This window comes from Methanolinea sp., from assembly GCA_016699325.1.
Lineage (GTDB): Archaea > Halobacteriota > Methanomicrobia > Methanomicrobiales > Methanospirillaceae > UBA9949.
This window is the reverse complement of sequence record CP064971.1, coordinates 1,775,076-1,951,030: the sequence shown is the minus strand read 5'-3', so window position 1 is coordinate 1,951,030 and position 175,955 is coordinate 1,775,076. Positions and strand designations below refer to the sequence as shown.

General features: G+C 53.5%; 156 protein-coding genes, 14 pseudogenes and 1 CRISPR repeat array (1 of these 171 only partly in view). Of the genes and pseudogenes, 106 read left to right on the top strand and 64 right to left on the bottom strand.

Translation table 11 applies throughout. The features are described from left to right. The first annotated feature begins 2,821 nt into the window (after nt 1-2,821). The 5 genes and pseudogenes from IPI71_10130 to IPI71_10110 all read left to right on the top strand — a co-directional run bounded on the left by IPI71_10130 (nt 2,822) and on the right by IPI71_10110 (nt 6,077). Nucleotides 2,822-4,676 (top strand): annotated as a pseudogene (locus IPI71_10130) (type II/IV secretion system ATPase subunit). Next, on the top strand, nt 4,673-4,957 hold the full coding sequence (locus IPI71_10125) for a hypothetical protein (protein ID QQR70967.1): 285 nt from the start codon (nt 4,673-4,675) through the stop codon (nt 4,955-4,957). Before IPI71_10130 ends, IPI71_10125 begins: the two are co-directional and overlap by 4 nt. After that, entirely contained in the window at nt 4,945-5,349 is a 405-nt protein-coding gene (locus IPI71_10120) for a hypothetical protein (GenBank protein QQR70966.1), read from the top strand. Before IPI71_10125 ends, IPI71_10120 begins: the two co-directional genes overlap by 13 nt. A gap of 72 nt (nt 5,350-5,421) precedes the next feature. Next, nucleotides 5,422-5,676 carry a hypothetical protein gene (locus IPI71_10115; protein ID QQR70965.1) on the top strand — a complete coding sequence of 85 codons (255 nt, stop codon included), beginning with the start codon at nt 5,422-5,424 and terminating at the stop codon, nt 5,674-5,676. A gap of 143 nt (nt 5,677-5,819) precedes the next feature. Continuing rightward, a complete protein-coding gene (locus IPI71_10110; protein QQR70964.1) occupies nt 5,820-6,077 on the top strand; it encodes a hypothetical protein in 258 nt (85 codons plus the stop codon). A 1,035-nt stretch (nt 6,078-7,112) separates the two neighbouring features. On the opposite strand, the gene IPI71_10105 is transcribed toward IPI71_10110, so the two are convergent. From IPI71_10105 to IPI71_10095, 3 genes are all read right to left on the bottom strand, one after another. Next, the gene (locus IPI71_10105) at nt 7,113-7,265 is read right to left on the bottom strand and encodes a hypothetical protein (protein QQR70963.1); all 153 of its coding nucleotides are present in this window, start codon (nt 7,263-7,265) and stop codon (nt 7,113-7,115) included. A 902-nt stretch (nt 7,266-8,167) separates the two neighbouring features. Beyond that, complete coding sequence (locus tag IPI71_10100) at nt 8,168-8,368, bottom strand: hypothetical protein (GenBank protein QQR70962.1); 201 nt, start codon at nt 8,366-8,368, stop codon at nt 8,168-8,170. A gap of 169 nt (nt 8,369-8,537) precedes the next feature. Further along, nucleotides 8,538-8,699 (bottom strand): HEAT repeat domain-containing protein, encoded by a 162-nt coding sequence (locus IPI71_10095; protein ID QQR70961.1) that lies wholly within the window; start codon nt 8,697-8,699, stop codon nt 8,538-8,540. Nucleotides 8,700-8,717: 18 nt separating this feature from the next. Here IPI71_10095 and IPI71_10090 point away from each other — a divergent pair, with 18 nt between their 5' ends. Together IPI71_10090 and IPI71_10085 are read left to right on the top strand one after the other, a co-directional pair. Continuing rightward, nucleotides 8,718-9,086 (top strand): hypothetical protein, encoded by a 369-nt coding sequence (locus tag IPI71_10090; GenBank protein QQR70960.1) that lies wholly within the window; start codon nt 8,718-8,720, stop codon nt 9,084-9,086. Nucleotides 9,087-9,829: 743 nt separating this feature from the next. Then, nucleotides 9,830-10,153, top strand: coding sequence for a hypothetical protein (locus IPI71_10085; GenBank protein ID QQR70959.1), 324 nt, complete (start codon nt 9,830-9,832; stop codon nt 10,151-10,153). 371 nt (nt 10,154-10,524) lie between these two features. On the opposite strand, the pseudogene IPI71_10080 reads toward IPI71_10085, so the two are convergent. Beyond that, nucleotides 10,525-10,689: pseudogene (locus tag IPI71_10080) on the bottom strand (hypothetical protein). A gap of 612 nt (nt 10,690-11,301) precedes the next feature. On the opposite strand from IPI71_10080, the gene IPI71_10075 reads away from it, so the two are divergent. After that, nucleotides 11,302-11,694, top strand: coding sequence for a hotdog fold thioesterase (locus tag IPI71_10075; protein ID QQR70958.1), 393 nt, complete (start codon nt 11,302-11,304; stop codon nt 11,692-11,694). A 579-nt stretch (nt 11,695-12,273) separates the two neighbouring features. On the opposite strand, the gene IPI71_10070 is transcribed toward IPI71_10075, so the two are convergent. Then, nucleotides 12,274-12,723, bottom strand: a complete 450-nt coding sequence (locus IPI71_10070) for a hypothetical protein (protein QQR70957.1) — start codon at nt 12,721-12,723, stop codon at nt 12,274-12,276. A 77-nt stretch (nt 12,724-12,800) separates the two neighbouring features. Here IPI71_10070 and IPI71_10065 point away from each other — a divergent pair, with 77 nt between their 5' ends. From IPI71_10065 to IPI71_10025, 9 genes and pseudogenes are all read left to right on the top strand, one after another. Further along, nucleotides 12,801-13,787 (top strand): protease inhibitor I42 family protein, encoded by a 987-nt coding sequence (locus IPI71_10065; GenBank protein ID QQR70956.1) that lies wholly within the window; start codon nt 12,801-12,803, stop codon nt 13,785-13,787. Nucleotides 13,788-14,254: 467 nt separating this feature from the next. Continuing rightward, nucleotides 14,255-14,623: a HEAT repeat domain-containing protein gene (locus IPI71_10060; GenBank protein QQR70955.1), complete on the top strand. Its 369-nt coding sequence runs from the start codon at nt 14,255-14,257 to the stop codon at nt 14,621-14,623. A gap of 129 nt (nt 14,624-14,752) precedes the next feature. Beyond that, nucleotides 14,753-15,556 (top strand): epoxyqueuosine reductase, encoded by an 804-nt coding sequence (locus IPI71_10055; protein QQR70954.1) that lies wholly within the window; start codon nt 14,753-14,755, stop codon nt 15,554-15,556. Nucleotides 15,557-15,646: 90 nt separating this feature from the next. Further along, nucleotides 15,647-16,501, top strand: a complete 855-nt coding sequence (locus IPI71_10050; GenBank protein ID QQR70953.1) for an MBL fold metallo-hydrolase — start codon at nt 15,647-15,649, stop codon at nt 16,499-16,501. A gap of 425 nt (nt 16,502-16,926) precedes the next feature. After that, on the top strand, nt 16,927-17,508 hold the full coding sequence (locus IPI71_10045) for an SIS domain-containing protein (protein QQR72024.1): 582 nt from the start codon (nt 16,927-16,929) through the stop codon (nt 17,506-17,508). 80 nt (nt 17,509-17,588) lie between these two features. After that, the gene (locus IPI71_10040; protein ID QQR70952.1) at nt 17,589-18,125 is read left to right on the top strand and encodes a hypothetical protein; all 537 of its coding nucleotides are present in this window, start codon (nt 17,589-17,591) and stop codon (nt 18,123-18,125) included. A 202-nt stretch (nt 18,126-18,327) separates the two neighbouring features. Continuing rightward, a pseudogene (locus IPI71_10035) lies at nt 18,328-19,001 on the top strand (phosphoribosyltransferase). A gap of 95 nt (nt 19,002-19,096) precedes the next feature. Then, nucleotides 19,097-19,822, top strand: a complete 726-nt coding sequence (gene rnc / locus IPI71_10030) for a ribonuclease III (GenBank protein ID QQR70951.1) — start codon at nt 19,097-19,099, stop codon at nt 19,820-19,822. A 44-nt stretch (nt 19,823-19,866) separates the two neighbouring features. Continuing rightward, nucleotides 19,867-20,286: a universal stress protein gene (locus IPI71_10025; GenBank protein QQR70950.1), complete on the top strand. Its 420-nt coding sequence runs from the start codon at nt 19,867-19,869 to the stop codon at nt 20,284-20,286. 268 nt (nt 20,287-20,554) lie between these two features. Here IPI71_10025 and IPI71_10020 read toward each other — a convergent pair whose 3' ends face one another. The 5 genes and pseudogenes from IPI71_10020 to IPI71_10000 all read right to left on the bottom strand — a co-directional run bounded on the left by IPI71_10020 (nt 20,555) and on the right by IPI71_10000 (nt 23,678). Continuing rightward, entirely contained in the window at nt 20,555-20,974 is a 420-nt protein-coding gene (locus IPI71_10020) for a phosphate-starvation-inducible PsiE family protein (GenBank protein ID QQR70949.1), read from the bottom strand. Nucleotides 20,975-21,299: 325 nt separating this feature from the next. Next, complete coding sequence (locus IPI71_10015) at nt 21,300-21,701, bottom strand: hypothetical protein (GenBank protein QQR70948.1); 402 nt, start codon at nt 21,699-21,701, stop codon at nt 21,300-21,302. 529 nt (nt 21,702-22,230) lie between these two features. Further along, nucleotides 22,231-22,630, bottom strand: a pseudogene (locus IPI71_10010) (molybdenum cofactor biosynthesis protein MoaE). A 14-nt stretch (nt 22,631-22,644) separates the two neighbouring features. Next, nucleotides 22,645-22,923, bottom strand: coding sequence for a MoaD/ThiS family protein (locus tag IPI71_10005; protein QQR70947.1), 279 nt, complete (start codon nt 22,921-22,923; stop codon nt 22,645-22,647). Further along, complete coding sequence (locus IPI71_10000; protein ID QQR70946.1) at nt 22,920-23,678, bottom strand: HesA/MoeB/ThiF family protein; 759 nt, start codon at nt 23,676-23,678, stop codon at nt 22,920-22,922. Before IPI71_10000 ends, IPI71_10005 begins: the two co-directional genes overlap by 4 nt. A gap of 58 nt (nt 23,679-23,736) precedes the next feature. Here IPI71_10000 and larE point away from each other — a divergent pair, with 58 nt between their 5' ends. The 5 genes from larE (at nt 23,737) to IPI71_09975 (ending at nt 28,356) form a co-directional block, all read left to right on the top strand. Continuing rightward, nucleotides 23,737-24,639 (top strand): ATP-dependent sacrificial sulfur transferase LarE, encoded by a 903-nt coding sequence (gene larE, locus IPI71_09995; GenBank protein ID QQR70945.1) that lies wholly within the window; start codon nt 23,737-23,739, stop codon nt 24,637-24,639. 6 nt (nt 24,640-24,645) lie between these two features. Then, nucleotides 24,646-24,984, top strand: coding sequence for a DUF1622 domain-containing protein (locus IPI71_09990; protein ID QQR70944.1), 339 nt, complete (start codon nt 24,646-24,648; stop codon nt 24,982-24,984). Nucleotides 24,985-25,129: 145 nt separating this feature from the next. Further along, nucleotides 25,130-25,906, top strand: a complete 777-nt coding sequence (locus IPI71_09985; GenBank protein QQR70943.1) for a tetratricopeptide repeat protein — start codon at nt 25,130-25,132, stop codon at nt 25,904-25,906. A gap of 71 nt (nt 25,907-25,977) precedes the next feature. Then, nucleotides 25,978-26,790 (top strand): sulfite exporter TauE/SafE family protein, encoded by an 813-nt coding sequence (locus IPI71_09980; protein QQR70942.1) that lies wholly within the window; start codon nt 25,978-25,980, stop codon nt 26,788-26,790. 390 nt (nt 26,791-27,180) lie between these two features. Then, the gene (locus tag IPI71_09975) at nt 27,181-28,356 is read left to right on the top strand and encodes a nitrogenase component 1 (protein QQR70941.1); all 1,176 of its coding nucleotides are present in this window, start codon (nt 27,181-27,183) and stop codon (nt 28,354-28,356) included. Nucleotides 28,357-28,504: 148 nt separating this feature from the next. Here the strand turns inward: IPI71_09975 and dinB are convergent, their stop codons facing one another. From dinB to IPI71_09960, 3 genes and pseudogenes are all read right to left on the bottom strand, one after another. Beyond that, a complete protein-coding gene (gene dinB / locus IPI71_09970; GenBank protein ID QQR70940.1) occupies nt 28,505-29,623 on the bottom strand; it encodes a DNA polymerase IV in 1,119 nt (372 codons plus the stop codon). Between the two features lie 30 nt (nt 29,624-29,653). Then, nucleotides 29,654-30,538 carry a hypothetical protein gene (locus IPI71_09965; GenBank protein ID QQR72023.1) on the bottom strand — a complete coding sequence of 295 codons (885 nt, stop codon included), beginning with the start codon at nt 30,536-30,538 and terminating at the stop codon, nt 29,654-29,656. Nucleotides 30,539-30,803: 265 nt separating this feature from the next. Then, nucleotides 30,804-32,705: pseudogene (locus IPI71_09960) on the bottom strand (agmatine deiminase family protein). A gap of 143 nt (nt 32,706-32,848) precedes the next feature. Here IPI71_09960 and IPI71_09955 point away from each other — a divergent pair. After that, nucleotides 32,849-33,754: a histone deacetylase gene (locus tag IPI71_09955; protein ID QQR70939.1), complete on the top strand. Its 906-nt coding sequence runs from the start codon at nt 32,849-32,851 to the stop codon at nt 33,752-33,754. Between the two features lie 107 nt (nt 33,755-33,861). Here the strand turns inward: IPI71_09955 and IPI71_09950 are convergent. Continuing rightward, nucleotides 33,862-35,748, bottom strand: a pseudogene (locus tag IPI71_09950) (propionyl-CoA synthetase). Nucleotides 35,749-35,901: 153 nt separating this feature from the next. Between IPI71_09950 and IPI71_09945 the strand changes: the two are divergent. Next, on the top strand, nt 35,902-36,111 hold the full coding sequence (locus tag IPI71_09945) for a hypothetical protein (protein ID QQR70938.1): 210 nt from the start codon (nt 35,902-35,904) through the stop codon (nt 36,109-36,111). Nucleotides 36,112-36,364: 253 nt separating this feature from the next. Here the strand turns inward: IPI71_09945 and IPI71_09940 are convergent, their stop codons facing one another. Then, a complete protein-coding gene (locus IPI71_09940) occupies nt 36,365-37,258 on the bottom strand; it encodes a UbiA family prenyltransferase (GenBank protein QQR70937.1) in 894 nt (297 codons plus the stop codon). 209 nt (nt 37,259-37,467) lie between these two features. Between IPI71_09940 and IPI71_09935 the strand changes: the two genes are divergently transcribed. The 6 genes from IPI71_09935 to IPI71_09910 all read left to right on the top strand — a co-directional run bounded on the left by IPI71_09935 (nt 37,468) and on the right by IPI71_09910 (nt 42,751). Continuing rightward, a complete protein-coding gene (locus IPI71_09935; protein QQR70936.1) occupies nt 37,468-37,836 on the top strand; it encodes a hypothetical protein in 369 nt (122 codons plus the stop codon). A 71-nt stretch (nt 37,837-37,907) separates the two neighbouring features. Beyond that, nucleotides 37,908-38,564 carry a DUF5591 domain-containing protein gene (locus tag IPI71_09930; protein ID QQR70935.1) on the top strand — a complete coding sequence of 219 codons (657 nt, stop codon included), beginning with the start codon at nt 37,908-37,910 and terminating at the stop codon, nt 38,562-38,564. A gap of 340 nt (nt 38,565-38,904) precedes the next feature. After that, nucleotides 38,905-39,102, top strand: a complete 198-nt coding sequence (locus tag IPI71_09925; GenBank protein QQR70934.1) for a hypothetical protein — start codon at nt 38,905-38,907, stop codon at nt 39,100-39,102. A 434-nt stretch (nt 39,103-39,536) separates the two neighbouring features. Further along, a complete protein-coding gene (locus IPI71_09920; GenBank protein ID QQR70933.1) occupies nt 39,537-40,844 on the top strand; it encodes an ABC transporter substrate-binding protein in 1,308 nt (435 codons plus the stop codon). Between the two features lie 39 nt (nt 40,845-40,883). Continuing rightward, complete coding sequence (locus IPI71_09915; GenBank protein QQR70932.1) at nt 40,884-41,765, top strand: branched-chain amino acid ABC transporter permease; 882 nt, start codon at nt 40,884-40,886, stop codon at nt 41,763-41,765. 5 nt (nt 41,766-41,770) lie between these two features. Further along, nucleotides 41,771-42,751 (top strand): branched-chain amino acid ABC transporter permease, encoded by a 981-nt coding sequence (locus IPI71_09910; GenBank protein QQR72022.1) that lies wholly within the window; start codon nt 41,771-41,773, stop codon nt 42,749-42,751. Nucleotides 42,752-42,875: 124 nt separating this feature from the next. On the opposite strand, the gene IPI71_09905 is transcribed toward IPI71_09910, so the two are convergent. Beyond that, complete coding sequence (locus IPI71_09905; protein ID QQR70931.1) at nt 42,876-43,067, bottom strand: DUF4277 domain-containing protein; 192 nt, start codon at nt 43,065-43,067, stop codon at nt 42,876-42,878. A gap of 127 nt (nt 43,068-43,194) precedes the next feature. Here IPI71_09905 and IPI71_09900 point away from each other — a divergent pair, with 127 nt between their 5' ends. The 3 genes from IPI71_09900 to IPI71_09890 are packed head-to-tail and all read left to right on the top strand — an operon-like array spanning nt 43,195 to nt 44,728. Next, the gene (locus IPI71_09900) at nt 43,195-43,317 is read left to right on the top strand and encodes a glycosyltransferase family 2 protein (protein QQR70930.1); all 123 of its coding nucleotides are present in this window, start codon (nt 43,195-43,197) and stop codon (nt 43,315-43,317) included. A gap of 15 nt (nt 43,318-43,332) precedes the next feature. After that, the gene (locus tag IPI71_09895) at nt 43,333-43,734 is read left to right on the top strand and encodes a hypothetical protein (protein QQR70929.1); all 402 of its coding nucleotides are present in this window, start codon (nt 43,333-43,335) and stop codon (nt 43,732-43,734) included. Then, entirely contained in the window at nt 43,703-44,728 is a 1,026-nt protein-coding gene (locus IPI71_09890; GenBank protein ID QQR70928.1) for a hypothetical protein, read from the top strand. Before IPI71_09895 ends, IPI71_09890 begins: the two co-directional genes overlap by 32 nt. 29 nt (nt 44,729-44,757) lie before the next feature. Here the strand turns inward: IPI71_09890 and IPI71_09885 are convergent, their stop codons facing one another. Continuing rightward, nucleotides 44,758-45,534, bottom strand: coding sequence for an IS1634 family transposase (locus IPI71_09885; GenBank protein ID QQR70927.1), 777 nt, complete (start codon nt 45,532-45,534; stop codon nt 44,758-44,760). Nucleotides 45,535-45,559: 25 nt separating this feature from the next. Here IPI71_09885 and IPI71_09880 point away from each other — a divergent pair, with 25 nt between their 5' ends. From IPI71_09880 to IPI71_09855, 6 genes and pseudogenes are all read left to right on the top strand, one after another. Then, nucleotides 45,560-46,231 carry a hypothetical protein gene (locus IPI71_09880; GenBank protein QQR70926.1) on the top strand — a complete coding sequence of 224 codons (672 nt, stop codon included), beginning with the start codon at nt 45,560-45,562 and terminating at the stop codon, nt 46,229-46,231. A 22-nt stretch (nt 46,232-46,253) separates the two neighbouring features. After that, nucleotides 46,254-47,123 carry an argininosuccinate synthase gene (locus tag IPI71_09875; protein ID QQR70925.1) on the top strand — a complete coding sequence of 290 codons (870 nt, stop codon included), beginning with the start codon at nt 46,254-46,256 and terminating at the stop codon, nt 47,121-47,123. 65 nt (nt 47,124-47,188) lie between these two features. Then, nucleotides 47,189-48,032, top strand: a pseudogene (locus IPI71_09870) (argininosuccinate synthase). After that, nucleotides 48,029-48,610: a molybdopterin-dependent oxidoreductase gene (locus tag IPI71_09865; GenBank protein ID QQR70924.1), complete on the top strand. Its 582-nt coding sequence runs from the start codon at nt 48,029-48,031 to the stop codon at nt 48,608-48,610. Before IPI71_09870 ends, IPI71_09865 begins: the two are co-directional and overlap by 4 nt. Next, nucleotides 48,607-49,602 carry a tungstate ABC transporter substrate-binding protein WtpA gene (gene wtpA, locus IPI71_09860; GenBank protein ID QQR70923.1) on the top strand — a complete coding sequence of 332 codons (996 nt, stop codon included), beginning with the start codon at nt 48,607-48,609 and terminating at the stop codon, nt 49,600-49,602. The genes IPI71_09865 and wtpA overlap by 4 nt, the downstream gene beginning before the upstream one ends. A gap of 210 nt (nt 49,603-49,812) precedes the next feature. Continuing rightward, nucleotides 49,813-53,154, top strand: a complete 3,342-nt coding sequence (locus IPI71_09855) for a PEGA domain-containing protein (GenBank protein QQR70922.1) — start codon at nt 49,813-49,815, stop codon at nt 53,152-53,154. A 499-nt stretch (nt 53,155-53,653) separates the two neighbouring features. On the opposite strand, the gene IPI71_09850 is transcribed toward IPI71_09855, so the two are convergent. Both IPI71_09850 and IPI71_09845 read right to left on the bottom strand, forming a co-directional pair. Continuing rightward, nucleotides 53,654-54,418, bottom strand: a complete 765-nt coding sequence (locus IPI71_09850) for a hypothetical protein (GenBank protein QQR70921.1) — start codon at nt 54,416-54,418, stop codon at nt 53,654-53,656. Next, nucleotides 54,400-54,801: a hypothetical protein gene (locus IPI71_09845; GenBank protein ID QQR70920.1), complete on the bottom strand. Its 402-nt coding sequence runs from the start codon at nt 54,799-54,801 to the stop codon at nt 54,400-54,402. The genes IPI71_09850 and IPI71_09845 overlap by 19 nt, the downstream gene beginning before the upstream one ends. A gap of 738 nt (nt 54,802-55,539) precedes the next feature. On the opposite strand from IPI71_09845, the gene IPI71_09840 reads away from it, so the two are divergent. From IPI71_09840 to IPI71_09830, 3 genes are all read left to right on the top strand, one after another. Then, the gene (locus IPI71_09840) at nt 55,540-57,072 is read left to right on the top strand and encodes a metallophosphoesterase (protein QQR70919.1); all 1,533 of its coding nucleotides are present in this window, start codon (nt 55,540-55,542) and stop codon (nt 57,070-57,072) included. A gap of 125 nt (nt 57,073-57,197) precedes the next feature. Then, nucleotides 57,198-63,281, top strand: a complete 6,084-nt coding sequence (locus tag IPI71_09835) for a DUF2341 domain-containing protein (GenBank protein QQR70918.1) — start codon at nt 57,198-57,200, stop codon at nt 63,279-63,281. A 169-nt stretch (nt 63,282-63,450) separates the two neighbouring features. Beyond that, the gene (locus IPI71_09830; protein ID QQR70917.1) at nt 63,451-64,263 is read left to right on the top strand and encodes a hypothetical protein; all 813 of its coding nucleotides are present in this window, start codon (nt 63,451-63,453) and stop codon (nt 64,261-64,263) included. A gap of 437 nt (nt 64,264-64,700) precedes the next feature. On the opposite strand, the gene IPI71_09825 is transcribed toward IPI71_09830, so the two are convergent. Further along, the gene (locus tag IPI71_09825) at nt 64,701-64,856 is read right to left on the bottom strand and encodes a hypothetical protein (protein QQR70916.1); all 156 of its coding nucleotides are present in this window, start codon (nt 64,854-64,856) and stop codon (nt 64,701-64,703) included. Nucleotides 64,857-65,074: 218 nt separating this feature from the next. Between IPI71_09825 and IPI71_09820 the strand changes: the two genes are divergently transcribed. The 4 genes from IPI71_09820 to IPI71_09805 all read left to right on the top strand — a co-directional run bounded on the left by IPI71_09820 (nt 65,075) and on the right by IPI71_09805 (nt 68,845). After that, complete coding sequence (locus IPI71_09820; protein QQR70915.1) at nt 65,075-66,544, top strand: catalase; 1,470 nt, start codon at nt 65,075-65,077, stop codon at nt 66,542-66,544. Nucleotides 66,545-66,677: 133 nt separating this feature from the next. Continuing rightward, the gene (locus IPI71_09815; GenBank protein ID QQR70914.1) at nt 66,678-66,887 is read left to right on the top strand and encodes a hypothetical protein; all 210 of its coding nucleotides are present in this window, start codon (nt 66,678-66,680) and stop codon (nt 66,885-66,887) included. 50 nt (nt 66,888-66,937) lie between these two features. Next, the gene (gene lsrF / locus IPI71_09810; protein ID QQR70913.1) at nt 66,938-67,762 is read left to right on the top strand and encodes a 3-hydroxy-5-phosphonooxypentane-2,4-dione thiolase; all 825 of its coding nucleotides are present in this window, start codon (nt 66,938-66,940) and stop codon (nt 67,760-67,762) included. A gap of 30 nt (nt 67,763-67,792) precedes the next feature. Beyond that, nucleotides 67,793-68,845 carry an alcohol dehydrogenase catalytic domain-containing protein gene (locus IPI71_09805; GenBank protein QQR70912.1) on the top strand — a complete coding sequence of 351 codons (1,053 nt, stop codon included), beginning with the start codon at nt 67,793-67,795 and terminating at the stop codon, nt 68,843-68,845. 42 nt (nt 68,846-68,887) lie between these two features. On the opposite strand, the gene IPI71_09800 is transcribed toward IPI71_09805, so the two are convergent. The 4 genes from IPI71_09800 to IPI71_09785 all read right to left on the bottom strand — a co-directional run bounded on the left by IPI71_09800 (nt 68,888) and on the right by IPI71_09785 (nt 70,720). Then, nucleotides 68,888-69,043 carry a hypothetical protein gene (locus IPI71_09800; GenBank protein ID QQR70911.1) on the bottom strand — a complete coding sequence of 52 codons (156 nt, stop codon included), beginning with the start codon at nt 69,041-69,043 and terminating at the stop codon, nt 68,888-68,890. Between the two features lie 154 nt (nt 69,044-69,197). Next, nucleotides 69,198-69,500, bottom strand: coding sequence for a hypothetical protein (locus tag IPI71_09795; GenBank protein ID QQR70910.1), 303 nt, complete (start codon nt 69,498-69,500; stop codon nt 69,198-69,200). A gap of 153 nt (nt 69,501-69,653) precedes the next feature. Then, a complete protein-coding gene (locus IPI71_09790) occupies nt 69,654-69,959 on the bottom strand; it encodes an MscL family protein (GenBank protein QQR70909.1) in 306 nt (101 codons plus the stop codon). Between the two features lie 125 nt (nt 69,960-70,084). Further along, a complete protein-coding gene (locus tag IPI71_09785; GenBank protein ID QQR70908.1) occupies nt 70,085-70,720 on the bottom strand; it encodes a DUF2115 domain-containing protein in 636 nt (211 codons plus the stop codon). Nucleotides 70,721-70,921: 201 nt separating this feature from the next. Here IPI71_09785 and IPI71_09780 point away from each other — a divergent pair, with 201 nt between their 5' ends. From IPI71_09780 to IPI71_09755, 6 genes are all read left to right on the top strand, one after another. Beyond that, nucleotides 70,922-72,985 (top strand): beta-propeller domain-containing protein, encoded by a 2,064-nt coding sequence (locus tag IPI71_09780; protein ID QQR70907.1) that lies wholly within the window; start codon nt 70,922-70,924, stop codon nt 72,983-72,985. A 1,136-nt stretch (nt 72,986-74,121) separates the two neighbouring features. Beyond that, nucleotides 74,122-75,294, top strand: a complete 1,173-nt coding sequence (locus IPI71_09775) for a DUF1998 domain-containing protein (GenBank protein QQR70906.1) — start codon at nt 74,122-74,124, stop codon at nt 75,292-75,294. Further along, on the top strand, nt 75,257-76,927 hold the full coding sequence (locus IPI71_09770; GenBank protein ID QQR70905.1) for an NERD domain-containing protein: 1,671 nt from the start codon (nt 75,257-75,259) through the stop codon (nt 76,925-76,927). The genes IPI71_09775 and IPI71_09770 overlap by 38 nt, the downstream gene beginning before the upstream one ends. A 14-nt stretch (nt 76,928-76,941) precedes the next feature. After that, nucleotides 76,942-77,883 (top strand): DNA (cytosine-5-)-methyltransferase, encoded by a 942-nt coding sequence (dcm, locus tag IPI71_09765; GenBank protein QQR70904.1) that lies wholly within the window; start codon nt 76,942-76,944, stop codon nt 77,881-77,883. Between the two features lie 23 nt (nt 77,884-77,906). Further along, the gene (locus IPI71_09760) at nt 77,907-78,560 is read left to right on the top strand and encodes a DNA-binding protein (GenBank protein ID QQR70903.1); all 654 of its coding nucleotides are present in this window, start codon (nt 77,907-77,909) and stop codon (nt 78,558-78,560) included. Between the two features lie 196 nt (nt 78,561-78,756). Further along, nucleotides 78,757-78,969 carry a transposase gene (locus tag IPI71_09755; protein QQR70902.1) on the top strand — a complete coding sequence of 71 codons (213 nt, stop codon included), beginning with the start codon at nt 78,757-78,759 and terminating at the stop codon, nt 78,967-78,969. 13 nt (nt 78,970-78,982) lie between these two features. Here the strand turns inward: IPI71_09755 and IPI71_09750 are convergent, their stop codons facing one another. Further along, nucleotides 78,983-79,303: a carboxymuconolactone decarboxylase family protein gene (locus IPI71_09750; protein ID QQR70901.1), complete on the bottom strand. Its 321-nt coding sequence runs from the start codon at nt 79,301-79,303 to the stop codon at nt 78,983-78,985. 283 nt (nt 79,304-79,586) lie between these two features. Then, nucleotides 79,587-80,750 (bottom strand): RDD family protein, encoded by a 1,164-nt coding sequence (locus IPI71_09745; protein QQR70900.1) that lies wholly within the window; start codon nt 80,748-80,750, stop codon nt 79,587-79,589. Nucleotides 80,751-82,046: 1,296 nt separating this feature from the next. On the opposite strand from IPI71_09745, the gene IPI71_09740 reads away from it, so the two are divergent. The 3 genes from IPI71_09740 (at nt 82,047) to IPI71_09730 (ending at nt 85,209) form a co-directional block, all read left to right on the top strand. After that, the gene (locus IPI71_09740) at nt 82,047-83,660 is read left to right on the top strand and encodes a putative manganese-dependent inorganic diphosphatase (GenBank protein QQR72021.1); all 1,614 of its coding nucleotides are present in this window, start codon (nt 82,047-82,049) and stop codon (nt 83,658-83,660) included. A gap of 849 nt (nt 83,661-84,509) precedes the next feature. Further along, nucleotides 84,510-84,839: a hypothetical protein gene (locus tag IPI71_09735; protein ID QQR70899.1), complete on the top strand. Its 330-nt coding sequence runs from the start codon at nt 84,510-84,512 to the stop codon at nt 84,837-84,839. Further along, nucleotides 84,826-85,209: a hypothetical protein gene (locus IPI71_09730; GenBank protein QQR70898.1), complete on the top strand. Its 384-nt coding sequence runs from the start codon at nt 84,826-84,828 to the stop codon at nt 85,207-85,209. Before IPI71_09735 ends, IPI71_09730 begins: the two co-directional genes overlap by 14 nt. A 46-nt stretch (nt 85,210-85,255) precedes the next feature. On the opposite strand, the gene IPI71_09725 is transcribed toward IPI71_09730, so the two are convergent. After that, a complete protein-coding gene (locus tag IPI71_09725; protein ID QQR70897.1) occupies nt 85,256-85,438 on the bottom strand; it encodes a hypothetical protein in 183 nt (60 codons plus the stop codon). 767 nt (nt 85,439-86,205) lie between these two features. On the opposite strand from IPI71_09725, the pseudogene IPI71_09720 reads away from it, so the two are divergent. From IPI71_09720 to IPI71_09705, 4 genes and pseudogenes are all read left to right on the top strand, one after another. Continuing rightward, nucleotides 86,206-89,240: pseudogene (locus IPI71_09720) on the top strand (hypothetical protein). After that, entirely contained in the window at nt 89,237-89,584 is a 348-nt protein-coding gene (locus tag IPI71_09715; protein ID QQR70896.1) for a hypothetical protein, read from the top strand. Before IPI71_09720 ends, IPI71_09715 begins: the two are co-directional and overlap by 4 nt. 370 nt (nt 89,585-89,954) lie before the next feature. Further along, complete coding sequence (locus IPI71_09710) at nt 89,955-90,458, top strand: hypothetical protein (GenBank protein QQR70895.1); 504 nt, start codon at nt 89,955-89,957, stop codon at nt 90,456-90,458. 209 nt (nt 90,459-90,667) lie between these two features. Further along, nucleotides 90,668-91,048, top strand: a complete 381-nt coding sequence (locus tag IPI71_09705) for a hypothetical protein (GenBank protein ID QQR70894.1) — start codon at nt 90,668-90,670, stop codon at nt 91,046-91,048. Between the two features lie 54 nt (nt 91,049-91,102). Continuing rightward, nucleotides 91,103-92,229: direct repeats of the CRISPR family, unit length 28 nt; unit sequence GGTTCATCCCCACGGGCGTGGGGAACTC. 35 nt (nt 92,230-92,264) lie between these two features. Here IPI71_09705 and cas2 read toward each other — a convergent pair. From cas2 to cas3, 8 genes are all read right to left on the bottom strand, one after another. Continuing rightward, complete coding sequence (cas2, locus tag IPI71_09700; protein ID QQR70893.1) at nt 92,265-92,570, bottom strand: type I-E CRISPR-associated endoribonuclease Cas2; 306 nt, start codon at nt 92,568-92,570, stop codon at nt 92,265-92,267. A 5-nt stretch (nt 92,571-92,575) separates the two neighbouring features. Beyond that, nucleotides 92,576-93,466, bottom strand: coding sequence for a type I-E CRISPR-associated endonuclease Cas1 (gene cas1e, locus IPI71_09695; GenBank protein QQR70892.1), 891 nt, complete (start codon nt 93,464-93,466; stop codon nt 92,576-92,578). A gap of 7 nt (nt 93,467-93,473) precedes the next feature. Continuing rightward, nucleotides 93,474-94,163 (bottom strand): type I-E CRISPR-associated protein Cas6/Cse3/CasE, encoded by a 690-nt coding sequence (gene cas6e / locus IPI71_09690; GenBank protein ID QQR70891.1) that lies wholly within the window; start codon nt 94,161-94,163, stop codon nt 93,474-93,476. A 3-nt stretch (nt 94,164-94,166) separates the two neighbouring features. Continuing rightward, nucleotides 94,167-94,877 carry a type I-E CRISPR-associated protein Cas5/CasD gene (gene cas5e / locus IPI71_09685; GenBank protein ID QQR70890.1) on the bottom strand — a complete coding sequence of 237 codons (711 nt, stop codon included), beginning with the start codon at nt 94,875-94,877 and terminating at the stop codon, nt 94,167-94,169. A gap of 38 nt (nt 94,878-94,915) precedes the next feature. After that, a complete protein-coding gene (gene cas7e, locus IPI71_09680; protein ID QQR70889.1) occupies nt 94,916-96,052 on the bottom strand; it encodes a type I-E CRISPR-associated protein Cas7/Cse4/CasC in 1,137 nt (378 codons plus the stop codon). Between the two features lie 7 nt (nt 96,053-96,059). Further along, nucleotides 96,060-96,560, bottom strand: a complete 501-nt coding sequence (gene casB, locus IPI71_09675) for a type I-E CRISPR-associated protein Cse2/CasB (GenBank protein ID QQR70888.1) — start codon at nt 96,558-96,560, stop codon at nt 96,060-96,062. A 2-nt stretch (nt 96,561-96,562) separates the two neighbouring features. Beyond that, nucleotides 96,563-98,173, bottom strand: a complete 1,611-nt coding sequence (gene casA / locus IPI71_09670; protein ID QQR70887.1) for a type I-E CRISPR-associated protein Cse1/CasA — start codon at nt 98,171-98,173, stop codon at nt 96,563-96,565. A gap of 90 nt (nt 98,174-98,263) precedes the next feature. Then, nucleotides 98,264-100,960, bottom strand: coding sequence for a CRISPR-associated helicase Cas3' (gene cas3, locus IPI71_09665; GenBank protein ID QQR70886.1), 2,697 nt, complete (start codon nt 100,958-100,960; stop codon nt 98,264-98,266). Between the two features lie 558 nt (nt 100,961-101,518). On the opposite strand from cas3, the gene IPI71_09660 reads away from it, so the two are divergent. From IPI71_09660 to IPI71_09640, 5 genes are all read left to right on the top strand, one after another. After that, entirely contained in the window at nt 101,519-103,549 is a 2,031-nt protein-coding gene (locus IPI71_09660) for a hypothetical protein (protein ID QQR70885.1), read from the top strand. 326 nt (nt 103,550-103,875) lie between these two features. After that, nucleotides 103,876-104,934: a hypothetical protein gene (locus IPI71_09655; protein ID QQR70884.1), complete on the top strand. Its 1,059-nt coding sequence runs from the start codon at nt 103,876-103,878 to the stop codon at nt 104,932-104,934. A gap of 246 nt (nt 104,935-105,180) precedes the next feature. Next, a complete protein-coding gene (locus tag IPI71_09650) occupies nt 105,181-105,321 on the top strand; it encodes a hypothetical protein (GenBank protein QQR70883.1) in 141 nt (46 codons plus the stop codon). Nucleotides 105,322-105,589: 268 nt separating this feature from the next. Next, nucleotides 105,590-106,972 carry a hypothetical protein gene (locus IPI71_09645; GenBank protein QQR70882.1) on the top strand — a complete coding sequence of 461 codons (1,383 nt, stop codon included), beginning with the start codon at nt 105,590-105,592 and terminating at the stop codon, nt 106,970-106,972. 10 nt (nt 106,973-106,982) lie between these two features. Then, nucleotides 106,983-107,777, top strand: coding sequence for a hypothetical protein (locus tag IPI71_09640; GenBank protein ID QQR70881.1), 795 nt, complete (start codon nt 106,983-106,985; stop codon nt 107,775-107,777). A 398-nt stretch (nt 107,778-108,175) separates the two neighbouring features. On the opposite strand, the gene IPI71_09635 is transcribed toward IPI71_09640, so the two are convergent. Continuing rightward, the gene (locus IPI71_09635; protein ID QQR70880.1) at nt 108,176-109,825 is read right to left on the bottom strand and encodes an IS1634 family transposase; all 1,650 of its coding nucleotides are present in this window, start codon (nt 109,823-109,825) and stop codon (nt 108,176-108,178) included. A gap of 152 nt (nt 109,826-109,977) precedes the next feature. Here IPI71_09635 and IPI71_09630 point away from each other — a divergent pair, with 152 nt between their 5' ends. From IPI71_09630 to IPI71_09620, 3 genes are all read left to right on the top strand, one after another. Continuing rightward, on the top strand, nt 109,978-110,793 hold the full coding sequence (locus tag IPI71_09630) for a hypothetical protein (GenBank protein ID QQR70879.1): 816 nt from the start codon (nt 109,978-109,980) through the stop codon (nt 110,791-110,793). Between the two features lie 675 nt (nt 110,794-111,468). Further along, nucleotides 111,469-112,194 (top strand): hypothetical protein, encoded by a 726-nt coding sequence (locus tag IPI71_09625; protein QQR70878.1) that lies wholly within the window; start codon nt 111,469-111,471, stop codon nt 112,192-112,194. Nucleotides 112,195-112,262: 68 nt separating this feature from the next. Then, nucleotides 112,263-113,348, top strand: a complete 1,086-nt coding sequence (locus tag IPI71_09620) for a hypothetical protein (protein QQR70877.1) — start codon at nt 112,263-112,265, stop codon at nt 113,346-113,348. Nucleotides 113,349-113,891: 543 nt separating this feature from the next. On the opposite strand, the pseudogene IPI71_09615 reads toward IPI71_09620, so the two are convergent. After that, nucleotides 113,892-115,454, bottom strand: a pseudogene (locus IPI71_09615) (IS1634 family transposase). A gap of 85 nt (nt 115,455-115,539) precedes the next feature. Between IPI71_09615 and IPI71_09610 the strand changes: the two are divergent. The 4 genes and pseudogenes from IPI71_09610 (at nt 115,540) to IPI71_09595 (ending at nt 119,140) form a co-directional block, all read left to right on the top strand. After that, nucleotides 115,540-115,887: an SAP domain-containing protein gene (locus tag IPI71_09610; protein ID QQR70876.1), complete on the top strand. Its 348-nt coding sequence runs from the start codon at nt 115,540-115,542 to the stop codon at nt 115,885-115,887. 32 nt (nt 115,888-115,919) lie between these two features. Next, the gene (locus IPI71_09605; protein QQR70875.1) at nt 115,920-116,402 is read left to right on the top strand and encodes a hypothetical protein; all 483 of its coding nucleotides are present in this window, start codon (nt 115,920-115,922) and stop codon (nt 116,400-116,402) included. Between the two features lie 408 nt (nt 116,403-116,810). Next, nucleotides 116,811-118,128: pseudogene (locus IPI71_09600) on the top strand (IS1634 family transposase). Between the two features lie 166 nt (nt 118,129-118,294). Next, nucleotides 118,295-119,140 (top strand): GNAT family N-acetyltransferase, encoded by an 846-nt coding sequence (locus IPI71_09595; GenBank protein QQR70874.1) that lies wholly within the window; start codon nt 118,295-118,297, stop codon nt 119,138-119,140. Between the two features lie 46 nt (nt 119,141-119,186). Here the strand turns inward: IPI71_09595 and IPI71_09590 are convergent, their stop codons facing one another. After that, the gene (locus tag IPI71_09590; GenBank protein QQR70873.1) at nt 119,187-119,879 is read right to left on the bottom strand and encodes a hypothetical protein; all 693 of its coding nucleotides are present in this window, start codon (nt 119,877-119,879) and stop codon (nt 119,187-119,189) included. Nucleotides 119,880-119,966: 87 nt separating this feature from the next. Between IPI71_09590 and IPI71_09585 the strand changes: the two genes are divergently transcribed. From IPI71_09585 to IPI71_09570, 4 genes are all read left to right on the top strand, one after another. Next, nucleotides 119,967-120,386, top strand: a complete 420-nt coding sequence (locus IPI71_09585; GenBank protein ID QQR70872.1) for a transposase family protein — start codon at nt 119,967-119,969, stop codon at nt 120,384-120,386. 1,003 nt (nt 120,387-121,389) lie between these two features. Beyond that, nucleotides 121,390-122,388 carry a hypothetical protein gene (locus tag IPI71_09580; GenBank protein ID QQR70871.1) on the top strand — a complete coding sequence of 333 codons (999 nt, stop codon included), beginning with the start codon at nt 121,390-121,392 and terminating at the stop codon, nt 122,386-122,388. Nucleotides 122,389-122,398: 10 nt separating this feature from the next. After that, nucleotides 122,399-122,554, top strand: a complete 156-nt coding sequence (locus IPI71_09575; GenBank protein ID QQR70870.1) for a hypothetical protein — start codon at nt 122,399-122,401, stop codon at nt 122,552-122,554. Between the two features lie 683 nt (nt 122,555-123,237). Continuing rightward, a complete protein-coding gene (locus IPI71_09570; GenBank protein QQR70869.1) occupies nt 123,238-123,441 on the top strand; it encodes a hypothetical protein in 204 nt (67 codons plus the stop codon). 38 nt (nt 123,442-123,479) lie between these two features. Here IPI71_09570 and IPI71_09565 read toward each other — a convergent pair whose 3' ends face one another. Then, nucleotides 123,480-123,626 carry a hypothetical protein gene (locus IPI71_09565; GenBank protein QQR70868.1) on the bottom strand — a complete coding sequence of 49 codons (147 nt, stop codon included), beginning with the start codon at nt 123,624-123,626 and terminating at the stop codon, nt 123,480-123,482. 97 nt (nt 123,627-123,723) lie between these two features. On the opposite strand from IPI71_09565, the gene IPI71_09560 reads away from it, so the two are divergent. The 3 genes from IPI71_09560 (at nt 123,724) to IPI71_09550 (ending at nt 125,131) form a co-directional block, all read left to right on the top strand. Next, a complete protein-coding gene (locus IPI71_09560) occupies nt 123,724-123,900 on the top strand; it encodes a hypothetical protein (GenBank protein QQR70867.1) in 177 nt (58 codons plus the stop codon). Nucleotides 123,901-124,021: 121 nt separating this feature from the next. Then, nucleotides 124,022-124,408 carry a DUF2703 domain-containing protein gene (locus tag IPI71_09555; GenBank protein ID QQR70866.1) on the top strand — a complete coding sequence of 129 codons (387 nt, stop codon included), beginning with the start codon at nt 124,022-124,024 and terminating at the stop codon, nt 124,406-124,408. 93 nt (nt 124,409-124,501) lie between these two features. Then, nucleotides 124,502-125,131 (top strand): hypothetical protein, encoded by a 630-nt coding sequence (locus IPI71_09550; GenBank protein QQR70865.1) that lies wholly within the window; start codon nt 124,502-124,504, stop codon nt 125,129-125,131. A 287-nt stretch (nt 125,132-125,418) separates the two neighbouring features. On the opposite strand, the gene IPI71_09545 is transcribed toward IPI71_09550, so the two are convergent. Further along, the gene (locus tag IPI71_09545; protein ID QQR70864.1) at nt 125,419-125,766 is read right to left on the bottom strand and encodes a hypothetical protein; all 348 of its coding nucleotides are present in this window, start codon (nt 125,764-125,766) and stop codon (nt 125,419-125,421) included. A gap of 239 nt (nt 125,767-126,005) precedes the next feature. Between IPI71_09545 and IPI71_09540 the strand changes: the two genes are divergently transcribed. After that, complete coding sequence (locus IPI71_09540; protein ID QQR70863.1) at nt 126,006-126,182, top strand: hypothetical protein; 177 nt, start codon at nt 126,006-126,008, stop codon at nt 126,180-126,182. 131 nt (nt 126,183-126,313) lie between these two features. On the opposite strand, the gene IPI71_09535 is transcribed toward IPI71_09540, so the two are convergent. From IPI71_09535 to IPI71_09525, 3 genes are all read right to left on the bottom strand, one after another. Further along, nucleotides 126,314-126,907 carry a hypothetical protein gene (locus tag IPI71_09535; GenBank protein QQR70862.1) on the bottom strand — a complete coding sequence of 198 codons (594 nt, stop codon included), beginning with the start codon at nt 126,905-126,907 and terminating at the stop codon, nt 126,314-126,316. A gap of 206 nt (nt 126,908-127,113) precedes the next feature. Then, entirely contained in the window at nt 127,114-127,386 is a 273-nt protein-coding gene (locus IPI71_09530) for a hypothetical protein (protein ID QQR70861.1), read from the bottom strand. A gap of 39 nt (nt 127,387-127,425) precedes the next feature. Then, nucleotides 127,426-128,028 (bottom strand): hypothetical protein, encoded by a 603-nt coding sequence (locus IPI71_09525; GenBank protein QQR70860.1) that lies wholly within the window; start codon nt 128,026-128,028, stop codon nt 127,426-127,428. 365 nt (nt 128,029-128,393) lie between these two features. Here IPI71_09525 and IPI71_09520 point away from each other — a divergent pair, with 365 nt between their 5' ends. Both IPI71_09520 and IPI71_09515 read left to right on the top strand, forming a co-directional pair. Beyond that, nucleotides 128,394-129,089: a hypothetical protein gene (locus IPI71_09520; GenBank protein QQR70859.1), complete on the top strand. Its 696-nt coding sequence runs from the start codon at nt 128,394-128,396 to the stop codon at nt 129,087-129,089. After that, complete coding sequence (locus IPI71_09515) at nt 129,086-129,379, top strand: hypothetical protein (protein QQR70858.1); 294 nt, start codon at nt 129,086-129,088, stop codon at nt 129,377-129,379. Before IPI71_09520 ends, IPI71_09515 begins: the two co-directional genes overlap by 4 nt. Before the next feature lie 15 nt (nt 129,380-129,394). On the opposite strand, the gene IPI71_09510 is transcribed toward IPI71_09515, so the two are convergent. The 4 genes and pseudogenes from IPI71_09510 to IPI71_09495 all read right to left on the bottom strand — a co-directional run bounded on the left by IPI71_09510 (nt 129,395) and on the right by IPI71_09495 (nt 134,362). Continuing rightward, entirely contained in the window at nt 129,395-129,559 is a 165-nt protein-coding gene (locus IPI71_09510) for a hypothetical protein (GenBank protein ID QQR70857.1), read from the bottom strand. Between the two features lie 7 nt (nt 129,560-129,566). Next, nucleotides 129,567-129,906, bottom strand: a pseudogene (locus tag IPI71_09505) (NAD(P)(+) transhydrogenase (Re/Si-specific) subunit beta). A 398-nt stretch (nt 129,907-130,304) separates the two neighbouring features. Further along, nucleotides 130,305-132,785, bottom strand: coding sequence for an HAD-IC family P-type ATPase (locus IPI71_09500; GenBank protein QQR70856.1), 2,481 nt, complete (start codon nt 132,783-132,785; stop codon nt 130,305-130,307). A gap of 731 nt (nt 132,786-133,516) precedes the next feature. Continuing rightward, nucleotides 133,517-134,362: an MBL fold metallo-hydrolase gene (locus IPI71_09495; GenBank protein QQR72020.1), complete on the bottom strand. Its 846-nt coding sequence runs from the start codon at nt 134,360-134,362 to the stop codon at nt 133,517-133,519. Between the two features lie 880 nt (nt 134,363-135,242). Between IPI71_09495 and IPI71_09490 the strand changes: the two genes are divergently transcribed. After that, nucleotides 135,243-136,727 (top strand): hypothetical protein, encoded by a 1,485-nt coding sequence (locus tag IPI71_09490; GenBank protein QQR70855.1) that lies wholly within the window; start codon nt 135,243-135,245, stop codon nt 136,725-136,727. A 192-nt stretch (nt 136,728-136,919) separates the two neighbouring features. Here the strand turns inward: IPI71_09490 and IPI71_09485 are convergent, their stop codons facing one another. The 4 genes from IPI71_09485 to IPI71_09470 form a co-directional block, all read right to left on the bottom strand. After that, entirely contained in the window at nt 136,920-137,282 is a 363-nt protein-coding gene (locus IPI71_09485; protein QQR70854.1) for a hypothetical protein, read from the bottom strand. Nucleotides 137,283-137,447: 165 nt separating this feature from the next. Further along, nucleotides 137,448-137,630 carry a hypothetical protein gene (locus IPI71_09480; GenBank protein QQR70853.1) on the bottom strand — a complete coding sequence of 61 codons (183 nt, stop codon included), beginning with the start codon at nt 137,628-137,630 and terminating at the stop codon, nt 137,448-137,450. A gap of 225 nt (nt 137,631-137,855) precedes the next feature. Further along, nucleotides 137,856-139,232, bottom strand: a complete 1,377-nt coding sequence (locus tag IPI71_09475; GenBank protein ID QQR70852.1) for an MFS transporter — start codon at nt 139,230-139,232, stop codon at nt 137,856-137,858. A gap of 172 nt (nt 139,233-139,404) precedes the next feature. Then, complete coding sequence (locus IPI71_09470) at nt 139,405-139,845, bottom strand: nucleoside deaminase (GenBank protein ID QQR70851.1); 441 nt, start codon at nt 139,843-139,845, stop codon at nt 139,405-139,407. 111 nt (nt 139,846-139,956) lie between these two features. Between IPI71_09470 and IPI71_09465 the strand changes: the two genes are divergently transcribed. Together IPI71_09465 and IPI71_09460 are read left to right on the top strand one after the other, a co-directional pair. Next, a complete protein-coding gene (locus IPI71_09465) occupies nt 139,957-140,463 on the top strand; it encodes a hypothetical protein (GenBank protein ID QQR70850.1) in 507 nt (168 codons plus the stop codon). Nucleotides 140,464-140,799: 336 nt separating this feature from the next. Continuing rightward, nucleotides 140,800-141,006 carry a hypothetical protein gene (locus tag IPI71_09460; GenBank protein ID QQR70849.1) on the top strand — a complete coding sequence of 69 codons (207 nt, stop codon included), beginning with the start codon at nt 140,800-140,802 and terminating at the stop codon, nt 141,004-141,006. Nucleotides 141,007-141,417: 411 nt separating this feature from the next. Here the strand turns inward: IPI71_09460 and IPI71_09455 are convergent, their stop codons facing one another. The 3 genes from IPI71_09455 to IPI71_09445 all read right to left on the bottom strand — a co-directional run bounded on the left by IPI71_09455 (nt 141,418) and on the right by IPI71_09445 (nt 145,635). Continuing rightward, nucleotides 141,418-143,940 carry a glycosyltransferase gene (locus IPI71_09455; GenBank protein ID QQR70848.1) on the bottom strand — a complete coding sequence of 841 codons (2,523 nt, stop codon included), beginning with the start codon at nt 143,938-143,940 and terminating at the stop codon, nt 141,418-141,420. Between the two features lie 106 nt (nt 143,941-144,046). Further along, nucleotides 144,047-145,024, bottom strand: coding sequence for a transposase (locus tag IPI71_09450; GenBank protein QQR70847.1), 978 nt, complete (start codon nt 145,022-145,024; stop codon nt 144,047-144,049). Between the two features lie 164 nt (nt 145,025-145,188). Then, nucleotides 145,189-145,635 (bottom strand): CGGC domain-containing protein, encoded by a 447-nt coding sequence (locus IPI71_09445; protein ID QQR72019.1) that lies wholly within the window; start codon nt 145,633-145,635, stop codon nt 145,189-145,191. 140 nt (nt 145,636-145,775) lie between these two features. Here IPI71_09445 and IPI71_09440 point away from each other — a divergent pair, with 140 nt between their 5' ends. From IPI71_09440 to IPI71_09425, 4 genes are all read left to right on the top strand, one after another. Further along, nucleotides 145,776-145,958, top strand: coding sequence for a hypothetical protein (locus tag IPI71_09440; GenBank protein QQR70846.1), 183 nt, complete (start codon nt 145,776-145,778; stop codon nt 145,956-145,958). A gap of 1,081 nt (nt 145,959-147,039) precedes the next feature. After that, nucleotides 147,040-148,485 carry a PAS domain S-box protein gene (locus IPI71_09435; protein QQR70845.1) on the top strand — a complete coding sequence of 482 codons (1,446 nt, stop codon included), beginning with the start codon at nt 147,040-147,042 and terminating at the stop codon, nt 148,483-148,485. A gap of 107 nt (nt 148,486-148,592) precedes the next feature. Further along, on the top strand, nt 148,593-149,045 hold the full coding sequence (locus IPI71_09430; protein QQR70844.1) for a hypothetical protein: 453 nt from the start codon (nt 148,593-148,595) through the stop codon (nt 149,043-149,045). A gap of 38 nt (nt 149,046-149,083) precedes the next feature. Then, on the top strand, nt 149,084-150,508 hold the full coding sequence (locus tag IPI71_09425; protein QQR70843.1) for a PEGA domain-containing protein: 1,425 nt from the start codon (nt 149,084-149,086) through the stop codon (nt 150,506-150,508). An 889-nt stretch (nt 150,509-151,397) separates the two neighbouring features. Here the strand turns inward: IPI71_09425 and IPI71_09420 are convergent. Next, nucleotides 151,398-152,609: a hypothetical protein gene (locus IPI71_09420; GenBank protein ID QQR70842.1), complete on the bottom strand. Its 1,212-nt coding sequence runs from the start codon at nt 152,607-152,609 to the stop codon at nt 151,398-151,400. Between the two features lie 645 nt (nt 152,610-153,254). On the opposite strand from IPI71_09420, the gene IPI71_09415 reads away from it, so the two are divergent. The 5 genes from IPI71_09415 to IPI71_09395 all read left to right on the top strand — a co-directional run bounded on the left by IPI71_09415 (nt 153,255) and on the right by IPI71_09395 (nt 156,491). Next, nucleotides 153,255-153,461, top strand: a complete 207-nt coding sequence (locus tag IPI71_09415) for an NFYB/HAP3 family transcription factor subunit (GenBank protein ID QQR70841.1) — start codon at nt 153,255-153,257, stop codon at nt 153,459-153,461. Between the two features lie 306 nt (nt 153,462-153,767). Further along, nucleotides 153,768-154,382 (top strand): helix-turn-helix domain-containing protein, encoded by a 615-nt coding sequence (locus IPI71_09410; GenBank protein QQR70840.1) that lies wholly within the window; start codon nt 153,768-153,770, stop codon nt 154,380-154,382. Between the two features lie 164 nt (nt 154,383-154,546). Then, nucleotides 154,547-155,290 (top strand): transposase, encoded by a 744-nt coding sequence (locus IPI71_09405; protein ID QQR70839.1) that lies wholly within the window; start codon nt 154,547-154,549, stop codon nt 155,288-155,290. A 358-nt stretch (nt 155,291-155,648) separates the two neighbouring features. Then, nucleotides 155,649-155,768: a transposase gene (locus IPI71_09400; protein QQR70838.1), complete on the top strand. Its 120-nt coding sequence runs from the start codon at nt 155,649-155,651 to the stop codon at nt 155,766-155,768. Between the two features lie 132 nt (nt 155,769-155,900). Beyond that, nucleotides 155,901-156,491: a transposase gene (locus IPI71_09395; GenBank protein ID QQR70837.1), complete on the top strand. Its 591-nt coding sequence runs from the start codon at nt 155,901-155,903 to the stop codon at nt 156,489-156,491. Here the strand turns inward: IPI71_09395 and IPI71_09390 are convergent. The 4 genes and pseudogenes from IPI71_09390 to IPI71_09375 form a co-directional block, all read right to left on the bottom strand. Continuing rightward, nucleotides 156,488-158,053, bottom strand: a pseudogene (locus IPI71_09390) (IS1634 family transposase). The gene IPI71_09395 and the pseudogene IPI71_09390 sit on opposite strands and share 4 nt — an antisense overlap. 218 nt (nt 158,054-158,271) lie before the next feature. After that, nucleotides 158,272-159,762 (bottom strand): hypothetical protein, encoded by a 1,491-nt coding sequence (locus IPI71_09385; protein QQR70836.1) that lies wholly within the window; start codon nt 159,760-159,762, stop codon nt 158,272-158,274. A 1-nt stretch (nt 159,763) separates the two neighbouring features. Next, nucleotides 159,764-161,641: pseudogene (locus IPI71_09380) on the bottom strand (ATP-binding protein). Further along, nucleotides 161,642-163,489 carry a hypothetical protein gene (locus tag IPI71_09375; protein ID QQR70835.1) on the bottom strand — a complete coding sequence of 616 codons (1,848 nt, stop codon included), beginning with the start codon at nt 163,487-163,489 and terminating at the stop codon, nt 161,642-161,644. It lies immediately after the preceding pseudogene. A 754-nt stretch (nt 163,490-164,243) separates the two neighbouring features. On the opposite strand from IPI71_09375, the gene IPI71_09370 reads away from it, so the two are divergent. From IPI71_09370 to IPI71_09350, 5 genes and pseudogenes are all read left to right on the top strand, one after another. Then, on the top strand, nt 164,244-164,531 hold the full coding sequence (locus tag IPI71_09370) for a hypothetical protein (GenBank protein QQR70834.1): 288 nt from the start codon (nt 164,244-164,246) through the stop codon (nt 164,529-164,531). Then, nucleotides 164,459-164,737: pseudogene (locus tag IPI71_09365) on the top strand (ATP-binding protein). The gene IPI71_09370 and the pseudogene IPI71_09365 overlap by 73 nt, the downstream one beginning before the upstream one ends. Nucleotides 164,738-164,817: 80 nt before the next feature. Next, nucleotides 164,818-165,921 carry a hypothetical protein gene (locus IPI71_09360; GenBank protein QQR70833.1) on the top strand — a complete coding sequence of 368 codons (1,104 nt, stop codon included), beginning with the start codon at nt 164,818-164,820 and terminating at the stop codon, nt 165,919-165,921. Between the two features lie 443 nt (nt 165,922-166,364). After that, the gene (locus tag IPI71_09355; GenBank protein QQR70832.1) at nt 166,365-166,676 is read left to right on the top strand and encodes a tetratricopeptide repeat protein; all 312 of its coding nucleotides are present in this window, start codon (nt 166,365-166,367) and stop codon (nt 166,674-166,676) included. Nucleotides 166,677-166,836: 160 nt separating this feature from the next. Then, the gene (locus tag IPI71_09350) at nt 166,837-167,067 is read left to right on the top strand and encodes a DUF4277 domain-containing protein (GenBank protein QQR70831.1); all 231 of its coding nucleotides are present in this window, start codon (nt 166,837-166,839) and stop codon (nt 167,065-167,067) included. A 61-nt stretch (nt 167,068-167,128) separates the two neighbouring features. Here IPI71_09350 and eif1A read toward each other — a convergent pair whose 3' ends face one another. Together eif1A and IPI71_09340 are read right to left on the bottom strand one after the other, a co-directional pair. Further along, nucleotides 167,129-167,515, bottom strand: coding sequence for a translation initiation factor eIF-1A (gene eif1A, locus IPI71_09345; GenBank protein ID QQR70830.1), 387 nt, complete (start codon nt 167,513-167,515; stop codon nt 167,129-167,131). A 184-nt stretch (nt 167,516-167,699) separates the two neighbouring features. Next, a complete protein-coding gene (locus IPI71_09340) occupies nt 167,700-167,888 on the bottom strand; it encodes a PspC domain-containing protein (protein QQR70829.1) in 189 nt (62 codons plus the stop codon). 141 nt (nt 167,889-168,029) lie between these two features. Here IPI71_09340 and IPI71_09335 point away from each other — a divergent pair, with 141 nt between their 5' ends. The 6 genes from IPI71_09335 to ligD all read left to right on the top strand — a co-directional run bounded on the left by IPI71_09335 (nt 168,030) and on the right by ligD (nt 171,888). After that, nucleotides 168,030-168,368, top strand: a complete 339-nt coding sequence (locus tag IPI71_09335; GenBank protein ID QQR70828.1) for a type II toxin-antitoxin system PemK/MazF family toxin — start codon at nt 168,030-168,032, stop codon at nt 168,366-168,368. 206 nt (nt 168,369-168,574) lie between these two features. Then, on the top strand, nt 168,575-168,925 hold the full coding sequence (locus IPI71_09330; GenBank protein ID QQR70827.1) for a hypothetical protein: 351 nt from the start codon (nt 168,575-168,577) through the stop codon (nt 168,923-168,925). 132 nt (nt 168,926-169,057) lie between these two features. Then, nucleotides 169,058-169,495: a YkgJ family cysteine cluster protein gene (locus IPI71_09325; protein QQR70826.1), complete on the top strand. Its 438-nt coding sequence runs from the start codon at nt 169,058-169,060 to the stop codon at nt 169,493-169,495. A gap of 311 nt (nt 169,496-169,806) precedes the next feature. After that, nucleotides 169,807-170,055 carry a HEAT repeat domain-containing protein gene (locus IPI71_09320; GenBank protein ID QQR72018.1) on the top strand — a complete coding sequence of 83 codons (249 nt, stop codon included), beginning with the start codon at nt 169,807-169,809 and terminating at the stop codon, nt 170,053-170,055. A gap of 80 nt (nt 170,056-170,135) precedes the next feature. Next, nucleotides 170,136-170,876, top strand: a complete 741-nt coding sequence (locus IPI71_09315; GenBank protein ID QQR70825.1) for a hypothetical protein — start codon at nt 170,136-170,138, stop codon at nt 170,874-170,876. Between the two features lie 79 nt (nt 170,877-170,955). After that, the gene (gene ligD, locus IPI71_09310; GenBank protein ID QQR72017.1) at nt 170,956-171,888 is read left to right on the top strand and encodes a non-homologous end-joining DNA ligase; all 933 of its coding nucleotides are present in this window, start codon (nt 170,956-170,958) and stop codon (nt 171,886-171,888) included. Between the two features lie 80 nt (nt 171,889-171,968). Here the strand turns inward: ligD and IPI71_09305 are convergent, their stop codons facing one another. Further along, a complete protein-coding gene (locus IPI71_09305; protein QQR70824.1) occupies nt 171,969-172,715 on the bottom strand; it encodes an ABC transporter permease in 747 nt (248 codons plus the stop codon). Beyond that, entirely contained in the window at nt 172,715-173,632 is a 918-nt protein-coding gene (locus IPI71_09300; GenBank protein QQR70823.1) for an ATP-binding cassette domain-containing protein, read from the bottom strand. Before IPI71_09300 ends, IPI71_09305 begins: the two co-directional genes overlap by 1 nt. Nucleotides 173,633-173,765: 133 nt before the next feature. Here IPI71_09300 and IPI71_09295 point away from each other — a divergent pair, with 133 nt between their 5' ends. Both IPI71_09295 and IPI71_09290 read left to right on the top strand, forming a co-directional pair. After that, nucleotides 173,766-174,491, top strand: a complete 726-nt coding sequence (locus IPI71_09295) for an ABC transporter ATP-binding protein (protein QQR70822.1) — start codon at nt 173,766-173,768, stop codon at nt 174,489-174,491. Then, nucleotides 174,484-175,890, top strand: a complete 1,407-nt coding sequence (locus IPI71_09290; protein ID QQR70821.1) for a hypothetical protein — start codon at nt 174,484-174,486, stop codon at nt 175,888-175,890. The genes IPI71_09295 and IPI71_09290 overlap by 8 nt, the downstream gene beginning before the upstream one ends. Nucleotides 175,891-175,909: 19 nt before the next feature. Here the strand turns inward: IPI71_09290 and IPI71_09285 are convergent, their stop codons facing one another. Further along, a protein-coding gene (locus IPI71_09285; protein ID QQR70820.1) for a hypothetical protein crosses the window boundary here: on the bottom strand, nt 175,910-175,955 show its 3' portion. 392 nt of this gene lie beyond the right edge of the window; only the last 46 of its 438 coding nucleotides appear in the window; the start codon falls outside the window, past its right edge — the gene reads right to left on this strand; the stop codon is at nt 175,910-175,912.

Below are 175,955 nucleotides of genomic sequence, written 5' to 3'. Positions count from 1 at the left end.
GTTTTCAACGGACATCTTTAATTGACTCTGACTTTTGTTCGCCTCCCGATGAGTGATATTCCGCTTTCCTGAAAAAGGTTACACAACAAAAGACTCCACGGACTTAACCTATCACTCCTCCAGGATTAAAACCGGATTCTAACCGAGAAGGGTAATACTCTTGCCCTTTCAAACCATTGTTATTCAATCCTCAATATGGGTAATATCCAAAATATTACCTGCCGGAGCATATTGGCAAACGTATACAGTTCCATACGTAGGATGTGGAGCACATCCACAACCACACTGGGTAGTTGTTTTCGGATAATTTGCGTATAGTGCCAACGTCATGCCAATTTCTAGTTTTGCTTGCCGCATTTCCAAAAAGGAGCATAAATAAGAATTTGATTCTTCCGATCCCCAATCCATCAATTGCCGATGTCCATGAAGGTACCCTGCAGGATTTTCCACTATGCCCGCACTGTGCTGAATAAATTATTGCCCCCAGGTAGTATGCCCACTTTTCCGCACTGGTAGCAAGAGTAGTAGACCATACTAAATTGGGTATATTTGCGCCAGTAACTTTATTGCGGTAGTAATGTGCTTATTCAAGATTTTCGGTAATTGGGACCTTAACTCCTGTTGGTATTTGAGACGTCAAGGTTGTGGTAACAATTTGACTATTAGCCTGGAGCGGTGTTCGATCAATCTTGGCTTGAGTTGATGAGTAACTCGATGGTGTCGTAATTATTGCCGATTCTAAGTTTTGGATTGAGTTTCTGGTGGATGTGGAGTCATCAACAATTATTGGTGATTTCAGTTTTCTGGTAAAGACCAATCCTTGTGACTATGTGTGTTGCGATCAACATTACCTCCACACCCATTTAATTGGGAATTGTGACTCAACATATTCATAGTTTACCGATTGGGGGTTTTAAAGGCTACGCATGCCATCCTTTCCGGAACGATCTAAATATACCTTAATACAGAGTATTGGCCAGCAAAATTATTACCGGTTTCCCATCCCTTCTAACCCATTGTCATCAGTTGCAACATTTCACAGCGTATTTTCCAGTTGTTTTGGGGTTGGGGTAGGGGGTTTTGGTATTTTCCGGAGAAAAAGATTGCGATTGTACGGTTAAAATAACACACTAAAGAAAATTAAAGCAATAAATAGATTTTATAAAATTCTTATTTTTATATGGCATTTTCTGATAGCTATATGTAATCCGGATTACGACTTGACTAATGGTATAAATTCCAAATCCCATCAAAACAAAAAAAAAGTCCAGCCTCGATCTGGAAATAGAATAGGATCTGTTCGATGACACCAAAAGAAATAAGTGAGATTAATGCCCAGAAAACAAAATTAAAAATCGAGTCTAAATGGTTTCTCTCGGGTGAAAGAACGGACAGTTTCTTGCACCTTCCATAGTAATTCCAAACCAGCAAGAACTAAAAATAAAAGATAGTTATTGACATCTTTAATAAAACGTCATCAGAATAACTGAAAGCGTATGGATACAAATCCAAAAGAAAGACCATTTAACATTTTGGAATTTTTGAGCCATGGTTGAGTAGTTGGTTACACCAAACTGAAGATTAACATATTGGTTTCACGATTAATCTTCTCCGCAATCTGCGTTTCCTACTTCGGCACTTTTGCTCATTTTTTCATGGCTATCAGTTTGAGACAGCATTTATCGATGGAGTCCATCAGGACACTCCGTGCATGCTTGGCGCGTTTTCGTCTCGGAAATGCATCTTCGGTCAGTGTCGATGAGGATCAGGTAGTGATTCGTTTTTGCCATCCTCGCCCGCTGGATTATCTCAGGGTATGCTACGGCTTCCTCTTACTTCCTTTCACCAGGGAGAAAGAAAAGTCAAGGAGCATGAGAATCCGAATCGGCATACCGTTTGCAACCGCCATTTCCTGAACCGGGCATATGCGGTTGGCTGCTGTGAGATGATTGAGAACCGCAGGCCATAATAGACTGGTTCCAGGTCCTTGCATGGTGCTGGATCATCTGTTTGATTACCGCTGCTGCGCCGGTTGCATCCCGCTCACCGATTTATACGAATACAATTCCCGGTTAAGACGACATTTCGTTGTGAAATCCTTTCCGATGCAATGGTGAGCAACTCCCCCGCATGACCTGATTTCCATCCATGGTTTTGCTTTTTCGAAACCGATAATCAAGAACTGGGGCTCTTTCGGGAACCACTCGATTCCAACCTCAGCATGAACCAGAATATTTTATTGACCTTGAAACCTGATGACGCGGGGAAACTTAGGCGGTTCGACATTTTCTCAACTGAGCGACAGCAAAGAATTTCCTCTCGCAGATCGATCTATGAGGTTTGACGTATCGGATTATTTTGCATGGGGGGTATGTCAGGTTATTCCCATCCATGCCGCTGACTTAAGTTGGTCGGAAGAACAGATGGAGGGATCCTCGACCATGTCATCAACCACATCAGGAAAAGCCGGGCAGAAGTCCACATCATCGACTCCTCACCATGTTCTACAAATACTCTTCGCAGGCCGCCATCCTCACCTTCCTCCCCAATTGCAAAACCCTGGTCGATAAAGGCAAAACAATCCTGATCACCCTGCATAACTATGCTTTTGAAGAGGACACCTGATCCGTATCCGGTCAATCTGCGATGCGCACCTGATGATGAAGAAATCCCTCATTGGGGATAAAGCCGTAATGGTCATGGAAGTGGTGAAAGTTCCGGGAGCCCGTAAGACCACCGGGAACCTGGTCGGCTCTTGAGGCATATCCAGGTCACGGGATGAAGATCATCCCAACCCTCAATGGCGCGTGTCTAGTGTGGAATCCTCACGTTGCCACCGGTCCTTCCTTTCGAGCTATCATCACGGTCCGATGAAGGAAATGACTGTCTGAACAATATCGAGGAATGCGCTCTCTGCAAGGATCCTTCCGGTCAATGCCAAGGTTAAGTGAGACAGGCTCCCCACCTCCTGGAGTATATGCACCTCTTTCCGGTTGATGTTAACGGGATCCCCTTTTTCTCGGAACTGAAGCGCGATCTAGCGATCAAGGAACCGAACCTGATCTATCCTGCCGATGAAACGACTTTTGTCCATATCTTTCACGATGTCAATGATGCGAGGAATTATTATATCCCGATTGAACCATCTTTCCTGCACAGTGTCCAGGAACTCCTTCCCGCAGTCGAGATTCTTCTCGTCGACCTGCTGGATTCGCTCAGTAACGATTCCGTCACCGATGAAGAGCGTGCCGGGGTTCTGAAGGGGCTCTTCGCAAGTGTGCATATGCACCAACTCCTGGCGAAAGGGTTCCCACGAGCCCTACCCTGGCCGCCCATGGAGGAAATCCGGGAGTCGGTTCCAGGATCAAGGACTTCTCAAGAAAGACTTGACTGCCAGGAAAATTTGAAATCGGATGCAACCTCGCAAAGTTTCATGTATGCCTGATGGGCGACGATCGTAAATGCCTCGGAATACAAAGCCCCGAATATCTCCTTTGTAAGGGACAAGATCGACATCGGCATGCTGGAAGCCGTTCATCAATGATCGCTATATCGAAGGCCTCACGGCTGATGGGGTAGGCCCATCTTCATTGAGCACAAGATCTTCAAGGGACTTGAAGTCGGTGGTAGGCTGGAAGAATACCGAGAGTCCCATAAATTCGTGATAAAACTGGCTGAACGGACCAAGCGGCCAATCACCTACCGGAATCCGATTGTCGATTCAACGCTTCCCGACAACCGCGTATTAATATCGTAGCCAATGGTACCGGACATCAGCAGGAAGGGGGAGCAATTTCACCATTCGAAGGTGATGGATGATCCAACAGTATCCGAAACTGGTTGAATTCAAGACCTGCGACTACATGATAGCCGGGTATCTCTGGATCTGCATCGAGAATGGCATGTCACTTTATGAGCGGGAGACCGCGAGTGGCAGGACTACGAGCCTTAATGCCATGACCCCTTTCATTCCTCCGAAAGTAAGATTGTCACTATCGAGGATACTCCCGAACTACAGATCCCCACCGGAACTGGACCCGGGAGGTCTCAAGGGAAAGGGGAGGGGGAAGGTGAAGGAGGAGAGGTAACAATGTTCGACCTGCTGCGGGCGGCGCCCAGGCGCGTCCTAACCAGATCCTTGTGGGAGGATCAGAGGCGTGGAAGGTTCGGTCGCTTTTGGTGCGATGCAGACAGGCCATCCGGTCTCTCAACGTTCCACGCGGCATCGGTCGAAAAACTCATCCAGCGGCTCTGTGGTGACCCGATCAATTCCCAAAGACCTACGTTGACAATCTGAACCTGGTCGTCATCCAGAGTGCCGTCCGCAGACCTAGCGGCGAGATGGTCCGGAGAATCATCTCCCGGTGAATGAACTTGTTGGCTTCAATCCGGAAACTCGGGATTCTCTTTCGTTGAGATGTTCCACTGGGACCCCGTAACCGATACCTTCGTGTTTACCGGTAAGGGCAGCAGCCTACCTCCTCGAGAACAAGGTGGCCACCATGCTGGGTATCCCTGACCATAAGAAAGCACAGATTTACCAGGAGATCGAAAAGAGAGCCCGTATACTTGAACGTCTTCACAAAGCAGGCTATACAGGGTTCTACGACCTTTTTCACATGATTACCAAGGTCAAGAAACAGGGACTGCTCTCCATAGATGTCACCGAGTCTTGAAGCCCTGTCTGCAGGGCTGCGCCAGAAAACAGGGGACATCTCCTTTTGCGGGACTCCTGGCATCGATCCGGGACTTTTTTTCATCATTTAATGAGAACAAGAGGATGAGCGCCGACCTCCTCTTCATGGTCACCTACATGGCGTCGATTACCACGGCCCGCGCAACCCGGCCGGAAATCTTTGCCTACACCGCAGCCCGTAAGGAGTTTGTACCCTCGAAATACTTTGAAAAGATCGAGACGTTCGTCAAGAAATGGAACAGGCTTATGTGGATGCACTGACAATCATGGCCGAGCGGGTGAAGAACCTCATGCTCCAGAGCATGCTGAACCGGTACGCCAACTCCATTGAATCCGGCGTTCCAGATGAAGACTTCCTCTCCCGGGAACTGATCACGATCCGGAGCATTTACCGCAATACCTACGAACAGGGTCTCGAGATGCTGAAGAAGTGGGGGGATGCCTACATTGCGATGCTCTTCTCAGAGCCCTCGTGGAATCATCATCATGATCTCTGTTGCCATTTTCTCGCCGGAAAACATCCAGGAAACACTGGTAAATCCTCTATATCATCGTCATCTGCGTCTCCGTGTTCGGTCTGGTTACCATGTATCGGGCCGTTCCGCCGATCAGAAAGTCCACGATCTCCCGCGGGGTCAAAAGAGCAGGGATGATCCACCGGATGAGCAGGAAGGTGCTTCCCCGGTTGCGGCCGCCATGGCTTTCATTTTCTCATGCTCAATCTCATGGGCGTTATCTCCAATGCCTATGGCCTCGTTATGCTCATCACCGGCCTCCTCCTCTTCCCGATCGGGATAATCGGGTATCTCGATGATTCAAACATCATCAACCGGGACAGTGACTTCACGGTCTTCATCCGAAGCCTCGGATCGGTGATGGGCGGCAAAGGGATGACCATCACCCATGCCCTGACAGAGATCGACAAAAAGTCCCTCACCACCCTTGAACCTCTCGTGAACGGATTATATTCAAAAGCTTGACCTCGGTCTTGATGACCGCCTTACCTGGGAGCGGTTTATCGGGGAAAGCGGCAGTAACCTGATCTACAAGTATCTGAACATCTTCCGCGACTCTGTCGAGCGGGAGGATCGCCGGACCAGATAGGGGAGATTGTTGATCTTCCATGCTCGAACAGGTGCTGCTCCGGAACAACCGACACCCATCTCCGATGGGGTTCGTAGTCCTGCTCATCCCCATGCATGCCATGATGATCGCCATCTTCTCTTCCTCTTCCATATCCTTCTGCACATGTCACAGGCCATCAGCAGTGTCGTCTCCTCCCTCGGCCCGATTAATAGCGGTGCTCATGGCCGGTGCCGGGGCGGTCAGCGAACCATGGGGTGCCGTGACCATGTTTGTCAATTTCCCGAGGCAGAGATGACGGTCTACGTCATGATCATTATCACCATCATCACCATCTCCAACATACTGGCAGGAGAATCGTCTTCGGAGGTGGACGATACATGTTCTACTTCTTCGGAAGCATTCTCTGCTCCGTAACCGGTATTATTTATATAGCGGCACCGTTTATAGTTGGTTTGTTCTTTAACATTCCATCATTCCAGGGGGTCTGACATGAATTCTGTGACCGTCCGTTTTGTTGCCGTCCTGGGAATCCTGGTTCTTGAGGGCAGCCTTGATCCTGCTCAACATTCCCGAATTGAGTCTCGCAGCCGGGATAAGCATTTTCGGAGCACTTCTGTTCGTCCTCAGGCGTCTGGGAGTGTCCCGGGAGAGTGTCCCCGGAAACACCGCGAGAAACCGGACGTCAATGATCCAGCAGAACCATCGGCAACAGGTGGGACCGGCGATGAAAACCGGGAAACAGGAATCAGGTCTTTCGATAACAACCCCTGTGTCCGGAGGCAGATTCATGGCGATGAGGAGGAGGATACGACGGGTCTTCCCATCCCGTTCCCTCCAGGCTCTGTGAAAAGCCTTTTATCAGCGAGGGCGAACCAGGTGCACCCGCCCCAGTGAAGCGGCATTTGCCGGCTCGCCGGTGTCACGGTTCGAGAGCTCCAGAGCCCCTCCGGCAGGGATTGGGTCTCCTCTTTGCATCACGCCGCCGCTCCGCGGGAGCCGGCACTGGACTCCAAAGACGTCCGCGAAAAACCGGACTTAAATGACAGAAATGCCAGATCTCAATGGACTCGGTAAATTCTGAAGTGGTCTCTCGGTCCGTCAGAAACAGGAACCAAGCCCGTTCTCTCCTCTTGCAAAGGACATAGCCCTTGACGAGAATCTCATCTTCTCGCGGATAGAGCAGGGCGATGAACCGATAGGTATCCTCGATACCGATTTGAATTCGATGGAAATCTTTGCCGATGAAAATGAGATCGCACGTATGGATATCTCCTGACGATGAACCGGCCATCACTATCGATTTAGAGGACGAGGGATGAAGTTGCCCGGATCACGATGCGCCCATGATGGAATCGCAGCTCCTGGTTGCGAATTCGGGAAATGCTCCCTGGAGGACTGGACGAGCCAAGGATTTGACCTGGACGATGTCGATCTGGAGGAAGAACCAGGTACGCTTCATTCCCGTCGGGCACGCCCTCTTCACCCGGCGTAGTGCTCCAGGCGGATTCCCCGAAACAGGCGGAACGCCTGCGATGAAGGGATCGAGCGAAGTCCAGTGTGGATGAGAGCATGCTCTCCTTCATCCACACCATCCGACGATGATGATCTGTTGTCCTCTCTCCGGAGTGACTTGACCGCGAAAAGGAACCGGATTGACTGAGGCCTGGTCAGGGATCTCAAGGATGTCGGGTGCATATCGGCTGAAATTGAAAAAGACATCACAGACCTTTTAGCCTGCATTTCGCGGGCCGACCTCTAAGATAATTTTTCCCGAACACTGGTCCCATAACATCAAGAATCTGAACCACCTCCTTGCCAGGACTCGCAATAAACGGCTGTATCTGTGAGTTCAGGGCAACTGGGGGCTTCGGATGACCCCATGAACAGGGTAAAGATCCATTTCATGGTCGGGTTCCGGACTGGTTTTTCAGCCTGGCTTTTCACCGTTTTCCCTGCCTTTAATTGGGACCGGATATACCACCTCGGCTACACACTGCATAGACGAATCAGTCAGAAGCAACCATTACCACGGATAACGCCTCAATCCTGGCCTCTTTCTTCAATGAAAACTTTGACAACCCGGAAACTCTTATCCTTCAGCAACCGAACCCTCAACCGATTGCTGCCCCTCATAATTATTCAGGATAATGTCCGGATCCAGGTCAAGATGCATTCACCCAAGTTTTATTCAAAGTAGCACCAGAAAACAAGAAAATCCGTGGATAAAGAGAATTTCCGAAAGATCCTGGCCGGGTACCAGGAGATCAATCCTTTCCGGCCTGCTCACCGTGCTGTTCGAGGACCGCCCGTGCCGCGGGACTACCGATCTCCTCGAGAGCCTGCTGGCCCGGAGCCGCACGCCGCTGTCCCGGTCTCCCAGGGCACCTATGAGCGGGGCGATTGCATCATCGCGACCGGTCCTGCCCGAAGCTCCGGCAGCGCCCGGAGCCGCACGCCGGTATCCTCATCGGTGAGCGTCGGCGAGAGGTTGAGGACTTCATCACCACCAATCCTGCCCAGCCCTTTTATCGCTTCGCGGCGCATGCAGCGGTTCTCGTCTCCTGCCGCCCTGATAATCCCCGGCATGACGGTCCGGTCGCCGATAATTCTGAGCTACCACAGCACCCATCCGGACATGCCAGTCCGGATCATCGAGGGCCCGGGCGAGGGAGTTTATGGCCATGGTGCCCATCATTGCCAGGCCCTCAGCCGCACCCTCGCGTGCGGACCGATCCTCGTCCCGGGAGAGCCTTTATCAGAGGGGGAATACACCGTTCTCGCCGATTGCGCCAAGCGCCTTTGCTGCCTCTCTACGCACATACCTGCTCTGGTCGCCAAGTGCTGCGGTGAGCGGTTCGACCGCTTCCGGGTCCCGGAGCTCCAAGTGCCCGGGCCGCTTCCTCCCGGTCATCCTCATCGCCAGTCCGGAGTGCCTATGCTTCTCAGAAACATCCAGGAGAACAGGCCTTCCCATTTTTCTGCCTGCCCCAGCCTGTCACCTTCGTCCTTCCCGGCTGCCCCGGCATTGCCCCATGATATCTTTCAGGATTCCCTCGATGAGGTCACGGTCCTTGGCATGCAGGGCAAGGGCGAAACAATCATCAGGTCAACGCCTGAATTGAGGAGCATGAAGAGCGGGTCCCGGATCATCCCTGTAATAGAAAACGAAGGTGAGAACGACGAGCGCCCGAAGAAGGTTTCATCGGAAAAAAAGGCAAAGAGAGTGACTGCCAGCGCAATTACTGAAAATATCCCGATAACGGTGAGTTTCAGTACCTGCCCCCCGAATCCGGCAGCCAGATAACCCCCTTGTCCAGTACGCTCCATGGCGATCATCACAGAGGTGCAGGCTTTTCCTATTAATGGTTATGGATTTTATCCGGCCCAAAACAACTCTGCCATTTGCAGGACAGCTGCCCGTAGCCATGGTATCTCGATTCGGTATTCAAGGGACGAAGCCGTTGAGAAACCATAGAAGATCCCAATCATCTCCGTTCATTACTCCCCGAATATCCAGGCAGATGCCTGGCGCTCGGTCTCTTTTCCCGGCCCTGTTCAGCGGCGAGGAGATGCGCTGGAGAATCGCAGAAATACCCCCCTGACAGCTGCATGATCTTAATAAAGCAGTCTGTGATTATCCTCCCGTACCGGTACACTTCTACCAATTGACAGCCCCAATGGTCAGCCCGGCGGTGGAGGATATTGCAGCACAGCATTTTTCATTTTTCTCTGCACAGCCCCTGCAGCAGAAACAGTATTTATTTATTTCTCCTTCATGCAGAAGTGAATGTATGGATATCCTGAATGCCAGATTATGGATTGTTTTTTACCTGATCTGCTTCGTTGCTGTTCTCTGGGCGACATTTCTTGATTCAGGGGTTCATGCTCGTGGTAAGCGTCGCCATGGTGGGTATCGTCCTCGTGTTCAACTGCATCCTCCTTGTTGGTGAGATCGGATCCAGGCCCGGAAGAAGAAAGAGATGGAGCGTTTTCTGAAAGGATATATTGCCGGATCGGATGAACAGAAATCGGAAACAGAGGGAGAAAATGCCCGATGATCTGGCTTCGCCTGCAGCCACCTACGAGAGGGAGTTCTGGAAGCAATTAACGCTCTTAAGACGAATGCTCGAACACCTGAAATCAGAAGATGCTTTAATGCACCGGCTGAAGGTTGAGACACTGATTCCGGAACAGGCCCGGGACATGGCGATAAAAGCCATTCTTGGAGAACTTAATGATAAACACAGGATATTTCTGGAGTTTTTCTATGAATTTATCGAGTTCTGTTCACATGGGCTACACCGGGCCGACATATCTGTTGAATTCAGGGTATTTCCCGCTGGTATGTCCGAGATTGACACCTGTTCCTGATCGTGGATAAACGACGGGATGACCTCCCGGTCGAAATTGGCCGCAGATTCATCGAGACCATTCCATACCAGGAGGGGTGGGAGGCAATTCTTTCATACACCGGAGGAAGGAGACGTGGTATGACCGTCTTTTCGGAGGAATCTGGACCGTTGTTCACTGAAGATAACCGAAGGCTTTTTCCGTTGTCCTGCTACCATATTACTATTCGGCTGCCAGCCCAGACCCTTCTTGAGCGTCACCAGGCCTGAAACCAATTCTCCCTTTTCGTTAGATCGAGGGTATATTTTTATGCTGGTGACGATACGGCCTGAAGAACTATTCTCCTTCTTTACCCAGATGCCCGGACAGTCCCATGATGTAATGGCCGCCGGTTAGGAGACCAACATGAAATTCACAGAGAAGATTGGATCTTGATGCCCATCGAAATAGATCATCACGTTCCCGCAGGAGGCGATATCCAGATACCGTGATACCGAATCACCCTTCATCAGGTCATGGTAGAGAAACTTGCTATTACTTCGGAGTTGAAATTTGACGTTATATTAATTGCCTCGAGTATGCGTTCGAGTTGGCAGGGATTCGATCCCGGGTTTCTTCACCGATGCTAAAATACTCTCGATCGGTATCGGCTGGCCGTCTTCACAAATGCATACCTTAAGCTCAATTGTGTGCACGATATCCAACCGGGGTGATCTCCTTTTTGTTTTTCCTACCAGTGAGATCATCCCAACAAGGGATTATCTCTGCCGATCCCTGGACCCGATTAAAACATTACGCGTTACTAAAATTCATGAATGCTTTTACCGTCGGAAATCGAGCCTCGTGTCCGGACTCTCTCACCCGCATATCGATGGGCGGCTAGTCCAGCATCCGTTGTTGTCAGGCCAAATCACGCGCGAACTGGAAACGAGGGGCTATATAACTCTCCGCTCTGACTCTGTCAAGCGTCTTTCTTTTCACATTGTTCATTATCATCGTTCCCCTTCCCACGGGTGGTATGCATGGCAGTCCATCATCATCGTTTTTTATACACGCCCGAATGAAGGTGGTATGCGTGAAAATCCTGAATTTCTGGAAGCGAAACGGAAACAAAGCTCAGCCTGGACAGGATCCATACTTTCATTGCAAACAACGAGTACAATGGGCGTATGGATGATCCGGAACAATTTCTCGCAAGAGATGCCTTCGCCCGGCAAGCGGGAATCACGCTCCTCGAGTCTTCTTCGGGAAGGGCACGGGTAAAAATGGAGGTTTGCGACATGCACCTGAACAGCCATGGAACTGTGCACGGCGGGGCCATCTTCACTCTTGCCGATACCGCCTTTGCTGTTGCGTCAAATTCCCATGGCATACCTGCTGCTGCCATAAATGCCCATATCTCCTATATGAGATCGGTTTCCTCCGGTACACTCTATGCCGATGCAGAGGAGTTCGACCTCAACCCGAAGCTTGCCACCTACACGGTAAGGATAAGCGATGAAAAAGGGGTTCCAATCGCCATATTCCAGGGAATGGTCTACCGGAAGACCCCACGGAAATAAACACCCGCAATAAAAAAGGTTCAGAGCCGGGCCTTGGGCCTGTTCATGCAGGTGTGACAGGGGGAATAAGTGAATCTATAGGATTTGGAAGAAAATTAACAAAAGGGCAACAGATGAGTAAGCTTGGAAAAGGGTAAAAACTTCAAGAAGAGTACAGCATAAGGTTTGGAGGCTCAGGGATTACAGAAAGAACGTATGGAAAATATTGTGTAAAAATATATTTCAAAAACACATTCCAGATGATGCAGCTGTTTTGGATATTGGCTCTGGATATGGCGAGTTTATTACAAATATCGATGCCAAAACAAAATATGGATCGATCTAAATCCAGATGGCAGGAAATACCTAGCAGATGACATAAATTTTTTAAATCAAGAATGTTCAGAAAAGTGGGTATCAGTTGAGGATAGCTCTATCGATGTTGTTTTCTCTAGTAATTTTTTGGAGCATTTATTCAAAAAAGAGCAAGTAGAAAAACTCTAAATGAAGCCTTTAGATGCTTAAAACCAGGTGGAATAATAATCTTAATGGGTCCAAACATTAGATATCTGGCTAAAAATGCTGGGATTTTTGGGATCACTACATTCCTATCTCCGATAACTCAATGGCTGAAGTCTTAAAGCTCTCTGGTTTTGAAATTTTGGATGTAGTGCCAAAATTTTTACCATATACAATGTCGAGGGGAGGGGGACAGCCTCCTTTAATACTTCTAAAAGTTTTTCTTAAATGCAGGCTCTTATGGAAAATCTTTGGAAAACAATTTTTAATAATTGCAAGAAAATCCTGAAAACAGATAATCAGTTTTTTTAAATTTTTAGTAGTTGAAGGGGTACCAGCCCTCCTGAATATACTAAGCAGAGTATTATTTGGGATTTTTACAGAATACACAATATCAATAATTTTGGCTTTTTTTGCAGGTGGGTTCCATGCACCTACATAGATGGAAGGCACATAATACTTACCAGAAGTGGCAGGAGTGAACGGGGATACCCTCTCATTCCCGGCAACGGGAATGCCCTGTAACTTCAAAGAATTTCATGGCTAATAGAAGATTTATGTAAATCGGGATAAAAAGACGGTTATCACACAACGTGAGATGATACCTGATGCAGAAAGAAATCATTCCCCTCGCGGTCCTTGCAACCCTTTTCATTGCAGCCGCCGTGCTCTCCGGGTGCTTGGGAGATGAGGACAAAGTGCCGCCAACTCCTGTGCCGACTCCCCCTGTTCAGGGTAAGGTGTACCTCTTTGGCATGACCAACGATGGTGAAACCTACGACGTCCCCCCTGATGCCAGGATACAGCTCCGGCTACCCGGAAACCCAACTACCGGGTTTACCTGGCAGCTGTCGGTGACGCCCGGCCTTGTCATTGAAAACGAAAGCTACCAGCCTGATGATCCGGGCAGCAGACTGGTCGGGGCAGGGGGAACCTACCTGTGGGTCCTGAGAGCAGTCCAACCTGGGATGCAGACAATTTCCGGTATTTATTCAAGGCAATGGGAATCCACAACCGGAAACCAGACCAGCTTCACCCTGAATCTACGGGTGGGCGGGAGCCCTCCACCAACCGGGATTCCGCTCAATTATACCATTTACACAGAAGGGGATAACGAAAAAACCGTTTCCCAGGGACTGGGAGGAGAATTCGGTATCCGGCTGGCCGAGAACCCGACCACCGGGTATTCCTGGATTCTAACGGTTCCAAACGGCCTTTCCCTTATCGGTGATGAGTATATCCCGTCCCAACCCCCTGGCATGATGGCAGGCTCCGGAGGGATCCATGCATTCTCATTAAAAGCAACAGGGAGAGGCGAACATGCCGTTCACGGTGAATACCGGCGTCCATGGGTCGCGGAAGGTACCATTGCCTTCATCGACCTTGAAGGTGGGTTCTTTGGAATTACCGGTGATGACGGAGAACACTACCTGCCGCTCAATCTTGTCCCGGAGTATGAGGTTGACAGACTCCGCATCGCGTTTGAATTCGAGCTGGTGAAAGACGCAGCCACCATCCAGATGTGGGGCACTCCCGTGAATCTCACTTTCATCGAGAAGACCGAACTGTACGATCTTACAGTCCGGGTGCTATAATCAGAACCTCTCCTTTTTTTGTCTCTCGGTCTTTCCGGGGGTCATCATCCCGGCACATGGTTCAAAGGATACATGCATTGTTGGTGAAGAACCCGGGATGCACGAGGCGATCGATGACCATGATCGAAAAAAGATGTCCCGCTCCAGGTACCGGTCAGAGTTACTCCAGGATCCGGACCATGAGGGAATTCCCACGTTTTCATTTAATGGAGGCTGATATCGAGGAAAAAGGAAGGCGAGGGGTTTGATCTTGAAGTGCATTATGAAGATTGCAGGCAGGGCCGGATAATCGCTTTATACCATTGCTGCACCGTCCTCATTCCAGAAACAGGCCTTCCTCATACGAGCGGATTGGCGGGCAAAGGTATTTATGTTCATGGATATACTTCAAACACGAATTTTTTCAGGACCAATAGTGGAGCAGCAGATTACTGCCATTTTTCTTCCAAATAAAAGGAGGGGTTTTCATGAATGCGAAACTGGAAGAGCCGGCAGATATGTCCGGCACAGATCGTTGGAGATCGATATCCGAATTACGGAAACTTGGCCCCCACGCAGTCGAGTACCTGGTTATCAATCTCTGGGATAGCGACAAGAAAGTCCGACTGGCCGCCATTGATGCCCTCGGGGGAATCGGAGACCCACGGGCATATGAACACCTGGTCAGGATGCTCGGTGATCAGGATCATGATGTGCGGTTTGCCTGTGTGGTGGCATTGGGACAAATGGGCGACAAACGCGCAATCGGACCACTTTCAGAGGCCTGTCACGATAAGAACGGCTATGTGAGGACCATCGCGCAGGAAATGGTTGAGAGACTGAAAGGCATTCAGTAAGCCTGGCCCGGATATGGGACATGGCACGCAGCATCCGGCGCTCCAGACTGAATCCGGCCAGTGAAATGCCATCTTTATTCAGATAGTACCTTTTTTTGCCTGGAAACTCCAGATATCCTTTGACCTGGAATGCATGAAGCACTGAAAGAGTCGATCAGGTCACGGTGCCGGGGACTGGAGATCCCCCTGGTCGGAGTTGCCGACGTACACCGCTGGGAAGATCCGCCGTTCCAGCCATGGATGCCGAAGGAATTCTATCCCCGGTCCATATTTCCCGAGGCGGAATCGGCGATTGTTATCGGGCTTCCTGTGTCCCTCCCGGCACTGGAAACCTCGCCTTCGATCCACTACCGGGAACTCTACATCACCGTGAACGCGCTCCTCGATCAGCATACTTACCGGCTGGCGGAGTATCTGACAGCCCGGGGGTATCCCTCTGTTTTTATCCCCCGGGACGGATACGGATCGATCGAGGTGCTCCTGGAAAATCCGGTTGCCTTCTTCTCTCACCGCCATGCTGCCTATCTTGCAGGACTTGGGAACTTTGGCGTGAACAACATGATCCTCACCCCTCAGTACGGCCCACGGGTCCGGTTCGGGACCGTCCTTTCTGCAGCACGCCTCCCACCCGATCCACTCCTTGAAGAGGACCTCTGCACCCGTTGTATGCGATGTGTCGAGATGTGCCCTTCTTCAGCCCTGGGACCAGGGGGGTATCCCTCTTCCCTTACCGATAAACATGCGTGTGCTTCGTGGACTGCGGAACTGCACCGCCACTTCGTATCACCCTGCGGAATCTGCATCAAGGTTTGCCCGGTAGGTGAAGATCGGGACCGGTACGGGCGACGGGATGTCTCCTTATACGGGAACCCGGAAAAAGATCCCGCCCTTCATCGGGCATGGGAACATGTGCGAAGGTACGGGAGGAAATGATTCCAGGCTCCTGGCCCGTGAACCGATAGTCTGGAATCCTGACATCCGGCGATTTGCCGTTTTAGTTACCCTTATGCCCCTTATTGTTCAATGAACAGGAATCAGGGAGCCAGCGGGGACATGTATCTTACTACCCTGATCGAGAATACACCGGGAAAACAGCCCGGGCTTGTACCACAGCACGGGCTCTCGCTCCTCATCGAAGCCCGGGGCAGGCTCCTCCTTTTTGATATGGGACAGGACGGGACGTTCATCCGGAATGCCGAGTCACTTGGCCAGGATCTTGCTCGCATAAAGACAGGAATTCTCTCCCACGGCCACTATGATCACGGCGGGGGTCTTGGCCCATTTCTGGAATATAATGCCAGGGCTCCAGTCTACCTGAAAGAAAGGTGCAATGAAGCCTACTACGCCCGGGATCCTGGCCGGTACCGGTATATCGGGCTTGATGCCGGAATTCTCTCAACGCATGCAGATCGGTTCATCCGGGTCGGAACCGATACCCTGATCGCTCCCGGCCTGATGCTCATCGCCAATATACAGAGAACGGAACCACTGCCTCCTGGGAACAGTTCACTGCTGGTACAGATACACGGACGTTTCGAGCCGGACCAGTTCCTCCACGAGCTTTTCTTGGTTGTTGAAGAACGAGACGGGATCACCATAATAACCGGGTGCGGCCATTCCGGAATTCTGAATATCGTGCATACCGCAAAAGAACGATATCCCGGCCGGCAGATCAAGGCCGTGGTCGGCGGATTTCATCTCATCGACCGGGCGACACCACCGGAACTGGTCCGCTCCACCGGCGAGGGGCTCATGGCAGCCGGGTGCGGCCGCGTCATCACCGGTCACTGCACGGGAAACGATGCCAAAACTGCCCTCAAAAAGGTGCTCGGCCACCGTTTTACGGCACTTTACACCGGGTATTCAACCGAGATCTGACCAGGAGACAATTCAGGGAAAAAAACCTGGTACCAGGAATGGTCATGGCGAGACGGGTATCGGAACCAAGCGCGGTTCGGGGTTCGACGGGTCCGGGGCTGCACCCACTTCATCCGGTACACCGGAGGTCGCTTCGGACCGGCTGAACGGCTCGCATTGCAGCCGTCTCATCCTTTGTTTCTGGCATCAGGTCGAAATCCGCGTGGCTGCGATTGTGCATAATTAATGAAAACCTGACAGGACTGATATGATCCGCAAGCGAACCGGTAAGTTTCTCCGGGCGCTGGGGATTGGAATCCCCCATGGGCCATCATCTCCATCCGGCATGCATTTCTTCATAAAGAACGTACATAATATACGGGATGTCCAAGGAAGAGATAGTGCCGGACCAGGAGGCGCCTCCCTGCTATTCGCTTTCTGAGCTGATGGTCCTTATGGCCGGAAAGATGGAAGAGACCGCGCGTACCCTCGATGTGGACCAGGCAGCGAGGTTCCTCGATGAGATGCTTGCCGCCCGGAGAGTGTATGTCGCAGGGGCGGGGCGTTCCGGTCTCGTCTCACGGGCGTTTGCCATGCGCCTGATGCATATCGGGTTTGAATCGTATGTCATCGGCGAAACGATAACTCCGGCATTTTCTGCAGGCGATACACTGGTCGCTTTCTCTGGCTCCGGTGAGACCAACTCGATCTTTGATATCTGCGAGACGGCAAAGGAACTGGGGGGAAAGCTCTGTTTAATCACAGCGTCCCCTGATTCACGAATCGCCAGGATCGCTGACTGTATGGTCATGCTCGGAAGGCAGGAGCCACGCGGCGAGGAGACAAGCAAGTACGAGGTTCGCCAGATTATGGGACAGTACAGATCGGTATCCCCCTCCTTTGCACCACTCGGAACACTTTTTGAAACCGCAGCTCTCATTTTTGCTGATTCGGTCATCTCCGCGCTCATCGAGACCCGTCACTGCAACCTCGATGAGGTCCGGGGACGGCTCTCCAATGTCCAGTAAGGGCATGGGATTGACATCCTTTCCCAGGGGTTTGCTCGTTACCCGAACCCTTCATAACCATTCATGTGAAAGCACCCCTCATGGATGATGCGGCTTTTCTCAGGTCTGATGATGAAGCGAGATCCCTCCTGAAACAGTACCTCCAGAGCATGGATGTCGAAATTGTTAAGGAGATGGAAAAGGAAGGGAACTGGGGATTCTGGATCCGGTTCGGCAAATACCCGATCCTTATCGATCATCGGAAGGGAACCCATTTCTGCATTGTTGCCTTTCAGATTACCCTCAAGGATGAGCGCGCAATCAATCACCTGAACGAGCTTTATGAAAAGAACGATGCCCATTTCATCTATGAACTGACCCGTGCATTCTCTTCGCTGCTTACCGGGTTTTCACGTATCGTTGAACACGGAAGAGTAATCGGGTTTACCGTTTCGAAATACATTTACCCCCACCACGCCGAGTTCAACATGCGAACCCTTGATCTCGCCCTCCAAAGCGTTGTCAGTACAGGTGCCGTCGGGGCAGCGTTCCTGAAATGGATGGCCCGGGTCATCGATGTCGAGTGCGAGCGTGGTTCTGTTCCATGGGATACCGATCCGACCCGACTTACCATCTAGAGACCCTGAGCCGGGAAACGGCACCATGGGAACTGCCTGGTAGACCGAATTGCCTGTCCGGGTTCCGGCAGGGATATCCGGTCCCGGCTCTATGATAACAGGTGAGCCTGCCCCTGCAATTCTCCTCTCTGCCGGTGCCTGGAAAAGCCTTTCCTGCCATGGGAAAATCTTATAATCCCTGGTAGAGCGTCCCTGTACATATATGGATGCTGACTCCTTTCCCATCGATATGGTCTCCTGGGACAGTGCAATATCGCTATCAAGGAGCCTGGCAGATATTATCAGGGCCTCCGGACTCGCTCCCGATCTCGTTATCGCCATCGGACGGGGGGTTACGTCCCTGCGCGGGTTGTCTGTGATCGCCTTCTCATATCAGACCTGACCAGCATAAAGATCGAGCACTGGGGGGTTGCAGCCCGGGAATTCGACCGGGCGGTGGTGCGGTTCCACCTTTCTGTAGATGTGGAGGGGAAAACGATCCTTGTCATCGATGATGTCACCGATACAGGAGAGACCCTGATTACGGCCACGGAGTACCTTGCACGGCACAGGCCGGGAGAACTTCGCACCGGTGTCCTCCAGCACAAGACCTGTTCGGCCTTCCAGCCTGATTACTATGCTGAACGAATTGCCGAATGGAAATGGATCATCTACCCCTGGGCACTCCACGAGGATATGATTGGATTTCTGGAAAAAGTACTGGGCGATCAGCCTGTTTCTCCGGAAGGCCTGGCCCGGTTCCTCGGGGAGCGTTTCAAGATGTACCCGGATATGGGTGAAGTGATCCTTGCCCTGGACGACATGGTCTCCCTGGGTATAGCCAGCCGGAGGGACGGTCAGTATTTCGCGGCCGGAAACAGGCAGTGGCGGGTATGACGTTTTTCTGCCCGAGCCTGGATCGAACGGGACACGTGGGTTATGAAAGTACCAGGACAAAGAATGGTTAATGCAGGACCGGGCTGTACTTTAAAATGAACACTTCCATGGAAATCGATGGTGATCGGATTCGGCTGCTGCGTGATTTTCTCTCAAGCCCACCAATACGACGAAGGAGGGTTGATGACAGGGCTCTTGGAAGGTATCATGAGGCGCTGGTTCATCGCTCGTTTATCCGGGAGTGCGGCAAACCAGGTTCCAGTGACAACGAGCGTCTGGAATTTCTCGGGGACAGGGTTCTAAACCTGGTCGTTGCGGAGTTCCTGTACTGGACCTACCCGGAACCTGAAGGTGAACTGACCGCACGGATGGAATGGACCGAGAACCGCAACCTTGCACGTGCTGTCAGCGCTCTTGCTATCGGATTTGAAGACCTTGTCCTGGTGGGAAGTAACCAGGAAAAGACCCCCCGCATCATTGCCGGTGCGTTCGAGGCCTTCGTAGCCGCACTCTACCTTGACCTTGGAATGGCCCGGACGAAAGCCATCATCGTGGAGCTGATGTCTGGTAGTATACGGGAATATCGGACCGACCGCAACTATAAAAAGATGCTCCAGGAACATTTCCAGAAGCAGAACCGCTCCCTGCCCACCTACCTCCTCGAGGATCGATCAGGAACCCCCCACCATCCCAGCTTCACGTATGTTGTCACCGTGGACGCGGAGATTATCGGAAAGGGAGTGGGGCGCTCTAAGGCCGAAGCAACCCAGAACGCTGCACGGCAGGCCCTCAACAGGCTGAACGGGACCCACGAGGATTAGGGATATCATTATGTGGTCCCCATGGTACCATCAGGTGATGTCCTGTGTTCCGGAAAATTCTCGTCGCTGTTGATGGGTCACCCATAACCAGAAACGTACTTACTGCGGCGGCCGACCTGGCAAGGCATTACCATGCGGAACTCCACTGTATTTACATCATCGAAACCGGGTGGTCCGAAGAGGAGATCGCCCGTGAACTGGTCATCCGCGAAGTTGAAGAAGAGTCAGGGATCATGCTCGCAGGTTTTGAGAGAGAACTTGCCAGGATGGGTGTACAGGCGGTCATGCACCTGAAACGCGGGCACCCTGGCGAATCCATCCTCGCGGCAGCAGATGATATCGGCGCCGACCTGATCGTGATCGGCTCGGTAGGCAAAGGCCACATCTCACGCATGCTCTCCGGGAGCGTCAGCACGCACGTGTTCAGCCATAGCCCGGTGGCAACCCTCGTTGTCCGGCCCTGATAGGTAGCGGGCCATCACGATTCTTCCCATTCGTGTCCATGGTATAACACCACTCTACATCATTTCCTGGTCATCTTCAGAATCGTCCTGTTGCCTGAGGGCCCTGGCAGGTTATTTGCTCGATAGCGAGCAAAGCCCGTTGATCAGCGCTCTGGTATACCAATTTGCCTTCTCCCGGGGGGAGATAAAAATCGCATCGAAGGGTTCAATCGTGACCCGGGGTCTTATCGCGGAATGTCCTTATATCCCTCTTCGCGATCACCGGGTGCTACCTGGGGGATGTCCTCCGGATCAGGTAGTACGAGGCCGACAGGGCGATGATTACCACCCCCAGGGCGATCATGACATTGGCATTGAGCTCTTCTAATCCCTCAATGAACGGATCGAGGAGGATGATCTTTCTGGCCACTGCAATGATAGCTACGAGGACAATTATCTCGACCTGGATCTCATTCTTGAGGAGATATGCCTTTATCGTCTCCAGGAGCTCGATCCCGATGAGGATGAGAAGGAAATACCCGAAGATCTGGAGAATCTCGTGGTTCCCGAGACGATACGAGAGATCGGAGAAAAGTGCAGAAAAAAGGATAATGAGGAGTTCAAGGACGCCAAAGAAGATGACCCCGGCAAGAAGGACCATCAGGACGTAATAGACACCCCGTTCAAATTTATTGATGTATTCGAGCACCTCTCATCACGCTCTGTTTTCCATGGAGACCGTGCGACACCGTTTCGCCTGTCTCTATCCCAGGTTGTGTAGGAGAAGTATAAATAAATGGGCGAATTCGTTCTTAACAGTTGAAGCCGGGAGGCATACCCTGCTCCTCAGGCTGCAGGGTTACAACGATTGTTCATCGTTAATTTCCATCGTACCAGCCAAGCCGCTCCATGTCACGGCAGATCTCTTTTAAATCCGCACCCAAACCGGATGTGGCTCTTCTCATTCTGGAAGCGATCTTCGTTGCTCTCCGGTGTTCAAAAAAGATTCCCTGAACCAGAGGGAATTTTTTTTGTTATGCTCCATTGAGGAAGATATCCATTCCACCTGATGCAAACACGGATGCAAAAAGCTCTTCAGGATCAGGGGATGGGGGAGGGGTGTAGGGTCTCTGGAGGAACACTTTTCGTATCCTCTCTTCAGTCTCCGCCGGGCGGGCATCGACCAGAAGGCGTTGTTCCCGTTCAGGCACATTATGGGTATGCATGGATGCATGGCACCCTGGACACAGGACGAGGATGTGTGAAGTTGCATCCCGATCCCGAAGATGATCAGCTATGCCGGGGATACAGTGCAGTTCGAGGACATGGGCTCCGACCATGCGGCCACAGCATTCGCACCGCTGACCGGTCGCTGCTTTGAGCATCCCGACCCGCTGTGCCGATCTCGATCGTTCGAACCGTATGCAGATATCCATCTCACAAACGGATGGGACACTGATATAAAAAACGTTTCCAAAGGGACATCCTCTCCCAAAATAACAGTTCTGTTCACCGAGTCATGGGAGATTACAATCTCATCCACCGGGAACGACGGACTGTATGATGCGGTCTTCTTCCGTGCCGAAATTACCGGTCACCAACGTGGTCTTTCGTAAACCCCATCGTGCGGCGGAGTGCACGCCCAGGTTTGTTACCGGGAGCGACGGTCAGCAGAACCCACTTTGCAGGGGTGCGGTTGAAGGCTTGAAACGAAGGCTGAGATGAAGGCTGTCCCGGCTGGCCGGCGCTGGCACTCCTCCGATACCTTCAAGCGGATGATCCATCCCTCTTCCGGTGCAGCCTGGGATTCCGCCCCTGCGGAATAACCTATAACGTGATCCCTGCATGCCGCGACATAGAACATCGGACCAGAGAAGACCGCCTCATGCCTGACAAAGACCGGTGCGCGACAGGCAGACCGCCTGCGGTGCATATAACCTGGCAATGATGTATCCGGGTATTGTTTCAGGAATGTTCGCCGGGAACCCACCGGGAGCCATCTGCGGTATATTCCTTCTTCCAGATTGGTACCGTTTCCTTGATCCGGTCGATACGCTCCACATGCCCGGAAGGCGTCTTTCCTATGAGGTGACCCAACGACAATCAGCACTATGTGATCCCCTACCGCGAGAGTACCTATCCGGTGGATGATGTCCACCGACCTGATATCATACCGTGACAGGGCTTCATCCCTGATAGCACCCAATTCCTGGAGGGCTGCTTCGCGGTATGCCTCAAGATCGATTGCCGTTATGCCGTCGTCCCGTACAATTCCGGTAAAGGTCACGATGCCACCGACCTGGCGGTCCCGGGCTTTATCGATCAAAACTCCGGAATTAAAATCCTCTTCGGTTATCGTAATCATGCTCCTCTCCCCTTTCAGCCCCCTGCAACAGGAGGGTAGATTGCCACTTCATCCTCTTCGGATAGAACGGTGAGTGCAAATGCGGTCCGGGCTAACCGTCTCCTGTTGAGCATGACGATGATGTTATCCCGAATCATTCCCTCCTCATCAAACAGGAGATCCCTGCTCTCGCCCGATCGTGCTGCGAGAGCTATAAGGAGATCCTGGATTCCCGATCCTTCCGGGATATCGAGTGTATTCACATCACCGATGACTTCGCGGAAGCGTGCGAATGCCCGTACCACGACTTTCACTGCGTCTCACCAGTCCTTCTCGCATAATAAGAATTATTCCCGCATACACTGCATTCCGGGTCCCGGTCAAGGTGCATGATAGTGACCGAGGAGTCCCTCCCATCCCAGATCAGCAGGCGGTTTTCGAGCACCGTGCCTATCCCGGTAATTAATTTTATCGCCTCATGCGCCTGCAGGAGCCCGATTATTCCGGCTGTCGTGCCGATGACCGGAATATCGGATCCGCCGGGCGGATCAGGGAAGATGCATTGCAGGCATGCTGTCCGGCCCGGTATTACGGTGGTGACGTGCCCGTCAAAGCCGCACACGGCCCCATGGACGCAGGGAATGCCGTTTTGAAGGGCTGCCTGGTTCAGGGCATAGCGTGCGGGAAAGTTATCGAGCGCATCGATGATGAGCGAGGCCTGCCCTGTCAGTTCTGGCGCATTCTGCATGGTGACAGTCTCGCAGAGATCCTCGATAGTCACCCCCCGATTCATCGCCTCAAGTTTCTCACGCACCGAGATCACTTTGTGCCGTCCGATATCCTTTTCCCAGTGGAGGATCTGCCGGTTCAGGTTCGTCAGCTCCACCTGGTCGGGATCAATAATGGTCAGGCGGCCGACACCTGCGGCGCAGAGGTATGCAGCGGCAGGGCAGCCAAGACCGCCTGCCCCGGCAAGGACAACGTGTGCCGATTTCAGCCTTTCCTGCCCTTCTTCGCCAATGGATGCTATCTGGCGGGAATACCGCTTTGCCTCCTTCTCGTTCAGCATGGTTCCCGGTTGAGACCTCCGCTGGATACTGCACACTATTATGAGACACTTAACCATAATGTATTTCCTGAAGCTCCACGAACTGCCGGGCGAAGCCCGGATGGTCAATGCGATGTCATCGATATCAGAAAAAGAGCGGGCGTTGCGGGACTACCTCTCAAAACAGAAACGGGTCATCGTCTTATACTCAGGCGGTGTTGACAGTGCGCTGCTTGCAGTGATAGCACGCGATGAACTTGGTGAGTGTGCCCGCGTCATCCTTCTGGATTCACCCCTCCTTTCCAGGCGGCAGTTCAGGGAAGCACGGGAGCGGGCATCAGCCCTCGGCATCCCCCTGCACATCATTCCCTTCCCTATCCTCGACGACCCGGGGTTCAGGCAGAACCTGAAAGACCGTTGTTACCGGTGCAAGAAACGATCCAGCTGGATTCTGCGAGAAGCGCTGGGTGCAGATACTGCTGCGGTGGTCGACGGTGTAAATACCAGCGATCTCCAGGAATTCCGTCCAGGCCTCCGGGCCTGTGAAGAAGAAGGGATACTCCACCCGTATGTTGAATGCGGTATTTCCAAGAACGATATCCGTGAAATCGCCCGGTCACTCGGGCTTTCCTTCTGGAACCACCCTTCATCGGCGTGCCTCGCATCAAGGGTAGTATATGGTGAAGAGCTGACCGACAGCACGCTGCTCGCCATCGAGACGGGAGAGGAACTCCTCCACTCCTTCGGGCTCTCCCAGGTCCGGCTCCGGTCCCATGGAGACCTGGCCCGGATAGAAGTCCTCCCCCCGGAATTTCCAATCGTGCTCAGGTTCCGGAAAGAAATCGCAGAAGGACTGAGGAGAGCCGGGTACCGGTACAGCACCCTTGACATCGAAGGCTTCCGGAGCGGCAGCATGGATGAAGGCAGTGTGGGAAAAGAATATGTGAAAAAGAGCCAACAAAACCCATACAGGTTGGGTTGATACCCGATGGAACTTGCAGTCTTCAGCGATGCAATTGAGATCCTCGCTTTGTTTTTTGCAATCGCAGGATCATTGCTCATCGCCTATGGAGGTCTGCATGCCGTTTATGATATCCTTTTACGGGAGCTGTGGAGACGCTCTTCGATAGATTACAACCAGATCAGGCGCAGGTTCACAAGCAAGATAGTTTTCGGACTTGAGTTTTTCATAGCTGCCGATCTTCTTACCACGCTTATTGCGCCTACACAGGAAGAACTCGTCCTGCTTGGGGTAGTGGTGATAATCAGGACGATCCTTGGCCATTTCCTGCAAAAGGAGACCAAGGAGTTCCCCCTCGAACCCTGAGAGCAGGGCAAGAACGAAAATGATTCCAGAGGTATACGGTCCTTTCCGGAATCCGAAGTATACCGGTCCTGGTGTGCCCCGTCTTTTCCTGTCCGCACCGCTGCTTTTTTATCGCCTTCCGTCGAATTGTGGATAGGATACCAGCATGGAACCAGATACAGAAAGTTCCACGACCAGGATCGGTCGTCCGCAGGGGGAGATATCCCGGGGAACCGGGCTTGCCTGTATCGGGAGGTTCCATGAAGCCCTTGTTGCCTTCGATGATGAACTGAAAAGTGGAATTCATCCCGATCTCCTGGTCTGGAAAGCTCTCACCCTGGACAGGATTGGTTTTTTCGGAACAGCGCTGGAGTGCTGTGAACGTGCTATCAGCCTGGAGCCGGCGAATAGTAATGCCTGGTTTGTCCGCGGCCTCACCCTCACGTACATGGCCAGGTACACCGATGCACTCCCATGCCTTGACCATGCAGTAGCCCTGGACCCCGCGCATGGCGAGGCCTGGTTTATCAGGGGGAATTGTGCTTACCAGCAGGGTGACCTTGAAAAAGCCCTTCGCTCCTACGATATGGCCCTTTCTCTATCTTCCGAGTATCCAAAAGCCTGGTACAACCGGGGAGTTTGTCTTGCCGATATGGAACGCTTCCAGGATGCACTGGTATCGTATGACACCTGCCTCAGGATTAGTCCTGGTTTCAGCGTGGTTTATGCAAACCGGGGAGTTGCCCTTGCCGCTTGCGGCAGGTATGAGGATGCGCTCTCTTCTTTTCGTTCGGCACTCGATCTCGATCCCGGGGATTTTACTGCGCTTAACAATATGGGCATTCTCCTTTCCCGGATGGGGCGGGATGAAGAGGCCATGGGCTATCTGGACCGGGCACGGGAGCAGGCACGGCTCCGTGATATTCCCAGGAAGATATGGTAGATGGAGAGGGTTGATCGCATTCCTGAAAAGATTCTCGGGAGGATATATCGAAGAATGGATAAAGGAAGGTCATGATCCCCGTTTCCATCGCTGTTGAAGCCGTTCTCCTGGGAATAGGGACCGGTTTTCTCGCCGCGCTGGCGGGTTTCGGCGGCGGGTTTCTCTATGTTCCGATCCTGATCCTTGTCTTTGGCGTCGACCCCCAGGATGCGGTCGGCACCAGCCTTGCCGTGATCATCTTTACCACGCTTGCTGCGTCGGTTTCCTACCTGCGTCAGAATAAAGTCTTTTTCAGGAGTGCGGCCTGTCTCCTGCCCCCGAGCATCCTCGGTGCTGTAGCGGGGGCCTATCTCACGGCCTTCATATCCGGAAGACTGATCGAAATCCTCTTTTCCCTGTTTGTGGGCCTTCTGGCAATCAAGCTGATCTTCCAGGATTTTCCCCTGGTGCAGGCCATTCGGAAGGGCCCTTCCTTCAAAGAGACCTCTTCTGACACGTATTCGTGCGTAGAGACCACCATCTATTATCTACACTATTGCGTCTGGGGAGGCCTCGCTGGCCTGGCCAGCGGGCTGACCGGGATCGGGGGGGGAATTTTTAATGTCCCGGCCCTGGTGACCGCGGGAATGCCGGTGCACTTTGCCGTCGCCACATCATCCCTGGCGGTTCTCGGTACATCCTGTGCAGGGGCCTTTACCCATGCCACGCTCGGGCATATTCAAGTCGTCTATGCGATCCCCCTTTCGATAGGTGCGATCATCGGTGCATACGCGGGAACGCGGGCTGCTCCAAAAATACCGGAGGGTCTGCTCAGAGTTGGTATCGGGATGCTTCTTGCCGTTGTTGCCCTCATGATGCTGGTCTCCATCCTCACCCATCTGTAGCTGGTCCGACGAATGCCAGGCAGCAATCACCATGACGGCTACGGTTCCACCTGTATTTGAGATGATATCAAGGGTAGAGTCGATAACATCGTTGTTATACCCGTGACGGGATCGAGGGTCGATGTATTGCTCCCCCTCCCCCCAGCTCATGCTGAACAGAAACGATCAGGATGAAGGTCCAGGCCAATGATCCGGGATTGACGGACACGATTCTCACGATAGCCGGATATAAGGGGGGATTGAGAAGAGGAGCCCGACTGCCTGGTCGGAGATGTAACGAACCGTCTTGTAAGAGAACGGCCATGAACTTCCTGTACCATTCGGGATTTGGTCTGATGCATCGGTTTTTCTCTGGAGAAGATGATGATACCTGCGAAAGGTTGGCAGCCAATGTCGGCGGTTCCGGTCATCCCCAGAAGCACCTGCAGGCTCTTTGGTGCGATCAAAGCGCTCGGGACTATGAAGAACACCGCAATTCTCGTCCATGGTCCACGGGGATGTGTCTACCATGTTGTCTATATTCTCAGTATGAGGGGTGAACATGCCCCGCGCATCTACTCGACATGCCTCGATGAAGAGGATGTCATTTTCGGAGCAGAACACAAACTGACAAGAGCGATCGAGGAACTGGACCGGGCGCTCTCCCCTGAGGTGATTGCCGTCCTCTCCTGCTGCGCATCAGATATCATCGGTGAGGATGTGGCTTCGTCCGTCCGCGGCGCATCGGTATCGGCCCGTGTTCTTGCCCTCGATTCCGGGGGTTTTGAAGGCGACCATGCCGGAGGCTACGCCGATACCCTCGCCGCAATCGCCACCATGCTTGCCGGGTCCAGCGGGGCCGTTGAGTCCTCGCGGGTCAACCTCATTGGAGTCCTCCGTTCAGGACCGGACCTGGCAGAGATGAAGCGGCTCCTCGCTTCGGTCGGGGTGACCACGGGGACCGTCCTCACCGCCGGATCAGGAATTGACGACCTCGCGCGGGCAGGTGACGCCGCCCTGAATATCGTTTTGTGCGAGATATCCGGGCTCAAGGCTGCGGAAGTGCTCCGGCAGCGTTTCGGCACACCGTTCACGACCGTCGATCTCCCTATCGGGAGACCGGCAACCGACCGGTTTCTCGCCACCGTGCTCCATGGTCTTGGCATGATGCATGAAAGGCCTACTGCTGCGCTGTCCCCCCCTGCCATTCCCGGAAGCGTTCACATCGCACTGTTCTCGGGCCCTGCCCGGGCCGTTGCATTCTCGGCGTTCCTCTCCTGGCTGGAGTGCCCGCCCCGCCTGGTTATTCTCGACGTGGTACCACCATCTCCGGACCGTATCCGCCAGGCTGCGGGTCCGGATAGCGATATCCTCGTCATGCCTACCTGGGAGGAGATCGAGGAACACCTGGACCGTGCCGGGATCAACCTTATCCTTGGAGGTCTCCTCGAACGCCCCTTTGCATCAACGCGCAACATCCCCTCAATCGATGTGATGCACGGCAGCCAGGTTACATTCGGTCCTGGCGGCCAGGAAAACCTGGTCCGCCGTATCAGGGAAGCGGCGGCGCGATCCGTGAAGGGATAGAACGCTCCATTGTTGTGAGCGTTCGGCTCAAGCGGCCTTTAACAACATCCTCCAGAGCATAATGAAGGGATTGAGGAATTACCCCCAAAGGTCCGCACGGACGACATGCAATTGTTCTCGAAATCGTCACCGGGTGGGGGAGCCTGGATTAGCATGATTGATCAAAAAATTCATTGATCCTTTTCTGTGCGCGGTCCTGTATCTGGAGGCCTGATAGTTTCAGCCCGACCAGGCGGATGGGACGACCATCGGAGAGCTCGGAGAACAACTGCCATGCCGTTTCCCGGATTGTCGGGAGATCCGCCCGGGGCTTCTCGACAGTCCGGGATTTCGTCCGGGTATGAAAATCGTGATAGCGAATCTTGACCGTGATCGTTCTTGCTGACATCCCCCCGCGAGAGAGGGTTTCTGCAAGGTCCCCGGCCATGTGGGAGAGGGTGTTTTGGATTTCCCGGAGGTCCCGTGTGTCATTCTCGTAGGTCATCTCGCGGGAAATGGACCTGACGGTCTCATGGGCCCTGACCTCCCCCCGGTCGATTCCCCGTGCAAGGTCCCTTATGAAAACCGCGGATCGACCGAACCGGTCGATGAGTTGTTGGATGTCTGCTCTTGCAAGGTCGCCAATGGTGGAAATCCCCATGTCCTGGAGTATCCTTGCAGACTTGGTCCCGATCCCCGGGATCTTCCCGACCGGAAGGGGGGCAAGGAAGGAAGCAGCCTCCCCGGGTGCAACAACCAGCAGACCGTCAGGCTTGGAGCGATCGGAAGCTATCTTGGCCAGGGTCCTCCCGGATGCGATCCCGATCGAGCAGGCAAGCCCTTCCTTCTTCCGGATCTCATCCTTGATCTCCTGCGCCGTTCTCCGGGCAGCCGAAATATCCTGAAGATGGCTCATATCCAGGAAAGCTTCATCGATGCTGACCTGTTCGACTACCGTGGAATATGTTCCAAGGATGTCCATCACTGACCGGGATGCCTGGTCGTAGAGTTCGAAATGGGGGCGGATGAACACTGCATCCGGGCAGCGGGAGTAGGCCTGAGAGATTGGCATAGCCGAGCGGATCCCGTAATTTCGTGCCTCGTATGAACAGGTGCAAACAACACCCCTGCCAAAGCCGCCCCGGGGATCGGCTCCAACGATGACCGGCCGGCCGGCATATTCAGGATGCTCCCGGATCTCGACCGATGCATAAAAACTGTCCATGTCGACGTGGAATATAATCCGTCGGGCGGAGACCCCGGAAGTTCCCGGTTCTCCCTGAACCATTTCATCACCTTGAACCGGGTCCGGCATTCGTCACCTCCTGCGTCTCCCTCTCCCGAAGAATCGTTGCAGCCGGGGAAGGTTCTGTTCGAAATGGATCGAGAGAGACGGAAGCGTGTATGGGAGATAGCGCATGATCATCGCCATTCCGGTAAGGCCTTTCCCAGGGAGGCTCTTCTCGCTCCCGATAACAGTGTTCTGGTGTTTGATGATATTTTCCAGAAACTCATCAACCGAACCGGCCTGCGCACAGGTGACAACGGTTCCAATATCACGGAGGAGATGGGCATCGCTTCCTCCAACAATGCCGAGATTAAATCGGGCAGCGAGGTGAGCTGCCTGGATATTGCCTGAACGGCTCATTCCCCCGCAGATAGCTTCCACTGCGTCAAACTGTTTAATGATTTCCGGTGGAAGGTAATTGCGCTCAACACATCGGCCGACTCCTTTATTGAAGAGAAGGTACCCGAATGGATGTGCCGCAGTGCACAGGCAGTGATATCCTGATACACGGTCGAGGATTTCCGATGTCGTGAGCCGAATCGCCAGATACGGGCTTGCCTGTTTTTTTCTCTCTATGTGACTCCGGTAGAAATCGATGAGATCAGGGAGTGCGGAAAAATAAACCAGGATATGGGGGCCGTCAAGGGCACTGATCTCAATGCCGGGGATGACGATGGATCCTGGCGATGACGCAAGGGCTTGCCTGCACCCGCTCACCTCGTTGTGGTCGGTTATCGAGAGCCCGATACCAAGGGCTGAAGCGCGGGAGAGGGCGTCCCTCACCCGCACCGGTGCATCCGAATGGCAGGTATGGCAATGCATATCGATTGCACACAGCCCTTGCCGTGCGAGCTCTTCTATGACCGGTCTCGTGAACCGGACCCGTCCTGATATCGTCCGTTCCCGGGGCGCCATGTTGCTATCGGGAGGGTTTGTACGAACCTTCCTGTTCTCTTTCCTTGTTGGAAATATCATACGATATAGCATTGGATAGGGCAGCCCCTGGCGTAAATTGACCAACGGGGCCAGGGTTCCGGCACCGGGTCATTGCCGACACCCACCCACCCCACGATCAATACATGTTGTTCATGGTTGAAAAAAGGCAGGCGGGAATGGCGATCCTGCCGGGGTGAGGTCTTGGCTTCCCCCAATGGTACACCGGGTGGATGGCCCCGGCCAATCAGGGGATCGGTTGCTGCTGGCTGATGCAGTGAATTGTCCCAAGACCTCTCACCAGCGCCCGGCAGTCAACTCCAATCACAGCCCGGTCCGGGAAGACCGATGACAGGACTGCCCGGGCCCTGGTGTCGTTCGGGTGCCCGAACTCCGGCATGAGGACTGCCATGTTGCTGATGAGAAAATTGGCATAACTGGCCGGAAGGCGTTCGTCACCGCCGACATGGCCGGGCATGGGCAGGGGAACGACCCTGAGGGGTACTCCTTCCTGGTCTGTTGATTTCTGGAGGATGCGGTAGTTCGCGGCAAGGGCAGCATGGTTTTCGTCACTCCGATCGGGTTCAACGGCACAGACCACTGTCCTTGCATCCACAAACCGGGCGATGTCATCCACATGGCCATCGGTATCATCACCGGCAATCCCTTCCGAGAGCCAGATAACCCTGCTGCAACCCAGGAATTCCTTCAACACCAGTTCTATCTCTTCACGGCCGAGGCCGGGATTCCGGTTAGGATTCAGGAGACACTGCTCGGTGGTTATCACCGTCCCCTTTCCATTGACATCAAATGAACCGCCTTCCATGACGACACCAGGGGAGAAACACCGGATCCCGAGCTCGCGGTTCATCATGGCCGGGATAACGTTATCGTACAGCAGTTCCGGGTATTTATTCCCCCAGGCATTGAACCGCCAGTCGACCATCGCCAGCTGATTGCTCTCCCGATTCACCAGGAACGTGGGACCGTAGTCCCTGAACCAGACATCGGCATAATCGATAATATGAAAACGGAGTCCTTCTGGAACCCCTCCATTCATTCCAAAGAGCCCTCTCACCCGTTCTTCGGTCTCCTGGTCCCTGATGAGGAGGTTGACCCTGCCACCGCGGCAGAGAGGCCTGATGATGGCCTGGTAGGTTTTTTCGACGTCGGAAAGCTCAGGAAATGTCTGCTCGTCATGGGGCCAGGAGAGCCAGATCGAATCCTGTGGTTCCCATTCGGCGGGCATGTGAAAACCGGCCCCTCTCGGGGTCTGGATATGTTCCATGGATCACTCCCCGCTGGTCAGGATACCATAGGTATCAGGTCGACGGTTCCGGAGAAAACCCCAGCCTTCCCTGACTTCTGTGTTCATCCCTGGATCGATTTCTGCCATGAGCACCTCTTCAGCTTCACCGGCCCGGGCTGTAACCATACCGAATGCATCGGTGACAAATGAACTCCCCCAGAAAACGAGGTCGCCTTCTGATCCAACCCGGTTGACTGCCGCCACATGAACCCCGTTTGCAATCGCGTGTCCCCGCATGACCGTTTCCCATGCAGTGCGCCAGTCTCCTTCCGGTGAGTCCCGCTCCCCGTGTATCCATCCGATTGCGGTTGGATAAAAGATGATTTCAGCCCCGAGAAGGGTGAGGGCCCGTGCCGCCTCGGGGAACCACTGGTCGTAGCAGATAAGCACCCCGAAACGGATAATGGGCGTTGAATAAACGGCATACCCGGTTCCTGCAGAGAAGTAATCCTTTTCGAAGAAGAGCGGGTCATGGGGGATGTGGACCTTCCGGTACGGGGGTTTGAGAATTGATCCGTTGTGGAGAACGACCGCAGTGTTGAAGAAGCATCCACCTGTTCCTTGCTCGAAGATGGGGACAATAGCCGTGACCTGATACTTCCGGGTGAAGGAAAGAAACGCCTGTACCGATTCTCCATCGACAGGTTCGGCGAACGCTGAAGCATCCCTCCGTTCATACTGGGGGAAGTACGGGGTTCGGAAGAGTTCGGGGAGACAGATTATTTCAGCTCCATCGTGTGCTGCTTGTTCTGCAAGCGAAACGGCCCGTTTGAGATTGTGCCCGGTATTTTCAGAGACCGACTGCTGTATGAGCCCGATCCTTATCCTGCGGGGTTCCATGGTTCGATGCAGTGTTGTAGGTCATCCTACATCTAGGTGTCTTTCTTATTGCTGATACCGGGGTTCTGCTCATCCTGCATCACCCTCTCATTCCGGCAGACCACATCCCTTAAATACTCCCCTATCAATCACCATGCACGGGCATGTCGGCGGTCACCATCATTACCGGAGATCTCTTCAGGCTGCACGATTGCCGGGGGCATCCGGAGTCGCAGGAACGACTGGTACATGCCTGTTCAGGGATTCCTGCAGGATCTCCAGTAGTGGAACCGGAACCTGCAGGGCGCGACGACCTGCTGCGGGTCCATACTCCGGCATATATCGACCTGATCAGGGACCAGTCGGCTGCTCTTCCAGAATTTCGGTGCCAGTTCCTGGACCCTGATACTTACATAACCTGCCACTCGTTTGAGATTGCCCGGTACGCTGCAGGGGCAGGAATCCAGGCTGCACGAAGGGCCCGGGAAGGCACTCCGGCATTTGCCCTGGTCCGGCCTCCAGGGCACCATGCCGGGCCTTCAAGTCACCTCGGGTTCTGCATATTCAACAACGCCGCGGTAGCTGCTGCCTCGGTGCTTGGGCATGCTGATCGGGTCGCCATCGTTGATTGGGATGTTCACCACGGTAATGGAACCCAGGACATTTTTTATTATTCGGACCGCGTTCTCTATTGCTCGGTGCACCAGGAGCACCTGTTCCCAGGAACCGGACTGAGGGAAGAACGCGGAGCGGGTGAAGGAGTGGGCTTCACCCTGAATGCGCCACTTCCCGCAGGGTCGGCGCTTGCTGATTACCGGAAGGTATTTTCGGAAGACTTCCTGCCGGCGATACTGCGGTTCGACCCCGGGCTCGTTCTTGTATCCGCAGGCCAGGACTGCCTTTCAGATGATCCGCTCGGGGGTATGGCCCTCCGGCCGCAGGATCTCGGGGTACTTGCTTCAGACCTAGCCGGCACCGGAATCCCCATCGCCCTTCTTCTTGAAGGTGGCTACGGCCCTTCCCACCCTGCAGCAATCGGTGCGATCATCCATGCGCTGGAGGACTATTAAGAAGAGAACTACGAGCACCCATTATCCGCATGCCGGAAGAGCAGTTATCTGCGATACCAGGGATGCAACGACCATCGAACCGGGATTACGCAGAACCCCTGCCATGTTCACCGCGCAGGGTAACCGATCGCTGCAAGGCTTTCTGCGATCTCTCCGAGAACGGAAGGATCATCGATTGTTGCAGGAACCCGGTACTCGAGGCCATCGGCTATCTTTTTCATGGTTCCACGAAGGATTTTCCCTGAGCGGGTCTTGGGAAGACGCCTGACCACCACAGCAGTTTTAAACGATGCAATCGGCCCGATCTTCTCCCGGACCATCTGCACCAGTTCGCTGGTAATATCACCTGGTTTCCTGCTGACACCTGATTTGAGGACGATGAAGCCAACCGGGATCTCCCCCTTCACGGCATCATGAACCCCGGCCACTGCACATTCGGCGACATCTGGGTGAGATGCCAGTACCTCTTCCATGGCACCGGTTGAGAGGCGGTGCCCGGCTGTGTTGATGATATCGTCTGTCCGTCCCATGATCCACAGGTACCCGTCCTCATCGATGAAACCGGCATCGCCGGTCAGGTAGTAACCCGGATATTCCAGAAGGTAGGTGCGGATGAAGTCCTCATCGTTATTCCAGAGCGTGGTGAGACATCCTGGCGGGAGGGGGAGGCGGATAACGATGTTTCCCGTCCTGCCGGATGGCAGCTCGGATGCATGGTCATCCAGCACCCGGACATCGTAACCTGGTACCGGTTTTGTGCAGGAACCTGGCTTCACTGGGAGGAGTTCTATTCCCACAGGGTTCGCACCGATAGCCCAGCCTGTCTCGGTCTGCCACCAGTGGTCGATAACCGGAACACCGAGGTGATCTCGTGCCCATACGAGCGTATCGGGATCGCATCGTTCACCGGCAAGGAAGAGCGTTCTGAACCCCGAAAGGTCGTACCGTTTAATATAAGTACCGGTCGGGTCTTCCCGCTTGATTGCCCTGAATGCGGTAGGTGCGGTGAAGAGTACCGAGACCCGGTGATCGGAGATTACCCGCCAGAAAGCTCCAGGGTCGGGTGTTCCTACCGATTTCCCTTCATACAGGATCGAAGTGCATCCATACGCCAGGGGTCCATACACGATGTACGAATGCCCGACCACCCAGCCTACGTCCGATGCAGCCCAGAATACTTCGCCGGGAGAAAGCCCGTAAATATTCTTCATGCTCCACAGCAGGGCGGTCAGATGCCCGCCATTGTCCCGTACTACACCCTTGGGAATACCGGTTGTCCCGGAGGTGTAGAGTATGTAGAGAGGATCGGTAGCCGCGACAGGTGTGCAACCTGCCGGTGGAGAATCCATCAGTTCCTCCCAGGGCCGATCCCGCCCCTGTACGAACGCTGCCTCTTCCTGGGGACGTTGGAGAACGATACAGGCCTCCGGACTCAATCCCGACTGCCCGATCGCACTATCGAGGAGCGGCTTGTAAGGGATGATGCGGTTCACTTCGATCCCACAGGATGCTGAAATAATGACTTTAGGCCGGGCGTCCCGGATGCGGGCGGCGAGCTCCCGGGAAGCAAACCCGCCGAATACCACGGAATGGATAGCCCCTATACGGGCGCATGCGAGCATGGCGATGACTGTTTCAGGAACCATGGGCATGTAAATGACAACCCGGTCACCCTTGCCAACGCCGAGCTCCCGGAGACCTCCGGCACAACGGGCGACGAGGTCCCGGAGTTCACGGAAAGAGTACGATCTGACGGTCCGGGTCACCGGGCTGTCATAAATGAGTGCCGTGCGGGACCCGGTTCCATTCTCTACATGAATATCGAGGCAGTTCCTGCAGGTGTTCAGTATACCCCCGGAAAACCATGAATGAAACGGGGCATGGCTGCCATTTAACACAACGTCCCATTGTCGCTCCCATGTAACTGCCATCGCAGCCTGTCCCCAGAATCTCTCAGGCTCCTCTATCGACTGGCGGTACAGCGAATCGTAACCATTTCCTACAATGACCCCTCACCCTGTCATATTATAGCATGCCAATATTTCTCCAGAATGGTCAAATATTTTTTCACCACCCCGGTGGGCAGAGACTCGGACGGTTTATCTGCACCTTCCGAAGGCAGATATAACCCGGGAGAGGTGAAACGAGTGATGCGGTTTTCCCTCGTCCTGCGACCGGTTGTCGGACTGGCCAATGGTCTGTTTGCCATGCCCTTGAGGAGGGGGACTCAGATCGCCTCGCACATCGCCGGGACGGTATTGATCACCGTCACCTGGTTGTGGAGGATTTCAGGGACCGATGGCCTTTGTAAGGTGGATGGACGTGATATGGGCAAGACCAATCCTCACCTCATTTGATCACCGGATAGTCTCTATTAATTCTCTCCATGAACGGTGTCAAGATGATTATCGAATGTTAATTATGGATAGTGTACTCAAGGCCTTTTTTCTCCACCCTGGGTGTTTTCCGGGTAGAACGCAGGCATCCAGGTAAGAGGTATCATTCTTTCCGGTCTGGAACACGAAAGGAATTCTCCTGCTCTGCGGCACCCGTGAGGTGAAGTGGGGAGGGAGTGCCCGGGGCCCGCCCCTGCAGGAGTATGATACCTGTTCACAGGAGTGATCCAATCACGATGGAGCCTGCATAGATGAGCATTGCAAGGTGAAAGAGCGGCAGGACCTTCATTCCCCCTTCGGGGGTTGGCTGCCTGGCCAGGTGAACTGCCGCAAACGCGAGGAGCGCAAGTCCTAAGGCCACGCCAATGGTTGCGATTGGATCGAGCCTCGTGATGAACAGGAATGCAGCGGCCATGTGGACAAGGAGGAACCCGACAATCCACCACACGGTTCCGCTCATACCATACAGGATCGGGATGGTCTGCATGCCCCGTGCACGGTCGTTCTCGACATCGGCAAGGTCATTGACCCCGAGGTGTGCCATGGCGAACGGGTAGAAGAAGAGGAAGTAGCACAATGCGGTCGTATCCGGGAACCCCGTGCAGAGATACCCTGCCACTGGAAAGAGGGCAAAATCGGTCCTCCCCACCAGTTGTGCGATGGGAACCGACTGGGTCCTCTTCCTGACCTGGTAGAATGCCTCTGTGCCATAGCCACAGAGCATGATGAGCGCGACGTAAAGAGAGTGCGGGAAGGGGAGGGTGGCGATGACAATCAGGGTGCTGACGGCCAGGATCAGGAAGAGGAGGAGGGCACTCCGCGGGGAGACGAGCCCGGCCGGAATCGGGCGTGTCCCGAAGATCCTCCAGTACCTGGTGAGCCTCCCGAACTCGGTGTCTTTCTTGTCATACTCGCGATCAATGTAGTCGTTCAGGACAATACCTCCCTCGAACCCGAGGAACCCGATGATTGCGGCCCTGATTAGGTCGGCAAGAGAGAAGGTACCATACGTGGCGGCTGCAAGGAGGTAGCCCGAGCAGAAGAGGAGCGGCCAGGCAAAGAAGAAATGGAGCCTGAGCAGGTCTGCATATCCCCGGAGCGTCGCCATGCAGTATCATAATATTTCAGTCCTGGTACATACACCCTCTACTTGGGAGAGCATGGTGCGGGAAGGACCAGGGAGACTCTGCCCGTTTGTCCTTTTTCGGATCTTCGTAAGGCTGTTTTTCAGGACCGATCGTTTGTTTATCTCATTTCAAGATGGACAAGATTTTTTACTCTCCTGTCGATATACCCGATAGAAGGCAGGGAGAGCCTATGAAGGATATATACCAGAGCATCTATGATAAACTCGAGAAAATTGGAGTTTTCTCCGTGAACCAGTACACGGTTATCGAGAGACCCCCCGATCTGCCACTCTGCATCGACCGGCTCTCACCTGATGTTTATGCACTCTCTCAAAATCCGGTGATCGATGGAGTGGTTTTTGCAGACCCCGATATGGAAATCCGTGTTTCTCACCGCACCAGGACGGCCGAGCCTCTCTCATTTCAGGACCGTTCAGGAAAGCGGGTCGTGTATCCTGAATCAGGAAAGGTGAACCTGACAGCGAAGAACGAGCTCGCCGAGTATCTGGATCGCTGGCTCTCCGATCTCCTTTCGAAAGGATTTATTCGCTCCCAATAGACGGTCTTTCCAGATGGGATGAAAATATTCATTCCTTCCCGGGCTCAACGTGTGCTGACGAAGCAGTGTTCATGACTGACCCCCCATTTTACCACCCGGCATTTGAGGACGCTTTCCGCTTTATCATTGACGACTACGGCATTACTCCACGGCAGATTGCAATATTCATCCCATGTGCGGTCCGGAAGCCCTACAGCAGCAGCCCGAGCCACCGTTTGTTTGCACGGATTATCGCCTCTGTGTTCAGCGAAAGGGAGTACCAGATGGTTATCTTTGGCACCTGCGGCGTGGTTCCGGTCGACCTTGAGCTGATGTATCCGTTCGCCCACTACCAGTATATGCTCGGGAAGTGCCAGGACGAACGTATCAAGCAGGACTTTCTCGAGATTGAAACCGAACGGATTTCCCTGTTTCTCGAGAAAACCCGTCATTGTTATCGTGCAAGGATTGCATACTGTATAGGGATCTTCAGGGAGGCCATGGAGCGGGCCTGCGCCCGGTCGGGCATCTATCCGGATCTGCTTCTTCCGACCCGGCCGATCATCGAGCGCCAGTACGATAACCGCTACCCGTTTCCGGAAGGGAGCCTTTCCATGCCGGAATATATCGAAGAATTCAGGCGTGGCCTGATAGCTGTGAAGGAGGCAATTGCCCCACACTCTGTCATCCCCTGGAATGACGGCGTTCCCGGGACAAATTGCAAGGGATCTCCTGCACCTGAAGCATGATGTCGGGCAGTTCAGGGCTTTCAAGGAAGTGGAAAGGATGTGGTCAGCAGGTTTTCCGTTTTGCCGCAGGATGCACAAATTTACCTTCGATTTCCTTCGGAAAAATCCAAAAGATTTAATAACCATTCGTATCCATTCTATAGCAGGTGTATTAGTGTCCAACTAAGTCACCTAATGAGCGTTCAATCCAATGGTCGATGTCCTGCCCTGAACGGGCAGGGCTGAGACCTCCTTAAGATGCCACCTTTCCTTTTCTGGCTGGCCGTTCCCATACAAGTCTCACGTTTCCAGAAATCCCCCCACCCCAACCTCCTGGTATACGGGATGAAATCCAGGCCGGGTGAAGACCGCTCCCGGTCAGGGCCGGGGGAGAACCGAAGTGTGCGTTTGCTGCGGGGAGCCTTCCCTTGCAGCGGATACCACGATCAAGGCCATGGATACCGCTCCGGGAAGAAGGATCAGCCTCTGGACGGGCACTTTCCATGCCGATGGCATTGAGGCTTACGATGACCGCATTAGCCCTGGTGATTGCGCATAGATCATCAGGACGACCTGGCGCTGGATTCCGAAGAGCCACACGTGATCTCTCCACCAGAACGTCCAGGGGGAGAGTGCTACGATATTGACGAGGAAAATCTCCCTGTGACAAGAGCGATGACATCCGGCAGTCCGAACACAGCCTGTGCCGTTTGGAAATACTCCAGCTAGAAACCACCGTAATATTATTCGGATTTGAACGATAAACGGGTTTTCACCTGTTTTAATTATCAACAAATGAAGAAACCGTTTCGAGGACTGGCACCGGTCCCCGCTTCAGATAACGATTTTTTTACAACCCTATGAACTGGATTTTCTCGTTTTGACGGGCTTGAAAATCCAATTCTCTTCTCCAGTCGTCAAATAGCAATCTTTATTTTTCACCATCCCCCAACTTTGTCATGCTATAACATAGCATACAAAGGCAGGAGAACCATGAAGCAGGAATTTATACTACTAGCCCTCCTTTGCATCGGTATTGCATTGTTTGCCGGATGTACCGATCAAAAGGCGGCAACCGAAGAGTTGAAGATCGGCGTAGTGGCCTCAATGACAGGGCCGGCAAGCACGACCGGAAAAGACATGTGGCAGTCAGCAGTTCTGGCAGCCGATGAGATCAATGCCGATGGCGGCGTGTATGTGGCCAATCTCGGAAAAAAGATCCCCATCCGGCTCATCCAGGGGGACGATGAATCAACCCGGGAAGGCGGTCAGAAAGCGGTTTCCAGACTGATCACACAGGACAATGTTGACATCCTGGTCGGGGGGTTCTCCAGCGCCGTGGTATCCGCCCACCAGTCGATCGTTGCCGATCACAAGGTGCCCTATATCATCGGCGGAGCCTCAAGTTCAGCAGCATCGCGGAGGACTGATCTGGATACCAGTACCATGTTCTTCCACCGGCCGAATACTGAGGATTCCGCTGAGGTCATCATGCTCTTTATCGACCAGGTTATGCGCCCGGCAATCAATGAGAGATATGGGTTCTCTGCAGATCGTCCCCTGCGCCTTGCCATCGTCTACCAGGACACGTCATTTGGCACCGGGCAGCGAAGCTCCGTGCACGACCACATCAAGAGCCACGGCCTGAATGTCGACGTAGTTTTTGAAGAGAGTTTCAAGATGGGAGAATCCGATTTCAGGACCGCTCTTACGTCCGTCAAGGCAGCCAACCCCGATGCGGTATACACGGTGACCTTCCTCAACGAACTGGTCCCGCTTGTCCAGCAGGGACGCAGGGATGTCGGCCTGGACACCATCTTCTATGCTATCGAATGTAATGATGATCCGGACTTTTACAAGGGTGTGGGGACCTATGGTGAATATATGATGATCCAGAGCAGGTTCTCACCCTATACAGCCCCCATGGAGACCAGGAATGCCCATGCCGCTTTTGTCAAGAATTTCGAAAAGCGCTGGGGCGGATTTCCGGGCATGATGGGGGTTGTAACCTACGAAGGGGTGTACACCGCTGCAAAGGCAGTTGAAAATGCGGGATCGATTGAAAAGCCTGCAATACGGGATGCCCTCGATGAACTGGAAATCCCCGAGATGATCGAGGTCATGAAGGACGGCAAAATCGCCTTCTCAAAAGAGTTCAGGGAGAGCAAGTTCGAACTCTATATGGCCCAGCTGATATGGGACCAGGGTGCCGGTGAAACCCGCCCGGTCATCGTCTGGCCAGATTCCATGAAAGAGGCCGGGTTCATCATCCCTGACTGGTACAAACCAGGGCAGGGTTGAATAATCATCCTTTTTAAAACAGCAGGTTGATGCTGATCCATGGCTGGAGGAGTTGACATTGTACTCCAGGTTCTGATCTGGGGACTGTATGCAGGCTGTATCTACATTCTGCTTGCAACCGGGCTGAACCTCATCTTCGGAGTGATGAAGGTGGTGAACTTCGCCCACGGAGAACTGCTCATGCTCGGGGCATACATCACCTTTACGTTTTATGCGCTTTCCGGGTGGAACCCATACGTCCTTCTGGCGGCATCTGTTCCCCTGCTCATCCTTGTCGGGATTATTATTGAGCGCCTCTGTTTCCGGCCGATCCTTGGAACCGGGAAGCTGAATGAGATCTTCATCTCGATCGGCCTGATCTACATCGTTCAGAATGCGGCAGCGCTCGTATGGACCGATGAATGGAGAATCATCCACAGCCCCTATGAGAAGATTACCATATCGGTCTTGGGGGTAAACATGCCGCTTGATTATCTCATCATCATCATAACTACCACCCTTATCCTGGTTTTCCTGCATCTCTTCCTTCGGAGAACCAGAACCGGCAAAGCGATGAGGGCCACCAGCCAGAACCGGAACGGGGCCATGCTGACCGGCATCAATGTCGAGCGCATGGATATGCTCTCGTTCGGGATTGGCGCAGGGCTGGCCGGTGCGGCAGGGACGCTCTGGGTGGTCAGCGGGCAGGTATTTAACCCCTATATGGGCTCGATTCCTGCAATCAAGGCATTTGCAATCGTGATCCTGGGAGGACTAGGCAGCATCCCTGGTGCCATCATTGGGGGTTTAATCTACGGCATCGCTGAAAACTTCGCCATTTTCACCCTGGGCGGGGCGTGGAAGGATGCAATATCCTTCATTATCCTGATTCTCGTGCTCATCGTGAGACCAACCGGCATCTTCGGGGAGTCGGCAGAATGATAGAAATGAATAAAACCCTGGGTATCGGGTCAAAAAGGGCCAGGCTCCTCGGAACCATTGTACTCCTGGTCCTGGCAGTCGTGCTGCCACTCATTTTCGGAATGAACCTCTACCTGCTGACCATCCTCGTCCTGATGATTATCTTCATTATCTATGCCTCTTCGTGGAACTTCCTGACCTATACCGGGCAGGGATCCCTTGGTCATGCAGCGTTCTTCGGCCTTGGGGGATATGCCTCAGCCCTTATCGCCAACGCGAGCGGTCTCTCTCCATACATCACCATTTTCATGGGTGGTGGTGCAGCCGCCCTGGTAGGTCTCTTCATCGGGGTTATCTGCGTCCGGCTGAAGGAGTGGTTCCTCGCCATGGTGACGTTTGGATTTGCTATCATCATCCAGACCCTGATCGTGAGCCAGTTTGCCGCGGTGAGCGGGGGATGGGACGGGATAGCAGCACCACGCCTCGTGCCGTCAACCATACCGAACTATCAACTTATTGGATACTACTCGATTGTCCTCATAGCCGTACTGGTGATCCTGCTGTTCTGGATCATCCTTAAGTCCAAGATCGGACTGGCTTTTGCTGCTATCCGGGAAAACGAGATGGAAGCCCGTGCTGCAGGAATCGACCCGGTCAGGTACCGTCTCTTTGCGTTCCTTGTCAGCGCATATTTCTCCGGGGTGGCGGGAGCACTCGAGATCCATAACCTGGGATACATCACCCCCGAGATCTTTGGTGTCGATATCTCGTTCTGGCCGATTGTCTACTCGATATCCGGCGGCCTGGGGACCCTTGCCGGCCCTATTGTCGGCACCATCGTCATAACCGTTCTGTGGGACGGGCTCCTGATGCTGGGTATCACCTATGCCCGCTTCGTCATTATCGGGGTTCTTCTTGTACTGATCATCATATTCCTTCCCAAAGGCCTGATTTCCCTACCGGAAAATGTGAAGGAGTTTATTGGAAAGATAAGGAGATCCTCCTGATGTGCCCGGGGATACCCTGGTGCCATCCTTTTTATCCGGAATCATTTATCAGGTGAATTGAATATGAGAAGTATTTTTCTCCGAATGAAATTGCTTTCTTTAAATTCATTTTCTCCAAGGATGGTTATGATATTCGGAATCTGAGTATGACCTTGACAATCGCTGAATGGGGGAGGATATGGTTCCGTGTCTTGGGCAGGGCGTCATCGATTACTGCTGATATCCCGAGTTCATCGATCATGCCGGCCACCAGACCGAGATGGACAATCTGCTTAGAACTGAAATTCTTCGCCGTGAATTGAGATGCAGGCTCCACAGAATATGTATTGCTGCGCTAAGATATAACCCTAAGTATTTTATTTTTAGAGATCGTAGGGCCACGTGCGAAAGGTGGGAATAAAGGTTTTCTACCGAACCGGGCTATTCAATTATGAGGTGTTGATTTGACATTAATCTCTATTATAATACCTGCATATAATGCTCAAAAATTTGTTAATCGATGCCTTGATTCAATTCTCTCTCAGACCTTTAAACCTGACTTCGCCAGAAGAAGGATGAGAAGGTAGTGTTTATATAATTTCATGCAAAAAAACACAGCCTTCTCATTAGGTAATATAGCATTAATCGATAAAATTGATTCGGAGACCAACTTTTTCGCATCAGTTCTTGGCGGAGTTGGTGGTCGAAGCAAGTCATTCATACCATCCGTAAAACTCTCATCAGCAACAAACTCAATCAATCGGTATCGATCAATAAGATTCTGGACTTTACCCCCCGACGAACTTCTCAAGACACTGGGGTTTGAAGATACAATTTCAGACCGGAGTTTGTATCGGACTCTGGAACGACTGGGAGAAAGAAAGTCGATTGTTCTTGACCAGTTTCAACGCTGGATCTCCCAGCAGAGCCTCGTGGATCCAACCCAGTTCGTGGACTTCAGTTCGAGTTACTTTGAGGGGACAAAATGTCCGCTGGGGAGTTAGGGTATTCCCGGGACAATCAGCCAGGAAACTCCAGATCGCATTTGGGATCAGTGTCGGCCTCAATAACATACCGACGATGCTGACCATCCAGAAAGGAAATGTTCAGGATAAAAAGCATATGCAGATGCTGATCCGGTTATGCTCGAGCGTTCTTCCTGAAGGCAGTCTTCTGGTGTTTGACTGTGGAGGGAATACCCAGGATAACAAACGAAGGATCCGCGATCTGAAGTTCCATTATTTGACCCTGAAAGCAAAGAAGAAAGGACCATACCGGAACGAGATAACGATCTACCATGCCAGGAAAGAAAGCCAGGTTTCATTCGTTTCTGGCAACCGGGTCTATTCATGTGTCAAATATCGGGATGGCGAAGAAGTCCGGTACATATTTTTCTGTGACGACCTGGCCTGTGACCAGTTGACGAAGAAAGCAAGGAAACTTGAGAAAGACCTGGAGAAGGGGAAGGTTCTCACAAAGAAGGTTGAACGCGGAAAAGATCTCGGCCAGTATATCGCTCCTGGAGGTTGGATCATCGCCCGTGGTCATCTCCAGAAGATCATTGGCGATATCCCCAACCCCTATGTAACCGGTCTTGAAGGTTTCTTCGTGCTTGAATCAACCATCGATGATGATCCCGAAAACATCCTGAATGCCTACAAGAATCGTGACCGTGCAGAGAAGTTCATCCGGGACCTCAAAGAAGGAGCCGAGCTCCGGCCGATCCGGCACTGGTCCAAACACGCGGTGATCGGGTGCGTGTTGATCGTTTTCCTCACCAAAGTCCTGGTGAGTTTGACACAACTTTTCTGTAAAGATCCCGTCGTGAAAAATCTGAAAGTCCTCAAAAATTATCTCACGAATTTGACACTTACGATCATATACCCTTCTTTTGGGTATCCTGTCAAGATCATTTCCAACTTCTCCCCAGAAATACGCCCAATTCTTGGAGATTTTATCAAGAGATATGGTAGCCTGGAGGCGCCAAATCACTGGTAAATTGCTTCTGGCGAATTGGGTTAAGTCGTTTAAATTTGATGGAAGTACTGAAAAGTGGCGAAGTTAGGCTTATAATAATTCAGGATAGTGTCCGGATCCAGGTCAAGATCATTTGTTGCCAGGATGAACCGTCCGAGACGTGCTTTCTCCTGCTCAACCACTTCCGGAACGATCTCAAGCGGCGAATCGACCAAGTAAACTGTCTCAACAGCCTTATCCTTGCCCGGGCGCCCCTTTCTTACGTTCTTCTTTTTTGTCTTTGAGAATACCTGGACACTATCAGCGAACAGGTAAGGGTACGCATCAAACCACAACCGTGCAGCCATGCGTGCATCGGGCTCACAGGCAAGTTCCTTGGCACGGAGCTTCTTCCATGATTTACGCGCTTTTTCCAGCCGCTTGGCCAGGTTCCTCACATAGTTCTTCTCACCTGCCATCCGCCTCTTCTCGGAATGTACCACGATCCATTTCTGATCAATTCCGGCGTAGGTAACGAGACGCTCATGAAACGAGTATCCTTCCTCCTTCCCGGAGATCATGGGAATATCGGCAAACAGCAGCGACTTGGCTTCATCGATGGTAGCAGGGGGATGGCTGATCCAGAAGGTATGCTGACCGGGTGTCTGCAGTTTGGGAGCGGTATAGAACGCACTGTCGGCGATATAGTAGGCCTTGTCTTCGAGATTCAGGTTCTGCTGTACCTTACGAATGGTCTCAAGGAGGATCTTCCTGTCTGAGAAGCAATTACAGGCCCTGGCTGGATGGTGATCCTGGTAGGGGGTTAAAAGGAAATATTCATCAATCATCCTGCATTAAAAGCCTGTGAGTTCAATGAGAGGATCACGGAAGAGCACACATGCCCTTGCAACACTCACCTCCATCCCCACCGGCAGGGTATTTCCTGCCCGATGTACCACTGCAACCACGCAGCAGCCACAAGTACCTGTCTTGCACTCCGGGACCCATTCCACCGAGGAGAACATCCGGAAGGCTGCGGGGGATGATTATACCACTGGCATCCGGGAGTCCGGGAACTGGTATAACGAGGCCGGGCAGGGCATGGGAGGGACTCTCCAGCTTGAACCAGAGAAACAGACCCTGAAGGACGAGGGGACCTGCCCTGCCAACAAGGAGAACCCCGGACTGGCCCCGGCCACCGAACAGGGGGACAGTCTCCTGGACGCCTGCAGTGTCATCACTGTATGCACACCCACTCAGCCCTCTGAAAAGACTGCCGTGGCCGGCAACCTTGTGAATTTTCTCACCTGCCCTGGGATCCAGGCTGCCACTGGTGAACCCAGGGAGGATAAACCTGGCAGGAACCTCTTCACCCCGACAGCCGGGGAATGGAACCGGTTCAGGTTTGACTGCACGAACCCTGCGGCCACAAGAGACCTGCAACAGCTTGATCACTCCAGTATTTTCCCATGGCCGGACGGGATTTGGGGGTCCAATGGAAGGGAAATCCCCGGTCATCTACTGGCTTTGAGGGTGGAAATCTGAAAACCGACTGGATCGTGAAGACATGGAAAGTAACCTGACTTGTGAGAAAGAGACGGGAGAGCGCATCGTACTGCCCCAAAGAATTGTGTTTTGCATCATCTGCATGCTTTCGCTCTCCATGGGGGCCTGCGCCGCCACTACATCCCTGAACATCGTCAAATATGGAGGTGATGGAATCACAATCCTGGATGAGACTGCTGTCACATATGAGTGGATGGAACAAAACCTCCCCGTGCACGGCGATGGATCCACGCACTACTACCACCAGGGCCCGGTCTTCCTCGACGACCCTGATCCCGCGACCCAGGAGATGCTGCGGTGGAACCCTCCCGAAGACAAGAACGTCCAGGAAAAGGACATGGGAGCATTGAAGGGGACCGATCTCCGTGACCTCTGCGAACTGGTTGGCGGGATGTCCCCTGGAGACACCGTGAAGATCAGGTCTGTGGACGGATTCGTCAAGGAGTTTTCCTACCGGAACGTGTATTTCCCCCCTCCACGGCAGGGGCCCCTTGTCGTGACCTGGTGGAAGGCAGACGCCGGATATGTTCCTGACTACCGGGAAGGGATGCGGCTTGTCTTCTTTGCCGATACAGGCACGAACCCCTGGGGAATCCACGCGTTTGGCAACTGGGATTGGCACGAGTCGGCTGATCAGAAGTACTGGTATTATTACTCCCAGGGGGACCAGAAATACCCGACCACGACAGGGCTCTCGGTCCAGTATATATCAGACATTTTGATATATCCCGGCAGTCCGGCACAGACTGAACCGCCACGCACAACAACACACGCCACAAGGGCTCCTACACAGGCAGGGTTCTCACTGCATGTGATCATGGGTGCTCTCACTGTCGGAGTCGTCCTTGTGTTCACCACTAAAAAGAGGTAAAAACGATGAATTCAAGTTCTTTTTCACTACGTCCATTTGACCCGCAAACTCATCGCAGGACGGGATTGGTCCCGTGCATCATTGCCGTAATCCTGCTCTTCGGGCTGATACATGTCACGTGCGCAGCTCCCACCACGGAAGTGCGTGTTGCGAAATATGCTGCAGACGGCATCACCGTTCTGAACGAGACGAAGGTGTCGTACCAGTGGATGGAAGCAAATCTCCAGGTACATGGTGACGGCCTGACGCACTACTATCACCAGGGCCCGGTCTTTGTGAGCGACAAGGAAGGGCAGTGGGATGCGAACGAAACTACGAACTTCAAGGACATGGGAGCCGTCAGGGGCACTTCGGTAAGAGACCTCTGCGAGCTCCGTTGGAGGAATGAATCCGGGTGACGAAGTGATGGTGAAAGCCTCCGATGGCTATCACGTGGAGTTCCCCTACGAAAACATTTACCACCCACTGCCCCGCCAGGGGCCGATCGTCGTCTGCTGGTTCAATGGCGAGGAGACCGCGGTGGGTGAGCGCCAGGGGACAGGATACCCGCCATCTTACTATGTCGGTATGCGGCTGGTTTTCTTTGCTGACAACTCGACAAACCAGGAGGGGAAGAATGTCTTTGGGAACACTGACATGAGGGAAACGATGCCTAAAGAGTCGATCCATCTCTTTGACAACCTCTATCCGTCGACAAGCGGCTATACTGTCAAGTGGGTTGACGAGGTGCGGATTTATTCTGATGGATATCACGGGTCCTCCGAATTGCTCCCGAAATCCTACGAGTCGAAGATGGATGAGACATACCCTCCTCCACCCACCAGGAGCCCGTTCTCCTCGTGTATTCCCCTCCTGGCGTGCCTTGCCTGTGCCCTCATGCTTGTGAAAAGAAACGATGGTGAACCATGAGAGTCACTGCCCCAATCCTCCTCGTCTCCTTTCTTGCCATCGGATTCCTGGTGACTGCAGGATGTTTCGACACGGAAAGAGCGTCGGCTGAGGCCACTCCTGACTATTCCGGCTGGAGGCTCACCCTGAAAGGAACCGACGAGCGTGTTCTCACACTGGATGACCTACGCGGTCTGCCTTCGGTGAATGGCCATGGTTACTGCGTCTCGACCACGGGGTTCAGGTTCGGACCCTACCGCTGCAAGGGAGTCGACCTTCGCGTCCTTGCATCCAAGGCAGGGGGCATGAAGCCCGGTGACACCATCTGGATATCCGCACCTGACGGATACCTGTGGGTTTTTGACCTGGACCAGATGGAAGGCAGAGGCTTCATCACCTTCAACGAGAGCCTTGCAGAAATCCCCTCACCGCCTCTTCGCATCATCCTGATGTACGAACAGGACGGAAAGCCGCTCCCCTACAATGACGGCGGTCCCGCACGCATTGCTATCATCTCCGAAGAACCGGGAGTGATCACCGAAGGGAGTGCATGGGTAAAATGGGTGGACAGGATCGAGATTAAGGAGAAGATGGCATGAACAGGGCGATCTTTCCGGTGATTCTCATGCTCTTTTCCTGCATCCTGTTTGGAGGGTGCAGCATGCACCAGGGCTCCGGAAAGATCCCCCTCAGGGTTGTTGCTGCGGGAAGCCTGCTCGTTCCTTTCTCAGAGCTGGAATCCCGTTACGAGGCACTGAACCCGGACATTGACGTCCAGGTCGAGGGGCACGGAAGCATACAGGCAATCCGCCAGGTCACGGATCTCTACCGGAAATTCGACGTGGTCGCAGTTGCCGACGAATCACTCATCCCTGACCTGATGTATCGCCCTTCCCGGGAGACCGGGAAGAACTTCACCGACTGGTATGTCCCATTCGCCCGGAACGAGATGGTGATCGCCTATACCGAAAAAAGCCTGTATCGAACAGAGATAAATGAGACAAACTGGCCGGATATCCTCGCAAGGCCGGAGGTCAGGGTTGGTTTCTCAAATCCCATGCTCGATGCCGCGGGATACCGGGCGATCATGGTCACCATGCTCGCCGGAGATTATTACGGTGACCAGACCATATTCCCAAGGGTGATAGGGGATCATTTTGATCCACCCCTTGTAATGGAAGAGTCCGCGCAGGGGCACACGGTCCGTCTCCCGGAGGTCCCCCGTCCGGCAGACCAGCACATCGTGATCCGTGACGGGAGTATCTTTCTCCTGTCCCTGCTTGCTGCCGGGGGGATCGACTATGCATTCGAATACAAGAGTGTCACAGAAGAACAGGACTTCTTTTACATCAGTCTCCCGGAAGAGATCAACCTTGCCTCCCCGGATTACGAAGAATGGTATGCAAGATCGCATGTAATACTCGGCTTTCCCCGCTTCTCCTCGATCGGCCAGGAGCGTGACGGAAGACAGATAGTCTATGCCATGACGGTCCCATCAGATGCACCATACCCGGATGAAGGACAGAAATTCCTGCAATTTGTACTGGGTCATGAAAAGATTGGAGAGAGAGGCTGGCCGGCCTCTCTCTAGGCAAATCTCTCTATGATACCGATTTGGAAAATCTCCGGAAATTCTCCGGTCCAGGACAGGAAAGGAGAGAAGGTTCCAGCAAGCATGGCAGGGCATAAGGGTCCGGGGGGCACCATCTGCGGTGCAGGTTTCAGGAAGAACTCTTGCGGCAGGAGATTTCTCAGCCGCTTTATCCCCGGAGCCTCTGCCTTTCCCCGGAGAGGAACCCGGATGATTCCACCCGCGGGAAACGGTCGCGATATTCCAGGGAGACGACAGGCAGAGGGGACCTTCAGTAGAACGATTTACCGGAAGAGTGCCGCCATCCATGCGCCCCGGAACGATCTCCGGCTACTTCTCCACGTCCTATTAGTCATCTGCCTGGCGGCAAGTGTCCCGGGCATTGCATCCGCCGGGACTACCGAGATCCGGGTGGTAAAATACGCGGTGGACGGGTTCACCATCCTTGCCGAAAAGACCGTTGATTACCGGTGGATGGAGCAGAACCTGCGCGTGTACGGTGATGGATCCACCCATTACTACCACCAGGGACCGGTCTTTATAGATGATCCTGACCCTGCAAAACAGGCGGCACTCCGGTGGAACCCCGAGGAGGACACGAACGTCCAGGAAAAGGACATGGGTGCGGTCAAGGGCACGAACCTGGCGGACCTCTGCAACCTGGTAGGGGGCATGGGGCCTGAAGACGTGCTGAAAATACGCTCGTCTGACGGATGGTACAAGACGCTTCCCTACAAGAACGTGTTCGAATATTCCAGCCGCGAAGGGCCGATCATCATCTGCTGGAACAAGGACGGCAGGTACCCGGACACCGGGTACACTGATGGCATGCGGATGGTCTGGTTCGCTGATACCTCTACCAATCCCTGGGGCATCCATGCGTTCGGTGTATGGGACTGGCATGAAGCAGCGGATGAAGAGTACTGGTACTATTACCAGCAGGGAAACGAGAAGTACCCCACCACGACGGGACTTTCCGGGATGTATATCTCTGAGATACTCATATACAGCCAGGAAGAGCCGACAGGAAGCATCAAGGTCACTTCAACTCCTGCGGGTGCCAGGATAATTCTTGACGGAGATGAGACAGGTGAGGTGACCCCTTTTACCCTGGAGGAGATCCCTGCAGGCAGTCACACTGTCAGCGTCTGGAAAGAGGGTTACCTTTCACCGGATGAAGAATGGGTCGATGTGGCCCACGGGGTGGTGAGCCCTGTTCATTTCGGTCTTGAACGTGAATTCTCCTCCGCCATTCCAGGGACGGGTGACACAGCTATGCCTGGTGAAACCCGGTATGACGGGGAGCAGGGGTCTCTGGGAGTGGTGACCGGTGGGATGAGCGGAAATGTCACGATGCTCGTCGCGAGCGGGGCAAGCCAGGTCTGCAGGAGCGGCGAGACCCTCTCCTACCAAATCGCGACGGATACCCTGTCCTCTTCCCCGTCTCAATGGGCAAGGCTCTATGTCTTTTCACACAAGGGGTATACAGGCGACCATGCGCTGGAAGTCAGGGTCAATTCGGTGAAAGCCGGTACTCCCGACCGCTCGACATATCACCATGCCGATGGGAGGGTCTCTGAAACTCTTGTCTTCAATGTGACCCCGATGGTCCAGGCAACCGGTGCGATCGAGGTCTCTGTCAGGAATCCCCCGGGAGGAAACGAGTGGACGATCTATCCTCCGGTCCTCCTCATGTTGCACCATGACGATAGTGAACCGATGCGGAAGAACTGGGTCGCTGAAGGTTCAGGGTTCATCCGGGCCGTGGAGGACTACTCTCCGCAGGACCTGGCAAATATCACCATCACTGACTTTTCCGGTATCCAGCCTGGATATTCCGGTGCGGAACTCGTGGTGATCGGCACCGCTCCGGAGATATCCGATACTTCGTTTCCCATGGTCATCCAGAATTCAGTCCATATACCCGGGAAATACACGCACGAGGAGGACGGGGTATGGATCTGCCGCTTCAATGTCACCCCGCACCTGACCGGGTATGTCCATACTGAATTCATCTGGAAAGCGGCCGGCCCCGGGGATCGAAGCGAGGTTGCACCGAGGGTGGCGATTCTCTCCATTTCATACCCGGAAAGACCAGTCACACCGACACAGGATAGCGGGTTTTCGCCTGCTGTGAATACGACGGGTCCCGGACCCATGGATGACGGTAAAAACATTTCACCTCCCACAGTTCCTGTCCCCACATCGCCTTCTCATGGAGCATCCGAGGTACCTGCCGGGGTCGTTTTGCAGGATGAGCCCTTCCTCTCCCGTATATGGAGGATGATCTTCTGGATCTTTGGAATTCCATTCCCCGGGTACGAGACGCATGGCTTTGTAAGCGGGGAGGAGTATTCCCGGGACTCCGATGACCTGGGAGGCGATATCCATCCTCCTGATCACCAGGCTCCTCCTACCTATCCGTTCACCATCACCACGACTCCACCCGGTGCCATGCTCACCATCCCGGGTCTTGCCGAGACGAGTGTTTCCCCGGTGACATTGTTCCTGCCTGAGGGAGATTATCTCCTTACCGCTGAGATGGACGGGTACCTGGTCAACCAGACCGTGGTGCACCTTACAGGCCCACAGGAGATCACCCTTGTCCTGGCACCTGGTGACACTGCCCAGGAGACTGAACCCCCGAAAACGCCTGCAAGGTCGCGGCATGGCGGCCTTTTTATCACCACCTATCCCGGTGACCTCGAACTATCGGTTGATAACAAGGTTATGGAGGGCAAGAGCCCCCTTGTCCTGTTCGGATTAAAAGAGGGATACCACACCGTGAAAGCAACCCGGACGGGTGCAGCGGCAGGGAAGGGTGAAAGTATCATTGCGAGGGTGTGGGTCCACCACGATGCCATCTCCGTGTATGAACTGGACTTTGTGGGGATCAGGATTGACCGGTTGATACGAATCACCGATGACCCGGGAACTCCCACGGCCTTCACGCTGAACGGGTTTTACCCATTGCTGCGTACCCCGGTCACCCTCGATGTTCCCTGGACCGGGTCATACATCACCCTCATTGGAGAGGGCACCTACACGAGCTTTTCCATCCCTGACAGTATGCTTTCCGGCAGCGAATTCGTTCTCCCTCCATATCCCGGGAATTTTCACACCATCGCCATTGAGTCTTCACCGCCGGGAGCCGGGATATTCATCGACGGGGCAAGGACCGGAAATACCACTCCCTCGCTCGTTGGAGGGTTATCGGAGGGTCCGCACCGCGTGATGGTGTCCCTGCCGGGGCATATCCCGGCACAGAGGCTCGTCACCGTGCCAAGGACCAACGAGGAGTTCATAAAAGGGACCATCTCGTTCGTCCTCGACACGTATCCGTGCGGCCCGCTCCGGGTAGAGAGTATACCTGATGGTGCCGCGATATACCTTGACGGGATCGCAACCGGAGAAAAGACGCCGTTTTCCTTCTCCGGCATTCCCCTGGGGGTGCATCAACTCACGCTCAAGACCGGCGAGATCTCGAGATCGCGGGACATCACCATCCGTCCTGGCAATGCGAACAGGTACATGGTGGTGATGGAGCAGTAGGTTGAGATTACCCGTTTCGGTACTCAATTAAAAAGATCACTGAATAGACCCCTCGTCGTTCACTGCCCCGTGTCCTGCATGAGTCGCCAGATGCTCTCCCAGGGGGCTGATCGGCAGTGAGGTTCTCCCTTTTTCGCTCCCGTAATCGTCCTTAAATGGATGTAATTAAGCAAAATACCTGGAAACCTAACTTCGCCACTTTTCAGTACTTCCATCAAATTTAAACGACTTAACCCAATTCGCCAGAAGCAATTTACCAGTGATTTGGCGCCTCCAGGCTACCATATCTCTTGATAAAATCTCCAAGAATTGGGCGTATTTCTGGGGAGAAGTTGGAAATGATCTTGACAGGATACCCAAAAGAAGGGTATATGATCGTAAGTGTCAAATTCGTGAGATAATTTTGAGGACTTTCAGATTTTTCACGACGGGATCTTTACAGAAAAGTTGTGTCAAACTCACCAGGACTTTGGTGAGGAAAACGATCAACACGTCCCGATCACCGCGTGTTTGGACCAGTGCCGGATCGGCCGGGCTCGGCTCCTTCTTTGAGGTCCCGGATGAACTTCTCTGCACGGTCACGATTCTTGTAGGCATTCAGGATGTTTTCGGGATCATCATCGATGGTTGATTCAAGCACGAAGAAACCTTCAAGACCGGTTACATAGGGGTTGGGGATATCGCCAATGATCTTCTGGAGATGACCACGGGCGATGATCCAACCCTCAGGAGCGATATACTGGCCGAGATCTTTTCCGCGTTCAACCTTCTTTGTGAGAACCTTCCCCTTCTCCAGGTCTTTCTCAAGTTTCCTTGCTTTCTTCGTCAACTGGTCACAGGCCAGGTCGTCACAGAAAAATATGTACCGGACTTCTTCGCCATCCCGATATTTGACACATGAATAGACCCGGTTGCCAGAAACGAATGAAACCTGGCTTTCTTTCCTGGCATGGTAGATCGTTATCTCGTTCCGGTATGGTCCTTTCTTCTTTGCTTTCAGGGTCAAATAATGGAACTTCAGATCGCGGATCCTTCGTTTGTTATCCTGGGTATTCCCTCCACAGTCAAACACCAGAAGACTGCCTTCAGGAAGAACGCTCGAGCATAACCGGATCAGCATCTGCATATGCTTTTTATCCTGAACATTTCCTTTCTGGATGGTCAGCATCGTCGGTATGTTATTGAGGCCGACACTGATCCCAAATGCGATCTGGAGTTTCCCTGGCTGATTGTCCCGGGAATACCCTAACTCCCCAGCGGACATTTTGTCCCCTCAAAGTAACTCGAACTGAAGTCCACGAACTGGGTTGGATCCACGAGGCTCTGCTGGGAGATCCAGCGTTGAAACTGGTCAAGAACAATCGACTTTCTTTCTCCCAGTCGTTCCAGAGTCCGATACAAACTCCGGTCTGAAATTGTATCTTCAAACCCCAGTGTCTTGAGAAGTTCGTCGGGGGTAAAGTCCAGAATCTTATTGATCGATACCGATTGATTGAGTTTGTTGCTGATGAGAAGCTTTACGGATGGTATGAATGACTTGCTTCGACCACCAACTCCGCCAAGAACTGATGCGAAAAAGTTGGTCTCCGAATCAATTTTATCGATTAATGCTATATTACCTAATGAGAAGGCTGTGTTTTTTTGCATGAAATTATATAAACACTACCTTCTCATCCTTCTTCTGGCGAAGTCAGGTGGAAACATATCGCCATTAATAATCGTTGCCGTCGATAGCACCGGGATCGGGGTCATAAGCCCGGGGAGGGTGGATGTACGAGGAGCGGAGGAAATACGGGAGATCAAACCAGGGGTCAAAACACGGGGAATGCTGCCACGAGATCGAGCGGATCATCCTGTGGCGCTGAATGTGTCCGCGAGCGGGTGAAAAGCGTTGGCTACCGAGAATGTAAAAGATATCACAAAATACAAGATGGGATGGAGGATCAAGGGAGTGTATTCTGCCGTGAAACGAACATTCGGCGAATCGGTATCTCCCTTTTCCCGTGAAGGAATGATTGCGTGAAGTGATGATGAAGTTTCGGTTGCTGCAACATGCTGGTCCCGATGGATGTATAGGGGCCAGTTCAGGTTTATACCGGGTAAAATGAGCCGATTTGGAATTGGTGCACCACAGCAATTATAAGGTAGGCCTTATTAAAACATGGGTCAAGGAACAAAAAACGGACCGCTCTGGCAGAAGGATCGGAAAAGAGGTGGATTTTCAATCATGTGGGAGAATACCCGGAAACGAATTTTTCTTATCATGATAGTGCTATTTGTAGCATGCATGAACGTACCGGTAGTGGCTGAAACTATGGATGAAGATACACCTTCAATTCTCTGGGGGCCGTATATCACCGGATTACTACAACAACGAGTACAATTGTGAACGTGAAGACGGATACCGCTTCCAGCCTCACCATCGAATATGCAACGGACGCGTATTTTTCTGCAAATTCAGGATATGACCGGTCTGCCACCGATAACCTCACCACCGTGCTCCACCATGTCCCGCTTGCCGGGTTGAAACCCGGGACCCTGTATCATTACCGGGTATTGTATAACGGTCAATGTACCGGTGATCTGCATTTTTCCACCTTCCCTGAGAGCGGCCCGGTCATTTTCGTCGTCTACAGCGACACGCAGGACCATCTCCCCACCTTCAGCCAGCTCGAACGGCACAAGCTGGTTGCGGACCGGATCGCCGCAGAGCCTGGCGTCGCATTCGTGCTGCACTCGGGTGACCTGGTGAACAATGCTTCAAACCTCTCTGACTGGGACCGCTATTTTGCAGCTGGCAGGGCGATGATGGCAAACACCACGGTCTTCCCTGCTCTCGGAAACCATGATGCCAACCATTCCAATTACTACCAGGCGTACGGAATGCCCCCATATTACTCGTTTGACTGTGCGGATGTCCACGTGGCCGTCCTTGACAGCAATGACTGGGCCTGGCCAAACTTTTCCACCCAGAGCGCATGGCTCGCAACCGATCTCCAGACGGAGAAGCCTTTCCGGTTCATTTCGTTCCACCTTCCTCCTTACACTTCGGAACGGAACCATTCCGGAGGTTACGAGAACATCCGGCTTGAATGGGAGGATATATTCATCGAACACAACGTGACGGCGGTGTTCAACGGGCATGTCCATGCTTACGAGCGGTTCCTTGCACATAATATCCACTATTTCGTGTCCGGGACAGGAGGGGGGCCTGCATACAATCTTTCGGTTCCAAGGGCCGAGTATTCCCAGAACAGCCTTGAATATGCACTCGCCTATATCCGGGTCACCATCGATCCGGAGCCTGGAACAGCAACAGCAGAGATGATCCGGGTCGCGGACGTATCCTCTGACCTCAAGAGCATCACGACACTCTACCCGCCGGGCACGGTCTTCGAAACCGTGGTCATGAACCCTGGGGGAGCGCCGGTTGCGGAGTTCACATCAGATATCCGGACCGGTCCCTGCCCGCTGACCGTACAGTTCACCGACCAGTCCACCGGTTCGCCCAACTCGTGGGCCTGGGACTTTGACAACGACGGTATCGTTGACAGCCCTCTCCGGAACCCGGTGACATCCTACGTGATTCCCGGCAAATACACGGTATCATTGACCGTGGAGAATGCCTGCAGCTCGGATACCGAGACAAAATCCGATTATATCAGGGTCACACGATATGTCAAGCCTTTCCCGGGCCAGTCGAATGACCCCACGGATCCTGACGGTGACTTCCTCTATGAAGACATCAACGGGAACGGAAGGCTCGACTACGACGATATTGTCCTGTATTACGGGAACATGCAGTGGATCCGGGACCAGGACGATGTGGGGATCGAGGCCTATGATTACAACCAGAACAGTCGGATCGATTACGATGATGTCGTTGTCCTGTACCAGGAGCTGCTTTCGAGAAACTGAAATTAACTTCTACACTCTATCAACCTCGTCAACTTGATATGCTTTATCGAGATGAAAAAGAAAGATTATTATTCCGCCGATAAGAAGACATACCTCGAACAAATTTAGTTGACAAAATTTTCTATATGAAAGGAGTGCTGCTTGCTATGTCACCGGAATGTAGAAGATCGCTTTTGGTTACCGCAATTCTCCTTCTTGCGGTATGCATGGTCGCGCCCGCGATGGCGGCGACCACTTCTGTAGAGATTAGGAAATACGCGAACGATGGAACGACCATTCTTAACAGTACTACGGTTAACTACACGTGGATGATGGACAACCTCCCGGTAATGGGCGACGGGATCACCCATTACTACCACCAGGGACCGGTCTTTATATATGATCCTGATGCCGCGACCCAGGAGATGCTGCGGTGGAATCCTGAAGAAGACACCAATGTCCTCGAGAAGGATATGGGGGCGGTCAAGGGGACCAACCTGAAAGATCTCTGCGATCTTGTGGGCGGAATGTCTCCCGGGGAAGAAGTCAAGATTCTCTCTTCCGATGGGTGGAACAGAATGTGGGCCTACAAAAATGTCTACGAATACTCGGATCGTGAAGGTCCAATAGGTATCTGCTGGTTTAAGGATGGCAAGTATCCTGATTCGGGATATTCCGAAGGAATGAGGATGGTATGGTTTGCAGATGATTCGGTCAATACCCTTGGACCTAATGGAACTGGTGTCCATGCATTCGGGAACTGGGACTGGCATGAAGCAGCGGATGAAAAGTACTGGTATTACTACCAGCAGGGAAACGAGAAGTATCCCACCACGACCGGACTGTCCGGCCAGTACGTGAACCGGATCTACATTTACAGCAACGAAGCGCCCCCGGCACAACTTGATGTGATCTTCGAAGGCACGGTCACCCTCGCTGACGGCACGTTCACCTGGACCGATGACAGCGGGGACGATTACGAGGTAAGCACCCTCACCCCGCACGGGGCGCTCGAGGCGGCCTTCCTCGCCGATGGTTTTACCTACGGCGGGAGCTGGCATGGCAACAGGAACACCGCGCTCATCAACTGGATTGACTCCGGGACAGCCAATTACACCTACGATGGGACAGTCACCCCAAAACTGGCCTGGAACTACCAGAAGAACGGGGTCTACCAGAACTACTTCTCGAACACCACCGGTGTGAGCAACAACGATGTTGCTGACGGTGACTTCCTCGAGTTCTACTTCGGGCCTGACCAGCAGACCACCGACAATGCGACCGCTGTTCTCAGGATCACGGTTAATATCCAAGGAGGCGCTGTACCACCCGTTGCGGCGTTCACATCTGATATTCAGTCCGGCACAGCACCACTGACCGTCCACTTCACCGACCAGTCCACCGGTTCGCCCACCTCATGGGCCTGGGACTTCACGAATGACGGGGTCGTTGACTCGATCGCACAGAACCCCTCCCATACCTATTCTGCACCCGGCACCTACACGGTCAGGCTGAACGTTACGAACGCGGAAGGGTCCGATGAAGAGGTGAAGACCGGGTACATAACTGTCACCGAAGCCCCGCCGGCATCAGAGTTCCTCGCCGGCTGGTCATACCGGAAGCTGGTCACCATCGGCGGATCGCCTGACGGGGATCTCACCGATTACCAGGTAAGGTTCACTGTCCACAGGGCGGACGGGACCGATTCAGGGGAGAACGTATACCTCGGAACCAGGGTCAAAGCCGATTACTCCGACCTCCGGTTCACCACCACTGGCAATGTCCTGCTCCCCTACTGGATTGAGCCATCAGAAACCGGTTCAGCTGTTGCCTGGGTGAAGGTGCCGTCGATCCCGGTGACGGGGACACAGGTGTATCTCTATTACGGGAATCCGGTTGCGGTGGCGGTGAGCAATGGCGATGACACGTTCCCGTTCTTCGACGACTTCCCAGGGACTTCGCTGAATGCCGGGAAATGGGATAGTATGGGATCACCAACCGTATCAGGTGGGATATGCACACTGTCATCTACAGGAAACGCGGTATTAATAGAGGGGAAGGAGAGTTTCGGACAAAATTACGCAGTCCGATCAAGGCTGAAATCAGCCCATTTTGCCTCAACAGACTTTTATGAGTATTTCAATTTCCTTAATCCAGCAACCTTTGCGGGGGGCTATGTGTATTACTCCCACTCTTTCGGCCCTGGTATGCTATATAACTATAATACAGGATTCAGCAATCCGGAACTAATCACAGGCTGGACAGCAAATACATATGCCATTCAGGATATTATCAGGAGCGGCTCGACCAATGTTATGTACTTGGTCAATGATGCAAACCAGAAAGCGATATCTGAACAGATGGATAGCTCCAGTTGGATTCCTCAGATTTACGTATCAGGCGAAAATTCCAGAATAGACGTTGACTGGGTCCTGGTTCGCAAGTGCACCGTTACTCCACCAGCGATAGCAGCGTGGGGAGCCGAGGAGGAGGAGGAAGAAACCCCGCCACCGGCCATCCCTGAGCTCTTCAACGGGACAGTGAACCTGGCGCCGGGTTCGACCTTCAACAAGGTCGCATACAACTCCCAGACAAGTTACACGGTCAGCTGGACAACGCCCCTCGGGGCGCTCCAGGCAACCGGCCTGACCTACAATGTCACTGACAAGCGTTGGTCCTCCGACCAGGTGCTCCTCCTCGATGACGTGGAAGAGTACATCCGGAACTCGCCCGGAAACTGGTTTGCCTATGTGAATGGCGTTTACAAGGATGGATATGGGAACCATGCCAACGGACTGAACGTCATCGAACTCTCTGACGGCGACCGGGTCGACTTCTATTATGCTGCAGGGGTCGGGGACAAGAACAACCTCACCGAGACCCTCTCCAAGGCCACCGCCGCAGTCAGGACCGTTGCCGACACTTCGGGATCCGCTCCCCCTGGAGACTGGACGCTCTCTCTATCCGGTGCAATTTCAAAGACGATAACGAGGAGCGAATTTGAAGCGGGAGTGGCCTGCCAGCCCAGCCATTCCGCCACGTACACTGACGGCGATGGCAATGTATGGGGCGGGATTCCTCTCTGGTTCCTCGTCGGCTGGGTTGACGATGAGAACATGCATGGCCCCTTCAACGACGCACTTGCCGCTGAGGGATACTCGGTCAAGGTGACCGCTGGAGATGGCTACTCGATTAACTTCGAAAGCGGAGACATCGCGAGGGACAACGGCTACATCGTGGCAAACACCCTGAACGGGGAACCGCTGCCCCTCACCAAGCCAAACAGCACCAAGTTATGCTTCCCGCTCCAGATGATCGGCCCCAAGGTCTCCTCTGGAAAGCTGGTTGGAAACATCGTCTCAATCGAACTTGTCGGACTCCCCGAACCGCCGGCAGGGTGGACCCTCAGGATGGAAGGGGATGTGGTCGATATAATATCACAGCAGTACTTCGAGCAGGGCATCGCATGCACCCACGGCGTGACCTATACAGATGGAACCGGGAACACCTGGGGGGGGGTCCCGCTCTGGGACCTTGTCGGAGCTGTTGATGATATAGAGACAACCAGTCACTGGACATTCAACGATACCCGGGCGAATGTGACAGGGTACACGGTCCGGGTTATTGCCGGTGATGGATTCAATGCGACCTTCAGCAGCCTCGATATCAGCCACAATAATGGGTTCATCGTAGCCAATACCCTCAACGGCACACCGCTGACCGGATCCGATGCAAACCTGAAGCTTGTAGGACCCGCAACAACGGGCGGAAAGCAGCGGATAGGCAACATCACAACAATCCGGCTTGAAGGTCTGCCAGGGTATCCTGCGGGGGACTGGAGCCTTGAGCTCATCGGCGCCATCAGCGACACCATCCCCCTGCCTGAGTTCGAGGACTGGGCGGCATGCCATCATGCAACATACGACGATGGGGAAGGTAAAGTATACGAGGGCATCCCCCTGTGGCGGATTATGGGGTGGGTCGATGACAGGATTCCCCATGGGCCGAACGGCTTCAACAACGCCCTCGCCACTGCGGGCTACACAGTGATCGTGACAGCAGGGGATGGGTACAGCAAGGAACTTACAAGCCAGGAGATCGGGACCGACAACAGATTTATCATTGCGAACAAGGTGAACGGGGAACCGCTCTCCGGGACAAAGGCCCCCCTCCAGCTTGTCGGATCCGGCCTGCCCTCTGCGAGTTACAGCGTTGGGAACATCGCCAGTATCAAGCTGACTGCGTTCCAGGAGCCGACCGAGATCCCGACCATCACCATCATTAAATACGCAAACGATGGGACCACCATCCTCAGCCAGACCACGGTCGATCACATCTGGATGGAGGCAAACCTGCCGGTCATAGGCGACGGCACTACGCACTACATGTACCAGGGCCTCACCATGGACCCGGATGATATCTGGGACCCCACCGAGACCAAGGGGATGTCCCCGCCCAAGATAGACAACGCCATTAAGGCAACGAAGGTGAGGGATCTCTGCGAGCTTGTCGGAGGAATGGAACCCGGAACCGAGATCAAGTTTGTTGCAACTGACAACTTCGAGACCATACTCCCCTACGATGCCATCTATCCCAACCCCCACGTCTATTCCCACCTCGGTGAATCAGTAATCGCCTGGTATGCCGATGGGAACTACGTCCCCAAGTTCGGCGACGGTCCGAGGCTCTTCTTCACGCCGGAAGATCATGTCGTCGGGCAATGGAACATGCACGAAGCCCTTCCCGAGCAATACTGGCATTATAACTGGAACGGGGGGGTCCAGTACCCGTCTGTCGCAGGTCTCTCAGCCAAGTATATCTCCACGATCAAGATCTATTCGGCCCCTGCTGCTGACTGGTCACTTCTGCTTGACGGCGAGGATATCGGCGGGATGAGCGAGACGATCTCACGCAACTACTTCGAGTCTGCCCTCGCCTGCCAGTTCGGCGCAAATCACAAGGCTTCGTATACCGACTCTGCAGGAAGAACATGGGAGGGAATGCCGCTCTGGTTCCTTGCCGGTTACGTGGATGATGATGACCAGCACTCTAACGATGGGTTCAACAACACCCTGGCCGCAGCCGGTTATGATGTGAAAGTGACCGCAGGAGATGGTTACTCCACTACCATCCCAAGCGAGCAGATCATCCGGAACAGCAACTACCTGATTGCCAATTCCCTGAACGGGACACCGATTCCCGGAGACGACCAGAACTGGCCGCTCCGTCTCACCGGGCAGAATGTGACCGGCGGCATGGCGGTTAAGGGAGTCGCCTCCATCCACCTCCTGTCCCGCCCATCCAGTGGCGAACCCGAGGTAAAGATCGTACCTGCGCAATCTGCCCTGTCGCTAGACACCACCGCACCGTACCAGATCCTCCTCACGACCGCACCAGCCGGCCTTGCAGGATATGATCTCCAGGTCACGCTTGGTAATCCAGCTGTTGGGGAGATTGTTACAGTGGAGTACCCGGCCTGGGCGGAACTGAGCAACACGACACCCCAGCCACCGGCTGATACCCTGAGATTAAGCGGGGTTGACATTGGCAGGAATATCCAGGCAGGAAGTGTGAATGTCCTCCTTGCAACCATCACGGTCAGGGCTGACAGTATGGGAACCACCCCGGTTACCATATCCGGTGTGCACATGGACGCAGATGGAGGGGCTGCAATCTCACCGAAGGTCACCTCCGGGGAGATCGCGGTCCATGCCTCATTGTCCGCTGACTTCGAGGCAAATGTCACGTCCGGAAAGGCTTCCGCATCAAGGCCCCTGTTCGTCGCCTTCACTGATCTCTCGACCGGCACTCCTCCCGCTTCATCGTGGTCGTGGGACTTTGATAACGATGGTGTCGTGGACAGCACTCTCCAGAACCCGGTGGCGTCCTACGTGAACCCCGGTAACTACACGGTATCGCTGACCGTGGAGAATGCCTACAGCTCAGATACCGAGACAAAATCCGATTATATCAGGGTTACACGATATGTCAAGCCTTTCCCGGGCCAGTCGAATGACCCCACGGATCCTGACGGTGACTTCCTCTATGAAGACATCAACGGGAACGGAAGGCTCGACTACGATGATGTCGTCCTGTATTACGAGAACATGCAGTGGATCCGGGACCAGGACGATGTGGGGATCGAGCCCTATGATTACAACCAGAACGGCCGGATCGATTACGATGACGTAGTGCTGCTGTATCAGGAGCTTCTGGCGAGTCACCCGTGAACCACCTGGAATCCAGGAGATCTACCGTGCATTACCAGAATACACGACAAAAAATGAGTGTCAGGGGAAGAAGGAGGGCAATGCACAATTCCATCCCGGAATTGCCCCGACTTCGATCCCATGAACCACAACCCATTTTTACAGTGCCGTCCTAAAAGAGGAATACCACATGAAAACCTCCACAGTTCACCAGATTATTTTTTTTATCGCATGCAGTATCCTGTTGCTTTCACCGGTCTGTGCATCGAGTATCCAAATCGATCCTTCCTCTATTACAGTGCAGCAAGGCAAGACTGCCACGGTTAACCTGACCCTGAACGATGTTTCTTCAGGTCTCGCGGGCTACGACCTTGTAGTCCGGTTCTCTAACCCTCTCGTTGCAGACGTATCAGAAGTCGTGTATCCTTCATGGGCGGTCCTGAACAACACCACGCGAAAAACTGACGGATCTGTCAGGATAAGCGGGGTGGATATCTTCAGGCAGGTCGAACCAGGAACAAAGGATATACCGCTCGCAACTCTGAGCATTAAAGGAATTTCAGGAGGGTGGTCATCATTCATAATCGAGTCAGTCTACATGGATGCAGATGGCGGATCCGCGATTACCCCGACCATCCCCACCGGAACGATAACCGTGCCAGGACCTTCAGGGCCTTCCACCGGCGGCGGTGGCGGTGGCGGCGGCGGTTCGGGTTCCTACATTTCCCAGTCCCGCACACCCGCGACTCCTTCACCATCCCCAACTGCAACCACCCCGCCAGAATCAACACCGGTACAAACCCCGCCTATTGACGAAGGGACTTCAGTCCCATTGACCACCCGGGTAACTGAACAACCCCCAACGGAAGCACCCGCCACCACAGAGATGCCGGACTGGACTGATATCATACCATTCTCATGGATAGTCGGCGGGATCGCTGTATTAGTGGTTCTCATTATCGCTGCACTTATCGCACTGAAGAGGGAAAGGGAACACGGGTGAAGTCTCCGGTCTGCACCGGTTCCACAACCCATTTTTTTATTAACTGTCCAGGGTCAACCGCAAAGATCCTTGTAAAATGTCGTCATAGTAACAATCAGTGGCCGAAAAATCGGCAGAATAACGATACCATACCAGTGAAATAACCGCTGTATCCAGTATCCAGTCCCTCGTAATCACCAGAGTTGCGAGCAGAAAAAAAACCAAGCTGAAAGCCCGCATCTCAGAGCCCGGGAGCACGGCTGGACCAGCACAACCGGAACAGCAACCGACCACCCTCGATTGATGGGCTACGATGTCTCCCAGGGTCAGCGGAAGAAAGGAGAAAGGCTGCCTGGCAGGCAGAATGGGCATGAAGGCCATACCCTGGAAGGGGTAGAGACCCCCCCACCAGGTCCGGGGTTCATACCGTCTTTTCAGCATGCGAGGAACGCAGGGGCTCACTGTAACCAGGTGAGACCCTCCAGGGTGGAAACGCTCCGCATTGTTCTCCTTGACAATGCAGGGAGGGTTGCCTGGGACCGATCATGCTCCAGCGGGGCCGACCGTTCGGTGGTCTCGATCATACAGGCAGCGGATGGCAGTTTTACCGTCATGGGAAATGTGTGCAGGTTTTAAAAAGACCTCCCCTGGCGATTGCAATGCAAAACCCCGGTGACCCTTTATACCACCAGGGGGAGAGGCAGGGGACGTTATATTATGTCCGGCACTTTCCCTATCGGTAAAGTTGATGAGCGGGAGTAACAAGACTATCCTGTCGGCTCAGGCCGGAGGCTTCCTCATTCCCTGAAAAGGAAAGAAAGGAGTACAGATAATGGAAAAAAAGAAGAAACTGACCACCGCTGCGGGTGCACCTGTTGCTGACAACCAGAACGCAATCACCGCCGGTCCCCGCGGGCCAATGCTGATGCAGGATGTCTGGTTCCAGGAGAAACTTGCGCACTTCGACCGCGAGGTGATCCCGGAGCGGCGCATGCATGCCAAGGGGTCCGGCGCATTCGGGGTCTTCACGGTCACCCATGATATCACCCGGTACACAAAGGCAAAGATCTTCTCAGAGGTCGGAAAAAAGACTGAGGTGTTCGTACGCTTCTCGACTGTTGCCGGTGAGCGGGGGGCTGCCGATGCGGAACGTGATATCCGCGGATTTGCCGTCAAGTTCTATACCGAAGAGGGGAACTGGGACCTTGTCGGGAACAACACCCCGGTATTCTTCCTGCGGGACCCCCACAAGTTCCCTGACCTCAACCGGGCGGTCAAGCGCGACCCCCACACCAACATGCGTTCTGCAAAGAACAACTGGGACTTCTGGTCGTCGCTTCCCGAAGCGCTGCACCAGGTGACCATCACCATGAGCGACCGTGGAATCCCCCTCTCCTACCGCCACATGCACGGCTTTGGCAGCCACACTTTCAGCATGATCAATGCCAGGAACGAACGGGTATGGGTCAAGTTCCACCTCATCACGAAGCAGGGGATTAAGAACCTGAGCGATGAGGAGGCCGAGGCGGTCATCGCCAAGGACCGGGAGAGCCACCAGCGCGACCTGTTCACGAGCATCGCGAAGGGTGACTTCCCCCGCTGGACGATGTACATCCAGGTGATGACCGATGAGCAGGCAAAAAAGATGCCCTACAACCCCTTCGACCTCACCAAGGTCTGGTACAAGAAGGAGTACCCGCTGATCGAGGTGGGTGTGCTTGAGCTGAACCGGAACCCCGACAACTATTTCCAGGACGTGGAACAGGCGGCATTCAACCCTGCCGCGGTCGTACCGGGCATTGGGTTTTCTCCCGACAAGATGCTGCAGGGCCGCCTCTTCTCCTACGGCGATGCCCAGCGTTACCGCCTCGGGGTAAACCACCACCAGATCCCTGTCAACCGCCCGAAATATGCACCGGCGCACCCATCCCACCGGGACGGCCAGATGCGGGTTGATGGAAACCATGGCGCCACCATCGGCTACGAACCGAACAGTTACGGCGAGTGGCAGGAGCAGCCCGGGTACCGCGAACCGCCGCTTGAGCTCTCCGGTGCGGCGGCGGCCTGGAACTTCCGCGAGGACGATTCCGATTATTACACCCAGCCGGGCAAGCTCTTCCGACTGATGAGCCCTGCCCAGCAGAAAGTCCTCTTCGAAAACACCGCACGGGCCATGGGAGATGCACCGGAGTTCATCAAGATACGGCACATCAGGAACTGCATGAAGGCCGACCCGGCATACGGCAAGGGGGTTGCGGACGCCTGTGGCATCTCGATGGATGCCGTCAAGGAATCCACCTGAAGCGATCTCCTCCCTTTTTTTCCAAGGGCAGCTGTCATGCCATGCTCCATTCTCACTGCAGGTCGTCCGGGACCGGTTCCTGTCCGTTCGCAAAGACCGGTAACCTTTTCCCGTTCTTTTCCAAGAACCTGGTATGAAGGGGTATATCGAGTACCAGCGCCGTGAGTACTGCAGGGACGTGCAATGCCCGATCCAGGTGCTCCTGGACAGGGAAGTGGAAAACTCTCCGCGATATGAGGAAATCCGGGCGATCTGTGCCTCCCCCTGCCTGCATACCACCCATGCATTTCACCGCTGGCTGACCGGGAAGGGCTACCTCATCGTCAGGCCGGATAACCGGTAATCCCAACGCTTTTTACCGTTGCATATCCTTACTTCTCGTGGAGTGTCCCCATGGTGAATGCGTATCTTGATGCAGGAATCCAGAGCCGGATGAACCGGATAATCAGCCCGATCGACAACCGGGTGGTCATGCTGGCCATCGACCACCCCTATTTCCAGGGGCCGACAACCGGGCTCCGGGACATGAGCACGACCGTCAAAACCCTCCTCCCCTACTGCGACTGCCTGATGACCACCCGCGGGGCGGTGCGCAGCAACATCGCCCCCGAGGATCTCGGGTCTAAGCCCATCATGCTCCGGGTCTCCGGGGGAAACAGCGTCCTCTTCGATGATCTGAGCGATGAACAGGTCACGGTGAGCATCAAGGAAGCCATCCGGATGGATGCGGCCGGTGTGGCGGTCAGCGTGTTCATCGGTTCGGCCAACCAGCAGCGGACGATCCTCAACCTCACCGACATGATCAATTCCGCCGAGGAGTATGGCATCCCGGTCCTGGCCGTCACCGCCGTGGGAAAGGACATGGCCCGGGACCTTCGCTACCTGGCCCTTGCTTCCCGTATCTGCCAGGATGCCGGGGCCCGGATCATCAAGACCTATTACTGCGATGAATTCCCGAAGCTGGTGGAGTGGGTCGCTCCCACGGCAGTGGTCGTTGCCGGCGGGAAATATTCGAGTCCTCCCGATGCGCTCGAGATGGCCTACAACTCGGTCCAGGCCGGTGCGGCAGGGGTTGACTTCGGGCGGAACATCTTCCAGGACGACAACCCGGTGGGCATGATCAGGGCGATTGGGGCAATCGTCCACGAAGACCATACGGTAAGGGAAGCCCTTGAGGTGTACAGCTCCTGCCTGCCCGGTGCCCGGAAGCTTGACTGAACCTGCGATGCAGCGCTTCCCGGTGATGCGATGAAAGCCGCGGTCTACTACTCAAACAGCGACATCCGCATCGAGGAAGTCGACGATCTCACCGTGGGGCCCCGGGAGGTCAGGGTCAGGGTCATGGCCTGCGGGGTGTGCGGGTCGGATGTGATGGAATGGTACCGGGTGAAGCGTGCCGGGCGACCAGGGGGGATCGGGGCGTTTGGCCACGAGTGCACGGGGACCATCGCCGAGGTCGGCTCCGCGGTTGACCCGGAATGGAGGGTGGGAGACCGGGTCGTTGTGACTCACCATGTCCCCTGCAACACCTGCAACGCCTGCATCCGCGGGCATGCGACCGCCTGCAAGACCCTGCATACCACAAAGTTCAAGAACGGGTACGGGGCGTTTGCAGAATACGTTGTGCTGCCCGAAATCAACGTGGACAGGGGGATGCTGCGGCTTCCCGGCCCGGTCTCCTTCGATGCCGGGACCTTCGTCGAACCCCTGGGTTGCGTGGTGCGGGGACAGCGGTTCGCCCCGACCTCGGATGGCCGATCGGTCCTGGTCATCGGTGCCGGTATCACCGGGCTTCTCCATATCCAGGCCGCCCGGCTGAATGGTGCGGGGTTTATTGCGGTCTCCAACCCGAGTCCCGAGCGGCTGGAGATCGCCCGGGGATTCGGTGCCGATGCAACCATTCCCGCTTCCGAAGACGTCCCGGCACGGTTCAGGGAACTGAACGGCGGGGCTGGTGCAGATACGGTCATCGTGACCGCACCGGTCCCGGTCTGCGTGGAACAGTCACTTGAAGCCATCGGACCAGGGGGGACGATCCTCTTTTTTGCCCCCACCAACCCTGAAGTCCAGTCCAGGATCAATGTATGGGACCTGTGGCAGAAGGAGGTCACGATCACCCATTCCTATGCCGCCGATTTCCATGACCTGGCCATCGCCCTGAAATGGATCCAGCATGGCAGGGTCAATGTGACCGGTATGATCACCCATGTTTTCCCGTTACGGGAAACGGTGAAGGGGTTCCTCCTGACAGCCCGGCACCGGGACGGGAGCCTGAAGGCGATCGTCCATCCGCAGGAGTGATACCGGTTCCAGCAGGAGACCGGGGCGGGAGCGTGAAGGCGATCATCCATCCGCAGGAGTGATACCGGTTCCAGCAGGAGACCGGGACAGGAGCATGAAGGCGATCGCCCATCCGCAGGAGTGATACCGGTTCCAGCAGGAGACCGGGGCGGGAGCGTGAAGGCGATCATCCATCCGCAGGAGTGATACCGGTTCCAACCCGGCACCGGGACGGAAGTCCGAAGGCGATCATCCATCCGCAGGAGTGATACCGGTTCCAGCCCGGCACCGGGACGGAAGCCTGAAGGCGATCGTCCATCCGCAGGAGTAACACCGGTTCCAGCCCGGCACCGGGACGGAAGTCCGAAGGCGATCATCCATCCGCAGGAGTGATACTGGTTCCAGCCCGGCAGCGGGACGGGAGCGTGAAGGCGATCGTCCATCCGCAGGAGTAACACCGGTTCCAGCAGGAGACCGGGGCGGGAGCGTGAAGGCAATCGTCCATCCGCAGGAATGATACCGGTTCCAGCAAGGCACCGGGACCGGAGCCTGAAGGCGATCGTCCATCCGCAGGAGTGATACCGGTTCCAGCCCGGCACCGGGACGGGAGCATGAAAGCGATCGTCCATCCGCAGAAATGAATACCGGTTCCAGCCCGGCACCGGGACGGGAGCATGAAAGCGATCGTCCATCCGCAGAAGTGATACCGGTTCCAGCAGGAGACCGGGATCTTGGGTCCGGGTCAGCACCGGCCTCTCCTCCGGTGAGAGGTATTTGTGAATAACAGGGCTCTTTGTCCTGGATTTGAAGGACAGGAAAAAAAAGGGGGTTACTTCTTGGTCACTTTATCTTCCTTAAGCACCTTCTTGGCGACGATAAAGACGACAAATGCGACGATGATAAAGTAGATCAGGTCGGCAAGGAATTTTCCCCATGAAATGACAATCGACCCGAGCACAAGCGTTGCATTCTGCCACTCACCGCCGGGGATAAAGAAGGTGATTACCGGCATCACGATGTTGTCAACCAGGGACTTGACCAGCGCCGTTGCGGCAACACCGATGATGAAGGCGATTGCAAGCCCTATGACCTTGTACTCGTAGAGGAAGTCCATGAACTCTTTTAACATACCCATGTGTCACACCTCAGATACTGAGATAATGATTGATTAGCGGGTTTCGTTAAAAAGTAATCGCTGCAGGAACGCCCCCGATTCCCGGAAAACCCGTACCGCTTTTGCCGGAAAAGGTCCCTGGCCATTCACCCGTTGTAATGGTGCCGTTCGAAGGTCTGGCGGAGGAACTCCTCCTTCCGGTGCCTGCCGGAATCCACCGGCGGTTTCAGGTACCCGATCTCCGGGGTCTGGAGGGCCGGGCAGAAGGGGCAGAGGGCCGAATCGACATCGTTTGCCTTCTCCCTGACCGGGCAGTAGTAGACCCCGTCGATGACCTTGACTTTCTCTCCTCCGGGAAACGGCATGCCGACCGGGTGGCCGGGGAGTAGCTGCACGAACATGCAGAACCCCGAGAGCAGAAATTTCAGGAACCTTAGCCTGACCTTTTCCGCGTCCCCGGCAGAACACCGGGCTTCGACCATCTTCCAGTATGCACCCGCACCCTGTGCAGGGGGTTCATCCATGCAGGAAAACGTCCCCTGCTGGTTCATGAGCCGGAGTGCCTGGTAGGTCCCCTGCAGGTGCCCGGTGATGGTCTCCTCGAGTTTTTTCCGCAGTTCCGGCGGCATGTCCTGGATCTTCCCCGAAAAATTCCACCGCATCCGCTGGAGGTCCCTGGGGGAGTACGAGAGCACTATCCCTGCAATCGCGCCGCCCAGCTCACCACGGGTCTTTTGTGATGCGAGCCTTTGGCATGTTCCTGCAATTTCTTCGGTGTTCATGGTGAGGGATCTCCCTTTTCCATCTAACGATCTTTTACACCGGTATGTATTAAATGCCCATATTCTTTCCACTCTCCAGTAGGCTGGATACACTGTCACCGGCACCTGCCCGGAACCAGGGAATCGATCTCTTTCTCCATGGCTTTGGGAATTTTCGCAGTTTACACCAGCTTGATGATATCCCCCTCCCTACCTACGCGTATGTCACGCAATCGTTTCATCCTCGGTTGCTTCCTCATCCTCATCGCAGTTCTTGCGGCGGGATGCATGAGCGTCCCGGCAACCACACCTCCCGCATCATCAGGACTGAAGAAGTTCAATTCAACCGCCGAGATCGAGCAGTACCTCAGGGAGTCGGTGCAGGCAGTTCCCCACCGGACCCTGGTGCCAACATTCAGCACCAATGCGTGGGCCAGCGAACAGGCCTCCGGTATCCCTGCCCCCTCTGTACGGGGGGATGGTGGCGGCCCAGGCGGGGTCCCGTACTCGCAGACCAATGTCCAGGTTGCCGGTGTCGATGAGCCGGATATCATCAAGAACGACAACCGGTATATCTACACCATCTCCGGCTCAAACCTGTTGATCATCGACGCCTACCCTGCAGCGGGCGCCTCGGTGGTGTCCACCACCGGGATTGCCGACACACCCCGGGACATCTTTGTCCGGGGTGACCGCCTGGTCCTCTTCAGCACCGGGACGCCGGATGTCACCATATCCCTGGCAGAACCGGGGATAGTGCCGCCATACTACCGTCCGCACTCACCGGTCACGCACGCGACCATCTATGATATCAGCGACCGGGCCAGACCCCGGGTGGTGAAAGACTACTCGATCGACGGCGATTATTTCGATGCCCGGATGGTCGGCTCGCTCGTCTACCTGGTCACCCAGGAGCAGGTTAACCCGTATTACCGTGATGGCCCGATCGTCGTCCCTGTTCTCCGCGAGGGGTCACGGACCGTAATCCAGCCGGATGTCTGGTATTTCGACCATCCCGAGTCATGGTACACGTTCACCACCATCACCGTCCTTGATGCCACGAGCGGGAAGGAGAAGGATGCCCAGACCTACCTGCTCGGCACCGGGAATACGCTCTACGTCTCCGGGGATGCGATGTACGTGGGCTATCCGCGCCACTTCCCGGTGATCTACCGCGAGCCGCCTGTCCCTATGATCAACGATGCCGGCAGTTCTGCTGCAAGCCTGCCCGGTATCCCGGCCGATTTCAACACTCTCAGCGAGAGCGAACGGCAGTCCATCATCGAGGGGCTCCGGACCGCCGAAGAGGACGTGGTCCGCCGGCATGAGGCAGACCAGACCACCACCGTCATCCACAAGATCGGTATCCGGAACGGCGCCATCACCTACCTGGCCAGGGGGGAGGTGCCCGGCACCCTGCACAACCAGTTCTCGATGGATGAATACAAGGGAAACCTCCGGGTGGCGACAACCTCAACCGTTTACACTCCGCGGTACGGGCAGTACACCTACAACAATGTCTATGTCCTGTCCCCGGAGATGGCGATCGTTGGCGGACTGACCCATATTGCCGAACAGGAATCCATCTATGCCACCCGGTTCATCGGCGACCGGCTCTACATGGTGACCTTCAGGCGGATCGATCCCTTCTTCGTGATCGATCTATCCTCGCCCCATGACCCGAAGATCCTCGGCAAGCTGAAGATCCCCGGCTACTCTGATTACCTCCACCCCTACGATGCAACGCACATCATCGGCATCGGCAAGGAGACGGCGACCAGTGAATGGGGCGGGGTCTCCACGAGCGGGGTCAAGCTCGCCCTCTTCGATGTCTCGGATGTCGCAAACCCGGCCCTCGTTTCCAAGGTGCAGATCGGGGATGCCGGTTCCGACTCGGCGGCGCTGGCAGACCACCACGCCTTCCTCTTTGACCGGCCAAAGAACCTCCTGGTGATCCCGGTACGGGCTGTTACCGCCGAGCCGGTCGTCAGGGAGGACTATTACTCCTCCCGTCCGCAGGTCTGGTACGGGGCATACGTGTTCGGGCTGTCCCCGCAGACCGGGTTTAGCCTCCGTGGCACCGTCCAGCATGGGGCCGGGGATTCCGGGTATTACTACTACGGCAGCTCGGCCTCCGAGGTCAAGCGATCGCTGTACATCGGTGATGTCCTGTACACGATGTCGGCAAAGCAGATCAAGGCGAACTCGCTTGGGGATATCAACACGACGATTGCAACGATCCCGCTTCCTCCCGGGGAGGTGTTGTATCCGGTGGTGAGGGGGTAGGGGCTCTCCCTGTTTTTTAACGGGGTGTTCCTTTTTTTAAAAACAACACACTGTTGACTGTTATAATTATCAAAATATGAAACGCTGATTAAATCCCCATAGCAGCACTTTTCACTCGTGGTTAGAATCCTTTAATCAATTGATCACCAGGTTATGACAGATTTTTAATACAACATTATGTATATTTGTTCTTATATACACGCAACAAGTTCTTGAATCTTTTCCCAACTTATTTCATCATATAAATTTATATAGATGTTTAAATTATCTACTCACGTGAATCGCTATGAAAATGTGGCCCGTTATTATATGCTTAGTTGTTATCCTGATTATTGTCTGGTCACCCGTCGCCGGAATTAGTAAAGCTGATCTGATTTCAGCCTACAAGAGCCAATCCATTCCGACCACTGCGCCTTCTCAACTACCGTCAGGGTTGCCAATTATGCCCGCCCAACCGCCTTTACCAACTCCTGGACCGTCTCAGGGACAGGATATGGCACCGAGCATATGGGATAAATCAACACTACTGCAGAAAATCTGGGAAGAACGTGGCCCATGGTACAAGACGGATCCCGCCTCTCCATTCCTTTATGATATTTGTTTTGCTGATACAACATCAAAATCGGGGTAAATTTCTTCACCCACAATAATAACCTTTTATTTTGGTTTTTGGCTCCTGCCCCCTTTGCGCCACAGGTTCCCAGGGTCGGCAAGATGAGACCAGTATCACCGCTTCATCGCCGTTCTGGCCGTCTCTTAACCCTCCCGGATGAAACATACTATTTTCGGACTACCTAATTTGTCCTGAAATGAGGCTCATCAATACAACTTTGGTGCCTCACTCATCCTGATAATCGCACAGTAAAATACTCATAAAAAGCAATTAATTTCTTTGATTAATATTAATTTAATCACTAAGTGATACTATCTAATTTAAGGGGTTATTTTTACAATTCGTGACCTCAGAAGTTTTTTCTGCTCTGCTGAGAATTGCAGATTTGTTGCGAGGGGTTCTAACCTCGTTGGAATGATGTTGAACCCCTTTGCAGCCCGTAGGCGTGATAAACATTGGCTTAAAACATTAAAAGCTTTTTTGTCATGCCTTCTGGAATCCAAGCGAATTGGAGGAAAGAAACATGAAAATAGGAAAGAAGTTCGGAATAATGGTAGTAGCACTCGTGATGCTGGCACTTGCCTTTGCCGTGCCTGCAAGCGCAGTCGTACTATCAGAGAAAGAGCTGGGAGTTTACTGGGATGAACTGGTAAAAACAGATCCGGACGACAGAGCAGAATATATCCGAATTCTGGCCAGGGGAAGTCTGAAAGAGACCCTGAAGAATCTCAACCTCACTCCTGAATCCCTTACTAGAATGATTGAAGAGCGACTTGAAGATTTTCATCGAGATGAAATGCTGAACCTCAAGTATGAGGAATACAAGCACCTTATTGCAGGTTTTGATATCGGCCAGGACGATGATGGCGATTTTGAGATAAGGAATGTTGAAGTTCCCGATGAAATAAGACCTTATTTCAGAAAAATTGTCAGAGTGGTGCGCCTGCACGAGGTTATTACCCTTAGAGGATTTACCAGAATAAATCCATGTGGAGATGAAAACGATAGAAACATTGTTCCTCTATCATTGAACGCAACTCGATGGTTACCTGCAATTGAAGTCCGTGGAGAGGGTATTTTTATGGAGTTTAACCCGACCACTCTCCGATGCTGGGAGCAGCAGGAAAGGATAAGACTGCGTGCAGAGGCAATCCAGGAGCGCTGGCAGCGTGAATGGAACAAACGCTTTGAGGGCAGATCCACACCTCTTCTTACGCCACGTTACTTCCTTGTTCACACGTGGGCTCATGCACTTATGCGACAGCTTACTCTCGAATGCGGATACTCAAGCGCATCGCTCAGAGAGAGGATATATGTCAGTGATGATTCCGGTGATATGGCAGGAGTTCTCATATATACAGCCACCTCTGATTCTGATGGTACGCTTGGGGGTCTTCAACGTCAGGGTGAAGCTGCCAGAATCTCACCAACGGTAAGAGCTGCTATACGGGACATGGAGTGGTGCTCTTCGGATCCGCTCTGTATCGAACAGGTGATTGCCCCACCAGAACACTATTCCGGGTCTGCATGCCATGCCTGCTGTCTGGCGCCTGAAACGTCATGCGAACAGTATAACCGGTTTCTTGATCGGGCAATGCTGGTAGGGCTTCCTGACGATAGAGGGATGGGATATTTTTCAGATTTGCTGAGAGAGGTTGATGATGGCGGTAATGTGGCCCCGCGAGATTCCCGCTGAAATTGTCTCAAATATCCTCAGGTCAGCCGAATGTCGGGTTTATAATCGTCTTCGAGATGTGCTTGAGGATTCATTTGTCGTTTTCTATTCACGTCCGTGGCTGGGTCTCACACCTTTTGGTGAAGAAAAAGATGGTGAATGCGATTTCCTGATTGCCCACCCCAATCTGGGTATTCTTGCGATTGAAGTAAAGGGTGGAGAAGTCAGTTATGATCCGAAATTGGATAAATGGAAAAGCCGGGATCGATGGGGCGTGCGTCACGAGATTAAGAATCCTGTTGGTCAGGCGAGGACAAGCAAACACCATCTCCTGAAAAAACTGAAAGACTCGGGTAAGTGGAAATCACGACGAATAAGAGCAAGACACGGAGTTATTCTTCCAGATTCTGAATGTCCCGGAGAAGATCTGGGTCCTGACAGTCCTCGCTCTATCTTCTGTTGTCTGGATGAGTTCGAAACCGATTTACGACAATGGGTGATGAACCGATATGGCGAAATCGATGGTTTGTCCCAGAAGGAAAAACCTCTTGGGGAGGATGGGATCAGAGCCCTCGAGGCTGTACTGGCACATCCATTCCAGCTGCATGTTCCATTGGGGAACATACTGGCATCGGATGATGCTCAAATTGAGACCCTGACATATCAGCAGTTCCATACACTCACATTTATCCAGGATATACATCGTGCAGCAATCTCTGGAGGAGCGGGGACTGGAAAAACAGTACTTGCCATGGAAGAGGCTGTTCGTCGTGCAGGTTCTGGTGAAAAGATTTTATTTCTCTGTTTTAATCACCCTCTTGCCGAATATATACATCATCGTCTCGAATCCTGGAAAAATATCAGAGTGGTCACATTCCACGAACTGTGTTATCAGATGGCTAACAAAGCTGGGATTCAATTACCGGGGGGTATCTCTGAGAAAAAGTTATCTGCGCGGAAATATTCTGACATTCTGGGGAAAGCTCTTCAGATACTTCACAACCACCGATTCAATGTAATAATTGTCGATGAGGGGCAGGATTTTTCCCCGGAATGGTTATCAACTCTCGACAAAGCTCTGCATCCCGATGGATTCCTTCGTATCTTTTTTGACAGCAACCAGAGTGTTTATGGTACTGTTCCAGTTCTGCCCCTTGAAATCAATCAGCCTCCTTTCAGATTATCACTCAATATGCGTAATACCCGTCGCATTCACAATGTAGTTCAAAAATATTACAATGGATCTGCTATTGAGCCCATTGGACCCGAAGGGGTTGAGGTAGAGTGGATCCATGCTTCTTCGGCATCAGAAATTCAATCAATCATTAATCAGAGAGTACATCACCTGTTAACAGAAGAACGCATCAGGCCATCAGATATTGCGGTCCTTGTAACATCTGCACAGAAAATAGCTGAATTCGCACCAGATGCACGATTGGATGGGGTTGAATGCCGAAATGCCGAAGCAATAGACCTTGACTTTCTCATTCTCGATACGATTAGAAGATTTAAAGGTCTTGAGCGACGTGTTGTAATTATTGCTGCAACGCCTGATATGACAGGCGATCGGGAACTCATTTACGTTGCCACATCAAGGGCACGGGCATATCTGGTGATTGTGGGAAATGTTCCTGCACTTCAGAATCTTTATTAAAGAAAATCACGACAATGGCACAATTAAAAGTTCTTGATCTGTTCTGTGGCGCCGGGGGATTCTCACTCGGATTCAGAAATGAAGGGTTTTCAGTCACCGGTGTAGATATCAATCCCAGGTCGGGTGAAATTTTCTCATTGAATAAAATTGGAAATTTTTTCAAGAAAAATCTTGCAGAGGATGAGATAACAGGCGATTTTGATATCATCATTGGCGGGCCTCCCTGCCGGCCCTGGTCGTCAATCAATATCAAAAAGAGAGGAATTAACCATCCGGATTATAATTTGTTGGTCCGTTTTTTCCATCATATCTACGAAATCAGACCACGGGCTTTTCTTCTGGAAAACGTTCCCCCGCTTTCAGGAGATCCCAATTATCAGGGACTCATCGAGAGAACTGCAAAAGAGGGATACAGTGTATCCTTCCATAGAATTAATTATAGCCATTTTGGAATTGCCAGTCAGAGAAAACGCTTATTCACTGCAGGCTTTAGAGAATTCGGTAACGATGCAGATGATTTTTTTGAGAAATTAAAAGTTCTAAGGTCACAATCCCTCAGCATAGAGCAGGCAATTAAGAAATACGAAAAAATGGCCATGCATGATTTCCCCGATCATGAGTGGCCCCATTTGAAAACAATTGAGAAATATCACGAAAACTATAAGACCGGTAAATATGGCTGGCACAGATTGAAATACGATGAATGTGCGCCTTCTTTTGGCAATGTGATGAAAACGTACATCCTTCATCCAAATGCTGGGGAAAATAATTTTCCCATAAGAGTGCTCTCTGTTCGAGAAGTGCTTGAAATTATGGGATTTCCGGATACCTACCTGTTCCCCCCCACCATGGCAATGGGAATGAAATATCAGATGGCAGCTGATTCAGTCAGTCCTGTAGTGGCAATGAGGATGGCCACCACGCTAAAATATATCATTGAAAACCGTTGTTATTAAAATAATCAGGGAACGGCTTAAATATGAAACGAGAGAGCCTCGCTAAAATACACTCACTATTGCTACAGTGGGGGAAGGATAATTTTCGATACTATCCCTGGCGAGAAACGAAGGATCCCTATAAAATTCTGATTGCAGAAATTTTACTTCACAGAACCAGAGCAGATCAGGTTGTTCCCCTCTATCAAAAATTTACCTTACGTTTTCCAACGATTCGAGCTATTGTTGAGGCAGATATCGACGAAATTAAAGAATTACTTGCATCTGCTGGTCTATTCTGGAGAATCGATTTAATCTATCGAATGGCTCAGGATATCGAATCGGATTTCAATGGGAGGATTCCTGAAGATAAACAAGATCTTCTCTCCCTGCCAGGAGTTGGGAATTACATTGCATCTGCCATTCGATGTTTCGCATGGAATCATCCGGAGATTCTGGTTGATACCAATACAGTCAGAATTACCGGACGAATTTTTGGAACTAAGGTGAACGATGGTTCAAGAAGACAGAAACAATTCCTCCTGAAAATGGAAGAGCTGCTTGACAGAGAAAACCCGGCAGATTTTAACTTTGCATTACTCGACCTCGGATCAAAAATTTGTCTTTCGCGTGAACCGTTGTGTGAAAAGTGCCCAATCTCATCATTCTGTAAATCGGCATTCCAGAAAAAAATATAAATCCAATTTGAGAGGAATTTAACCCTTCCCACCTCCCTTCACCAACCCATACTCAATCTCATGGTACCCGGTCGGTATTGAGCCTGAACTCCGCATGATTTAGGAATTATAACCTTCACAGAACTCTCGGTTTCTCCGGTAGTGTGCATATAAAGCTGTAAAATTGAAGATTCCCTGTATCCACTCTAAATTGACAATGGAGGAATACAGGGCAATGAATAGTAAAGATCTCGTAGTAAATTACCTTACCGATAACGAAGAAGGAATGAGGAATGTTATCACCTGGTTTCTGAACGAGGTGATGCAGAGAGAAGCAGATGAGCTGACCGGGGCCGGGAGGTACGAGAGAACAGGATCAAGGCGAACCTATCGCAATGGGAATAAAAAAAAGACAGAGAGAGACCCCTGAAACCCTGCACACCCTAGTCTTTCAATTCATAGAGAATTCTCATACCCTTGACAAAGGGTGGCATCCCCGCTGTCAGGAGGACCATTCTCAGAACGTCCACGATCTCTTCTTTTGTGACATTTAACTCCTTCATCGCGCTCATCATCTGTTTTTTGGTCGCCTTCTCATCAGAGACAGCTGCGTTGATTCCCACGGCAATCAGTTTCTGGGTCTTGTAGTCAAGGACTTTCCCGGTATACGTAGCCTCGTTCAAATGCACGATCGCATCGTAAATGTCCGGGTAATCTTTTCTTACCTTTGGCATGCTTTCGCCGAAGAAGACTTCTTCCTTCATCCTTGTTTCACCAGTTATCACTTCCTCATTCCACGTATTTAGTTATAGCTCCCTTACCAGCTCACCATGAAAGAGACCCTCCGGAAATCGGCCTTTCTACCAGATCCCCGGGAAACCACGAGCCCGGGTAAAAATTATGTTCAGGCTGGCTTTCTGACAGGCCTCTTTGTTGCGGGGGGAAAGATTCCTGGAAAAGAAGGGACAGGTTCCTTGAAACTTCCCCCGGGTCCGTCAAAATGTCCCCTGGAGGGGAAGGAATTTCAAGATATGTTATGGAACCTCTCTATTTTGGGCCTTCCCACATCAGTCCGCCTTGTTCGTAGCAATTGCAGTCATTTGCACGGAAATAATTGGGTGGACAGGGTTCGTAACATTTCCCGTTGCAGCACTCTCCTCTGCAATACTCTTCCCCGCACAATACAGTCCCTTTTGGATAAATCATGCACGTTTGATAATCGATTTGATAATCAGGGCCAGGTTCTTCATAGCAGTGTCCATTACAGCAAATGCTCCCGGCTCCGCAATACCCTTCCCCGCATTTTATCCCGGTGGGAACATATTTAATTGCTTCAGGAGAGATAGCCGAGGAAGATGTCGATCCGGCCATCCCAAAGACAAATGCTGCAAGGACGGCACTTATGATGATCAGGCCGATTACGGCAACAATGACCAGAATGATAATAAACCATATACTCATCGACCTGTTGCCCGTATCCCCGGAAAAAGCCTTTTTACTGGTCTCTTTTTCAGTGAGCACAAGTGTGCCTGCAATATAGTCATGAAGGCCCTTGCTTTTTGCAGTATAGTTGATTGCTATCCCGTTCAGGAGGGTCAGTAAACTGAAGGGTGTAATGGTATCGACAATCTTCAAGAGACTCCGCCCAAGAGATCGGGCAAAGGTAATTCTCCTCCCCTGGTCATCGGTAACAAATATCCTGAGTGCCCGTTTGCCCAGGGTGGCCTGGTTCTCTCCAGCTTCGAGAACTGCAAAATACAGCCAGTATGTAACCATGGCAACAGGGAGGATAATTATGAAAGAGTCCTGGTTATGAGGATAGATGGCCTGGAGGAGGAGGACCAAAAAAAAGAAAACGACAACCACCAGGATCGTGTCAATAATATACGCAAACCACCTGTCCCATGGAGAGGCGAAATAGACGTCTGATTTAAAAGATATTGCGTCGTTTTCCCGATGTGCCGGGATTCCGGATGTTCCCGTTATTTCCTGCCTTTTAATCTCGTTTATTTTCTCCCGTACTCTCCTTGCCTCGTCTGTTCGTCCCAGCTTTGAATAGACATATCCCAGGTTGTTCCAGGCCGAAGCATTCCTGGGGTCAAGGTAGGTTGCATACTGGTAACATTGAATTGCTTCTTCGTATTTTCCGGCCTTTACGTAGCTGTCGCCACGACGTTTCCATTCGGCTGGGTCCCCCTCGTCAAATGCCATTTCTTCACGAGAATAAAATGGGGTATGGAATATAAATAGCTAATTCTCTCGAAGAGATCCCGCACCCGAACCGAGGCCCCCGGGGTGTCTCCCGATATGGTTAGCGGGTCTCGCAAAGCCCGGGTATTGTATTCTTCTTCGGGTATTGTCCAAAACGAGGGTTTTTTCCCCCTCTGTACCGAATCCCGGAAGGAAAAACTCCTCCGGGCGTGAGTCACTGGTTAAAAAGGATCGATGTACCGGACAGGCCCTTGATCGGGCTCTCACCAGGACCTTTCCCCGGAAAACCAGGCCCGTTTGTCGCAGGAAATCATCCGATCGACATCGAACGAACCGCCCGGAACGCTCCACCATTCCGGTGACATCACGGTTATCATATCAAACCGGGTTTGCCCTTTTTTTTTCATTCGTTACCCCTGCACCCCTGGAATGGCTGCCCGAAACCTGGTCAAAAAATTGTCACGCCTCTATCACCCCGGTATAAAGGGCAAATACCGGGGTGACCAGGCCTTCAAGGTGGCGAGAATTGCAGTAACTCGCCCGGAGAGTTTGTCCTGCACGGATTTCCGTCTTCGTAAGCGTCCCCTGCAGGGACTCCCACGGTGCACAAGACGGGGCGAATGCCCATTGCAGAACAGACTTGAATAGGAGGGTTACTTCATAGAGGTTTCGATCTGTTCACCTTTCATTTCGGGAAGGTAGGGGGGTTTATCTTCCGCTATCAGGGGCACCTGGTACCGCCCCCTTGACGAGCACACCGGAAAGACGGCACAACAGAGGTGATAGTGGCACTCCCACATCCCGGTGTCACCCAGCGGCGAAGTGAACACTGAACCACAGCCCGGGCACCTGACTGGGGGAGGGTCCTCACTCATACCCGTCACTCTGGTCTCCAGCCTCAACAGGATCAGCCACACGGAGAGCGAAAGTGAAGGATCGGCATTGGCCCGGGAAGTACCGGTCAGTGGGGGGGCACCAGGTCCGGGAAGCACCGGTCACTTGGGGGGCACCAGGCCCGGGTCCTTGAAGCGTCCTCTTTCCCCTGGCCGTCCCTGTAAGCCTTTCCTGGACCGGTTCGGTTCGGGCACCTCCCGGCTCCGGCCTGTTTCTCTCCCTGCCTCCTCTGTCCTGCACCGGGTCCTTTCCCGCTGCACAGCCCTGGACGGGGCGGGTGACTGCGACCGGCCCGGTGAACGCCGGGGACAGGGAGTGTTCCCAGGCACCCGCTGCTGCGATGGATCCGATGTTCTTATGTGGTGGGGTGTGCCACGTATGCGGAAAGAAATGGGAGATGACATGGAAAAGGTACTGGTCCTGGGCCACCGGCAGCCGGACACCGACAGCATAGGAAGCGTCATCGGTTACGGGGCGCTGTTGAACCATGCAAGTCCCGGAAGGTATGTCCCGGCACGCTGCGGGGAACTCTCCCAGGAGACCACCTGGGCGCTGGAAACCTTTGGCGTGGAGCCGCCCCTCCTTGTCGAGGACGTCGTGCCCCGGGTCGCCGACCTTTCCATCAGCCGGATCAGCGTGGCTGTCGACGTACCGGTCGCGGATATCGCGGCGCTCATGGATACCCATGATATCCGGAATGTCCCGGTCACCGATGGACGCGGGAGGCTTGTCGGCATGGTCAGCGAGCACGGGCTCACCCGGTACTATGTCTGCCGGACGCAGACCGGGGACCGGACCATCACGGACCGCACTCCCGGGGCCCTTGCAAACGCCCTCTCTGCACGGCTCCTCGTGGAAGGGGGCGATGCCATCGGGGGCCGGGTCTTTGTCGCCATAGATGCCCCGGATATCTCCGGGAAGAGGCCCGGGCACCATGACATTGCCATCGTCGGTGACAATGAGGCGGTGCAGCTGGCCCTCCTGTCAGGCGGGGTGAAGGGGCTCATCGTTGCCGGCGGTGCCCGGGCCGGTGAACGGGTGATGGAGAAAGCCAGGGAACAGGGGGTCTCCCTCCTCGAGACCGATCTTGAGGTCTTCGCCATCGGGAACAGGCTCGATCTCCTGCTTCCTGCGGGCATGGTCATGGAGACGGATATCCCCAGGCTCTCCCTTGCAGACACCCTCGAGCATGCGAAGAGGACGGTCTTTGGTTCCAGGTTCAGGGCCGCCTGCGTGGTGGAGCCGGACGGCACCCTGAGGGGCATCGTCACCAGGACCACCCTTGTCCCCGACATCCGGAGGAAAGTCATCCTCCTGGACCACAACGAGTTGTCCCAGGCAGTCGACGGAGTCGAGCAGGCCGAGATCCTCGAGATCATCGACCACCATCGCCTTGCCGTCATCTCCACTCTCAAGCCGGTGAAGTTCCTGAATGACCCGGTCGGGTCCACTTCGACCATCATTGCCGAAAAGTTCATCCAGGCCGGGCTGGAACCGGAGCCGCCTGTTGCGGGGATGCTCCTGTCCGGGATCCTCTCCGACACCCTCAACCTGAAGGCGTCCACGACTACCGGCCATGACCGGGATGCGGTGACCTTTCTCGCATCCATCGCCGGTATCGACCCCTTCCGGTATGGCATCCAGCTCCTCGAGCAGGGGATGAACCTTCCAGGAGTCGCCATGGGGGAGCTTCTCACTAGGGATACCAAGCAGTATGAGATCTTTGGAAAGAAGGTCATCATCGCCCAGGTCATGGTCCCGTCACCGGACTTTGTCCGGGAGCATGAAGGGGAGATCCATGGGGATCTCAACCGGCTGAGGGTGCAGCGTGGAGTCGATCTCTACCTCGGGATGTTCACGAATGCCATGGACGATGCGAGTTATCTCTTTGCCGCCGGGGACACCGCCCTTTTAAGCCGCCTTGAGCTCGGCGTTCAGCCGGTGCATCTCCCGGGGATGTTGTCCCGGAAGAAGGATCTTGTCCCCTGGTTCGGGGAGCGGCTGAGGGGCGGCTGAGGCCTGTCCGGGAAGGAGGCGCCATACCCCTGCAGGCCCGGGACCGGTGTCGGTGCAGCGAGAGGGGCGGGGGCGAGGGGCAGGAATCCTTGTGGAGAGAGAGTGGAAAAGTCATGTCTTTTTTAAGCCTGCAAAGTTCTTACACGTTCACGTGGATACCCGGATCGATGAATAGGGGGATATTGGCTCCGGTTGGGATCCTCTCCATTCCTCGTGGTTGCCGGCCTGTTCGTCCGGGAAACACCCCAGATAAAACGATGCTCCTCGAAAATCATGAAGAGCCACCCGATGAAGAAATACCGGGACTTGCCCGGTCTCAGGTTCAACTATAGGGAGAAGGCGTCTTGTTGAAAAGAGACCCGCGAAAAGCAGGGTTTGACACCGTCAAACAAGCGTTCATACGGTGAGAACAGCCCACTCCCTGGCATAGGGGATGATTGATTAACAGCTCTGCACCACCCCCCACTTCCCGCGCCCTGGACAACCGTGTTAATCCCAGCGGTGAACATTCCTGTCACCGATGCATAAAAACATCCTGGAAAAAACCCCGATCCGGGATCCAACCCCATCCGTCGTTTCCTTAAAAGGTTCCCCCAGGTAGTTCGTAATTGCTCGGACAAACAGGGCCCCGGATTGGCAGAACTCCGCCAATCAAAAAATTTAAAGGGCCGGATCATTCTTCTTTCCTTTGTATGTGACCCAAAATACCACTCTTCCCTCTTCATGGTCACATACAGGAAGTATGCATGAACAAAAAAGTTCTAAAAATCCTACGGGACCAGGAGAAAACCCCGTCCCGGCATCGAGCAAGAGACCGGGAGGCACTGTTGGCAGACAACCACCCGGGCCATGACCAGCACCAGGCCGTCACCGGCGGGGAGGAAGCAGGATGCGCAGAATAACGGGCCCCCCCGGGTTGTTCACGCCTACCACAGCTCGAACAGGGAGGGGACCCCTAAGCTCCTCTTTGTGGAAGTTAAAAAACCTTCGCACTCCCGGACCCGTGGAGGTGGCCTGATGGCCCGGAAAAAGGCAAAGCAGTGCCCGCATTTTGCCCACCGGAAGAACGGGAGGTGGACCGAGTTTTTCTGCACCCTTCCTGCCGGTGGCCTCTGCCCGGACCCGCAATGCCCAGCCAACCCGGAACGTGAGGAAGTGGTGCCGGATGCTACGGCGTAAGTGCACCCTTACCGCGCCTGCTTCCTACCCCCAGCGGGGCCGCACCGCCGAATCGCAGGCCTGCTTGTTCCTCAGCAGGAAGGGATACAGCGTGTTCCGCACCATGCGCTACTCCACCTCGATCCACCTGGTCGCCTGGTGCGAGCGGACATGCCACCTGCTCCTCGTGCACGTGAGACGGACCCGGCATGAAGTCATCGGGATCGACGACGTGATGCGCTACTGGCGTGACGATGTCCGGGCCCTCCAGGACATCCCCCGGTGGGACGGGATAGAAGTCGAGCTGTGGGTCTATACCGGGTCGGGATGCTGGCATATCTTCACCGTGTACCCGGGCGGGATCGCAGAGGAGGGGCAGTATGTGGACTGAACATGAGAACGGCCGCATGTCAGAGCGGAAGATCTGCCCCTTCATGTCAGATGCCCATGGCATCGTCCTTTGCCAGGGCAGGAACTGTGCCGCTGCCACAAGCCGCCGTTTCGGGAAGGAGACCGTCTGGTCCTGCGAGCTGATCACTGGCCGGTCCCAGGCGTCGGGCCAGGGGGATGACCCCTCCCCCCTCCCCGGGGCACGGTTGGGCCGTAAGATGGAGGACCATCACCAGGACGACGGGCCACCACCAGATACGATGGCACCTCCCGGACCAGTCCTCGGAGCATGGTTGGGCCGTAAAATGCAGGGCCATCACCAGGACGACGGGCCACCACCAGATACGATGGCACCTCCCGGACCAATCCTCGGAGCACGGTTGGGCCGTAAGATGCAGGACCACCACCATGACGACGGACAGCCACCGGATACAATGGCACCTTCCGGACCCCTCTCCGGAGCATGGTTGGGCCGTAAAACGCAGGATCTTCACAAGGACGACGGCTCAATGTCAGATATGATGGCACCTCCCGGACCCCTTTCCGGAGCACGGTTGGGCCGTAAAATGCAGGGCCATCACCAGGACGATAGCTCAATACCGGATACGATGGTACCTCCCGGACCAATCCTAGGAGCACGGTTGGGCCGTAAGATGCAGGACCATCACCAGGACGATAGCTCAATACTGACCACGATGGCACCTCCCGGACCAGTCCCAGGAGCACGGTTGGGCCGTAAAATGCAGTACCACCACCAGGACGATAGCTCAATACCGACCACGGTGGCACCTTCCGGACCACGGTTAGGCCGTAAGATGCAGGACCACCACCAGGACGATAGCTCAATACCGACCACGGTGGCACCTTCCGGAGCACGGTTGGGCCGTAAGATGCAGGATCACCACCAGGACGACGGTCCAATACCAGCCACGATACCACCTCCCGGACCTCTCCCAGGAGAAACACCGGGGCGGAAGAAACCCGGAGGTGCCCGGCCATGAGCCATGAGACCTGCAAAGCTGCAGCGCTCCTCTGCCCTCCCGGACAGGTAGCAGAGGTCCGGGTCATCACCGAAGACGGAACCGGCAGCGGGTACTTCGATGACCCCGGCACCCTCGCCACCGCGGTCGACACCCTGGACGGCCTGCCCGGCATCCAGGGTATCTACATCACCCTGAACGAGGTGAACCCGGCCCTCCTCTCCCGCCGGGCGAACCGGGTCAAGACCCGCCTCGGCAAGAAAGATGCCACCACCGCCGACACCGACATCCTGCGGAGACGCTGGCTTCCCATCGACATCGACCCCGTCCGGCCCTCCGGCGTCTCGTCCACCGGACCGGAACACCAGGCAGCCATCGGCACCGCCACCCGGGTGGCCGCCCTGCTGACCGCGAAAGGATGGCCGGCCCCGGTCATCGCCGACTCGGGGAACGGCGCCCACCTCCTCTACCGGATCGATTGCAAAAACGACGACCGGTCCCGGCACCTCGTCAGGCAGTGCCTCGAAGTGCTCGCCGCCATGTTCGATGACGCCACCACCACCATCGATACCGCGAACCACAACGCCGCCCGGATCTGGAAACTCTACGGCACTCTCTCCCGGAAAGGAGACCACACCCCCGACCTCCCCACCGGCGGTCGCGGCTCCTCTCGGTCCCCGGGACCCTGGAGGTCGTACCCGTAAAACTCCTCGAACAACTGGCCGCCACCCTCCCGGACGCACCACCCGGCACCCGGACCGGCAACCGCCTGGACCTCGGCTCCTGGCTAAAAGACCACGGGATCGGGATCACCCGCGAGAAACCCTACCAGGGCGGCACCATCTACGCCCTGGAACACTGCCCGTTCTCCAGCGCCCACCGGGACGGAGCCTTTGCCATCCAGTTCCCAAACGGCGCCATCCACGCCGGCTGCCAGCACACCTCCTGCGGCGCCGGGGCACAACGGTGGCCCGAGCTCCGGGAGGCCTTCGAAGGAGAGAAGAAGAAACAGGCACGACCGCCACCGGCAGAGCACCAGCAGGAACAACCCGGGACACCGGCGTCCTCACCCCCCACCCCTGGCGGGATCCCGTGCCAGAACGAAGCCCTCGGACTCCTCCGGCACGGCGACCCCAAGCAGTTCTTGCTCCGGACCTTTGCCCTCGACCATGTCGGCGACGAAGTCCCGGCCGAATGCATGATCCTGTCCCTTGCCTCGCGATCGGTCACCAACACCAACGGACTGCACGTCTCCGTGACCGGTGAGAGCGGGAAAGGAAAGAGCCATGCCTTCACCACCCTCCTCCGGCAGGTCCCTGCACGGTTCCGCCTGGCCGGGCGGATGAGCAACAAAGCCCTCTTCTACATCGAAGACCTCCAGCCCGGCTCAGCGATCGTGTTCGACGACACCACGCTCTCGGAGGACATGGCCGAGATCCTGAAAGGCGTCACCACCTCCTTCCGGGAACCATTCCTTTACCGGACGGTCAGCAAGGACCGGAAAGGGCAGGTCTGCACCATCCCGGAACGGTGCATCTGGTGGGTGGCAAAGGTGGAAGGAGCAGGGGACGACCAGGTCTTCAACCGGATGCTCACCTGCTGGATCGACGAATCCGCCGAACAGGACGACCGCGTGCTCGCCCGGGTCCTCCAGCGGGACCAGGCCCCCCCGGACGACCAGGGACAGGAACGGCCGGAAGTCCTGACCTGCCAGGCGATCTGGGAGAACATCGGGAGGCAGATGTTCCACGTCATCATCCCCTTTGCGACCAGCATCCGGTTCGTGGCCCATGCGAACCGGAGAAACCCTGAGATGCTGCTCGACCTCATCAAGGCCAACACCGTGCTGCGGTACATGCAGCGGGAACAGACCACCTGCGGCCGGACCCGCTGCCTCACCGCTACCCGCGAAGACTTCCGGGAAGCAGCCCGGCTCTACCAGCTCCTGAACGGTATTGCCGGGGGACAGGAGACCAAGCTCACCTGGAGGGAATCGGCGCTGATCGGGATCATCTCCCAAAACGACCAGGAGGAGTTCACCATCCCCCAGCTCCAGAAGCAGACCGGCTGGAGCAACAGCTGCGTGCACCGGCTTATCCACGGGTACGACAGCAGGGGGACCATGTATTCCGGACTGCTCGAGAAGTGCCCGGCCATCTCCTTCTGCGACCGGACGGTGGTGACCGATGGCGAAGACGGGGCGTCCTCGATGCGGAGGCGGACCAATGCCTATACCTTCGACCGCGAGCTCTTCAGGTCATGGTCCCTGGGGGGATCGGTATGGCTGGATGACGACCCGGACCATCCTTCAGCATCACAGCAATCCTTCAGCAATCCCCAGCAAACTGCTGCACGATTCGAAAACGAATTTACGGGCTCTGATCCGGAAAATAATACCTGTAATAATGATATTATTCTTAGTTCAGATCAATCCCCCAGCAAATCCCAGGATACAGAGAACACCGTGTCGGCAGGAGGTCATGGAACGCAGGGCCCGTGCGAACGGGAAATTGCTGAAATGCTGGGGGACAGGATCGAAAAAACCAGGGAGGGGCCTCCGTTTCAGGATCCGCGCCAGGACAGGGGCCGGACCTATCCCCTGGAAAACCGTGATCCTGCTGAAGGACTGCTGCAATGCTGCAGGAAACCCGGGCCGCCTGCTCCAGCAAAGATCCATATCCGGCCCCAGGACTACAAGCCCCTGGAGGTCCCTGACCACACCTTCTGCCGGGTGTGCGGCCACCCCTGGACCCACTATGTCGAGAAGCTGACCGTGGAGCGGAAGAACCGGCCGAAGGACTGCTGGCAGCCCTACCAGGTCTGCAGGAACTGCTATGACCGGGCAAAGGTGAGAGCCCAGCAGTCAGCCACCATCCTTCCCGGGACCGTCGACCCTGCCCGGATGGAACGGCTCACCACCAGCCTCTGCCGGTGCACTGTCTGTAACCTTGACCTGGCCACCTATATCGACCGGGGTACCGGGACAAAACTCTGCGAGACCTGTTACCAGCGGATCGCCGCAATCCAGGATCACGGGGAGGTGGCCGGTTGACCTGGACGGTCACCGAACATGTCGAACCGGCGTTTGAAAAGGTCGGACGGGTTTACATCCGGGGAGAGGACATGGTGGTCCGGTCCGACCTTGACAGCCGGGGGTTCCGCGTCCCGCTCCCGGACCTTGCCAGGGCCATCAACGGCGAACCCCAACCGGTCCGGCTCCTGTCCACCGGCATGGTGGCGGGAACGGTCCGGCGTTCTTTCTCGGGGAAAGCGCTGAACTTCACCATCGAACCGTTCTATTACACCACCCCGCTTCAGTCGGTCACGAGGCTGCTTGCCGGGAAGCAGCGGAAGGCCCCGCTCTTTGTCGGGAGAACGCAGGTGGAACCGGGGTGAGACCGGGGCGACTGCTGATCGACAAGGAACAGGCTGTCCCGCGATGAGGAACAGCCCGGTGTGACCGGGGATCCCGGTTACGCTTCCCGGCGTCCAGGGGCCTTCGGGCACGGGGAGGACGCTCCCCCCAGGCCAGGTCGTAAGTACCGCATGGTCCGTTCCCCACGATCCGTCATTTTACCGGTACCGTTCCCCGGGGTCTCTTCCACCAGGCCCGGATTCTGTCGACGGGTGTGATTCCTGGTGCTCACCGAATCGCTTCTTTTCCGGAACAGGCCGCGATACGGCCCCCGATCGACACCCCGGGTCAAAATATATATCCTTTCATGTTTTACCTGGTTGTTGCCCTGAAAAGGGCAGGAGAAAAGCCATGGGAGACTTTGTCCAACAGAGTATCACCAAAACCGCAGTCCGCGAGCTTGCCTCGCCGATTGCAGACATCGCAGCGTTCAACAACCTCGTCTCCGGGGTCATCTCCGGCAATCCATGGGGTTGCACCGCATACGATGTCGCCGGTGTCCCGCAGGCACCGGTAGCAAAGAGCCGTGAAGGGTACACCGCCCGGATCGAGTACGAGAACGCCGAAGCCAAGGTCGTCGGGTCGGTCACTGCCCGTGCACCCACCGTGGCAGCCTTCAATGCCGCGGTAACGGCAATTGCCGCGGATACCGCGCTTGCCACGGCCATCGGCGGCGACGCCATCCACGTCTCCGATGAAGATTCCTTCTCGGCGACGCTCAAGTGCCATGACGCCAACGGTGAGATCTACTACGTGGCCTTCGGCCGTGAGCAGGTCCGCGTCACGTCGTACAGCGATGACGCCATCCTTGCGACCATCGAGACCTGGGCTGACACGAAGCCCGAGCTCGCCTGAACCAGGATCGGATGGACGGGGGAGGGGTCATGGATGAAGGATTCATGTTCGTCCTCGGCATCTGCCTCGGGAGCCTGACCATGCTCTTCGTCATGATCAGGATCATCGTCGGGATGCACGACCGGACGGACCAGGGCAGGTGGAAGCGGTGAAAAACCGCTCCACCACCATCCTCCATGCGACCTCCTCTGTCACGGGGTGCTTTGGCCATGGAAGAAGATTTGATCCAGCTCATCGAGATGGTGGTTGCTGTCGCAGTGGCTGCCATCGCTTTCTGGCAGCGGCGCCAGAAGGTCAATGCAGAGAAGGAGACCCGCCGGGTGATCGCTTTCTATGACCCGGAGGACGATTCGGTCACAACGCCGCCGGCACCGGTCCCGGCCCGCTCCTGGAAGATGCAGGACGATACCAGGAAGTGGGTCCTTTCCGGCCACGATGCGGCAAACCAGGCGGCACTCCTCCGGCAGATTGAGGAGGCCGAGGGGCAGCAGCTCCTCCACTACTTCCTGGCGTTCAGCGACCAGGGAGGCGGGTACTACGAGATCGAATACGGCTTGATGAAAGGGTCGGGAGCCGGGGGGCCCGGGTAAGGAGCCGGGAGATTTCCCCCCCTCCGCTCATTTTTTCTCTCTCTTCGGCCCCGGCAGGCTTGTTTTTTTGCGTGGGGAACTCGGAGAACATGATGATCAATTCGACGCATTTGATGGTTCATCCCCACGGGCGTGGGGAACTCACCGCGCTCGATGCTTAAGGTCGTTGCAAGGACGGTTCATCCCCACGGGCGTGGGGAACTCGTATCGTTATCTTATAAGGGTGCATCTGCTGTGTGGTTCATCCCCACGGGCGTGGGGAACTCCATATCATTCTCTGCACAGTAATCCACAATCCTGGTTCATCCCCACGGGCGTGGGGAACTCGAAGTGAAACAACGTCCAGAAAGAATCGTAGAAGGTTCATCCCCACGGGCGTGGGGAACTCTTCAGCATCCTCCAGTCATCAACATATCCAGGAGGTTCATCCCCACGGGCGTGGGGAACTCTGTTGCACCCAAACCCATCTTTTTCACCCGCTCGGTTCATCCCCACGGGCGTGGGGAACTCATGCTCTCAATGGTTGCGGTTCCGGGCAAGAATGGTTCATCCCCACGGGCGTGGGGAACTCCTTCTTTGCACTCATACGAACTCCGGCGGAATTGGTTCATCCCCACGGGCGTGGGGAACTCTCGGTATATGCTTCGTATGCCCCGGTAGCTCCCGGTTCATCCCCACGGGCGTGGGGAACTCTTCAAGTGCTTTGTCCAGGACTTCCGCCCCGGTGGTTCATCCCCACGGGCGTGGGGAACTCGGAAGCCCGAGTAGATCGTTCATCTGTTCCATTGGTTCATCCCCACGGGCGTGGGGAACTCGGGAGGAAAGAGAAGCTGGTGAACCTTGACTACGGTTCATCCCCACGGGCGTGGGGAACTCGTGGTTTTGATGGGTGCAACTTATCCTAGAATGGGTTCATCCCCACGGGCGTGGGGAACTCTTACCAGCTCCATCCACTGTGTTCTGCTATGGCGGTTCATCCCCACGGGCGTGGGGAACTCCAACCTGTCGCAGCACTTCCCACGACCCAGAACGGTTCATCCCCACGGGCGTGGGGAACTCCATCATACGATCCGGTCACGTTCTCCTGGTGCTGGTTCATCCCCACGGGCGTGGGGAACTCGCTGACCATGAACCAGAAACAAACTTTGTCAGTGGTTCATCCCCACGGGCGTGGGGAACTCTCTTCAACTTAAGTACTACAAAGAAAAGGTCTATTTTACTTTTTTGATTTTGATTTTTCTTCAGGTAAGAATGAGATCAATTTAATTCCATCCATCTCGCATGGAATCCGCCTGTTTATACCGGTAGTGACAAAATCAAACCCCGCATCGTTTGGGACGTGCCATGCCATCACGGCATTACCCTTTCCCAATCCCAGAAGTACATGCTTCCATATCATTTCCCGTACTTTAATCGAGTAATTACCTATATATACCCCTGCACGGATCTCAAGGAGCCAGATTGTAAGTTTTCCTCGCAGGGAGGGGGGTGCATTTTCGGTCACAATCACCATGAATCCCATACCAGTCATTCCTTTTCAAATGCAGGGAGAACCGAATCAGCATATGGTTTGGGCCACTCAAGGCCTCCGGCATCAAGGACTTCTTGGATGGTGGGGATAATACGGTTCAGGATACGTTCCTGCCGGAAAAGATCCCTGCATTTTTGCCTGACCATTCGTTCAGGGTGCACGGGGCGGTGTCCGGCCACTTCAAACGCTGCAGGCACAACAGTCTCAAATTTAAAGAGATCTGCAATATCAAAGACAAATGAAAGCGGATCCCCGGTATGAAGAATCCCTATTGCCGGTGAATACCCTGCTGCAAGAATCCCCGCCTCCACCACACCATAGAGACATGATGTGCCTGCGCTCAGGCATTTATTAGGAAGATCAGATGCACTCCACAAAGCAGGGTCGTACCTTCTCCCCTCCCATCTGACCCGGAACCGATCGGCAAACTCCTCGTATTTCTTCCTTACACGTACCCCTTCAAGACCACGCAACTGGCTTATCGATAACCCGGGATCAACTTGTTCATGAAATCGAATCTCAAACATCTTTCGCACAACCCGCTGGCGGGCATCCGCGTTCAATGCAATGGAGGCCTGGTAGAGGAGCCTGTCGGAACGGGCACCTCCCGGATGCCCGGAAGAATAAAGCCGCACACCCCCTTCACCGACCCACGTGAGGAGACATCCAACCTGGGCAGCAAGTTTCACAGCAGCATGAGACACCCTGGTCCCTGGTTCAAGCATAATGCAGGCAACACCACCGATGGGGATTTGAATCCTCACCCCCCGGACGTCAATCAAGACAAAGGCACCATCCAGGACATCGAGTTCTCCATATTCAAGAAAAATGAGTGAAGATCGTTCTTTCAGGGGAATGGGTTTTATTTTCGGGAGAATTGGGGTCATTGCCGCATCATGCCGGCTTCACCATCATCATACCGCACCCAAATCCCTTTGCAGGCCCGATACCATGCATGAGCGCAGTTCTGAACCGGTCAGGATCAGTCACATTGAGCAGTCCGTTGAAATCTATTGTGCTCAGTGAGACAAGGCGGTTTTTTGATCCCTGGTGAAACGAGTGCTGCCGGTAAGCCCCCGCAAGAACCTGGTGGCTCTCCACGCTGTATCCATTCTTTGCCCCCCTCTCCTGGAGCCAGCGGAACCCCTCGTTCTGGACCAGTTCCGCCATGCTGGCTCCAACGGCCCCGTTATCCAGGCGCATCGCCCTCTTTACATCCATTACTACATCGTGGCGCTTCTGGGTGCGCCTGCCCTCCCCGTCAGGGGCTGTCCATCGCGTCCTGACCGGGTTTGCCCGCAGAGCAAACGAAAGTCGCTGCCCGGCAAAGAGGACAGGGTGATACTCCTTTGTCTCCACCGACCATAGGTTCCCCATGTATACCGGCCTCCGTTGCGAGACCGAGTATACGACCGGTCTCCCGTTGACGATATCGACCCGGTATAGAAAGTCCCTGTCCTGGTGTTCAGGATCGGCAAACAAGTCCCACACCATCGAGTGGATCTGGTACGGCCCCGTGGCAACCTTCCAGAACTCCGGAGAATACGTGGCATCCGGTCTGATACGGATCCTGCTGAAGAACATCGCTCACCCCCCCGCACCAGGTATCGTCGCTATACCATAATGCTCGGACCGGTTCGAGAACGTCCACCTTTTCCTGCTGAGAACCTCGTCTCTCCGCTGGTACACGTGCAGTGTCTCGATGCCCGGCACACCATCCGGGTCCCAGTACATGGGGGCTTCTGACAGGGACGATAACCTTTTGGCAAACCACACATTCTTCTTCGCAGCCTCCCTGAAAGCATCAAGGACGGAAGCAGCTTCTACTACGAGCGCAGAAACTGGAAGAGCAGGAGGACAGGATTTCCGCCCAAGGTAAAGGAAAAACGCCGGTGCATTCAACGAATTGGCTATCTCCTCAAGCCGGAAAGGACCATCCGCATCACGCATCCAGAGACATATCCCAAGAAAGGTATCACACCGGTATTCTCTCCTGGAAATGATGGTTTCGAGTGCGTCTGCGCCAATCGAGAGTTCGTCCTTCCGGGTATGGAAATGAGCGCCCTTTTTCAGTTCAGCCTGGGGAGGAGTCTGTATCGTATGGAAATCCTCAACAGGGTTTCCTGCCGAAAGGACCAGGCTGGCCATCCCTATTGTTCGTGCAAGGCGGGAATGAATATCCTCCTGGTCACGATTGATCCCCAGCCCGGCACCAATCATGCCAACCAGTGCAGACTTGGAAGGGTGGTCTGATGAACGCCGATCTTCTCCGACTGCGATCTCCCCCCATGAGGCCATGGGACCATACAACGTGAATACGCAATAACGGGTCATAGTCACGACGACACAAAGCGAACGATTTCAGCCAGTGACCCCTCGCCCGTCGTGGTGTTGAACGAGCGTGCATCCTTGCAACAGGGCCCGTAGACCTTGTCAATGTTCTTCCGGGTCTCTTCAATCCCGCGGATCGCTGCAGTGAGAATATCGCCACCCTTCACCGGTTTGATATATGCAACAGCCAGCGAGCGGGGTTGTTGGGAGCCCCTCTCGGCAAGCATGTACGACGCATAGGCCCGGGACGCAAAACTGGCCTGTTTGCCTGCCGGCGCAACTTTGGCACATGCCTCTGTGATCGCGCCAATCGCCCGCGATGCAAGGCTCGCATCTCCCATCAGGTTCTCGATCAGCAGGTCACGGTTGATGCAGATATAGAAGTAATAGAGCCCTGCGGCAAACTCGAACTGCCCGATGTGGGCAGATCCAGCATCGGTCTCAAGGACATTCAGGTCGTCTACCGCGGTGAAATAATCATCCTCGACAACCACATCATGGACCGTGATAGCGTGGGACACCTGCACGGCGGCCTCGGTGTTATAGACAGGAGACTTCGCAAACATCCTCCCAAACATCGCGATGTCAGCTGCAGTGTGGTCCTTTCGCAATAACAAGAGATCCTCCTTTTCAGGAGCCTTCCCGCTGGCAATACACTTATTAAGAAGCGCGTCAATCGCTGCAATCTCCTGTGGGCTGAAATGGGCGATCTGTTCGATCTTAACCGGGTCATTATCTTTTTCTTCCGTCTGGTCAGCCTTATCCGACTTTTTACCTTTCCTTTCTGTCAGTTTTCCAAATTGCCCGGCAATGGCCTTTGTCCATTCCACAGCCTCCTTCTCCGGGACCGGTGTCCTGCTGGGAGCCCTTTCCAGGTTTGAGAGTATGTCCGTCAACGTCTTGCCGGTTGTCAGCGCTTCAACAATCTTATTCCCCATCTCTCTTGTCCTTGTCCCGATATGCCCGGAGAGCGCCTCCTGGAAGAAATCGGACTGCCTCCAGGCCCGCTTAAGGCTCTGGGAGGAGATACGCAGGCGCTGGGTTCCGCCCATGATGGCAGTCTTCGGCCGCCCGAGGTCATCACGGTTCAGGTTCGATGGAGGATACGAAGCAAGAACATGCAGTTGAATGAATTCAGTCATAGTCACATCACACGGTTTTTTCATAATAGAAACGGGCCCATTCCTGCCTCGTCCTGGAATTCTTCCACCAGTAAAGTCCCTGGGCAAGGTCTGGGATATTCACAACACCATCCAGTAGGCGGACCGCCCTGATCCCTTCCCGGAAGAGGGCGTTTGGCTCCCGTATCGAGAGGAACTTACGGAAACGGAGTTCGCTCATGACAGGAGAATCTCCTCCTGGTGGCTTTTTTGCAAGCTGCTCAGCAAACCGTTCAGAGCTGTCGGAGCGTTTGGCATGGGAGACAACCCCGGCCACAGTGCCAAGCGAAGTATCGTTGAATCCGTCGTACTGGATCATAGGGAGCCGGAGCCGGTAGTAAGAGGGGAGGAACAGCACCTCTTCCGGGAGCTTACACCTCCGGAGTTCTGCCCGGTCTCCGCGTCTCTTGTCAAGATCTTCCCACCATTGCAGGAGAAAACCTGATACGTGAGGATCGTTGAAGTTCAGCCAGACTTTCTCTTTAATCATCATTATCCTGCCTCCTTGGAGAGGGAGAGAATTTGCATCAGCTTGGGTGATCCTGGTGATATCGTCATTGAAAGCTTTTTGCGTGCGCCGATAATTGCTTTCGGCCGGTGTTCGTCGACATATTGCGCTTGTGAATAAAAGTCAAAGAGGTTCAGTCCAACCCCTCTTACTCCCATCACCCACCTGCGCTTGATCGGATCAACGGGTTCGTTGTTCTCCAAGGCTTTTTTCACTTCCGAGAGGGTAGAATAAAACAGGGTCTCTGTCTCGGACCAGAACCTGGTCATGACAATGGAAAGAACCTTTGGACTTTTCTCGCGTTTTACTTTCTTGCCTGATGATGCCCCCTTGTTTTCAGATTTGTAAAGGGCATCATTGATTGCACCATTGACCATTCTGTTTACATATTTTGCAGCACGAACGATCTGGGCGATGTACACTTCGTAATCAGCCCGGATGGAATTTTCAACCCGGATCAGGGGCATATAGCTCTCGTACCAGCACCGGGCTTCAACCTTTTTAAAATCATATCCAAATGCCCACAGTTGAGGAATGTCAGGGAGGATACCGGAAAGGTTCGCCTGGATGTTTCTAAACCGTCGCACAACATGGGCGACTTCTACGCCTTGTTCTACATCATTCTGGACCAGTCCCAGCCAATGATGGTAAGCAATCCCATCACCATGGAGGTGAACAGGAAGGTATGTGTCCTCGGACCGGTAATACGGCGTGAGAACATGCCGCCAGCTATCATCGTATCGAATACCGTAATTTTTCGTCCTCAAAGAGGTTATGCCCGCCGGAGTTGCCTCGCCGCATATGTCGCAGGTTCCATGAGTTGTATGTTCCGTGCCAAGGAGGATTCGCCGCCCCGTTCCCCAAAACATCTGGAGTTGACTTGCGTCTGAAATTCCAGTAAACAGCCCTTCATCTCCACCTTCACTTGTTCGTAAAGGACCCATCCAAGGGAAAATATCATTGATTGCACTCTTACGCTCGCCGGAAAGACCAATGAAGAATTCATCTTCGGGAAGGACGTTCAGCCATATAAGCTCGGGGAGAGACTTGCCCAGTATTACACTGGTCAGTGGTCCACCCCCACGAAGACCTGCCCTATGACCCTGTCCACCTTGCGGACCGTTTAACTGAAGCGATATAAGCCCCATTGCGGCGCAGGAAGGGCAAAGTTGTTTGATGGTGTTTCTTTTGCAAAAAAAGTCCCTGTTTTTTTCATAAGTGTTCTCACCAGGCATTCCAATGATTAAAGACTCGATTGGCCTTTCCCCCACATCAGCACAACTGGTGTCCTGCATGAACCGGGGACCGTCCCCCCCAAGATTAAATGCATGAGAAACAGCATCGAACCGTTGTTTTACCTCCCTTGCACCAGGAAGGGACTGAAGACCATCGACCCATTCATCCTCGCCAGGTGGAGCCATCGTGGTCTGTACAAGCCCTATCAGAAACTGAATGACTGCTCCCTGGAAATCGGGCCTTGGTGTTGCAAGCGAGAGTACTTCATTCTCACCCCCGTTCCCAAAGATTTGCCATGGTGTGAGCGTCTCCCGCTTTCCCCCATCCTTAACACAGGGAATCCATGGATCTTCAATCAAATTGAGCAGATGGTCTGGTATGACACTTCACCTCCTCGTCGGTGTATCAAAATAGCTCATAATTAATATTAACTCTTCGACAAATCCCGGTTAACCTATCTCAATCTCCAAACCCCTCTCTTTTGAATACCTCACGAACAGGTTGCCGCCTGCTTTCTGGGCGAAATGGTTCTCCCAGCAGGTCGATGTAACTTGCCGCAGAAGGACGAGTAACGCATTGCTTCCTCTGTCTGCCATCGAGTCACATGCAGATTTGGCGAGATGGAGGAGATCGCTCTGATAGTCAGGTATCCCGCTGCCCAGTCTTGACCTCTGCACAGTGACCTGGCTCATGTCCCATGAATGCTGCCCGGCATAATAAATTGGCCTGGCCACATTACTGGCAGTATCAATAACCCCAACCCGCAGCGTCACCGAAGGTTCTCCCAGCCTTGTCGGGACATCTTCGTCATCAGGCCATCTGTGCCCCGAGTCCTTGTAACCTTGACCGAATTTGATGACGTTCAGCATAGCAATGCCTTCAGCCCGACGCCGTTCCTGGTCTGCAAGAAGGTCCCGTTTCAGAAGCTCGGGAGGAACAGCCGTTTTTGCACCATTCCCGTATACCCCCTCGATGAGCACCCTCGCATCATCCGGAGTCCTGATCACCCCTCTCTCTTGGAGGATCTTTTGCGTCAGCCATAACTCTCCATGGCTTGGATACACGAACGAACCCCTGGGGAACTTCTTCGAGTACCAGTCTTTCTTTGCCTCTGGCTCATGTGCGGGCGCATGTATACCAAGAACCGGGACTCCCCTGTCCCCCCTGGGGTGCCTGTGAAGTCGCCCGGCCCTCTGGATTATGAGATCAATGGGAGCAAGGTCTGTGACCATGAAATCGAAGTCCAGGTCCAGCGACTGCTCCACGACCTGGGTGGCAATAAGCAGTCTACCTGCCCGGTCCTCCCGCGTGCTCGTTTTCCCGAAGTGCCTGATAACATCGTTCTCCCGTTCGAGCCGGTCACCAAGGACAAAGCGGGCGTGGAACAGCATGGGATGGATAGGAGGTGAGAGACAGCCGAATAAGCGGGATGCAGCGACGGCGTCATAGACGGTGTTTCTTATCCAGCACGCACACCCACCCCGCTGAAGCGTTTCCCGGAGAGCTTCGACCACATCCATCTCATTCTCGAAAAATCTCAATTGCACCTCTCTTGACGTCCCCGGCCTTGGAGTTAGAGCCCGCTCTTCCCTGGCAGAAGGAGAGACATGTAAAACCACCGGGTAAGGACTCGGGCTACCCTCAGTTGGCGAGATTCCTGCCCCTTCGCAGAATGCCCCGATCAGCTGATCCCTGGTGGACTGAGGGAGGGTAGCAGAGAGGAGGATTATACTGCCTCCAATCCGTGCGTGATCGCAGATGAGGGACTTGAGGAGTCGGTTTACATATGGATCGTAAGCATGCACCTCGTCAACAATCAGGACGTTCCGCCATAACCCGAAAAGCCTGAGCGACTGGTGCCTGCGGGGGAGCACGGAGACCAGGGCCTGGTCGATGGTCCCGACACCCAATGCGGCGAGAAGTGCTTTTTTCCGGTTGTCGGTAAGCCAAAGCGAAAGGTCTTCGGCAGATGAATCCCTCGACCGGTCAGGATAATTCACAGGCGGCCTTTCAAGGTAAAACCCCGCGAGGTGGCGGGCGCTGTGAGCCAGAACGATGGGAGGGTTCGATCCGGGCGCATAGAAGTTATCTTTGATCTTTTGGACACGGTCATAGAGTGCGTTGGAGGTTGCCATGGTGGGCAACGCAAAATAAATCCCATGACCGTGTCCCTCAGCCATCAATCGGTGGGCAAGAGTAAGAGCTGCTTCTGTCTTGCCGCTCCCGGTAGACTCCTCGATGATGTAAAGGTGCGGCCCTGGACCAGCCTGGCACGAAGACGCATAGCACTGGAGATCGCTTGGGGTGAACAATCCTGACCGGAAATCTGGAAAGAGGTGATCGATCCCTTGCTTCGAAGATATGGGGAAAGGAAGCACACGCACATGGGAGAGTGCCGATCGAGCCCTTGGAGAGGCAACCTTTTCCCAGTATTCCCGGAGAGGCATCTCGCTGGCACAGTAGGGAAACATGAGAGCGTTCGACCCTATCCAATCGGCAAATACCGCAAGGCCGGCAAGGAGCCAGGAGAACGCTCGTAAAGAACCTGTTCTCTCTTTTTTCGAGAGTGAGAGGATGTGGTCCTTATTTGACAAAAAAATGTGACTGCATTCCGTCACAAAAGCCTTTGCTGCTTCTGCATCCTGCGAGGTATAGACATCAGATGCAACCAAGAGCTCTCTATAAGGGGGGACACCATGATGCCCGAAAACTGCATTCAGCAAGGTGTTGAGGGCCAGGCTTACAGAGACCGGGTTGGCGGTCCCGGATGACGGTAATATCTCATTTTTATAAAAATGGTCTCCAACACCGGAATCCCAAAGAAACCTGCCAAGGAGATCATGGCGAACAGGGACCGATAGTCCTGTTTCCTTTCCACGGAGAAGTGAAAAGACCACCGGTACCCTGGTCTGAAATGACTCGGCGAACTTGCCTAAATCATGCAGTGCGAGAAAGAATGCAATGAGTCCGGGAATATCAGATGGGGGGATATCAAGTTCCCGTGCAATCCTGGATCTCGCAATACCATCGTTCCGGAGGTATTCTGAACCAACAGCCGCCACGTCAAGGGAATGATACGGGAGCAGATGGTATTGAGGAGGATCAACCCTGGCCTTGGCCCAGTATTGGAAAAATAAGGATCCCATCACTGCTACGGGACTATCTCGTGAAATGGGATAAAGATTCTTAAAAAAAAGGAATCCACACTGCCCCACACCCTCCTTCACTTGTCATTCAATTCCCCTTTTTCCCTTCAAATGACTCATGCAGGTTCTTTTAGAGGCAGTGCTATTTCTGCAAAAATGGTACTGAAAACCTCCCTGGAAAGGATGGAGGCTCCCCCAGAAAGACCGATCACGAAAGGAAGGATTAAGACCGGCCAGGAAGGCCCGCCAGGAGTAAACGCCCTGGGCCGGAATGGAATACCTATATCCCGTGCCAGGATTCATCGCTACCTGATGAACTGCGGACCTGCACGGACCAAAGCCGCAAAACATAGAAACAGGGGAGACGGGTCTCGAACGGGCAGGCCGGCAGGATCTGCCGGAGAGCGGGATCGCACCTGCGATCCTCCCGGTGCGGATGACGTCCGCTTGTGCCTCCATCCTCCTCCTCCTGGCCGGGGAGCAAGGCGGTGCGGACCGAACCGGTCCCCAGCAGGTTCAATCCTCCTCTTTCTGGCCGTGGAGCAAGGAGCTGGTTGAATGGAACTCCTTGTGTTCTTCATCATACTCGAGGCAATCGGCATCCTTTCGTTTCCACTGGCAGCAGTCCTCGCCCAGGAACTCCGGGATGCAGGCCAGTCGATCGCCCGCCCGCTCGGGATGGTCTGTATAACCCTCGTGGCATGGGCGCTCTCCTCCCTCCACCTGGTCCCGCTGGGGGCAGGCATGTACGCCGGCCTGCTCGCACTCGGTATAACGGCGGTATGCATCATCCGCAAATATCGACGTGACTGGAGGCCCACCCGGGACATGTTCGTGCAGGAGGCGATATTTGTCCTGGCATTTATCCTCGCCGCCCTTTTCCTCATGCACAAACCCGAGATCTATTACGGATACTCTGAAGATTTCATGAACTCCGCGTTTCTCCAGTCGATATGCCGGACCGGTTTCCTCCCCCTTCCTGACCCCTGGTGGGCCGGATCAGGCCTCCCCTACTACTACCTGGGACACCTGGCCGCGGCCATTCCTGTACTGCTCTCAGGGGTGGACGCAGGAACCGGGTATAACCTCGCCGTAGCCGCGCTCTTTGCCATCGCGGTGCAGGCCGCCTACGGCATTGGGGTCAACCTGGCCGGACGGCGGCTGTATGGCTTTCTTGCAGTCTTCCTCACCATGATTTCCGGTTTCAGCGCCGGGTTCGTGCAACTCCTCTCGTACCTGGGCAGAACAGATCTCCTGCAGTTCCAAGCCTTCGCAGGGACGTTCTCTGAGTGGCTCGTCTCGTTTGATTTTACAGCGGCAACGTGCGTGATTCCCCATGCAATTACCCTGTACCCGTTCTACACCTTCCTCCAGGGAGACCTGCACGCCCATTTCATATCGATCCCCTTCATCCTGGCCCTTGCCGGGCTGTGCCTTGCAATGTACAGGAAATTTTCGCAACCATTGTTCTGCACGGCCATCCTTGTCACCTGCTTTCTTGCCGGCGTAAACCTCTGGACCCTTCCGGCCTGCCTGTTCCTGGTGGCCTGGACAGGATATTGCGCAACAAAAAAGAAGGCATTCCTTCTCCTGGCCGGCCTGGAAGGTTGTGCCTTCCTGGCACTCCTTTTCCTGGGCAGGATATGCGTTTTTGATCCCGGGGAGAGGACAGGGATCCTGGGCTTTCTCCTCACCTTCGGTGGTTTTGCCGCTGTATCTGGCATCTATCTTGTCGGATCGCACACCTTTTCCCGGGAAGACATACTCGTGGCCGGTGCGGTCATCGTTGCTGGTGTCATCTCGTTCTCACTCCATTTCCCGCTGGCAATGCTTTCGCTCTTTGCCATCCCCTTCTTTGTCCGTGCATGGTCCCACCAGGAATATCCTGCGATTTTTGCATGCATCGCCCTTTTTCTCATCGTGTTTTGCGAGATCTTCTACATCAACGATCCATATGGCCCGCCGTATGAGCGCTTGAACACCATGATGAAGTTCTATCTGCAGGCCTGGGTGTTCTGGGCAGTTGCATCGGTGTATTTCCTCTACCGGATACAAAACCGGGTCCTGGTTGCCGTGGCAGTGGCGGTGATTGCCATGACTGCGGTCCACCCGCTCTGTTCGGTGGTCGCCATCCCGAACGCGGACTTCATGGGTAAAACTGGAACGCTCACGCTCGATGGGGCAGCGTGGCTGCAAGAGCAGAAGCCTGATGACTACGAAGGTCTCTGCTGGCTCAGGGAGACTGCACAGAACGGAGATGTGGTGCTTGAAGCTCCCGGCGATTCGTATACCTACTCGTCGCGGATAGGAGCGTTCACCGGGCTTCCTACCGTTATAGGGTGGCGCACCCATGAGATAATGTGGGGACGGGAGTGGCGGGATGTTGAAGAGCGATGCTCGGACGTGGACCGTATATATGCCGGGGAGGTGGATACCGGTTTTCTTTTTGCAAAATACAACGTGAAGTATGTCTTTGTCGGCGAGACCGAGCGGATGAGATACGGGTCAAAGTTAGGGGACCTGGCACGAAGTGACCGCCTTACCCCGGTGTTCCGGTCAGGCCATACCGAAATATACCGGGTCTTATAACCCGTGGACAGATGATCGCCAGCCGGGGTGCTGGTGCGCCAGGATCGTGGGGCCGGTCCTGGTGCTGTGCTTAAAAAACAGCGGGCGTTTTTTTGTAATGCCAGGGTGCCCGTTGACCGTTCTCTTCCGGGAGTGAGATCTGCGGATGGCTGTGAAACCCAAAATTTAAGGACTTGGATTTTAATCTAATTCGTGTGAAATCAAAACATCCAACAATAAATCTCTTTTTTCAGAAATGAAAAAACAGATGGGAGATTGGGATCGAAATGGTGTGCCAACTTCGAAGAAAAGAGGTAAAAACCTGTATAGTCATCGTTCTTCTTTGCATGGTACCTCTACTTTTCATTTCAGGATGTCTGGAACATGGCCATAAGGACGTGACTTTCGACATCTGGCTCCTCAAGGCCGATGCGAGAGGGAACATGCAATGGACAGCGACAATAGACAGCGATCCCAACGGAAGAGGACAATCGGTGATCCAAATCGATAATGGTGGTTATGCAATCGCCGGTACTGGAACGGGGCCAGTCCCCCGGATTTTAACACTTGACAGCGAAGGTAAGGTTGTGTCGGATATGACTCTCGGCACATCGCCGGATTACGGCAGCTCGCTTGTGGAGGGGATGAACAGCGGGTTTATTGTCGCCAGTTATTCAGGAATCCTCTACCAGGTCAATGATAATGGCAGCGTTCTCTGGAGCATCTCACTTGGTGGTGGCAGCGACTGGTGGAAGGTCGTCAGTGCACCGGGTGGAGGGTATACTGCAGCAGGGGATGCCAGTATCATCTGGCTTGGTGAGAACGGGGAAATCAGCAGGAAAGCAGATTTGGGACCGGGTCAGCATGTCAATGAGATCGTGCCAGTATCTCCCGATGGTTTCCTTGTTGGAGGTACCAGTGACGCCGGGATATGGACCGCAATGCTTGGCCCCGGAGGAAGCATGTTATGGAACAGGACATTTGCAACCGGTTCACCTGCAGAACTGTATACCCTCCGACTCTCGCCTTCCGGGACAATCGACGGTATTTATAGCGTCACCTGGTATTCTGGAAATGAGACCAATGAAAAGTGGTGCACGGAGACTACCGAAATCTCGTTGGCCTCAGACGGCAGGCTGGTCGGGGAGAGGCCAGTAAATGTCTCTCGGGTTATGGCCGGGACAGATGACGGCGGATATGCGTACGCAGGGTTTTCCGTCCCCGGGTTTACCGAACTCCAGCGGACAGGTTATCCGGGTTCCCCACTACACATCGTCAGGTTAGATGAGACACTCTCAGTCGCCTGGGATGTCTCGTTCGATATCGGAGACCATACGTCGATCGATTCGATCACACAGACTTCGGATGGCGGATTCGTAATCCTCGGGCATGTACTTGATCTCTAAATCTATTCATGCTGGGACCAATGGCAACGTGGATCACTCCTTTTATCCCATCTTTTAGTGATGCAATGAAAAGATCCTTCGAAGGATCGTATTAAACCCATTCCTGATGGGTTCCCTGCCGCTGCAGATAATCGCTCCTCTCGCGGCGGGATTCCTTGGGGGTTTTTCTCTTCCCGGGGCATACGGAACGGTGCGGTATCGGGACTGATCACCGCGATACTTGGCATCGGCATCCTGGCAGTTCCAATGCTCTGGCTCTCATCGCAGGCAACGGGATTCGTTTCCGGCCTTGCCGGGATCGTCCTCATCATCGTTGCTGTCATCGCAATTCCGACAGCCATCATTGGAGGAATTATCGGGGGCGTGGTGAAAAGAAGGATCTCCTGATTGGACCAGGGATGATGGATTGTAGTTGGAGAGCACCTGGAGGATCGAGCCGGGCGGCATGCGGTGCCGTCCATGAGACGCTGCCTAACTCCATGTTAAATCGTGTTAATCACCGAGATGAATATTCATCGAACTAACCGATTAAAACCCCTCATTTTAAAATTCGCGGCACCAGAAAGTTTTTCGTCATTCAGGCAAACTGAGAAGTGTTGCTGGGGGTTCGCCTCACATCCAATGCAGATGAACCCCTTCGCAGCCCGTAGGCATGATGGAATTAGCTTTCCACAGTAAAAGCCTTTTTTGTCATGCCTTCTGGAATCCAAGAGAATTGGAGGAAAGAAACATGAAACAGAATTCAACCCTGAAATCAATTGGCTTAATCCTAATATTATTAGGCGTATTTATCTTCCCTGCATACGGGGATGATGCTATTATTAGGCCGAATGAAACTAATACCCGTGAAAGTACTCATGCACATTCATCTTTAATTTTTGAGATCCCGAAGGATCTCGAACCTGCAGAACCACTCCCTGAATCAGAAATTATAACAATCATATTTTCAGAAAGATGGTTAAATGAGAATAATCGAGAAAGTGATCCGGATATTATCAATATAACAATCCTTAAAATAGCGTTTGATTCACAATTTTCAGTTGATCAAATGGGCCGTTTCATTGAGATAAGATTAAGGGATGATGAGCCGGTTGTAGTATTCCGCATGCCTAAAGAGATGTTTTTTTCCTTTAATCCAAATCCTGACGTCATACGCTTGATGTTTCCCAAAGATCAGTTTAAGTATTATAAAAATTTTAATTCAATAAACGGGAAAGATGTGTTTGGATTTATTAGTCCAAGAGAGAATTCATATCTCAATACAGAATCGTTTTCCAATGAGATGGTCTATAATGATGTAATCTATCCCCAAAATTGTTCATGGAGAGCGCAATTCCACCCGTTTGATAATAGGACGAATATCACATACACAACGGGTAAAATAAGGCCGGAAGTGTATTCATTTGATGGGGATCGATTCATTGCCTATCAGGAGGTTGAAAATTATTACAATAATGATGTGGTAATCGAAATCGTTGCAAGTTATTCAAGCGATTCATATGATGGCGCGCCGATTAAAATATTCCCAGTAATATACAATGAAGATGGAGATAAAGCCATTTTCCCATGGCCGACACCATCTAATCCAGAGCATCTCGAGGGAGCAGGATGTTATTTAGAGGCCCCCTATGTTCTTCTTCCAAGAAATTACGAATGGTATATAAAAATAAACCTTGGTCAAAGCCTTGGATTATATCAAATGTGGCTTCATGATCCTTACAATGATCAATGGTTCTATTATTATTATCAGGATAACCACAATCCATGCACTGCATTGTTAACCAGCGAGTGTTCCTCTGAACTTGGATTAGATGACGATGGAACCGCATACATGGATGCTCGCACCTCTCCAGTAAGGGAAGAATGGTGTGTTCAGAATAATGACGGATATTTCCTCCATCCGGATGAGTGTTTCTATCAAAATGCTACATTCGAATTTACATCACCAAATCCACCAAATTGGCCACCCTATGTGTGGATTGGTTATAATTGGGATAATCATGGATGGAATGGATTTCCAAGTTGTCTAATTACATAATTTTTTTCCGATGAGTGGATTTACAGATTTCAAGAAATGGAAGATGTCCGACAGACGGGGAGAACAAATGAAAACAATATTACTCGTTACTGGTTCTATCACCTGCATGATATGCCTTTCACTCCTGAGTGGATGTATCAGCAGTCCTGTTCAAGAGTCCTCTACAAAAATGGTGGCGGCGAGATTTTTGGAAAATTCAGATAATTTGTCCGAATATCGAATAAACGCGACAATAAAAGTGTTTCAGAATAACGAATATCAAAAATATCGCTTGAGGATGTTCTGTATAAGACCTTACCAGTATTATATAGAATGGAGCGATTTGAAGGGAAACATTACCGATGTGTTTATAACAAACGGAACTATGAACTGGCATATTCTTCCTGTAAAAAATGAGGCATATTATTCTTATACGGATTTTCTTAGCAAACCAATGAATGGTTACGATGTTGTGGCAGTTATATCAGAGTTATTGAATAAGAACATCGATACTCTGGTTAGGAACTCAACAGTTGAAGAGAATGGTAAAACATATGGAATCGAATTCCATTCCGAATATTACGCGGGGATGCAAAATTGCTCAATTATTCTTGCGATCGACAGAAATACATATCTCCCCGTTCGGATGCTTGTATATGGATCAACAGGAAGCCTTCAGCAAGACATCACATTCGACAATATTGACAAAGATTCACTGCTTCTCCAGGATAATTGGTTCAATTATATACCCCCTGTTACATTTAATGTCACATCGGATTCTCTAAAACAGACATCCCCGCTATATCCCCTCTATACGCATCTCTGAATTAGTTGGCGTTTGAATACTATGGGAGGGATACCCTGGAGTCAGGGTTGCTCCGACCGGCCTATACATTCGAGTACGAATTTGTTCTTGCGGGGGAGCATCTCCCTGCAAGCTTTTCTGTCCCTGCCGTTCCGGAACTTGGCGTTTTTAAAGACTGGAATTACCAGGCTCCAGTATGATCGGGATAAAAAAGAAGCTACGATGGAATATCGGTCCTCTCCAAGGAGGAACAGACAAAGGTCCTGCAACAGATTGGTGAATTCCTCGTTCAGGCCGAGGATAGTACTCCTGCCATACTATGGTACGGTGCCAATGGACATTGGCAGATGTCAACCATCGCCGCCGATTGTCACAACTTCGTAACCGATGAACACACCACCACACTCGGTGATTATAGCCTACATTTCGCAGGTCGACCTCACAAAATAATATTTTCCGAACGCTGGCCCCATGACATCAAGAATTTGAATCACCTCCTCGTCCAGATTCACAATAAACCGCTGTATCTGCGAGTTCAGGGTGACTGTGACTTCCGCCGGTCTCATGAACAGGGTAAAGATCCATTTCATGGTAGGGTTCTGGATTGGTTTTTTCAGCTGGTTTTTCACCGTTTTCCCTGTCTTTTTGAGTTGAGACCGGATATGCCACTCGGCTACTGCATAGACGAATAGGCAGAGCACCATAACCATGGAAAGCGCCTCAATCCTGGTCTCTTTCTTCAGGAAAACTTCGGCAACCCGGAAACTCTTATCCTTCAGAAACCGGAACCCCCGCTCAACAGATTGCTGCCCCTTATAATATTTCAGGATAGTGTCCGGATCCAGGTCAAGATCATTTGTTGCCAGGATGAACCGTCCGAGACGTGCTTTCTCCTGCTCGATAACATCCGGAACGATCTCAAGCGGCGAATCGACGAAGTAAACTATCTCAACAGCCTCATCCTTGGCCGGGCGCCCTTTTCTTCCGTTCTTCTTTTTCGTCTTTGAGAATACTTGGACACTATCAGCGGACAGGTAAGGGTACGCATCAAACCACAACCGTGCAGCCATGCGTGCATCGGGCTCACAGGCAAATTCCTTGGCACAGAGCTTCTTCCATGATTTACGCGCTTTATCCAGCCGCTTGGCCAGGTTCCTCACATAGTTCTTCTCACCTGCCATCCGCCTCTTCTCGGAATGTACCACGATCCATTTCTGGTCAATTCCGGCGTAGGTAACGAGACGCTCATGAAACGAGTATCCTTCCTCCTTCCCGGGGACCATGGGAATATCGGCAAACAGCAGCGACTTGGCTTCATCGACGGTAGCAGGGGGATGACTGATCCAGAAGGTATGCTGGCCGAGTGTCTGCAGGTTGGGAGCGGTATAGAACGCACTGTCGGCGATATAGTAGGCCTTGTCTTCGAGATTCAGGTTCTGCTGTACCTTACGAATGGTCTCAAGGAGGATCTTCTTGTCTGACTCATTGCCGGAGTACGGCTGAGTGAACAGCGGGATGCCGTGCTGGTTGGTTACCATCGCAAGGACGAACTGCTTGAGGTCCCAGCGGTGATCTTTATTGTGACCGTAGGTGATCTTGATGGTCCTGAAGTCGTCATCGTCCTCGGTGTCATAGTCACCGTGAACACTGAAACTGGTCGTGTCAGCATGGAGGAGGTGGGTGCCAAACGAGAGTTTTTCCATGACTGCCACTACGATATCATTGAACAGGTCGGTGCTTCCATACTCGTAGATACGGTCGAGTGTCCGGAGGAGAACATCGTCGTTCAGGTGGTCCGGGGTAACACCAGGGCCGAATAATTGTTCTGTCGAGAGGTTGGTGAAAAATCGCGAGAAGAAATAGAGCCGGCGTTCATTGAAGCCGAGACCGTTCAGGAGCATGGCCTTGACAATCGCTGAATGGGGGAGGATATGGTTCCGTGTCTTGGGCAGGGCGTCATCGATTTCTGCTGATATCCCGAGTTCATCGATCATGCCGGCCACAAGACCTAGATGGGCAATCTGCTTAGAACTGAAATTCTTCGCCGTGAATTGAGATACAGGCTCCACAGAATATGTATTGCTGTGCTAAGATATAACTCTAAGTATTTTATTTCCAGAAATCGTGGGGCCACGTGCGAAAGGTGGGTTATAGTGGCTGGGCAGATAAAAACAGAAACCAGCCTCCTCTTCCTGGGCTTTTCCTGAACCGCCATTCGTGGGTGCTTGATGAGCCCGGTATCCCGGGATTCGACAACTACGGACCAGATTCCTGTGAGTATTTCGAGGTCCAGGGGCGGACAAAGATGAACCAGTACAATGTGGATGGGGCATACGTCGATATCGGCAAGAGTCTCCACTATATTGAAGACCTGGGCTGCCCGTTCCACACCTCGATGCTATTCGGCCAGGCTCACCATTCAGCCTATGAAGGGTGGGTATCAGCACATTGGAGCGAGCTGGAGTCGGCTCTCCGGGTCGACAGTTATTATCTCGTAGGGGATCCATCAGATGCATCGAAGTACATCGCTTGGTATTCCCACCAAAAGCTCACGAGGATTTGCGACATCATGAATACCAGGAACTGGGAAAGTTCGCCTGCACTTACACAGGAAATGGTTACTATTACCAGGGACCTGCTACGGGAAACGGCGATGATGAATATGGGGATGATCGACTACGTCACTAAGTACGATTCTCCAAATACAATCGGCCAGAACCGAGTCGCAATCTCGGATTACACCACGTCGTATGCATATCTTGACAACATCGCGTGCAGCGAGAACATGTACTTATGCACGTATATCACCCACACATATATTGGCGATCTTGAGGTCTGGCTTGGTTGGAAGGATGAATCGTCCCCAACCTATACCGAGGTAAAGATCTGGGATCACCAGGGTGGCGGCACTGATAATCTCGCCTTGTGCATCGGTGCGATCGGATTCCAGAACATTCACGATTGGAGACTCCGGGTTACCGATAGTTACGGCGGAGACCAGGGTTATATCGAGGAGTTCTGCGACCTCGTAGGATAAACACCCAATCTTTTTAAGGCAATGGGGAGATTACAAATTGTGAAATACCCGCTGGTGCTTACATCGGCAGTTTTTTTCTGGATGCCAGTTACCTATGCATTGTTGCTGGTATTCCCATATAGCGGTCCGTTTCTTTTTACCGCAATCTTGATCACGATGTGCACCCTTTCATTCGCTGGTACTCTGCTTATACTCTTAGGGAGATTCACAAAACCGCTACAAAGATATTTCATCTTCCCACTCATTTTGGATCTTCTCGCCATTCTCATGTTCGGGGTGTTCCTTTTCCTTATTGGAGGATCGATTCCGCGTGGTATTCCAGGGTTAGGTTGGATTGGTTGGGCAGCTGGGATTTTACTCCTCGCACCCTGTTCCATAGCGTTGTTCTATGCCACCCCGGCAGCCAGTCGGGCCCGGTCTGTATCTATCGCGCTCACTGCAATAATGTGCATTCCCGCCGCAACTGCCTTGGTTATTTTGATACAAGATTTCCTACACAACACAATCGACTCGTCTCTCGGGCTGATGGCGGTATATTGGATCGTATGCATGCCCATTATCGGGATATGTTACCTCGCCATGGCGTGGTATGCAAATGATAGTTGACAGGCTTCGGGAACACCGAGCAATTGTATCCCCTACTTCTTGATGTCAGAAAGCATTTCTCCTATCCCAATGACAACGGGAGATAGTGGATGGTGGATTTCGCGGCAGAGGTATACAGCACCAGTAAATTGGCAAATTGATTATGAAATAGGAAAAATGACGCTATCACGTTATACAAGAACAGGCTTTGGACATTTTATATATGAGGAACGTGAAATTGGTCTTAATCGCATTGGTGCCGACGAGTATTCAATTGATGCAATGGAAGTGGTAGCATTTTATAGACCTTGGGGGAGCGATGGATCGAATAGAATCGAAGTTTATCCTGTTTTTTATAACTATGATTTAAACGAAAATCCGATAATTCCCGTAAACAGGGTTATCGGCCCATGGACTCTACCCCATGATTTCGGGATGCATTTCATTGTAGGAAAAGGACCAGATACCGGTTGGTATTGGATATCTATTGAGGATTTCAATCCGGAATCGGGATTATCGAGATGGTATGATGGAAGTTACTATGACACCACACCAAGCCAATATATTAAAACCATGACAGTATCATCAGAAGTTGGACTGACAGGTCAAACCACGACGTTCAATGCACGCACCACACCAATTAAGGAAGAGTGGATCCGGAACCAGGATATCTGGTATAAACCGTTCGGTTACTACAGTGGCCCGGTGTCAGAACAACTCCCCCCACCAGGTAAACCGATGCGCTATGTTAGTACGGTTGGAGATTTAACCTCTCCTGACGGTAATATCTATACCCATGCTTACTGCTCAGGATGATCTGAATGATACGAAATTTAAATCAAACCAATTTTTTCTTAAAGGGATCTAAACCTGCAACCTGTGAAATGACAATCAGGACAAAGTTTATTGATAATCGTAATATTGTTCATTTTTTCATCGTTTTATTTCTCGGTATATCCATAAGCATGTGTATAGGAGGGGCGGATGCTCTGGAAAATCCTACAGATCCGTCAAAGAACCTGGAGGGCTCCCCAACGACTTCTCCTCCTATAGGTAAATCTTCAAACGAAGAAGCCCATTTATATACCATCAGCATCGACCCGATCGGTTTACAGAAGGCCGGGGATCCTATTATAATCACTGGAACAATTGACATGCCCGGCAATCCGGTGATTTGGGTGGAGGTGGTCTGTATTCATGCCCATACGGTCAAGGGAATGATTCTGCCCTGTAATATGACATCAGGGGAGGCGATCACGATGCAGAAACAAATTGATGGGGTCCAGAAGTGGTATTTTCTCATCAATACAACAGAGTTATCCCCCGATCATTATATCATAGAAGCGGGTAAGGCCGCACGTTATGCGGGGGACATAGCGGCTTATGATATCGGGAATTTTTATCTTCTTCCGGCGGAAACCGCAACTACCATCGAAGAGCTGCCGATAAGAATCGATCCCGTTCCCTACCATGCATCCAATGACACAATTCGATTGCAAGGTACAATATCGAACTATTCAGGAGAAACTCTGACATTAACTGTAAGTCCAGGGCAATTTCTCCCAGGAGGTACCTGGCAACCAAGATCGGGTACCGGAAGCGTCAACGGCCTTATTGCCATCTTACCGGAGAGCAAAGGGAAAACTCCGTGGGTCTTCACCCTCGATACGACAACCCTGGATCAAGGTGATTATTCCATCGAGATCAGATCAGCCGATGGAAATCTTAAGGGATATGGATTATTTTCACTCCAGAAGACATCTATTCAATATTCTGTTCCAATCACTCTATCTCAACAGGAATTGGCTCGCCAGACTTTCTGTTCAACAACAGACAATGAGACGTCAGAAGGTACTCCTATAGGCATATATCCGACATCCGAAAAACCTGTACCCCTCATGCCATTTGTCGTCCTAATCTCTCTCGGCATAATAGTGATACGCATAGCCATGAGAAAGGACGGGAAATGAAAGATAAACCTAAATAAATAGGTGATTAGGTAACTTCCACCGCCATGGTAATCCCGATAGGGGGCTAATTACAGCTTATTAGGGACGGTACCGAGCAGGTCTGGAAGGTTCCTATGAGAAAGTTCACAAAATCGTTTCTCGTGCATTTCTGAGGGTTCACGTGCCTTCAATCTTCATTCCGGGTTATTCATTCCAGAATGGGTTTTCTTAGCTCTTAGCTTTTTCGGTCGAGGCCAAGTGCGTAAGTCCTAGATTAATTGATTTAAGAATTTATTTATAGACCAAAATATATTCTTGGAAATATGGGTCTATTTGATAAATTAATCGGAAACAGGACCGAGCCCAAATTGACAAAAGAAATTAAAAGGAAAGAAATTATTTCCACCGCGGGTGGGGACTTATTATCAAGTCAAAAAAAGAATTGGCAATCCTCAAAAGCACATTTATTACTCCTTAGTAAATTCCTTCATCCACGAGTAAAAGATAATTGTGTAAAATCCGATGCGTGGACAGATGTCCTTAATGACCTGACTTCCGGGTAGTTTAAGCACATAGTCCGAGTGCATCCAGGATAGTTCTCTGTTTCTTTGAAATTTCAGTTATAATCGTCTCTCCCGTCACCAATCGAATCTTCTTGATCTTGGAAAGTTCGAGGAGAAGACCATCGAGGGTATAATCTTCCAGGAGTCCAGCGTCCTTCATCTGTTTCAGCAGTTTCATCCTCAAAATGAGGCTGATAAATGTGACAAAAAGAAACCCCTTCATTGTAGACTCCTTTTTCACATTCAGAGGGAGAACCTGGAGATCCTGTTTCAAAGTTCGGAATGTTTTCTCGATATAATCGCGTTCCCGATAGACGGTGAGACACTCCTTCCAATCGAGTGGTCCATGGGACAGAATGATCTGTTTGCCCATTCTGTTAACCCTCTGTGACACGGCATTATTCCGGATTTCGACCACAAACTGGTTACCCTGCACATGCCAGGAGAAATAATTCGAGAACTTTCCTGCGCACTCCTTAAAGATATCATCGGGCTTCCGCCACCGTGGTATTTTGAGACGCTCAAGTTTCTGTTTCAGGTCATGGAGGCGAACATAGAAGAGATTTCGTTCATCCTGCTCCCGCTTCATGTCATAATAGCAAAATGCTTTGATATCATTCCCGTGCACGTCGAATGAGATAGGCTTGACAAAGATCGGATTCTTCTGGTATTTCTGCAGGTATTGCGGGCTTTCAAGGTCACGTTGAAGCTCGGTGAGAACCTCTTTGACTTGTTTGAGCGTGAGGGACGCAGGTATTACGAATGAGAATCCTTCCTGGACCAGCTCTTCCAGGTTCCCCTGGCTGAAAAAACCACGGTCGAGCACCAATGTGTAATTGTTGACCCCTATGGCTCCGATTTTCTTGATGGTATTTTTTAAGGTTACGACATCGACAATGCTCCCCTGGTAGATGTCATACATAACGGGAATGGCCTGATGCGTGTCGAGAATAAGGGAGAAATTGACTTGTGGAAGGTCCAAGCCATCACGATTGTACCCCATATTCCAGGAGAGATATGAGCTGCGAATAACTTGAGAGACTGGTGATGTCATAGATGAGTGTTGCATCGGTGCCGAGGTTTCGAATGAGGAGATGCATGAATTCCTCGGGAACACCGCTGTTGCCAATGGTGGAAAGAAGTTCGCTGATAGATTGGCTGCTCAGATGGAGGTTCGGATTGGTGAGGAAGAGCGAGCTCTCTTCGTACCAGGTCGATACAAGGTGCATCGCGACGGGATGTAGGATCCGGTTGATGGCTATGGCGAGAATGGTCTCTTTCTCACTCTTGCTGGCAAGTGTGGAGAGATATTCATCAATGTGCAGGTCCTGGATGATTTGCTGAAGTGGGAGGAGATTTCCATGAGTGAATGCTTCCTTTGGGATTGCAGAGATGCTTGGGCCTGGAATACCTTCAGTTCTTACTTTTACTGGAACTCCATTGATATTTTCCCTAAATAATGTGAGGTGTGGCGGGTTTGTTTCTTCACCGGATCGTAGTAGGGAACATCCTCATACCAGTATTCTATCCCATTGATCTTCTTGATTCGGCGAATGGGTTTCATATGCTTATAATATAAGCACATTATATTATTTAGATCTTGCGGTTGAGGGTCGCATTATAGAATTGGACCGATATTTGATGGAATCATGTGCCTAAAACTCGGGAGGTCAGGTAATGAACCTTTAGAAAAGGCAATAGAGGCTTTTCTTAAGGAAGGATTGTTACGAGTAGCAAATCTTCAAGAAAAAATGGATGCAAAATTCAAACTCACTGACCTAAAACCTTTATTAAAAACGAGAAATTTGCCAGTAACGGGAAAGAAAAACTTGCTAATTGATAGATTAATACAGGCTGACAGGGAAGCAATTGAATCACTCGTTACGGATGTAAATGTTCTCATTTGTAGTGATAAAGGAAAATTAATCGCTGAAGATTACCTCAAAAAGAACGGGAAATTAGGCTTGCAACAGAAAAGACAGTCTTTTCTTTTATAAAGGAAGGTAAATTTTTCGATGCGAGTGGAACCGTGGCGCATTTTGAGGCTGAACAAGTATTTCAAAGGGGTATTAACTGTGATTGGAAAAACCATGATCCGGGCAACGATGTGACCATTCTTAACTTAATTTTTTCAAAGACTCCAAAAATTCTCGATGGTTATACTCAAGAACAAATTGAAATCCTCCGTCCTGCTGCAGCCATGATACATCTTTGGGGAACAAATGCTGCCGCAAAACAATATATAATACCGGACTTTTTCACTTCTTCGAAGTATGATGCGAATACATCAGTTAATATGATACTGTTATATGCTTTATTTTTGTATTCAATTAACCGATATAAAAAATCGGGTGTTAAATCGGTTGAAATTGTAACAGCTCCAGATTCTTGCGAAAATTGTAAAAAGCATGCAGGAAAAACTTTTAATATAGATATGGTCCCAGAATTGCCTTATGCGGCATGTACGCATAAATATGGTTGTAGATGTTGTATAGTGCCTAAAGTTCTCTAATTTTTTCAATGAGAGAGTTGTCTTCAGCAAAGACAGAATTACAAACCGCGAAAAACTTGTTCGATCCTGTAAAATCTAGTACAAATCATGAATTGTCATTAGCTGCAATCGAAGGTTCATCACAAATTGATAAGATGATTAATATGTTAAACCAGATTTCATAGTTTTTTTATAATCAATGTCTCCAAAACAGACATGCCCAAAAACACCGAAATTGACCTCTTGCCCCACCTTTCGCACGTGGCCCCAGGATTTCTGGAAATAAAATACTTAGGGTTATATCCCACCTTTCGCACGTGGCCCCACGATTTCTGGAAATAAAATACTTAGGGTTATATCTTAGCGCAGCAATACATATTCTGTGGAGCCTGTATCTCAATTCACGGCGAAGAATTTCAGTTCTAGCAGATTGCCCATCTCGGTCTGGTGGCCGGCATGATCGATGAACTCGGAATATCAGCAGTAATCGATGACGCCCTGCCCAAGACACGGAACCATATCCTCCCCCATTCAGCGATTGTCAAGGCCATGCTCCTGAACGGTCTAGGCTTCAATGAACGCCGGCTCTATTTCTTCTCGCGATTTTTCACCAACCTCTCGACAGAACAGTTATTCGGCCCTGGTGTTACCCCGGACCACCTGAACGACGATGTTCTCCTCCGGACACTCGACCGTATCTACGAGTATGGAAGCACCGACCTGTTCAATGATATCGTAGTGGCAGTCATGGAAAAACTCTCGTTTGGCACCCACCTCCTCCATGCTGACACAACCAGTTTCAGTGTTCACGGTGACTATGACACCGATGACGATGACGACTTCCGGACCATCAAGATCACCTACGGTCACAATAAAGATCACCGCTGGGACCTCAAGCAGTTCGTCCTTGCGATGGTAACCAACCATCACGGCATCCCGCTGTTCACTCAGCCGTACTCCGGCAATGAGTCAGACAAGAAGATCCTCCTTGAGACCATTCGTAAGGGAGGAACCTGGCCAAGCGGCTGGATAAAGCGCGTAAATCATGGAAGAAGCTCTGTGCCAAGGAATTTGCCTGTGAGCCCGATGCACGCATGGCTGCACGGTTGTGGTTTGATGCGTACTTCCTTACCTGTCCGCTGATAGGGTCCAAGTATTCTCAAAGACGAAAAAGAAGAACGGAAGAAAAGGGCGCCCGGGCAAGGATGAGGCTGTTGAGACAGTTTTCTTCGTCGATTCACCGCTTGAGATCGTTCCGGATGTGATCGAGCAGGAGAAAGCACGTCTCGGACGGTTCATCCTGGCAACAAATGATCTTGACCTGGATCCGGACACTATCCTGAAATATTATAAGGGGCAGCAATCGGTTGAGCGGGGGTTCCGGTTTCTGAAGGATAAGAGTTTCCGGGTTGCCGAAGTTTTCCTGAAGAAAGAGACCAGGATTGAAGCGCTTTCCATGGTTATGGTGCTCTGCCTATTCGTCTATGCAGTAGCCGAGTGGCATATCCGGTCCCAACTCAAAAAGACAGGGAAAACGGTGAAAAACCAGCTGAAAAAGCCAATCCAGAACCCGACCATGAAATGGATCTTTACTCTGTTCATGAGACCGGCGGAAGTCACAGTCACCCTAAATTCGCAGATACAGCGGTTTATCGTGAATCTGGACGAGGAAGTGATTCAAATTCTTGATGTCATGGGGCCAGCGTTCGGAAAATATTATTTTGTGAGGTCGACCTGCGAAATGTAGGTCTTGCTGTTGTGTTCACTTCGTGATGAAGGAATACCGGGACCAATGCCCGGAGGGGGTTCCCTCCTCCGGCGCCTCCCCCGCACAACCCCCGCAGTTGGGGCCGATACCCCAACTGCTCCCCGCAGCACTGAACTATAAGTCCATTGCTGCTTTATCCACTCATATGGATGACCTTGTGATCCGGACGGCGCGAAAGGAGGTGGTGCCGGTCTTTATCGAGTGGGCGAGGAGAGAAGGGTGGAACCCGGGGCTGCATGACGGGGAGTGCCACTACGCGGTGGACCCGGCCGGGTGGTTTGTCGCGGAGGCGGACGGCGAGATCGTCGGGACTGTTGCGGTCACCAATTACGACTCCCGGTTCTCTTTTGGGGGTTTCTTTGTCATCAGGGAGGATATGCGGTCGAAGGGTGTGGGCTGGCAGCTCTCGACCGCGGCAATCCGCCACGTGGGAGACCGGAACCTGGGCATCGACGGGGTCTACGAGATGCAGGAAAAGTATTCTTCACGGATGGGGTTCCGCTTCGCATACCGGAACATCCGGTGGCGGGGCATCGCGGACGGAAGGAGGCAGGCAGGGCTCTGCTCTGCGCAGGAAGTGCCCTTTTCCGCACTCGTTGCGTACGATGCCCTCCATTTCCCCGCGGAACGGAAGCGCTTCCTGGAGCGATGGATCCGCATGCCCGGATCGTGGTCCTCCGCTCTGGTGGAGGGAGGAACACTGCGGGGCTACGGGGTAATCCGGAGGTGCTTCGAGGGGTATAAGATCGGCCCGCTCTTTGCCGATACGCCGGAAATCGGCGAGCGTATCCTGGAGGATTTGACCGGGAGGGATGAGATGAGGGGGCAGCTGTTTTTCTTCGACACCCCGGAGCCGAACAGCGAGGCGGTGGCCATGGCGCAGGAGCGGGAGATGGAGGAGGTCTTTGGCACCGCCAGGATGTACACGAAGGAGATCCCTCCGCTTCCGGTCGGCCGGATCTTCGGGGTCACCACGTTCGAGATGGGGTGAGAGAGGGGTGCAGGTGGAGGTGCACCGCTCCTTCCAGACCCACGCGCTATTGCCGGTTCCCGCATCGCGACTGCACACCCGGCACAAATCGCGAGGATATGCGTGGCACCCCCGATACCTGCCCTCGTGGTGGCTGCAGGCGAGGGGATGGGGGAGTCTCCTCAAAAGTGGTCGCGATGGGTGTGACCGCAGTGGTCGTGGTGGTTGCCAGGACCGGGACCGGCCCCAGCAGGGCATAGGTCCCGCTGATGGTGACGGGAGCCGTCACGGAGGTGTTTCCAATCGTCGAGGAAAGAATGGTCCATGTTTCGCGGTCAAGGGAGGCGATGACGAGCCCATCCCTCGGAGCCCCGGACGGGATGCGGAACTCGATCCTTCCCGGGGGGAGGAAAGAGGTATCCTGGGGCACCAGGGCGTAAGGCCCGGAGATGGCCTGCATCTCCCAAGTCACGTCCACAGGAGGGACCTTCAGGAACCCGATGGGTCCCGAGTGTGAGACCGTGACGCTGACCGGGCCGTCAGCTGAGGTGAACGTGTTCCACTGCTCCGGTGGGGGTGCAGTAGTGGCTACAGGCATGCCGTCCCCTGCAGAGGACGATTCTGATACCCCGATCGGGATGCTCTTGTAGAGGGCCTGCGTCCCGTTGACGAGGGCTGCAATGGTGATGGTCCCGGCGGTAAGGCCCTCGACCACGAACGATATCTCGGAGTCCTCTGGCCCCTGCGTGGTCCCGGTCACCTGGAGTTGTACGGTGATGACCCTTGCCGTCGGAAGGGAGGTCCCCGAGAGCCGGAAGTAGTCGTAGGTCCCTGGAGTGATGTCGTAATGCTTGGTGGTGTCTGGCAGGGTGACTGGAAAGAGGTGACAATCGATGGCCAGAAGAAATGGCTGATAGCATTCATGGATGACTCATCCCGGCTGGTCACCTGCCACGGTGTCTTCGATTCTCCCACCACCCGGAATACTATTCTTGTCCTGGAAATGGGATTTACACGGTATGGGATCCCCAGGGAGATTCTCACGGACCACGGCACACAATTCGTTTCTGCACGTGAGCGTGAGGTGGCACAGCATACTTTCAAGGCGTTCCTCGATCAGCATGGAATCAAGCATATTGTCGCCCGGATCAAGCATCCTCAGACGAATGTAAGATTGAACGATTCGAAACATGATCATCTAGCTGTTCTAACCTCTCTTGTGAAGGCATTTGAGGGAGATCCCTTCATCCCTTCTGCCGCTCACTGAACAGGCTGAACAGTTACCAAAATTTTTACTAGGGGGACTGAATGTGACCCTGGAGATCCTTATTGAGGCAATTGGGAGAAAATGAGGAGGAGTGGGGATGAAAGAACACTGTAGGAACAGCGACGTAGGGTAGTGGTGCAGAGTGAATGAAAGGACCAAGACCATGAGGATAATCGCCGGTCGTGACAGTGGAACATATTACCGGACAAAAAATTTGTATGTTCTCACATAGTGTTCATCGCTACCATAATTGACAGGTATGAGAGGCTTTATTTCAATATAGGGATATCTGTATTCATATGCCTCTTGAAAAAGTGCGGAATAAAGAGGAAGAAGATCAGCCCCTCAGTCCTGATACGGTAAGAGATCTGAAACTTGCCCGCACACAGGTTGCCAAAGGACAGTGTATTTCACTGGACGAAGTTCTACGCCGGCGTGGCATTGAATAATGGCGTATTCTGTTGAATTCACTCCTGTTGCAGATAAGGATCTTGATAACCTTTCTCACATCACTATCAAGCGCATTCTGAAGAGGATACAGATAGTGTGTTGAGACCCTCGCGCATATGCCAAGCCATTAAAAGCAGTGTCCACTCCCACCTATTCGTTACGCGTCGGGGATTATCGTGTCCTGTTTGAACTCGACGACGAGACGATGAAGATGAATATCCTCATGGTGCGCCACCGTTCGACAGTCTACCGGGATATCTAAGATATCCCCTGGATGGATTGGATCAGATAAAGGAGAGTGCAATCCCGGGATTTTTCCGGGAAATATACAATTCCCCTCACCTCTTGCTGTCCACTGGCAGAATATGTTCCCGGTAGTGTAAAGATTTTACTGTAAAAACAAAACTCCGATCCTGCACAGTCACTGTACACTCCCCATAGGAAAACCAACCGAATTATATTCATCAGATTAAGCAATATTTCCAGTGGAACTTACAGATTATAACCTGACTTCGCCAGAAGAAGGATGAGAAGGTAGTGTTTATATAATTTCATGCAAAAAAACACAGCCTTCTCATTAGGTAATATAGCATTAATCGATAAAATTGATTCGGAGACCAACTTTTTCGCATCAGTTCTTGGCGGAGTTGGTGGTCGAAGCAAGTCATTCATACCATCCGTAAAAGCTCTCATCAGCAACAAACTCAATCAATCGGTATCGATCAATAAGATTCTGGACTTTACCCCCGACGAACTTCTCAAGACACTGGGGTTTGAAGATACAATTTCAGACCGGAGTTTGTATCGGACTCTGGAACGACTGGGAGAAAGAAAGTCGATTGTTCTTGACCAGTTTCAACGCTGGATCTCCCAGCAGAGCCTCGTGGATCCAACCCAGTTCGTGGACTTCAGTTCGAGTTACTTTGAGGGGACAAAATGTCCGCTGGGGGAGTTAGGGTATTCCCGGGACAATCAGCCAGGGAAACTCCAGATCGCATTTGGGATCAGTGTCGGCCTCAATAACATACCGACGATGCTGACCATCCAGAAAGGAAATGTTCAGGATAAAAAGCATATGCAGATGCTGATCCGGTTATGCTCGAGCGTTCTTCCTGAAGGCAGTCTTCTGGTGTTTGACTGTGGAGGGAATACCCAGGATAACAAACGAAGGATCCGCGATCTGAAGTTCCATTATTTGACCCTGAAAGCAAAGAAGAAAGGACCATACCGGAACGAGATAACGATCTACCATGCCAGGAAAGAAAGCCAGGTTTCATTCGTTTCTGGCAACCGGGTCTATTCATGTGTCAAATATCGGGATGGCGAAGAAGTCCGGTACATATTTTTCTGTGACGACCTGGCCTGTGACCAGTTGACGAAGAAAGCAAGGAAACTTGAGAAAGACCTGGAGAAGGGGAAGGTTCTCACAAAGAAGGTTGAACGCGGAAAAGATCTCGGCCAGTATATCGCTCCTGGAGGGTTGGATCATCGCCCGTGGTCATCTCCAGAAGATCATTGGCGATATCCCCAACCCCTATGTAACCGGTCTTGAAGGTTTCTTCGTGCTTGAATCAACCATCGATGATGATCCCGAAAACATCCTGAATGCCTACAAGAATCGTGACCGTGCAGAGAAGTTCATCCGGGACCTCAAAGAAGGAGCCGAGCTCCGGCCGATCCGGCACTGGTCCAAACACGCGGTGATCGGTGCGTGTTGATCGTTTTCCTCACCAAAGTCCTGGTGAGTTTGACACAACTTTTCTGTAAAGATCCCGTCGTGAAAAATCTGAAAGTCCTCAAAAATTATCTCACGAATTTGACACTTACGATCATATACCCTTCTTTTGGGTATCCTGTCAAGATCATTTCCAACTTCTCCCCAGAAATACGCCCAATTCTTGGAGATTTTATCAAGAGATATGGTAGCCTGGAGGCGCCAAATCACTGGTAAATTGCTTCTGGCGAATTGGGTTAAGTCGTTTAAATTTGATGGAAGTACTGAAAAGTGGCGAAGTTAGGTTATAATCTCTCGAAACGCTATCTCCGGCAGTCATTGCGTTCAGTCACTGAACCGCCGCGGGGGGCGCCCCGTCGGGCCGGCGGCATTTATCGCAAGGCACTCCGGATTACTTCACACACATCTTCACGGGACAGTTCAGCAATAAACACTGCCTTCTCATCCTTCTTCTGGCGAAGTCAGGATCCAGCAGCCGCACCCCGGAAAGGTGCCGTGGGAAAAAACATTTTTTTTTAAATCGTGAAAATGGCCCCCTCACCATGCCCATCCTGTATACAGGTGCCTTATAGCAGGGAACCCGCATGGGTTTCATCCTTCTTCCGGACCGTTGAACCCAGACCATCAAAAATAATAAATACCCTGAAGAGAACTCCATCACCGGCAATGATGTGGAAACCCGCCGGGAACCCTGCCGCGGTGGCACGAGGGGTGGTACAGCTGCAGGTTGTCCGGTATGCGGTCGTTGCCGCCATCGTCATGGCCAGGGTCATGGCGGGTCTCCTTGCCGGAATTGAACGTTCCCGGCAGTCTTTGCATTCACCACGATGGGACCGGGCAGTCCCATCCAGCCTCCTTACTTACCGATAACCCCTTCTTTTTTTGGTGACCGTTTCTTCACTAATCCTTCATGCTTCGAGGCGATATGGCGACCGGGTAAGCGGTCTTGACCCGCCGACCAGGCCAGGCAGAACGCCGGAACATACCAGGAGGCCTTCCCTCCCGGGACGGTATCCCGCTCCCGCGGTTCCTCGTGAGAGGATTGCATCGTTCATTCATCGATTCCCGGTTGAGCCCGGGTGCCCACGGGCCAGGTGATGGGCGAGATAGATATGGTTATCTCCCTTCATTTGATAAGAAAATAAGGTTACAATGGACGAACAGAAAATCCGGTCGGCATTCGAGAACGAAGGCATCGGGAACGAGATAAAGTGTCCCCAGGCCTTTGCCATGTCAGAAAAGTACGGCATTCCCAAGATGGAAATAGCCCGGTACTGCAACACGCACGGGGTGAAGATCCGAAGCTGCCAGCTGGGCTGCTTCAAGTGAAATAAGTCCATGACCGTGCCGATAGACATGAACAGACACCGCCAGTCCCATCGTCAAATAGGTCAGGGGGCATCTCCATCACAATACTTCCGGACCGCCCTCTCTTTCAACCGGTGATCCGATGGACAGACCACACCGGCTCGTGGTAGAATGGCGCCACCTGGACCTGGGAAACACCCCGTGCGGCCGCTGCACCGATACCGGGACAAACCTCTGGAATGTCATTACCAGACTGGGAGAAGAGAACCTGCTTGACGGCGTGGAACTGGAACTTCAGAACACCGTCCTCCCCATCGAGCGGGTTATGGAATCAAACACCGTGCTCATCAACGGGGTGCCGGTGGAGCAGATCCTGGGTTTACCCATCCCCCCAACCGACTGCAGGGGATGCCCGGACCCCGGCGGGAAGCCGGGCGTGTGCCCCCTGGTCGATGATGACCGGGACCTCTTCTCGCCAATACCGGAAGAGATGCTCCGTGCAGCGATCCTGAAGGCCCTGAACCGGTAGGGAACTCCAGAGCCCCTGCAGGGGACCCGGGCCTTTTTCATACATTGCCTTAACCGATGCGAATATTCAACCAGGAAGAATAAACCTGATAGCATGAGCCCTGGAAGATCACGGTATTCCGACCGGGAAATCATCAACCGGTGGGCATATACGGGGATCACTGCCCACCTCTCCGCCCTCCTTGCCGCCAGGGGAATGGACAGTGCGGAGGCGGACGGCTGTATTGGTTTTTTCTACGTGGATCACGAGGAGGGCGTCAGCCTCCGCGTCACTGCCCTGTGCCGGTCCGGAACAGGACAGCTCCCTTGCATCGTCGCGGATGTGCCCATGGAGGACGTCATCCTCCGCTCCGGCGAGGTCGGGCCGTTTACCCTCCTCTCCGAGCAGCAAGCAAACGAGCTCTGTCTGCTCGAGGAGCAGCGGTGGCGGGTCTACCACGAACCGGAACGCCTCCACGAGGTCCGGACCAGGACCGATCTCGACCAGTTCCGGGCTCCGGGGTACTTCGATGACGTATCGGTAGTCCTCCTCTCCCCGGAGCAGGACCATGCCGAAGTGGTCTGGGTCCGCCTGGAAGAGGTGGTGGGGGGTGGCAACAGGTTCAGGGGTTTTCTCCTGAACGAACCGGGTGCTGATTTTGGTGTCCATGCCGGGGATTATCTCGTGGTATCCCTCCGTGACGAGGGAGACGGCCGGTTGCTGGTGTCCGGACCGGAGCAGTGACACCCCTGCTCCCTGCCGGCTGTGGCCTGGGAGGAATGCCGGTGCGAGGAGCGGGAAGAGTGCAGCCTCCGGCAAGGAGTTCACGACGAAGCCGGGGGCGTCATCAGGACCAGGACCGACAAGAAAATAGCGAGACGATGCGAGTTGCAGCGGAGTGGAGGAGCACCGGACCGGAGGGAGGAGCGGACGGAGACGGAGCGAAAGGAGCTTGGTCGAGCGTCACCGGGATGCGATACACTTCCGAGGCGGCGCCCACGCGGCGGGGGGCGGAGCCCATCCTTCAAGCGTCAAAGAAACAATTGGAGAATATTGTGGGCCTGCCCCCTCCCGCCCGGAGCAGGCCGCTGATGGCTTACCAACCAATGAGGCGAAACAGACACCGTTTTTCTTATGGCTGCAACACAGGTGATAGAGATCGCGGACGAAGAAGAGGGTGGTGCAGGGGGGCTGTAGGACTGCTTGGAGATGATGACCGGGTTCATGGTGACGCCGCTCACCTCGTACGAGGTGCACTCGAACGGGTTGGTGCTGACAACGCTGTCAGCGATGGTCTTGATCGCGGCCGCGTTCGCAATCGGTGCGGTCAGCACACGGACTGCGGTCTTGGTCACGCTCTTCTGCACAAAGTCTGCCATTTGCTGATACTCCTGCCCTTGATTGAAGGGCTGCGATGAGGTGGGGGGAGGAGGGTGATAAAGTTTGAGGGGGATCAGTTATTGGAGGCAAATTCAAGGTCTAAAAGTAAAATGGAATAAATTGAATTGATAAGAGATTGCAAATATCGATAAAATTATTATTCTGTAAAAAATTTTCTATCTATGAAACTCTTCCCCTTAATCGTCCTCATTTTCATTTTCATGTCCCTCTTTGTCGGATGCACTTCAAAAGAAAAAACCAGCACTCCACAAACCACCATCACCACAAAGAGTACATCTGCAACTCCCACTCCAAAAACAACAACACCGACTACAATTATTACAACCTCGCCTCCTCCACGAACTACCTCTTCACTATCAGGGCCGGTGTGCGATTGCTCGCGAGACGTCTATAATTGTGGTGACTTCCCCTTACCAAATGGAGCAGGTGCGTATGAATGCTTCAATTACTGTAAAAGTATAGGAAAGGGTGATGTTCATCGTCTCGACAGGGATAGGGATGGAAGGATTTGCGAACAACGATAACCTATTCCTCCAAATGGCTGATTAATCCTTTAATTGTAGCAGTAACTGTCTCTCCATCAAAGCCACCCAGATAATATTCTGTTTTTTGTTTATTCGACCGATTCACTCTGATCCCCTCAAGCGGGAATGAATCAACCGCGATGATTTTGTTCAATGGAAATTCAATGGTCTTTCCTTTTCCTGTAAAAATTACTCGCTTGTTCGTGAGGAGAAACACACCGGTATCAATTTGTTTTCTCACCTCATGGCTCGTACTCTGTGCTCCAAACCCTCCCACGCCGAAAGAAACACCCTTCGCGACCCGTATCCTCGGCCCGCCATAGCCTCCTGTTGTGGTTCTCACCGCTCTGTCCTCCCACAGTTGTGCACCGTTCACACACGCGTAGCAAATTTCATTTTTCTTCATGATGACGGGCACGCGGTCCGAAGGAACCGGATCAATCACTGATAGATCGCCTTGGGAGAGGACATCCAATAATTTACGCCTTTGCTCAATCTCCTCCGGATCGCGAGGAGGCACGTATTTCCCTTGCTTCAATCTTTTTTCATCCTGGGAAGATTGAACTGCTTTTCTATATCCATCCATGAATCCCATGATACAAAACAGTCAGCAAGAGAAAATAAAATTAATCGACATTGAACAAGGAACTTTTCTACTGAACCACCCCCCATCCACACCGCCGCCTTCCTCGCTCTCCCCCTCCAGTACATCCATCCTTCTCGTTAAAATGAAACGCTATCGAATGATTCTTCACTCCTCACGCTATGAGATTTACATACCAAGGCGATCGCATGGAGGCATCACCAAAGGTCCCAGATCTTTTCCGCGTTCAACCTTCTTTGTGAGAACTTTCCCTTCTCCAGGTCTTTCTTAAGTTTCCTTGCTTTCTTCGTCAACTGGTCACAGGCCAGGTCGTCACAGAAAAATATGTACCGGACTTCTTCGCCATCCCGATATTTGACACATGAATAGACCCGGTTGCCAGAAACGAATGAAACCTGGCTTTCTTTCCTGGCATGGTAGATCGCTATCTCGTTCCGGTATGGTCCTTTCTTCTTTGCTTTCAGGGTCAAATAATGGAACTTCAGATCGCGGATCCTTTGTTTGTTATCCTAGGTATTCCCTCCACAGTCAAACACCAGAAGACTGCCTTCAGGAAGAACGCTCGAGCATAACCGGATCAGCATCTGCATATGCTTTTTATCCTGAACATTTCCTTTCTGGATGGTCAGCATCGTCGGTATGTTATTGAGGCCGACACTGATCCCAAATGCGATCTGGAGTTTCCCTGGCTGATTGTCCCGGGAATACCCTAACTCCCCCAGCGGACATTTTGTCCCCTCAAAGTAACTCGAACTGAAGTCCACGAACTGGGTTTTAATCCACGAGGCTCTGCTGGGAGATCCAGCGTTGAAACTGGTCAAGAACAATCGACTTTCTTTCTCCCAGTCGTTCCAGAGTCCGATACAAACTCCGGTCTGAAATTGTATCTTCAAACCCCAGTGTCTTGAGAAGTTCGTCGGGGTAAAGTCCAGAATCTTATTGATCGATACCGATTGATTGAGTTTGTTGCTGATGAGAAGCTTTACCGATGGTATGAATGACTTGCTTCGACCACCAACTCCGCCAAGAACTGATGCGAAAAAGTTGGTCTCCGAATCAATTTTATCGATTAATGCTATATTACCTAATGAGAAGGTTGTGTTTTTTTGCATGAAATTATATAAACACTACCTTCTCATCCTTCTTCTGGCGAAGTCAGGATTATATATCACAATTGAATAAAGACATACTTTTGTTGAACCATTCATGACATCCGCGTATTGCGGCCTGGGTGCCGCTTTTCTCTTCGGAGTGCTCATTTTTTCCGCCGTATTTGCCGGCGGCTGCCTTAAGGAGAGCTTGTTAGGAGTACAGGGAATGAACGTGGGTGCCCAGCAGGTAAACCCCTCCGTCGTCACTCTCAATGTCACGACAGAGATCGTGAACTTCCAGGGCTTCGGGAGCGGCACCCCGCGTCTTCAGCTCCGTGCGTTCAGTACAGAGACCGGGCTTCTCGAAACCGAACGGACAGATACGATTGGCGGTATCGGCTGGGGTGGAGGCTGTTACGGTCAATCAGAACATCGATCTCCCGCGAAAGGGGTCGTACCGGCTCGTAGCCACGGTCTACGAAGGGGAGAAGCGAAAGGCGCAGGGGGAAATTACGGTATACAATCTCGAGCGCATGATCCCGGACAGCCAGTCATCGGGCCTCGTAATCGGGGATATAGACTTCATCGTACTGGGTGTGAGAGGTGACTTCGTGGATATTCAAACCGACCTCTACTTTGGGAACGATGATCCGGGTCCGAGCGGCCCGTTCGATGTCGAAGTGAAGGCAAAAGAGATGGATGCCCACCTGGTTGCCGATAAACAAACTGTGCACGTCGAGAATGTCGATCCGGAGAAGATCGTCGTCACTTCCGTCCGCCTGGCCGTTCCAGACCAGTATAATTACATCGTAGAAGTGCTTGTCTGGAAGAACGGGACGATCATCAGGCGTGGCGAGGGCACGGTCCAGCTCAGGCCCGGGGCCGCCCTTCCTGGGGGGGAGCAGTTTGTTGTAAAGAAGATCGAGACCTCAAAGTTCGTTGCAAAAGAGGGTACACCATTGTCCTATGCCGCACCCTACCCCCCGGAGGGGATCCGTACACCCGGCTTCTCGGCACTCCTGGCAGTGGCAGCGCTGGCAGGAGGCGGGGCGGTCGCCTTCTCACGGAGGAGGTGCGGATGATGGATGAAAGGGCCGGCCCGGCGGGGACGACCGGGGATAAGGAAGGAGGATCAATGATCGGAAGTCCGGAGAGAGGGAAAAAGGAAACGGGCATTGATTTCATGACCGGGCTTCGCCTGATCGTCCTGCTGCTGGTGTTCATAGCAGCCGTCCAGATCTATTTCAGCATCCAGGGCGTGATCGGGATGTGGGTGGCCGACCAGTTTATTCCCCTGGTAAATGCTGTCTATTACCTGGCAGTCATCATCGGGGGGATCTGGCTTCTCAGGGATGTGCTGGCCGGGCGGTGAGGGCACCGGGGGTGGTCACCGGAGATCAGGGAGATCCGGCTCCTCAGTGAGGTGCTGGCTGGGCGGTGAGGGAAATATCGTAAGTCCCCGATCATCGTCCAGGGATGCGTTTTCCCCATCTCCGGCCGGGGACATTCCTTCTTTTTTTTTCTCCCGGGCAATCCCGGTCTCTCCCCACATCTCGCCCTCATCCCCTACAGCTTTTAATCGCCTGCACGACCGTCCCGGAGGACTCCTTCACGTCGCCATAGAGCATCCTGGTATTGTCCCGGTGGAACAGGTCGTTTCCGATACCGGCAAAGCCCATTCCCTTCCCCGCTTGAGGACGATGACGTTTCCTGCCTCCTCGACATCGGGGACGGGCATGCCGTAGAGCAGGCTGCCCTGCCGGTGCGCTGCCGGGTTGACGACATCGTTTGCACCGATGACGAGGACCACGTCGGTCTCAGGGAACTCCTGGTTGATCTCGTCCCGGTCGAACAGGTGATCGTACGGGGGATCCCCGCCTCGGCGAGGAGGACGTTCATGTGGCCCGGAGACTGCCCGTGTTCTCGAATGGAAATGGAGGTTGACGAAATTAAGTTACCCTGTTTGATAGACCCCCGTCAGGAAACCAGCTTCTGCGGACAGGAAATAAAGGGGTATTGTTTGCAAAGCACCTGGCCGGACAGGAATGGGACTATCAGCGATGAGACCCGGCCGTTCCGGCTGGAAAAAACCGGGGAATGGCTGACGCGATAAGGTTCCCCGGGGCGGGATGGTGGTGGTACCGGGGTGAGACACCGCATCCATCACGACACGTGAATGGTGACTCGTCCCCGGGGCGGGATGATGGTGGGTACCGGGTGAGACCGCCATGAAAAGGGATTGCCCGGGGACCTGCGGGCCGGCAGAGCCCGGGTCCCGCGTGGCCGGGGACGGCATATCAGCTCGTTGACCGGTAGTAGGAGACCTTGACCAGTTCTGCCGTGACGAAGAATGCGGCCACCAGGCCGAGGATGATGGCAAGCGAGCCGGGCGGAGGCGGGACGAAGCGGAACACCTCCTGTCCGAAGGCCGTGTAGGGCAAAAGGATGGTCACCGCGGCGGCAACCGCGGTCAGCACCATGACATAGGTGGACGGGCGGCTGGCCCTGAAGAACGGCAGATGGGTCCTGATCGAGAAGAGGAACACGAGCTCGGTCAGGATGCTTCCCATGAACCAGCAGGTCTGCAATACCGATTCCCCTCCTCTGACGAAGATGGTGAAAAATGCAAAGTCAAACACGGTGCTCACCACCCCGAGCAGGGTGGCGATCAGCACGATCTCCTTCAGGTCGTACCTGCGAGGCATATCCCATTCCGCCGCATCCACCGTATCGGTGGCAATGGAGATCATCGGGAAGTCGGAGAGCAGGTTGACCAGTAGGATCTGGATCGGCAGCATCGGTAAAAAGGTGATGAAGAGCGAGGCGAGAGCCACGGCGTAGAAGTTGCCGAAGTTCGAGGAAAGCGTTGCCTTCAAATACTTGACGGTGTTGGCAAACACCTCCCGCCCGCTCTGGATCCCCTTGATGATAACCTCGAGGTCCTTTTGCAGGAGGATGATGTCGGCAGCCTCGCGGGCGATATCGGCGGCACTGTCCACCACGAGTGATACCCCGGCGAGCTTGAGGGCCGGGGCATCGTTGATCCCCTCCCCCAGGAACCCGACCGTGCGTTCCATCTGCAGGATCTCGACAATCTCGTACTTCTGCTCAGGGGTGACGCGGGCAAAGACCGCGTGCCTGGCGACCGCCAGCTCGCGCTCATCAGGGGGCAACGCCATAAGGGCCGAGCCGGTTATCACCCGGCCCGGGTCCTCCAGGAGCCCTATCCGGACTCCCACCGCCCCGGCAACCTCGGGGCTGTCCCCGGTGATGATCTTGAGCTCCACGCCGAGTTCCCGTGCTTTCTCAACGGCACCGAAGGTCGACGGCTTGATGGGATCGGTGAAGGCAAGGGCACCAAGGAACTCCATGTCCTTTTCATCTTCCGGGGCAATCCTGGTGGTCCCCGGTGGCATGGCCCGCCGTGCGAAAGCGATCGTCCGCTCCCCGTCCCGGCCCCTCTCCGACAGCCAGGACAATACTTCGTCGTGACCAGGGGCAGGACAGGACAGCTGGAGGATATCTTCGGGAGCACCGCGGACCACCAGCACCAGCTCGTCCGGGCCCTGGCACAGCACCGCATTACGGCGGCGGCGGGGATCAAAGGAGATCTCTGCCAGGCGCTGCACCCCCTCCGGGACCGGCCCGGCCGCAGCCTCGATCGCGATATCGAACGGCTCGACCTTTTCGGCGCCTTCCGCCACGGTGAGCGCCGCATACCGCAGCAGGCCAGGGTGCGCCCCGGGGGATTGCCCGGTGACGGTCAGGGTATTCTCGGTCAGCGTCCCGGTCTTGTCCGAGCACAGCACCTCGATGCTGCCGATATCCTCGATAGCGGTGAGCCGTTTTACCACCACGTCGTGCTGTGCAAGCTGGAGCGCCCCGCGGGAGAGCGATACCGTGGTCACCACGGGGAGTGCTTCCGGGACCACGCTGACCACGAGCGCGATGGAAAAGACCGCCAGCTCGATGATGTCGACCGACCCGCCCTTGATCAGGATGTTTGCCACGAACAGGAAGACCAGGGTGACCAGGACCATACGCAGGATGAACCGGCTGAACCGCCCGATCCCCCGGGAGAACTCGCTCTCCTTGGTGGTCTCGATGGTCAGCCTGGCGATGCTGCCCATGGCGGTACGGACCCCGGTCTCCATGACCAGGGCCTCGGCTTCTCCGCTGACCACCGATGTTCCACTGAAACAGAGGTTATGGCACTCGTAAACCGACTGCGGTTCTTCCGGGAGATGTCCCGGGTGCTTGGGGACCGGGACGGACTCCCCGGACAGGACCGTTTCATTGACCACCAGGTTTTCCGTGGAAAGGACCCGCACATCGGCCGGCACCACGTCCCCGGTTACCAGTTGGATGATGTCTCCGGGCACCAGGTAACGGGACTCGATGGTTTGCCATCCGGCATCCCGTTTCACCCGGGCCCGTGGCCTGATGTACTGCTGGAGGGCACGGAGGGACTGCTCGGACCGGTACTCCTGGATGAACCCGATGGCGGCGTTGATTCCCACGAACCCGAGGATCACCGCTCCTTCCAGCAACTCGCCGATGACAAAGACTATGGCCGCAGCCACCAGGAGCAGGTAGATGAAGGCCGACCTGAACTGCAGGGCCAGGATCTCCCACCACCGGACCTGGCGGGCCACGATCTCGTTGTGGCCTACCTGTGCCAGTCGTTCCCCGGCCTGGCGGGACGACAGCCCGTCCGAGCGCGATGTCTCAAACCGCGCAAGGATCTCGGGTTCCGGAAGAGTTGCAACGGGATACATGACCAGGGTGAGTGTACCTTAACCTCTCCGGCAGGACAGCCTATAATGGTATGGAACGTTTGTTCCTCCACAAGGAAAACGCGGGGCCTCTCCCCGGCTACGGGCGATCCTCCAGGAACTTGCGCTTCTGGAGCTGCTCCTCCCTGCACCGCCGGGGATCGCAGGCCCGCTTCCGGACCGCCATCGGTCCACGCACCGTAGTCCCGTTCATCAGTACCGCCATATGAGAGCAGGGAACGGCCCTGATGGATACGGTCTGGGACGCTGCATGGGCCCGAACCCTGCCGGCCCGGTCCCGATTCCCGGAAACCCGGGGTCAGGGCAACACCATGACCCGGTATCCCCGGCATTGACAGAACCTCCCGGTTCAACAAAAATATAACTGTGGTGAGCTTTCCGGCACATGCATCGATGCGAGAGAGGCACTCTTCCGCGGGACTGCCAGCACCCAGGAATCGGTGATGAAGGCTCCCTGTGCCGGGACCATCATCACCCCTTTTTTTCCGCGGACGGCCTCATGGAAAGGACACGAGATCCGCCGGCCATCCTTGCACCCCGGGAGAGGGGATCCTGCCCGGGTCCCTTTCCCGCAATCCATGCCGTTTTGCCACGTATCGGGGTGCCGGTGGGGGAGGGAACTGCAGGTCCGCCCGTATTCATGGCAAAAGATCGGGGGGGAATGGGAGAAACGACCTGCAGGCGCCCGGGACCCCCTTTCCCGGGCAGGGGCCTTATGACCAGGTGAGAGCCAGGCCCACGCCCACTTCCTTTACCGGGCAGTACGCCGCAAGGGCGATCTTTGCTGCAAGCGAGGTGCAATGGCAGGCATAGAGGGCCTGCAGGGAAAGCGACCGGAGGTATTCCCCGGTCCCGGCGAGCCGGGAGGGTGACGGGGTGAGAAGGTGAAGGCCCCCGATGATGGCGGCGACCCGGGGCTCGGCGCAGACCTCGCGGGCGTACTCGGTGATGTTGCAGATGCCGGAATGCGAGCAGCCGGTGATGATGACCAGGCCTGCACCGGAGCGAAAGGCGAGGGCCGAATCATCGACAACCCGGTCAGGCTCGACCCGGCCATCGGGGAGCCGGATCTTCCTTTTTCCAGGATCGGCCTCCTCGAACGGGAACCTCCGCGGGATCTCCCCCAGGAAGACCAGGTCCTCGGTGAGCCAGACCGGTCTTCCCGAGAGGTTCACCGGGAACTGGCGACGGACCTCGCTTTCATTGAAAATCGAACCGATATCAAGCAGGGGGAGAGCTTCCCGCGGGCAGAAACAGAGCGGGTGGGCCACCAGTTCCGGGACCCTGTGGGGGATGCCTTCTATCCGTGCTTCCGTGAGGAACTGGACGAGCGGGACCAGCCCCCACGAGTGATCGAGGTCGCCATGGGATAGCACCACGGTGTCGAGGTCCCGGAGATCAAGCCCCATCTTTCCGGCATTGGCCAGGAAAAGGCCGGAATACCCGGCATCGAACAGGATCTTTTTACCGGATGTCTGGACCAGGAACGAGAGTGCAGGTTCTGCCATGAAGTAACGGTTGATCAGGGTGTTATTGTCAACGAGAACGTTCAGCTGCAGTCGGGATGCCATGCTGGAGGGTGTCTTCCGGAGGGGATAAGGGTTGGGTTTCCGGCCCGCGTGTATTCCCGGGCAGGAAAGCCGCGGTTGTGCCGGTGGGGGCTGGTACTCTCCACCCTGGTGCTTACACCATTCCTGTGCCGGGGGAACCTGGTGGATTCCGACGCATCACTCCGGACAGCGATATCCCCCGGTCCCGGGTACCGGCAAGGATCCTCCAGGTGTGAGGACCGGGTTTTTGTTCCCGGACCGGGATGGGCTCCGGGATCCCTAAAGCCACCGATGGTGACGGGTACCGGGGGGTAGCATGGGCCGGTCTCCACAATAACCATCCTGGCTTTCCCGTGATTGGCTCCGGTCTCCACAAAGCCACCGAAGGTGACGGGTACCGGGGGGTTAGCATGGGCAGTTCACACAATAACCATCCTGGCTTTCCCGTGATTGGCTCCGGGATCCCTAAAGCCGCCAAAGGTGACGGGTTCCGGGGAGGTAGCATGGCCAGTTCACACAATAACCATCCTGGCTTTCCCGGGATTGGCTCCGGGATCCCCAAAGTCGCCAAAGGTGACGGGTTCCGGGGGGTAGCATGGGCAGTTCACACAATAACCATCCTGGCTTTCCCGTGATTGGCTCCGGTCTCCACAAAGCCGCCGATGGTTGCGGGTACCGGGGGGTAGCATGGGCAGTTCACACAATAACCATCCTGGCTTTCCCGGGATTGGCTCCGGGATCCCTAAAGCCGCCAAAGGTGACGGGTACCGGGGTTAGCATGGGCAGTTCACACAATAACCATCCTGGCTTTCCCGGGAAGAACCTCCGTGACACGGTGGTACGGTCTTCCCCTCGTTTTTTTACGCTTCCGGGCCATAACTCTCGTACTATGGCCAGGACCGGGCTGGACGCCTGCCTTGATAACGTGCTCGCACTTCCCGGGGACAAGCGGTGGGCCATCGACAAAGCCCATGCCATCGAAGGAGTCACCGCCTACATGGTCCGGTCATTTGACGGCACCGCCCTCATCTTTGCCCTCCCTGTTCTCTTCCGCCGCCCGCTCCTCTCGGAGATCCCCCTCGGCGTGCAGGGCGCTGCCGGGGCTGTCGCCCTCATCATCGAGCAGGTCAAGCGAAAGGCAGGGTCGGATGCCGGGCTGGAACCGCTGGTCGGCAAGGGCACCCGGTTTCCGCACCAGTTTGCGGCGTTCACCGAACCCTATACCATCGTGGCATCACCGGCGGCGCTGGCATCCGGCCTCTGGCATGCCGGGCTACGCAACTTTGCTGACCCGGCAGGAATCCACCTCCTCCTCGGCGGGGCAGTCCCCTGCCCGCCGGACTTTACCCCCGGGGAGATATCCACGGTGGCAGAAACGCTCTCCTGCTTTTTTGAGGCGGTCAGCGCAGAGGTCTTCTCGGTACCCTCACCTGACCTGGAAGCGGCCTTTCTGGCAACCCTCGACCAGCAGCTGCTCAGGGAATCGCTCCCTTCCCGCGGCCTGGTCTCCTTTGTCGGGGACGGTTCACGGCTCGCCCGCCGCTGCACGAGGTTCCGTTGTTTCTTCCGGACGGCCGGGCCGGAGGAACAGGTCAATATCCCGTTCACCTGTCCCCCCGGGCTCGAGCCCTGCGAGATCGAACTCCCGGCCAGCAACCGCACGGTCACCGGCCTTGGGGTCCGGAAGCGCGAGGTGTTCGCGGTTGCCGGTTCGAACGCCCAGGGCAAGACCACCTTCCTCGAGGGGATCGTTGCCGGCATGGACGATCATGCCGCCGGTGACGGGAGGGAACTGGTGGTCACCGTTCACGGCCTGTGCTCGGCGGAAGCGCTGAACTGCCAGCTGACGGGGGCTGACGTCAGCATGTTCTTCTCCGCCCTCCCTCCCGGCATCGGCGGAACCATCCATGCCGCGTCCGGGATGGCCAGCGGTTCGATGTACATGGCCTACCAGGTGCAGAGAGCCATCGCACGGGGTGCCCCGCTCCTGCTCATCGACGAGGATCACGCGGCACCAAACCTCCTGGTACGAAGCTCCCTGCAGACCGGCGAGGTTACTCCCCTGTCCGAGATCCTGTGCCGTGACCGCGGGAAGATGGGGGAGACGGCCCTTGTTGTTGCCGCCTGTGCCCTTGAACGCTGGTTGCCCAGGCGGACCGGATCATGCTCGTTGACCGGCATGTCGCCTCGGCAGTCGACCGCAGCATGTTCCGCAGGAAAGTGGCGGCATCGCTGGAAACGATGGCACGCGACCTGTGGCGTGAGGGATGATGTGGCCGGACCGCTCCATGTACCGGGAGAGATGAAAGAAACGATCAAGGTCCCCTGCCGGGCACGGAACCGGAGAGGTTTCTTCCTGGGGAAGGTGTCATGAAACTATCCTCTCTCCGGGCTGCCGGGTCACCGGAGTTCCATTACGGTTGCTGGAGGAGTGATTCCGGCCAAAGAAAAGGGGTTTTATGTGGTTTTTTTGTGGTTGTAATTGCAGGAAGTTCAGGAACCAGGTCCTAGCGGGATAAGCTTGGAGTCATAAAATTCCTTAGATCCGGAGGGAATGAGCTTGTAATTATACAATTCCTTCGATCCGGAGGGAATGAAGCTTGTAATCATACAAGCTTGCAGACCCGGTGGGAATGAGCTTGGAGTCGAAAAATTCCTTCGATCCGGAGGGAATGAGCTTGTAATCATACAAGCTTGCTGACCCCGTGGGAATGAGCTTGGAGTCGAAAAATTCCTTAGATCCGGAGGGAATGAGTTTGTAGTCATACAAACCTGCAGACCCGGTGGGAATGAGCTTGAAATCGGTGAGGGCAGACCCGGTAGGGATGAGTTGGTAATCATCGGTTATTGCCGGATCGGCCAGAACTGCAACACTGCTCAAACCGACCAGAAGGACGGTAAGGATTGCCAGGATACCTGTGTATTTCATTTGAATCATCTCCGATCATTCTTCTTTTCAAAAACCCACCAGATACCTGGTTACAGGACTGGATGAGGGTAACTGATCAAGATTCATATCTCGTAACTATCTTAAATCCTTTTTTGTCATCCCATTACCTACCCGCCTCTCACCTCTTTCTTCTGCCACTGTTTTTTACCCCCGCCAGGTACCGGTGGAAACCCAGTTCCCGGCACCGGCCGGCCTGCCCCTGTCAAAGGCCCTGCGGTCCCCCTCGTGGAGACCGGATATTACCCCTTTTCCACTGCCGCCCGGCCAGGCCGGGGTTGTACCGGAGAGCCCGTGGTGCGGCGCTTCAGAGAAGGAGGGATATACCACTCCCCGCCGGGGAAAGCCATACCAGGGCGTTGCAGTGCTTCAAGGGGGACTAGCCCCGAACACCGGCTCGACTGCCAGGAGCTCTGCCGTTCATGGGACCCCAGAAACAGGGGATTTACCGGCATGGAACCCGTACGGTAAACCTCCGGGCAGGGGAGGACGACCGTGATATCCAGGGCGATGGTTTCCGTCGGAACGGGGCCTGGCAGGAGCGCCGGGAAGCTGCTATGTCGATCGTGCCCTTCCCCGGGCATAGGAGCACCAGATTCCGACAAGTCCGATCAGGAAGAAGAGCGAGAAGGCCAGGGTGATGGCCTGCTGCAGCTCCGGGTAGACCAGGGGTGATATGGTCTTTGAACCGAGGATGATCGAGAAGACCATCATGGCGATAGCCATGCTCACCATCTGTCCGATGGCCCGCATGGTGGACACCATGGCCGATGCAACACCAAGGTCGCGGACCTCCACGGAGCTCATGATGGCGTTGGTATTCGGCGGCGCGAAGAGACCGTAGCCCAGGCCGAGGACCACCAGCCCGGCCAGGATGAAGGACAGCGGGGTTGTCCCTGAGACGAGCGCCATCATGCCAAGCCCTGCCGTGGTGCAGGCCATCCCGGCCGTGGCCAGGACACGGGGCTCGATGCTGTCCGAGAAATGGCCGGAGAGAGGGGAGACCACCATCTGTACAACCGGCATGGACACCAGGACTATCCCGGCAGTCTGGGGATCAAAGCCCCGGTTGAACTGGAGGTAGAGGCTCATCAGGAAGCTGACGGCAAAGACCACTGCGTAGTTGATCAGGGAGGCGATGTTTGAAAAGAGGAATACCGTGTTGTTCCGGAAGAGCCCCAGGTCGAGCATCGGGGCCGGGTGCAGCCGTTCCCACCGGACGAACCAGTAAAGGAAGAGGAAACCTGCCGCCAGCCAGAGGAACGCTCCGGTGGCCGGCAGGAGCGTGAGCCCGTACAGGACGCCGATCAGCGCAAAGCCGTACAGCAACGCACCACGAGCGTCAAACCCGCGGCTCCCCTCATCCGCCCACTCGCCCGGGATGCGGGCCGCCGTGGCGAGCGTGACCAGGATGCCGATCGGCACATTCACCAGGAAGATGCTCGGCCAGCCGAGATGCTGGGTGAGGATGCCACCGAGAAACGGGCCGATGGAGAGACCGGCATAGATCGTGGCCGTGATAATCCCGATCGCCCGGCCCCGTTCACCGGGTGAAAACACCGCGGTCACGATGGCAATCGAGGTCGCAAAGACCAGGGAGCCCCCGAGCCCCTGGACAACCCGGGCAGCGATGAGGACAGGGCCGGACCATGCCAGGGCGGCGAAGAGGGAGCCGGCTGTAAACAGGATGTTTCCCAGGAGAAAGAGGCGCTTTCGGCCGTGTATATCGGCGAGTTTTCCGAAGGGGAGGATGCAGATCGCAGCGGTGAGCAGGTAGGCCGAGGTGACCCAGCCCATGCTTACCGCATCAAGACCGAGATCCTCCCCGATGGCCGGGAGGGCGACGGCGATCGAGGATACCGTGTAGGGGACAAGGAACGAGGCAACCGATGCCACCACGATCAGGTTCCTCTTTTCAGCCCGGGAGGTCACGAAATGAGAGGTGTACTGCGAAGAACGATGAGCCTATGTGTCCCGGGGACTGCCACCGGGGGAGAGCCCCGGTTCAGCGGTCCGTTTCATGGGACCGGCAGGAAGGACGGCCAGGTCCCGGGCCGGTCCGCCAGGGCGGGTTATGCGGGCGGGAAGGACAGGGCCTCCCCTATTATTCCTCGCCGATGTCCTCCTCCCACAGCGCGGGACTGGCAGAAATGAACTCCTCCATCATCCGGATGCATTCCTCTTCGTCCAGCACCACGAGCTCCACACCCCTTGAGCGGAGGTACTCCTCGGGTCCCCGGAAGGTCCGGTGCTCACCGATAACCACCTTCGGGATTTTATAGAGGAGGATTGCCCCGCTGCACATGTCGCAGGGCGAGAGCGTCGAGTACAGGACCGCCTGCCGGTACTCTTTTGCGGTGAGCCTCCCAGCGTTCTCCAGGCAGTCTATCTCGGCATGGAGGGTCGGGCTTTCCTCCTGCACCCGCCGGTTATGCCCACACCCCACGATTTTTCCTCCAATGACCAGCACTGCGCCGATGGGTATGCCCCCCTCGGCCAGGCCCTTCCTGGCTTCATCGATTGCAGCCTGCATGAACGCATCCATGGTACCAGAGAGATGGAGGGGATCTTTTTTCAAACATTCTGATCGATTCTCCTTGTAGACCTCCCGGGTTTGATCTGAAGGTTAAAATCCTTTGGGCGATACGGTGAACGTATGAAAGTCATTCTCTTCCTGTCCGGACTCTGCATCGCGGTGTGCATCCTTGCCGGGTGCGTGGACACCCTTGATCACGGGCTTGCCCTGCCCACCGTTACACCGGTCCCAACGGCCGTGCCGGAAGCGCCGCCACCTCCGGTGACCGTGACCATCGTGCCGACGGTCACCACGTACCGGACCCCGCCTCCCCTCAGCACCATCCCCCCGCTCTATGCGATCAGCATCCAGGTCCAGAAAAACCCGATAGCCACTGACCCCTGGATCTCCGTGCATTACGAAGGGAGCGGCGGGCGGGTCCTCCCGTCGCAGATAGAGGCGGTCGTCATCCGTTCCGATGAAACGATCGAGCAGAAATCGGCCGTTAACCCCGCCAGGGGGACCCGGATCCTCCTGAATGGCACCGTTGGCACCGACCGGGTCATGGTGACGGTCACCTACCTGGATGGTTCGGTCTTTACCGTGAAAGACGAGGTGCTTCCGTCGAAGCCCACCGTCCTCCTGTGACGGCCAGGGTTTCCTGGGGACGTCCCGGCACGGGAAGGGATGAATTGGACCTGTATACCCCGGGTTTAACAGGGTTCAGCGGCCGTAACACGGGAAAGTTGCTTGAAGGTCCCCTGAGGGGTGCCGGTATGAAGGGGAAGGTCTGAGAGAAAAAAAAACTTGCATGACAGGATCTCAGGTTGCATGCAGTGTGGGGTGTGAAGACCCGGGATGGATGAATACCGTTAAAACCGGTGACGATTTGATGGGCTCCCGGATCGTTACCGGTAAAAAAGATTGAGTCCTGCAAACCGGTCTTTTCACCATCTTGAGAACTCCTGGAGGAACAGAATGTTAATGCCGGATTTTAAAGGGAACTTTGGCCGACCCTGGGCGAAGCAGGCTTTCACCATAAAAAAGCCAGTCTTAATAAACCTTCCCCATGATAGTTTTGTTAACTTCGTCACCTTCGCCCGCGACCAGGTGCGGATCTCCTCCTACGCTGACGATGTCATCGTGGGGCTGGTGGAGGCATGGGCCGACACCGTCCCTGCGCTGGCCTGATTGCCACGCGATATGGACCGGTCTCATGGAGACAACCATGGAACAGTCCGTCATTCTCTTTGAATCCATCTCATTTCTCTCCCGGCATTAAATGTCTCTAATAAAGCGAGCTTCTCTGGAGATCACCGTTCAGCAAGCCTCCTGAAATAGACCTCTCTCCAAAGTCCAAAGAAATAAGGATCCAGCACAGGAAGAAGATGGAGTGGCAATGTTATCACAAGGGGAAGAAATCACTGAAGTAACAAATCGATCGGATGATTAACAAACCAGTTTAGGTGATAGAAATTCTCTTATCATCTTTTTAACACTAATCCCGATCATCGTGTGCAATAGAAGGTAGATTGCACCCTCCCTGAATGACAAACCACTCCTGGAGGTTTATGCCGGGCAGCCCCATTGAGAGATTGTTCCCTATTTTCTGGGATGCTGGATCGTAAGCCATGGCAAACCCCAGCAGGAATAGCCCATGTCCCGGGCCATGCTGGCGAAACCTTCGGTTTCGAGGAGATTGTTGTATGGTGCAACAGGGAAGAGTGCTCCGTGGCGATGCACTTCGGCTCGCACGAGGAGCATTGTTCCTCCCACACTGTCAAGCTCAACCAGATCTTCATCAGGAAAGTCACTCAGATAATTACGGCCCCATCCTATAGGTGGCTGCAGGATGCCATCGATAAGGTAAGGTGACCAATCCCAGGAGGCTGCACCAGGCTTTAACTTGAAGGTATTCAAATCAAAAGTGCGTCCATCGGGGAGTATGCAATGTGGAACAATGATGTCCTTTCCAGTTGCCAGCATATGTTCCAGCACGTCTGCCGGATAGGATTCCACATCAACATCGATCCAGAGCACCCAGTCCTGGTTATCAAGCGAACGCATCAATAATGAATTGCGGCTTTTAGCAATTGCAGCGCGCCGTCGCCTTTGCTCGCTTGGGACCCAACGGGCCCAACGGGGTAATGCGCTCTTATAATTCATATCCTCTTTGAAAAGATACGCAGCGTGAAAATCAACCGCCAGTTGCGGTAACGCTGCAGATAAAATCTCATAGGTGTCATCGGTGCTGTCTCCCTCCAGAAAGCCGATGGTAAGTTTGTCATGGGGGTATTGTAATGTGTGTAAATTATGGATATAGCGCGGAATATCGGCAGCGCTGTTTTTGACAGGAGTCAGAATAAGAATACTGGGATAGGAAGCGAGGGCGGGTGAACGTCTTGACCTTCTTCCTGATATTGGATGATCATAGCGGCACTCCGGTTGCCCTTCGATCCATTGGCTCAGGTCGATGTTTAAGTCATTCTGCAGCTGACGGATGGCAATATCATAGGCACCACTTTCATAGATAGCTGTGGCCTTCGCAAAAAATTGTTCAAAATGGGAGGTTTCATGGGTGTTTTGGCTATGGATAACGTAGGTATAGAGTTGCGGATAATCCAGCAGGACAGTGCGCTGATTAAGAGCGATTGCATCGGCAACATGAGTGTCCTCACCTTTGGCTATGTCAGGGTATGGTGGTATGGTGACTTTCCGGGCAAGAAACGAACCCTCCCATAAGCGCCGATGTGAAATGGCGAGGCGACGCTGTTCGGGTGCCCATAGCATCCATCGCTGCAGGAAACAGGCGTCAGCGTTGTGAAGAAGAACAAGTCCAGTCTCAATGGCGAGACGCATTGGGTGAGAGAAGTCGTCATCGTCCCATTGTGCCACGTACTCACCCCGGGCTTCTTGCATAGCGATGTTTCGCAACGCGCCCAGGCTACGCTGATCAGTTGGTAAATTCAAGAGGTGAATTCTCGTGTCAGCCAGACTCTGCACCCAAGTCCGCAATTGATCGTCTTCATCATCATTGACAATGACCAGTTCGCAATGAGGGTAGGTCTGTTTCTGGAAGTTGAGGACGGCTCTCTGTGTTAGTGCCGTGCGTCCTTTGGTAACCATCAATGCCGTGACGAGCGGGGGATGGTCAAGAGTGTTTAGGAAGCGCAACATCTGCTTCACATCGAGCAGGGCACTGGCCACGACTTCATTTTGATGGGTGACCTGGTACCAGACCCCGTTTACCACCTCAGGGAGTATACCGGGAATAATTGGCGAGGAAATTCTTGGTGGGGATCGAGAGGAAGGAGTGTTCCGGGGTAGGATACGCTGTATGAGACTTGATTTCAGGGTTCGAATCCCGATTATTTCACCAGCTCCATTCTTCTTGGTCTGGGCGATGTCAATAGTTTTCGGAGGCCTTGACGCATACCACCTCATCTTTATTTTACGCCACCAGGTTCCCTGCCAGTAGTGAATGCCATACGCCTCTCCGGGCGGAGGTGGTAGTGGTGTCCGCTTTGTCCAGGCTTCCCATACTTCGCTTTCGTCGAAGGGAAAGAGATCTTCAGGGGATATAATGTTGATCTCGGATTTATCGGGCGCCTCCAGATAAGCGCGCGTAAGAAGAAATGGACCCGTTGTATCAAGGGGATTCGGTTCCATGTGCGCACCGACAAAGAATTTGAAAAGATGCTCCCAGAAGCGGTGACCGGGAACCGATGCCATGACAGCGTTGGAGAGTATAAATTCAAATCCTCTGGTTTGAGCCTGCGAGCGCTGTACATGCGAGTGTGGTTCGCAACCGAGAACCAGACCCTTGCCTGCAAGAAGCGTTTCAAAAGGTTTGAGACATTCATAATCAAGGTCGGCATAAATACCGCCGAAATGGTGGAGGATAAAACAGCGAGCGGTATCGGTCCGCATAATCGGTTGAGGATATAGATCATAGATAGGAAGAAACCAGGAATAATGGTCCGCTATCAGTTTTCGGCAGTCCACATCGGTCCAGAGCCGGTATTCCCAGGTAGGATGGTATCTCTTCCAGCTGGCCTGGAATGAGTGTAACTCCTGGGGGATTTCCCTGTCCTTCCATGTTTGGTGGATGATAGAGGGAATCATTACTTATTCTTTTACCAATAATGCAATAAAAATTAGGACTTACGCGGTTGAGTAAACCAGGAAAAGTTGTAATCCCTGACATCAGGACTTAAGAGAAGAGAGTACCTTAAAAAGCAGGCTGGGCGACAAAGAGGATAGTTGCAGATCGCTGAATTGACCGTTTTGATTCATACCAGCTCGTACCCGTTTTCAATCGATTGGATTCCAATCGGAGAAATGCGAGTAAAGCAAGAAAAATATGACCACCTCGGATCTCTTCTTTTCGACCCTGGCACCGCTCAATACCGCAGCACTGTTTAATACCCCGATGATATTCTTCGATATTCCATCCACAGTCTTTGAATGTTCTTCTATCAGATTCTGATGCATCCAGAATATCAGTGGCCCAATATTCGACATCGGAAGCACCATGAACCACTTTGAAGATCTTGATGAATCCATATTGGCGCAAATGGACCAACCTTCCCTCAAGGGGAATCTCTACTTCGGATACCGGCCGGTTAGAGGTGTCATCCGGATTCACCAGTCGATTAGACTTAAGGCGGGTAAACCAGTGCCACTCCATTGAGCGGATCAATTTGAGGTTCTCAATACTCGCATACCAGGAATCGAAGATAACGCATTCGGGATGAAACTGGCGATCGTTGGCTGCCTTTATCATGTCCCGGAAGTGGTCGTTTTTATTTTTCCCATCTTTCTCTGGATGGTAGATCCTGGAGTCAACAGGGACGATCGCTGATCCGTCAGTCCATATTGTCGAAACAAGGTTGATTCCCTGAACAACCCGATGATGTTTTCCACTCCAATGGCGGGTTACCGGTTCGATTTGCCGTGAATATGGTTTGTCAGGGGTACTGTCATCGATGACTAAAACCCCTTCATTCTGCCGTATCAACTGTTTTGCTTCGTTATACAACGCTTCCGTGTGGTGAGGCTGTCTCTCTAACAGGCGCTTGACAGAGTCATGGGCAATGGGATCAGAAGCGGAGGGGAGACACCGGGATGCCTCAGTGCAGGAGCAGGTCTGGAAGGTTGCTATGAGAAAGTTCACAAAATCGTTTCTCGTGCATTTCTGAGGGTTCACGTGCCTTCAATCTCCATTCCGGGTTATCCATTCCAGGATGGGTTTTCTTAGCTTTTTCGGTCGAGGCCAGGTGCGTAAGTCCTAACATAAAAAAATAGAGTTAGAGAAGCCAGGCAGAAGAAGTTGATAGGGGTTTTCTTCTTCCACCAACCTGCCGGGAATATTTAATCGTAGGCCAGGCGGGTCTTCTCATCGGTGAGCGTCGGGGCGATGAAATCGTGCCATGCTGCTGCCTCCCAGGAACCCAGGCGGGAGTGGGTGGTATGGTAGTTCTGGGGGATAGGATGGGTCCCGACCACCACCTCCATGCCGTACTTTTCCCGGATGAACCGGGAGAAGTACCCTATCCGGGGGCAGGGGGGGTAGCCGACCACCATGCCGGTGGCAAGGTGCACGACCTCTGCCCCGTTCTTCTTCATCTCCTGGGGTACGTACTCGACGTTTCCGCCGGGACAGCCGTTGCAGGTGGCAAACCCGACCAGTTCCACGTCCTTTCCCCGGTAACGCTCGAAGGCCCCCTCGCGGTTGCGGAGTGCCCGCAGGCATTTCCCACCGGCGCAGGTCCGGTACCGGTCGCAGATGATGATTCCCAGTTTTATGCTCTCTTCCATGGAAACGTTCTCCCTCGTGGTATAACGATCTGGTATCTCAAGGCAGAAATGGTAACCGGAAATGGCAACCCCCTGCTCGTCCACTGGCGGCCGGCCCGGCTGCTTCCTGAGCGGGCGGGCCTGGACCGCCGTCATGTTCCATGGGTCCCGGGGACTTCTCTATCCACGAGTCCTGTTACCAGGGCGGGGCGAGCCAGGCCCGGGGAGACCGGGGGTCCGTGGGCTCTGTCCTTCCGGCCGCCGTCCCGGGGGCACTCCCGGGCACCCGGGGGTTCTTCCGCGGAACAGCAACCGGCCCCGGACCCTGGTCATTCATCCATTAACAGAGCCGGCGGCCGGGTGCCGGATGGTTACTACCGGGGCCATGACCCCGGTTGCCGGCTCTTCCCCTGGCGATGACTGGCCGGGCCCGGGCCATGACCCTGGTTGCCGGCTCATCCCCTGGAGATGGCTGGCCGGGCCGGGGCCATGACCCTGGTTGCCGGCTCTTCACTGGGGATGACCGGCTGGCCGGGCCTTCAGGGACACCGGCAAAAGTATCATAACCGGTCGCTTCCCACAGGGAATATGGGGTAATCACGGGCGAATGAGACTGAAGTTACTCCGGAAATACCCGTTCTCGTACTACCTGATTGCCGCAATTTTTGCGATCCTGCTGATCGCCGTGGCCGGCCTGATGGGGATAAGCTACCTTGCAACCGAAAAGGTACTCCGGGAGAACGCGGAGACGCTGGAGCTCCAGACCGAAGACAGCCTCGTCACCGTCTTCCAGTGCAAGGAAGAAGGCCTCCGGTTCTACGATGACAGCCTGAATGCCCGCATGGAGGGATCGTTCCCGCTATTCCTCGCAGAATATGAACGGGCCGGGAGAGAACCTGCGAACATGGACCTCGAAGCGGTCAGGCAGGTGCTTGGCGAGGACATGGATCTCTACGTCATCGATGCCAACGCCACCATCGTCGCCACCACATGCGACCCGGACCTGGGCCTGCGATTCCGCGATTATGCCCCTTACTTTGCCGATTACCTGGACCGGATCCGGACCTCGGAAGGCATGCACCCGGACCGGGTCGTCTCGGCCAAGACCACCGGGCAAATGAAGAAGTATGCCTACCACCCGGTCTCGGACCACCGCTACATCCTGGAACTCGGGCTCACGGTAGAGCCCAACCCTGTCACCAGTTTCAGTTACCTGGACGAGGAACTCATCAGCGAGGTGGTACGGGGCAACCATTACCTGGTGAAAGCCCGGGTCTTTGAGACAACCCTCCGCGAGCGGATCAACGATACATCGGTTGATACGGCCGATCCCGCCTCAAAGCCCTGCTTGCCGGCGTCCTTGCCAACAGGACATCCCGTACCATCGCAGACCAGTCCACGGGGATCACCACCCGCTACCTGTTCGTGGATATCGGCAATGACAACTACGGGTCAGACCTCTCCCGCATCATCGAGCTCACCTACACTGATCGGCCGGTACGTGAAGCCCTGGCCTCCAGCGTCTCCTCCTCTCTCACCCTCGGCCTTCTCGCCCTGGTGGGCTGTGCAGCCCTGGCCGTCATCACCGTACGCAGGCTCACCAGGCCAATCGGGAAGATGGTCGAAGATGTAAATGCCATTGCCGGTGGCAATCTCGATCACCCATTCACTCCGCCCATCGGGGAAGAGATGATCAACCTGGAAGAGAGCGTCTCTTCCATGGTCACCAGGCTGAAAGACACCATCACCAGGCTGCGGGCGAGCGAAGAGAACTACCGCACCCTGGTCCAGAGTGCCAACAGCATCATCCTTCGCACCGATGCCGGGGGCAGGGTCACCTTCATCAACGATTATGCCCAGAAGTTCTTCGGGTATACCGCCGCTGAGATCACCGGGAAGAACCTCATCGGGACGATCGTCCCTGCCCTCGACAGCACCGGGAAGGACCTGGCGGCCAAGATCCATGACCTCTCCATGAACCCCGGGAACTACGAAACGAGTGAGAACGAGAATACCCGGAAAGACGGGAGCCGGGCCTGGATCGCATGGACCAACCGGCCATTATATGACACCCAGGGAAACCTGAAAGAGATCCTCTCCGTAGGAAACGACATCTCGCGTCTCAAGCAGGTAGAACAGGAGATCCAGGCCCTCAACAGCGAACTCGAACAGCGGGTGGCCGAACGGACCAGGCAGCTGGTCGATGCCAACCGGAACCTGGAGTCCTTCACCTACTCTGTCTCCCACGACCTGAGAGCTCCGCTCCGGGCAATATCCGGGTACTCCACGATACTGCTGCAGGAACTCCCGGATATCCCTGAAAAGGACCGGCGCTACCTGGAGATGGTGCGCCGGAACGCCCACGGTATGGGGAAGCTTATCGATGACCTCCTCCAATTCTCCAGGCTCGGCCAGCAGTCCCTGCACAAGGTGATGCTTGACCCGGCCCCGGTTGCCTGGGAGGTTATCCGGGATCTCAGGAAGGAACCGGGCAACCAGGGGGTGGAATTCCGGGTGGGCAGTCTCCCGGCCTGCCAGGCAGACCCGATCCTGTTCAGGCAGGTAATAATAAACCTCCTCTCAAACGCGGTCAAGTTCTCCCAGATCCGTGACCATCCCGTGGTGGAGATCGGTTCGGTGACAGAGAACGGCCGGGATGTCTACTTCGTGCGGGACAACGGGATCGGGTTTCACATGCGCTACGCCGACAAGATCTTTGGCGTTTTCCAGCGGCTGCATGATGAAGAGAGGTACGAGGGGACCGGGGTCGGACTGGCCATCGTCCACCGCATCATCGAGCTGCACGGGGGGAGTATCCGGGTCGAGTCGGCCCCGGACAAGGGGACCACGTTCTTTTTCACCTTTGATTGAGGAACGGGAAATACACCTGGTCCCGCGGACCGCTGGTGGAGGGGCGGGCTGTTTGTATAACCTCCAGGTTCAAAATTAATTTATACCCCGTCAGGTACGTAATGACCATGAAAGGCTTGTTCGTGCTCTCCGCCCTGGGCATCACCGTCCTGCTGATTGCCGGGTGCACGATGCCGGAGTCTCCCCTGCCGTCCACCGGGCCCGGTAAGGCTCCGGCCACGGTTTCAGCCCTCCAGCCGCAGCCGACCAGCGTCGTGCCGGCACAATACGAGGTGAGCATACAGGTCCAGAAAAATGTCATTTCCACCGACCCGTGGATATCGGTCGTTTTCGAGGGAGGGGCGGGCCTTGGCTATGCCACCCTGATGGAGGCCAGGGTGGTCAGGTCTGACGGGGTCATCGAGGAGAAAACGGCCTATAAACCGGTAAAGGGAACCCGGCTCCTCTTCAACGGGACCACGAAGACCGACCGGGTCATCGTGACCGTATCCTACGTGGACGGGTCGAGGTACACGGTAACCGACGTGCAGGTCCCGTTCAGGGACATCAACCCCACCTGATACCTTTTTTTGATCGCCACCCGGTTCCACCCCTCACGTTGAAGCAGGCATCCCCGCGTTTGCCCGGGGCAAAAACCTCGCCGCCGTACCGGCAGTTTAATTATTACAACCCTGTAACCACGATCGTGATCCTTATGCGATTTCACATCCTTCTTGTTGCGCTCCTCGCCCTTGCCCTGGCAGTCCCCGTGCAGTGTGCGGTAAGCATCCAGGCCGAAGCGGTGGACTCCCCGGCAAACTTTGTGCCTGTGCCGGGAGGGGAGACCGGATACTTTTCCATACAGTCCAACCCTCCGGGCGCTGACACCTACTTCGACAATATCTTCTACGGCGAGACCCCGGTGACCGTCCCTGTATCCACCACCGGGAACCCGGACCACACCATCGAGATTTACCTGCCCGGCTACGAGACCTGGACATCGTCCTACCAGGGGAACCCCCGGAACGGGCAGACCATCAACATCTTTGCAATCCTGGCGCCGGGTGCGCAGACCGGGAACATCCAGGTTGTCTCGTCCCCGGCCGGGGCAACGGTGAGCCTGGACCGGTCCCGGTCGGCAACCACGCCGTATACCTTCATGAACATCCCGGCCGGCTCCCATGAAATCTCCGTGTACCTCTCCGGGTACCAGACCTTCTACACCAACGTGAACGTGAACCGGGGCCAGACCGCATACATCAATGCCATCCTGAACCCTGCGGTGACCACCGGGGTCCTCCAGGTTGATTCGAAACCCGGCGGCGCAGCGGTATACGTTGACCAGATCTACCGGGGGGTTACCTCGACGGTTATCGGCAACCTTGTCCCTGGGTCCCATGCCATCCGGCTGAGCAAGGCCGGGTACCAGGACTGGTCCGGGGCGGTCAGTATCGGTGCCGGGGTCACGACATTCCTCAACCCGGCCCTCGTCCCTGACCAGCAGCCGAAGTATGCGACGGTGAGCATCACCTCGAACCCACCGGGCGCCGATGTCTACGGTGACGGGGTGTATATCGGCCAGACCAGTGCATCGCACCCCCTTACCTTCACCCAGGTGGAGCCGGGCATCCATACCATCCTCATCTCAAAGTCAGGGTACCGGGACTACACGGCCACAACGACTGTTGTTGCCGGCCGGGACTACAATGTCGATGTCACCCTGTCCGCGGTGCCAAACCCGACCACCGGGTCGGTCTCCGTCACTTCGTCCCCGAGCGGGGCAGAAGTGTACCTGGACAACATCTTCCGGGGCCTGACCCCGGTCACCCTGGACAGCCTGGACCCGGGTTCCTATACCGTGCTGCTGAGGCTCCCCGGGTACTCCGACTGGAACGCGACAGCCATGGTCGTTGCCGGCCAGGTCAACCAGCTGAACGCCACCCTCACCCAGGCACCGGCCACCCCCACTCCGGCTCCCCTCATGCCGGTGACCGTGCTCATCGCCCTCGGGGTGCTCTTCCTGGCGGTGAGGCGGAAGGGGTAAGTTTCCCTTCTTTCACACGAAAGGCACAGGACGCCGCCGGGCCACATGCCCCGTGGTGGAAACCGCCGATGCGGTTTTTCATACCGGCCTCCTGTGACTGCCCTGCCGCCGGGGCACAGAAAAATTATGGCCGCGAAGTGGTCTTCATACCAAGATGGCTCTGCCAGTTTCATGCTTTTTTTGCCGGGCGGCGATGGTCACCGGCAGTTCGCGCGAAAATGGTCCTGCCATTTTCTTCCTGCATGCCGGTCTAAGGGCGTAATCGTGTGGATCGTTTCCTGGAAAATGCCTTGCATGCCGGTTTAAGGGCGGAATCGTATGGATGGTTTCCTGGAAAATACCCCGCATGCTGGTCTTAGGGCGTAATCGTGTGGATCGTTTCCTGGAAGATACCCTGCCTATCGGTCTAAAGGCGTAATCGTGTGGATCGTTTCCTGGAAAATGCCCTGCCTGTCGGTCTAAGGGCGTAATCGTGTGGATCGTTTCCTGGAAGATACCTTGCATGCCGGTTTTAGGGCGTAATCGTATGGATCGTTGCCTGGAAAATACCCCGCATGCTGGTCTCAGGGCGTAATCGTGTGGATCGTTTCCTGGAAGATACCTTGCATGCCAGTCTAAGGGCGTAATCGTGTGGATCGTTACCTGGAAAATGCCTTGCATGCCGGTCTAAGGGCGTAATCGTGTGGATCGTTTCCTGGAAAATGCCCTGCCTGTCGGTCTAAAGGCGTAATCGTGTGGATCGTTTCCTGGAAAATATCCCGCATGCCGTCGCTCTCCAGTTCGGCCTGTCCTTCACCGTCTTTCCGGTATGCTTCCTCCTGTCGCCTGCCAGGGATGGCCCGGGCCCCGGAGGTAAACGGCAGCACATCTCCCGGGCCTGTTCACGTAATCATGGTGAAGCAGCAAAGATGGTGATGTGCTTCACATCCGAGATTTCCGGAGATTCGTCCACGGAAATGCGAACATCGAACGTTTTTGTCTCGTTTGCAAGGTACTCGTAGGTCACGGTCTTTGCGCCGAACGGGACAACCAGTACCGGTGAGACCGGCCTGTCGCCATCATAAATGGCCAGGGTGGCATACCGTCCCATTACCGGCACATCGCGGAAGTCATGGTAGCCGGTTGCAGAGATGCGGATGGTGTAGATGCCAGGGGTGACCGTGACTTCCACCCAGGGGTTCTTCTCGAGGTTGAGCGACTGGAAGAACCCATATGCCGTGCTCGAGATGGTCAGGCTGATCGCATTGATGTGCACCGAATCGGGCGGTGGCGGGACAGGGGTGACGACCCTGAGATCCAGGTCTGTCACTGCGCCGGCAGTGAACGGATAACCAGGCTGCCACGACCCGTTGGCTGCGACATCGCGGACCTCTGCCGGGGTCCCTTCCACGAAGAATGCCAGGAAAGTCCCGTCCTCGACCCGTCCTTCTGCAACGAGCGGGTGGCCGGTCCCGCTGGCGGAACCGTAGGACCCGCCTGGTTGCGTTGCCACCGGGTTTCCGGAAATATCCGGGAGCACCCCTTCTCCTGCAACGGATACCATGGTGTTTCCAGGAGCCGGTTTCCCATCGATAGTCACCGTACCGGAAAAGGCATGGGGGGGTGGACAGGGAGGCTCAACGGTAATGGTGACGGTGGCAAGGCACTCCTGCTTCCCGTTAGTGGCCCTGAACGTGAACGAGTCACCACCATGAAAGCCTTCGTCCGGTGTATAGACAACCCTGTCGCCGATCACTGCCCCTGCTGTCCCGTTCAGGGGACCACTCTCAATGCCATACGTGATCACATCGCCGCCAGGATAGGTTGCATTGAGCGTGATTTCAACCGGGGTATTGGCAGCGGTGGTCACCGCGCTGTCGTATGCTACTGGTAAGCCCGTGGCGGGAACCGTTCTGCTTCCTCCTCCCTCTTCGGGATCCACACCATCGAAGTGGCTGTCGTCCATGAAGGAGCTCCAGATCTCGTAACAGAACCGGGCCTCGTCCTGTATCGAGCCGGGACCGGGACCGGCCCCGCCCCCGGCGGCAGGTGCTGCCGATGGCAGGACCAGCACCGCGAGTGCCAGGAGGACAATGGGGATATATCGCCAACGCGCCTTCATTTCGATTGCTGGAGCGTACACCCTCCTGGTATAAATATTATGAAGATGGCTGGATTCCTGGATTAAGGAGCCATGGTGCAGGGTCCGTGTGCCGGCAGCGCTTTTTCCCCCTCACGTTGGCCACGTGTCCGCCCGGTGAACCAGTGGTGGATGGACGGTGGAGGCGGCCTGGAGGGGGGCGGACGTGCAGGTGATGTAGCCGGTGAACACCAATAACAGGAGTATCTGTTCAGTGAACGAGAGCAAGAAGGTATTCCGATGAACAGATCACACCCGTCCTGGATGAAGATGGGCAGGGCTGCGATCCGAAAAACGGGTCTTAATGGAAGTACATTTGGGTACTCGGGAAAAGAAGTTGGGAAGGTTCTCCTTCCACATAAGTTCTGGATCGCCCCGAAGGATGAGTGCAAGCCTCGGATCGTGCCCGATCGTCTGGTTGCACCATCACTCTATCACTATTTAGTGATATAGTGTATCTGTGGTTGGTGACGTATTGCTATTTACAATTCAACGGCAATAAGTCTGGTTCACAACTATTTTCTATTGGCATTTCTCAACAGCTATGGCATTATCAAGGTAATATTCAGCCAGTTCCACAAGAATCGTTAAATATTATTTCAACCTCATTTTTTTGAGGTAACAAAGGTGGCAGACTTACCTATTGCAGCAGTTATAAGGATTGCAAAGAAGAGTGGAGCCGAGCGGGTCGGAAGTGACGCCGCAGTTGCGCTTGTCGCACAGACCGAAGACTACATTGCATATCTTGTGAAGGAAGCAAATAAGCATGCAATGCACTCAGGACGAAAGACCATCAAGGAAGAGGACATCGAACTTGCGGCAAAATCGATGTAATCCTCATTCTTTTTTTTCGGTGCAGTTTTTCCTTCTGATCCTTTGTGAAAAGAGTCCCTTCGTGTTGTGTTGTTCCCTGGCGCTGGAAGGAGGGGGTCCGCCCCCCGCCGCGTGGGTGCCGCCCCGGAAGTTGATCGTATCCTGGTGACGCTCGGCCAAGACCTCTCCGTATATTTAAGAACCCAGTGTCTTGAGAAGTTCGGATTGATCTGGTTCACCAAATGGAGGCAGGAGGAAAATTTATTTTCAGCAATCACTTAATGGCAATACTATAGCAAATGTTATAATTTCGGATGACGTGATCACTTGCCAAAACCCGCTGGCGAATTGCCGGAAGATTATGCATTGCGAATTAAACAACTACGTGGTAAGCTCGGTTTAAGTCAACAACGTTTTGGCGAGTTGATGGGGGTATCATTTGCATCGATCAATCGTTGGGAAAATTCTCAATCGAAACCCTCTCAACTTGCCTGGAAACAAATTCTTCGGGCAGAACGATTTGGTGAATCGGCTTTTACTGCAATTGAAGGGGGTGTTAATGAGCCTCTCCCTACATATTCCAATAAAAAAACCGACACCGAACCGCTTATTGATTTTTCTGTTTCTCATAAGACAGTAGCGGCAGTTGTTGAAGCTAAACGCCTTAGTTACGGGCATTTGTTTAACCCAACATTCGCAACTGAAACATCTTTCATCGATCCCCTTCCACACCAACGAATTGCTGTATATGAGCATATGCTTCCTCAATCGAGGCTACGGTATCTTCTTGCTGATGATGCTGGTGCCGGAAAGACCATTATGACCGGCATGTACATCCGTGAAATGCTTTCTAGAAGACGAATCAAACGGATTCTTATTGTACCTCCTGCAGGTCTTGTTGGTAACTGGAAACGGGAACTAAACCTTCTAACCCCCTTTTGAGATCCTGATGGATCCAGCACTAAATTAGCATTAATATTCAGAATCAGAGGATAAATGCGTTCCCCGACAAAAAGTACAGTTAATAATCGACTAAAATACAGAAATGAGCAAGATTAAACCGTAAAATTGATCATACTCAAGGGAGCATTCATATTTGAACACAAATGAACACTCCCATCATAGTAGATCCCGAAGACCCAAAATGGTTACTCCTCGAACAGATCATGAACATGACAAGGTCCCGTGTGGTCAAGCAGGCCATGGCACGGCATGGCGTTGTGCCAGTCGAGAAAGCAGGAACAATATTCCGTATCCTTTTCATTTCGATGTATTTCTCGGTAGATATCACCTATCTTCTGGAAGAACTCACAAAACGAAGCGCATTACGAAGTTTTGCGCATGTGACACAGGTTCCCTCTGCCGCTGTCATCTATCAATTTACCAGCAAAATGAAGGACGATCAATTCGTCTTGCTGATCTCTGATATCCTGAATTCCATGTGCACACGCCCATCCAGGAGGAACCACAGGAAAATGATTGTTGATGGATCTGCTATCACCCTGGATCTCAATGTTTTCAGGAGAAAGTTCAGAAAAAAGGACCTGTTAAAGAAAGATTACCGGTGGGGCTTTTCCAATACGCGGGGATATTATCTCGGTTACAAATTGACACTCGTGATCGAATACCCAACATTGTTACCGCTTTGTGTGCTCCTCCATCCAGGTTCACCACATGATTCTGCTCTCTTTGTAGAGATTATGAACGAATTGAGGAGAAGGAGAATCATTCGGAATGGTGACATGATTATTTTCGATAAAGGCTATTTTTCTTCAAAAAATTATCAACTTGGTGTGTTGAACTATAAGATTGTCCCGCTCATATTCCCACGAAATAATCTTCAAAATTGAGAAAGCGTTCAGTAAAATGTGTTATCCGCTTTCTGTGTATTCCCGACATGATGGGAATAAGATTAAGCGGGAATATGAGACTCTTCTTGCCAGGCTAAAATGTGAACTGAATCAGTGGACTGACTATCTCGGTATTCGCTCTTTGATCGAAGATTTCTTTAAATCGGTCAAAGATGCGCTCTCTCTTCAGAGATTGCACAGATATTCACGGAGCTCTATTGTCAAATTCGTTTGTATTGATGTACTTTTATCCGGGATGATTATTTTAAGCGGATTTCGCTCAAAGAAGCAATTACAGGCCTTGGCTGAATGGTGATCCTGATAGGGGGTTACACAGGTATTTGAACGATATTCAAGGGTGGAGCAGGCATTGGAGAATGCGATAATTGAGTCGTATCTTCAGGGAGTATCCACAAGGAAGATCCAGAATGTGATCTCTACTCTCGGTGTGGAAAAAATCTCAGCCTCATATGTATAGAGTATTGCGAAAGAACTTGATGAAAAGGTCATAGGATTTCTTTCACGTCCCGTTGAATCACATATCCCCTACCTTTTCGTGGATGCTTAGTATTTCAAGGTCAGAGACGGAATAAGGTATGTGAATAAGGCCTTGCTCGTGATTGCTGGCATCAGGAATGACGGGGTCCGGGAGATCCTGGGTGCCAGGATTGCAGACTGTGAGGATGAACTTACCTGGGAAGACCTGTTCTCTGACCTGAAAGATCGTGGACTGAGGAGAGTTGATCTTCTCATATCAGATGGCCATAAAGGTATCCAGAATGTCGCGCAACGCTCGTTCCATGGGTGCAGTTGGCAGATGTGCCAGGTGCATTTTATCAGGGCGGTATTGAAGAAAATTCCGAGAAAATATCACAAGTTCGTAGTCGCGATTCTGAAGGATGCGTTGAATGATCCTCGAAGACTCCAGGAATGTATCCTTGAACTCGAATCTCGAGGATTTTCCCGCGCTGCGGACACTATAGAACGATTCCAGTATGATGTGTTGAATTATCGTAGTTTTCCTATTGATCAATGGAAAAGAATCCGCACTACCAATCTTCTCGAACGTGTTAATAAAGAACTAAAACGTAGATATCGGTCCATTGGGGCATTTCCTAATGATTCTTCATTATTAAGAATTGCGGGATCTATCCTCATGGATATCAATGAAGAGTGGATCCCTGACTTCCGGGTAGTTTAAGCACATAGTCCGAGTGCATCCAGGATAGTTCTCTGTTTCTTTGAAATTTCAGTTATAATCGTCTCTCCCGTCACCAATCGAATCTTCTTGATCTTGGAAAGTTCGAGGAGAAGACCATCGAGGGTATAATCTTCCAGGAGTCCAGCGTCCTTCATCTGTTTCAGCAGTTTCATCCTCAAAATGAGGCTGATAAATGTGACAAAAAGAAACCCCTTCATTGTAGACTCCTTTTTCACATTCAGAGGGAGAACCTGGAGATCCTGTTTCAAAGTTCGGAATGTTTTCTCGATATAATCGCGTTCCCGATAGACGGTGAGACACTCCTTCCAATCGAGTGGTCCATGGGACAGAATGATCTGTTTGCCCATTCTGTTAACCCTCTGTGACACGGCATTATTCCGGATTTCGACCACAAACTGGTTACCCTGCACATGCCAGGAGAAATAATTCGAGAACTTTCCTGCGCACTCCTTAAAGATATCATCGGGCTTCCGCCACCGTGGTATTTTGAGACGCTCAAGTTTCTGTTTCAGGTCATGGAGGCGAACATAGAAGAGATTTCGTTCATCCTGCTCCCGCTTCATGTCATAATAGCAAAATGCTTTGATATCATTCCCGTGCACGTCGAATGAGATAGGCTTGACAAAGATCGGATTCTTCTGGTATTTCTGCAGGTATTGCGGGCTTTCAAGGTCACGTTGAGCCTCGGTGAGAACCTCTTTGACTTGTTTGAGCGTGAGGGACGCAGGTATTACGAATGAGAATCCTTCCTGGACCAGCTCTTCCAGGTTCCCCTGGCTGAAAAAACCACGGTCGAGCACCAATGTGTAATTGTTGACCCCTATGGCTCCGATTTTCTTGATGGTATTTTTTAAGGTTACGACATCGACAATGCTCCCCTGGTAGATGTCATACATAACGGGAATGGCCTGATGCGTGTCGAGAATAAGGGAGAAATTGACTTGTGGAAGGTCCAAGCCATCACGATTGTGCCCCATATTCCAGGAGAGATATGAGCCACGAATAACTTGAGAGACTGGTGATGTCATAGATGAGTGTTGCATCGGTGCCGAGGTTTCGAATGAGGAGATGCATGAATTCCTCGGGAACACCGCTGTTGCCAATGGTGGAAAGAAGTTCGCTGATAGATTGGCTGCTCAGATGGAGGTTCGGATTGGTGAGGAAGAGCGAGCTCTCTTCATGCACCAGGTCGATACAAGGTGCATCGCGACGGGATGTAGGATCCGGTTGATGGCTATGGCGAGAATGGTCTCTTTCTCACTCTTGCTGGCAAGTGTGGAGAGATATTCATCAATGTGCAGGTCCTGGATGATTTGCTGAAGTGGGAGGAGATTTCCATGAGTGAATGCTTCCTTTGGGATTGCAGAGATGCTTGGGCCTGGAATACCTTCAGTTCTTACTTTTACTGGAACTCCATTGATATTTTTCCCTAAATAATGTGAGGTGTGGCGGGTTTGTTTCTTCACCGGATCGTAGTAGGGAACATCCTCATACCAGTATTCTATCCCATTGATCTTCTTGATTCGGCGAATGGGTTTCATATGCTTATAATGTAAGCACATTATATTATTTAGATCTTGCGGTTGAGGGTCGCATTATAGAATTGGACCGATATTTGATGGAATCATGTGCCTAAAACTCGGGAGGTCAGGTGGATCACAAGTAGACGGTATTTATCCGATGCGGGTGAGATATCCTCTGCGGATACAGGATCTGAAATTACAGCTTATTAGGGACGGTACCTAATTGATGTATATTGTCACTCCTTGCAAGAGGCAGTATTTAAAGTAAATCTTTCTTGGATTCTCGTTTCACTGTTCTGCGTCGATTCTATTGGCAATCTGATAAACCCATTTTGCTCCTCTTCTTGAAGAAGTTTTTTTATTTTTTGAAGAGCTTTTCCCTGATTGAGTCCTTCCGTTAAATGATTGATAATAATTTCATTATTTCCATTCAAAGCAATTCTTAGAGATTTTAAATAAGATATCGGCCCAAGAAAAACAATTTCTTTCACATCATTCAATCCTGAAAATCTCGGAAATTGGTCTTGAATAACATTCGCAAGGATATTAATGTCATTTTTATTTTTTATTGTTTTATCATAATTTGGATTAATTATGGTTTCTGGCCGAAGAAGTCCATATTTTGCTGATAAAATGAACCACGGTAATTTTGTTGCCTCAGCAAATTTCCTTTTCATCAAAAATGATTTGCCGAGATAAGCTTCTTTAGATTCGCAAAATGGAACTTGTTTTTTTGTTTTCCCACAAGAAATAACTACTATCTGATTGATGGTTGTATGAGAATGGTTTCCTTTTCCATTTTTTACATATACTCTCCTTCCTTTTACCTGGATATTAGCACTCAAACTTATACTGATGTTGTGAATTGATCTCTCAACTGCAGGTTTTCCGCTCATACGTGAAAAAATATTTTTTTCGATAAAAGACTGCGTCTGGAGTATTCTGTCAAGGTGATGTAGATGGGGATCAGGAAATCGATGAGTGTATTGGAAAATCCATCCTTTATAATCAGCTGCATGTACGCCAAGATTCTCTAAAAATTCGTGTCTTTTCGGATTATACACTCCTAAAACAAAAAGACGATCAGGATTCCATTCTGATTTTATTTTCTTGACAATATCTTCAATCTCTTCTTTATTCGAATGGGCATAACGAGCTGTGTTAACTTTTTTTGTCAGTAGTCCACCGATAGCAATTTCGGTAAAACCAAGTTTCACAAGTTGTTCATAGCATTTCAGGTATTCGTCTGGACTTCTCCCTTGAGTGACTCCAAGCAATTGGAACGAATAACTTCTTTGTGAATAGATATCCAGCCCTTTCTTTGCACTAACAATTGTTGCGGTACAATCCCCTAATTCATCAAAAATTATCCCTCGTTCAACACCCATTGATTGGTAACGGGCAAATAGTTCATTATAATCAATAGATGAGCCATTTTTCGTAAATACGCCACTGTCTGCAATTGTTGTGACTAATTTCTTTACTATTTGTCCAGAATTACATCTTGAGATATCTCCATTATAAGGGCATTTTCCATGTATAACGCTACAATATTCCAATTCAAGACACGGAAATCGCGATACCATATTACGATAATTTTCAGAACCGCATGCTTGAAGCATGAGGCCGAAATGGACGGGATGGGTATGGATATCTAGACCTGAAAGTATCCGAAGACTCATCGGTCGATCTGCCACAAAGTGGGGGATTAATTTATTCCCGAGCATTTTATGTCCCTTTGGCTGGATTAGATGTATTTAATGAAGAATTTTTAATTCTGTCATTAGCATTTTCAGCCGTCACCGGGATAGGGACGCCTTTTAATCCCGTCGCATCATGACTTATTATCAACCAATTCCCGGGTCTGAAGGTAAATGTTGGAGTTAATTGTTCTTGACCAATCCCAAAAGCTTCAGCGACTTTATCTCGATCATATGATCTTGGCAATTTACTAACAAAATAGGTGTGTAAATTCCCCATTACTTCAGTATCTAACTGTGAAGCTCTTTGAGTGGAGATACCAATACCCAGCCCGAACTTTCTCCCTCTTCTTGCTAGCGTAATACAGAACTCTTTAATTTGTTCAGTCTCTGCGTCGCTTTTTTCAGTTGGGATAAATAAATCTGCTTCATCGTAAAGAAAAACACAAAACGGCTCCAATAGCCCTTCTTTCCTTCTTGATTCATATAATTCATTGCCAAATACCTGGACAAATGCTTTTAATTCAGAATCGCGACGGCCGGTGATGATTATGATTTGACTATTTCCCTTATTCAATAATTGGATTAATTCAGATGTAGGAATAATTGCTTGAGGTGGAGTTGAACGCATTTGTCCCTTTAATCGAAGCAAAGCCCTTAATGTTCGCTCAATTACACCCTGCGCTGTTCCAAATCTTGATGATCCAGGTCCACCTAATCGTCCGTTTTCAATTGGAGTCAAAAAGCCAATTGGAGTTCCTATAATATCCACTGAATGTTGGAGTGCATCGGCTGTGATAGGGATCCCATCTAAACCAGTGGTCCACTGACGTTCAACATCCTGTAATACATCTCTTACTGCTGCACCAGTCTTTGTTTCTGTTGTTTGGAAAATTGTATTTCTAATAAAGGTAGCTAAATCCTTCGCAGGGAGTGCAATTCTGGTATGTTGAATGGCGTTTGCCAATCCTGTTTTTATAAATCCTTTGAGTTTGTCATCATTTTTTAATTTAGAGGGCAATTTCATCTGTTTATATAGCAATTCGACTACACCGTCCGGCGGGGCGTCTTGACAACCTAATACATTTATTATTGGATCAGGAAGGGAATCCGTCCCGACGTGGATATAAATCATCGGAATTATACTATGCTTAAAATGATCAATCAGAAGACCCAAATATTCATCATTTGGATCTATAATTACAACATTTGAGGGCTTTCGTGTTTCTTTTGCGGATAATGAAGTAACTAATGAAGATACGAGGTTAGATTTTCCTACACCTGTAAAACCAAATACTCCAAAATGAGTGGTGAGAAGAGCTTCATCATCGATTTTAATGTTTATGTCTACAAATTTATTGTGATTAAATGGAGATTCAGAACATTCCTCCATCCCTTGATTAATTATTTTATCAACCATATCCCGACTGATTGGTCGAACTTCAGCTCCCACCATTGGTAGATTTTTTTCCATTTCTAGATCGGGTAAATCAGTATTTTTTCAAGAATTATATCGAAATTGCCAACCGGTAGAAACGGCAAAAGCATTGATTGTTGTGGTTGGATACAAAATTTTGTCGTCCTGCTTTTCCCAATCTTCCTTTATCGACCTCATCGATTCGAACACATGTCCGGGATAAGCATCAGGTCCTTGTGTCGCAAAATGACTAGGATAGACTTGAGTAAGAGATAATATCGAATACGTGATATCGCCCTCATTGGGAGGAGAGTAATTTTCTATGGCTACTAAATCTCCGACCTGGAAAGAATCAAGCCCCATCCTGGTATATTGACACGATAATCGGAATTGATATCGACCTTGATTATCAGGTTTAAATTCAACTAACGCTGTTTTTGCCCCACATAATCTTTCATCGTCAAAAGGATTTTTTACTACATCTGTCATTTATCCACCCCTGTTTTGTCTAAATTTTCGATGAATAGGATTCACTCTGTTAATTCGTTCAGAAGAACGAAGCATAGGTTCTACCATTCTCAACACCGACTTCGCTCCTCGATCTGCGTAGTGAAGAGGATCGGGATACCCAATTACTTCAGGGAAAACATTCCTAGTGAGAACAGAAAGCAGATAAACTGCTAATTCCTGCTCTCTATTAATTATAGAATTATTTTCAAAAAAGAATGGTTCCACTGTCCCCAATTCACGATCTCTCTCAATCACAGTTTTTCGAGATGGTTGATTAGGAGAAGGATGAACAAGCCTATCCATAAATATCACATGGCTCATCAATGGTTCCATAGGAGATTGATTATCGAGATAAAATTGAACGAGCGACCTCATGATCAAATTAGGACTAACAAGGATGTTGCCTCTCACACCCTGTAATGTGGCCATAGTATCTCCCCAGTCTCTCTTCATGCGTAATGTCATGAAAACAGAGTCGAATTCAGTTGATCCCCATGGCCCTTTTAATCCGTCATCGATAAGTGGAAGTCTTTCGAAAGTTAATCTGTCCGTTCCTGGGAGCAATTTTGGAGCGAAATGGAATATCCCTTTTGATTTCATCACTCCGAGATAATGATTTGTAAAATACGTTGATGCTGAATCTTTTGCTATACCAATTAGCATTACCCCATTTCTCCAACAGTATTCAAAGGTCAACCTTAACCCAATACCCAGAAGAAACGAAATTTCATCTAAAGATAAAAATCTGGTACGAGATAATCCATTATAATCGAGATATTCATACAAGAGGACAGACGGATCTTTATCGCGGAAAAAGCGATTGCAAAAATGCAAATACAATCGCTCAATTTTCGCCGGGGAGTGATAATAATCAGGATTTAAGGTTAAAAGATCGTCTTGCTTTTTGACTAACGCATCTTTAGGATTTCCGCTGGGATTTCGTTTACCGTATTTATCACATTCCCAAATAATCTTGATTTGATTAATTACATTTTCAACAGGCAAATTTGATTCTTCTGCAAATTTGGTGATCCTTAACTGCTTTTCTTCCGATTGGAATATCTTTGCAATAGCTCTACTCCATAATCCATGGGATTTTTTCGATGGTAAATCCAATTTAGTATTCCACGGTTTCGAGAATCCAACAAGAAGATCCGGATAATAAATAACTTCATCTGCAATTTTTGCCCCTGCAAAATTTAGATGTAATATATTTGGGGTAGCATTTGCAAGTACGGATGATAAAGAATTGTCCCATAGTAATAGATGAGGCCGATCTATTCCCGATGCTCCACGGTATAAAAGAAAGATCTCGGCCAAGAGCATAAGGGATATATCCAAGCCAGATTGAGATATCCTGTCTGAATCACTCACAATGAAACGATCTTCTGGATCTATTATTGTTAAATCCTCCGGGCTTAATGGTAGATAGGCTACGAGACTGCTGTCATCTTCAGGTTCGGATTCTCGATAGGATAATAAAGGAGGGGTATCCTGTAAACCCAATTCGCCTCTTACCACATAAGCTCCGCCATAAAAAATTGCCAAATCCGAAGTCTCTACTTTTAAACAGGCTCCATCTATCGCCCAAAATCGAAGAGAATTAACTCGATGGCGTTGTTGTAACTCTCTATGCATATCGCGACGAAATGCTTCATTTTTGAAATGGGGGTTGTAGTTAATTACGTGATTCTTTAAAAAATTTTCATAGAATATTTCCAAATTTTGATAAGTATCTCGGTAGTTATCATCGATTTTTTTCCTCGTTTGATTCAAAGCACTATCATATAACGCAAAAATATCTGAAATTGTTGGCCGTTCCGTCATTTAATCATCTTAATTTTTTTAAATATATTCTCAACATCACGATTAATGTTATTGGTCTCTTCAGGGTAGTTTCGATTGGGGTCATGGATCTGTTTGACTTTGTACCTGACTTCGCCAGAAGAAGGATGAGAAGGTAGTGTTTATATGATTTCATGCTAAAAAACACAGCCTTCTCATTAGGTAATATAGCATTAATAGTCCCCTATCAGGATTACCATTCAGCCAAGGCCTGTAATTGCTTCTTTGAGCGAAATCCGGTTAAAATAATCATCCCGGATAAAAGTACATCAATACAAACGAATTTGACAATAGAGCTCCGTGAATATCTGTGCAATCTCTGAAGAGAGAGCGCATCTTTGACCGATTTAAAGAAATCTTCGATCAAAGAGCGAATACCGAGATAGTCAGTCCACTGACTCAGTTCACATTTTAGCCTGGCAAGAAGACTCTCATACTCTCATATTCACGCTTAATCTTTTTCCCATCATGTCGGGAATACACAGAAAGCGGATAACACATTTTACTGAACGCTTTCTCAATTTTGAAGATTATTTCGTGGGAATATGAGCGGGACAATCTTATAGTTCAACACACCAAGTTGATAATTTTTTGAAGAAAAATAGCCTTTATCGAACGTGGAAAAGACCTCGGCCAGTATATCGCTTCTGAGGGTTGGATCATCGCCCGGGGTCATCTCCAGAAGATCATTGGTGATATCCCCAACCCCTATATAACTGGTCTTGGAGGTTTCTTCGTGCTTGAATCAACCATCGATGATGATCCCGAAAACATCCTGAATGCCTACAAGAATTGTGACCGTGCAGAGAAGTTCATCCAGGATCTCAAAGAAAGAGCCGAGCTCCGACCGATCCGGCACTGGTCCAAACACGCGGTGATCGGGTACGTGTTGATCGTTTTCCTCACTAAAGTCCTGGTCAGTTTGACACAACTTTTCTGTAAAGATCCCGTCTGGAGGTTCTCGATTACCTCTTTGACCAAGAATTGGAGAGCAAGGAGGATCGAACACTCGGATTTAGGATGAGGCTGGCAGGGTTCCCGATGGAGAAGCGACTGGAGGACTTTGACATGAGCTTTCAGCCTTCCCTCGACCCCACGGTGGTCCGTGATCTTGCCTCATTAAGGTTCATCCACAATGCAGAGAATGTGGTCTTCCTCGGACCTCCCGGTGTCGGGGAGACCCACCTTGTCCTCGCTTTAGGATACAAGGCGGTACGGCAGGGGTTCAGGGCAAAGGCGTTTACCGATTAATGGCAACAACTATTGTCAATCTCCAAGGAAAAACCTTATTAACTTACTAGAAAAGATTGTTGATTGAAATCCGATTTTCCCCTTTGATAGATGAGGAAAACACAATGCTTTCAAAAAATAAGAAAAAGATCGATATAATAATTAAATCTGAAAAAGATCCCAATGCCCCGATCCCTGCACTCATTGTTGCAGAAAAATTTGAGAGCATCCAGAACCTTCTCTTTGTCATCGGCGATTTTATTGAAGGTAATAAATATCGCACCGGTGGTGACTTCCCTAATTCTGTAAAAGAGCGCTATACCCTTGTTGTCCGAAATTTGAAGATGGGAAGTATAGATGCTAATCTTGGGATTGCCGATACTCAACAGGTATTGCCTGAATTCGACACACTTGGCGAACAGGCCATCACGCTTACTAACGAAGTTGTACATATTGCGCAAAATGATGTAGATATCGCAGGAAGTATTTCCGAAAAAATACCAGAAGAGCCACGGGCTTATCGAGTTATATGGGAACTCAACCATCTCTGGCCGGATGTCCAAACACCATATAGCGTTCAAATCGGTCTCGGTCAAATAAAACCGTTCCATCTTGACCCCTTACGAAAACCTGTTATCCAGCGGGCTCTTCATAAGATTCCGGAGCCGACTGAAAAGACAATCGTTGGTCGCCTTGTGCAGCTGCGGGTTGATAAAAAACGCGAATGCAAGATTGACACCCCCGAAGGCGAATTTACATGTAAATATCGACCCGAAATGGAAAAAACTGTAATCACTAATGTCGGTAACCTAGTGAGCGTCATTGGGCGGTTGAAGGATAATAGGAGTATTGAACTAACAAGTGACAGCGCAATCGAAAAGATACCTCACTTTCCGCTTATGCAAGTTACGATTAAGGGTAGGCAAATACCCTTAAGTCAACCGATTTTTCTTGAGATCCAATATGAGGATGATGAATATATCGTTTCAAATGACGTTTTTCATCTTTTAGTGACCTCGCAATCACTAAAAGACGCATTGAAATCCATTGATGAGGAATTTGCTGAACTATGGAATGAGTATGTTGAATTCGATCCAAAAACATTGACAAAGGATGCAGTTGAATTCAGAGCCAAAATAATATCCTTACTCGATAAGGAAGGCGATATTATTGGTTACGCGTAAGAATTACTCTATCGCCAAGTCCTTACAAAAAAAAGGCTTTAGACAAACTCAATCATCCCATGCACGTCTAACATTTTACGTTGATGGAAAGAAATCATCGGTTTTTACATTCATTAGCTATGGGAAAAAGGAAATCAGCGACGAATTAATGCACAAAATGGCCAAGCAGGTCAGATTATCCTACATACAATTCTGTGAGCTGGTAGATTGTTCAATGACAGGAGAAGAACTAAAACAATTTTATCTCGATGAACAAATTGTAAAACTATAAACTATAATAATTCCATCCAAGCGAGATTGTTCACTCTCTATCAGTGCTCGCCAAATCCCTCCATTCCGCAATCCCCTACTAAAATAAGCCCCGTCACCAACCCCGCTCAAACTATATTCTGTTTCGCGTTTTATCTGCTCACAGCCCTGTAAAGGGCAGGAGCAAGCAAGAAATGGGAGGTTTTGTCCAGCAGAGCATTACGAAAACTGCAGTCCGCGAACTGACTACGCCGATTGCAGACATCACGACCTTCAACACCCTGGTCTTCGGGATCATCTCCGGCAATCCATGGAGCTGCACCGCCTACGATGTCGGCGGCGTCCCCCAGAACCCCGTGAGTAAAAGCCGCGAGGGATACACCGCACGGATTGAGTTCGAGGACATTGAGGAAGCCATTGTATCCTATGACAAGGCTTTGGCACTCGATCCAAACTATACTTCGGCATGGAATAATCGCGGAATAAGATCTAACGAAGATGCTTAACTTAGCTCATTTCTGCATAACCACTAAAGCAGAATGAGATTTTCGTCTGCCATCGTAGCCCACCACGGGATTGTTGCAGGAATCTATGATGATCTTGGGATAGATTGGATAATAGACGAAGTAATCCCGAAAACAAGGCCTTCATAAATTAGCGCATTCCGTGGTGCTCAGAGCCACGATTATGAATGCACTCGGATTCAACGAGAAGAGGCTCTATATCTTCCCGAAATTCTTCAACAATCGAACAATAGAACGATTGCTCGGACCCGGAGTTTCACCCCAAGACCTGGATGATGATGTTCTTGGGAGGACTCTGGATAAGATTTACGAGGAAAGTTCAACCGAACTCTTCCTCAAATTTAAACTTAAATTCCAATCACCGGGTAATTGATCCTGTGCAGGACACCGGCATACCCGGAGTAAAACCCCCTGAGCCTTTTCACCAAAAAGGATCAGAGGTTGAGGTGCCCGTTACGCTGCAGCCATTCGACCTGGTGACGGGTGTACCGGTAGGAAATATCGCACTTGTCGTCCTGGAAGCTCCAGGGAATGATGATCAGGAGATCGCCTTCACGGATCCAGAGCCTTTTCTTGATCTTCCCCTTGATCCTGCCCAGGCGGGTGATGCCATCGGAGCACCGCACCGAGATGTGGTTTGCACCAAGCATCGATTCGGCGCGGGCGAACTGTTCCTGGTATTTCTTCTTCGGCAGCCGTACACGGACAATTTCCGGCTCGGGTCCTGGGTTCCGGGGATTATGTGGTGCAGACAGTACAACAACTCCTGGGGCGGACGATGTAAAACACCTCCGTCTGAAGACGATTTCGTCGTGATACATAATGGGGGCTCCCCACCCTTTAACGTGCCGGTCAGGCCAGGCCGGGTTTTCATGAGGAAATACCGACACCGGAGCTAACCCGGAGATGCTTCATCGACACCCAGGCCGGGGGGCAGGGAAAACCGGGTGCCACCGGGGAGTCGCAGGACGTGACGGGCCGGCGGTGTCATGCCGTTACGCTGGCCTATTCCGGCTCTTCGGGGACAATTATCCAGGCGGCGATGTAGACCGCGATGCCGATGCCGACCGAGATGATGGTGAGCGCTACCCAGAGGAGGCGGAGGATGTTTGGGTCGATATCGGCATAGCTCGAGAGGCCGCCGCAGACCCCGCCGAGGAACCGGTTGGTCCGTGAACGGTAGAGCCGCTTCATGCAGGAAAAGTTGCTCCGGGAAAATAAATAGTTCGTGGAGCAGGACCGGCCCTTCTGCCGGCCACATGCTCCAGGGACGCACCTGCCGGGGGGGGAAACGAATTAAGTCACAAGAGCCCCGACCTTTCTCTCGAAGTCACCATGGGCTCTTACTACCCCGGCGATGTGCTGCTTGTCCCGGTCCGGATGGGGAGAAGGGCGGCCGGGAAGGTCCGGCCTGTCGTGGTCATCGGGACCGGCGACCAGGGGTTCCTCCTGGTATGCCCGGTCTCGAGCAGGCCACCGGCCGGGGCACCAGCCCTCCCGCTCGGGCTGGATGACTTTGCCGAAGGAGGGCTCGATCTGTTTGGAGAAAGTTACCTCCTCCCGTCTCATGCCTGCCGGGTACCTGCCAGGGAGGTCGTCGGCAAGAAAGGACGGCTCTCCCCTGGCGCCGTGGAAAGGATACTGCAGGGGTCCGGGAGGCGTGAACGAAGGTAAGGATCTGCCGGGACGGCAAACGCCTGCGGACCCGCGGACACGGTAGCGAAGGGAGATCGCCATGACCCCCGGTGATCCTGCTTGCCCGGCCCCACCGTTGCCTCCGCGATACGGTCGCTCTCCGCCCGGCAGAACCGGGAGGAGGACTCCCGGCCCGGATGCCGGTTCCACGGTGGCCTGCCCCATGACCCCTGGGAGTGCTCTGTATGGCAATGCACTTCCCCAATTGGACCCTTCATCCTCCCGATGCCGGCCACACCCTCCCCATCAGCGCAGGCATTGACGGGAGAGCAGTCCATGCCCTGGCGCTCCCTCCAGGCCCGGGCACGTACCTTTCCCCAGCGGTGGAAGTGGTAGGAGGACCGCGACTGGCCATGGGCGGGATCTACCTCCACGCCCGCCATCCCACGGGCACGCCATACCCCGGGCATCGCCCCGCCCTCCCGGTTAGCGGGGTGGCCGGGCTCTCCCTGCCCGCGGCCATGGCCCCGCTCCTCCCGGTCCGGACCGCAGCCCACGGGCTAATGAGGCGGGGAACGTTTACGACAGCGGGTTGAGGAGACCCCGCCGGGAACAGGCCGGTGTCCTCCCGGAACCGGCACAAATTCTATCCCCCTCCCTGCCCTACCCTGAGACAGGTCCCGGGCATGCCGTTCTCCTGCCAGCAATGCGGGGAGTGCTGTACCCGCATGGGTTACGTATTTGAGATCGTTGCCGACCACGGGGGGTACGCCTTCACGGTCAGGAACCAGTACCTCGGTGACCAGACCGAGGTGCAGGTAGCACCGGAGATGCTCCCGCTCTTCCTCGACCGGGCCGTCTTTGAACGCTATCCCCACGCCTGCCCGTTCCTCCGGTTCGACCCCGGGGGCAAGGCCTTCTGCACCGTTCACCTCACCCGCCCGGAACTCTGCCGGGTCTACGGGTGCTGGATCCTCCTTATCCAGGACGCCCGTGGGCGGCGGGCCGGGCGGGTGATGCAGGCTGGCCATGTCTCGTTCGACGACGACCTCCTCCGCCATATCTGGGAGAACCATATCCGCCCCCTGGACCGGGACAACGACGAGGAGTGGCAGCGCAACGTCATCCGTATCCTCCGGAGTTTCGGGTACACCGTCATACGGTAATCCAGGCGCCGGGAAAAGACCTCCTCCACCTACGAGTGTGTATCCCCTGGAAGGGCGGACCAGCAGGCGATCTTCGTCCGGCACGGGTCCCCCTCCTGGATGCATCCCCTGGGAGGGCGGACCGGCAAGAGCCGGCCAGCCCCCTCTCCGCCCCGGTGATGGCGCATATCGCCTGCCCCGACAGCACCCGGTCCGCTCCTGCCGGGAACGCTCTCACCCGGGGGATACCGCCCGTCCCGCAAAAGGGCGTTGCCTGTCACCACCACATCCTTTATAGGTACGTCGGCATATCGATTGGCTGGAGAAGAACCATGAGCCTTACTGAAGTATACCAGATGAAAGATGCCGGTGATGTAACCGGGCTTCTGACAGCCCTTGACAACAGGGACGAGTACGTGCGTCGGGCTGCGGTGGTGGCACTTTCCGGCTTCCCCGGCCAGCAGGTCAGCGAGGTGCTGGAACGACTGCAGTTCGATGACCCCGTAGCGCTGGTCCGGACCGCGGCATCGCTCGCCTATGCCCGGGTGACCGCATCGCTCCACCAGAAAGAGGGACGGTGACCCGGCCAATGCAGCCCGGCAGCAGCCGGGGACGGGTCCCTGGCAGCCTGCCTGGAACGGACTGACCTCCAACGCCCACCATGCACATCACCATCCTAGGCACCCGGGGGGAAGTTGAGGGATCGGCCCCGGGCCATTCCCTCCGTTCCGGCATCCTCGTGGACAGCACCCTCCTCTTCGACCTCGGTGAAAAAGAGTTCCTCGACCTTGCACCCCGACACATCTTCATCACCCACCTCCACCCGGACCACGCCTTCTTCGTAACCGACCCTTTCCCGGTGGACATCCCCATCCATGGACCTGAAGCAGGGGACGGAACGGTGCCGATCGAGGTCATCGGGGACCCGCTCACCCTGGGCCCCTACACAATCACCCCCATCCCCACCCACCACAGCAAGCTGGTGAAATCGGTTGCCTACCTGGTCCGGAAAGGAGAGGAATCGGTCCTCTATACCGGCGACCTGATCTGGATCAACCGGGAGTACCACCACCTCTTCGACCCGGTGGACCTGGTGATCACCGACGGCAGCTTCTTCCAGAAGGGCGGACGCATCCGGAGGGATGCCGGGTCCGGGGTCCTCTATGGACACAACGGGATCCCGGACCTGGTCCGCCTATTTTCTCCTTTCACATCCCGCATCCTCCTCGTCCATTTCGGGAGCTGGTTCTTTGAAGACCCCCCCGGAGCAGAGGAGAAGATAGCGGCGCTCGGTGCCGATTACGGCATCACGGTCATGGCTGCCCGCGACGGGATGGATCTTGAGACCGGCGACCCGGTCTTTTCCAGGGACCAGTCAACCCTTGCACGGTTCGGAGCGTGATCTTTTCGTGCACCCCCTCCTTGAAGCCCTGGACGACGGGAGAAAAGAGAGGCTTGTCCGATGCGGCCAGCCGGCATGGATGGAGCCGATGCTCGCCACCCTGGCTCAGCCAGGGTTAATGGGCAAAGACTGGATCTTCGAGCAGAAGTTCGACGGACAGCGCTGCCTGGTGTTCCGGGAAGGAGACGCGGTCCGCCTCCTCTCCCGCAACCGGAAGAGGCTCAACGATACCTATCCCGAACTGGAGAGAGCGCTCCGGGACACCGGCGAGAAACGGTTCATCGCTGACGGAGAGATCGTGGCCTTCAACGGGGAGGTCTCCAGTTTCTCCCGCCTGCAGGAACGGATGCAGACCGTGGACCGGAAAGCGGCGGAACAAAGCAGGGTTGCCGTGTACCTCTACCTCTTCGACCTCATGTACCTGGACTGCTGCGACCTCTGCGGACTTGACCTACGCACCCGCAAGGATCTCCTGGAGAACGCTCTCGCCTTCAGGGACCCGGTCCGCTTCACCACCCACCGGGACGGGGACGGGGTGGCATACTGGCAGGAAGCCTGTGCAAAGGGTTGGGAAGGGATCATCGCCAAGCGGGCGGACAGCCGCTACCTGCACCGGCGGTCAACCGACTGGCTGAAGTTCAAATGCACCAGCCGGCAGGAGTTCGTTATCGGGGGCTATACCGACCCCGGCGGGAGCCGTCACGGTTTCGGGGCACTCCTCCTCGGCTACTACCGGGGTGACGACCTTGTCTATGCCGGCAAGGTCGGAACCGGTTTCGGTGACAAAAGCCTCCGGGAGCTCGGCAGGCACATGGCCTTGCTGGAGCAGGAGGCCTCGCCCTTTGCCGATAAAAAAAGGCCGGAGGGCGGAGAGCACTTCATTGCCCCGGAACTGGTCTGCGAGGTGGCCTTCGCCGGGTGGACTAGGGAGGGCAGGCTCCGCCACCCCCGGTTCGTTGGACTCCGGGACGACAGGTCGCCCAGGGACGTGGTACGCGAACAGCCGCGGTGACCGGAGACCCGTCCCGGGGATGGGTCCCCGGACCAGGGTTCAGCGATGAAGAGTCCGCCCGGGACGGGGCCCCTGGGGCATCATAACCCCTTCACCAGGTTCCGCCGCTGGAAGTACACCGACCCGGCACCGAACAGGAGTATCCAGAAAAGGAGGACCGCGATATCGATAGCCGGCCCGATGACCGCTGCCCCGTTCATCGCCCCCTGGAAGAGATCGACCAGGTAGGTGAGGGGTGAGAGGAAGGCAAGCGTTTTTGCCGCTACTCCGAGGTTGGCTAGCGGGATGAAGATGCCGGAGATGAAGATCAGGGGGAGGCGGACCAGGGTGGAGAGCATCATAATCGTGGAAGGGGTATCTGTCGCCGGGGAGGCAAGCAGGGTCCCAAGGGAGGCAAATGCGGCGGTGCCGAGGATGAATGCGGCGATCACGAGCAACGGGTTTCCCAGGGGGAGGGAGAAGACGAGCAGGCTCCCGGCCCAGATCACGAGCGAGATGACGAGACCGAAGAATGCCCCGGCCAGGATATCGCCAAGGATGATGCTTTCCACGATGAGCGGGTAGGAGAGGAGCCGCTCGTAGGTACGGTCCCGCTTCTCCCAGGGGGTGATGATCGGCCCGACCGAAGAGGCGGTGAAGAAGAGGGTCATGGCCAGGAACCCGGGATAGAAGACGGCAAGGTCGAGTCCCCGCCCCATGAAAAAGGCGATGAAGAGGAAGAGGGGAAAGAGCAGGCCGAAGATGAATACCGGCGGCTTGGTATAGTAGATCCGGACGTTTTTTTCGGCCACCACCAGTGCCCCCGAGAGAAAGAGGCCGATCTCCATCAGGACTCCCCGGTGATGGCGAGGAATGCCTCCTCGAGACTGGGCCCGCGGGTGTTCAGGGAGGCGATCACCAGCCGGTCCTGATCGGCACGGGTGACGATGGACTTCACCACCTCATCGGGGTTCCTGGTGAAGATGCGGAACTTGTCCCCCATCGGTTCGACCCGGAGGACCGAGGGATGGGAGAACCGTTCCGGGTCGACTGCCGTGGTGAAGGAGACCTCCACGGACCGGGTGGTATCGAAAGTCTGTTTCAGGACCTCCGGCCGGTCCGTGGCAGCGAGGATGCCGCGGTTGATGATGCCGATCCGGGTGCACAGTGCGTTTGCCTCGTCGATATTATGGGTGGTGAGAAAGATGGTCGATCCCTGCTCGTGCATCCTGCGGATCATCGCCACCACCAGGCGCCTGCTCTGGACATCGAGCCCGCTCGTGGGTTCATCGAGGAAGAGCACCGCCGGTTCGTGGATCACGGCACACCCGATGCTCACCCGCTGCTTCATGCCCTTGGAGAAGTTCCCGACCTTCTCGCGTGCCCGGTCCGAAAGACCCAGGTCAGAGAGCAGGGCCCACGCCCGCTGCTCCCGGTCACCCGGCGAGAGACCGTACAGCTTGCCGGCCAGGAGCAGGTTCTGGAGCGCGGACAGGTCGCTGTAGACCGTGCTGTTCTCGGGGATGATGCCCATGCAGCGCTTCGCAGCCAGGGGATCGGACCGCAGGTCGATCCCGGCGATACTGATCGTGCCTTCATCGGGCACCAGGACCCCGGTCAGGAGACGGAGGGTGGTGGTCTTGCCGGCACCGTTCGGCCCGAGGAACCCGAAGATCTCCCCCCTGTCCACGGTGAGAGAGAGGTCGTTTACCGCAGTGATCGCCCCGAACCGCCGGGTCAGGTGACGGGCTATTATAGACGGCATAGGCTGCTCAGGGATATTTCCAGGGCTGGTCAGTTATTGGTTTGCTTTTGGGGGACGTAATCTTCCTGCCAGCAAAAGAGATAACCGGCCATCCGCCCCAGGTACTGGTATTCTTTCGTGAGGCCCTGGTTTCATGGCAGCAGTCATCTCGGCATACCGGCTCTCGAAGCATTACGGCGACCTCAGGGCAGTCGATGAGGTCTCGCTCGACGTGGAAGAAGGATCGCTCTTCGGCCTGCTTGGCCCGAACGGGTCAGGGAAGACAACCATGATCCGGGTTCTGACCGGGCAGGTGAAGCCCACGGCGGGCAGGGCGAGCGTGCTTGGCATCGATGTGGTTGCACATCCCGTGGAGGTCCGGGAAAAGGTTGGGATAATCCCCGAACAGGAAGCGCCCCCCAGTTTCCTCACCGCCGAGGAGTATCTCGCCTTCGTCGGGCATGTCCGGAACATCACCGCGGTGAAGGAGAAGGCGGACTGGTGGTTTGAGTTCCTCGAGTTTTCGGACAAACGGGACGTGCTCTGCAAGGACCTCTCCCGGGGCACCCGCCAGAAGCTGATGTTTGCCCAGGCCTTCCTCCACCACCCGGTCCTGGCGCTCATCGATGAGCCGCTCATCAATTTCGACCCAATCATGCAAAAGGCGGTCAAGGACTACCTGAAGGAGTACGTCCGTGACGGCGGGACCATCTTTCTATCAACCCACATCCTGGAGGTTGCCGAGGAGATCTGCTCGGAGGTGGCCATCATCCACCAGGGCCGGCTGGTGCACGCCGGCCCGGTGACCGGGATCCTTTCCCGGAAAGGACACCTCGCCGACTTCTTCCTCGACACGGTAGGGAAGGGCGGCCATGCGTGAATTGTTCTTTGCCATGATGAAGGAGGAGTGGCGTCTCCATGCCACCATGTTCGGCAGCCTCAGTTTCGCCCTTTTCCCGGTGCTGATCGGGACCATCACCTTCATGGGCTCCCTGGCCCGGCCCTTCCTCTGCGAGGTCATCCCCGGCCCGGCCCTCTCGTTCGTCGTGCACGCCCAGTTCCTCCTGCTCGGGGTCATGGTCGGCGGTTTCGGCCTGCTGGGGCAGGAGGTGATGAACCGCCGGTTCGGGCAGGCGAGCCTGATCGCCTACTCCTCGCGGACCCTCCCCCTCTCCGACCGCCGGATTTTCACCGTTTTTGTGGTAAAGGACACGGTCTACTACTTCATCCTCTGGATCCTGCCCTTCATCAGCGGGACGGCCCTGGCTGCCCCGTGGTCCGGAATCCCTTTCTCCATCATCGGCACCATCACCCTCACCCTTACCCTCTCGTTCCTCACCGGACTTGCGCTCGTCTTCCTCCTTTCCACGATCTATACCCGGTCGCTGCTGCTCGTGGCCGGGGTCATCGCCGCCGGGGTCCTGCTTGCCGTCCTCCTGCTCGTGGCCGGCCCGGCCGACCCGGTATACCTCTTCCCGCCCTATGCCCTCTCGAGGGCTTTTTCACCGGGGCTGCTGCTGTATTCCCTGGTGGTGGTCGCCGTCCCGTTCGCACTCGCCATCCTCTTCATGACCACCGAGTACCCCGGGAGCGAGAAGCACTTCCCTGACCGGTTTACTCCCCTGGTCTCCCGGCTGACGGGCTTTCGCTCCGGGCCGATGGTGGCAAAAGACCTCCTCGACCTCCGGAGGAGCGGCGGGCTGGTCGGGCAGTCCCTCTTCTCTTTTGCCCTCCCCCTCGCCCTCATCTGGGTCACCCTGGTGGTGCTCGCACGGGTGCTCCCGTCTACCCCGGTCCTGGTGAACTTTGCCGGGGTGGCCGGGATCATCGGGGCCACCACCTACACCTGGGTCACCGAGTTTGATGCCATTGCAGGCTACACCTTCCTCCCCCTGGGAACCGGAGATCTCATCAGGAGCAAGCTCGTAACGTTCCTGTTCCTGCAGCCCCTGACCGTGACCGCGGTCCTGGCCGGGGCGGTCGCCTCCGGGGACTACGGGAGCCTCCTGCCGGCGACCGTCCTTGCCCTCTCAGTATCCCTCTATGCCGTTTCGGTCATGGTCTGGCTGACCGGGCTCTGGCCGTCGGTGATGGTCTACGACGCCAGGGTGCTTGCCGCATCAGTGGTCCTTGTCGGGCCGGTCCTGCTCGGCCTGATCGGTGCAGCGTCGGTCAATACCCTGTACGCCTTCGGGAGCCTGGGGCTGCTGTTCCCGGCATACCTGTTCGTCCGTGCGTCGTATACGCGATGGGAGGGCTGGGAGAAGGCCTTCACCTAGGGCAATCCTCCGCCGTTCATTAGCTGTGCCTGTAGGCCCATGCTACCCGCCGGGGCATTACCCCG

Coding starts and splice junctions, on each gene's coding strand:
- IPI71_09830 (QQR70917.1), top strand. CDS start 63,451: ATGAAAACCTCCACAGTTCACCAGATTATTTTTTTTATCGCATGCAGT.
- IPI71_09640 (QQR70881.1), top strand. CDS start 106,983: ATGAGTGGATTTACAGATTTCAAGAAATGGAAGATGTCCGACAGACGG.
- cas7e (QQR70889.1), bottom strand. CDS start 96,052: ATGACTGAATTCATTCAACTGCATGTTCTTGCTTCGTATCCTCCATCG.
- cas6e (QQR70891.1), bottom strand. CDS start 94,163: ATGTTCTTCAGCAGGATCCGTATCAGACCGGATGCCACGTATTCTCCG.
- IPI71_09515 (QQR70858.1), top strand. CDS start 129,086: ATGATGGATGAAAGGGCCGGCCCGGCGGGGACGACCGGGGATAAGGAA.
- IPI71_09770 (QQR70905.1), top strand. CDS start 75,257: ATGATGGCGGTAATGTGGCCCCGCGAGATTCCCGCTGAAATTGTCTCA.
- IPI71_09440 (QQR70846.1), top strand. CDS start 145,776: ATGGGTCCCGGGGACTTCTCTATCCACGAGTCCTGTTACCAGGGCGGG.
- IPI71_09910 (QQR72022.1), top strand. CDS start 41,771: ATGAATAAAACCCTGGGTATCGGGTCAAAAAGGGCCAGGCTCCTCGGA.
- IPI71_10100 (QQR70962.1), bottom strand. CDS start 8,368: ATGCCGGGGATTATCAGGGCGGCAGGAGACGAGAACCGCTGCATGCGC.
- dinB (QQR70940.1), bottom strand. CDS start 29,623: ATGGTTCAGGGAGAACCGGGAACTTCCGGGGTCTCCGCCCGACGGATT.
- IPI71_09650 (QQR70883.1), top strand. CDS start 105,181: ATGCTCTGGCTCTCATCGCAGGCAACGGGATTCGTTTCCGGCCTTGCC.
- larE (QQR70945.1), top strand. CDS start 23,737: ATGTATTTCCTGAAGCTCCACGAACTGCCGGGCGAAGCCCGGATGGTC.
- IPI71_10110 (QQR70964.1), top strand. CDS start 5,820: ATGCTCGAACAGGTGCTGCTCCGGAACAACCGACACCCATCTCCGATG.
- IPI71_09485 (QQR70854.1), bottom strand. CDS start 137,282: ATGAAATACACAGGTATCCTGGCAATCCTTACCGTCCTTCTGGTCGGT.
- IPI71_09580 (QQR70871.1), top strand. CDS start 121,390: ATGCAAAAAAACACAGCCTTCTCATTAGGTAATATAGCATTAATCGAT.
- IPI71_09825 (QQR70916.1), bottom strand. CDS start 64,856: ATGACGGTAAAACTGCCATCCGCTGCCTGTATGATCGAGACCACCGAA.
- IPI71_09930 (QQR70935.1), top strand. CDS start 37,908: ATGACTGACCCCCCATTTTACCACCCGGCATTTGAGGACGCTTTCCGC.
- IPI71_09295 (QQR70822.1), top strand. CDS start 173,766: ATGGCAGCAGTCATCTCGGCATACCGGCTCTCGAAGCATTACGGCGAC.
- IPI71_09805 (QQR70912.1), top strand. CDS start 67,793: ATGAAAGCCGCGGTCTACTACTCAAACAGCGACATCCGCATCGAGGAA.
- lsrF (QQR70913.1), top strand. CDS start 66,938: ATGGTGAATGCGTATCTTGATGCAGGAATCCAGAGCCGGATGAACCGG.
- IPI71_09540 (QQR70863.1), top strand. CDS start 126,006: ATGCACTTCAAAAGAAAAAACCAGCACTCCACAAACCACCATCACCAC.
- IPI71_09855 (QQR70922.1), top strand. CDS start 49,813: ATGATTCCACCCGCGGGAAACGGTCGCGATATTCCAGGGAGACGACAG.
- IPI71_09920 (QQR70933.1), top strand. CDS start 39,537: ATGAAGCAGGAATTTATACTACTAGCCCTCCTTTGCATCGGTATTGCA.
- IPI71_09660 (QQR70885.1), top strand. CDS start 101,519: ATGGAACTCCTTGTGTTCTTCATCATACTCGAGGCAATCGGCATCCTT.
- IPI71_10045 (QQR72024.1), top strand. CDS start 16,927: ATGGTCCTTATGGCCGGAAAGATGGAAGAGACCGCGCGTACCCTCGAT.
- IPI71_09845 (QQR70920.1), bottom strand. CDS start 54,801: ATGCAAAAAAACACAGCCTTCTCATTAGGTAATATAGCATTAATCGAT.
- IPI71_09535 (QQR70862.1), bottom strand. CDS start 126,907: ATGGGATTCATGGATGGATATAGAAAAGCAGTTCAATCTTCCCAGGAT.
- wtpA (QQR70923.1), top strand. CDS start 48,607: ATGAACAGGGCGATCTTTCCGGTGATTCTCATGCTCTTTTCCTGCATC.
- IPI71_09795 (QQR70910.1), bottom strand. CDS start 69,500: ATGCTCCCGTCCCGGTGCCGGGCTGGAACCGGTATTCATTTCTGCGGA.
- IPI71_09980 (QQR70942.1), top strand. CDS start 25,978: ATGATCCCCGTTTCCATCGCTGTTGAAGCCGTTCTCCTGGGAATAGGG.
- IPI71_09340 (QQR70829.1), bottom strand. CDS start 167,888: ATGAAGCGGCTCTACCGTTCACGGACCAACCGGTTCCTCGGCGGGGTC.
- IPI71_09465 (QQR70850.1), top strand. CDS start 139,957: ATGAAAGTCATTCTCTTCCTGTCCGGACTCTGCATCGCGGTGTGCATC.
- rnc (QQR70951.1), top strand. CDS start 19,097: ATGAACACTTCCATGGAAATCGATGGTGATCGGATTCGGCTGCTGCGT.
- IPI71_10000 (QQR70946.1), bottom strand. CDS start 23,678: ATGCTGAACGAGAAGGAGGCAAAGCGGTATTCCCGCCAGATAGCATCC.
- IPI71_10055 (QQR70954.1), top strand. CDS start 14,753: ATGCATGAAGCACTGAAAGAGTCGATCAGGTCACGGTGCCGGGGACTG.
- IPI71_09885 (QQR70927.1), bottom strand. CDS start 45,534: ATGATTGATGAATATTTCCTTTTAACCCCCTACCAGGATCACCATCCA.
- IPI71_09375 (QQR70835.1), bottom strand. CDS start 163,489: ATGACGGAACGGCCAACAATTTCAGATATTTTTGCGTTATATGATAGT.
- IPI71_09990 (QQR70944.1), top strand. CDS start 24,646: ATGGAACTTGCAGTCTTCAGCGATGCAATTGAGATCCTCGCTTTGTTT.
- IPI71_09325 (QQR70826.1), top strand. CDS start 169,058: ATGGGTTACGTATTTGAGATCGTTGCCGACCACGGGGGGTACGCCTTC.
- IPI71_09565 (QQR70868.1), bottom strand. CDS start 123,626: ATGAACGATGCAATCCTCTCACGAGGAACCGCGGGAGCGGGATACCGT.
- cas5e (QQR70890.1), bottom strand. CDS start 94,877: ATGGCCTCATGGGGGGAGATCGCAGTCGGAGAAGATCGGCGTTCATCA.
- IPI71_09290 (QQR70821.1), top strand. CDS start 174,484: ATGCGTGAATTGTTCTTTGCCATGATGAAGGAGGAGTGGCGTCTCCAT.
- IPI71_09555 (QQR70866.1), top strand. CDS start 124,022: ATGGACAGACCACACCGGCTCGTGGTAGAATGGCGCCACCTGGACCTG.
- IPI71_09645 (QQR70882.1), top strand. CDS start 105,590: ATGGAATTAGCTTTCCACAGTAAAAGCCTTTTTTGTCATGCCTTCTGG.
- IPI71_09355 (QQR70832.1), top strand. CDS start 166,365: ATGGGAGGTTTTGTCCAGCAGAGCATTACGAAAACTGCAGTCCGCGAA.
- IPI71_09335 (QQR70828.1), top strand. CDS start 168,030: ATGGGCTCTTACTACCCCGGCGATGTGCTGCTTGTCCCGGTCCGGATG.
- IPI71_09490 (QQR70855.1), top strand. CDS start 135,243: ATGGCCAGGACCGGGCTGGACGCCTGCCTTGATAACGTGCTCGCACTT.
- IPI71_10115 (QQR70965.1), top strand. CDS start 5,422: ATGGGCGTTATCTCCAATGCCTATGGCCTCGTTATGCTCATCACCGGC.
- IPI71_10060 (QQR70955.1), top strand. CDS start 14,255: ATGAATGCGAAACTGGAAGAGCCGGCAGATATGTCCGGCACAGATCGT.
- IPI71_09655 (QQR70884.1), top strand. CDS start 103,876: ATGGTACCTCTACTTTTCATTTCAGGATGTCTGGAACATGGCCATAAG.
- ligD (QQR72017.1), top strand. CDS start 170,956: ATGGAGCCGATGCTCGCCACCCTGGCTCAGCCAGGGTTAATGGGCAAA.
- IPI71_10085 (QQR70959.1), top strand. CDS start 9,830: ATGCCCGATGATCTGGCTTCGCCTGCAGCCACCTACGAGAGGGAGTTC.
- IPI71_09560 (QQR70867.1), top strand. CDS start 123,724: ATGGACGAACAGAAAATCCGGTCGGCATTCGAGAACGAAGGCATCGGG.
- IPI71_10015 (QQR70948.1), bottom strand. CDS start 21,701: ATGGATATCTGCATACGGTTCGAACGATCGAGATCGGCACAGCGGGTC.
- IPI71_09790 (QQR70909.1), bottom strand. CDS start 69,959: ATGGGTATGTTAAAAGAGTTCATGGACTTCCTCTACGAGTACAAGGTC.
- IPI71_09935 (QQR70936.1), top strand. CDS start 37,468: ATGAAGGATATATACCAGAGCATCTATGATAAACTCGAGAAAATTGGA.
- IPI71_09305 (QQR70824.1), bottom strand. CDS start 172,715: ATGGAGATCGGCCTCTTTCTCTCGGGGGCACTGGTGGTGGCCGAAAAA.
- IPI71_09315 (QQR70825.1), top strand. CDS start 170,136: ATGCACATCACCATCCTAGGCACCCGGGGGGAAGTTGAGGGATCGGCC.
- casB (QQR70888.1), bottom strand. CDS start 96,560: ATGATTAAAGAGAAAGTCTGGCTGAACTTCAACGATCCTCACGTATCA.
- cas3 (QQR70886.1), bottom strand. CDS start 100,960: ATGGGATCCTTATTTTTCCAATACTGGGCCAAGGCCAGGGTTGATCCT.
- IPI71_09850 (QQR70921.1), bottom strand. CDS start 54,418: ATGTCCGCTGGGGAGTTAGGGTATTCCCGGGACAATCAGCCAGGGAAA.
- IPI71_09965 (QQR72023.1), bottom strand. CDS start 30,538: ATGGCGCCCCGGGAACGGACGATATCAGGACGGGTCCGGTTCACGAGA.
- IPI71_09595 (QQR70874.1), top strand. CDS start 118,295: ATGGATGACCTTGTGATCCGGACGGCGCGAAAGGAGGTGGTGCCGGTC.
- IPI71_09725 (QQR70897.1), bottom strand. CDS start 85,438: ATGGTCCTCCATCTTACGGCCCAACCGTGCCCCGGGGAGGGGGGAGGG.
- IPI71_09835 (QQR70918.1), top strand. CDS start 57,198: ATGAAAGGAGTGCTGCTTGCTATGTCACCGGAATGTAGAAGATCGCTT.
- IPI71_10040 (QQR70952.1), top strand. CDS start 17,589: ATGGATGATGCGGCTTTTCTCAGGTCTGATGATGAAGCGAGATCCCTC.
- IPI71_09895 (QQR70929.1), top strand. CDS start 43,333: ATGCAAAAAAACACAGCCTTCTCATTAGGTAATATAGCATTAATCGAT.
- IPI71_09875 (QQR70925.1), top strand. CDS start 46,254: ATGGAAAGTAACCTGACTTGTGAGAAAGAGACGGGAGAGCGCATCGTA.
- IPI71_09745 (QQR70900.1), bottom strand. CDS start 80,750: ATGGCATTTGACGAGGGGGACCCAGCCGAATGGAAACGTCGTGGCGAC.
- IPI71_09775 (QQR70906.1), top strand. CDS start 74,122: ATGAAAATAGGAAAGAAGTTCGGAATAATGGTAGTAGCACTCGTGATG.
- IPI71_09815 (QQR70914.1), top strand. CDS start 66,678: ATGAAGGGGTATATCGAGTACCAGCGCCGTGAGTACTGCAGGGACGTG.
- eif1A (QQR70830.1), bottom strand. CDS start 167,515: ATGTATCACGACGAAATCGTCTTCAGACGGAGGTGTTTTACATCGTCC.
- IPI71_09445 (QQR72019.1), bottom strand. CDS start 145,635: ATGGAAGAGAGCATAAAACTGGGAATCATCATCTGCGACCGGTACCGG.
- IPI71_09915 (QQR70932.1), top strand. CDS start 40,884: ATGGCTGGAGGAGTTGACATTGTACTCCAGGTTCTGATCTGGGGACTG.
- IPI71_09620 (QQR70877.1), top strand. CDS start 112,263: ATGACAATCAGGACAAAGTTTATTGATAATCGTAATATTGTTCATTTT.
- IPI71_09705 (QQR70894.1), top strand. CDS start 90,668: ATGGAAGAAGATTTGATCCAGCTCATCGAGATGGTGGTTGCTGTCGCA.
- IPI71_10065 (QQR70956.1), top strand. CDS start 12,801: ATGCAGAAAGAAATCATTCCCCTCGCGGTCCTTGCAACCCTTTTCATT.
- IPI71_09865 (QQR70924.1), top strand. CDS start 48,029: ATGAGAGTCACTGCCCCAATCCTCCTCGTCTCCTTTCTTGCCATCGGA.
- IPI71_09430 (QQR70844.1), top strand. CDS start 148,593: ATGAAAGGCTTGTTCGTGCTCTCCGCCCTGGGCATCACCGTCCTGCTG.
- IPI71_09880 (QQR70926.1), top strand. CDS start 45,560: ATGAGAGGATCACGGAAGAGCACACATGCCCTTGCAACACTCACCTCC.
- IPI71_09545 (QQR70864.1), bottom strand. CDS start 125,766: ATGGCAGACTTTGTGCAGAAGAGCGTGACCAAGACCGCAGTCCGTGTG.
- IPI71_09610 (QQR70876.1), top strand. CDS start 115,540: ATGTGCCTAAAACTCGGGAGGTCAGGTAATGAACCTTTAGAAAAGGCA.
- IPI71_09455 (QQR70848.1), bottom strand. CDS start 143,940: ATGATTCCCTCTATCATCCACCAAACATGGAAGGACAGGGAAATCCCC.
- cas1e (QQR70892.1), bottom strand. CDS start 93,466: ATGACCCCAATTCTCCCGAAAATAAAACCCATTCCCCTGAAAGAACGA.
- IPI71_09785 (QQR70908.1), bottom strand. CDS start 70,720: ATGAACACCGAAGAAATTGCAGGAACATGCCAAAGGCTCGCATCACAA.
- IPI71_09405 (QQR70839.1), top strand. CDS start 154,547: ATGAACACTCCCATCATAGTAGATCCCGAAGACCCAAAATGGTTACTC.
- IPI71_09550 (QQR70865.1), top strand. CDS start 124,502: ATGAGCCCTGGAAGATCACGGTATTCCGACCGGGAAATCATCAACCGG.
- IPI71_09470 (QQR70851.1), bottom strand. CDS start 139,845: ATGGATGCGTTCATGCAGGCTGCAATCGATGAAGCCAGGAAGGGCCTG.
- IPI71_09300 (QQR70823.1), bottom strand. CDS start 173,632: ATGCCGTCTATAATAGCCCGTCACCTGACCCGGCGGTTCGGGGCGATC.
- IPI71_09940 (QQR70937.1), bottom strand. CDS start 37,258: ATGGCGACGCTCCGGGGATATGCAGACCTGCTCAGGCTCCATTTCTTC.
- IPI71_09730 (QQR70898.1), top strand. CDS start 84,826: ATGCTACGGCGTAAGTGCACCCTTACCGCGCCTGCTTCCTACCCCCAG.
- IPI71_09585 (QQR70872.1), top strand. CDS start 119,967: ATGCTTGGTGGTGTCTGGCAGGGTGACTGGAAAGAGGTGACAATCGAT.
- IPI71_09420 (QQR70842.1), bottom strand. CDS start 152,609: ATGAAGGCGCGTTGGCGATATATCCCCATTGTCCTCCTGGCACTCGCG.
- cas2 (QQR70893.1), bottom strand. CDS start 92,570: ATGGGATTCATGGTGATTGTGACCGAAAATGCACCCCCCTCCCTGCGA.
- IPI71_09625 (QQR70878.1), top strand. CDS start 111,469: ATGACAACGGGAGATAGTGGATGGTGGATTTCGCGGCAGAGGTATACA.
- IPI71_09330 (QQR70827.1), top strand. CDS start 168,575: ATGGCAATGCACTTCCCCAATTGGACCCTTCATCCTCCCGATGCCGGC.
- IPI71_09740 (QQR72021.1), top strand. CDS start 82,047: ATGGAAAAGGTACTGGTCCTGGGCCACCGGCAGCCGGACACCGACAGC.
- IPI71_09760 (QQR70903.1), top strand. CDS start 77,907: ATGAAACGAGAGAGCCTCGCTAAAATACACTCACTATTGCTACAGTGG.
- IPI71_09985 (QQR70943.1), top strand. CDS start 25,130: ATGGAACCAGATACAGAAAGTTCCACGACCAGGATCGGTCGTCCGCAG.
- IPI71_10095 (QQR70961.1), bottom strand. CDS start 8,699: ATGAGGATGACCGGGAGGAAGCGGCCCGGGCACTTGGAGCTCCGGGAC.
- IPI71_09500 (QQR70856.1), bottom strand. CDS start 132,785: ATGTATCCCGTTGCAACTCTTCCGGAACCCGAGATCCTTGCGCGGTTT.
- IPI71_09570 (QQR70869.1), top strand. CDS start 123,238: ATGATGTGGAAACCCGCCGGGAACCCTGCCGCGGTGGCACGAGGGGTG.
- IPI71_10090 (QQR70960.1), top strand. CDS start 8,718: ATGCTTCTCAGAAACATCCAGGAGAACAGGCCTTCCCATTTTTCTGCC.
- IPI71_09975 (QQR70941.1), top strand. CDS start 27,181: ATGTCGGCGGTTCCGGTCATCCCCAGAAGCACCTGCAGGCTCTTTGGT.
- IPI71_09750 (QQR70901.1), bottom strand. CDS start 79,303: ATGAAGGAAGAAGTCTTCTTCGGCGAAAGCATGCCAAAGGTAAGAAAA.
- IPI71_09460 (QQR70849.1), top strand. CDS start 140,800: ATGCCGGATTTTAAAGGGAACTTTGGCCGACCCTGGGCGAAGCAGGCT.
- IPI71_10075 (QQR70958.1), top strand. CDS start 11,302: ATGGATGATCCGGAACAATTTCTCGCAAGAGATGCCTTCGCCCGGCAA.
- IPI71_09525 (QQR70860.1), bottom strand. CDS start 128,028: ATGCAAAAAAACACAACCTTCTCATTAGGTAATATAGCATTAATCGAT.
- IPI71_09385 (QQR70836.1), bottom strand. CDS start 159,762: ATGCTCGGGAATAAATTAATCCCCCACTTTGTGGCAGATCGACCGATG.
- IPI71_09780 (QQR70907.1), top strand. CDS start 70,922: ATGTCACGCAATCGTTTCATCCTCGGTTGCTTCCTCATCCTCATCGCA.
- IPI71_09510 (QQR70857.1), bottom strand. CDS start 129,559: ATGTGGGGAGAGACCGGGATTGCCCGGGAGAAAAAAAAAGAAGGAATG.
- IPI71_09320 (QQR72018.1), top strand. CDS start 169,807: ATGAGCCTTACTGAAGTATACCAGATGAAAGATGCCGGTGATGTAACC.
- IPI71_10050 (QQR70953.1), top strand. CDS start 15,647: ATGAACAGGAATCAGGGAGCCAGCGGGGACATGTATCTTACTACCCTG.
- IPI71_09955 (QQR70939.1), top strand. CDS start 32,849: ATGTCGGCGGTCACCATCATTACCGGAGATCTCTTCAGGCTGCACGAT.
- IPI71_09755 (QQR70902.1), top strand. CDS start 78,757: ATGGAGGAATACAGGGCAATGAATAGTAAAGATCTCGTAGTAAATTAC.
- IPI71_09820 (QQR70915.1), top strand. CDS start 65,075: ATGGAAAAAAAGAAGAAACTGACCACCGCTGCGGGTGCACCTGTTGCT.
- dcm (QQR70904.1), top strand. CDS start 76,942: ATGGCACAATTAAAAGTTCTTGATCTGTTCTGTGGCGCCGGGGGATTC.
- IPI71_09710 (QQR70895.1), top strand. CDS start 89,955: ATGGGAGACTTTGTCCAACAGAGTATCACCAAAACCGCAGTCCGCGAG.
- IPI71_09735 (QQR70899.1), top strand. CDS start 84,510: ATGACCAGCACCAGGCCGTCACCGGCGGGGAGGAAGCAGGATGCGCAG.